The following is a 230,686-nucleotide window of genomic DNA, read 5'->3' as shown; positions in this document are numbered from 1 at the left end:
AGCAGCGGGTTGCCGCCGCATCGCCTCATGCTGGAAATGCCCGAAGCGGGCCTCTCGGCGACCACCAGCGGCTCCGCGGCCGTCGTCGACGACCTGCGTGCCCTCGGCGTCGGGCTGGTCCTCGACGGATTCGGCCGCGGCCCCACCGACCTGTCGGCCCTACCGGCCCGGCACGCCGACATCGTCAAGATCGACCTGCGGGCGCTGCGCAGTGCCGCCTGGCCGGACTTCACCGAACTGCTGCGACCGCTGGTCACCCTGGTGCGTGCCGCGGGCACCCAGGTGGCCGTGCACGGGATCGAGAGCGTCGCGGAACGTGACGCTGCCGTCGACGCCGGAGCCGACCTGTTGCAGGGCTATCTGCTGGGCGCCCCGAGTTTCCCGTAGCGGCTGTTCGGCAGCCGGTTTCGCATCGTCGGCAGTTCCCGTAGCGCAGCGGCCGCGGAACCGGCACGATGATCCGCATCGGCGCTAGCCCAAGGAGGTCCCCATGAGGATCGAGCGCGTGCTGCGGAACAAGGGCGACGAGGTCGTGACGATCGCCCCGGCCGCGTCCGTCGCCGACCTGTTACGGCTGCTGACCACCCACCGCATCGGAGCAGCGGTGGTGTCCGGCGACGGACGGGCCATCGAGGGCATCGCGTCCGAACGCGACGTCGTCCGCGCCATGGACATCACCGGTCGTGATGCGTTGCAGGACACCGTCGAGTCGATCATGACGAGCGTGGTGCAGACCTGTACCTACGACGACACGACCGAGGGCCTCATGGCCGTCATGACCGAACTGCGGGTCCGGCACGTTCCGGTGGTCGGACCCGACGGCGCTCTGGCGGGCATCATCAGCATCGGCGACGTCGTCAAGGCCCGGCTGGGCGAACTCGAGGACGAACGACAGGCGCTCATCGACTACGTCACGCAGAGCTGACCGGTCGATCGGCCCGGTTCAGCTTCGCGCAAGGCGCAGCGGCATGCCGCCACGCGGACGGATGGTCACCACCGGGCTGGCCCGGACCACCTGGCCCGGCAGGGCCGTCGGCCGCCACCGCCGGGACAGCGCCGCCAGAACCAGCACCCCCTCGGCGAGGGCCAACTCGCGCCCGATGCACAGTCGCGGACCGGCGCCGAACGGCAGGTAGGCGGTACGGGACACCGCCGATCGTTCCGCTCCGGCGAACCGGCCTGGATCGAACAGCTGCGGCTGCGGCCACGCCGCCGGGTGCCGGTGCAGCAGATAGGGACTGATGATCACCAGCGACCCGGGCAGCAGCCGGTGCCCGGCGACCTCGTCGGCGGCGTGACTCCTGCGGGACAGCAGCCAGGCAGGCGGGTAGAGCCGCAGCACCTCGTCGAACACCGCCCGCGTCCACGGCAGCGCCGCCACGTCGGCCACGGTGGGATCGCGGTCCCCCAGCACGGTGCGGGCCTCCTCGCTCAGCTGTGACGCCACGGCGGGATGACGCGCCAGCAGCCACCACGCCCACGCCAGGGCACTGCCGACCGTCTCGTGACCGGCCACGATGAAGGTCACCAGTTGGTCGCGGACGCCGCGGCCGGTCACGGCGGCGGACTGCCCGTCGTACGCCTGCAGCAGCAGGTCGAGCAGGTCGGGCGCCGACGCCGTCGGGCCACGCCGGCGGCGCTGCGCGATCAGGACGGCCACGACCTCGTCGAGGTCCCGCAGCGCGCGCCGCAGCCGGGTGCTGTCCGGGGTCGGCGCCCATACCGGCGGCGCGATCGGGGTGCGCGCGCGGGCCACCACGACGGCGAGGGCCCGCAGCGTGGCCGCCACGAGCCGATCGGCGCTGCCGGCCAGGTCGGTCCCGAACAGCGCGCCGGCCACGACGTCCAGCGACAGCCGCATCATGGCCGTCTCGACGTCGACAATGGCGCCGGGACCCGCTGCAGCCCAGGCGGAATCGACGCGCCGGACGGCGGTGGCGATGTGCTCGCCGACCGACCCGAGCGACTGGTGGTGGAACGCCGGCTGCACCAGCCGGCGCTGCTCGCGCCACGCGGCTGTGTCCGCGGTCAGCAGGCCGTCTCCGGTCACCAGGGCCAGCGCGGAGTACTGGATCGTGCCCTTGCCGTAGTTGGTGGCATTGCCCTGCAGCACCTGCCGTACCCCGGCGGGATCGGTGACCAGGTACGTCGGCGGCCGCGGGATCGGGTACTGGAGGACATCGCCGTACCGGCGCCAGCTGCGCTCCAGGAAGCGCAACGGGTCGGACCTGATGGCGCGCAGGTCACGCAGCATGGACCAGCCCGACGGGCCGGGCGCGGTGGCCGGAGTGCCGAGGTAGCGCCGCGCGGGTGTCGAACGAGGGTCGGCCGCCACCGCAGGGACGCTACTGCGTGGGCTCCGCCAGCAGGACGAACAGGTCGGTCACCCGCTGCAGGTGCAGCAGTTCCTGACGCCGGAACGGCGGGCCCTCGTCGCGGACCGCGACGAACAGCCAGCGGCCGCCGGCGAGCCCGACCAGGGCGGCGGTGCGGGGGCTGCCCTCGTCCCGGGCAGCCCGAGCCGCGACGACCGGCGTCGCCGGCAGCGGCAGATCTGGTTCGGCGGGAGCGCCGGGCGACCGGTGGATCAGCGTCCAGGTCCCCCCGGGGCCCGGTTCGGCCAGCACCGCCCAGTCCGCACCGAGCATCAGCGGCAGGTGATCGGCATAGGTGACCAAGGCCCGGCCCGGGTCGCGGGCGACCCAGGTCAGCGCGTCGAGGTCGGGTCGGTGCCCCGGCAGGCCCCGCGCCACCCGGATCGACTCGACCGCCACGCCGGGCAGACCTTCCAGCGCGAGCCGGATCCGCTCGCGCGCGTCCGCGCCGGTGGCCCGCAGGGCGACGTCGTCGACGGCCCTGCCCTCCTCGGCGCCGAGGACGTCGATGGAGACCACGTCCGCCCCCGTCGCAGCGATCGCGCCGGTCACCGATGCCAGGCTGCCGGGACGGTCGGGAACGGTGATCCGCACGAGCAACACCGGCACCCCAGCGCCTCCTCACCTCGCCGACCGGACCCGGACACCGGTACGCCGGTGCACTGTCCCATGGCCGCGTGACGGCGACGTTTCCCCTGCCCGACGACGCAGCCGACGATCGTCAAGGCCAGTTGTCGGCTCAGCGACACGGCGCGGACGTGATCTGTTGCGCCGGAAGGGTGAACCGTCCGGCAGCCAGGGCGTGGCTGCGTGGCGGCACCACTCGTTCGGGTCACCATCGCCGGCAGCGGCCGACCGATGGCATCGGTACCGGCGGAAGGAGCCAGCACATGACAGGGAACCGTGGGACAGCGCCGTCCCTGGCGTTGACCCTGCTGCGTCAGGGCGTACCGCTCACGCTGCTCATGGACCTGGTCGATCCGCGTGGACCGGGGTCGCGGGAGCTGCTGGAGTGGGAGGCCAGCGGCGCGCGGTGCTACCCTCGGCGGGCTCGCGCCGCTAGCTCAACTGGCAGAGCAGCGGACTCTTAATCCGCGGGTTCGGGGTTCGAGTCCCTGGCGGCGCACCATCGTGACCAGCGCTTCCGTCTGTCCAGGCGGAAGCGCTGAGTCGTTTCCGCCGCACCGCCAGACAAGGACCCGAACTCCGGCCCCTCACCTTCGCGCTCGCGATTGCCCGTCAGCGATTGCTGAAGATGCTGACGCCCCCCGGGCCGACGAGCAGGCCGGCGACGATCAACACAATGCCGAGGATGACCTGGCCTCGGACCAACGTGACAATGCCCGCGATCACCAGGACAACCGCGATCACCCACAGAATGCCGGCCACGACGTCTCCTCCCAGAAGGCCCCGTCCGCTCCCGGTGATCTCCGGCCCGTGCCGGTTCCAAACCGGTCCGCCGAAGCTCGGCGACGGAAACCGGCAGCTCGGCACAGGACCGGGCCGCAGCCACCGACGAAACAGCCCCGGGAGTGCGGCCGTAGCAACCGCCTGACGCAGTGACGAAGCAGCCCCCGTCCAGCCCGAAGGCCGGACGGGGGCGTCGTCTCATCCGGAGACGAGCCGACCCTACGCCGCGCACCTGAGCGTCGGTCTCAGCGAAAGCCGCGCCGGCCGCCGCGGCGAGGCGCGCCACCGGCGGCACTGGCAGCGGAGCCCGGCGCCGCGTTGCCGCCGGGTCGGATCGCCGCCGTATCGCTACGATCACCGCAGAATCGGCCCATTCCTGGAGGCACGACCTTGATCGAGATCGACATCGCCGCGGTGCTCATCCGGGCGATCATCGGGGTCGTCATGATCGCCCACGGCTGGAACCACCTCGCCCGTGGCGGCAAGATCAGCGGCACTGCTCGGTGGTTCGGGAGCATCGGCCTGCGCCAGCCGCTCGGCCAGGCCTGGATGAGCGTGATCACCGAGATCGTCGGCGGCGTGTTGTTGCTGTTGGGCCTCATCACCAGCGTCGCGGCCGCCGGCGTCGTCGGCGTGATGGCGGTAGCGGGCCTGGCGTACCACCGCGGTCGCGGGTTCTTCATCGTCAAGGAAGGCTGGGAGTACGTCCTGACCCTGGCCGTCGTCGCGTCGGCACTGGGAGCACTGGGACCCGGCCGGCTCTCGCTCGACCATGCCATCGGCATCGATACGGCGCTGGACGGCTGGGTCGGGCTGGCCGTCGCCGCCGGCGGTGGCCTCCTCGGCGCGCTGGCACTCCTGGCGGTCTTCTGGCGGCCACCGCGGGTGACCAGCTGACCGAGACGTTCGGGTCCACACGCAGTACCAAGGAGGTCTCGCACATGCCTACTCACATCATGCGGATGAACTTCACGGTCGATCGGATCACCGATCCCGACGTCCTCGCCGACACCGTGAAGAAGCTGAGCCTGCGGGGCTTCACCGAGATCTCGATGCGCCCGTCCGACGAGGCCGGGATGCGGGTCGAGGCGACCCAACCAGCGGCCGGCTCGCTGGACGAGGAGATGCTCGCCGCCCTGCATGTCGCCGCCGACCTCAACGACTTGGGCATCGAGGCGTACGTCAAGCACATCCGCGCTGTCGCCGCAGAGCGGGCCCTGGAGGGCTGATCTCGCGCCCGGCCGCGACGGGGACGCCGGTCACGACGGGCTGCGCCAACCCTCCCCGGGTCGGGTGGGGTGGCGGTACATGTGCCCGGCGACGCCCGGGACCGACTCCAGCGTGCTGGTCCGGGCCAGCACCTCGCCGTACTCCTGGGCGATGCGGTCCTCCAGCGCGTAGTCGAACGGGTCGCCCAGCTGTTGCTCGGCCTCACCGCCCGGCGGCAAGGGGTTGCGCTGCAACCATTCCACGGTCGCGGCGAGCGCCGCTGGCACGGCGACCGCGTCGGAGTACCCCAGTTCCCGGCGGATCTTGCCGGTATCCAGCAGCCGGGTCTGGTGCGAGCTGTCGACGTGGCGGTACACCTTGGTCGCGATCTCACCGGGGACACCGACCAGCTCGACCTGCCGGCCGAGCAGGCCGGCGACGTACTGGATGAGCTGACCCTCGCTGTGCTGCTCGTCGTCGGCCACGTTGTAGATCTGGCCTGCTGCCGACGGCTCGGCCACGGCGAGCAGCACAGCGCGCGCCGCGTTCGCCGCGTAGACCCGGCTGCGCACCGTCGTCCCGCCGTGGGCGACCAGGATCCTGGCCCGGCCGTCGAGGATCCGGCGTACCACGCTCCAGTCCCGTGGGGCGAGCGCGCCGGGTCCGTAGACCACCGGTGGATACCGCAGCACCGTCACCGCGAAGGCGCCGGCGGCGTGCGCGCCGAGCAACGCCTGCTCGGTCAGCCAGACCTTGTGCTGCAACCGGGGTCCGTTCGGATCGTCGACCATCGGGGCGTGCTCGTCGAGCACGGCGGGCGCGCCCAACGGCCCGTGCCGGGTTTCGTCGCGGGAGTAGGCGCTACCGCCGATCGCGACCAGCCGCGCGGTCCGGCCGGCGAGGACCTCGGCGAGCAACCGGGTGCGGCCGTACATCGCGACGACGACGTCGAAGTCGCGACCGGCCAGCGCGGCGGTCAGAGTTTCGACGAAATGGACGTCGGCGTGAAGGTGTTCGACCGGCCGGCTGAAGTCCACCTCGTGCTGCCCACCATGCAGGATCGTGACCGCGTCGCCGCTGTCGAGCAGACCCTCGACGACCCAGCGGCCGGTCGGCCCGGTCCCACCGATCACCAGCGTCCTGCGCGCCACGCTCTCACCTCCACGACACTCGGGTCGCGATGCTAGGGGCCGCGCGGCCAGGGGGCGCGAGCGGGCAGCGGCAGGCGGCCGACCGGTCGCAGTCGGCGGCGCTTCAGGGGGTTCTCAGCACGGCCCGGCACAATGCGACCGGCGCGGCCTCCGTCCACGGCAGTACGGGCGTGGGTTCCGTGCCCGGCGGCACTGCCCGGTGGAGCGCCGCCGTGCAGCCCCGGCTGACGTACCGGCGTGACCTGCCGACCGGGACGGGCAAGGCCGACCGGGACGGGCGAGGCTGGAGGAACAGTGCGGGTGCTGGTGGTCGACGACGAGGTTCGGCTCGCCGACACGATCCGGCGCGGGCTGACAGCCGAGGGATTCACCGTCGACATCGTCCACGACGGCGTCGAGGGACTGTGGGCGGCCACCGAGCAGCAGTACGACGTGATCGTGCTGGACCTGATGTTGCCGCAGCTGAACGGCTATCGGGTGCTGGAGCAGTTGCGTGCCCGCCAGGTCTGGACGCCGGTACTCATGCTGACGGCCAAGGACGGCGACCACGAGCAGGCCGACGCGCTGGACCTCGGCGCCGACGACTACCTGACCAAGCCGTTCAGCTTCGTCGTGCTCACGGCCCGGCTGCGAGCGCTGTTGCGCCGCGGGACGCCCGAACGGCCCGCGGTGCTCGCCGCCGGTGACCTGACCCTGGATCCGTTGAGCCGTCGGGTCACCCGCAGCGGCAAGCGGGTGGAACTGACCCCTCGCGAGTTCCATCTGCTGGAGTTCTTCCTGCGCAATAAGGGCCGAGTGGTCAGCAAGAGCGAGATCGTCGAGCACGTCTGGGATCCCGGGTTCCGCGGCCCGCTCAACGTCGTCGAGGTGTACGTCGGCTACCTGCGGCGCAAACTCGACGACCCGTTCGACCGCCACGCGCTGTGCACCGTGCGCGGCGCCGGCTACCGGCTGGCCGAGGACGGCGGCTGAGGGTCGGTACGCCGTCCCCGCCGTACCTTCGTCCCACCGGTCGCTATCACCAGCGGGTTCAGTCGCGGGGCAGGATCAGTTCGACGCGGGCCCCGCCGGAGGGGCTCTCGGCCACGCGGATCGAGCCGCCGTGCGCGATCGCGATCTCCTGGGCGATCGACAGCCCCAGGCCGGATCCCCCCGAGTCCCGGCCCCGATGCTCGTCCAGCCGCACGAAGCGCTCCAGGATCCGCTCCCGCTCGGCCTCGGCGACGCCGGGGCCGTCGTCGTCCACCGTGACCACCGCCTGATGGGCGGCGGTGCTGACCGAGAGGGCGACGCCGGATTCGGCATGCCGGATCGCGTTGTCGACGAGGTTGCGGACGACCTGGGCGATCCGGCCCGGATCGGCGGTGACCCGGACCGCCTCGATGCTGCCGGTGACCCGCAGCGTCGTGGTCGCCCGCACCCGGGCCGCCTCGATCTCGACCACGTGGTCCAGGTCGACGTCGCGCAGGTGCAGCGTGAGCTGGTGTTCGTCGGCCTTGGCCAGCACCAACAGGTCGTCGACGAAACGGCTCAACCGGGCCACCTCGTCACGCAGCACCGGCGCGGTCTCGGCCCACGCCGGCGAGCCCTGTTCCTGTTGGTACTCAGCGACTTCGATCGCTGCGACCAACGAGGCCAGCGGGCTGCGCAGTTCGTGGCCGGCGTCGGCGACGAACTGCCGTTGCGCCCGGCTCGACTCCTCCAGCCGGGCCAGCATGCCGTTCATGGTCGTGGCCAGCCGCGCAATCTCGTCACCGGTCGCCGGCACCGGGACCCGCTGGTGCAGGTCGGTCGACTCGATACGCGCCACGCCCCGCCGGATGGCCTCCACCGCGTGCAGCGAACGACCGACCGCGACGTACGTCGCCCACCCGACAGCGCCGAGCAGGACCGGGGTCGCGGCGACCAGCAACGCCGCGACGACGCTCAGGGTGTGGTGGACGCCGGCCAGTGACTGCGCCGCAACGACGACGACCGGTCCGCGGGCGGTCTGCGCGCCGGTCGCCACTGCCCGGTAGGTCTCGCCGCCGGCCGCGGGTACCGCGATGTCGACGTGCACGCTGGTGCCCGGTGCTGGCCGGGAACTCACCGGCAACGGCCCGTCGCTGAGCAAACCGTTGGCCGCCAGCAACTGTCCGTCGAGGGACTGCACCTGCAGCGCAATGACGTCGGCGTTCTGTGAGGGCATCAGGCCGGGGTCGTCGGCCGGCTCGACGGCGATCTCGGCGGCGAGGTCCCGGCTGCGCTGCGCCACCGCGGCATCGACCTCGCCCACCAGGGACCACCGCAGCAGCAACAGCAGGGCGGCGCCGGCCACGACCAGGGCGACCGCGACGACAGCGACTGCCGCCGTCACCGAGCGGGCGCGGATGCCGCGCGGCCACCACGACCTCGACCACCCGGCAGCGGCCACGGCGCGTCAGAGGTAGAGACCGGTCCCGGCGTCGCTGACTCGCGACGCGGCCACCGCATGCACATCGCGTTCGCGGAGCAGGACGTACTCGATGCCCTGCAGCTCGACGTTCGCCCGGTCCTGCGGCTCGAACAGCACCCGGTCGCCGACCTGGACCATACGGACGCTGGGACCGTGGGCGACGACCCGCGCCCAGCTGAGTCGACGTGCCACCTGGGCGGTTGCCGGGATGAGGATGCCGCCACTGGACTGCCGCTCGCCCGCACTGTCAGCGACGCTGACCAACAGCCGGTCGTGGGTGAGCACGATCGGGACCGAGCCGTCGGCTCGTGGTGTGGTGTCGGGGACGTCGGGGGCGGTGCCGGTCATGCCACCGTCAGCCACGACGGGAACGGATCAGCCGGCGCACCACGATCACTGCGGCGAGCGCGACCACGATGCCGGCGATCCGTTCGGGCCGGACGCCGCCGTACTCGTCGACGAAGAATCCCCGCGCCTTCGCGTACTGCCGCTGCGCGACGGCCTTCGGCGCCGCCTGCTGTCGCAGCGCGGCCAGGTTGCCGGCGAGGCTGGCGCGGGCGTCGGCGATCTCCGCCTCGATCTCGGCGATGCCGCGGCCGGCCGGCGGGCTGGACTCCTTGGCCACCTACGGGACCTCCGGATACGTCGAGGACCCGCGGGGCGGGTCGGTCGCCGCAGCCTACGCCGGGACCGCTGCCGGGTCGAAGCCGAACGGCAGCTCGAGGCGGTGACGGGCCAGGGTCTCGGCGTCAGCGAACAGCGTCCGGGTGGGCGCGTCGGCGACCACCCGGCCGGCGTCGAGGATGACCGACCGGCTACACAGTTGCAGCGCGTACGGCAGATCGTGAGTGACCATGACCACGGTGACGTCCAGCCGCGCCAGGACGTCGGCGAGTTCACGGCGGCTCGCGGGGTCGAGATTGCTCGACGGCTCGTCGAGGACCAGCACGTCCGGGCGCATCGCCAGCACGGTCGCCAGCGCCACCCGGCGGCGTTGCCCGAACGACAGGTGGTGTGGCGGCCGATCCGCGACGGCAGACATTCCGACGGTCTGCAAAGCGTGCTGGACCCGAGCGGCCAGCTCCGCGCCACGCAGCCCGGCATTCGCCGGCCCGAAGGCGACGTCCTGGGCGACCGTCGGCATGAACAGTTGGTCGTCGGGATCCTGGAAGACCAGCCCGACCCGGCGCCGGATCTCCACCACGGTGTCATCGCTGAGCGTGCGGCCCGCGACGGTGACCTGACCGGCGGTGCCCCGCAGGATCCCGTTGAGATGCAAGGCGAGCGTGGTCTTGCCGGCGCCGTTGGGGCCGAGGACGGCGACCCGCTCGCCGCGGCCGACCACCAGATCGACGCCGTCGAGCGCCGGTTCGCCGGCCGGATACGAGTAACTCAACCCGCGCACGTCCAGGGCCGGGTCGGTCGGCGCCGCCGCCAGCCCGTCGGCCGGCTCGGCGGCCGGGTCGGCCAGCCCGTCGGCCGGCTCGGCGGCGGGCGCCGCTGGACCGTCCCGCCCGGTCAGGCCGTGGCGGCTCATCGCCACATCATCGCCGTGGCCAGCAGGACCGCGGCGGCCAGCAGCGGCAGGACCAGCACTGCCAGCCAGTCGATCGGGCGCACCACGACCGCGCCGCCGAGCGGCATGGTCCCGTCGTACCCGCGGCTGAGCATCGCCAGATGGACTCGTTCCCCTCGTTCGTACGACCGGATGAACAACGTCCCGGCGGCGCGGGCCAGCACCGGCCAGGCGCGCGGTCCGCGCGCGGCAAACCCACGGGAGGCACGGGCGACGGCCATCCGGCGGCTCTGCTCCACCACGACCACGGAGTACCGGAGCATGAACGACGCGATCTGCACCAGCAGCGTCGGGACGCGCAACCGCTCCAGGCCGGCGATCAGGTCACGCGCGGGCGTCGTCGCGGCCAGCAGGACCGAGGCGAACACGCCCAGCGTGCCCTTGGCGATGATGCCCCAGGCCGACTGCAATCCGTTCTGGGACAACGACAGCCCCAGGACGTCGACGCGGGGGTCCGGCCCCAGCAGCGGCATCAGCACAGCGAACAGGACGAACGGCAACTCGATCAACGAGCGGGCCGCGACCGTGGGCAGCGGGACCCGGGCCAGCAGGGCCACGGCGACCAGCAGGGCCAGGTACGCCGCGAACGCCGGCACCCGGGTCGGCGGCGTACAGACCACGACCAGCACGAAGGCGAGAACGGCGACGAGCTTGAGGTGGGCGGGGAGCCGGTGGACGAGCGACGAGCCGGGAAGGTAGAGGCCTTCGGCGACGCCGTGGCCGTGGCCGGCTCCCATGGTCAGGCCGCGGTGCCGGCCGGCGGCTGACCGGTCGCCGGCTTACGGCGGTACGACAGCAGCCCGAACAGGCCGAACCCGGCCGCCGCGGTGATGGCGACGCCGGCGACGCCGGCCAAGCCGACCGAGACGCGCTCGTCGCTGACGCCCGCCACCCCGTAGTCGGCCAGCGGGGAACCGGCGACCGCGGAGTCCGCGGCATGGTCGAGCAACCCGTGATCGGCAGCAACCCGCTCCAATCCGTCCGGAGCGGCGCTGGCATAGAAACTGACGAAACCGGCCAGCAGCAAGCAGATCACGAGGCCGCCGGCGACAAGCCACACGACGGGGCGCGACCGCATCACGCCTGGCTCCCGGCGGTGGCCGGCTGCGGCGTCCCCCGGCGGGCGGCCAGCAGCGGGCGGGCGCCGTACACCAGATCAGGCCGCACACTCAGCACCGCGCCCACGGTCAACCCGGTGATCACCGCTTCGCCGATACCGATGAGCACGTGGACGCCGACCATCGCGGCCAGCACCTGTCCGACGCTGAAGGTCGCCGTACCGCCCAGCCAGTACTCGACGGTGAACATCGCCGCCGCGGCCGGCACCGACAGCAGGGCCGCCACGGCCGAGGCCGCGACGATGGACGGCCGGGACAGCGGCAATATCGCCCGCAGCCCGCGGAAGACCAGCCAGCCGACCGCGGTGGTCACCAACGCCATGTTCACGACGTTGAGCCCGAGCGCGCTCAGGCCGCCGTCGGCGAAGACCAGTGCCTGCACGCTGAGGACCACCGTCACGCATAACGCCCCGGCGTACGGACCAACCAGCACGGCAGCCAGCGCGCCGCCGAGCAGATGTCCGCTGGTGCCGGCTGCCACCGGGAAGTTGAGCAACTGCACGGCGAAGACGAACACGGCGACCAATCCGGCCAGCGGCGCGGTGGTCTCATCGAGTTCCCGGCGGGCGCCGCGCAGGCACCACGCCACGCCGCACACCGCGACCGCCCCCGCGGCGACCGACACCGGCGCGTCGATCAGCCCGTCGGGAATGTGCACGACCGGCACCATATCGGCTCACCAGCTACCTGCAAACACTTTGCAAGAAGCCGGAGACCGCTGCTCCGACGGTCGCCGATAGCCTCGGGCTGCCCATCCCCCGACCGAGGAGACCTCCTGTGAGCGATCGTCTGAGCTCCGGTGACCGCGCGCCGGACTTCTCGTTGCCCGACGATGCGGGCAACACCGTGTCCCTGGCCGGCCTGCGGGGCTCCCGCGTCGTCCTCTACGCCTACCCGGCCGCGATGACGCCGGGGTGCACGACGCAGGCGTGCGACTTCCGCGACTCCCTCGACTCGCTGCAGGCCGCCGGGATCACCGTCGTGGGCATCTCCCCCGACAGTCCGGCGAAGCTCGCCAAGTTCCGGGAGCGCGACGGGCTGACCTTCCCGCTGGTCTCCGACGCGGACAAGGCAGTGCTGACCGCGTACGGCGCCTACGGCGAGAAGACGATGTACGGCAAGAAGGTCACCGGCGTCATCCGCTCGACCTTCGTCATCGACGCCGCCGGCGTCATCGAGCACGCCTGGTACAACGTGAAGGCCAAGGGTCACGTCGCCAAGCTCCGCAAGGACCTCGGCATAGGCTGATGCGGGGCCGTAGCCCAACGGCAGAGGCGCACGGTTTAGGTCCGTGACAGTGCGAGTTCGACTCTCGTCGGCCCCACCAGAACTCAGATTGATCCCATCTGGGAAAGTCAGGGATCAGCGGGTACGCTCTGTGCTCCAGACCACAACGGGTGGCTCGAGGAGGCTGCATGACCGACACCAAGGCCGAGGTTCCTGAGTTCCCGATGCTCCGGGACCCCGAGCATCCCTTGGACCCCCCGCCCATCCTGGCGCAGATGCAGGCAGGCGCCGGTGTCTGCCCGGCCAAGATGTGGAACGGCACCACGCCGTGGATCGTGACCCGGTTCGCCGATCTCCAGCAGATGCTGTCCGACCAGCGGCTGAGCGTGAACGCGGAACTGCCCGGCTACCCGGCCTTCACCCCGGCGATCCACGCGCGGCAGCAGCGGGTCCAGACGTTCATCAACCTCGACGACCCGGAGCACAACCGGCAGCGCCGGATGCTCACTCCCACAGTCACTGTCAAGCACATTCAGGAACTGCGACCACGCGTTCAGAAGATCGTCGACGACCTGATCGACGACATGCTGGCCGGTCCCAAGCCGGCCGACCTCGTCGAGAGCTTCGCCCTTCCGATGCCGTCGCTCGTGATCTGCGAGTTGCTCGGGGTGCCGTACGAGGACCGGGAGCTCTTCCAGAAGGCCGGTTCCGCGGTCAACTCGAAGGCCTCCAGCTATGAAGAGGGCCTCGAGCTGATGGAACAGATGCTCGAGTACATCGGTGAACTGGTCGATGCCAAGAACGCCGACCCGAACCTCGACCCCGAGCAGGACCTGCTCAGCGAGCTCGTCGTCCGCCAGTTGCGCGAGGGCAAGCTCAGCCGTGATCAGGTCGTGGCGATGGCCGAACTGGTCCTGGTGGCCGGCCACGACACCACCGCGAACCAGACCGCGCTCAGCGTGCTGGCGCTGCTGCTGCACCCCGAGCAACTGGCTGAACTCCGCGACACCGACGACCCGGATCTGGTCAGCAACGCCGTCGAGGAACTCCTGCGTTACCTCAACATCACCCACGGCGGCCGGCGCCGTATCGCGCTGGAGGATCTCACCATCGGCGACCAGCTGGTGCGCAAGGGCGACGGCGTCATCGGAGCCAACGACATCGGCAACCGTGACCCCTCGGTCTTCGAGAACCCGAACACGCTGGACATCCATCGCAGCAATGCCCGCAAGCACATGGCCTTCGGCTACGGCATCCACCAGTGCTTCGGGCAGCAACTGGCACGGATGGAACTGACCGTGGTGTACACCACGCTGTTCCGCCGGATCCCCACCCTGCAACTGGCGGTCGGGCTGGACGAGATCAACTTCAAGTTCGGCGGTCCGGTGTACGGCGTCTGGGAATTGCCGGTCACCTGGTAGCCGCGACCCACGCACGGACAAGAACCGGCCTGCTCACGAGCAGGCCGGTTCTTGTCGTGTCGGGCGTCGGTGCCGGTCGGCGCAGGTCGGGCGACGTCAGGCGTCGGCGCAGGTCGGCGACGTCGGGCGTAGGTGCGGGCGCGGTCGGCGTGGGTCGGGACGTCAGTGCGCAGGCCCGGCGCCGTCAGTGCGCAGGCCCGGCGCCGGCGGCGTCGAACAGGTCCGGGAGCTGGCTGGCCAGCGCCCGGAAAGCCTTGCCGCGGTGCGAGATGGCGTCCTTGGCCTCCGGTGACAGTGCGGCGAGGGTGCGGTCATCACCGTCCGGCCGGAAGATCGGGTCGTAGCCGAAGCCACCGGTCCCGGCACCCGCACGCACGATGGTGCCCGCCAGTTCGCCCTCGACGAGGAGTTCCCGGCCGGGCCGGCCGGGACCGGCGGGCAGCACCGCGGCTGCGGCGCAGACGAATCGGGCGCCGCGGCGCTCATCGGGTACGTCGACCAACTGCGCCAGCACGAGCGCGAGATTGGCCGGGTCGTCGCCATGACGGCCGGCCCACCGAGCCGACAGGACGCCGGGCATGCCGTGCAAGGCGTCGACGCACAGGCCGGAATCGTCCGCCACCGCCGGCAGGCCCGTGGCGCTCGCGACGGCCCGCGCCTTGAGCAACGCGTTGCCCGCGAACGTCTCGGCCGTCTCGGCGACCTCGGGGGTCGGCGGGACGGCGTCGAGATCGAGCAGTTGCGCGACGACCCCGGCGCTCGCCAGGATCCGGCGTAGCTCGGCCACCTTGTGAGCGTTGCGGGTGGCCAGGACCAGCTGCCGGAGCTCGGTCACGGGGCGGGACTGGCCAGTGCGGCCCGCTGCAACTCGGTGAGTTCGGCGCAACCGGCCGCGGCGAGGCCGAGCAGCCGGTCCAGCAGCGCACGGTCGAACGGTTCGCCCTCGGCCGTTCCCTGGACCTCGACGTACCGACCGTCACCGGTCATCACGACGTTCATGTCGGTGTCGGCGCGGACATCGTCGTCGTAGTGCAGGTCGAGCCGCGGCTCGCCGTCGACAATGCCGACACTCACCGCGGCGACCGACCCCAGCAGCGGTTGCGCCGTCGGCCGGACGTGACCGGCCGCGGTGGCCCAGGCGATCGCGTCGGCGAGCGCGACGTAGGCACCAGTGATCGCCGCGGTACGGGTGCCGCCGTCGGCCTGCAGGACGTCGCAGTCCAGCTGGATGGTGTTCTCTCCCAGCGCCTTGTAGTCCAGGGCCGCCCGCAGCGAGCGGCCGATCAGGCGCGAGATCTCGTGGGTCCGCCCGCCGATGCGGCCCTTGACGGCCTCGCGGTCCGACCGCGTGCCGGTGGCCCGGGGAAGCATGGCGTATTCGGCGGTGACCCAACCGAGTCCGCTGCCGCGTCGCCACCGAGGGACGTCGGGGCTGAAGCTTGCCGCGCACAGCACCCGGGTCCGGCCGAACTCGACGAGCACCGAACCTTCGGCGTGGTCCAGCCAGCCGCGCTGGAACCGGACCGGCCGCAGTTGCTCGGCCGTGCGGCCGTCGGATCGCGTCATGGTCGCCGACCCTAGTGCCGTCCGCTGCGCGGTGCGGCGATCAGACCTCGTACTGGGCGCCGGCGGCCGCGAGCGCCAGGTCGCCGTCGTACGCCGTCGCGGCCTGCGCCGCGAGGTCCTCGCGTCGGTAGCCGGGCACCAGATGGGTGATGACCAGCCGGCCGGCGCCGGCGGCCGCGGCGGTGCGCCCACTGCTGCGCGCGCTCAGGTGGATGCCGGGCGGGTACGGCTGCCCGTCCAGGTACGACGCCTCCAGCAGCGCGAGGTCGCAGCCGGCCGCCAGCCGCACGAGCTCGTCGTTCTCCGCCGTGTCACCGGAATACACCAGGGCACGCCCGGCTGCCTCGACGCGGATCGCGTACGCGGTGATCGAATGCACCATGGCGGCCGTCGTGATCCGGAACGGCCCGATCTCGATCGGGCCGTCAGCAACGGACCGGAAGTCGAACTCGGCGTTCATTCCCGGATCGGCCGGCATGCCGTAGGCCCGTGCCAGCCGGTCACCGGTGCCGGCGGGGCCGTACACCGGCAGTGCCGGGAGTGGTTGCCCGTAGCGGTATTTCCGCTGGACCCAGTAGCCGCACAGATCCAGGCAGTGGTCGGCGTGCAGGTGGGACAGCACCACCGCCTCAATGCCGTCGGGATCGGCGAAGCGCTGCAGCGCACCGAAAGCCCCGTTGCCGAGGTCGAGCACGATGCGATGGCCGTCGTGCTCGACCAGGTAGCCCGACGCCGGCGAATCCGGGCCGGGGTAGGAACCGGAACAGCCGAGGACGGTCAGTTTCACCCGCCGGCCCCCACCAGACCGGGCGCGCCTTCGACCGCGACCACCTCCGGGCCCAGGAACCGGCGGCCGAGCCGCGCGAACGGTTGCGGGTCACCGGTCGCCAGGAAGCGATGCACCGGTGCCGGCAGCGCATCAGCGCGCTGCAGATCGTGGGCGACGAGCGTCCGGTAGACGTCCTTGGCCGTTTCTTCCGCGCTGCTCACCAGCGTGACGCCGTCGCCCATCACGTAGGCCAGCACGCCGGTCAACAGCGGATAGTGCGTGCAGCCCAGGACAACGGTGTCGACGCCACCGGCCTGCAGCGGCGCCAGATACTCCCGGGCGACGGCCAGCAACTCGTCGCCGCTGGTGACGCCGGCCTCGACGAACTCCACGAAACGCGGGCATGCCTGACTGGTCAACACCAGTTCCGGCGCGGCGGCGAAGGCGTCGTCGTACGCCTGCGACGTGATCGTGGCCCGGGTCCCGATCACGCCGACCCGGCCGTTGCGGGTGGCGCGCACCGCGCGTCGGACCGCCGGCTGGATCACCTCGACGACCGGCACGTCGTACCGCTCCCGCGCATCCCGCAGCACCGCGGCGCTGGCGCTGTTGCACGCCAGCACCAGCAGTTTCACGCCCTCGGCCACCAGATGGTCCATGACCTCCAGCGCGTACGCGCGGACCTGGGCCAGCGGCAGTGGCCCGTAGGGCCCGCGCGCGGTGTCACCGACGTACAGGATCGCCTCGTGCGGGAGCTGGTCGAGCACCGCGCGGGCCACCGTCAGGCCGCCGACGCCGGAGTCGAAGATCCCGATCGGTGCGTCTGCCACGCGCAGCAGGGTAACCGTCCGGCACCACCGGAACCGCAGGCGCTGTCGTGTCGCGCGGCCGGGCCGGACCGTGGCGGTGCAGCCGGTCTGAGCCGCGCTCAGGCCCAGACGGTGCCCTCGAGCGCGTCCTCGGCCTCGTCCAGAGTGCCGGCGTAGGCACCGGTGGACAGGTACTTCCAGCCGCCGTCGCAGACCACCAGCACGATGTCCGCCTGCTCGCCGGCCTTCGCCACCTTCGCGCCGATCCCCAGCGCGGCGTGCAGGATCGCGCCGGTCGAGATCCCGGCGAAGATGCCTTCGGCGGCCAGCAGTTCGCGGACCCGCCGTACGGCGTCGCGCGGACCGACCGAGAAGCGGGAGGTCAGCACCGCAGGGTCGTACAACTCGGGCACGAAACCCTCGTCGAGGTTGCGCAACCCGTAGACCAGTTCGCCGTACCGGGGTTCGGCGGCGACGATCTGCACCCCCGGTACGTGTTCGCGCAGGAACCGGCCGACGCCCATCAGGGTCCCGGTCGTCCCCAGACCGGCGACGAAATGAGTCACCTCGGGGCAGTCGGCCAGGATCTCCGGTCCGGTGGTGCGATAGTGCGCTTCGGCGTTCGCCGGATTCCCATACTGGTAGAGCATCACCCAGTCCGGGTGCTGACCGGCCAGTTCCTTGGCGACGCGGACGGCCTCGTTCGAGCCACCGGCGCCGGCGGAATAGATGATCCGGGCGCCCCACATCGTCAGCAGCTGGGTCCGCTCCGCCGAGGTGTTCTCCGGCATGACGCAGACCAGCTGGTAGCCCTTCAGCCGCGCGGCCATCGCCAGCGAGATACCGGTGTTGCCGCTGGTGGGTTCGAGGATCGTCGCGCCCGGCTGCAGCCGGCCCTCCTGCTCCGCCCGCTCCACCATCCACAGCGCGGGGCGGTCCTTGATGGACCCGGTCGGGTTGCGGTCCTCCAGCTTCGCCCACAGCCGGACGCCGGGACCGGGACTCAGCCGGGGCAGGCCGACCAACGGCGTGCCGCCGACCGAGGCCAGCAGCGACTCGTAGCGCATCGGTCAGCCTCCGGCGACGGCCGGCAGCACCGTGACGACGTCCCCGTCGGCCACCTCGGTGGCCAGGCCGCCCAGGAAGCGCACGTCCTCGTCGTTGAGGTAGACGTTGACGAACCGGCGCAGGCCGTTGTCGTCGACCAGCCGCTCCCGCAGGCCCGGATGACGGGCGTCGAGGTCCGCGAACAGCGTCGCCAGTGAATCGCCGGCGCCCTCGACCGACTTCGCGCCGCCGGTGTAGGGACGCAGGATCGTCGGGATGCGGACCTCGATGGCCATGACGACGGGCTCCTGGTTCTGCACGCGGGCGGCGGCGCGACCGGGTGGCCGGGCCAAGGGGCGAACCCCAAGGGTAGGGCGGGTCATTCCCCCGGATACGCCGAGACCACCTCGACCGGCTCCTCGGTGACCTCGCCGTCGACGATCCGGAACGACCGCAGCTCGACGGGGCCCTCGTCGCTCCCGTGTACGCGGGTCGACACCAGCACGTAGTGCGCGAACGGCTCCGAGGCGTAGGACACGTCGGTGCGGGAGGGAAACGCCTCGGTGGCGGTGTGCGAGTGGTAGATCACCACGGGCTCCTCGTCGCGGTCATCCATCTCCCGGTACAGCCGCAACAGATCCATCGAATCGAACTCGTAGAACGTGGGCGACCGCGCGGCGTTGTCCATGACCACGAGTCGCTGCGGGCGGTCGGCGCCGATCGGACCCGCCACGACTCCGCAGGCCTCGTCCGGGTGGTCGCGACGAGCGTGCGCAATGATGCCGTCGACAAGGTCCTGGCGGATCACGAGCATGCCGGCATGCTATGCGCCGGAAGACATCACGGCGCGGACCAGGGTCTCCTGCAGGTACGTGAGCCAGTCGTACACGTCGAGCATCGCCGCCCGCGGGTCGTCCTGCGGCAGCGCGGCCAGCTCGTCGTGGTTGTCCTCGGTGATCTCCAGCCGCGTGCCCAGCGTCAACCGCAGATCGGTCAGCACGTGCAGCCACGCCTGCCCCTCCGCCGCGGTGAGGACCAGCTTGTCGCCGGAGCGGACCAGTGAGTCGCGCACCACCCGGGCCGCAGCGACCTTGCCCTCGCGCAGGCCCCGTTCGGTGAACCGGCGGAACTCCCCGGCCGCCTCGGCGTCGTCGGCGTAGGCGTCCGGGAAGAGCCGCGCCAATGCCGGATCGGTCGGGACCCGGGCCGCCGGGTCGATACCGACCAGCCGGGCGAGCGGATCGGCGTCGGGATCGGCATACCCCGGAGCGACCAGCTCCTCCAGTTGCGTGACAAGGGATTCCAGCAATTCCCGCTCGACGCTGTCGGCGCGCAGCACCAACCGTCCGGTCGCCGAGCGACGGAATCCGAAACCGGCCACGTCAGTCGTCCTTGGCCAGCGTGGCCCACAGGGAGTACGAGTGCATCGCCGCGACGTCGCGCTCCATCTGTTCGCGGGTACCCGCGGAGACCACCGCCCGTCCCCGCGTGTGCACGTCCATCATCAGCGCCTCGGCCTTCTCCTGCGGGTACCCGAAGTACGCCATGAAGACGTGCGTCACGTAGCTCATGAGGTTCACCGGGTCGTTCCACACGATGGTGAGCCAGGGCCGGTCGACGCCGGCCTCCGACGCCGGCACGGGCCGCTCGAGTTCGACCGGGGCGGTCGCGGTGGCTCCGCTCACGTGGCACATCGTCGCACCCGGACACGCCCACCGCGGCCTACCCTGCGGTCATGCCCGAGCACAGCAGCCCGTCGTACGACGTGCCGCCGCGCGCTGCGGGACTCCCCGAGCCACCCCTGCTGGCCCGGGTCCGCGACGCGGTGATCGGCGACGACCACGTGATGGTCGGACCGTACGGGCCACGCCGGGTGACGTACGCCGACTACACCGCGAGCGGACGCGCCTTGACCTTCGTCGAGGACGCCATCCGGGAACACGTGCTGCCGTTGTACGCCAACACCCATACCGAGAGCAGCGGCACCGGCCTGCAGACCACCCGGCTGCGCGAGGACGCCCGGCAGCTGATCGCCGAGGCGGTCCACGGCGACGCGAGCACCTGCGTGATCTTCACCGGTTCCGGGACCACCGGGGCGATCGACACCCTCGTCGGCATCCTCAATCTCCGGTTGCCCGCCGACCTGGACCGCAAGTACGCACTGTCCCAGCAGATCCCGGCGGCGCAGCGACCCGTCGTGCTGATCGGCCCGTTCGAGCACCACAGCAACGACCTGCCGTGGCGGGAGTCCATCGCCGACGTGGTGACGATCCCGGAGGACGCCGACGGCCACGTCGACATCGAGCAGCTACGGCGCGCGCTGCTCCGTTACGCCGACCGGCCGCTGGTGATCGGATCGTTCAGTGCCGCCAGCAACGTGACCGGCATCGTCACCGACACCGACCGCGTGTCGGCCCTCCTGCACGAGCACGGTGCGCTGGCCTGCTGGGACTTCGCCGCCGCGGCGCCGTACGTCGAGATCGACATGAACCCCGCCGGCGGTGACCCAGCGGTGCGCAAAGACGCGGTGGTGCTGTCGCCGCACAAGTTCGTCGGCGGCCCGGGCACTCCCGGGGTCCTGGTGGTTCGCCGCGAACTGCTGGTCAACTCCGTGCCGCACGTGGTCGGCGGCGGCACGGTCGCCTACGTCAACCCCGACGAGCACGTCTACCTCGACGACCCGGTACGCCGCGAGGAAGGCGGCACCCCGGACATCGTCGGTTCGATCCGCGCCGGGCTGGTGTTCGCCTTGAAGGACGCCGTCGGGGTAACCACGATCCGGGCGCACGAAACCGACTACGTCCGCCGGGCGATCCAGGCGTGGTCGACCGAACCGAACCTGGAGATCCTGGGAAACCTTGCCGCCGAACGGCTTTCGATCGTCTCGTTCGTGGTCCACCGGCCGGGTGGCTCCTACCTCCACCACAATCTGGTCGTCGCCATCCTCAACGACGTCTTCGGCATCCAGGCCCGCGGGGGCTGCTCGTGCGCCGGTCCGTACGGGCACCGGCTGCTGGGCATCGACATCGCACGCAGCCGGGAGTTCGAGCGTGAGATCACCGGCGGCTGCGAGGGGATCAAACCCGGCTGGGTCCGGATCAACTTCAACTACTTCATCTCCGAGGCGGTGTTCTGCTACCTCGTCGAGGCCGTCGCCCTGGTGGCCGAGCACGGCCACCTGCTGCTCACCGACTACCGCTTCGAGCCGGCGACCGGCCTGTGGCGCCACCACCTCGGTCTGGTCGAGCCGCCGCTGCGGCTGCGTGACCTCACGGCCGGCTTCGACGGACCGACGCAGCTCGCGCCGCACCCCACTGCGCCGGAGGCCGCCCTGGCAGCGCAGCTCGCGGCGGCCCGGACGCTGTTCGCCAGCCGGGCCGAAGCACCCCCGCCCGGGCCGACCGCATCACTGTCGGCCGACTTCGACCACCTGCGCTGGTTCGACCTGCCGGCCAGCTGCGTGACTGACCGGCAGTGACACGACCGGCAGTGACCGACCGGCAGTGACCCGACGGTCGAAAACCCGACGACCGACGACCCGTTCGAGCGCGAACCGGCCGATCAGCGCGCGACGACGGTGAAGCTGGCGCTCGCGCCGGCCTGCCGTACCGCGGTCCGCTTCGCCACGACCTGGTAGGTCGCCGTACGGCCGGCCTTGCCGCCCTTGACCACGAAGGTCGCCTTGCCCGAAGCCGACGTCGTCGTCTTCTTGAGCAACACCCATCGCGTGCCCGCCAGCACCTTCAACTGCACTTGCTGGCGCGCCTTGCCGGGCTTGACCTTGGTCGCAATCGTGACCGGGCGGCCGCGCGGCACCACGATCGCCGCCGCGGTGGCCTGCAGCCGGGGCGAACTCACCGTCGCGCTCACCTTGGCCCGCACCACGGTCGCCGCGGCGCGGCCGGTGTCACCGAGGCCGTGGCCCACACCGCCGGCCACCTTGACCCGCCACCAGCCGGTCTGCTTGGGCGCGTAGGTGAAGACCGCGCGACCGTCGGCCCCGGTGCTCCCGGTCACCACCTTGGTCCAGTTCACCCCGTCCGGCGACCAGTACAGCAGCGCCTTGCGGTTAGGCAGCGGGTCACCGAGCGCCGTGGCGAAGGCCACCACGGTCGCCTTGCGGCTGTAGCTGACGTCGGCACTGGCAGCGATCACCGCGACCCGCGTCGAGGCGTCCGCCTGCACACCGCGCAGCACACCCCACTGCGCGGCGTCCATGCCGTGCAACGTCCATAGCGCGATGCCGGCCAGGTTGTACTGCGTGACCAGGGCCGCCCGGGCAGCCAGCGAGCGGGCGTCGGCGTACCAGACCTCCCGATACACCTTGCAGCTGGTCGCCGCGCCGGCGGCCGTCGTCCCGGTGTAGGTATCGGCGTACCGCACCCGCGACTCCTGGTAGGTGGGGTCGAAGGTCGCCTGGGAGGTCGTGCGGCCGTGCGAGGCCAGGTAGGAAGGGACCTGCGCGGAGGTCATGCCGCGCTTGTCGTCCCAGCTCGACGGCCGGTTCGTCGGGCAGGTGCCCTTGACCATCGGCTCGGTGGTGTTGCCGTCCTTGTCCAGGTCGGTGGTATCCCGCCGGACCCAGTCGTAGCCATAGGTCGGCGCACCGATCTGGAGCTTCGACGACGGGATCTGGGTGACCGCGTAGGCGACCACGTTGGTCACCCAGTTCAGCGGGGCGATCGGGCCCGGAGCGCTGAACGAGTAGTCGTACGCCATCACCCGTACCCGGTCGACACCCGCCGCGACCATGCCGGCGTAGTCGTACACCCAGTACCCGGTGGTTGCCGTGTAGGTCGGCGGGACCGTGGCGATCAGCATCTTGCCCTTGGCGTGCAACGCCGTGGCGAGGTCGGCAATGAACCGCGTCCACGCCGGCCGCGTGCTGGCCCAGGTGGCAGTGCCGTCGTTGAACGCGAACTTCTCGTAGTCCAGGTCGATGCCGTCGTACCCCTTGGCGACTGCCAGGTCCACCAGCTGCTGCACGTGCGCAGCGCGCAGCCCGTCGTCGGCGAGCACCGCCGCCATCTGCCGCGCCGGCGTGCCGTCGGTCACCGACGGCACGATCTTCACGCCGGTCGCCTTCAACTGCGCCAACGTGGCGTCCAGCCCGGTCGCGACCGGGTTCTCGGTGACGGTCGTCCCGGAGGCCGCTGTCGCGCCGTTGAGCTGGGTGGAGTACCAGAACGGGGAGATCTCGCTGGTCAGATCGGCGTTGGCGATGACCTGCGCGACCTGCGACGAACTGGCCCAGTACGGCAGCCACCCCGTCACCACGCGAGCGCCCGCCGCCTGCGCCGGCGGCGCGGTGACCGCTGTCGTCCCGACCAGGGCGCCGGCGACCAGGGCGATCACCAGGCCCGCGGCCAGCCAGCGCCGCCGGCCCACCGGGGGCTCGGCGGACGGCAGCTCGGGACGTTGAAGCTCGGTCGGCGAACGGCGCATGGGCAGGTCTCCTCGCGACACGGGGCCGAGTAACGCGGGGGCGATGGCGGCAGACCCTGCGACACCGGGGCCTGGCGCCAGTCAGCCCTCGCGGCAGTGGCAACGAACGGCAGTGGCAACGAACGGCAATGGCAACGAACGGCAGTGACAACAAGCGATCGGGCAGCGAACGGCTTACGCAACGAACAGGAACGGACGATGCGCCGCCGCGCAGCGGCCTCGCGACGCGGGTTCAGAATGCAGCGCCGGGTTCCGTCGATCCAATTTCGCGCGTCCGGAACGTCGCTTTCGTCCGCATAGCGGGTCCGCCGCGGCCATTCGGGCTGCGGCACCGGGTCGACGGTGCTTTCCTCCCGCCTGGACTGCTTAGGGTGTGCCGCGTGTCACGCTCCCCCCGCGTCCCGGCGACGTCCCTGGTCGTTTCGGCTTCCCTGGTAGTCACTGCTGCGCTCGGGCTCACCGCATCGACGGGAGCGAGCGCGGCGGTCGCAGCACCCCCGGCGACGGCAGTACCGCTAGCCGCGCCAGCGCGGCTGGCCCCGCTCACGCTGGCGGCGACGGCCGCAGCGAGCACCCGGCGCGAGCTGCCCCTGGTCAGCACCGTGGCGGCCGAACGACGGGTGGGCAAGGCAATCGGGCACCGCCGCGTGGCCCGCAGCCTGCAACGCTTCCTGGGCAAGAACCTCGCCATCCGCGTCGAGGACGCCGAGTCCGGGCGGATCATCTTCGGTCGGCAGGCCCGGCAGGGGAAGCTGCCGGCGTCGAACATGAAGCTGGTCACCGCGTTCAATGCCCTGTCGGTCCTCGGACCGGACCATCGCTTCGCCACGACGGTGGTCTCCGGCGCCACCCCGGACGCCGTGGTGCTGCGCGCCGGGGGCGACCCGCTGCTGACCTCGGCGGATCTGACGGAGCTGGCCAAGCGCACCACCACGGCCCTGGTGGCCAAGCTGGCCGAGGCCAAACAGCGCGATCCCGGTTCAACCCTGAGCCTCGACTCGACGTTCACTCTGTCGTTCGACGACTCGCTGTTCCCGGCCTTCAGCAACGGCCCCGGCTGGTCGCGCGGCTACGTGCCGTACGTCGTGGCCCCGGTGTCCGCGTTGAGCCGGGACCTGCGTACCGGCGCCGACCCGGGGCGCAGCGCTGCGACGTACTTCGGCACCCAGCTCACCAAGCTGGCCGCGGCGGCGGGCGTCACCGTGCGCTTCTCCGGGGGGACGTCGCCCGGCCGGACCGTCGCCAGCACTGACGCGGCGTCCCTCGCCGCGCTGGACGGCCACAGCGTCGAACAGGCCGTGCGGCTGATGCTCACGGTGAGTCAGAACGACGTCGCCGAGATCCTCTACCGCCAGGTCGCCGTCGGCCGCGGGCTGGTCCCGACCTGGGCCAACAGTGCCGCAGCAGCGGCAGCGACGTTGCGCGAGCACGGCATCTCGACCTCCCGGCTGGTCGCGGCCGACGGCAGCGGTGTGTCCCGGTACGACCGGATCTCGGCTATCACGCTGGCGGCCCTGCTGCGCCAGGTCGCCGATCCGACCCGCACCGAACTGGCCTCGATGTACTACGGCGCCAGCGGCTTCGGACCGTCGCTACCGGTCGCCGGCAAGACCGGGACGCTCGCCGCACGCAACGGGCGCTACACCACCAAGCCGAGCCGGTGTGCTGCCGGGATCGTCGTGGCGAAGACGGGCACCTTGCACGACGTGGTCGCGCTGTCCGGCATCGCGCCGGGCGCCGACGGCCAGCTGAAGGTCTTCTCGATCATGGTGAACAACCGCAACGAGCGGTACTCGGCGCTGTCGACCCGCCGGGCCGTGGACGCGCTGGCGGCCACCGTCACCGGCTGCTTCTAACCGCCACGTCTTCCAGCTGTCACGTCACCGGCCGCTTCTCGCGGCCGCGGTTGCCGGCGGTCGGTACAGCCTGCCGCGCCAGCGCTCAGCGCACGGCGCCGTCGCTGGCATTTAGCGCAGGGCGCCGTCGCCGGTACTCAGCGCAGGGCGCGCGCGACTTCTTGGGCCGCGCGAACCACGCGGGGGCCCACCGCGCCGGCATCGACGTCGCCGACGGTGACCACTCCGACGCTGGCCTGGACGCCGGCGACGCCGAGGACCGGCGCCGCCACGCCGAACGCTGCGGGGTTGTGGTCACCGACCGAGGCCACCCAGCCCTCGTCGCCGACCGCCCGCCGGGTGGCGTGCGCGGCCATGACCGCCCGGCCGGCCAAGGCCCGGTCGAGCCGGGCGACCGGGCGGGCCGTCGCCGGGACGTCGATGCGGGCCGGCTCGACCACCGCGACAGCCAGCGCGTCTCCCCCGTCCACCACGGTGAGGTGCGCCGTGGCGCCGACGACGTCGGCCAACCGGCGCAGCGCCGGCAGCGCGGCATCGCGCAGGCCGGGTTGCACCGACCGGCCAAGAGTGAGGACGGCCATGCCCAACCGGCAGCGCCCGTCCTGGCCGCGCCGCAGCAGGCCGTGCTGCTCCAACGTCACGACCAGCCGGTAGACCACGGTCCGGCTGACGTGCAGTGCGGCCGCGATCTCGGTGACGGTCATCCCGTCCGGCGACTCGGCCAGCAGTTCGAGGACCCGCAGTCCTCGGTCCAGGGTCTGGGAGGTCTCTGCCGGCATCTCACCTCCCAGGTCGTCTGCCCGACGGTGGGCACGCCGGTCCGGTCTGGTCCGGAGAAGCGACCAGCTCCAGGACCGGATTAGCGCGCGGGGCGCCACGGCCGATCTTTACCCACTCCCGGGCCTCGCGATACCAGTTCGCGGCGGAACTGGGTTCCCCTTAACCCAACCCTGACCTATCCGACCCGAATGGAAGCGGCTGGGGGCGTGACACGGCCCGTGATCGCCTGCGCCCGACCGGCTACGCGGCAGCCAGTTCCTTGGCGGCCTTGCGCACGAAGAAGGAACTGATGATCTCGAATACCCCGAGAACGATCAGCCAGATCCCGCCGACCCAGACCAGCGTGGCCAACGACAGGCCGGGCCACACCAGGATCACCACGCCACCGATCGCCAACAGGATGCCCCCGAAGATCATCCAGCCACGACCCGGCGCACCGGGGCTGCCGATGCCGGCCACCAGTTGCATGATCCCTCGCAGCAGCCAACCGATCCCGATGAAGATCGCGAGGATCTCGACGGACGTGACCAGGCTGCGGAAGCACATGATGCCCAGCACGATGGACAGCACGCCGATGATCGCCAGCAACACCCGGGCGCCGGTCTCCAGGGCGGAGTCGAAGGACGCCACGAGCTGGAAGACGCCGGACACCAGCAGCCAGGCTCCGAACAGGATGGCGATCACCAGCAGGGTTGAACTGGGCCAGACCACGCAGATGATGCCGAGGACGGCAGTGGCCAAGCCCAGCAACAGGACCAGCCCCCAGTGGCGGGCGAACCCCGCCAACACACTGCGGACCTGCTCGTCGTCGATCCCGGAGACCGGATCCACTGTCGTCATGTCAACGCCACCTCCGTCGCCGCCGCCGCAGCGCTGCATCGGCCTGCGAGGGCACCAGGTACGCGTCCGCGTACGGCCTCACTGTAGGGATCGGCCCGCCGCGCAGGGGAACGACGCGACGGGCCGAACCGGACCAGATCAGCCGGGTCGCCGGCAGTTGCCCGGCACTCAGCCGAGGTAGCGGCTCCAGGGGCCGGCGATCGCCACGGTCAGCCCGGGGCCCTGGATGTTGACGAACAGGTGAGTGCCGTCCGGGGAGAAGTGGGGGCCGCAGAACTCGCTGAACTCGCCGTCGACCTCGATCTGGTTGCGCGCCACGGCGTACGTCGGGCCGCCGGGCGTCGCACTCAGCACGTGCGAGGCGCCGACGCCGTCCTCGGCGAGGATCAGCGAGCCCCACGGTGTCACCGTGACGTTGTCCGGGCCGTCGAAGGACAGGTCGGTGTACCGCACGGCGGGATCGGCCGCCTCGGTCGAGGCCTGGTGCGGGAAGTAGGTGACCAGCGTCAGGGTCTGGGCGCGGTAGTCGTAGAACCACACCTGCCCGTTGTGCTTGGTGGCGTCCGCGGGCAGGTCCGCCTCGGCGTAGGCGTAGCTGGCCACGACGTACACGCCCCGCTCGTCGCCCCAGAGGCCCTCCAGCTTCTTGCTCGCCGTGACGTCGGTCCCCGGGAGCAACTGCTCGCGGGTGGGGGTGTCCTTGGCCAACCGGTCCGGCACGTCCACCCAGCGCACGTCGAACGGCCGACCGAGTTGGGCCGAGGTGATGTACGACAGGTCCGGCAGCACGCTGCCGTCGTCGAGGCGGACCTGCATCGCCTCGAGCCGGCCGCTGCTGGCCCGCAGGTGTGCCGCGACGCCCCGGCTCAACGTGACGCCGTCCGGGGCGCTCCAGCGGTAGAAGAGCCCGTTCGGCTTGCTGGCGTCCTCGGTCAGGTACACCCTCCGGCGAGACGGCTCAACGACCACAGCCTCGTGGGCGAATCGCCCGAACGCCTTGATGGGCGTGGGGTCCTGCGACGCCGGGCCACCCGGGACGACCTCGAAGACGAAGCCGTGGTCCTTCTCGTACGTGCCGGAGCCGGTGACCTCGTCGCCCTCCCAGCTGTCGCCGGCGCGGACGGTGTCCTGCTCGCAGGTCAGCCACGTGCCCCACGGGGTCGCGCCGCCGGCGCAGTTGTTCACCGTGCCGGAGATACCCACCCATTGCCCCCAGGCATGGCCGCCGCGGTCGAGGCCGGTGACCGTGCATCCGCCCGCGTCGGGCGCGCCCGCGTCGTAGACGGTCCCGGCGACGTGGGGCACGCCGTACGCCGTCTCCTTCGGCTCCAGCTCGTGGTTGGTGATGAGGTATCGCGCGCCGCGCCGCACGAACGAGGCCATCCCGTCCGGCGAGCCCGGGCTCTTGCCGGCACCGTCGAGCAGGTCGTCGACCCCGGCGGCCCGCAGCACGTGGTAGCGGAACCCGGCAGGCAGCGCCAGCCGGCCGGCCGGGTCATCGACCAGCGGGGGGAACGGCCGGGGACCGGCGGTGCGCCCGGCCGTGCTCGGGCGGGTGCTGGCCAGCGCCGGCGATGCCAGCATGGGCACCGAACCGGCCACGGCCAGGCCGACTCCGGCGGCCGAGCTTCGAGCGAGCAGCTGACGACGAGAAAGCGCCATCGGAGAGAACCTTCCGGCGAGACGACTGCGACCGTCCGACCGTGTGCCCCGCAGGCGAATGGAGCGGTCACCGCCACGCGACCCGCTCGCGAAACCGAGGTGAACGACACGTGCCGGCGGGACCTCGACGCCGCGGCGGCCTACCGGCGGCCGACCGCCCAGCCGCGGACCCGGTCCAGCCGCTGCTGCAACTGCTCGGCCGTGGCCTGGGCGGTGGGTGGCCCACCGCACACCCGGCGCAGGTCGGCATGGACCAGCGCCGGGCTGGTCCCGTCCTGGCGGGCGAAGGCGCGCACGCAGTCGTTGAGCTCCCGCCGCAAGGCCGGCACCGCCTGATGCGCCGCCGGTGCCGTGGGGGGCGCCACGACCTCGGGGGCCGCGGCAGGCTGCCGGGAACGCAGCAGGGCGGTGACGGCGGCCGCGTCGAGCAGCCCCGGGATACCGAGCACGTCGTCGTGCGCGCCGAAGTCGTTGCCGTCGAACAGCACCCGGTCGAACGAGGCGTCGGACTCCAGCGCCTCGAACGGCAGCTCGTCGGTGGCCACGTCGGCGGTGGTCGCCGAGGCGGCCGCGCGAGCCAGCAGGGCATCCTCCTCCGCCCACGGTGACGCCTCCGCGGCCGCCGGCCGTCCCAGCACGTGGTCCCGCTCGAACTCGAGCTCGGCGGCGTGCTGCAACAGGACAGGGACCGACGGCAGGAACACCGAGGCCGTCTCGCCGCGGCGGCGCGCCCGGACGAAACGGCCGACGGCCTGGGCGAAGTACAACGGCGTCGCGACGCTGGTCGCGTACACCCCGACCAGCAGCCGCGGAATGTCGACGCCCTCGCTGACCATCCGGACGGCGACCAGCCACCGCGAGCCACCCGCGGCGAACTCGGCGATGCGGCGCCCGGACTCCGCCTCATCCGACAGCACGACGGTCGGCCGTTCGCCGCTCAGCTCCGCCAGGATGCGGGCATAGGCGCGCGCCTTGGCCTTGTCCGAGGCGATGACCAGACCACCGGCGTCGGGTACCTGCTTACGGACCTCGGTCAGCCGGCGGTCCGCGGCCCGCAGCACCGACGGCACCCACTCGCCGCGCGGGTCCAGCGCGGTACGCCACGCCGACGACGTCACGTCGGCGGCCTGATCGGCCCCGAGCGTGGCGGCGACCACGTCGCCGGCCCTGGTGCGCCAGCGCATGCTGCCGCCGTACGCCAGGAACATCACCGGGCGAACCACGCCGTCGCGCAGCGCGTCGGCGTAGCCGTAGGTGTGATCGGCGGCCGACCGTGGCACGCCGTCGGGACCGGGGACGTACGACACGAACGGGATCGGGTTGATGTCGCTGCGGAACGGCGTCCCGGTCAGGCCGAGACGGCGGGTCGCCGGCTCGAACGCCTCGCGGATGCCCTCTCCCCAGGAGCGGGCGTCCCCGGCGTGATGGATCTCGTCCAGCACGACCAGCGTGCGGTACACCTCGGTACGGCGCCGGTGCAGCAGCGGGTTCGCCGCGACGCCGGCGTACGTCAGCACGACGCCCTGGAAGTCGCCGCCCGCGGCGCCGTCGCCGTTGCGGAACCCGGCATCCACCGCGATGCCGACCCGTGCCGCCGCCTGCGCCCACTGGGTCTTCAGGTGCTCGGTGGGCGCCACGATCGTGACGCGTTCGACCACGCGCCGCTCGAGCAGCTCCGCCGCGATCCGCAGCGCGTACGTCGTCTTCCCGGCGCCCGGCGTGGCTACGGCCAGGAAGTCACGAGGGCCGCGGGCCAGGTACACGCGCAGCGCAGCCTCCTGCCAGGCGCGCAACCGTTCGGCTGTCCCCCGCGGCGCCCGGCTCGGAAAGGCCGGCGACAGATGGGAGGCCGCCGACGTACTCACGAGGGCGAGACCCTACGCGACGGCTGCGCCGTCAGCGGTCCGGCTCACCGCCGGGCTGCAACGAGTCGTACACCTTCTTGCAGTCCGGGCACACCGGGAACCGCGAGGGGTCGCGGCCGGGCACCCAGACCTTGCCGCACAAGGCGATGACCGGTGTCCCGGTGACCGCGCTCTCCACGATCTTGTCCTTCTGGACGTAGTGGGCGAACCGCTCGTGGTCGCCGTCCCCCGGTGCCGGCTGGACCCGCTCCTCGACCGCCGTCGATCCGATGGTCGACGGGGACTCCAGCGACGTCTGCGGCAGCGATGTGTCGGTCGGCATGGCCGCCAGTCTAGGAGCCCCCTCGCGCTCACCGGCCGTGCACGCTCCGGTCACTCTCCGGACCGCTGGGTGACACTGAGCGACCTGGCGGCGTCACGAGTCGGCCGGGCCACTCCAACCGTCCATCACGCTGCGTCATGTCGCCACGTGACAGCGGTGTTTCGACCGCCTCAGCTGGCGCACAAACTCACGCACCGTGACGAAATGACCCGAGTCAAGCGGACAGCTCCGGCCGTACGGCCGATGTCACGGCCCTTCACGCTGCGTAACCTCTCTGGCACGAGGAGCCACGGGGGCTCCCTTCCCCGCGAAGGATGAAGCGCATGCCGCAGCAGCCGTTGGCCCAGGTGCCCGAGGATGCGACGTGGGACTGGCAGGAGCAAGGTGCGTGCCGCGAGGCGGACGCCACGTTGTTCTTCCACCCGCAGAACGAGCGAGGACTGACGCGGGTACGCCGCGACCGCGCCGCCAAGGCGGTCTGCGCGCGCTGCTCGGTCCGGCTCGAGTGCGCGGACTACGCCATCCGGGCCCGCGAACCGTACGGCGTCTGGGGCGGGCTGACCGAGGAGGACCGCGAGCGCATCTACGTGCGACTTGCGCTGTCGCAGTACCCCCGCACCCGGGGCGAGGGCGCCCGGGTGTTCGCTGCGGAGATCGAGGCTGCCGTGTCGGCCAGCTCGCTGGGCATCGCCTGACCGGCACCACCACCGACAGGCAGCACCGCGAGAGCGGCTGCACCAGTTGCGGCGTCGGCAGCGTGGACAATGCCGTCCGTGACTGTGGATCTGCGTGGCCGTGACTTCGTGAAGGAACTCGACCACACCCGTGACGAGTTGGCGTACCTGGTCGGCCTTGCCGCGCGGCTGAAGGCCGAACGGCGTGCCGGCACCGAGTCGCAACGGCTCACGGGGCGCACCATCGCCCTGGTGTTCGAGAAGAGTTCCACGCGTACCCGGGCAGCGTTCGAAGTCGCCGCCTACCACCAAGGGGCGCACGTCACCTACCTCGACCCGAGCTCCTCCCAACTGGGACACAAGGAATCGCCGGCGGACACCGCGCGCGTGCTGTCGCGGATGTTCGACGCCATCGAGTTCCGGGGCCGCGACCAGAGCACCGTCGAGGAGCTTGCGGCGTACGCCGACGTTCCGGTCTACAACGGCCTCACCGACCAGTGGCATCCGACCCAGATGCTCGCCGACCTGCTCACGATGACCGAGTACGCCGGGGGGACGTCGTGGGAGCAGCTGACGTACGCCTACCTCGGCGACGCCCGCTTCAACATGGGCTGCTCGTTGCTGGCGACCGGGGCGATCATGGGCTGCGACGTGCGAATCTGTGCGCCACGCAGCCTGTGGCCGCCGACCGAGGTCGTCGAAGCGGCCGAGGCGCGCGCCGCGGTGTCCGGCGCCCGGATCACGCTCACCGAGGATCCCGCCGAGGCGCTACCGGGGGCGCAGTTCGTCCACACCGACGTCTGGGTCTCCATGGGCGAGCCACCGGCGGTCTGGGACACCCGCGTGCGCGACCTCGCCCCCTACCGCGTGGACCGGGCGGCGATGGCGCTGACCGGACTGCCCGGGGCGTACTTCATGCACTGCCTGCCCGCCTACCACGACGCGGGAACGACGATCGGCGCGCAGATCGCGGCCAGCACCGGCATGACCGATGGCCTCGAGGTGTCCCATGAGGTGTTCGAATCAGCCGCCAACATCGCCTTCGACCAGGCCGAGAACCGGCTGCACACGATCAAGGCGTTGCTGGTCGCCACCCTCGCGGGTAGCTGAGCCTCGCAATAGCGAGCCTTGCGGGTAGCTGGGCCCCCCAGTCGCCGAGCCCTCGCCGATGGCTGGGCCGCCGGCGACGCCCGTCGGGGTGGGCGGGCCGCCTCAGCCGGCCTGCGCCGCCGCCTGCAGCCGGGACCGCAGGGCCGCCAGCTGCTCGCGAAGCTGCGCGGGCATCCGGTCGCCGAACCGGTCGAAGTACTCCTCGGTCAGGTCGGCCTCGGCCAGCCACGACTGCGGGTCGACCGCGAACAGCTCGGCCGCGGCGTCGGCGGTCAGGTCCAACCCGTCCAGGGGCAGCGCCCCCGGTGCCGGACGGCGGCCGATCGGTGTGTCGACCGCCTCCCCGGTGCCCTGCAGGCGTTCCACGATCCAGGCCAGGACGCGAGAGTTCTCGCCGTACCCGGGCCACAGGAACGTGCCGTCGGCGTCCTTGCGGAACCAGTTGACGCCGAAGATCCGCGGCAGTTTCGCCGGGTCGGCCGAGGCGCCGATGCGCAGCCAGTGAGCCCAGTAGTCCGCCATGTTGTAGCCGCAGAACGGCAGCATGGCGAACGGATCGCGGCGCAGTTGGCCCATCTCGCCGACCGCGGCGGCCGTGGTCTCCGACGACACCGTCGCGCCCAGGAACACGCCGTGTTCCCAGTCCAGCGACTCGTTGACCAGCGGCACGTTGGTGGCGCGGCGACCGCCGAACAGGATCGCCGACACCGGCACCCCCGCCGGGTCCGCCCACTCGTCGGCGATCGACGGGCACTGCTGCGCCGGCACGGTGAAGCGAGCGTTGGGATGGGCCGCCGGACCTGACGAGGCCGGCGTCCAGTCCTCGCCCTTCCAGTCGATCAGGTGGGCCGGCGGTTGCGGGGTCAGGCCCTCCCACCACACGTCGCCGTCGTCGGTGAGCGCGACGTTGGTGTACAGCGTGTTGCCGGCGTCGAGGGTGTGGACGGCGTTGGCGTTGGTCAGGACGCCGGTGCCGGGGGCCACCCCGAAGAAACCCGCCTCCGGGTTGATGGCGTACAGCCGGCCGTCGTCGCCGAACCGCATCCAGGCAATGTCGTCGCCGACCGTCTCCACCGTCCAGCCCGGCACCGTCGGTTCGAGCATGGCGAGGTTCGTCTTGCCGCACGCGGACGGGAAGGCGGCGGTGATGTAGTTGGTGAGCCCGGCCGGGGACGTCAGCTTGAGCACCAGCATGTGCTCGGCCAGCCAGCCCTCGTCGCGCGCCATCACCGAGGCGATCCGCAGCGCGAAGCACTTCTTGCCCAGCAGGGCATTGCCGCCGTAACCGGATCCGTACGACCAGATCTCGCGGCTCTCCGGGAAGTGGACGATGTACTTCGTCTCGTTGCACGGCCAGGGCACGTCCGCCTCGCCGGCCGCCAACGGCTGCCCGACCGAATGCAACGCGGGGACGAAGTCGCCGTCCGGGCCGATGAGGTCCAGCGCGGCCCGTCCCATCCGGGTCATCAGCCGCATGTTGATCACGACGTACGGCGAATCTGTGAGCTCCACGCCGAGCTGGGAGATCCGGGACCCGAGCGGGCCCATGCAGAACGGGATCACGTACATCGTGCGGCCTGCCATCGACCCGGCGAACAGGCCGCGCAGGGTCTCCTTCATCGCGACCGGATCCGCCCAGTTGTTGGTGGGCCCCGCGTCCTCAGCGTTCAGCGAGCAGATGTACGTGCGGTCCTCGACCCGGGCGACGTCGCCGGGGTGGGACCGTGCCAGGAACGAATTGGGCCGCTTCTGCGGGTCGAGCCGGGTCAGGGTGCCGCCGTCCACCAGCAGTGAGGTGAGCCGGTCCCACTCCTCGTCCGAACCGTCGCACCATTCGATGCGGTCGGGCCGGGTGAGCGAGGCGACCTCCTCGACCCACTCAAGGAGCTTCTTGTTCCGCGTCGGTGCGTCCTGCAGGCCCGGGACGGTCATGGTCTGGTCCACACTCCCGAAAGGACGGGGCACTCCGAGGTACGCCGACGAGCGCCGAGAATTCGTAAGGAACCTAGGGTGCACTACGCGTGCCGTGGATTCATCGCCGGACACCGAAGCAGGCCCCGTACGCGCGAGTAAGTGACCAAACCCACACGCGCGCCGAGGCCTGCCGCGAGCCGGTCGCGATCAGGTGACCTTGACCTTGACCTTCGTCTTGGTGAAGCCGGCGTAGCTGACGACGATCGTCCGGTTGCCCTTCTTGCCGCTGATCTTGAACGCGGCGACACCCTTCTTGTTCGTCTTCTTCACCGCCGTGCCGAGCTTGACCTTGGCGCCCTTGATCACCGCGCCGGCGTCGGAGATCTTGACCTTGAGCGTCTTGCCGCGCTTGACCTTGCCCGGCCGCGCGATCGACAGCCCCGGGTTGAGCTGCGTCTGGTAGATCGACGTGACCGCGCCGACCGTGGCGTTCACCACGACGTCGAGCCGGCCGGTGGCGCCGTCCGAGGTGGCACTCCACAACGACGTGCCGGCGCTGCCGGGTCCCTTCGCCGAGGCGACGCCGCCGAAGACCGTGGCCTCGGGGTTGCTGCGGCTGGCGAACACGACGTTGTCGTAGTCGTCGGTCCACGACAGCCAGAGCCGCGAGCCCTGGTGCGACAACGAGACGTTCTCGACCCCACCCGCCGCGGGGACGTCGACGATGGCCCCGGTGTCCGCCCGCCAGACCCGGATGGTCTTGGGCGAGGGGTAGCCGACGTAGTAGGCGATGTAGATCCCACCGCCGTCGCGCGAGGTCGCCGCCACAGCCTGGTCCGGGGCGATCGCGTTGCCGGTGGCCGTGGCCGAACCCGGCGCGAAGATCGCGGGTCCGACGGACGGTTCGATCTGCTGCGCCCACGTCCCGGTGCGGCCGGTCGCGTTCGAGTACCAGGTCGCCCAGACCGCGCCGGTCGCCGAGTCACGGACCAGCGACGTGTAGTAGGCGCAGCACCCGCCGTTGGACAGCGTCCCGGCCGGTGAGTACTGGATGTCGCTGTTGAGGGTGTACGCCCCGACGATCCCGCCCGGGGTCACCACGGCCCCGGTGCCGTACGAGCCGTACGCCGAGGAGCCGCCCGTGGTCAGCTGCAACGGCGACAGCGCCCAGCTGGCCCCGTTGCCCGAGGTCACCCGGTACAGGTTGTTGCCGTTGTAGAGCTCACCGGGGTTGGTACTGCGGATCCCGGAGAAGATCGTCGTGCGGGTGGCCCCGTCGAAGACCACCTGCGGGTCGATGACCGCGGTCGACCAGCCGCTGACCACCGCCGAGGGACCCGCGTCCAGCCCGCCTGCAGCGTTGACGGTGCGGGCGTAGACCCCGGCGGTGTTGCCCTCGTCCTGCGTCCACACGACCTGCAGGTCGCTACCGACCCGGGTCGCGTCGGGGGTCGAGATGATGCTGTTGCTGACGCCGAGCTGGCTCCACGATCCGGGGCCGGCGGCCGAGGCGGTGCCGGCAGCGAGCGGGATCAGCAGGCCGGTCGCGGTGAGCACGACGGCGAGGCGAGCGAGGCGGCGTCGCGGTGGCGCGGCGGTAGACCCAGCAGTCATCTCGAGACCTCCCGGTGGCGGCACGGGAGCCAACCCCCGTGGCGGGGTCAGTCCAGCAGAACCCGCCTGCCGCCGTCGAGACTTCGAGGTGAATTTCTGGTGATGCGGCGACTACAGCCCGTGCTGAGCTACAGCCCGTACTGATCGACGGCGCTGTCGATCAGCGCCGCGTACGCCCGAGCGCCGGCCGACGACAGGTGGAAGCCGCCGGCGACGAACCACGACGGCTTGTTCCGGCTGGCGGCATACCAGTCCACGAGGATCACGCGCTCGGCGGCGAACGCCTTGTCGCAGCGGCGCATCGCCTTGTTGTTGCCGTTCTGCCAGGTGCGGGGCACCTTGTCGGTCACCAGGAAGACCCGGCGCCCGGGCCCGGCGGCGGTCACCAGCTTCTTGCAGTCGGCCAGCGCGACCGTGCCGTTGGTCCCGAGGTGGACCACGACGTTCACCGCGAGCCTGCCGGCTCCGGCCTTCTTCGCCACCGTGCCGACCGCAGAGCCGAACTGCCGGCTCACCTTCGCGTTCACCGCGAAGCCGTTGGGGGCCAATGCTCGCTTGGCGCCGAGCATCACCGAGTCGCCGATCGCGTAACGGCCGGAGTTCGCGGCGGCCGGACCAGCGGCGATCACCGGTACAGCGACGGCGACCGCGGTAAGGACGGCACCGAACAGCAGCCGGCGGGCCGGCGAGCTGGCGCTTGGGCAATTCGCACGGCGGCGCAGGGACAACGCATTCCTCCGAGAGAGCGGTCAACCGCCGCGGATGTCCGCAGGGCCTCGCCAGGGTAGCCCGGCAGCACGCCCGGCCAGCTTGCCGTCCACCGCAATTCGGTGGACGGCCCCGGCGTCACCTCCGTACTCTCGGCGCGGACCCACCCCTCGCCGTGGCCGCTCCCGACAGGGCGCGGCAGCGCGCATCGGTGCCGGGCTGCGTCGTGACACGGCGCGACCGGCGCTCGGGGCGGGCCGCGGATTCGAGACGACGACGTCCCAGGAGTGAGCCGTGGCTGCCTGCGCACTGCCGCACGCCCGCGGCCGGTAACCGACGGCTCCGTCCCCGCTCCGGTCGCGCGCGGCATCCCTTGCCCCGCCACCGGCCGCCATCGCGGCCGCGACGACCTGGAGTCTTCGTTGACCGAGCACGACCGTTCCACGATTCAGCAGGACCATTCCCGTCAGCACGACCGTTCCCAACGCTCCCCTGTCGGTGGCGCCGACCCGCTTCCGCTCGATACCCACGACCTGTTGTCCGAGTGGGGGTGGACCGATCAGGAGGCGGCGGCGTACGCCGCGATCGGCGACCACGAGGCGCTCCGGCCTGCCCGGGTCGTCTGGCAGGGCCGCGGTGGCTGGGTGGTACAGGACGGCCACGGCGAGCACCGGGTCACCGCCAGCGGCCGGCTACGGGCCACCGCTCCGGACGACCGTCCCGTCACCGGCGACTGGGTCGCGGTGCGCGACCGGGCCGTCCTCACCGCGGTGCTGCCCCGCCGTACCTCGTTGCGCCGCAAGGCTGTCGGCCGGTCACAGGCTCAAGTCGTCGCGGCCAACGCGGACCTCGTCGGGATCTGCGCGGCGGCGACCGCGGTGAATCCCCGGCGGCTGGAACGCGAGCTGGTCGTGGCCTGGGAGAGCGGCGCCACGCCACTGGTGATCGTGACCAAAGCCGACCTGGTCCACCCCGCCGACCTCGCGACGACCGTCGAGGCGGTCACCGCGCTCGCCGTGGGGGTTCCGGTGGTCACCGTCTGCGCTCCCACCGGGACCGGCACCGCGCAGTTGCTGGAGGTGCTCCGTCCGGCTGGCACGGTCGTGTTCATCGGGGCGTCCGGGGTCGGCAAGTCGACGCTGCTGAACGCACTGCAGGGCAGCGACCTGCTGGCGACCGGCGCGGTGCGTGCCGACGGACGCGGCCGGCATACGACGACGTCCCGGCACCTCGTCCGGCTACCCGGCGGCGAACTCGTCCTCGACACGCCCGGCACCCGGGAACTGGGGCTGTGGACCGACGACGACCCCGGGTCGCTCGCCGACGCCTTCTCCGACGTCGACCGCTGGGCCGCCCACTGCCGCTTCGCCGACTGCTCCCATGGCCCGGAGCCCGGCTGCGCGGTCACCTCGGCGGTCGCCAGCGGCGAGATGCCGGCAGACCGGCTCGCCAGCTGGCATCGGCTGCAACGGGAGCTGGTGTACGTCGCCCGCTCGCGTGACGCCCGGCTGGCGTCCGAGGCCCGCCGGCGGCATCGCGCCATCGTCCGGCAGGTCCGCGGCACCAACCGGCCGTGACCTCGCCACGGAGCGGTGTCAGGACCCTTCGACGGTGACCCCGGCGTCGGCATGCAACCGCGCCACCAGCCGGCGCTCGTCCGGACAGACCAGGCTCACCACGCTGCCGGACGCGCCGGCGCGCCCGGTCCGTCCGGACCGGTGCGCGAAGGTCTTCGCCTCGGCCGGCGGGTCCAGGTGGATGACCAGCGCGAGGTCGTCGACGTGGATGCCCCGGGCCGCGACGTCCGTGGCGACCAAGACCGGCACGGAGCCGTCGGCGAACGCGGCCAGCGACCGGGTCCGGGCGGGCTGCGCCATCCCGCCGTGCAACGCCCGGGCCGCGGTGCCGATGCGGTCCAGCTGCTTGGCCAGCCGGTCGGCGCCGTGCTTGGTCCGCACGAAGATGAGGGTGCGGTCGACCTGGCGGGCGAGCTGTGCGACGACGCCGGGCTTCTGTTCCCGGCTGGCGACGTCCAGCACGCGGTACTCGACTCGGCCCGGCGCGTCGGCGTCCGCCGGCGCCACGTCCACGAGCACCGGCTCGGCGAGGTACCGGCGTACCAGCACGTCGACGTCGCCGTCCAAGGTGGCGGAGAACAACAGCCGCTGCCCACCGGCCGGGACGAGATCGAGCAGTCGCCGCATCACCGGCAGGAACCCGAGGTCGCACAGGTGGTCGGCTTCGTCGAGGACGACGATCTGGACGTCGTCGAGGGTGACCGCGCGACGTTCGAGCAGGTCCACGAGCCGCCCCGGCGTCGCCACCAACAGGTCGATTCCCTTGTCCAGCATGGACATCTGGCGGCCGATCGGGGCGCCGCCGTACACGCACCCGATCCGTAGCCCCAGCACATGGGCGAGCGGTTCGAGGGTGTCGGCGACCTGACGAGCCAGTTCGCGCGTCGGCAGCATGACCAGGGCACGGGGCCGGCGGCGGGTCCGGCTGCCGCCGGCCAGCCGGGCCAGCGTCGGCAGACCGAACCCGAGGGTCTTGCCCGAACCGGTCGACGCCCGGCCCAGCACGTCAGCGCCGGCCAGAGCATCGGGCAACGTCGCAGCCTGCACCGGGAACGGGACGTCGATCCCCTTGCGGGACAGCGCCGTGACGAGCTTCGGGGGCAGCCCGGCTGCGGCGAACGACGCCACCGGGGGTTGCGGCTGCCGGGTCACCAGCGGAGTACGGGTCGGCCGGGGAGCCGCGGTGGGTCCTCCCGGCGGCCGGCCACGGCGGGTGCCGGTGCGCTGTGGCCCGGGCCGCCCCCGGCGGGGGCCCGATCCGGACGACGACGTGCGGGAACGAGGCATGGACATGTGCGGTGCTTCCGTCCTGTCGCAATGGCATGGCCGCGTCGAGTGCTGCGCGCGCGGGATGCCCGGACGGGAAGCAAGAGATTCTTCACGACCTCGCGCCAGCGGGATCAGCCAGCGCAGTCGTGCGGACTCTAGCCGGTCGGCGGCACTGGACCCGAATCGCCGGGCGTCGGATCGGCATCCGAGGTCAGCGCAGGACGCGCGGACGGCCCGGCCGGCAGGGAGAGCGGCGGCTGCGGGGAGGTCGGGGCGGCGCGGTCGGCCGGGGTGGCCGCCATGAACTCGTGCAGCAGGGCGACGAAGCGCTCCGGCTGGTCGAGGTGGGGGAAATGCCCGGCACCGGCGAACACCTCCAGCCGGGCCTGGGGCACCAGCTCGGCGGCCAACCTGCCGTGCTCCACCGGGATCACCCGATCGCGGTCCCCCCACACGATGAGCGTGGGAACGCCGGCCAACCGCGACAGCCGGTCCTGCGCTGTGACGACCTGGCCGCCCAGATCCAGCACCGAGCGCACCGTGGCCAGGAACGCCCGGCGGCTCGCGGCGTCGGCCAGCGAGGCGAAGCCCCGCCACGCCTCCACCAGATCCGGGCCGCCGTGCAGCCCGAGCCGGGACAGCCCGCCGGCCACCGTCTCGGTCGGCCGCTGCACCCAGCCGCCTGCCAGCAGCGGCAACGCCCAGCGGGCACCGGGCAGACACGCTGCTCGCAGGAGCACCGATATCTCCCGGCCGAAGCCGCCACTGCTCACCAGCACGAGGCGCCTGACCCGCTGCGGGAACAGGTACGCCAGTTGCAGCGCGACCCCGCCGCCCAACGAGTGCCCGACTGCGGTCACCTCGTCGACGCCGAGCTCATCGAGCAGATCCCGCAGCGTGGCGGCGTAGGCCCCCATCGAGTAGTCGCCCAACGGCTTGTCCGAGGCACCGTGTCCGAGCAGATCGGGGGCGATCACCTCGTGGTCGGCGGCCAGCGCCGCGGCGACCCCGCCCCAGGTGGAGTGGCTGCCCAGCAGCCCGTGCACCAGCAGCATCGCCGGGCCCCGGCCACCGCGGACCAGATGCATCTTTTGCCCATGCAGCCGGACGACGTGCCCGTGCGGGCCGGCCGGCGATGTGGTGGCCACGCGGACGGTCAGCGCGGGCCGAGGACCGTGCCGTCGCCACGGTCGGCGAAGTACGACGCCACGTCCTCGGGACTGACGTCCGACAGGCGCGGCGGCGACCAGCGCGGGCTGCGGTCGCGGTCGACGACCTGCGCCCGGATGCCCTCGACCAGGTCGTGGCTGCGGGTGAAGGCGCACGACACGCGGAACTCCTGCTCGATCACCGCCGCCAGGTCCGGCAGCGCCGCGGCACGCCGGATCGATTCCAACGCAACGGCTACCGCGATCGGCGACTTCGTCTCGATCAGCTCGGCCGTCGCGACCGCACGCGGGTCGGTGGCAGCCCGCAGCGCCGCCACGACGGCGACTGCGGACGGTGCCGCGAAACAGCTGTCGATCCACGCGCGCAACGAGGGCAACTCGCCCTCGACCGGCGCGGTGGCCAGGTTCGCCGCGGCTGCCGCCGGGTCGGCGCCACCGACCACCGCGGCGACGAGGTCGTCCAGGCGATCCGCCGGGACGTGATAATCGGCCAGCCCACAGGTGATCGCGTCGGCCGGGCCCACCCCGACGCCGGTCATCGCCAGGTACGAGCCGAAGCGACCGGGCGCGCGCGACAGCAGGTAGGTCCCGCCGACGTCGGGAACGAAGCCGATGGTCACCTCCGGCATCCCGACGTACGAGCGCTCGGTCACCACGCGCACGCTCGCGTGGCCGGACACCCCGAGCCCGCCGCCGAGGACCACACCGTCCATGAGCGCGAGTATCGGCTTGCCGAACTGCGCGAAATGGACGTTCATCCGGTACTCGGTCCGGAAGAACTCCCGGGCCGCGACGCCGTCGCCACGAGAGCTCTCCCACATCGCCCGCACGTCGCCGCCGGCGCACAGACCTCGTTCTCCGGCACCGGATATCACCACGGCACGTACACCGGGGTCGGCGCCCCACACCGCGAGCAGCCGATCGAGCTCGGCCGCCATCGGGGTGGTGATGGCGTTCATGGCCTTCGGTCGGTTCAGCACGATCCGTCCGACGCCGCGCTCGACGCCGGACAGCAGGTCGTCGTCGACCGCACCCGGGCCCGCCTGCTGGGTCATACCGTACGGAAGTCCGGCGTCGTGCCGTCCAGGAAGGCGCCGATGCCGACCGCTCCTTCGGCGCTGGCCGCTCGCGAGCCGATCAGCCGGGCCTCGGCCTGCATCGCCTCGGCAAGCGACGCGGACTCGTTGTCGCGCAATAGTTGGCGGATCGCGGTGTGCGTCCCCAGCGGCCCAGCTGCGAGGTCGCGCGCGATACCGAGCGCCAGCTGCGCCGCGGTGCCAGCCGGCGCGACCCGGCTGACCAGGCCCCAGGCCAGTGCCTCGTCGGCGGTCACGATCCGGTTCGTCAGCACCATGTCGCGCGCCCGGGCCCGGCCGACGAGGCGGGGCAGCAACCAGGTCAGTCCCATGTCCGGAGACAGCCCGATCGCGGTGTACGCGGCCCGGAATCGGGTCCCCTCATCGGCCACCACCACGTCGGCGAAACAGGGCAGACCCACGCCCGCCCCGGCGCACCAGCCGTGGACGGCGGAGACCACCGGCGCGCCCTGGGTCGTCAACACCTGGATGCTGTCGTGCAGGCTGGCAGCCAGCTCCTGCAAGCCACGACGGATGCCGTCCCCCATCGCGGCGAACGCGCGGATATCGCCACCGACACAGAAGTTCTTGCCCTGCGCGGTGATGAGGACCGCCCGTACGCCGGGTTCGGCGGTCCGCGCCACGGACGCGGCGAACGCCTCGGCCATCGGCGGGTCCAGTGAGTTCTGGGCGGCCGGGCGGGCCAACTCGATACGCAGGACGCCGTCGTCGTCGAGAACGGTCTCGACCGACCCGCCGTCAGCCACGGTCGTACTCGAAGAAGCCGCGGCCGGACTTGCGGCCGTACCAGCCGGCTTCGACGTGCCGGCGCAGCAGCGGCGGGGGCGCCATCGCCGGATCGCGCAGTTCGTCGTACAGCGACTCGGCGATGAACAGCAGGGTGTCGAGGCCGATGAGGTCGGCCAAGCCCAAGGGGCCCAACGGCATCCCGGCGCCCAGCACCATGCCGTTGTCGATGTCCTGCGCGCTGCCCCGGCCGGCGTCGAGCAGCCGGATCGCGGCCAGGATGTACGGCACCAGCAAGGTGTTGACCACGAAGCCGGCCCGGTCGACCGTCCGCAGCGGCGTCTTGCCCAGCCGCTCGGTGACGAACCGCTCCGCGATATCGACGGTCTGATCGGCGGTGGCCAGGCCCGGTACCAACTCGACCAGGCCCAGCACCGGCACCGGGTTGAAGAAGTGGATGCCCAAGAAGCGTTCCGGTGCGTCGAGGGCGCGGCCGAGCCGGGTCACCGGCAGCGATGACGTATTCGTCGCCAGGACGCACTGCGGGCCGACGACGGCCTGCAGGTCGCGGTAGAGCGCGACCTTGTCCGCCTCGATCTCGCGAATCGCCTCGATCACCAACTGCGAATCGGCCAGCTCGGCGAGGTCCGTGGTGAAACGAACCGCGCTGAGCACCTCCGCCGCGGTGGTCCCCTCCAGCTTGCCCTTCTCCTCCGCCCGCGCGAGCGAGGCCTTGAGCCGGGCGCGGCCCGCCTCAAGCAGCTGTTCGGTCGGCTCGACGGCGGTCACCGAGCAGCCGCCCTTGGCCGCCTCCTGGACGATGCCTGCCCCCATGACGCCGCACCCGACGACGGCGACGTTCTCCACGAGCGGGACTTCGGGCATGGACGGACTCCTTCTGACTGTCGGCCGGTCGTATCGCAGTGCGGGGTCGCCTGCCGCGCAGGCGGGACGGCCCACCGTAGCCGGGCACGCCCGCGCACTGCCGCAGCCCTCGGCTGGGCCATCTGGGCGGTGCGCGTCGCCCGAGTGGCCCTGTCGTGACCGTGACGCCGGCGACAGCGCCAGTAGCGTCCCGAATCAGACGGACCCGACGACCCACCGTGAACCGGCCGGGGCCAGCTCGAACAGGGACAGCGTCGAACGGGGGCCACATGGACGACGAGGATCTGGTCCGCTACGCCGGCAGCCTGGCGCCGCAGGCCGGCCCGGTTGCGCCGGCGGCTTCCGGTTCGGCGCCAGGGGCGTCCGGTACGCCGGCAGCTTTCGGAACGCCGCCTGGTCCGTCGGGCTCGACTCGTTTCGCACCGCCCGCTGGCTTCGCCTCCCCGCCGGTTGCGGTCGGGCCGACCCGCCTCGTACCTCCCGCTGGCTTCGTGTCGCCGCCGGAGCCACCCGGCGTACCCCCTCAACTGCCGAACGAACGGTCTCCCTCTCCCCCACCGGCGACGTCGAAGTCCGCCTGGGTGCGGTACGGCGTGCCGCTGGGCATCGTGGCGCTGCTGCTGGTGGCTGGGGCGGGGGCTGCGGTGACCACCCACGGCGCCGGGCGGGCCGCCGGACCGCCGCCCGGGATCGAGGAGGCCGCTGACCGGTTGGCGCCCGCGGTCACCGCGGCACCGAACCCGGCGTACCGGTTCATCGGGACCGGGCGCGACGGCGAACCGCTGCGCTGGTCGCCATGCCGCCCGATCCACTACGTGGTGCGCCCCGACCACGCGCCGCTGGCTGGCATGACCATCATCAGCGACGCGTTCGCGACCGTCTCTGCCGCAACGGGTCTGACGTTCGTGTACGACGGGACCACCGATGAGACGCCGGTACCGGATCGCTCGCCGTACCAGCCCGATCGCTACGGCGACCGTTGGGCGCCCGTCCTGGTCGCGTGGGCGACCACGACGGAGGCACCGGACCTGCAGGACAGGGTGCTCGGCGAGGCGGCACCGCAGATGGTGACCGGTGCTGGCGGCAAGGCCGCCCTGGTCTCCGGCGCGGTGTATCTGGATCCGACGCAGATCGGCCAGGCGCAGGCGGTCGGCGGGCTGCGGCAGACTCGGGGCATCGTGCTTCACGAGCTCGGTCACCTCGTCGGACTCGGCCACGCCGCCGACTCCCGACAGCTCATGTGGTTCGAGGCCACCGGATATGACGACTACCAGGCCGGCGACCGGGCCGGGCTGGCCGTCCTTGGCGCGGGACCGTGCCGGCCGGACCTGTGACACCCGGATGACCGTCGTCGCGGCGGCCTCGGCCGGCGGCTGACGACGCGGGCAGCTGGACAGTTGCTGGACGGCAGACGATGCCGCGCTGTCGACGTGTTTCGTTGGGTCGTTGCTCTTCGTCGGCTCGATGCATTCCGTTGCGGTCGAGGCGTTTCGTCGCGCGGCAGGGTGTCTGGAACGCACGATGCCTCGGCCGTGGCCGAGGCATCGTGACGAACTGCTGGTGCGTGGTGGAGGTGCCGGGAATCGAACCCGGGTCCGAACAGGCCCTTCGCGTCCTTCTACGTGCGTAGCCACGCTGGCGAGTTCTCGGCCTCCCTGCTTCGTGTGGCACTGCAGGGAACTCGGCCCAGCCGTTGTGTGGTGTCCCTTCCGCCCCCGCGGCCGGAGCGGTCGGTGAGTCTCCTAGCTGACGTCAGGAACCGGGTCGGAGACCTCCCGGGCTGACGGCGTCACACTCGCTCAGGCGGCGAGGGCGAACGCGGACTGCTGCTTGTTGGCAGTTGTTGTTCCCATGGCAAGGTTCACGAGATCAGCCATGGATTCTCGGCACGCTTCTCCGGTCCAGACATCTGCCCGTCGAAACCTGTCACCCCCTGTGCAGTTGTGCCGCGAGTGTACGCCGTACCACCGACCCTGGCACGTCACCGCGTGGCGCCCCCGCCGCACCGTGGCCGTACCGCACCGTGGCCGTACCGCACCGTGGCCGTACCGCACCGTGGCTGTACTGAGCCGTGGGTGTACGGCGCCGTCGCCCGGCTGCAGCGGTCGGGGACCGCCCCGGTGTTGCGCGCCTTCTGGCCGTCAACGGCTGGGTTACCGGCCGGTATGACGACATCAAGGCGCGCAACACCGGTAGGGACGGCGGTGCGGCGGCGGCGGAGCGGCGGAGGTGCGTCGGCCGTGGGGGCGGCCCGGACGGGGTCAGTCGTCGCGGCCCTTGGCGTGGCGGCCGGTGGCCCGTTGGGTCTCGCGGCGGGACTCCCGCTCGGCGATGGCCTGTCGCTTGTCGTACGACTTGCGGCCGCGCGCCAGCGCGATCTCGACCTTGGCGTAGCCGTCTTTGAAGTACAGCGACAGCGGCACCAGCGTCAGGCCCGACTCCTTCGTCTTGCCGATCAGCCGGCTGATCTCGTCCGACCGCAGCAGCAGCTTCCGGGGCCGGCGCGGCTCGTGATTGGTCCAGGTTCCCAGGTCGTACTCCGGGATGTGGACGCCGTACAACCAGACCTCGCCGTCGCGGATGACGCCGTACCCGTCGGTGAGGTTCGCCCGGCCCGCGCGCAACGACTTGACCTCCGTGCCAGTGAGCACCAGCCCGGCTTCGTACGTCGCCTCGATGTGGTAGTCGTACCGGGCCTTGCGATTGGCGGCGACGACCGAGCGACCACGCTCGCGCGCCATCAGCAGACCACCGGTTCCTTGGCGCCGCCGTACCAGCCCATGGGGTCGTACGGCGTCCCGTCGACGTGCACCTCGAAGTGCAGGTGCGGGCCGGTCGCCCAACCCGTCGACCCGACGTAGCCGATCACCTGGCCGCGCGAGACGTGCTGCCCGACGGACACCGCGGTGCGGGACTGGTGGGCGTAGAACGTCGACAGCCCCCCGTCGTGGGCGATCAGCGTGTGCAGACCGTAGGCACCGCTGTTGGTGACCTCGGCAACCGTGCCGGACTCGGCGGCGAGGATCGGCGTCCCGGTCGTGCCCTTGATGTCGTCGCCGGTATGGCAGGACTGGTAGCCGTACACCGGGTGGACCCGCGCGCCGACCCCTTGGACCACCGGCGCGCCCGGGATCGGCCACAGCAACTCCCCGACGTAGTTGCCGGAGTTTCCGCCGGACGCCGCGGCGGCCCGTCGGGCAGCGGCCGCGATGCGCGCCTGCTCGTCCTTGAGGGCCTGGTACTGCCGCGCCACCTTGGCCTTCTGGCTCTCGGCCACTGCTAGGGCGCCTTCCCGCTGGGCCACCAGGCTGTCCAGCGCCTGTTTGGCCTGCCCGGCCGCCGTGGTGGCGGCCTGCGCGGCCGCGTACCGGCGGGCGACGTCGTCGCGGCGCGCCTGCACCTGCGCGGCCAGCGCGGACAACTTCGCCTCGGCCATCGCCAGGTCCGCCCGCGCGGCGGCCATCTCGTCCAGCGCGGAGTTCGTCGAGCGGCTCACCGAGTCGATGGCGTGCGCCCGGTCGGCGAAGTCCGAGAGCGTCCGGGAGTCCAGCAACATCCCGATCTGGGCGTACGGGCCCTGCTGGTACACCTGTCGGACGAAGCCACCGACCCGGGCGCGCAACGCGACGATCTCGGCCTCTTTGGCGGCGCGTTCCTGTTCGGTACGTCGCAGATCCTCGGTCGCGGCGGCCAGCGCGGCGGCCGCGGCAGCGTCGTCGGCCTGCGCCCGCGTGACGGTGTCCTGCGCGGCGGCGAAGGCGGCCTGCGCCGCCGGCAGCTTCGCCTGGGCGTCGGCCAGCGCCGCACTCGCTGCCCGTACCTCGGCGTTGGCGTCCTCGAGCGCGTCGCCGGCCTCGGCGACCTTGGCCGAGACGTCGTCGTCCGCGGCGACAGGGCCCACGAGCGACAGCAGCAACAGGGCGGCGACGGCGATCAGCGCGCCGGCGACGGCAATCCGAGGCGGGCCGACCCGCACGCCGGCGACCGCGATCCGAGGCGGGCGGACCCGGGTGCCGGCGACGGCAACGCGCGGCTGATCGGCCCCGGCGCCCTCGACGGGAGGCTGATGGGCCCGGTCGGCGACGCGAGGCCGGCCAGGTGCGGCCGAGCGGCCCGCGCGGGCGCTGCGGAGCCGTCGGAGCAGGCGGGACGAGGCGGAGTCTCCTCGCATCTCGTCTGCCCCTTCGGTCACGCCAGTCCCACCGGTCACACCCGAAGGTACTTCCGAAGGGTCAAAAATGCCGCGACCGCCGCGAGCAACGTGCCGACGATGAACAACTGCAGGCCCGCGGTCACCACGGTGTCCCAGCCGATGAACGCAGTGAACGGGAAGGACGGGACCAGCACCCGATCGACCAGCAGGACCTTGACGGCAATGAGCCCGCCGACGGCACAGGCCGCCCCCAACGCGGCAGCCAGGGCGGCCTCGAGAAGGAAGGGCAGCTGGATGTAGAAGTTCGACGCGCCGACCAGCCGCATGATCCCGGTCTCCCGGCGTCGGCTGAACGCCGCAACGCGCATCGTATTGACCACCAGCAGCACGGTGACCACGAGCATCGCGATGGCGATACACAGCGAGATGAGCTGCAGGCCGTTGAGGAGTTTGAAGAACTTGTCGAGGAACTCCCGCTGGTCGTTGACTTCCTCGATGCCCGGCCGCCCGGCGAACGCCGACGCCACGACGTCGTATTTCTGCGGGTCGGACAGCTTGACCCGGTAGGACTCGGGCAGGTCCTCGGGCTTGGCGTTGCCGACCAGGGGCGATCCGGCGAACTGTTGCTTGAACCGGTCGAACGCTTCCTGCGAGGACTCGTAATAGACGTCCTGTACCAACGGCTTCAGCGAGTTCAGGTCCGCGAGGATCTCGTCACGCTGCGCCTGGGTGACCGCTCCGCCGGCACACGAGGCGGTGTCGGAGTTCGGTCCGCAGAGGAAGATCGACACCTCGACCTTGTCGTACCAGTAGTCCTTCATCTTGTCGACCTGCGCGCGGACGAGCAGACCGGTGCCGAACAACGCCAGCGACACGGCCACCGTGATCACCACGGCGATGGTCATGGTCAGGTTGCGCCGTAGCCCGGCGCCCACCTCGCCGAGGACGAATCGGACCCGCATCAGCGCGCATACCCGTACACGCCCCGGGACTGGTCCCGCACGAGCCGGCCGAGTTCGAGTTCGATGACGCGCTTGCGCATCTGGTCCACGATCGCCGCGTCGTGGGTTGCCATCACCACAGTGGTACCCGTCCGGTTGATGCGGTCCAGCAGCTTCATGATGCCGACGCTCGTGGCCGGGTCGAGATTCCCGGTCGGTTCGTCGGCGATCAGCACGGCCGGACGGTTCACGAACGCCCGGGCGATCGCCACGCGCTGTTGCTCACCACCGGACAGCTCGTCCGGTAGTCGGTCGGCCTTGCCGTCCAGGCCCACCAGGTCCAGCACCTCGGGGACGACCTTCACCACATGGGAACGGGGACGCCCGAGGACTTCCAGGGCGAACGCGACGTTGTCGAACACCGACTTGTTCGGCAGCAGCCGGAAGTCCTGGAAGACCGTGCCGATCTGCCGCCGCAGCGTCGGGACCTTCCAGTTCGACAGCCGGCTGAGGTCCTTGCCCATCACCCACACCCCGCCGCGGCTGGGCCGTTCTTCCTTGAGGACCAGCCGCAGGAAGGTCGACTTGCCCGAACCGGAGGAACCCACCAAGAAGACGAACTCGCCCTTCTCGATCTCCACGCTCACGTCGTCGAGGGCCGGGCGTCCCTGGTTGGGGTACACCTTGGTGACGGTGTCGAAGCGGATCACGGCAGCTCTCGGGTCGGCGGGGAAGGGACCTGCGGGAGTCTACGTTGCAGCAAGGGGTGGACTAGCGGTCACTGACTCGCTACCGTCGGTCGTACGTTCGTCACAGCAGCCCCACGGGACTCAGCAGGACGAGCGGCGCCGCCCGTAGGGGAACCGGGCGGTTCGAGACCACCACCCCCGCGCCTCTCCCCCCAATGGGCGCGGTCCCCTCCAGGGGAAGGCCCCGGGATTCCCCCCAATCCCGGGGCCTCCTGGCGTCATCGACCGGTGGGCCGCCCGCGCGCGTCGGGCCACTGCTCCCGCCGCGTCCGCGAGGTACGCCGCGCCGTCGGGCCACCCGCGCGCGTCGGGCCACTGCCCGACCGGGCGGACTAGGCGTGCTGCTTGCGCCAACGAATACCGGCCTCGACGAAGGCGTCGATCTCCCCGTCGAGCACGGCGGCGGTGTTGCCGGTCTCCACCTCGGTCCGCAGATCCTTGACCATCTGGTACGGATGCAGCACGTACGACCGCATCTGGTTGCCCCACGAGCCGCTGCTGTCGCCCTTCAGCGCGTCGAGCCGGGCCTGCTGCTCCTGCCGCTGCCGTTCCAGCAACTTCGCCTGCAACACGGCCATTGCGCTGGCCTTGTTCTGCAACTGGGACCGTTCGTTCTGGCAGGAGACCACGATGCCGGTCGGCAGATGGGTCAGTCGTACCGCGGAGTCGGTGGTGTTGACCCCCTGCCCACCCGGTCCTGACGACCGGTAGACGTCGACCCGGATCTCGTCCTCCGGGATCTCGATGTGGTCGGCCTGCGCCACGACCGGGATGACCTCCACGCCGGCGAACGACGTCTGGCGGCGGCCCTGGTTGTCGAACGGCGAGATGCGCACCAACCGGTGGGTCCCCTGTTCGACCGACAACGTGCCGTAGGCGTACGGCACGTTGACGGCGAAGGTCGCCGACTTGATACCAGCTTCCTCGGCGTACGAGGTGTCGTAGACCTCGTACGGATAGTCATGACGCTCGCAGTAGCGGGTGTACATGCGTAGCAACATCTCTGCCCAGTCCGCCGCGTCGACGCCGCCGGCCTCGGCACGGATCGTCATCAGGGCATGGCGTTGGTCGTACTCCCCCGACAGCAGCGTCCTGACCTCCAGTTCGCTCACTGCCTTGGTGAGTTCCGCCAGTTCGGACTCGGCTTCGGCGAGGGCAGCCTCGTCGGCTTCGTCCCCGGCCAGTTCGAACAGCACCGGGAGGTCGTCGAGCCGGCGCCGCAAGGCCTCGAACCGGCGGACCTCACCTTGGGCGAACGACAGCCGGCTGGTGACCTCCTGCGCCTTGGCCTGGTCGTCCCAGAGTCCGGGGGCGGCCGCCTCGTGCTCCAGCGCCTCGATATCCGAGCGCAACCGTGGCAGGTCCAGCACCTTCTCCACGCTCGTCAAGGTCTGTTCGAGCGCGGCGAGGGACTCGGACGGATCGACGGCGGCCATGGTCGAGAAGGGTACGCGGCCGCGCCCGGCCAGCGGGCACGGCCGAGCGCCCTACCGCGGGTGACGGCGAAGGTCTGCCGCGACCTCAGCGCACTGGCCGGGTGGTCGAGGCTCAGAGCATCGGCCGGCGCCGCGCCGCACCCATCTCCATGGCCATCCCTGCCAGGCCGAGTACGACGACTACCGCGCCGACGACGATGTTGCTCCACAGCAGCTGGGCGGTGCGATCCACGCCGTCGATCAGCCACGGCGACACGATGAGCCAGACGCCGAGCAACGCCGAAACCCAGGCCAGGCCGTGGGTGCGCTCGTACGCCGACGCCATGCCGAGAGCCAGCACGGCTACAGCGATGCCGACCACCAGATTGCTGACCGCCATCCGGCCCTGGCCGTCGAAGCCGATAACCCAGGCTGAGATCGCGGCGTACAGACCGGCCATGAACGACAAGCCCGCTACCAGGCGAGCAGCGACCGTCTCCGACGTCTCCTCGTACCGCTCACGCAGGGCCCGGATGTCCGGGTGCTGGTCCATTTCCAGTGACCCGCGGCCGGAGCCCGTCTGCATTGTCATGGCCCTACCTCCTGTCGGAAGCACAGCGGAACATTCAGGTCTTCAGTGTGCGCCGACGATCGGCGTCCGGCTAGCGATAAGGACCCCGAGCCGACGGGCTCAGCGCACTCGCAACTGCGCGCTGGCGCTGGCACGGATCACCGCGCCCGGGGCGCTCAGGCCACTCAACCCCTGGGCCGCCGGGGCCTGCAGGACGACGGTGACCCGGCCTCCGTCCGTCCGCACCTGCTGGAGGCTCAGCCCCGGGATGGCGTCGTACGCCCGCGCGGCCTGCAGGTGCGCCCGCACCGCCACGGCGACCGCGGCACTATCCAGCGCGAGCGGGCCGTCGCCGGGGCCGCGCCGCAGGTAGGCGTCGAGGTCGATCGCCTGCGCGCCGGCGAGCGCCGCGGCGTCGGCGAGAGCCGACAACGAACGTCGCCGCAGGAACATCGACGACACGTCGGTGACGAGGAGGACGGCCAACAGCGCGAGGACCGCCAGCCCGATCGTGAGCAACAGGACGGTTCCCCGGTCGCCGCTGCCCGCCGCGGCGCGGCCAATCGGGCCGGTACGCCTCGTCCGGTCAGTACTGCTGCCCGGCCCGGCATGCCTCGTCCGGTCAGTACTCCTGCCCGGGCCGGTACGCCTGATCCGGTCGGATCGCCTGATCGAGTCGGAACGCCGCCCGGGCCGACGGCGGGTCACGGGGCCGACCGGAACCGGTCGACACCAGCGGTGTGACTCGCCGACACCGGGATCGACAACGAGCCGCCGTCGTCGAACGGCGCTGGTACGAACGGAAGTGGCACAGCCAGGTCCAGCCGGACCTCGACCAGCGAGCCCGGCGTCAGACACGGTCCGCCCCGGCAACTGATCACCAATGCCGTATCGGGCAGCACCAGGCCCTGGTCGGCCAGGGCCAGCCGGGCCGCAGCCTCGGCCCGTGGCCGGGCCGCCGCGACGGTGTCCGCGGTGACGAAAGCTCGTCCGGCCTCCCGTACCGCCGTGGTCACCCCATAGGCGGTGCGCTGCACCGACATGACCGCCAAGGCCAGGTACACCAGCGGCACGAGCAGCGCGACCGACAGCAGCGTGAACTCGACGACGGCCGAGCCTGCGTCGTCGCGGGGCCGACGTGACATCGCTACTCCAGCACCGAATGGCCGGCGACCGTCATCGCCGTCGGGCCGAGCAGACCCAGCAACGGCACGTGTGCGGTGACACGGACCTCGGCCACGGCCAGTCCCTCCGAGCTGGTCATCGCCGCGGTGATGTCGCCGACCGCACCGGCGGCGACGTTGTCTGCCAAGACCTCTCGGGTACGCCGGATACCTGCGGCAGCACCGCCGTCGGCGCGGGCCGCGACCCGTGCTCCCTCCGCCGCAGCGGCGACGAGCGTCGCGCGCACGTGTAGTGCGAACGCCAGTTGCACCACGGCCAACGCGATGACGAGCACGAGCGGAGCGACCAGGGCGAACTCGACGGCGGCGCTGCCTCGCTCGGCGTCCGGCCTGCTCCGCTGCCGTGTCATGGCCCGGTGACCGAATCGATGGCGCGACGCAGTACCGCGGTCAACTGATCGTCGGCCACGATCCACAACGCGGTGACCAAGCCTGCGGTCATGACAGCGACCAAGACCCACCCGGGAACGTCGCCGCGATCGCCGGCAAGTCGAGTCATTCGACGACCGACGACGTGCATGACACGACGAAATGCGGTCATGAAACACCTACCCCCTACCAGAACGGTTCACTCTTGATTGACAAGTCGCTTGTGCGACAGCGGGTCACGGCACGATGAGGTCCAGTCCGTGAATACCGGGGAACAACGCGATGACCACGACCGTCGGCAGGATCAAGAACACCACCGGGACCAGCATCACGACATCGCGTCGGCCCGCGGTCTCGATCAGTTCCTGGTGCGCCGCGGACCTCGCGTCAGCGGCCTGCGCCCGCATGACGTCAGCGAGCGGACTGCCTCGTTCGATGGCGACGGTCAGACCGTCGACGAACCGGTCGACTGCAGGGATATCGAGCCGGCGAGCCAGCTGGTGCACGGCATCGACGAACGGCGTACCGGTGCGCAGCTGCGCCACGCAGCGATCGAGTTCCGCGCCGAACTCGCCGCCGACGGCCGCAGCAACCCGCGCCAACGCCACCGACGGCGCTTCGCCGGCGATGACGGCGAAGGCGAACAGTTCCGCCACCACCGGGAACTGCTCGGCGATACGGCGGGTACGACGCGCGACCGACCGGGACAAAGCCCAGTCCCGCAACAGGAACCCGGCGACCGTGCCGGTCGCACACAACGCCAGGAGCGCCCCGTACGACGGTGAGCCGCCTCGTCGCAGCACCGACAAGGCCGCCAGCAGCCCCGCGGCCAGGCCCACCGCGGCCCAGACCAGCTGGTCGAGCCGGTAGCGCTCCACGGACAGCGCCGAACCAGCCCGCTCCAGTTTGGCCACCAGTGCCTGCCGGTTGCCCAGCCGCTCGTCGAGGGCGCTGATCGCCCGCTGCACCGTCGGTTCCAGGAGGTGTCCCAACGTCCCGAGGATCGGCGTCGTCGACTTCCTGGGCACGCCGGGCCGGGCCGACACCTGCGCGGCGACCCTGGCGAGCAACGTGGGCCGGCGCCACGCCGGGATCGACGCGGCGAGCAAGACCAGGCCCACACCGAGGCCCAGCCCGACCAACGCGCCAACGGTGGGGGTCATCGCACGATCCGCTGTTCGACCGGCAGCCGACCGATCCGCAGCATGATCCGGTACGCCGCGATACTCGCTGCTGCACAGCCGATCAGCACGACAAGCCCGGCCGGCGAGTTGTACGCGTCGATAGCCGCCGGACGGGTTGCCAGCAGCGCCAACGTCAACCACGGTGCCGCCACGGCCAGCCTGGCCGCATTGACCGTCCAGCTCTGCCGAGCTTCGATCTCGCCGCGAGTCCGGGCGTCGAGCCGCACCATCTCCGCCAGCGAGCGCAGCACCCGGCCGAGGTCAGTACCGCCCACGTCCCGCGCGAGACGCAGACTCATCACCACCCGATCGGCAACCGGGTCAGCCAACCGCGACTGCAGCGCGTCCAGCGAGTCGGCGAACGAGCCGGCCGCGCGGAAGTCCGCCGCGAAGTCGGCAAACGCCGGCCGCAACGGTCCCGGGCCACGGCTGCCGAGATCGGCCAACGCCTCGGGCAGGGACAGCCCTGCCCGCACCCCGCTGACCAGCACGTCGATCGCGTCCGGCCACGCCGTCCGCAACGCCTTGTCCCGCCGGCGAGCACGACGGCGCAGCACGATCACCGGCCCGGCGGCCGCAGCGAGCGCGGCCGCTATCGCCACTGCGGGAATGGCCGTCACCAGGAAGGCGCCGGCACCTGCCAGCACCGAGCACGCTGCTGCCGCGCCCAGCAGGCCGGCCGGGGTGATCCCCGCCGTACCGGACCGGGCGATGAGGTCCGCCAGCGACGAGCGGCGGGCAGTCGTGGTCTCGGCCGCCGGCGGAGCCAGCAGCAGGAGAAGCCCGCTGGCGAACAGCAGCCCCGTCACCGCTCCCATCGTGGCTGGCCTTCCCCGGTCGACTGTCCGTCGCTGGACGGTCCGGCGGCCAGCACTACCGGCAGGTCGATGCCGGCGGCAGCGAAACGTTCCGGATGCGGTGGGAATCCTTGCGAGCGGACCAGTTCGCTGCCGCGCAATCGGAAGATCTCGCTCATCTCGACGACTCCGGACTCCACCCGGCCCGACAGACCACAGATCTCGGTCACTCGCCGCCGACCGTCCGGCGCGGAGGCAATGTGGACCACGACATCGACACACCCGGCGACGGTCGGCACGACGAACTGCGCACCGATGTTGCCTCCGGCGAGCAACGGAAGGGTGCACAACTTCGTCACCGCCTCCCGGCAGGAGTTCGCGTGCAACGTCGCCATCGCCGGCATCCCGGAGTTCATGGCCACCAACAGGTCAAGCGCCTCGCTGTGCCTGACCTCCCCGACGACCAGCCGGGTGGGCCGCATCCGCAACGCCTCGCGGACCAGGCGGCGTAGCGGGACCTCGCCGGTCCCCTCCAGCCCGGCGTCCCGGGTCTGCATGGCAACCCAGTCCGGGCAGTCGATGCGGATTTCGAAGACCTCCTCGCAGCTGACGATGCGTTCTGACGCCGGAACGCACCCGAGCAGGGCGTTGAGCAGTGTGGTCTTGCCTGCCTGAGTGCCTCCGGCGACCACGACGTTGAGGCCGGCGAGGACCGCGGCGTCGAGAAAGGCTGCGGCCTGGGCCGTCACGGTGCCGAGCGCGACGAGGTCCTCGACCCGGGTCGGCCGGACCACGAAACGCCGGACGTTCACGGCCCAGTGCCGAAAGGTGATGTCGGGGATAGCCACGTGCAGCCGGGACCCGTCCGGCAGCATCGCGTCGACGAACGGGCTGGAGGTGTCCAGCCGCCGGCCGGACGCACGCAACATGCGTTCCACCAGTTCGGGAACCTCGCGTTCGGCGAGGACGGTCGAGGTCAACTCGCTACGCCCGTTTCGAGCGACGAAGACTCGGCCGGGCTCGTTGATCCAGATCTCCTCGACGGTGGGATCGTCGAAGAAGCGTTGCAGCCGACCGTATCCGGCCACCGCATCGTGGACCTGCGCGGCGATCCCGCGCCCGTCGATGACCGGCACGTCCGCATCGATCCAGCGGTCGATCACGGCGGCGACCTGCTCGTCGACCAGGGCGCGCACCGTACCCGGCTCCAGCATGGGATCGATCCCGCGCCGGCGTACCGCGTCGCGGACCCCGCGCGTCACCTCGGCGACGAGTCCCGCTGGGGCACTGCCGGTGCCAGGTTCGTCAGGGCTGGCGCCGGGTTCGACATCCTCAGCGAGCTGCATCCCTGCCCCCGGTTCACGTCACGGCTCGCTGCTGGCGAGCGACAAGCCGGGGTCGGGGGCCTCCGGAACTGCGCTCGCACCCTAGGCAGGTCCGTCGCGGGTGCTCTACCCGCCGACTGGGCGATGTCGGCGACGTAGCGTCCCGGCGTCGACACGCTGCGTTGTCCGCGTTCCTCGCCCGCTATCCGCGGTGCCACCGCAACGGCCGGCATGCGAGCGCGGCTGGCCGCGCTTGCGGTGGCACCGCGGTCAGTCGGCCTGCTCGACCAGGGTCCGGAAGGTCCGCAACGCGACCGACAGCGAGGCAAGGTCGTGGTCGGTGAGCGAGGCGATGTCGGTCAAGGTGGCCCGTGCGCGCGCGAGACCTTCGGCCCGCTGCGACTCCCAGTCGGCGATCCGGGTCGCCAGGTCGTCGTCGGCAGACGTGGTCGTCAGCACGCGCGCGGTCAGCCCGGCCAGCGCGGCGTAAAGGTCGGCTCGCAACGCCATGCGGGCCAACGCTTCCCAGCGGCCTCGCCGCGGTAAGGCGGTGATCAGGCTGAGCATCGCGTCGACCTGGTAGCGGTCGGACAGGACGAAGTAGGCGCGCGCGACCTGCTCGGCGGCGACGTCGATACGGCCGGCGATGGTGACCACGTCCAGCAGGACGTACACGTCCAGCAGCGCCGCCACCTGCCCGGCGATGTCCGCCGGGGCACCGACCGCGACGAGTTCGGCAGTCCGCTGCGCCAGCCGGGCCGCCTCCTGTCCCTGCAACAGGGTCGGCAGCAGCGGCGCGAGTTCCAGCAGCGGCGGCTTGAACCGTTCGATCTCACGCGCGACGTCCAGCGTGCCGCCCCGGGTCTGCAGGAACCAGCGGATGGCTCGATCGTGCGTCCGCCGCGTCTCCAGCGCGAGCGCTGCCTGCGCGGCCGTGGGCACCTCGTGATCGAGCGCGTCGATCTGCTCCCAGATCGCGGTGAGGCCGAAGATCTCGCGTACCACCATCGCGGCGCGCACGACCTGATCGGCCGACGCCCCGGTCTCCTCCATGGCACGGAAGGCGACGGTGATCCCGCCGCGGTTGATCAGGTCGTTGACCAGGACCGTCGTGACGATCTCACGTCGCAACGGGTGGGCTCCGACGCGATCGGGGAACCGGTCGACGAGGTCGGCCGGGAAGTAGGACCGCAGGACGGCGTCGGTCCAGTCCTCGTCCGGCAACGACGTCGCCGGCAGCGCGTGCTCCAGCGCGATCTTGGCGTACGCCGACAGCACCGCCAGTTCCGGCGTCGTCAAGCCGCGGCCCGCTGCGATTCTCGCGTCGATGTCGGCGTCGTCGGGCAAGAACTCCAGCGACCTGTCCAACTCACCGGAACGCTCCAGGTCACGGAGCATCCGCTGGTGCACATTCAGCATGGCCGGAGCCTGCGCTCGGGCGTTGGCCAGCAGGATGTTCTGTTCGTCGTTGTCGGCCAGGACGAGTCGCGCGACCTCGTCTGTCATGCCGGCCAGCAGGGCGTTGCGCTGCTCGACCGTCAGGTCCCCCTCGCGTACCGCGACGTCGAGCAGCACCTTGATGTTGACCTCGTGGTCGGAGGTATCGACTCCTGCGGAGTTGTCGATCGCGTCGGTGTTCAGCAGCACCCCGTGCTGCGCGGCCTCGATCCGGCCCCGCTGCGTGAAGCCCAGGTTGCCGCCCTCACCGACGACGCGGCAGCGCAGGCTCGCACCGGTGACCCGGACGCCGTCGTTGCTCTTGTCGCCGACCTCGAGGTCGGATTCCCCGGTCGCCCTGACGTAGGTGCCGATGCCGCCGTTCCACAGCAGGTCGACCGGCGCGCGCAGGATCGCGCGAATGAGCTCGGCGGGAGTCACTGCCTCGACCTCGTCAGGCAGCCCGAGGACGGCCTTGGCCTGCGCTGAGATCGTCACGGACTTCGCCGTCCGTGGATAGATCCCGCCGCCGGCGGACAGCAAGGACACGTCGTAGTCCGCCCACGACGACCGGGGCAGCTCGAACAGCCGCTTCCGTTCCTCGAACGCCTTGTCTGCCACCGGCTGTGGGTCGAGGAAGACATGGCGGTGATCGAACGCCGCGACCAGCTGCAACTGCCGGGACAGCAGCATCCCGTTGCCGAACACGTCCCCGCTCATGTCGCCGATGCCGACGCAGCTGACCGCGTCGGTCCGCACATCCACACCGAGTTCACCGAAGTGATGGGTCACGGACTCCCAGGCACCACGGGCGGTGATGCCCATCGCCTTGTGGTCGAAGCCGACCGAGCCGCCGGAGGCGAACGCGTCACCCAGCCAGTAGTCGTGCTCGGCGGCGATCCGGTTCGCCACGTCCGAGAACGTCGCCGTGCCCTTGTCCGCAGCCACCACCAGGTAGCTGTCGTCGCCGTCGTAGCGGACGACTCGCGGCGGCGGCACGACGACCCCGGCGACCAGATTGTCCGTCACGTCCAGCAGCGCGCTGACGAAGATGCGGTACGCCGCAGTACCTTCGGCGAGCCAGGCGTCACGGTCGGCCGCGGCGTCAGGCAGCTGCTTGGGGAAGAAACCCCCCTTGGCGCCCACCGGGACGATGATGGCGTTCTTGACGCTCTGCGCTTTGACCAACCCGAGAATCTCGGTCCGGAAGTCCTCCGGCCGGTCACTCCAGCGCAATCCGCCGCGGGCGACCGGGCCGAAACGCAGGTGGACCCCTTCGACTCTCGGCGAGTACACCCAGATCTCGCGCTCGGGACGCGGTTCGGGCAGCTCCGGGATGCTGCGCGCTGCCAGTTTGATGGCCACGTGCTGCGCCGACTGACCGTCCGGGCCCGGCTGGAAATGGCTGGTCCGCACGGTCGCCTGCACGAGGGTCAGCAGCGACCGCAGGATCCGGTCGGCGTCCAGTGTCGCCACGTCGTCGAGCTGGGAGCGCAGCCCGGCGGTTCGCTCGGCCGTGGCCGTGTCGCGTTCGGCCGTATCCAGCGCCGGGTCGAAGCGGGCGTCATGCAGGTCGAGCAGGCTGCGCGCGACGTCGCCGTGCGCGACGACCACCTGCTCGATGTAGCTCTGGCTGAACGCCGTACCGATCTGCCGGAGGTAGCGGACGTACGCCCGCAGCACCACCACGCGCCGCCACGTCAGACCGGCGACGGTCACCAGCGCGGCGAGCCCGTCGGCCTCACTGCGGCCGCTCCAGATGGCGGCGAAGGCGTCCTCGAACCGTGCCTGCAGCGACTCGGCGCCCGTGCCGACCGGCGCCCGTAGCCGCAGGCCGAAGTCGTAGATCCACAGCGGGGCTTCACCTTTGGGGTCGAACTGGTACGGCCGCTCGTCGATCACCTCGACGCCGAGGTGACCCAGGATCGGCAGGACCTGGGACAGCGACAAGGCCGCGCCGGATCGATAGAGCTTGAAGCGCCACTCGTCCGGTGCTGCGGCTGCCGGGCGATAGAGGCTGGCTGTCAGGCTCTGCGGTTCGAGGGCCTGCAGCCGCGCCAGGTCCGCGACCGCGTCGGCGGCCGAGGTCTCCTCCTTGTAGCCCTCGGGAAAGGCAGCGCGCCAGGTCCGTACCAGGGCGGCGGCGTCCTCCTCCCCCACGGTCGCGGCCAGCTGGTCGGTGAAGTCGTCCTCCCAGGCCCGGGCCGCCGCAGCGACGCGGCCTTCGAGCGCACGCACGTCGATGTCCGGCAGGGCAGCGCCCCTCGGTGCTCGGACGACGAAATGCAGTCGAGCGAGCACGGACTCGGACACCCTTGCGGTGTAGTCGATCTCGGCGCCCGGCACCGCCTCGCGAAGGACGTCCTCCAACCGCAACCGGACCGCCGTGGTGTAGCGGTCACGAGGCACGTACACCAGGCAGGAGTAGAACCGGTCGTACACGTCGCGACGGCAGAACAGCCGGGTCGTGCGACGCTCCTGGATCTGCAGCACCGCGGTGGCGACCTCGAGCAGTTCCTCCTCGCCGACCTGAAACAGCTCGTCGCGGGGGTACGTCTCGAGGAAGGTGACCAGATCGTTCCCGGAGTGGGAGTCGGCCGGGAACCCCGCCTGGGCAATCACCCGAGATGCCTTGCGGCGCAGCACCGGAATGTCGAACACCGATTGGGTGTACGCCGCGGCGCTGTAGAGGCCGATGAAGCGATACTCGCCGGTGATCGTCCCGTCGGCCTCGACCCGCTTGACCCCGACGTAGTCCAGGTGGGCCGGCCGGTGGACCGTGGAGCGTGAGTTCGCCTTCGTGATCACCAACAGGTGCGGTTCGCGCGCCTTGGCCTGCACGCGCGGTGGCAGCCGTGCTTCACGCCGGTGCTCGACGGGGTCCGACCGGAGCACGCCCAGGCCGGTCCCGGGGACGGCGAGCAGCCGCGAATCCGCGCCGGTACCGCGCAGGTCGTATTCGCGGTATCCGAGGAAGGTGAAGTGGTCGTCGGCGAGCCAGCGCAGCAACGCCACGCCCTCGGCTACCTCCTCGGCGTCGAAACCCGGTGGTGCGGTGTCGAAGGCGGCGGCCAGCTGTTGGGCCTTGCCCCGCAACCGATCCCAGTCCTCGACCGCCTCGCGAACGTCCGCCAGGACCCGCACCAGCGCCTTGCGCAAGGCTTCGAGATCTCCCGGGTCCGTCTCGCGGTCGACCTCGACGTGGATCCAGGATTCCACCACCACGCCGGGCTCGGCCGCCGCCGGGTCGTCCGCGTCGACGTCGAGGACGTCGAGGAGTTCACCGAGCAGGTCCCGGCGTACGACGACCACGGGGTGCACGACGAGGTGGATCGGCCGCGCCTGCCGCGACAGTTCGGAGACGATCGAGTCGACCAGGAACGGCATGTCCTCGGTGACGACCTCGACCACGGTGTGGCCGGCGGCGATCCGGCCCGTCGACCAGCCTTCACTGCCGGCGGCCGGAGTGCTCACCCGGACCGCGACCTTGCCGAGCGGTCGCTGCGAAGCCAACTGAAGTTGCGACGTGACAGCCCCGGCGACAGCGGCCGGGCCACGGGGCACGAGGTCGGCTACGGCGACCCCGCGGTAGTAGCGGCGGATCAGCGCAGCCAGGTCGACCAGGGGACGCCCAACGGGCCCGGCAGTGGCGACCGCGGCGGCCAGCAGGTCGTCCTTGGCTGCCTCGGACGCCGCTGTGGACATCGCCGTCCTGCCCCTTCGCCGTGGTCGGACCGGGCACGGCTCGTGCCGGCCCCGACACGGTAGCCTCTGCCGGCTGTGAGTACCCGATTCACCGCCGTTCAGCGGTTCGGCGCCGACGCGCGCGCCACCTTCGCCATGCTGCGCGACCCGGCGTACGTCACCGCCAAGGGCAAGGCCAGCGGGGCGACGTCGACCACGCCGGAGGTCCGCGAGGAGGGGGACGGCGTCGTGGTGGTGAGCCGCCGCAGCATGCCGACGACCGACGCTCCCAGCCTGGTCCAGCGCTTCATCGGTCCGACGGTCGACATCGTCGAGACCCAGACCTGGTCTGCGGCAGGGCCCGACGGCTCCCGGACGGCGTCAGTGCACGCCACGTTCGGCTCGGCTCCGGCGAGCATGACCGGCACGGCGACGCTGGCGGACGACGATGACGGCGGTTGCACCCTCACCGCCGCAGCCGAGGTGACGTCGTCGATCCCGTTCGCCGGCCGGAAAGTGGAAGAGCTCGTGCGCGACCAGGTCCTGCGCTACCTGCGCAAGGAGGAAACCGTCGCCAGGACGTGGCTGACGGCGAGTCCGGGCGGGCCGGACGGCGACCATCACAGCTGATGGGGATAGCGATGGTCGACCGGCGGCACGAAGGTCTCCTTGATGACCCGGGTCGAGGTCCAGCGCAGCAGGTTCTGCCGTGAGCCGGACTTGTCGTTGGTGCCCGACGCCCTCGCCCCGCCGAACGGCTGCTGCCCCACCACCGCACCGGTCGGCTTGTCGTTGATGTAGAGATTCCCGGCGGCGAACCGCAATGCCTGGGTCGCCGCCGAGATCGCGTCGCGGTCCTGCGCGATGATCGATCCGGTCAAGGCATAGGGCGCAACCGATTCCAGCTGCCGGACGACGGTGTCGTAGTCGGCGTCGTCGAAGACGTGCAGCGCGAGCACGGGGCCGAAGATCTCCTGGGAGAACCATTCGCGGGTCGGATCGCTGCACAGCAGCAGCGTCGGTCGGACGAACCAGCCGTCGCTGTCGTCGTACGTCCCACCCGCGATGATCCGTACCGTCGGATCGCTTGCGGCGCGGTCGATCGCCGCCGTCACCCGGTTGAACGCCCGCCTGTCGATCAGTGCGCCGGCGAACACCGAGAGGTCGGTTACCGGCCCGATCGGCAGTTCGTCGACGAGGTCGACCAGCTCGGCGCCCAGCCGTTCCCACACGCTGCGCGGCAGGTACGCCCGCGAGGCCGCTGAGCACTTCTGACCCTGGTACTCGAAGGCACCGCGGACCAGCGCGGTGCGCAGGACGGCGAGATCGGCGCTCGGATGCGCCAGGACGAAGTCCTTGCCGCCGGTCTCGCCGACCAGACGCGGGTAGCCGCGATACCCGGCGATGTTCGCTCCCACCGCACGCCACAACTGCTGGAACACCGCCGTCGAACCGGTGAAATGGATTCCGGCCAGGTCGGGATCGGCCAGCACCACCTCACTCACCGCCACTCCCGAGCCGGTGACCAGATTGATCACCCCGTCGGGCAGCCCGGCTTCCTCCAGCAACTGCAACGTCAGTTGCGCCGCGAGCTGCTGCGTCGGGGCGGGCTTCCAGATGACGGTGTTTCCCATGAGCGCCGGGGCGGTCGGGAGGTTCCCGGCGATGGCGGTGAAGTTGAACGGCGAGACGGCGTAGACGAAGCCCTCCAGCGGACGGTGGTCGGCCCGGTTCCACACTCCCGGAGCAGATCTGGGCTGCTCGGCCAGTAGCTCGCTGCCGAACCAGGCGTTGAAGCGCCAGAAGTCGGCCAGTTCGCAGGCCGCGTCGATCTCCGCCTGGCCGACCGTCTTGCCCTGACCCAGCATCGTCGCGGCATTGAGCCGCGCCCGCCACGGACCGCTGAGCAGGTCGGCGGCCCGCAGCAGCACCGCAGCGCGATCGTCGAAAGACAGGTCGCGCCAGCCGGGAGCGGCCGCGAGCGCGGCTCGTACCGCGGCCCTGGCATCGACGTGACCGGCCTCGCGCAACGTCCCCAACACCTGCCGATGGGCGTGTGGCGCAACGACGTCGACCGGATCGCCGGATGCGGCACACCGCCGGCCGCCGATGGTCATCGGCAGGTCACCCACGCCGCCGGCCAGCTCGGCGAGCGCGGCGAGCACGTCGGCGCGTTCGGGACTGCCGGGCGCATAACCCAGGACGCGCTCGTTGACCGGTTCGGGCACCGCGGTCAGCGCGTCCACGGTCGTCACCGGTCCCGGAGCAGATCGGCGAGCTCTTGCGTGGCGAACCAGGACAGTTCCGGGTCCTCGTCGGGAACCGGTCCGGTGGCGGTGAGTTCTTCGACGAGCACGGCCGCCACTGCCGACAGCGGTACGGCATCGGTCAACTGGACGCCGGCGTCGCCGGTCTCCGCGACCTGCTGGCTCGGCACGTCGACAGCCAGCACGTAGGCGGGCTGCGACGGACCCTGGCCGGCAACCGGGACGGCGAGCGCCCGGGCCGCCAGCGCGGCGAGCACCGTCGCCTCGTACTCCAGTTCTTCCTCGTCGTACGCCGGATACCCGGCGCGCAACGCACCGGTCACCGCGTACGCCGCCGCCGGCGGGACCCGGCGGTGACCGGCGACCTCACGCAGCGTCTCGGAGCTGACCGGGACATAGGCGCGCATCCGCACAGCATGGCCCAGCCGGCGCTCCGGTGGCGTCGCGGCTTCGGCCCGCGGCGGCGCGGTCCCAAGCTGTGGCGACTCGGTCCACGCCTGTGGCGGCGCGGTTCAGGGCTGTGGCGGCGCGGTTCAGGGCTGTGGCGACAGCGCGACGAGTTCCGCCAGCGCGTCGGTGAGCATCACCGCGATCAGGTCGAGGTCGGGCATGGCCTCCCGATCGGCGTTGAGGCCGAAGAACACCCCGCCGTCGTACGAGGTGACCCCGACGGCGAGCGCCTGGCCCTTGGCCAGCGGCGCCACGGGGTACGCCGCGAGCATCCGGGCGCCGGCCGCATAGAGCGGGAACTGCGGTCCGGGCACATTGGTCACCAGCACGTTGTAGACGCGGCGCGACAACTCGCTGGCTGCGCGGGATCCCAGCAGGTGCAGCGTGGGCGGCGCGAACCCCGCCAACCCGATGATCGACCGTGCCCCCAGCAGCTGGCCGCTCGCTTTGGCCGTGTCCATCTCCCGGCGCACCCGTTGCAACCGGATCACCGGGTCGGCCTCGCCGACCGGAAGCTCACAGACGACCGGAGCGATCTGGTTCCCGGGGGTCGAATCGCCCGGTGTCCGGACGCTGACCGGGACCAGAGCGCGGACGGTGGTTCGGTCGTCCAGCGGCTCGCCGCGGCTGAGCAGGAAGGTCCGCAGCGCGCCGGCGACGACGGCCAGCAGGACGTCGTTCACGGTGCCCCCGTGCGCCCGGCGTACCGCCCGCAGGTCCGCGACCGAGGCTCGGGCGGTCGCGAACCGGCGGGCCTCGCCAATCCCACCGTTCAGCGGACCCGGCGGCGCCGCTCGCGCCACGGACAACGCAGCGGCCAGGACACCGGCACCATGCCGCGCCAACTCGGCGGCCGCAGCCCCGACGTCCTCAATCACCTCGCGCGTCTGCTGCGCGATCCGGGACGGCGAGCGGACCAGGCGGCCCACCACGTCGCAGACCGCATCGGCCACCAGGGTGACCTGGCTGGGCGCCGGTTCCGGTTGCCACGCATCGGGTTGGGTGGCACGCGGCTCGGGCGAGGCGTCCAGCAGCACCTGACCGATGTCGACCGCGCCGAGCCCGTCGACCATCGCGTGATGGGTCTTGGTCAGAATCGCGAACCTGTTGTCCTGCAGGCCCTCGATCAGATACATCTCCCACAGCGGGCGGCGGCGGTCCAACGGCCGGCTCATGATCCGTGCCACCAGGTCTCGCAGCTGAGCGTCGGTCCCGGGCCTGGGCAGCCCCGACCGCCGGACGTGGTACTCCGGGTCGAACTCCGCGTCGTCGACCCACACCGGACCGGCCAGCCGGCCCGGGACCGACCGGATCCGCTGCCGGAACCGGGGCGTCAAGACGATGCGCTCCCCGATCAGCCGCAGCAGCACCTCGTGGTCAAACGGGGCCCCATCGGGTTCCTGGAAGATTGCGACACCGCCGACGTGCATCGGTGTGGTGGCCGACTCCATGTAAAGGAACGACGCGTCCAGCGCGCTGAGCCGGTCGACCACGCTGACCTCCCGACCCACCGACAACCGCACCGCGGCCATCGTGGCACGCTGCGCATGGTACGGCGGTGCCGCCACGGGTGGCCGGACAGATGGGAGCACGGTGGCGGTCTTCGTTCCGGCACACGGCATCGGTGGCCGGCAGGACCTGCCCATCCCGTTCGGGCTCGCCCTCACCGCAGCCGCGTTGGCCGTCACGGTGTCGTTCGTCGCGCTCGCCGTGCTGTGGCATCGACCGCGGTACCGGTCGATGCAGGGCCGAGATGTACCGGCCTGGCTGGCCACGACCTTGTCCTCGGCAGCGCTGCGGACCGTGCTGCGCCTCGGCGGGCTGCTCGCTGTGGGCTACGTCGCCCTCGCCGCCTTCGTCGGCCCGGACAATGCGCGCAATCCCACGGCGGGCGCCGTCTACGTCCTGTTCTGGGTCGGCACGCTGGCCATCGCCTCCGCCCTGTTCGGCCCGGTGTGGCGGGCCCTCAATCCGCTGCGCACGCTCCACCTGGGGCTGGCCCGGCTGCTGCGTCTCGACCCGGCGAACGGCGCCTTCCGGCTATCCGACCGCGTCGGGTGCTGGCCGGCAGCGCTGACCCTGCTGGCGTTCCTCTGGCTGGAACTGGCCGCGCCGGACCGGACCAGCACGGTGACGCTGCGGGTGTTCCTCCTCGGCTACGGCGCGGTAGTCCTGGTGGGCGCCATCATGTTCGGATCGCGCTGGATCGACCGCGCAGACGGGTTCGAGTTGTACTCGACCCTGCTCGGCCGGCTGTCGTTGCTGTCGCGCGCCGACGACGGTCGCTGGGTCTGGCGTTCCCCCCTCGCGTCGCTGTCGCGCACTCCGGCGGTCGCCGGCCTGGCCGGTTTCGTCGTGGTGATGCTGGGGTCGACCGCGTTTGACGGTTTCTCGAACTCACCCACCTGGTTCGCCTGGGCGCAGGACCAGGACATCTCGTTCGAAGTGCTGTCGGCCGGCGGACTGGTGGTGGTCATCGCTCTGATGGGCCTGGTGTACGTCGCCGCCACGACGGCCTCCGGCGCACTCGGCGGCGGCGACGTTCCGCTGCGGCGCATGCCGGCGCAGTTCGCCCACAGCATCGTGCCCATCGCCTTGGGCTACGTCGTTGCCCACTACTACTCGTTCCTGGTCCTGGTGGGCTGGCAGACCCTGGCCTATCTGAGCGATCCATTCGGCACCGGCGCGAATCTGTGGGGCACGGCCGGCTGGACGCCGCCGGCGGAGTTGGTCGACCCGACGCTCGTGTCGACGATCATGGTCGTCGCCGTCGTCGCCGGGCACGTCGGTGGCGTGCTGGCCGCGCACGACCGGGCGATCGAGTTGTTCCCCCGACGTCGGGCGATCCTTGGTCAAGTGCCGCTGATGGTCGTCATGGTGGGTTACACGCTCGTCGGACTGCTTTTGCTCTTCGCGACCTGATCGCCGTACGCGCGTCGGCCGACCCCCGGCCCCGATCCCACCGCTGCTCGTCTACTGTGCGCAGTCATGGAATACCGAAGCTTGGGCGACACCGGAATGACCGTCAGTTCGCTCTGTCTGGGCGCCATGATGTTCGGCAACTGGGGCGAGCGTGACCACGACACGTCGATCAAGGTGATCCACGCCGCTCTGGACGGCGGGATCAATTTCATCGACACCGCCGACATGTATTCGCAGGGTGAATCCGAGATCATCGTCGGCAAAGCCATCGCCGGCCGTCGCGACGAGGTGATCGTCGCGACGAAGTTCCACGGGCAGATGGGCATCCCGCCCGAATCCGGATTCGACGTCGCCGGTGACCCGAACAAGCGTGGCAACTCACGCCGCTGGATCATCCAGGAGGTCGAGGCCAGCCTGAAGCGTCTGGGCACGGACTGGATCGACCTCTACCAGGTCCACCGGCCCGACCCGGCGACCGGCCTCGAGGAGACGCTGTCCGCGCTGACCGATCTACGACAGCAGGGCAAGATTCGCGCCTTCGGTAGTTCGACGTTCCCGGCCCACCAGATCGTCGAGGCCCAGTGGATCGCCGAGAAGCGTGGGCTCGGCCGGTTCATCACCGAGCAACCGCCGTACTCGATCCTGGCGCGCGGCATCGAGGCCGACCTCCTGCCGGTCGCCCAGCAGTTCGGCATGGGCGTGCTCTCGTGGGGGCCGCTGGCCGGTGGCTGGCTGACCGGGCGATACCGGGTGAACGCGGAGGCTCCCGGGTCCAAGCGGGCCGTCCGGATGGCCGCCCGCTACGACCTGAGCTCCGACGAGAACCAGCGCAAACTCCAGGTCGTCGAATCGCTCGCGCTGCTGGCGGAACAGGCCGGCATCTCGCTGATCCATATGGCGATCGCGTTCGTGATGCAGCATCCGGCGATCACCTCGCCGATCATCGGCCCGCGGACGCTGGAACACCTGGAGTCCCAGATCGGCGCGGCCGACGTGACGCTCACCCCGGATCTGCTCGACGCGATCGACGCCATAGTGCCGCCCGGGACGAACACGACCCAGGCCGATCGCGGCTGGATTCCGCCGGCGCTGTCCCAACCGTTCCTGCGGCGCCGCCGGACACAGTAGACCCGGCGGATCCGGCAAGGGCCTGGCGAGTTCGCCGTGCGCCGCTTGCCTAGGAACGGATCGGTAGCCCGGCGGCCACCAGCCGGGCGGCGCGCAGGCCGGTCATCAAAGCCATGCCGAGGCCGCCGCAGTACGCGTCGTAGAACGCTCCGCCGACGTCGCCGCCGGCCGCCAGCAGGCCGGGGACAGGATCGCCGTCCGGCCGCAGGACCCGGGTCTGTTCGTCGATCTGCAAACCGCCCCACGTGTTGGAGATCGTCGATTGAATCTCCATGGCGAAGAACGGCGGCTGGTCCAGCGGTTCGCGGTTGCGGGACCGCGGCGGCGACATCGGTGCCTCGTCGCGAAGCTGGTGGTGATACGTCGCCATCGCTGCGGCCACGCCGGTGTAGCCCCACGGACGAACCAGCTCGTCCAGTTCCGCCCAGGTCGCGGCTTCCACGACGTGGGCGCCGGACCGCATCGCCTCGACGACTCGGTCGACACGCTCGTATCCCAGCGTCTTCTCCGGCGCCCCGCCGGCAGCATCCGCGTCTCGCACTTGCTGATCGGCCACCAGCAGCGCGTGTCCGTCAGGCTGCCGGAGTACCTCGTGCGAGTTCCGGTAGTACCCCAGCGACTCGTCGACGAAGCGGTTGCCCTGCCGGTCCAGCAGCACGCTGTGCGGCGCCAGATAGTGCTGGGTCAACCGGACGTAGTCGGCCCGGGTGAACGGGTGGTCCAACGGCCACGGGGCAGTGTGCCCGTAGTAGCGGTCCATCAGCGGGGTCGTCGTACCGCCGGCCGCCAGACCCAGCCGCAGGCCCGCACCGTCGCTCACCGGATTGGCACGGACGATCATCGATGCGGCGTTCGGGCCGATGTAGCGGGACCGTAGCTCGGCGTCGTTGACGAATCCTCCGGTGGCGAGCAGGGTCCACGTCGCGACGACCTCGGTCGGCCCGTCCCGGTCGACCACGACGGCGCCCGTCACGCGACCGTCGGTTCGTCGTAGCTGCGCCACCTCGGCCTGCAGGACGACGTGGCCACCGGCCGCCTCGATCACCGCCTGACACCGCGGCAGATAGCTCCCGACGTCGTGGCCACGCAGCGAGGTGGGGTATCCCATCACCGCGACGATGGAGTCGTCCGGGTCGGTGACGGCGATACCGAGCGAGGTCACCCAGTCGACCGCCGAGTCGTAATCGTCGACGAGCATGTCGGCGAACCACGGCTCGCCGTGCGGGTTCACCGCCTTGAGATCGGCCGGCGTTCGCGGCCGCGCGAGCCCGCCGGCACTGAGCAGAGCAGAACCGCCGATCTGCCGAGCCTTCTCGACCAGCAGGACGCGACCGCCGCGGGTGGCGACGTACGCCGCCGCCGACAGGCCGGCCATACCGCCCCCGACGACGAGCAGGTCGACCTCGATCGCGCCGTCAGTCATCAGTTGCCCCATCCCGGCCCAGCGGCCATCGGCTGTCTGCGGTTTCAGCCGCGCGAACGTGTATCAGGTGATGTCCGGGGCTCCGCGCTGCGCCCGCAGGATCCCCGCCCGCATGTGCTCCAGCAACTCAGCCCCGCCTTCCGGAAGATACTCATCGGGCGCCGGCCTACCCGGCAACCCCGTTGATCCGGCGGACGCCGCGGTCGCAGCGGCAGTCAGGAGTCGCGCCCGGCGGCCCGGAACTGGCCACCGAGAATCGTCGTCTCGTGCGCCAGCCGCTGGGCGAACAGGGCGGCTATCGCCTGCCGGATCGGACCGTCCGGCATCGTCCACTGCAGTTCGCCGAGTCGCGCGAGGACATCGCTCAGGCGCGCATAGTCGTCCGTGAGCGCCGTGTGCTCGGCGGGGCTGAGCGGCTGCGCAGCGCTCGCCGTCGGCGCGCCCACGGCGAACTCCGGATACTGCTGCGCGACTTGGTCGACGACCATCCGGATGGCGAGAACTTCTTCGCTCATCATGCGTTGCCGGTGCTCCAGCTGATTGGCCACGACGTCGAGGATGCTGACCATGACGTCGACCGTGGCGCTGACCGGGCTGTCGGCGACGGCGGCCTTGACCTCGCCCCGTAGGTCTCGCACGACTGCCCGGATGAGTTCCTCGGGGGCGGGATCGACGATCATGGTGCGAGCTCCCGAAGGGCCCGCTCACCCTGCTGGTGCTGCATGATCCGGACCAGCGCGCCGTAGGCAGCGTGCGTCCCGGCCGTCCCGTCGTGAACCAGACGGGCGCCGCGCTGCACCATCTCGGCGGCAACGGCGACGCCGGCGAGCAGCGTGAAATACGTCAGCGACCACGGGTTCACGATCTGCTCGGACAATCCGGTGCTCTCTCGGTACTCCGACAGGACGTATTCGCGATGTTCCGTGACGAGGTCCGGTGGCATGCCCGAGGCCACGAACACGAAGTGGCCGAAATCTTCTCGCGGATCTCCGATGCGGGCGCGGGCGCCCCAGTCCACGAGCACCCCGGTGCCCGCCGGCGTCACCATGATGTTCCCGACATGGAAGTCGCCGTGGACGAGAGTCAGCGGTGCCGGCGCCGGACGGTGCGTCGACAAGAAGGCCAGTGCCCTGCGCACGAACGGATCCGGCTCGACGGCAGTTCGTTGCACCGCGGCCAGCCGGGCCAGCGTGCCGCTCAGGTAGGCGGCCGGAGAGTCGGGTAGCGACAGATGCGCCGGGAGTTCGGAGACGTCGACGTGCCCGAGACTGGCAGCGAGCTTCGCGACCTGGCCGGCCAAGCGGCGCCGCTCGTCGGCGTCGCCGGCACGAGCTGCCCGCAGCAGGGGTTCTCCCGCGACGTAATCGAAGATGAGCGTGGGAGAGTCCCTGATCGATCCAAGGGCGTCGAAGAACCGCGGCGTCGGCATGGACACCTCGCCTGCCGTCTCGACAGCGCACACCAGCTGCCACTCCTGGGCGCGGTCCCCACCGGAGCTCACGGCGTGGCCCGCGTCGGCATCGGTACGCAGGACGAGTTCCTCGACGACGCCGTCAGCCCGTCGCAGCGAGCAGTGCGTCATGGCACTGCTCTGGCCTCCCCGCAGCTGCCGCCATCCGACCACGGTGGCGTCGCGATAGACCGGATCCTGGCCAGCCAGGAAGACGACAAGGCGTCGATGAGTCTGCTCCGCGGCGACCGTCACTTGTCCTCCACAATCGCTGCAGCAGAGTCAGTGTCGTAGCTCGGGCGAGTCGGCATGCCGCGTGCCGACCGAGCCGATCTCGAGCATGCCGCCTCCCATCCGGCCACCCGAGGCGAACGTGCCGAATCCGGCCCTGATGAACCGCGTGCCCTGCACCCATTCATCGGCGACATCGAGCCGATCGCAGTCGAACCGGTAGCCACGCCCGTCCTCGGTCCACGCGCGGATGTCGTAGCCGGTCGAACCCGCCACACCGGCCCTGGGCTCGATCCTGCACGCGGCGATCTGGCGTACGACGCCGTCCTCGGCGACGAAGCCGAACTCGGCATGCCCACGAACGCTGTCGATGGTCGACGCCGACACGTACAGGTCCGGGCCCAGGCCGACCCTGACCAGCCGATAGCCGGTGAGTGAACCGAAGTCGCGATTCCCCCACGAGTGATCGTGTCGGGCGAAGGCGTCAATCCGAAGGGTGCGCTCGCCCACTCGAGCGGTCCCCGTCACCCGTCCGTGGCTGTCGTAGTGACCGGCGCCGGTTTGTATCCCGGCGCGATCGAGGTGGTATGCCACCGGCAGGGGCGCGTACGCGTCGTAACGAAGGTCGAGACCGATGTCGTCCGGAGAGCGACCGGCGCAGGTCAGCGCGTAGGCGCGCAACGGGTCCAGCGTGCGAACCGCAGCGGGGCCGATACTGAACTCCGACAAGTCGCCCGGCGGAATCGGTATGCCGGTCTGGACTAGTTTCTGGCAGACCACACCGTCACGAGCGAGCCATTGCGTGACGTCGGCCAATCCCAGCACACGACGAAAACTGACATGGTGGTAGCCGCCGATAGCGTGGACCGGGTCATACCAGACCAGGAACCAGCTCTCCTGCCACGAATCGGCCGCGTCGGCAGGCGGAAAGTGGCTCCCGGCGTCGGATTCGTCAATCGAGATCGAGTAGTCCGTACGCCCCGCGGTGGTCCCCTGTTGCACAACTCCCCCCATCGACGTCGAGCGCGCCGGGCGACGGTAGACCGCTGTCTCCCTGACTGTCTAGGGCGTTCTCCCCCAGCCGTTCGCCCTGCCATGCGGCACTTCTCACGGGATCGACATGTGTCCTGCGAGCGCGGCAGCTGACGGGACAATTCACGGAGCGCGCGCCGCCATTTCCTTGCAGCAGGATCGTGAGATCCCGCAGTCCGACCGGCGGCAACGCGGGCCCGATAGTGAGTGGGGTAGCCCGCACCGAGTCGGCGGCCCTTGTCCTTCATCCAGCGGTACGCCCGACGGCGACCGCCGGGCGGCGCGGCTGAGGCGGTGTGACGGGGGCGCCTCCGGTACCCGGACGCCTGGTCGTCAGGTGCAGACATTGCCCTCGGTGATGAGGTAGCGTCGCGTGCGCGAGCCCGATACGTCCTCAGTCGACGGCGTGGGCGGTAGGCCCTGAGACTAGGCCCGTTCGCACCAAGAAGAAGCCGAGGGCGGACATGGCCCCAACCCCGTTATCCCGTCGCGTCCTGTTCTTCGGTGAACTCGACCTCTCCCGCGTGGAGGAGATGCGCGCTGCGATCTGGTCGCATCTTCAAACCCCGACCTCCGAGATAGTCGTCGACCTCCGAGACGTCACGTTCTTGGATTCCTCCGCGATGAGTGTTCTGGCACAGGCGCACGGGGCCGCGCTGACCGCTGGTGCCCGCTTTCGGGTGATCAACGTGCAGCGGATTCCCCGCCGTGCCCTGGAGTTCGCTGGCGTCGACCGGGTACTGGACGTGCAGGCCGGGCCAGAACCGCAGGCGGTATCGGCGTAACCGGACCCGCGACTGTGCCTTGCGTAAGTGCTAGACCCGCCACGATGAGCCGCCACATTGCTGGCGCCTGACAGTTCTTCTCACCGGGCGTCCGCTGGCTGATTGAGCAGGTCTTCCAGGGGCACGTTCGGGCGCTCCACGTTAAGTTGTTCGTACCGCCAGATCACCACCATGATGAGCGAGAGGACGATCGCGACGGCACCGAGGCCGGCGACGATCCAGCCGAGGAACACGAAGTCAACTCCACCGATACGGTCTTGCACGGCCAGCGCCAATGCCAGCCCGACGGCGAGCAGAAGGACTCCAACGCCCACGCCCATCGCGATCCTCTCCGAACGGTCGACCCCGTAGCCACGACCCCCTCTACCCGGGGGCGACTGGGCAGAAACGGCACGTCACCCACACGCCGCAGGAGCCCCACCACTCGTCGGCGACGCTCACGCTGGACACCTACGGCCACCTGTGGGATTCGACGCTGGACTCGGTAGCGACCGCCCTGGACGAGGCCGCGAGGTCACAGACAGGTCACACGGGCAGCGCGAAGGTTATTTCGCTCCGTCCGAGCACCGCGACAACCTGGCTCCTGGTCTGCGGAAACCGGCGATTCGGCGAGTGGGGCGGGTCGGGATCGAACCGACGACCTGTCGGATTATGAGTCCGCCGCTCTGACCAGCTGAGCTACCGCCCCGGGCCGCCACAGGCTAACCGGTGGCCGACTCGTTGCCGACGTCCCTAACGCGCGGTCGACGTCGCGCTGGCCGAGGACGACGAACGGGCGGTCGACGTACTGCGCGCCGAGCTGCTACCCGGCCGGGCGGACGACGTCGCGGTGCTGGGGCTCGCGGAGGACGTCGAGGACGAACTCGGCAGCGCGGCGTCGCGGGCCTGCGGCTGGCCGATGAGTTCCAGCAGCGCCCGCAGGCCCATCAGCCGCGCCCCTTCGACCGTCGGGTGGATGCCGTCGCCGGTCAGCCCGGACTCCCAGTCGCCGTTGTCGTCGGCGACCGCAGCGAAGGTGTCGAGCACGACCACTCCGTCGGCGTCCAGGCCATGGATGAGGGCGTTCACGGCGAGCGTCTCGGCGTTCGCGTCCGCTGCCTCACGCGGCGGCAACGTGGCCACGGCAACCGTGACTCCGGCCTTCTGGGCCTTCTTCGCGATGGCACGAAGGTTGCCGATGATCTGCTCCGGGGTCAGCCCGCCGATGTCGTTGGTGCCGCCCAGGACGACCAGCCAGTCCGGCTTCAGGGCCAGCGCGGCGTCGACCTGGCTCAGCATCCAGCTGCTGCTCCGTCCGATCTCGGCAATGGCCCCTTCGAAGACCAGGGGCGACCGCGGGTCGTTGACGAGGCTGGTGAACCACGACAGCGGCCCGGGACTGCCCGAGGTCGCACCGCCGTCGCCGAACGTGATCGAGTCGCCGAGGAAGACCGTCCGCTTCATAGTGCCGGCGCCGATGCCGGGCGCCGGCCGCGAGCCGGCCGGGGCCGGCGACGCCGCGGGCTCCGCCGTCGCGCCACTCGGTGACGGCGCCGGCCCGGTGGCTGCTGCCAGCGGATCGGGGTGCAGCGCCAGTACGACGACGGCCACCCCCACGACGGCGAGCGCGGCGACCACCAGGACGATCCGGGCCGCGACGCGAGGCAGTGGTCCTCCAGGGTGTCGTCGGCGGGCCCCATTCGTCACCAGCAGACGCGGCCCGCCGGCGGTGAGTCCGCCGTACGGCGTGCGCTCGCGCGTCTGGCGGACAGCTCGCGGCTGACCGAGTCGGCACGGCGCTCGCAGTATACGAACGGGGTGCGCGCAGCGGTTCCGCTGACGGCCCGCCAGGGCAGGCCGTCAGTGCCTCACCGGTGGCCGGACCCGCCTGGCCGCAGCTGGCCGGCCGACATGCAGAACGCCCCCATCGCCGGCGGCAGCTGGCGATGGGGGCGTTGGTCCGATGCGGGTGAGGGCCCCACCGGCGGCCAGAACCCCTGCGTCTGGCACCACAAGCCTTCGGTGCCTCACCGCCGTTCGCTTGCCGACATCACCTGAATGGCGGCGTGATGCCCCTCACATCTTGAGCCGCCGGTCTACCAGGAGCTGCCGGGGTCTACCAGGAGTCGCCGGCGACCCGGCGTAGCGGCTCGGTGGTGAACGGCTTCGCCTTCGGGTTGTCCGGATCGCGGCCGGTCAGGTACCGCAGGATCGACCAGACCACGCCGATGACCGGCACCGCGACGATCGCCCCGATGATCCCCATCGAGGCGCTTCCGGCGATCACTCCCACGATCACCACCAACGGGTGCAGCGACACCTGCTTGCTCATGACCAGCGGCTGCAGGACGTTGCCTTCCAGCTGGCCGATCAGGGTGATCAGGATGATCACCAGGACGAACGACCAGATGCCGTTGGCGGCGAAGGCGACGAGGCCGGCCAGGAACATCGCGATCGGCGCCCCGACGTACGGGATGAACGAGCCGACGAAGACCAGCAGCGCCAACGGGATCGGCAGTGGTACCCGCAGGATCGTCAGGGCGATGCCGACCAGGATGGCGTTGGTCAACGCGATGATCACGGTGCCGCGGGCGTAGCCGGAGAACGTCTGCCAGGCAACCTGCCCCGACGTGTCGACCCGGTCCTGGGCACGGCGTGGTGTGGTACCGACCAGCCACGCCCACATCCGCTGACCGTCGTACAGGAAGAACACCGCGGCGAAGACCGCGACGGCGAGCCCCGTCAGCAGACCGCCCACCGTGCCCAGCCCGCCGAGCACCCCGGTCGCCAGATTGCCGGCGTTGCTGGTCACCCACTCCCGGGCCTGGTCCAGGTACTGGGTGATCTGCGCGGCATCCAGCTTCAGCGGTCCGGTTTCCAGCCATTCCTGGAACGAGTTGAAGCCGTCCTGCAACTGCTGGCTCAGTTGCGGTATCTGGTTGATGAACTGCAACGTGATGAACGACAGCGCACCCACCACGAGCACGAAGGTCAGGATGATCGTGGCCGCCACGGCGAGTGCCCGCGGCATCACCTTGTCCAGCAGGTTGACCAACGGAAGCGTCAGTGCCGTGATCACGCCGCCCACGAACACCGACACCAGGACGGACGTGATCGCCCCGACGACCTGTCCCAGCATCCACAGCGCGAGCAGCACCGCAACCAGGCGCCAGGCGTATCCGGCCAGCACCCGCAGCGTGTACGGCACCTGAGCGTCGGGCGACGGCAACGGCCGCTGCGATCCCAGGTCGGACCCCGGATCCACGAGCGGGAGCCGGGGCTCGGCCGGCGAGTTCGCCGGGTCGAGGATCGGGAGGTCGCGGTCGGCGGGCGTCACGCTCGCATGATGGCAGCAGCGGCGTCCGGGCGCTGGTCAGGCCGGCCGGGAGCTACTGGTCGGTCCAGTCGGCGCCGATCTCCAAGCCGCCGAGCAGGCCCCCCAGCATCGCGTAATAGCCCACGACGAGGATCAGTTCGACCACTCCGGTCTCGCCCAGCAGCGCGCGCAGCGCGTCGTACGTCGACTCGGCCAGTCGCTTGCTGTCCAGAAACTCCCGGACCGCGTCGTGGACGAGGGTCAGGCGCGGGTCGGCCAGGTCGGGGCGCTCGCCGCGGCGGATTGCCGCGACCGCCGCCTCGGGAATGCCCTGTGCCACGGCGAAACCGGCGTGGACGCGCCACTCCAGCGCGCACCGCCACTCCCGAGCCACCACGAGGACGGTCAGCTCGCGAATGTCGTCGGGCAGGTCGCCGAAGAAGCGGAGTTGGGCGCCGACCTCCTGCAACGGCAGGCCGACGGCCGGCAGCCGCAGCATGGGGTCGAACGGGCCCCGCAACGCACCGACATCGTCGACCACCAGCCCGCGCGGGCCGGTGGTGATGGCGTCGTACACCTGCTGTTGCCGGGCGTCGAGTTCCTGCGGCGGTATGGGCCGCAGCCGGCTCACGAGTCCGCCCCGTCGAACGCGAGACCGGCGCGGCCGGCGACTGCGGAGATCTCGGTCACGAGATCCTTGGCCGCCGCCCAATCACGTTCTCCGACACTGAACACGACCCGGTTCACCCCGGCCTGCGCCAGGTCCGCCAGGACCTCGGCGTCCAGCGGCGCGATGAACACGGTGACCTCGAACCCGTCCAGCGACCGCCCGAACTCCTCGGCGACCTGCGGCAGCAGGGCGAGCTGCGCCCGGATGTCGGTGCCGCCACGATTCGCCATCGGCATCCAGCCGTCCCCGATCCGGACCGCCCGGCGAAGGCCGCCGGGCGGTCCGGATCGGGGACGTGGATCGGAGGGTGTGGACGTTGCACGGGTTTCGGCCAGGCATAGATCGGGTCGAAGTCGACGTACCTGCCGTGAAACTCCGCCTCGTCCTGGGTCCAGATCGCCTTCATCGCCGCGACGCGTTCCTCGAGGATCGCGAACCGTTCCGCGGCCGCCGTGCCGTGGTTGGCCATCTCCTCGACGTTCCAGCCCGCGCCGATCCCGACCAGAACCCGTCCGCCGGACAGGTAGTCGACGCTGGCGATCTCCTTGGCGAGATGCAGCGGATCGCGTTGAGCGACCAGGGCGACACCGGAACCGACCCGCAGCTGCGACGTCGCCGCGGCGGCGACGGCCATCGCGACGACGGGAGCCAGCATGCGGTAGTACGCGGCCGGCAGCGTCGCTCCGCCGGGCCACGGCGTACGGCGGTCGACCGGGATGTGGGAGTGATCACCGAACCAGACGGACTCGAACCGGTGATCCTCGGCCAGGCGGCCGAGGTCGTCGGGCCGTACGCCGCGGTCCGTCGGCAGCAGGGACAGTCCGACCTTCACCGGGACCACCCGTACGGCCGGTACCCGTGGTGCGACAAGGCGATACCGGCGACGCTAGGCATACTCGACCAACTCCGCCTCGGTGCACTGCGAACCGACCGCAACCAGCCGGGTGATCAGTCCGGCGTCGTTGAGCGTCGCGCGCGCCACAAACAAGGAGGCGAAACCTGGTGTCCCCCGGACCACGCCTTCGGCGCACAGTTGATCGCCTTCGCCGAACTCGAGGACGATCGTGTGCCGGTACGGCCGCTTGCCCCGGTCGACGATGAACTGCCGTAACTCGTCCTTGCCCCGGGTCGGCTGCAGGGTGGGTACGCCGTCCGGCCCGGGAAGCTGTCGGACACAGAGGACATCGTCGGCGACCAGGGCCACGCATCCCTCCACGTCGACGTCGTCCAGTCGCTGGTAGTAGGTGGCGATGGGCCCGGCCACGTCATCCTCCTCGATCGGGTGTTGCGGCGATGTCAGAACCGTGGCGCCCGGCCTCAGGAGCGGAAGGCGTGCGAGCCGCCGTCGACGAGCATCGTCAGCCCGGTGACCCAGCCCGCACCGGACGAACACAGCCAGACGACTGCCTCGGCAAGCTCCCGCGGCTCGGCCATCCGTCCCATGGTCAGGCGCGCCGCGATGGTCGCACGCCCCTCTTCGGTCTCGGCCATCTGGGCCATCATCCCGGTCTTGATCCCCGAGGGCATGACCGCGTTGACGCGGATTCCTCGGCCCAGGCACTCCGCCGCGGTGGACCGGGTCAGCGCATTCACCGCTGCTTTCGTCGCGTTGTAGGCGCCCATGTTGGGGATCGGGTCGACCGCGACCGCGGAACTGATGTTGACGATCGAGCAACCGCTGTGGTCGGCCATGGCGCGCAACTCGGCGCGCATGCAGTAGAAGGTGCCGTCGAGGTTCACCGCGACGACGCGTCGCCAGTCGTCGTCGGTGACATCGGCGACCGGATCGTGCGGACCCTGGACTCCAGCACAGTTGACGGCGGCGTCGAGCCTGCCTGCGGCGGCCACGACGCGGTCCACCAGGGCCGTCACCGCCGCATCGTCGCTCACGTCGCACTGCACCGGGATCGCCTTGGCGCCGAAGGCTTCCACCTCGTCGGCCGTCTGCTGCGCGCCGGCCAGGTTGGTGTCGGCGACGGCGACGAACGAGGCACCTTCCTCGGCCAGCAGCAGGGCAGTCGCCCGGCCGATACCCGAGCCGGCTCCGGTCACCAGGGTGACCTTGCCCTGGACGAACTCACGGCTCACAGGAACCTCCAGTCGACGCGGCGGCGGCCCAGTCGCAACGCCGTACCGGCGGCCAGGACCGAGCGGCCGTACGGTGGCCCGCCCGTCGGCTGACTGTCAATGACCGCCGCCGATAGCGCGTACCGCGGCGGAAGTGCCGCACCCCGGGATCGAGCGCCTGCCGGCGCCTCCCCGGCCGGCCGCAGGTCAGCTGCGCTGACCTGCGACGACGTTGCTCCCGCGACTGGACTCGAACCAGTAACCTGCCGGTTAACAGCCGGCTGCTCTGCCAATTGAGCTACGCGGGAAGGACCCTCCCGGGCGCGACGGGGACCTTACCAGCGCCGTCGGGTCGCCTCCGCCGGAGCGGATCCACCGCCGGGGCCCCGCCGGAGCCGACCGTCGCCGAGGCGCCGACCGAGCAGGGGCGCTCAGACCCCCCACCCGCTGCGCAGCTCGGCCAGGGCCGCTTCGGCCAGGTCGCGCAGCATCGGATCCTGCGGATCCAGGCCGGCATCGAACACCACGTCCCACCGCAGCACACCGTCGTCGCTTCCGCGCCGGCCGACCAGCCGAGCCCCGGCGTTGTCCCGCAGCTCGACCCGCTGCGCGACCACGATGCTGGCGTTCACCCGCTCCCGCACCACGACCGGCACCTCACCGGGCTCGGTCAGTTCCAGCCTCACCCGCCGCCGGCCAGCACCGGCGACGTCGACCAGGACGTCGAGCCAGGGCTCGTCCCAGCTGGCTCGCACGACCGCATCCCACGGCACCCGCCCGGTCGGCAGGACCTCAGCGTGCAGCGCCCGCTGCGTGGCCACGGCGTACGACCGCGCCCGGCCGGCCCGCGGCAGTGTCGCCCAGGCCAGCACGCGCTCGCCGGGCAGCAAGGAGTCGCGGTGTCGCACCGGTTCCGGCACGGCTCGGCGCCGTAGTCGCATCACAGCTGCGCGCCGGTCGCTCGCTCGCGCAGCTCACGGCGGTACTGCTCGAGGGCCAGGAGGTCCGCGAAGAGCCGGTTGGCGTCGTCGGCCTCGGCGGTGGGGTCGGCCCGCTGCAGCCGGGCCTTGAGCTCCGCGATCCGCCGACCCGCGTCGAGCTCCAGCAGGCGGGCGAGGATCGACGTCGCGTACCGCTCGTCGACGCCGTGCTGCGTGGGCGGCGGCTCGACGGCCAGCGCTCGAACCAGTGCTCGTACGCCGTCGTCCGGGCAGGCGGTGAGGACGGCGTCGAGCCAGCCGATGCCCGACAGCCCCGCGGCCGGGCCGCCGGCGGCGGCGATCGCCTGGTACACCGCGGCGTAGGCGGGTGCGGTGAAAGCGCCCGGGTCGATCGCCTCGAACCACCCCGCGCACAAGGCCGGTTCGGCCAGCACGCACTTGAGTGCCTCGCGCTCCACTCGGACGGCCGGATCCCCTGCCCCGCGGCGCGGGTCGGCCGCCGGCGGCACGGCCGGCCTGGTCGCGGGCGCAGCCCCTGCTGGCGATGCCCCGGTCGGCGCTGTCCCGGTCGGCGATGCCCCGGTCGGCGCGGTCCCGGCCGGCGGTGTCGCGGACGTCCCGCGGCGTCCCGCCGTAGCGCGGCCGGCGGCACCGACCTCGGCCGCCACACCGGTGACGTCCACCCCGAGCCAGCCGGCCACGGTGCGGACGTACTCCGATCGCAACGCCGCGTCCCGGATCCCCGCCACCACGGGGGCGACGGCCCGCAGCGCCGCGACGCGCCCCTCGGCGGTGTCCAGATCGAATCGCGCCAGCGTCGACTGGATTGCGAAGCGGAACAACGGAACCCGCCGGTCGATCAGGTCGCGGACCGCCGCGTCGCCGCGGGCCAGCCGCAGGTCGCACGGGTCCAGGCCGGTGGGTTCCACCGCCACGAAGGTGGCGGCCACGAACCGCTGGTCCTCGGCGAAGGCGCGCAATGCGGCCCGCTGACCTGCGGCGTCGCCGTCGAAGGTGAACACGACCTCACCACGCAGGTGCTCGTCGTCCATGAGCAGCCGGCGCAGGACCCGGACGTGCTCGGCGCCGAACGCCGTGCCGCAGGTCGCCACCGCGGTGGGCACTCCGGCCAGGTGGCATGCCATGACGTCGGTGTAACCCTCCACGACGACGGCGCGCTGCTGATTGGCGATGTCCTTGCGCGCCAAGTCGATCCCGTAGAGCACCTGGGATTTCTTGTAGATCGGGGTCTCCGGAGTATTGAGATACTTCGGACCGTCGTCGTCGTCGAACAGCTTCCGTGCGCCGAACCCGACGATGTCGCCGGACAACTCCCGGATGGGCCACACCAACCGGCCCCGGAACCGGTCGTAGACGCCCCGCCCGCCCTCCGCGACCAAACCAGCGGCTTTCAGCTCCGTGTCGGTAAACCCCTTGCCCCGCAGGAACGACGTGGCCGCGTCCCAGGATCTCGGCGCGAAACCGACACCGAATCGGGCAGCCGCAGCCGCGTCGAAACCGCGGTCGGTGAGGAACCGGCGGCCGATCTCGGCCTCCGGGGATGCCAGCCGCTCGACGTAGAACGCCGCGGCCTGCCGGTGCGCCTCGACGAGGCGGGTGCGCTGCCCCTGCGCTGGCCGGGCCGCCGAACCGCCCTCGACGTACCGCAGGACCACTCCTGCTCTGCCAGCGAGCTTTTCGATCGCCTCGGCGAACGACAGATGGTCGACCTTCTGCACGAACGCGACCACGTCGCCGCCTTCGCCACAGCCGAAGCAGTAGTACACCCCCTTGGCGGGGTTCACGTTGAACGACGGTGACCGCTCCTCATGGAAGGGGCACAGCCCCTTCAGCGAACCGCCTCCGGCCGGCCGGAGGGTGACGTGCTCGCGGATCACCTCGTCGATGCGAGCACCCTCCCGGACCGCCGCGATGTCGTCCTCGCGGATGCGCCCGGTCATGCCGCGATCCTACGGTCGCTCCGCCGCGCCACCGCCGGCTCGGCGGTCGGCGGTGGACGCGCCATTGCGGCACAACCGGTCGTGCCACGCCACGGCGCTGACGTCGGTCAGGCTGGCCACCTGATCGACCACGACCCGCAGCCGGGCGGCGTCGTCGCCCGCGGAGTCCCAGGCCGGTCGCAGCCACGGCTCCAGCTGGCTACCGCCGTCGTGCCACAGCGTCGAGACCAGTTCGGCGAGCACCTCACGCTGCCGGCGATGGGTCCGGCCGGTGCCCTGCGGCTCGATCACGTAGAAGCCGGCCACCCCCTTCATGACGGCCACCTCCAGCCGGGTCTGCCGGGGCACCACCAGGTCGGCGTCGTACCGGGCGAGCGGGCCGCCGCCGAACGCCGCCCGCGTGGCGTCCTGCGCGGCGTAGCTGAAGCGGCCGATGAGTTCGCTGGTGAGATTCTTCAGCGCCGCCAGCGCACGCTGCGAGCCGTCGTATGCGGTCGGCCAGAACGGCAACCGGCGCAACCGATCCAGCGCATCGCCGAGTTCGGCGACCTCGACGTCCGGGGCGTATCGGTCCCGCGCCAGCGCGAGCAGATCGTCCAGATCGGCGGGTTCGGCCAGCCGGGGCAGCCGGACGTGACCGCCGTGTACGGCGTCCTCCACGTCGTGCACGGAGTACGCCACGTCGTCCGCCCAGTCCATGACCTGCGCCTCCAGGCACCGGCGGCCGTCCGGCGCGGACTGCCGGACCCAGTCGAAGACCTCGAGGTCGTCGGCGTACACCCCGAACTTCGAACTGCCCGGTCGAACCGGCCACGGGTACTTCGCGGTGGCATCCAGGCTGGCCCGGGTGAGGTTGAGGCCGGCACTGCGGCCGCCGGCGAAGCTCTTGGCCTCCAGCCGGGTGAGCACCCGGAACGACTGTGCGTTGCCCTCGAAGCCGCCGTACGCCGCGGCGACCTCGGCCAAGGCCTTCTCCCCGTTGTGCCCGAACGGGGGGTGGCCCAGGTCGTGGGCCAGGCCGGCGACTTCGGCCAGGTCCGGGTCGCAACCGAGCGACTGGCCCAGCTCGCGGGCGATCTGCGCCACCTCGAGGGTGTGCGTCAGCCGGGTGCGCGGAAAGTCGGCGCGACCGGCGAGCACGACCTGGGTCTTGGCGGCCAGGCGGCGCAACGCCGCCGAATGCAGCACCCGGGCGCGGTCGCGCGCGAAGGCCGATCGGCCGGGCCGCTTGGCCTCCTCCGCCACCCACCGTTGCTGGTCGGCGTCGGCGTAGACCCACCGGCGACGGTCGCTCTCGGCTGCGGGCGTCACGAGCCGCCGACGACCGGATCGACCGACCAGCGCTGCACGAGCCAGAAACCGAGCAGGCCCGCGGTCTCGCGCAGCACGTAGTCGGCCGTCGTCGCCGAGCCGGCACCGGACTGGGTTGGGGACGTGCGGGCCTCGATCCCCAGCGCGGACGCCATCGCCGCAGCCCGGGCCACATGCGCGGGATCGGACACGATCGTCGCCGATCGCCAGCCCCGGTCGGCCATCCGCGCGGCGAGCGCCTGCACGCTCTCCCAGGTGTCGCGGCCGGTGGCGATGGCCTCGACCGCGGCCGCGGGGACGCCGTGACCGACCAGGTAGGACCGGCCCGCCTGCGCCTCGGTGGTCACGTCGCCTTCCTGCTTGCCGCCGACGGTGACGATGCGCCCGGCGACCCCGGCGGCGTACAGCTCGGCGGCGTGCTCCAGCCGGTTGGCGAAGACCGGCGACGGGTCACCCCAGTACTGCGAGGCCCCGAGCACCACGATGAGGTCGGTTCGCCCGCGATCGTCCTGGCGCGCCGTCCAGATCACCGAGTACGTCGCCGCGGCGACGACCGCAACGGCGACGGCCACGACGGCCACGATCCCGACCAGGACCCACCGGACCCACCGCACCCGGCGGCGGACCGCCGGTGCCCGGTCGCGCACAGGGGTCGAGGTCACGCCACATTCTGACCCATCGGCCCGGGTGGGCGGCGGGGTCTCAGCCGCCGCTGACCGCCAGTTCAGCCGTGCGCAGGACGCGAGCCGCGGCCTCGTCGAGCTCGGGAGTATCCAGCCAGCCCTCGGGTACGACGACGTCGCGCGGCGGCGAGGTGCGGCCCCGCGGCCCGGCCGCGACAGCGACCGGGAAGTCCTGGTCGCCATCGATCTGGGCCAGCAACTGGTCGAGTTCCGCCAGCCCGGAAACTGTCCCGAGCGCAGCCCGAACCTGCTGCCGCACCGAGAAACCCTTGAGGTACCACGCCATGTGCTTGCGCAGGTCACGGCAGCCACGCTGCTCGCCGTACTGGGCGCACAGCAGTTCCGCATGCCGCCGCAGCACTCGCAGCACCTCGGCCAGCCGCGGTTCCGGCCGGATCGGGCGGCCGGCGAAGGCGTCGGCGAGCTGCCCGAACAGCCACGGCCGCCCCAGACAACCCCGGCCCACGACGACCCCGGCGCAGCCGGTCTCGGCGACCATGTCCAGCGCGTCCCCAGCGGTCCAGATGTCGCCGTTGCCGAGCACCGGGACGGCGGTCGGCGCCAATTCGGTCACCAGCCGCGCTATCGCGGTGCGATCGGCCCGCCCGGAGTACAGCTGCGCGGCTGTCCGGGCATGCAGCGCCACCCAGGCGACACCTTCAGCCGCAGCCGTCCGGCCGGCCTCGAGGTAGGTGAGGTGGTCGGCGTCCACTCCCATCCGCAGTTTCACCGTGACCGGTACCCGGCCGTCGGCAGCCTCGACGGCGGCGGCCACGATGGCGCGGAACAGGTCCCGCTTCCACGGCAGCGCGCTGCCGCCGCCCTTGCGGGTCACCTTGGGCACCGGGCAGCCGAAGTTCAGATCCACGTGGTCGGCGCGGTCCTCACTGACCACCAGCCGGACCGCGGCTCCCACGACGCCCGGGTCCACGCCGTACAGCTGCAGTGAGCGCGGCTGCTCGTCGGCGTCGAACTCGATCATCGACATCGTCTCGGCGTTGCGCTCCAGCAACGCCCGCGACGTGATCATCTCCGACACGTAGAGACCGGCCCCGGATTCCCGGCACAGCCGCCGGAACGCCCGATTGGTGACACCGGCCATGGGCGCCAGGACCACCGGCGGCCGCCCAGCCAGCAGCTGCGGCAGCACCGGCACCGAACCGGTCGGCGTGGGTGCGCCACGAGGAAGCTGCGTGGCCGTCACCGGACCCGCTCGCCGTCGACGGCCCGCGTCGGCCCGAAACTCTTGTGCAGGCCGGTCAGGACGATCGCGTCGGTCATCGGGTCAGCACCCGGGCAGCCGGGTCGCCAGCCACCCCTCGATCGCGTCGAGGCCGATGCGCTGCTGACTCATGGAGTCGCGTTCCCGGACGGTGACGGCCTCGTCGGTGAGGGTATCGAAGTCGACGGTCACGCAGAACGGGGTGCCGATCTCGTCCTGCCGCCGGTAGCGACGACCGATCGCGCCGGCGTCGTCGAACTCCACGTTCCACCTGCGCCGCAACGCCGCCGCGAGGTCACGGGCCTTCGGCGACAGGTCGGCGTTGCGGCTCAACGGCAGGACCGCCACCTTGACCGGCGACAGCCGGGGGTCCAGCCGCAGCACGGTGCGCTTGTCGATGCCCCCCTTGGCGTTGGGCGCCTCGTCCTCGGCGTACGAGTCCAGCAGGAAGGCCAGCACGCACCGGGTCAGTCCTGCGGCAGGTTCGATGACGTACGGAACCCACCGTTCGTTGGCCTCCTGGTCGAAGTAGGACAGGTCGACCCCGGAGTGGGCACCGTGGGTGGTCAGGTCATAGTCGGTGCGGTTGGCGATCCCTTCCAGCTCAGCCCATTCCGAGCCGGCGAACCGGAAGCGGTACTCGATGTCCACGGTGCGCTTGGAGTAGTGCGACAGCTTCTCCTTGGGGTGCTCGAAGAAGCGGAGGTTGGCCGGGTCCAGGCCGAGGTCGAGGTACCAGTCCCAACGCTGCTGCAGCCAGTACTCGTGCCACTGCTCGTCGGTCCCCGGCTTGACGAAGAACTCCATCTCCATCTGCTCGAACTCGCGGGTCCGGAAGATGAAGTTGCCCGGGGTGATCTCGTTGCGGAAACTCTTGCCGGTCTGGCCGATCCCGAACGGCGGCTTCTTGCGTGCCGCACCGGCGACGTTCTGGTAGTTGACGAAGATGCCCTGGGCGGTCTCGGGTCGCAGGTAGTGCAAGGCGGCGGCGTCGTCGACCGGGCCGACGTGGGTACGCAGCATCCCGTTGAAGTCTCGCGGCGGCGTGAACTGGCCTTTGGTCCCGCAGTTCGCGCAGGTCACGTCGGCCAGGCCGTTCGCCGGTTCGCGGCCGTGCTTGTCGGCGTACGCCTCCAGCAGCTGATCGGCCCGCCAGCGCCGGTGGCACTTCTTGCACTCGGTGAGCGGGTCGACGAATGCCTCGACGTGGCCGGATGCGGTCCACACCTGCGGCGCCAGGATGATCGCGGAGTCCAGACCCACGACGTCGTCGCGACCACGGACAACCGCCTGCCACCACTGCCGCCGGATGTTCTCCTTCAGTTCGACGCCGAACGGCCCGTAGTCCCAGGCCGAGCGCGTCCCGCCGTAGATCTCGCTGGAGGGGAAGACGAAACCCCGGCGCTTGCTGAGGTTGACGACGTTGTCGACGCGATCGGCGGGCACGGGTTCTCCACTCCGGCTGGGTGTCGGCGGGCACCGGCAGGCTATCCGCCGCGACGTGGCTACCGTCCGCCCGACCCGGCGGGGCGGGTATCCGGTGACGGCGGCGGCAGGGCCCCGAGACCGACCGTGGCGGCGTCAGCAGCCCGGTCGCTGGCGGACCGGACCGTGCCGGAGCCGTCGGCGGCCAACAGGATCTCGTACGCCGAGGGCTCGTCGAGGGCCCGCGACAGCAGCGGCACCGCCGCGATCTTCACGTCCATCGACGACAGCGCCCGACGGTAGGACCCGACATCCGACCACTGCGTCTGCAGCAGGAAGGCGGACGGGTCGTCCAGGGCCCGTCCGACGTGCGCCCTGACGAATCCCGGCCGGGCGGCCAACGCGGCGACCGCCACGCCGGCTTGCTCGACGAACGCGGGTTCGTCGAGCGCGGTCACGACGAACCGGCTGACGGCGATCATCGGCCACCTCCTGGAGTCCGGCGAGGCCGGCGAGCCGGCGTCCTCGGGGCGGCTGGGCCGAGCCGACCGCGATACGCCACCATGGGCGGCTCACGGTAGACCGGACCCGAGGTGTCGATGGCCGCTCGCCAGTCCCCACGCAAGCCGCACCGCCGCGCCAATCCGGCCCGGCCTGCCGGCACCGCAGCAGGCCCGCGCGGCGGCCGGCCCGCCACAGGCCGCTCGCAGCAGGCGCGGAGCGGGGTTCCCGGACGCCCGCCGCACGGGCGCAGCAGCGCGGCACCGACCGGTCCCCGGCGGCGACTGGAGGTCGCCAGCGCACCGGCGCTGCTGGTGCTGCACCGGCTGCCGCGCTGGCTCGTCCCGGTCATCCTCGGGGTGCTACTGGTGGTGGGCCTCGCCGTCTCCGGGCCCTGGCGTTGGCTTGGCGCGCTGGCGCTGCTGATCGTCGGCGCCTTCATCGGCTGGCTAACCGCGCTGTCCTGGCCGCTGCTGAGCGGCACCGCGCGACTGGCTCGGGTGGCCGTGTGCGGGGCCGTCGTCGGTGTCGCGGTGCTCAAGGCGCTCGGCCGGTTCTGAGACCGCCGACCGGCTCTGCGGTCGGCGTGCCGCCGCAGCCGGCACGACCCCTGCGAAGGCTCGCAGATCGACAACGATTGTCATTTCGTGGCACTCTCGGCGGGTGTCCACTGCCGCCGTGCTGCTGCAAGACGCGGCAGTCGTGCGGGGGGGCAGCACGGTGTGGTCGCAGGGCTCCCTGGAGATTCCCGCCGGGTCGCTGGTCGCCGTCGTTGGCCCGAACGGTTCGGGCAAGACGACGCTGCTGCAGGTGCTGCTGGGCCTGCTCCCGCTGTCGTCGGGCCGGGTCGAGGTCCTCGGACATCCGCCGAGCAGCGGCAACCCCCGGATCGGCTACGTACCGCAGAACTACGCCTCAGCCGCCGGCGACTGCGTCCGCTGTCGCGATCTGGTCGCGCTCGGCGTCCACGGCACCCGCTGGGGGCTGGGCCGGCTCTCGGACGACCAGCGGCAGGCGGTCGACTCCGCGCTGCACTCGGTCGGCGCCGCGTCGTACGCCCACCGGCGTATGTCGCAACTGTCCGGCGGACAGCAGCAGCGCGTGGCAATTGCCGCCGCCCTGGTGAGCTCGCCCGACCTGCTGCTGCTGGACGAGCCCCTGGCCAACCTCGACGTCCGCAATCAGCGCGAGGTGGTCGACCTGCTCGGCCAGATCGGCCGCACCCGGCAGGTGACGGTGCTGGTCGTCGCGCACGATCTCGGCCCGCTGCTCGGCGCGCTGACCGGCGTGGTCTACCTGCTCGACGGGCACCCGCACTACGCCGGCATGGACGCGGTGGCCGACGGCGGACTGCTCGACCATCTCTACGGCGCGCGGCCCCGGATCGTCCGGACCGCTCAAGGCGACCTCTTCCTGCCCACGGAGCAACGGTGAACGCGCTGCTGGCCGCGGGCTACCAGTCCGACTGGTTGCAGGTGCTGTGGACGCCGTTCATGCGCAATGCCGCCCTTGGCGGCGCGCTGGTCGCCGTCAGCGCGGGCCTGCTCGGTTATTTCGTCATCCTGCGGCAGAGTGCGTTCGCCGCACACGCGCTGGCGCACATCGGTTTTCCCGGGGCAACCGGAGCGGTGCTGGTCGGCATACCGGTCACCGTCGGTTTGCTGGTCTGCTGTGTGGCCGGGGCGCTCGCGATCGGCGCGCTGGGACGGCAGGTGCGGACCCGCGAGATCGCGACGGGGACGATCCTCGCGTTCGCCACCGGGCTCGGCGTCCTGTTCGCGACGCTGTCCAGCCGCAGCAGCGGAACGGTGACCAGCGTGCTGTTCGGCAACCTGCTGGCGATCTCGACCGGTCAGCTCGTCGTGTTCGCCGGATTCACCGTGCTGCTGCTGGCCGCCCTGGCCGTCATCGCGCGGCCGCTCGCCTTCGCCTCGCTCGATCCGGCTGTGGCGCAGGCGCGGGGCGTCCCGGTACGCGCGCTCGGGGTCGCCTTCCTGGTCATGCTCGCCCTGGTCATCACCATGGCGATCCAGGTGGTGGGCACCCTGCTGCTGTTCGCACTCGTGGTCACCCCCAGTGCGACGGCGCTGATGCTCACCGCGCGGCCCGTCCGGGTAGTGGCCGGCGGCGTCGGGATCAGCCTCGGCTCAGTTCTGGTCGGACTGGCCCTGGCCGCGATGTTCGACCTGCCCCCCAGTTTCTTCGTCGTGACGATCGCGACGGTGATCTGGCTGGTGACACTCGTGGCGACCCGGGAACGCCGTACGCCGCCGCCCGGCGCGGCCGCCGACGGTCATCACCACCACCGGACCGAGCCGGAGCTGGGAGCCACCGCATGACCGAACCGCCGGATTCGGTTCCGCCGGTGGGCCTTCGCACCACGCGGCAACGCACCGCCGTCGTCGCCGCGCTGCGCGACCTGGCGGGATTCCATTCCGCCCAGTCGCTGCACGCGATCCTGCGGGATCGCGGCGAGTCCGTCGGCCTCACCACCGTCTACCGGACTCTGCAGGCCCTCGTGGACGCGCACGAGATCGACGTCGTGCTGCGCGAGGACGGCGAGGCGTTGTACCGGCGGTGCAGCGCCACGCACCATCACCACCTGGTCTGCCGGTGTTGCGGGCGCACCGTCGAAGTCGAAGGACCCGCGGTCGAGCAGTGGACCAGCCAGGTGGCCCAGCGCAGTGGTTTCACCGACGTCAGCCACACGCTGGAGATCTTCGGCCGCTGCCCGGCCTGCTCGGGCTGACAGCGACCTGTTGACCCCGACCTCCTGGCCGGCTGAACCGCCTGGGGTGCCAACCCGATCCGCCTCGCAGCGGCGCGGCTGGCTACTCGTGCGTGGGGTCCTCGTGACCGGCGTGTTCGGCCGGCTCGAGCTGGAACGTCGAATGGGCGACGTCGAAATGGTCGCCCACGCAGCCGCACAACCGGTCCAGCAGCGGACCTGCGCCGCCGCTGTGCAGCACCTCGTCGGCCACCACCACGTGGGCGGACAACACCGGCACGCCACTGGTGATGGTCCACGCGTGCAGGTCGTGGACGTCGAGAACGCCCGGCACCTCGCGCAGGTGTCGACGCACCTCGGCCAGGTCGATCCCGCGCGGCGTGCCCTCCATGAGCACGTGCAGGCTGTCGCGCAGCAGCAGAACGGTGCGCGGCACCATCAGGCCGGCGATCACCAGGGACGCCACGACATCGGCCAGCTCCCAGCCGGTGACGGCGATGACGATGCCGGCCGACAGCGCGGCGACCGAGCCCAACAGATCGCCGAGCACCTCCAGGTACGCGCCCCGGACGTTGAGACTGTCGCCCGCCCCCTTGCGCAGCACCAGCAGACCGATGGCGTTGGCCAGCAGGCCGATTCCGGCGAAGAGAGCCAACGCAGTCCCGGAGATCGCGTCCGGTTCGTCCCAGCGCCGTACCGACTCCACCAGGACGTACCCGGCGACACCCAGCAGCAGCAACGCGTTGAACGCCGCCGCCAGCACCTCGGCTCGCAGCGTCCCGAAGGTCCGGCGCGAGGAGGGCGGTCGGGTCGCATAACTGACCGCGGCCAGCGCCAGGCCGACACCGACGACGTCGGTGAGGACGTGACCGGCGTCGGCGAACAGGGCCAGGCTCCCGGTGACCGCGGCGCCGACGATCTCGACCAGCAGGACGAACACGCCCAGGGCGAGTGCCACCGCCAACCGCCCGCGGTACCCCGGCCGGCCGGCACCAGCACCGGCGTGCTGATGCCCGCCCTGCCGCCGTACGCCGTGGTCGTGTGCGCCCGTCATCGTCCGGCCTACTCGTACGGATTCTTCGGTTTGCGGATCTCGGTGACCGTGGCAGGCTGCACCCACGGGATCGCCGCGTCGCTCGCGGTGCCCCCACCCGGCGTCCAGCGCCCGACGACCCGCACCCAGGTGTTGGCCGGCAGGTCCCGCGCTCCGATCGCCTTGACGCGCACCGTGGTCGCGTCGGCAGCGCAACAGGTCAGCGACAATCGTGTCAGCCACCAGCCCCCGGCAGGATCCGGCGTCACGAAACCCACCAACTGCACGGTTCGGCCCTGCAGCGTGAGCCCGGCGTCCCACACCGCTCGAGCGGCATAGTCCGCCAGCAGCAACGGGACCGGGTCGGTGGCCGGCAGCGGGGGTGCCTTCGGACTCGCCGGCGCAGCGACGTTGGTGGTGGCCCGGGCAGCGGTGTAGGCACCCAGCGACGGCGGCGCGATGACGAAGATCGCGACGATGGGCACCAGCAGCAACCAGGCGCTGCGCGACCCGCCGCGATGACGGTGGCCGTGCTCAGGCGCCGACTCCTCGGACCGGCCGGACTGCCGCAGGACATCGGCGATCAGCAGCAGGCCGAGGGCGACGAGCAGGCCGCCGCTGGCCAACAGCCACGGGCGCATCGACTCCTTCACGTAGCTCAGGTACGTGTCGTCCCAGCAGATCCGCAGCACTGCGCCGCCGACCAGGACCAGCACGATGCCTTGCACGTCGCGCTTCACGTCAGCAGCCACCACCCGACCAGCACGCTGAACCCGACGGCGACCACGAACGTCGCCGGGGCGAAGCGAGCCGCGAACGCGCGGCCGAAGGTCCCCGACTGCAACACGATGAGCTTCACGTCGACCATCGGACCGACCACGAGGAACGCCAGCCGGGCGGTGAGGGAGAACTGGGTGAGACTGGCCGCGACGAATGCGTCGGCCTCCGAACAGATCGCCAGCACGACCGCCAGTGCAGCCAGCCCGAGTACCGACAGCAGCGGCTTGTCGGCCAGCGCCTGCAGCCACTGCTGCGGGACGACGACGTTGAGAGCAGCTGCGGTCAGCCCGCCGACGACCAGGAAACCACCGGCGTGCAGGAAGTCGTGAGTCACGGTGAGCCGGAACGTATGACGGCGGTTGACCCCGACCAGGTGGTCGCGGCGCGGAATTCGCAACCAGCGTTCGCGGCCCAGTCGCAGCCAGAGCCACCCCATGGTCATCGCGACGGCCAGCGACGCGATCAGCCTGGCCCACACCAGCTGCGGATTCCCGGGGAAGGCGACGTACGTCGACACGAGGACAACCGGGTTGACCGCCGGGGCGGACAGCAGGAACGCCAGCGCGGCCGCGGGCGTGACGCCGCCGGCCATGAGGCCGCCGGCGACCGGGACCGAGGCACATTCACAGCCGGGCAACACGACGCCGGCGGCGCTGGCGACCGGGACGGCGAGGACCTTGCGGCGCGGCAACGCCTTGTCCCAGAACGAGGTCGGCACGAACGCGGCGATGGCTCCGGACAGCAGGACTCCCAGCACCAGGAACGGCAGAGCCTGGACCACGATCGAGACAAAGATCGTCGCGCCGGTCTGCACCGCCTCGTTGCCCTCGATCAACGCGGCGAGCGGCCGCTGACCGAGCAGCAGGACGACCAGTCCCGCCGTCAGCAGTTCCAGCGCGCCTGGCCGGTAGCGCCGCCGGTCGCGCTGCGCGGCAGCGCCGTCCGGCTCGGCCAGCAGCCCCGTGCGATCCGGCATCACGGTGCCGCGCCGACGATCCCGCCGTACCGGCGATCGCGCGAGGCGAAGATCTCGCAGGCGTGCCACAGGTGCCGCCGGTCGAACTCGGGCCACAACGTGTCGAGGAACACCAGTTCGGCGTAGGCGGACTGCCAGAGCAGGAAGTTGCTGGTGCGCTGCTCCCCGGAGGACCGGACGAACAGGTCGACGTCGGGCATGTCCGGTTCGTCGAGGTAGCGCCCGAGCAGCCGTTCGTCCACCTTGTCCGGGCGGATTCGCCCCGCGGCGACCTCCCGGGCGATGGCCGCGGCAGCGTCGGCGATCTCGGCGCGCCCGCCGTAGTTGACACACATGGTCAGCGTCAGCGTCCGGTTCGCCGCGGTCAGCTCTTCGGCGACCAGGAGTTCGTCGATGACGGACTTCCACAGCCGGGGCCGGCGACCCGCCCAGCGCACCCGGACGCCGAGCTCGTTCATCTCGTCACGGCGACGGCGGATGACGTCACGGTTGAAGCCCATGAGGAATCGGACCTCGTCCGGCGACCGCCGCCAGTTCTCGGTCGAGAACGCATAGGCGGACAACCACGACACGCCCAGTTCGATCGCACCGTGCACGCAGTCGAGCAGGCTGGCTTCGCCTGCCTCATGGCCTGCAGTGCGGGGCAGGCCCCGTTGTTGCGCCCACCGCCCGTTGCCGTCCATGACGACCGCGACGTGCCGCGGGACCAGTGCCGGCGGGATCGCCGGCGGAGTGGCTCCGCTGGGATGCGGCGTGGGCGGGCGGCGAGGCAGGCGTGACACGAGGTCATCCTGACACCGCGGGCCGCCGGATCCCGGTCAGCCACAGCACGCCGACGGCCTCGCGGTCAGCTGCGGTCGACCAGCGGCAGGGAGCGCAGGCCGCGCTCCAGGTGCCACTGCAGGTACGCCGCGACCAGCCCACCGGCCTCCCGCCGATGCCGGTGCTCGCTGGCATCGGCGACGTCCCAGTCACCGGACAACAGCGCGCCGAGCAGAACCAGGGTGTCCGGGGCGGGGGCGGCCGACCCCGGCGGGCGGCAGTCGGCGCACACCGCGCCGCCGGAACCCAGCGAGAACGCCCGGTGCGGACCGGCGGAACCGCATCGCGCGCACCGGTCGAACGACGGCGACCAGCCGGCGATTGCCAAGGACCGCAACAGGTAAGCGTCCAGCACCAGCCCGGCCGCGTGCTGTCCGCTGACCAGCGCCCGCAGTCCACCGACGAGCAGCAGGTACTGCTGCGTGGCCGGCTCCCGCTCTTCCGGTGTCAACCGCTCGGCGGTCTCCAGCATCGCCGTGCCCGCCGTCCAGCGCGGGTAGTCGCCGGCGAGCGTGGCACCGAACGCGGTGAGCGATTCGACCTGCGTCACCGTGTCCAGCGAACGCCCGACGTACAACTGCGCGTCGACATGGCCGAACGGTTCCAGTCGTGAGCCGAAGCGGCTCGAGGTACGGCGTACCCCCTTGGCCACCGCCCGCACCCGGCCGTGAGTTCTGGTGAGCAGCGTGATGATCCGGTCGGCCTCACCCAACCGCTGGGTGCGCAGCACGACGGCGTCGTCACGGTAGACCGGCACGCTGCCATGGTCGCAGCCGCGCCGGCGGCCTGCCGCACGGCGCGCGTCAGACGTCGCGCGCCGCGCAGCGGGCAGGATCGCCGTATGCGCTTCCTGCCGCGCCGGCGTACGGCGGAACCTGCCCCGCCCGTAGCGCAGCCGAGCCCGGCGGCCGAGGTCGCCGACGCCGCCGTCCCGCCGGTGCCGACCGCCAGTAGCGATCAGGTCCAGTTCGTGGCGTTCCACCCGCGTTGGCTCCGGCGTGCCACCGTGCTGGTGCTGCTGCTGGTCGTGGCGTGGCGGGTGGCGGACTGGCTGTTCGGCCAGGTGTCGGACTTCCTCTTCCTGCTGCTGCTGGCCTGGTTGATCTCCATCGCGTTGGAGCCGTTCGTCCATGCGATGGCACGGCGCGGCATGCGCCGGGGTGCGGCCACCGCCATCGCCCTGTTTGCCCTCCTGCTGCTGGCGCTGGCGTTCTTCGCGGTGCTCGGCGGGCTGCTCTTCACCCAGGTTTCCGGGCTCATCACGTCGCTGCCGTCGCTGATCAACGATGTCGTCACCTGGGTCAACGACACGTTCCACACCACGATCGACCCGCAACAGATCACCGACCAGCTCAATCTGACCCCGGAGCAGATCGCGAGCCTCGCCAGCAATGTCGCCGGCGGGTTCTTCGGAATCGTCACCTCGATCGTGGGGGTCGCGTTCAACGCGCTGACCGTGCTGGTGTTCGCCTTCTATTTCTCCGCCGACGGCCCTCGGTTGCGGCAGACGATCGCGTCCTGGTTGCCGCCGCGGCAGCAGCGCGTCTTCGTCACGGTATGGGAGATCGCCGTGGTCAAGGCCGGCGGCTTCGTCATCTCCCGGGCGGGCCTGGCCGTGCTGTCCGCGGCATTCCACGCGCTGTTCTTCCTGCTGATCGACGTGCCGTACTGGCTGCCCATGGGCCTGTTCGCGGGCATCACCAGCCAGTTCATCCCGACGATCGGGACCTATCTCGGTATCGCCGTACCCGCACTCTTCGCCGCCTTCGACGACCCGATCGACGTGGTCTGGATCGTGCTGTTCGCGACGGTGTACCAGCAGGTGGAGAACTACATCTTCACCCCGCGCGTCAGCCGCGCCACGATGAACATCCATCCGGCCATCGCGCTGGGCTCGGTCTTCGTCGGCGCCGCCATCTTCGGCGTCCTCGGCGCCCTGATCGGCATCCCGATCGCCGCGGCCGTCATCGCGGTGATCGAGACCTACGGCCGGCGCTACGACCTGGTCCCCGAACTCGCGACCGTGCACGAGGAGGTCGCCGCCGCGGCGAGCGAGGCGAGCGCCACGGCGACGACGACGGCGCCGACCGGCCCCGACTGACCGACACCGGCAGCGGCGCCAGCGGCTGCAGCTGGCAGAAACCCGGCAGCCCTCAGAAACCCAAGCGGCGCAACTGCTTCGGGTCGCGCTGCCAGTCCTTGGCCACCTTCACCCGCAGGTCGAGGTAGACCGGCGTCCCGAGCAGTCGCTCGATCTGCACTCGAGCACGGGTTCCCACCTCTCGCAGCCGGGCGCCACCGGCCCCGATCACGATGCCCTTCTGGCTGGGGCGCTCGACGTACACGATCGCCTCGATGTCGACCAGCGGGCGGTCGGCGGACCGGCCCTGCCGCGACCCCAGCTGCTCGACCACGACCGCGATCGAATGCGGCAACTCGTCGGTGACGCCCTCCAGCGCGGCTTCGCGGATGAGTTCGGCGACCATGACCTCTTCCGGCGAATCGGTGAGTTCGCCGTCCGGGTACAGCACCGGGCCCTCGGGCAACCGCGCCACCAGCAGGTCCGCCAACAACGGGACCTGGTCGCCGGAGATCGCGCATACCGGCACCACCTCGGCCCACGACAGCCCGCATTCGGCGCCGAGCTCCACCGCCTGCACCAGGGCCCGGGCGACCCCGTCGCGACCGACCCGGTCCGTCTTGGTCACGACCGCGAACACCGGAGTGCCGATCCCCGCGAGCGCCCGGGCGATGAAACGGTCACCGGGACCGACCTTCTCGTCGGCGGGCAGGCACAGCACCACGAGGTCGACCTCGGCCCACGTCGCCCGCACCAGATCGTTGAGCCGTTCACCGAGCAGCGTCCGCGGCTTGTGCAGGCCGGGGGTGTCGACGAGGACCAGCTGCGCATCCAGGCGATGAACGATGCCGCGGATCGTGTGACGGGTCGTCTGCGGCCGGCTCGAGGTGATGGCGATCTTCTCGCCGACCAGGGCGTTGGTGAGCGTGGACTTCCCCGCGTTGGGCCGCCCGACGAGGCTGGCGAAGCCCGACCGGTGGGCGGGCACCTGCGACGTCACCGGCTCATTGTGACGGTCCGGCACCGCGACCGTTCCCCGGGCGGGCGCCGGGGACCGCGGGTATGGTCCGCGGAGCCTGCCGCTGTCGAGACGGGGTGGATGACGTGCTCGCGTTCGACGACGTGGTCAAGCAGTACGCCGGCGGCACCGTCGCTGTCGACCACCTCAGCCTCGTCGCGCCGACCGGCCGGATCACCGTCCTGGTCGGACCGTCCGGCTGCGGCAAGACGACGTCGCTGCGGATGATCAACCGCATGATCACGCCCACCAGCGGCCTGATCACCATCGACGGCGTCGACATCGCCAGCACCAACGCCGCGCAACTGCGGCGCGGCATCGGGTACGTCATCCAGCACGCCGGGCTGTTCCCGCACCGCACGGTGATCGACAACGTGGCGACGGTCCCCCGCCTGCTGCGCTGGGACCGCCGGCGGCGGCGGGCGCGCGCGCTGGAGCTGCTGGATCGCGTCGGTCTGTCGGCGGAGTTCGCCGATCGGTATCCCGCCCAGCTGTCCGGCGGGCAACAGCAGCGGGTGGGCGTCGCCCGGGCACTGGCGGCCGACCCGCCGGTCATGCTCATGGACGAGCCGTTCAGTGCGGTGGACCCGGTCGTGCGGGAGCAGCTGCAGGAGGAGTTCCTGCGGTTGCAGGCCGAGTTGGGCAAGACCATCGTCTTCGTCACTCACGACATCGACGAGGCCATCCGGCTCGGCGACCAGGTCGCCGTCCTGCGGGTCGGCGGCACGCTGGCCCAGCTGTCCGCGCCCGAGCAGTTGCTGCACGACCCCGTCGACGACTTCGTGGCCGGATTCGTCGGACGCGATCGCGGCTACCGGGCGCTCAGTTTCCTGCCGGCGGTCGACCTACCGCTGCAGGCAGAACCGACCGTGGTCCTCGGTGCCGACGCGGCCGATGCCCGGCGAACCGCGGTCGACGACTGGCTGCTGGTGGTCGGGCCCGAGCGGGGCGAGCCGGTGGGCTGGGTCGACGTACGCCGGCTGACCACCGTGGTCGATGCCGCCCTGCTGCATCGGGGTGGCACCGTGGCGCGCACCGACGGTTCCATGCGGGCCGCGCTGGACGCCGCGCTCTCGTCGCCGGCCGGCCGCGGCGTGATCGCCGACCCGACCGGCCGGTTCGCCGGCGTGGTCCGCCCGGCGGCCGTGCTCGCTGCCCTGCCGGACGCGACAGCGGCCGGCCCCACGACACCGCCGGCTGCGACAGCGGCCGGCCCCACGACACCGCCGGCTGCGACAGCGGCTGGCCCGAATTCGCGGCCGACGTGATCGACTACCTGCGCGACAACGCCGGGACGATCTGGGAGCTGGCCCGCGCCCACATGGTCCTCGCGGCGGTGCCGACCGTGGTGGGCCTCCTCATCGCGGTGCCGATCGGCTGGATCGCCCGGGCACACCCGGCGCTACGAGTGACCTTTGTATCGGTCTCCGGCCTGCTGTACACGATTCCGTCGCTGGCCTTGTTCGTCGCCCTACCGACGCTCATCGGCACCCGGATCCTCGACCCGCTCAACGTGGTTGTCGCCCTGACGATCTACACCGTGGCCCTCCTGGTCCGCACCGTCGTCGACGGTCTCGACTCGGTACCGGCCGACGTCCGGGCGGCGGCTACGGCGATGGGCTACCGACCGGTGCGCCGGCTGCTGCAGGTGGAGCTGCCGGTTGCGGTTCCCGTCGTCGGCGCCGGCGTCCGCGTCGCCGCGGTCACCAACGTGAGCATCGTGTCGGTCGCCGCCCTGATCGGGGTGCCGCAGCTCGGACAGCTGCTGACGCAGGGCTTCCAGCTCGCGTCGTGGCCGCCCATCATCACCGGCATCGTCGGGTGCGTCGTGGTGGCCGTCGTGTTCGACATCGTCGTCATGGTCGTCGTCCACTACCTGACCGGATGGCAACGGGCCGGAGCACACCGGTGACCGGCCAGGTCTGGGCGTGGCTGACCGATCCAGCGCACTGGAGCGGCAGCGACGGCATCGCCCGGCGCATCGTCGAGCACGTCGCCTATTGCCTTGTCGCCGTGGGTGTCGCGGCACTGATCGCTGTGCCGCTGGGCCTGCTGATCGGCCATACCGGTCGCGGGACCGTCCTGATCGCCAGCACGGCCAACGCGTTGCGGGCGCTGCCCACCCTGGGTCTGGTCATCCTGCTGGTCCTGCTGGTGTCGCCCCATCTGGGCGGCGATCTGGCGTTCGTCGGGCCAGCCATCGCCGTCCTGGTCCTGCTGGCGATCCCCTCGATCCTCGCCGGCACCTACGCCGGCGTACGGCAGGTCGATCCCGCGGCGCGCGACGCCGCCCGCGGGATGGGGCTGTCGGGCTGGCAGGTGTTGTGGCAGGTCGAGGTCCCGGGGGCGACAGCGTTGATCATGTCGAGCATCCGGTCGGCCATGTTGCAGGTGGTCGCGACCGCGACGATCGCCGCGTACGTCTCGCTCGGCGGGCTGGGCCGGTTCCTCATCGACGGTCAAGCCGTCCGCGACTATCCGCAGATGCTCGGCGGTGCCGTGCTGGTGGCTGTGTTGGCGCTGGTCGTGGATCTGCTGCTCATCGCCGTACAGCGGTTCGCGACGCCGCGGGGGCTGCGAGTCGCGCGGTGGCGCGGCAGCCGGCGCCGTCGTCGTGCGTTAGCCTGACTCCACATTTTCGATAGGAGATCATCGTGAAGCGAATCGTCCTTGGTGTGGTAGCGGCCGTAGCGACCGTGGGGCTCGCCGCCTGCGGCAGCAGCGATCCACTCGCCAGCGGCTCGTCGGCTTCGGTCAGTTCCGGCGGCCCCATCACGGTGGGTTCGGCGAACTTCCCGGAGAACGTGCTGCTCGCGGAGATCTACGCCCAGGCGCTGCAGGGCCAGGGAATCCAGGTGAGCAAGAAGCTCAACATCGGGTCTCGGGAGACCTACCTGCCGGCGCTGCAGGACGGCTCGATCAACCTCATCCCCGAATACACCGGTGTGTTGCTGCAGTACTTCGACAAGTCCGCGACCGCGTCGTCGCCGGACGACGTATACGCCGCCCTGCAGAAGGCGCTGCCCACGACCTTGACCGTCCTGGCCAAGTCTCCGGCCCAGGACAAGGACTCGCTCGTGGTGACCAAGCAGACCGCGACGCAGGACAAGCTCACGACGATCGCCGACCTGGGGCCCTACGCGTCGCAGCTGGTCCTCGGCGGTCCGCCGGAGTTCAAGACCCGCCCGACCGGCGTCCCCGGCCTCACCTCGGTGTACGGCCTGACGTTCAAGGAGTTCAAGCCACTGGACACCGCGGGCCCGCTCACCGTGCAGGCCCTGAAGAACGGCCAGGTCCAGGTCGCGAACCTCTTCTCGACCGACGCCGCGATCGTCGCCAACGACTTCGTCGTCCTCGACGACCCGAAGAACCTCTTCGGTTCGCAGAACGTCGTCCCGCTGCTGGCGAAGGCGAAGGCCGACCCCACCGTCACCGCCACCTTGAACAAGGTGTCCGCGGCGCTGGACACCACGCAGCTGACCGCACTCGTCGGCCGGGTGCAGCTGGACAAGGCCGACCCCGCCACGGTGGCCAAGGACTGGCTGACCAGCAAGAACCTGGCCTGAGTCAGGTCACCGGAACGGCGGGCCCAGGCGCCGGCCCGTCGTTCCGGTGGCAGGGCAGCACGGGGCGCATCAGGTTCGGTGCGGCCAGGTCCGGTGCTATCAGGTTCGGGTGTCAGGTTCCGTTGGTGTCAGGTTCGGTGGCGGCCGGTGACGTCGCCGCGGAGCCCGGCCAGCAGGACCGGCACGTCCGTGCCGCCGGCCTCGCGCAGCACCGCGAGATCGGTGGGCGGCACCGACGCGGCGGCGGTCACCACGGCGGCCGCTTCGATTCCGCGAGCGCCGGCGGCGATCGCCTGCGCCACAGCCAGTTGCAGCGCCGATAGCGCGAGGCTGGTCAGGCCCACGGTGGCCGCGCTGTAGGTCCGGCCCGTCTCGTCGCGGACGGCCGCGCCCTCCGCGGCGTCCACCCGCGCGCGGGCCCCGCGCGCGAGCGTGACGAGCTTGGCGTCCTCGGCTGTGACCGGCGACGACTCAACCATCGACTCCCCCGTCGGCTCAGCCATCGACGGCCGTCCCGGCACTGGCAGGAGCGACGCGATCCCCGGTGGTGGCCTGGTCGCGACGCTCCGGCGGCGCGACCGGCGCCGGCCGAACCAGCACCGTGACCACCCGGTTGCGCCGGCCGGCGGCCGACTCCGCCACGAGCTGACGGCCTTCGACCTCGACGAGGGCGCCGGGAATGGCGACGCGGCCCAGCCGCTTGGCGAGCAGGCCGCCGACGGTGTCGACGCCTTCCTCCTCGCCGACCACGTGCAGCCCGACCAGGTCGGCGAAGTCGTCGACCTGCATCCGGGCGCTGACCCGCCAGGCACCGCCGGGCAGTTCCTCCACCTCCGGCGCCTGGGTGTCGTACTCGTCGGCGATCTCCCCGACGATCTCCTCGAGGATGTCCTCGATCGTGACGATGCCGGCGGTACCGCCGTACTCGTCGACGACCACGGCCATGTGCACGCGTTCGGCCTGCATGTCGCGCAGCAACTCGCCGGCGGGTTTGGAATCCGGCACGTAGGAAGCCTTGCGCATCAAGGACTCCACCCGCTCGGTCTGCTCGGCCTCGTGATGCTCGAAGACCCGCCGGGCGATGTCCTTGAGGTACACGATGCCCACGACGTCGTCCGGGCCGCCGCCGACCACGGGGATACGGGAGTAACCCGAGCGCAGCCCGAGGGACAACGCCTGCCGCAGCGTCCGGGTGCGCTCCACGAAGACCATCTCGGTCCGGGGCACCATCACCTCACGCGCGATCGTGTCGCCCAGTTCGAACACCGAGTGGATCATCTGGCGCTCGTCGTCCGCGATGACCTCGGCCGCTCCGGCCTGATCCACCAGGTCACGCAACTCCGCCTGGGTGGCGAACGGGCCTTCGCGGTAGCCGCGGCCGGGGGTGATCGCGTTGCCGATGATGATGAGCAGGCGCGACACCGGGCCCAGCAGCGTCGCCAGCGCCCCGGCGAAGCCCGCCCAGCGCAACGACACCCGCTCGGCATGCTGGCCGCCGATCGTCCGCGCGGCGACACCGATGCCGACGTACGAGATGACGACCATGACGGCGACCGCGAGCGCGACCGCCCAGCCCACCGGCCACGGCAGCGCGTCGACGCAGACGAACGTCGCGACGGCGACCGCCGACACCGAGGTGACGATCCCGAGGAACAGCAGGACGGTTACCACGCGGACCCGGTCGACCAGCACCCGGGACAACCGCTGGGCGCCACGGACTTCGTCGCGTCGCAACTCCTCGACCCGGGTCCGCGACACCCGGGTCAGCGCCGTTTCGACCATCGCGAACAGCGACGACAACGCCACCAGCACGGCCGCCAGCGCGATCAGCCAGCCGTCGGTGGCGCTCATCGTCGCCCACCCGGGGTCCGCTGTCCTTCCCACTCGGCGAGCAGGCGAGCCTGCAGCGTGAACATCTCCTGCCGTTCCGCCGGCTCGGCATGGTCGAAGCCGACCAGGTGCAGGATCCCGTGGGTCAGCAGCAGGGCGAGTTCCTCACCGAGCGACTTGCCGGCCTGCACGGCCTGCCGTACCGCCACCTGCGGGCAGATCACGACGTCGCCGAGCATGCCCTCCTCGGGCTCGGCGTCGTCGCGGGCCGGCCGCAGCTCGTCCATCGGGAACGACATCACGTCGGTCGGGCCCGCCTCGTCCATCCATCGCACGTGCAACTCGGTCATCGCCGGTTCGTCCTTCAGCACCACCGACAACTCCGCCAGCGGGTGGATCCGCAGGCGGTCGAGCAGGTAGCTCGCTTGCTGTTGCAACGCAACGAGATCGACGTCGACGCCGGACTCGTTGTTGACTTCGACGGTCACGACGTCACCGGCCCCGCGCGGCACGGACCGGGGTGCTGACCGGCGCCTCGCCGTCGGCCGAGACCCGTTCGTCGTACACGCCGTACGCCTCGACTATCGCCGCGACGAGCTTGTGCCGCACCACGTCGTGGGCCGACAGCCGGCAGAAGGCGACGTCGTCGACCTCCGACAGGATCTCCTGCACCACCCGCAGCCCGCTCGCGGTGCCCGCCGGCAGGTCGACCTGGGTCACGTCGCCGGTCACGACCATGGTGGAACCGAAACCCAACCGGGTGAGGAACATCTTCATCTGCTCCGCCGAGGTGTTCTGCGCCTCGTCGAGAATGATGAACGCGTCGTTGAGGGTGCGGCCGCGCATGTAGGCCAGCGGTGCCACCTCGATCGTGCCGCTGGTGATCAGCCGGGGAATCGAATCGGGGTCCACCATGTCGTGCAACGCGTCGTACAGCGGCCGCAGGTAGGGGTCGATCTTCTCGCTCAGCGTGCCGGGCAGGAAGCCCAGCCGCTCGCCGGCCTCGACCGCCGGCCGGGTCAGGATGATGCGGTTGACCCGCTTGGACTGCAGAGCCTGAACCGCCTTGGCCACCGCGAGGTACGTCTTGCCCGTACCAGCCGGACCGATCCCGAACACGATGGTGTGGGCGTCGATGGCGTCGACGTACTTCTTCTGTCCCAGCGTCTTCGCCCGAATGGTCCGGCCCCGGCTGCTGAGGATGTTCGCCGTCAGGACCTGCGAGGGGCTGGCCTCGGCGCTGGCGCGCAGCATGGCGATCGACCGCTCGACCGAATCGGGTGTCAGGGCCTGCCCGGTCCGCAGCACCGTCAGCAGCTCCGCCACCAGCAGCTCGACGAGCCCGACGTCGGCCGGCGTGCCGGTCACCGTGATCTCGTTGCCGCGGGCGTGCACGTCGGTGTGCGGGAAGGCCGACTCGATGACCCGCAGCAACTCGTCACCGGGGCCCAGCACGGCCACCATGGGCTGCGAGGCAGGGATGACGATCTTGGCCTGCGCTTCGGGAGTACTCGTCATGGGCGGGCCTGCTGCAGGCCGCTGTCCTGCCCTTCCGTGGTCGACTGCGAGGACGAGCTGTTCGGACGGCCATGGTACGGCGCCGTACGCCGCTGACGCCCGGTCGTTCGCCGCCTCGACGCAGCAGCGGCGCTCAGCCGGGCGGCCACGCCAGGTCTCGTCCGCCGAGGACGTGGGCATGCACGTGCAGCACGCTCTGGCTGGCGTCGCGGCCGGTGTTGAAGACGAGCCGGAAGCCCCCGGTGAGCTGCTCCTGAGCGGCCACCCGGGCCGCCGCGTCGAGCACGGCACCGGCCAGGGCGGGGTCGGTGGCGGCCAGTGACCCGACGTCGGCGTGGTGGGTCTTCGGTACGACCAGGACGTGGACCGGCGCCTGTGGCGCGACGTCGCGAAAGGCCAGCACGTCGGCGTCCTCGAGGACCACCGTCGCCGGAATCTCACCGGCGACGATGCGGCAGAAGAGGCAGTCGTTCACGGCGCGGATCCTCGCAGGTCCCCGCTCAGGTCCACCGGCCGGTCGCCGCGAGGACCACGGCGGCCGCCGCGGTGCCGGCCGTCGACGTCCGCAACACCGTCGGGCCCAGTCGTACGGCGAGTCCACCCGCGGCCACGAAGCCCGCGAGTTCATCGTCGTCGATGCCGCCCTCGGGGCCGACCACGATGACCACGTCGCCGGCCTCCGGCAGCCGCATCGCGGCCAGCCGTAGCGCCGCGGACTCGTGCAGCACCAGGCCGAGCCGCGCCGACCGCAGCAGCTGGTCGACCTCGGCCGTGCTGGCGACACCGGTGACCTCCGGGACGCGGGCCCGTCGCGCCTGCTTGCTGGCCTCCCGGGCGCTCGCCCGCCACCGCGCGAGGCCCCGTTCCGCCCGCTGCACGTCCCACCGGGCCACGCTGCGGGCGGCCGCCCACGGGACGATCACGTCCGCGCCGACCTCGGTCAGCGTCTCCACGGCGGTCTCGCCCCGGTCCCCCTTCGGCAGCGCCTGGACGACGACCACCCGAGGCTGCGGCGGTGGCTCGTGGTGCACCCGGCCGACCTCGACGGTGAGCTGGTCGCGACCGGCGACCTCGGCGACCACGCCGTGGGCTCGGGTGCCTGCCCCGTCGACCAGTTCCACCGGTTCCCCGACCCGCAGCCGGCGCACCGTCACCGCGTGCCGTCCCTCGGCTCCGTCCAGCACGATGCGACCCCCGGCGACGGAGTCGAGGACCTGCGGCGCGACGAGGAAGACCGGCGGACTCACTTGCCGGTGAACGCATCCCGCAGGCGGGCGAACAGGCCGTGCTGCCCGTTGGACAGGTCTCCGCTGGGCGATTCCTCGCCGCGCAGCGCGGCGAGTTCGCGCAGCAGTTCCTCCTGCCGGGCGTCGAGTCGCTGCGGTGTCTGGACGTCGACGTGGACGTGCAGGTCGCCGCGTCCACTGCCGCGCAGGTGGGGAACTCCCTTGCCGCGCAATGTGATCACCGACGCCGATTGGGTACCCGGGCGCAGCTCGACCTGCTCGGCGCCGTCCAGGGTCTGCAGTTCCAGCGTGTGGCCGAGGGCGGCCGCGGTCATCGGCACCGTCACCGTGGCGTGCAGGTCGTCACCGCTGCGCGAGAACACCGGGTGGTCGAGCTGCACGATCTCGACGTACAGGTCCCCGGGCGGCCCACCGCCGGGGCCCACCTCGCCCTCGCCGGTCAACTGGATACGCACCCCGGTCTCGACGCCGGGTGGGACCTTGACCGACAGCGTGCGACGGGTCCGGACCCGGCCGTCGCCGGCGCACTCCGGACACGGGTGCGGGATGAGGGTGCCGAAGCCCTGGCACTGCGGGCACGGCCGGGCTGTCATGACCTGGCCGAGGAACGACCGCTGCACGCTCTGCACCTCACCGCGGCCGCGGCACATCGTGCAGGTCACGACCTCGGTGCCCGGCGACGTCCCCGCCCCGTGGCAGGACGGACAGCCGACCGCGGTGTCGATGGTCAGCTCGCGGACCGAGCCGAACGCCGCGTCGGCCAGTTCCACGTCGAGCCGGATCAGGGCGTCCTGGCCGCGACGGGTACGGGGCCGGGGTCCGCGAGTGCCGGCACCACCGAAGAACGCGTCCATGATGTCGCCGAAACCGAAGGCGCCGGCACCTGGCCCGAAGCCGCCGCCGGCTGCGCGCGGGTCGCCGCCGAGGTCGTACACCTGCCGCTTCTCCGGGTCGGACAGCACCTCGTACGCCGCGGTCACTTCCTTGAACCGGTCCTGGGTGGCCGGATCGGGGTTGACGTCGGGGTGCAGTTCCCGCGCCAGCCGCCGGTAGGCGCGCTTGATCTCGTCGGGGGCGGCGTCACGCGCCACGCCGAGCACTGCGTAGTAGTCGGTCGCCACGGTGTTGGTCGGTGCCCCTCAGTCGTCGTATGTCGTCGTCGTACGTCGTTTTCGTCGGTATGTGGTCGTGGGTCGTCGTCGTGCGGCGAACCGCCGGACGACGGCCCGGATGGCGCTACTGCTCGGTCAACAGATGCCCGAGGTAGCGCGCGACGGCTCGCACCGCCCCGATGGCCCCGGGATAGTCCATGTGCGTGGGACCGACGACGCCCAGCCGGGCCACGGCCTGATCGGCCCGGCCGTAACCCATCGTCACCACCGAGGTGGCCGACAGCCCCTCGACGGTGTTCTCGTGGCCGATACGGACGGTCAGCAGATCCGGCGAGGTCGCCTCGCCGAGCAGGGTCAGCAGGACGACCTGCTCCTCCAGTGCTTCCAGCACGGGCCGGATCGTCGAGGGGAACGCATCGCCGAAGCGGGCCAGGTTTGCCGTCCCGGTGAGGACGACGCGCTCCTCGGCGCGTTCGACCACCGTCTCCAGCAGGGTCGCGAGGACCGCGGCGACCGCAGGTCGGGCGGCCGGATCGAACCGCAACGGCAGCTCGGCCACGCCGTCGGCGACCTCGGCGAACCGGCGGTTGCCGACCGCGCCGTTGATCGCGGTCCGCAGCTCGACGAGGGTCGCCTCCTCCAGCGGCGCGGGCACCTCGACCACCCGCTGCTCGACGCGACCGGTGTCGGCGATGAGCACGAGCATCAACCGGGTGGGGGTGAGGGCGACCAGCTCGATATGACGCACGCTGGAACGCACCAGCGACGGGTACTGCACCAGCGCGACCTGCTTGGTCAGCTGGGACAGCAGGCGGACCGTGCGGACCAGGACGTCGTCGAGGTCGACGGCCTCGTCCAGGAAGGTGTGGATCGCCCGCCGCTCGGCCGGTGACATGGGCTTGACGCCGGCCAGCCGGTCCACGAACAGCCGGTAACCCTTGTCGGTCGGGACCCGTCCGGCGCTGGTGTGCGGCTGCGCGATGTAGCCCTCGTCCTCCAGCGCGGCCATGTCGTTGCGGATCGTCGCCGGGGACACGCCGAGCCGGTGCCGGTCGGCGATCCCCTTGGAGCCGACCGGCTCACGGTTCTCCACGTAGTCCTCGACGATGGCGCGCAGGACGGCGAGCTTGCGGTCGTCGAGCATCTCGCCACCTCCTGACAGGGCGCCGGATCGTCGTGAGCACACCGCACTTGGCACTCGGGTAGGCCGAGTGCCAAGTGTACGACTGGTCCCGCCGCGACCCCGGCCTCGCCGCGGCGTGGGAGCAGCGTCGTACGCTCCGGCTCGCCCACCCCGCACACCTCCAAGGAGGCGGTCAGCGCATGGCCACCGGCACCGACGACGTCCTCGCCGCGATGCGTCGCAGCCACGACCGGCTCAGCGCCCGGGTGCGCCTGCTGGACGAGGAGGACCTCCGCCGGCCCTCCGGCGCCGCCCAGTGGACCGTCGCGCGGGTACTCAGCCACCTCGGCAGCGGGTCGCAGATCGCGCAGGCCAACCTGCAGGTCGCGCTCGGCGGCGCCGACGACCGCGGCCCGGATTTCAACCAGGGGATCTGGGCGCGGTGGGACGCGATGACGCCGGAGGACCAGGCCGCGGGATTCGTCCGCGCCAGCCGTGACCTCGTCGAGGGATACGAGGCACTCACCCCGCAGGAACGGGCGGACATCCGCTTCCGGTTGGGGTTCTTCGCCGAGCCGGTCGACCTGGCGACGTCTGCGGGCCTTCGCCTGGTCGAACTGGCCCTGCACAGCTGGGACATCGACGTGGCCTTCGACTCGGCCGCAACGATTCCCGCCGACCTCGCCGGCATCGCGGTGGACCGGATCGGGACCATCCTGGGCCGCATCGGCAAACCGGAGGCGGTGGCCGGGCGTTCGGTACGGCTTCGGCTCGACACGGTCGCGCCGCAGACCAGCCGGGGGCTGGTCATCGACGGCACGGTCCGGTTCGACACGGTCCCCGACGAACCCGACGGAGTCGTGGCGATGCCTGCCGAGGCCCTGTTGCGACTGCTGGGCGGCCGGCTGTCGGCCGGCCCCCACACCCCGGCCGGCGTGACGATCGGTGGCCCGATCACCCTGGACGAGTTGCGTGGCGTGTTCGGCGGCTACTGAGCGCGCGGCGACGTCAGGTCGTAGACGGTCACGCCGCCCACGGTTGTGGCGGTGAAGGTGTCACCGACCCAGGTTGCTATCTGGTTCGCCACGTTGCTGCCGCCCTGGCTGGGGCCGAAACCGCCACCGCCGCCGACGAAGTAGTGGATCCGCCCGGCCGCCACCTCCTGCTGGAACGCCGCCAGGCTCGGCGCCGGGTCGGAGCCGTTGAACCCGCCGATCGCCATGACCGGGTACCCGGTTGCCAGCTGATAGCCCGACGCGCTGTTGGAACCGACCGCGGCGGCGACCCAGGTGTACGCCGAGCCGTCGGCCGACAGCGTCGCGGTGAGTTCGGCGCTCGGCGTACTGCCGCCGAGCAGGCCACCCGCGCCGCCACGCGCTGCACCCGGCTGACCGGCCCCACCCCCGGCAGGGGGCGACCCGCCGACCGGCGGGGCGGCAGCGGTCGGCGGCGTACCCGGCCCGGCCGGACGTTGCCCACCGGCCCCGCCCGGTCCCGCCGTCCCGGCCGCTCCGGCACCACCCAGGCCGCCGCGCCCACCGAAGCCGCCGGGCGCGGCCGGCCCCGCCGACGGGATCGAGCCACCGTGGGCAGTCGCCGCGGTCTGCGCGGCGTACGCCGAGGGACCGGCGAGCACGACGAACAGCCCCGCCGCGGCGATTGCCACGGCTACAGAGCGCACCGGTGGCAGCAGCAGCAGCGCGGCCGCGACGACCGATCCCAGCAGGATGACCCACGCCAGGAAGGGGACGAAGTCGGGCGTACGGCGCAGCAGCACGAATGCCCAGACCCCGGTCGTCGTCACTCCGGCCGCCAGCAGCGCCCGGGCCCACCACTGGGTTCGCCTCGACCACAACGTGGCCGCTGCGGTACCGACCAGGGCGCCGATGGCCGGCGCCAGCGCCACGTTGTAGTAGGCGTGAAAGATGCCGGCCATCAGGCTGAAGACGAGGAACGTGACGGCGAACCAGCCGCCCCACAACAGAAACGACGCGCGCATCCGGTCGGTCCGGGGCCGCCTCGCGGTCAGCAGCAGGCCGACGACGAGGGCGAGCAGCGCCGCCGGGATCAGCCACGAGATCTGGCCGCCGGAGTCGCTACCGAACAACCGGCTGAGGCCGGTCTGCCCCCACATCGAACCCACAGCGCCGCCGCCGACGCTTCCGGTCTCGTCGCCGCTGAGCCTGCCCAGGCCGTTGTAGCCCAGGATCAGTTCGACAATGCTGTTGGTCTGCGAGCCCCCGACGTAGGGCCGCCAGTCCGCCGGCAGCAGCGCGACGACGGCGACCCACCAGCCGCCGGCCACCAGCAGGGCCAGCCCCGCCAGCGCCAGCGAACCCAGCCGACGCCACCACGAGGTTGGTGCGGCGACGACGAAGGCGAGGGCGAAGGCCGGCACGACGAGGAACGCCTGCAGCATCTTGGTCAGGAAGCCGAAGCCGATCGCCGCGCCGGCCAGGACGAGCCACCTGGTGCTGCCGTGTTCGATCGCCCGGATGGTGGCGTATGCCGCGGCCACGAGCAGCAGCACGAGCAGCGCGTCCGGGTTGTTGAACCGGAACATCAGCACCGCCACCGGGGTCAACGCCAGCACCGCGGCCGCCAGCAGGCCGGCGCCGGGGGTGAACCATCGACGGACCGCGAGGTACAACAACCCCACCGCCGCAACGCCTTCGAGGGCCTGCGGGACGAGCATGCTCCAGGAGTTCAGGCCGAAGATCCGCGCCGACAGTTCCATCACCCAGAGCGAGGCGGGAGGCTTGTCGACGGTGATGAAGTTCGCCGCGTCGGACGAGCCGAAGAAGAACGCCTTCCAGCTCTGGGTACCGGCCTGGACCGCTGCGGCGTAGAACGAGTTCGCCCAGCCCGACGCCGACAATCCCCAGCAGTAGAGCAGCCCGGTACCCAGCAGGACGGCCAGCAGGGCGGGGCGGACCCAGCGCGGATCGTCCGTGCGGCCGCGAACCAACCGGCCGAGCAGTGACCGACGCTCCTCGGGTCGCGCGGCGGGGGTGGACGAGGCCGGCGGGGCGAAGCCGGGGGCATGCGGCTGCATGCCGGCGGTGGGCCCGGGCAGTGTCGACGTCATGGCCGGCAGCCTGGCGGGCAGAGCCATGACGACGCTATGAGAACCCGACGAGAAGACGCTGTGCCGCAACGCAGGACGAGCCGGCGTGCGGGGCGAGGCGCGATGCGCAGGAGCGCACGGCCCATCGCGCCGGCACTGCGGGCAGCAGCTGCCGACAAACAGCACCGATAGGCACGGCCGACACGCCGACCGGTGCCGCGATGCGGTGCCGCGCTGCCGATCTCGGCAGGATCGCACCCGCTCGGCGGTCACCTGCGGTGGCCCACGGCGAGACGGAGGCGGTCGGTGCAGGACAGGTATGGCGCGGACGTGTTGTCGGCCGGGCGCCGGTCACGGCCGGCACCACGGCAGGTCGTCGCCGAGACCGGGCTGGTCGTCGAATGCGCGGACACCGGCTGGTGCGGGGCGGTAGTCGGGATGGAACGCGGCCCCGACGGGCACGCCGTAGTCCTGGAGGACCGGCACGGCCGCCGACGGCCGTTCCTGCTCGTGCCCGGCGGCTTCCTCGTCGAGGGCGAGCGGGTCACGCTGGTCCGGCGGACCGCCGTCGCCGCCAACCCGAAACGGACCGCCTCCGGCTCGATCGCCGTAGCGACCACGCGGGCGCGGGTGGCCCGCGCCTCGCGAATCTGGGTCGAAGGCCGCCACGACGCCGAACTGGTCGAGAAGGTGTGGGGCGACGATCTGCGGATCGAGGGCGTGGTGGTGGAGGAACTGGGCGGCATCGATCATCTGCCCGACGCCGTACGGGAGTTCCAGCCGGGCCTGGGACGCCGGCTGGGGGTCCTCGTCGACCACAACGTGGCTGGTAGCAAGGAGTCGCGCCTTGCCGACGCGGTCAGCGCGGAGCACGCCGGGAACGTCCTGGTCGTGGGGCATCCGTATGTCGACGTGTGGGCCGCCGTACGGCCCGAAGCAGCCGGGATAGCCCGATGGCCGTCGGTACCCCGCGGGACGGACTGGAAATCGGGCGTGTGCGCGCAACTGGGCTGGGATCCGGACACCGGGCGCGCCTGGCGGGCGCTGCTGGCGCGGGTGTCGACGTACAGCGACCTCGAGCCGTCGCTGCTGGGCCGGGTCGAAGAACTCGTCGACTTCGTGACCGCTGGCTGAACTTCGCGGATCGACGCTCGATGCTTGTGCGCCGTAGCGCAGCCCGGCGCGATCGGCGCAGTTCACCGCCGAACACCCACCGTCGCCGGTACTGTCCGGGCACGCAAACCCACCTGACCGCTGCGCTCGTCCCCCCATTCCGGTCGCAATGAGGCCACGATGGGGGTGGAGGTGTTTCCCATGACCGATCAGCCAGGCCCGCCGCATCCCGAGGACCCCCTGGGGACGAACGTCCCGCCCGCTCCGCCGCCGCCGGCGTCTCCGGCTCCGCCACCGGCAGCTCCGCAATACGGGCAGAACCCGCCCGGCTACCAGCCGCCCGCGCCGGGGTACCAAGCCCCACCGGCTCCCGGCTACGCGCCGCCACCGGGCTACCAGCAACCGCCGCCCGGCTACGGCTACCCCGCCGGCGAGGCGCCCTTGTCACCCAGCGACGAACGCATGTGGGCGATGCTCGCCTACGTCGGCCAGCTCCTGCTCAGCTTCCTCGCGCCGCTGCTGATCCTGCTCATCTTCGGCAAGCGTTCGGCGTTCGTGAAGGATCAAGCGACCGAGGCCCTGAACTGGATCATCACCATCGCGATCTTCATGATCCCGGCCTACATCCTGGCCATCATCTTCGTCGTGGTGTTCGCTCCGCTGGGAGTTCTGCTGTTCCTCGCCATCGCGTTCGTCGCGATCGGGTCCCTGGTCTTCACGATCATCGGGGCGGTGAAGTCGTACGGCGGCGAGGCGTACCGCTACCCGTACAGCCTGCGGCTGATCAAGACCTGAGGTTCGACTCCGCCGGCCACCACCGTGCCGGGCTGACGGCGACGGGCCGGGACGCACCAGCGTCCCGGCCCGTTTCTCGTCCGCGGCTCAGGCGACAAGATCGCGAACGACCGCGTCGGCGAGCAACCGCCCGCGCAGCGTCAGCACCAGTCGGCCCTGCCGCCAGGCATCGACCTCGGCCAGCCCGTCCGCGGCGGCCCGGGCGGTCACCACCGATGCCCGCGGTCCCAAGGCATCCAGCGCGACACCCTCGGCGAGCCGGACCCGCAGCAGCACGTCCTCGACCCAGCGGTCCTGCGAATCGAGCACCTCCCGGGCCTGCGCCGGCGAGCTGCCGTCTGCCAGCCGCGCGGCGTACGCCGTGGGGTGCCGCACGTTCCACCACCGCACCCCTCGCACGTGAGAGTGCGCGCCGGGTCCCAGGCCCCACCAGTCGTCGCCACGCCAGTACCCCAGGTTGTGCCGGCATTCCCCACCGGGCTTGGCCCAGTTCGATACCTCGTACCAGCGCATCCCGCTGCCGGACAGCACCTCCTCGGCGACCAGGTAGCGCGCCGCAGCCTCGTCGTCGTCGGGTGCCGGCAGTTCGCCGCGGCGTACCCGCGCCGCCATCCGCGTGCCGTCCTCCACGACCAGGGCGTACGCCGAGACATGATCGGCGCCGCTGGACGCAGCGGCCTGCAACGAGTCGCGCCAGTCCTGTTCGGTCTCGCCGGGCGTGCCGTAGATGAGGTCGATGTTGACGTGGTCGAACCCCGCCGCCCGCGCATCGGCCACCGCGCGCAGCGCGCCGCCGGGGGTATGGGTCCGGTCGAGCACCTGCAACACGTGCCGCGACGCGCTCTGCATGCCGAAGGAGACTCGGGTGAAACCGTTGCGGCGCAACGCCTGCAAGGCGGCACCGTCGACTGAGTCCGGGTTCGCCTCGACCGAGACCTCGGCGTCGTCGGCGATGCCGAAGGTGGTCGCCACGGCATCCAGCAGCCGGCCGAGTTCGTCCGGCGCCAGCAGCGTCGGCGTCCCGCCGCCGAAGAAGACCGTCGTCGCCGGCGGCACGGCCGGTCCCAGCACGCGGCGGGCCAGCCTCACCTCGGCGAGCACCGCGTCCAGGTACGACGACCTGCTCGACCCGGGACCCAGTTCGCCGGCGGTGTAGGTGTTGAAGTCGCAGTAGCCACAGCGGGTCGAGCAGAACGGCACGTGGACGTAGACGCCGAAGGGCCGCTCCCCCAGCGCCGCGAGCCGATCCGGTGGCAGCGCGCCGTCGCGGGGCGCCGGGTCGCCGTCAGGCGGCTGTGAGGCCATCGCCGTGCCGGCCGCCGTTCATCGGTGGCCCTCGTACATGGAGTCCACGATCTCACCGAAGTGGTCCAGCACCACCCGGCGCTTCACCTTCAGGCTCGGCGTCAGTTCGCCGTCCTCGACGGTCAGGTCACGCGGCAGGATGCGGAACTCCTTGATCGTCTCCCAGTGGTTCAGCTGGTTGTTCAAGGAGCTGAAGGCGTCCGCGACCACCTGTCGCACAGCGGGTTCAGCTGCCAGCAGTGCCGGTTCCACCGACGCCAGGCCATGGGAGGCCGCGAAACCCGCGGCAGCGTCGTGGTCGAGGCTGACCACCGCGCTGGCGAACGGGCGGCCGTCGGCGATGACCATGATGTTGCCGACCAGCGGGCAGATAGCCTTGAACTGCGCCTCGATCGCCTGCGGCGCAATGTACTTGCCGTTGCTGGTCTTCACCAGGTCCTTCTTGCGATCGGTGATGGCGACCCGGCCCAACTCGTCGATGATCCCCACGTCACCGGTCGCGAGCCACCCGTCGGCAAGCATGGCCTCGTCCGTCGCCGCCTCGTTGCCACGGTAGGCGCGCATCACGCTGGGCCCACGGACCAGGATCTCGCCGTCGGCCGCGGTCGCCATCTCCGTCCCCGCCAGCGGCTCGCCGACGGTGCCGTACCCGATCCGACCGGGCCGGTTCAAGCTGACCGATCCGCTGGTCTCGGTGAGCCCGTATCCCTCCAGCACAATGATTCCGGCGGCCTCGAACCAGGCCGCGATGTCCGGCGACAGGGCCGCGGATCCGGACACCAGGTAGCGGATGCGCCCGCCCAACCGCTCCTTGATCTTGCTGAACACCAGCCGGTCGGCCACCGCCAGCTGCAGTCCGAGAACCCGCCCCAGGTCCTCGCCCGCTCGGCGTTTGGCCGCAGCCCGGTGCCCGACGTCGAAGGCCCAGTCGAACACCTTCGCCTTCGCACCCGACGCCGCCTGCCGGCGGACCGCGGCGTACACCTTCTCGAAGATCCGCGGTACGGCAGCCATGAACGTCGGTCGGATCACCGGCAGGTTCGTCACGATCTGGTCCACCCGGCCGTCGACCGCGGTGACGAAGCCGACCTGCAACTGGGCCGACAGCAGGACCTTGCCGAACACGTGCGCCAGCGGCAGCCAGAGATACTGCACGTCGTCCTCGGTGAGCAGGTCGAGCGCCTCGATGGTCGCGCCCTCATATGTCCAGCAGCGCTGCGGCAGCTCGGCGCCCTTGGGTCGCCCGGTCGTGCCGGAGGTGTAGACCAGCGTTGCGAGGTGATCCGGCCGTGAGGCGGCCACCCGGTCGGTGACCGTGGCGGCGTTCTCGGCCAGCCGCTGCCGGCCGGCGGCCCGCACCGCCTCCCAGGACATCACCGCGGACCCGACGCCCTCCCCCTGCATCAGCACCACGGTCTCCAGATCGGGCAGCCCCGCCCGCTCCTCGTCGACCTTGGCCAACTGGTCGGCGTCCTCGGCGAACAGCAGGCGGACTCCGGCGTCACGCATGATGTAAGCCATGTCGTCGGCCTGCGTCTGGGGATAGACCGTGGTCGTGGCCGCCGCAGCGCACATGATCGCGAGGTCGGCGACGATCCACTCCAACCGTGTGCTGCTGGCGATCGCGACGCGGTCCTCCGGCTCGATTCCGAGAGCCACCAGTCCCGCCGCCAGTTCGACGACCTCGACCTCGAGCTCCCCCCACGAGATCGACCGCCACCCGCCGACCATGTTCGGTACCCGAAACGCCTCGCGGTCGCGGCTGCGAGCCACCCGGTCCAGGAACATCTGGCCGACGCAGGTCGCCTCCGGCGGTAGCTCGGCCGTCAGGGACCCCGTTGTCCGCACCAACTCGGGCACAGCGGCCATCGAGAGTCCACCTCCGCGTGTGGTGGCGCCGTCACCGACGTGCGCCGAACGTCGATCACCACACTAGAGACCCGGGCTGCCGTTACGCAGCGGCCGCGCGGACCGGTGCCCTCACCGTGTCTTGGCGACGCCTTCCCCGGTCGACAACGCTGCGATGAAGGCCTCCTGCGGCACCTCGACCCGTCCGACGACCTTCATCCGCTTCTTGCCCTCCTTCTGCTTCTCCAGCAGCTTGCGCTTGCGGGTGATGTCACCGCCGTAGCACTTGGCCAGCACGTCCTTACGAATCGCCCGGATGTTCTCCCGCGCGATGACCCGGCTGCCGATGGCCGCCTGGATCGGCACTTCGAACTGCTGCCGCGGGATGAGCTCCTTCAGCTTCGCGGCCATCGCGACGCCGTAGGCGTACGCCTTGTCCCGGTGGACGATCGCGCTGAAGGCGTCGACCGGTTCGCCGTGCAGCAGGATGTCCACCTTGACCAGATCGGAGCGCTGCTCGCCGGTGGGCTCGTAGTCCAGCGAGGCGTAGCCACGGGTCCGTGACTTCAGTTGGTCGAAGAAGTCGAACACGATCTCCGCCAGCGGCAGCGTGTACCGCAGCTCGACCCGGTCCTCCGACAGGTAGTCCATGCCCAGCAACGCGCCACGACGGGCCTGGCACAGTTCCATGATCGTGCCGACGAACTCCCCCGGCGTCAGGATCGTCGACCGCACCACCGGCTCGTACACCTCGGCAATCTTGGCAGCCGGGTATTCCGACGGGTTGGTCACCACCAGCTCGGCGCCGTCGTCCTTGACCACGCGGTAGACCACGTTCGGGGCGGTCGAGATCAGATCGAGGTTGAACTCCCGTTCCAGCCGCTCGCGCACGATCTCCAGGTGGAGCAGACCCAAGAAGCCGCAACGGAATCCGAAGCCGAGCGCCAGCGAGGTCTCCGGCTCGTAGGCCAGCGCGGCATCGTTGAGTTTCAGCTTGTCCAAGGCGTCCCGCAGCAGCGGATAGTCCGAGCCGTCGATGGGATAGAGCCCGGAGAACACCATCGGCTTCGGGTCCCGGTAGCCGCCCAGCGGCGCGGCTGCCGCGCGCACCGACGAAGTGACGGTGTCGCCGACCCGGCTCTGCCGGACGTCCTTCACGCCGGTGATCAGGTAGCCGACCTCACCGACGCCGAGCGAGTCGGCCGGCACCGGCTCAGGCGAGATGACGCCGACCTCGAGCGTCTCGTGGGTGGCTTGCGTCGACATCATCACGATGCGCTCGCGGGTGGACAGCGATCCGTCCACGACCCGCACATAGGTGATCACGCCGCGGTAGGTGTCGTACACGGAGTCGAAGATGAGCGCCCGCGCCGGCCCGTCGGCGTCGCCGACCGGGGCCGGGACCTGCTGGACCACGGCTTCGAGCAGTTCTCGGACGCCGTCGCCGGTCTTCGCGCTCACCCGTAGCACGTCGGCGGCGTCGCACCCGATGATGTGCGCCAGTTCCGCGGCGTACTTGTCCGGCTGCGCCGCCGGCAGGTCGATCTTGTTGAGCACCGGGATGATCTGCAGATCGCCCTCGAGCGCCAGGTACAGGTTGGCGAGCGTCTGGGCCTCGATGCCCTGGGCGGCGTCCACCAGCAGGATGGCGCCTTCGCAGGCCGCCAGACTGCGGGACACCTCGTACGTGAAGTCGACGTGACCGGGCGTGTCGATGAGGTTGAAGACGTAGCTACGGCCGTCTGCCGCCAGGAACGGCAGCCGTACCGCCTGGCTCTTGATGGTGATGCCGCGTTCCCGCTCGATATCCATCCGGTCGAGGTACTGGGCGCGCATCGACCTGCTGTCGACCACGCCGGTCAGCTGCAGCATCCGGTCGGCCAGCGTGGACTTGCCGTGGTCGATGTGGGCGATGATGCAGAAGTTGCGGATGTCGCCGGGATCGGTGCGGCCCGGGGCCGGCGGAGTGACCCGAGCGCTCACGCTGACGACTGCCTTCCCGCCGCCGGCATCCGGCGTCCGCTACGTCCGTTGATCGTCCGGCGGCCCCGCGCGGCCGCCGGCCCACACCGACAGGATGGCCCAGCCGGTGAGGCAGGCCATCGTCGCATGACCAGCCGTCGACGGACGTCCGCGCACGAATGCCGGGGCTGCCCCGCGGCCTGCCGATTTGGCGGCCCGCCGGGTGCGGTGAGTATCCTGTGGCGCCCGCGCGCACCGGTCGGTGGCGGCGCGAGCTGACAAGCCGGCGCCAGGGCGCCGACCCACCCGCTGTACGAGACCGAAGGCTGACCGTGGCGAACATCAAGTCGCAGATCAAGCGCATCCGCACGAACGAGGCGGCGCGCGTGCGCAACAAGGCGGTCAAGTCGCAGCTCAAGACCGCGGTTCGTAAGTTCCGCGAGGCCGCCGACGCCGGCGACGTAGCGAAGGCGACCGAGCTCGCCCGCGCGGCCGGCACCCTGCTCGACAAGGCCGCCAGCAAGGGCGTCATCCACAAGAACCAGGCCGCGAACCGGAAGTCCGCGGTCGCCAAGCGCGCTGCCGCTCTCGCCGAGGCCTGACCCTCGAGACCAGCCCGCCGCGCTGCGGCGGATCGAACGCTCTGGCCAAGCACTGCCGCTGGTCAGCAGGCCTGACACCGGGACCGCCCGCCGCGCTGCGGCGGATCGAACGCCGCCGCTGGTCAGGCACGGCTGACACCGGGACCAGCCCGCCGCGCTGGCTGGTGAGCGGGCGCCCGCCTAGGCCAGCAGCTGGTCAGGAGCGCGCGGCGTCGTCGCGATCCGACAGTTCGACCACGAGCCGCTCCAGCGCCCACAACTTCTGCGTCGGATCGAGCTGCTCGCCTTCCCGTAAGCCGCCTTTGACCGCAGCATCGGCCTGGGCGAGCCGCTTGGTCGCCGCCACGATCTGCTCGGGCCGCCAGCGGCGCAGCTGCGCCTGCAGTGACCGCAGCTTCCAGGGCGGGACACCCGCCGCGGCAGCCAATGCCGCCTCCGGCTGCGCCTTGGACGCCCCGGCGTAACGGACCAGACCGCGCAGCCCAGTGGTCATGGCTCCGACAGTCGCCGGGCCCAGCCGTCCCCGGTCGCCGGATTCTGCGGCCCACCGTAGGTCCGCCAACGCGTCGACCGTACGGCGCTCCCATACCGCGTCGGAGATCGCGAAGCCGCTGACGTCGGCGACCCCACCGAAGTAGCGATGCACGTCGTCGATATCCAGCGGGTCCGTCTCGACGTCTCGAACCAGCTGCCGGATCGCCCCCACCAGCAGCTGCAGGTCCATGCCCACGGCATCGAGCAACGCCTCGAGCGCCTCGGGTCGGGCACGGCGGCTCTCGCGGCGCAGCTCCTGGCCGAGGAAGCCGATCACGTCGCGGCGTCGCTTCAGCGCCGGACATGCGACCTCCACGGCACCGGCCTTGCGGATGTGGTCCAGCAGTGCCTTGCCCTTGGTCCCGCCGGGGTGCAGCAGCACCAGCCAGAGCCCGGGAACCGGCTCGGTACACGCCTGCTTGACCAACCGCGCCGCCGCCTCGTCGGCGCCGTCCAGGCCTTCGACGACGACAACCGTCGACTCACCGAAGAGGTTGGGGGCCAAGGCATCTGCCAAGGCGGCGGCCAGGTCGCCGGAACCGGCGCGAATGACGGACCGGTACGCGCTCGGCTCGACGGCCCGGGCGGCCGCCACGACCTCGTCCACGGCCCGCTCGGCCAGGACGGTCTCCGGGCCGAACACCAGCGTCACGGGGGCGGGAGCAGCCGGCACCGGCCGAGCATGTCACGAGTCGCCGACATCGCCGTCCGGCAGTCGCAGTAGCTGTTCAGCGGCGGGTCACCAGCCCGGCGCTCCGGCTGCGGCCGGCACCGTCACCGCCGTCACCGCCGTCACCGCCGTCACCGGCGACGACTGCGAGATCCCCCTGCTCGTCGGTACGCCCGACCAGGGCGCTCGCCTGCCGCAATGCCGCCAGGACCCCCGGCGCGGGATGTCCGTAGTCGTTGTCCGCTCCGACCGACACCAGCGCGATCGACGCTGCGGCCCAACCGAAGATCGACGGCTCTTGTTGCGCCGAGCCGTGATGAGCCACCTTCAGCACGTCCACCCGGCCGCCCGGCGGACCGTCCGGGTACGCCGCGAGCAACGCCCGCTGTGCGGCCGGCTCGATGTCTCCGGTCAGCAACAGCCGCAGACCCCGGACTTCGACCAGCAGGACGAGGCTGGCGTTGTTGGCGTCGGAACCCTCGCCACGAATCAGCCGCCGGGGGCCGAGGACCGTCATCGTGACGTCCGCGACCGTCCGGACCTCGCCGTACTCGGCTGACAGCATGGCGACTCCGGCAGCACCCGCCCACCGCTGGACCCGTGCCGCCTGCTCCGGCGGTTCGGCCAGCGGCGAGGTGAGGATGACGCCGGTGTCGCGCCGGAGCACACCCGGTGTGCCTTCGACGTGATCGGCATGAAAGTGGCTGAGCACCAAAGCATTGACCCGTTCGACGCCGAGGTCACCCAGGCAGCGGTCCACCGCAGCGGGATCGGGGCCGGCATCGACGACAACGGCCTCCCCCACTCCACTCCGGATGACCAGCGCGTCGCCCTGACCGACGTCGCAGGCCACCAGGACCCAGCCGGCCGGCGGCCAGCCGCTGCGGCCCGGCGGGCGCAGTACGACAGCAGCGATCACCGCGGCGGCCAGTGCCGCGGTGAGCCAAGGCGTACCGGACACGAGCGGCCACCAACGCCGGCGGCTGGCCAGCAGCGCCACGAGCAGCAGGGCCAGCGCCACACCGCCGCTGGCTCCCCCGGGCCACGGCACGGTCGCCGCTGGCGCTGCGGCCGCGGTGTGGGCTACCGAGGCGATCCACCCCGCCAGGGGTGCCGCCGCCGCCGCGAACAGTCCCGCCACCGCGGGACACACGACCGACGTGACGGCAGCGAGCAAGCCCAGCAGGGTCACCGGCGCGACGACCGGGGCGACCAGCAGGTTCGCCGGTACGCCGGCCAGTGAGATGCCGCCGCTCATCGCCGCGACGAGCGGAGCCGTCGCCAGCTGGGCTGCCAGCGTGACCGCGGCCGCCGTGGCAAGCCAGTCGCGGATCGCGTGTCGCTGCGGCAGGCCCCGCCAACGATGCGCCAGCACCAACAAGCCCGCCGTGGCGACCGCCGACAGCGCGAAACCCCACGACGCGGCCAGGGCTGGCGTGCTGAGCAGGACGAGGCAGACCGCAGCGGCAAGCACAGACAACTCACGGCCCCGACCACCAACGAGCAACCCGACCAGGACCACGGCGCCCATGACGGCGGCCCGTACGACGCTGGGCTCGGGCCGCACCAGGGCGACGAATCCGGCGAGGGCGGTGGCCGCCACCAGAACGCGCGTGCGGCGCCGGGCGCCCAGCAGCCTGCTGAGCAGGAGCGCGGCGGCGACCACCATCGCGGTGTTCCCGCCGCTGACCGCCGTGAGGTGCGACAACCCCGCGGTTCGCATCGCCGCGGTGAGCTCGGCGGTCTGCGCGGTCTCGTCACCGACGGCGAGCCCGGCGACCAGAGCCGCCTGGTCGACCGGGTGAGCGCTCAACGTGGTGCGCAGGCCGTCCCGTAGCGCCGCTGTCGCGGTGTCCACCGAACCCGGCGGCTGGAGCTGCCGGACCGGACCGGCAGCCAGCAGTACGGCCGCGACCTCCGGCGCCCGGCCGGGATCGGCCAGCCGGCCGGAGACCGTCACCGTCGAACCGTGCACAGCCGTACTGGCCGAGACGTGTTCGCCGGTGGCGGATTGCGGCGCCGCATCGCCCGACGTCGTCGCCGCAGACTCGTTGACGCGCACCGAGACGAGGACGTCGACGTCGTACGACGTGCCCCGCACCACGGCACGCTGCACCCGCAGCCGGATCACGGTGACGTCCGGCAGCCGGCGGGTCCCGGACACCACGCCGGTACGCCGCTGCGGATCACCTTCCACGACGCCGGCCAGCTCGACGACGGCTCGCTGCTGCGCCCACGCCGTCAGCGGGCCGCCGCGTACGGCACCCACGTGCAGCCCGGCGACCACCAGCCCGGCGCCAAGGCCCAGCACGAACAACCCGGCGTGGGCGAGCGCGAGAGAGCGGACGCCGCCGCCCGAGGCGGCCCAAGGGATGCCGCCGGAGGAAGCCGAAGGGATGCCGGCGCGGGAGGCGGCCGAACGGACATCGCCGCCGGAGCCGGCCGAAACGACGTCGCTGCCGGACGCAGCCGAACGGACCCTGCCTGAGGCGAAGGCAACTCCACCACCGGTTGCCGCGACGACCAGCCCGCCGACGATGACGACGACGGCGGTACTGCCGCCGACAGCCCCATTCCCCAACAGCGCCAACAGGACGGCGAGTTCCGCGGACCACAATCCCAGGGCGACGACAACCAGGCGGAGATCCCTCACACCCTCACCAGGCGCTCGATCGCCGCGAACACCTTGTCTCCCACGCCGGAGACCTCCTGCAGCTCGGTGACCGCGGTGAAGGCGCCGTGCTCCTCACGCCACGCCACGATGCGCCCGGCGAGCACCGGGCCGATCCCGGGCAGCTCCTCCAGTTGCGCCGTAGTAGCGGCGTTGAGATCCAGTGGCGCGTTCGCCGCGCCGGTGCCCGGCCCCGTCGTCGTGCGGCCGGGCACCGTGTCCGGGTCGGTCGTGGTGCGGCCGGGCAAAGCACCCGCTCCGATCACCAGTTGCTCGCCGTCGACGAGCACTCGGGCGAGGTTCGCGCCGCCGAGATGACCGCCGGGCCGCAGGCCCCCGGCGGCGCCCACCGCATCGGCCACCCGCGATCCGGCGGGCAGCCGGACCAACCCGGGCCGGACCACCTCGCCGACCACGTGCACGACCACCTCACGCACGGCCGGTGACGGCGAGGCCGTCACCTTCTCAGCGACCGGCTGCCCGCTGACCACGGCAGCGGGTGCCCGCGTGACTTCGCGGGGCCGGCCTTGCCACCACCACCACCCGGCGAGGACCATCGCCACGGCCACCACAGCGGCGATCGCGCGAACGGTCCGGCCGTCGGCGCGCCGGATCCCCTCGGCGGGCTCGGTGTTGCGATCGGCAGCCGAGGCGGCGCCGTCGACCGCGAAAGCCGCAACGGACGAGGTGGCGCCACCCGAAACGGCCGAGCCAGCGTCGCGCGCGGTGGCCGAGGAAGCGTCGCCAGCCAGCTCTGCGTCCGGGTCGCCCGCGCCCCTGTCGCCTCGCCAGGCCGCAGCAAGGTCAGCCAACCGCTGCGCTGCGCTCTTCTCGTCTCGGGACACCTCACGGACGCTAGGCGGCAGCACCGCTGAGATCGACTGCGTCCCAAGCCCTGGGGACGGCTGAGCCCATTGTCCGCGGTTGTGGACGTCACTCGCTTGTGGACGTCACTCGCTTGTGGACGTCACTGCGCTTGTGACCGGCACGTCGGTTGTGAATGTCACCGCGGTTGCGACCGGCACGTCGGTTGTGAACGTCACTCTGTCGTCAACGTCGCCGCGGTCGTGAACGTCGCCTCAGCGTGGCGCCAGGACGACGGCCACCATGCCCGGCCCGACATGGGCGCCGAGGACCGCACCCACTTCGCCGACCTCCAGTTCCGCGCGCGGCAGGCGGTCGCGCAGCCGGGCGGCGAGCGCGGCGGCGCGGTCGGCGGCCAGGCAGTGCTGCACCGCGATCCGGATCTCCCCGATGCCCGCGCGCATCGCGGCGAGCTCCTCCAACCGGGCGAGCGCGCGGGCAGCGGTCCGGACCTTCTCGACCGGCTCGACCACGCCGGCCGACAGCTGCAGCAGCGGCTTGACGTGCAGCGCCTGGCCGAGCAGGGTGGCCGCGGCGCCGATCCGGCCGCCGGCGCGCAGCCGGTCGAGGGTGTCGACGTAGAACAGCACGCTGGTTCGCGCCAGCCGGTCGCGGGCGGCGGCCGCCACGGCCTCAGGAGCTGCTCCGGCACTGGCGGTTGCGGCCGCGGCCAGCACGGCGTAGCCGAGGCCGAGTGCTACCGAGCGGGAGTCCAGCACGGTGACCGGGATCGCGACCTGACGCGCCGCGATCGTCGCGGACTCCACCGTGCCGCTCATCGCTGCCGACAGGTGAATCGACACAATATGCGTTGCGCCGTTGTCGGCCAGCTCGCGGTACTGCGCGGCGAGGCGCTCCGGCGCCGGCCGGGAGGTCGACACCGACCGCTTGTCGCGCAAGGCAATGGCGACGTCCGCCGGGGTGATCTCGGTGCCCTCGTCGCGGATGACGTCGTCGACGATCACCTGGATCGGGACGACCTTGACACCGGCGGCAGCGGCGCGTTCTGGGAGCAAACTGGCGGTGGAATCGGTGACCACCGCCACCGCGCCCGCCACCATGGCGACACGCTACTGCCCCCTGATACCGACCCGAACCCGACCGCCGGAACCGCGGTCAGTGGAGTGCTAGGCCGGAACCGCGGTCAGTGGAGGGCTGGGCGAAACTCAGGCCGGGACGACGTTCACGAGCCGAGGCGGCCGGACGATGACGTCCTTGACCGCGCGCCCGTCCAGCGCCTTGACCACGGCCGGAGACTGCAACGCGAGTTCGCGCAATTCGGCCGGATCCACCGACGGCGCAACCTCGATCCGGTGCCGGACCTTGCCCGCCACCTGCACGACGCAGGTCACCGACTCCTCGACCAGCAGTGCCGCGTCGACCGCCGGCCAGCCTGCGAGCGCGACGCACGGCTCGTGGCCGAGTTTGGACCACATGTCCTCGGCGGTGTACGGCGCCACCAGCGACAGCAGCACCGCAACGGCTTCGGCCGCTTCACGAACGGCCGGGTCGGCAGCACCGGGACCGGAGTCGATCGCCTTGCGGGCCGCGTTGACCAACTCCATGGACTTCGCCACAGCGACGTTGAAACGCCCCGCCTCGATCGCGACCTGCGCGTCGTGCACCATCCGATGCGTCACCTTGCGCAGCGCGACATCGCCGCTCGCCGGATCGGTGCCGGCCGCGCTGGACACGTCACCGGACAACCGCCATGCCCGGGCCAGGAACTTCTTCGCCCCGGTCGGCGAGACGTCCGCCCAGTCGATGTCGTCCTCGGGCGGGCCGGCGAACACCATGGTGAGCCGTACCGCGTCCACGCCGTGGTCGGCGAGCTCGTCGGACAGCCGGACCAGGTTTCCTCGCGACTTGCTCATCGCCGAGCCGGCCATGAGCACCATGCCCTGGTTGAGCAGGCGCGAGAACGGTTCGGTGAACTCGACCATTCCCATGTCGTGCAAGACCTTGGTGAAGAAGCGGCTGTACAGCAGATGCAGGATCGCGTGGGTCACGCCGCCCACGTACTGGTCCACCGGTAGCCATTCGCGGGCCAGCTGCGGATCGAAGGGCGACTCGGTCCGAGCAGGGTCCAGGTAGCGCAGGTAGTACCAGGACGAGTCGACGAAGGTGTCCATCGTGTCGGTGTCGCGGGTGGCGGGTCCGCCACATCGCGGGCAGCTGACCGCGGCCCACTCGGTCGCCGCCCCCAACGGGGAGGAGCCCCGCGGGGTCAGGTCGAGGCCGTCGGCCGCCGGCAGCACGATCGGCAGCTGGTCGTCGGGCACGGCGACCTCGCCGCACGACGGGCAGTGCACGATGGGAATCGGTGTGCCCCAGTACCTCTGCCGCGAGATGAGCCAGTCACGGAGCCGGTAGTTGACCGCGGCGCGACCCGTGCCGCGCTCGGCGAGCACGGCAAGGATCGCCTCGATCGCCGCGGCCTTGCCGAGCCCGTCCAGCGGGCCGGAGTTCACATGCAGGCCGTCGTCGGCGGTGGCCACCCCGGTGACAGTCGGATCCTCGGCGGCCTCCACGACGACCCGCACCGGCAGCCCGAATGTCCGGGCGAAATCCAGGTCGCGCTGGTCGTGGGCCGGCACCGCCATGATGGCGCCGGTGCCGTAGTCGGACAGCACATAGTCGCTGGCCCACACCGGAATCCGCTCGCCGTTGACCGGGTTGACCGCGTACCGGTGCAGGAAGACTCCGGTCTTGGCGCGGCTGGCGTCCAGCCGGTCCACCTCGCTGGTCATCGCCACCTGGTCGCGGTAGGCGGCAAACTCCTGCTCCGCCGGCGTACCGGCGGCCAGTTCTGCGGCCAGGTCGGAGTCGGCGGCGACGACGAAGAACGTGGCGCCGTACAGCGTGTCCGGTCGCGTCGTGTAAACCGTGACCGGCTCGGGCCGACCCTCGATCCCGAACTGGACCTCGGCACCGGTCGAACGTCCGATCCAGTTGCGCTGCATCAACAGCACCTTGTCGGGCCATTCGCCCTCGAGCTGGACCATGTCGTCCAGCAGGCGATCGGCGTAGGCGGTGATGCGCAGATACCACTGCGTCAGCTTCTTCTTGACCACCAGGGCGTCACAGCGTTCGCAGCGACCACCGATCACCTGCTCGTTCGCGAGCACGGTCTGATCGTTCGGGCACCAGTTCACATTGCTGGCCTTGCGGTACGCCAGGCCCTGCTCGAACATCCGCAGGAAGAACCACTGGTTCCAGCGGTAGTACTGCGGATCGCAGGTGTTCAGCGTGCGATCCCAGTCGAACGAGCAGGCGTACCGCCGCATCGACGCCCGCTGGGTCGCGATGTTCTCGTACGTCCATCCCGCAGGATCGATGCCGCGCTTGATCGCGGCGTTCTCCGCGGGCAGGCCGAACGCGTCCCATCCGATGGGGTGCAGCACATCGAAGCCCCGCTGCACCCAGTAGCGCGCGATCACGTCGCCGATGGCGTACGCCTCGGCATGCCCCATGTGCAGGTCGCCGGACGGGTACGGGAACATGTCCAGCACGTACTTCTTCGGACGCTGGTCACCTGCGGTACCGGAACGGAACGGCGCGGCGGCGTCCCACACCGGCAACCATCGTTCCTGGATCGCCTCGACGTCGTAGTCCTCAGCGCCCTCGGGCGTCCGGACCGTGTCGCTCATCTGCCGCGCTCGGCCACAGGTCGCGTCGGGGAGTCGGGCACGCGGTCAGGGTACCCGATCGAGATTGGCCGTCCGCGTGGAGCGGCGGTCGCCGCGGCGCCGGCGCTTCACCGCGTAGGCCTGGGCATCTGCTTCGGCGAGCAGCACCCGGGCCGACCAGGGTCCCGCGGCGGCAACCGCCACCCCGCAGGAGACCGTCGGTCCCCGCTGCGACGCGAGTCGTTCCTGCAGTGTCACGACGACGGCCTGGGCGGCGAGCAGATCGTGGTCGGGCAGCAGCAAGGTGAACTCGTCGCCACCGAGTCTGCCGGCCAGGCCCCCGTCGACCCCGGCCACACTCGCCGACAGGGCGTCGCCCAGCACCTGCAGCGCAAGGTCTCCTGCTCCGTGTCCCAGCGAGTCGTTGATCTCCTTCAGGCCGTCCACGTCGAGCAGCACCAGAGCAGTGGGGCGTCCGTCGGCGGACAACCGGGTCAGCGCATCGTCGACCACCCGGCGATTGCCCAGGCCGGTCAGGGCATCCTCGAATGCCTGCCGGGCCATGGCATCGAGGTGTTCGGCCTGCACCACGACGGTGCTGACGACGCCGGCGACGGCGGTGAGCAGCTCGAGGTCGCGCGCCTCGAACGCCGGCTGATCCGGCGACGTCGTGGCATACATCCGGCCCCAGAGCCGATCCTCGATGAGGATGGGAACCGCGGCGCACGATCCTTTCCCGAGCCGGCGCAGCATCCCGACCTCGGCATCGTCGGACGTGGGGTCGTTGACGCTCTGCAGGTGCGGCATTCCCATGGTGAGCAGTCGCTGCGACTCCGGGAACTGGATCAGCGGATAGAACTCGTCGGCGGGGAAGACGACCTGCGCGGGTCCGAGTTCGCCGACGTTGACCAGGGTGCGCAGGACGCCGGTCTCCCGGTCCCAGCGCTCGACCGACAGCGACGCGGCGCCGAGCACCGCGCGGGCCTCGTCGGCGGCCAACCGCAGCAGTTCGCGCATGTCGCGAGTGGAGCCGATCGCCCGGGTGACGCCGAGGAGGGCGCGCATCCGCTCTTCGACCCCGCTGCGACCGCTGTGGTACGCCTCGGCGGTGTCGAGCACGGTGTCGATGCCGATGATCGGGACGGGCCGGGTGGCGACCGACACCAACACGGCGGCAACCTCGTCGTCGACGGTGCCGCCGGCCACGACCTGCTCGCAGCAACTGGCGAGGTCGAGGTCCGGCCGCTCGCGCAGGACGGCTCCGACCCCGGCCGCGGCGGCCACGACGCGCACCTCGATGGGAAGGTCCGGCCGCGGCAGGCCGTCGGCCAGCACCGTCGCCAGGTCGGCAGCGCCGGGGACCCGGGCCGCCCAGTCGTCGCCGGCGAGGACCAGTTCCCGGTGGTCGTGCACCAGCGACAGCATGCGGGTGACGTAGTTCGAACCGGCGCTGAGCCCCATCCGGCGGCCGCAGGCACTGGACAGGGCGACCACGGTGTCGCGCACCCGGGACGGCCGGATGGCCAGCAGCCGCGCGGCGGCGAGCACCGTCGCGTCGTGTTCCGGGCGCCACAGGGTCGCCAGATCTGTCCCGGTGGGGGCGCGGCGGATGCCCTGCTGCAGATCGACCAGTTCCGGGGTCTCGGTCGGTTCTGCGAAGTAGAAGCCCTGGGCGGCCAGGCAGTTCAGCTGTTCCAGTACGACGAGTTGGTCTTCGGTCTCGACCCCTTCGGCCACGACGTACAGGCCGAGGGTCTCGGCCAGCGCGATGACCGCACGAACGATCGCGCGGGCCCGGGACGGTGTGGCGACTTCCGAGACGAACGTCCGGTCGATCTTCAGCATGCGCACCGGCAGGCGCTTGAGCCCGTCCAGCGTGGCGAATCCGGTGCCGAAGTCATCGAGGGCCAGCCGTACGCCGAACGCCGACAGCGCCTCCAGCGCCGGCTGTACGGCGCCTGCCGTCGCCACCGTCTCGGTGATCTCCAGCGTCAGCGCGCTCGCCGGGACGGAGTATTCGCGCAGCAGAGATCGCACCAGCGGAAGGAACGTCGGGTCGGCCAATTGCAGGGGCGACACGTTGACCGAGACCCAGACCGCGGCCAGGCCGTCGCCTTGGCGCCGCCACCCTGCCACGCGGGCGATCGCCTGCCGGAGGACCTCTGCCCCCAGGTCGGCGATCAGTCCGTGAGTCTCGGCTGTCGCGATGAATCGAGCGGGTGCGACGAGTTCGTCGCCGTTTTGCAACCGGGCCAGGCATTCCATGCCGACGACCCGCCGATCGGGCAGGCTGATGATCGGCTGGTACCGCACTTGGAGGCCACCGGCGGCCAGGGCGCGGCCGAGTTGCCCGGCGGACAGGCTCTCGGCGGTCGCGGCGGTCATTCGACCTCCCCCGCGAGCCCTACTGCTCGCCTCGCCGGACTCTCGGCTCGGGTCGGCCGCGTGGCGCTCCCGATGATCACCGCTTCGGCGGCAGGTTAGGGCTTCAAGGGGCCGGCGGCGGGCCGCATCCGGCCGCATCCGGCCGTCCGGGTGACAGGTTCGCCCACCCTGCCCAACGGTGAGGAGGTCCGGGAACCCGATGCCGGCTCCTGGCCGGACGCCGCCGCTACCGCAGACCGCAGGGGGCGGGGCGGTTCACCACGTCCCCTGACGCAAGCTCAGAACAGCGCGACGCCGGACATTGCCCGGAAATCGGCGTCGAGGGCCTTGTCGACGTAGCTCAACAGGGTCGCGTCGAACCAGACCTTTTCGCTCGCCATCAGGTCGCCGGAGAAGGTGTAGACCGCGACGAGTTTGGCTGCCTTCCGACTATCGCCGTCGGCGAAGGTCCAGTCGGTGATGTGCAGGACGGCGTCGCCGTTCACGAACTCGACCCGGTGGAAGTCCTGATAGGTCGCCGCGTCGAAACACGGCTGCGGCAGCAACCGCTTCCAGGCCTCGACGATCGGTTCGACTCCGGTGAACCGCAGCCGATTCGGGTAGTGCTCGTAGTACGGGTCGGCGACCAGGGTGCGCAACGCCCCGGGCCAGTCGCGGTCCCGTTCCCGTGCACTGTGTTCGGCCACGATCGCCAGCATCTGGTCCGCGGTCAGGTTCGTCGGCATCCTGGTCCTTGTCGTCCGTTGTCGAGACATCCGCGGTCGGGACGTCCTCGTCGCACCATCTCGTCAGGTCACTGCGGTCAGGTCACTGCGGTCAGTGCACTGCCATCGGTGAGCCGCCGTCACAGGGACGATCCGCCGTCCACGGCCACGAGCTGTCCGGTGATCATCGACGCGGCAGGCGAGAGCAGGAACAGCACCGGGAACACCACGTCGTCGACGGTGTTCGCCCGGCGGCCCAGCGGGACCCGCGCTCCCAGGCTCTCCAGGGACACGCCCGTGCTGTCGACGTGCCCTTGCAGTGCCGGCGTCAGGGTCGCGCCGGGGGCGACGCCGTTGACCCGGATGCCGTGCTCGGCCCATTCGACCGCCAGGCTCCGGGTCAGGTGATTCACGCCGGCCTTCATGGCGCTGTACGGCGTCACCCAGGGCGAGGCCACCAGACTGCCCCGTGAACTGATGTTGACGATCGATCCGGCGATCTGCTGGTCGATCATGACGCGCGCGGCCGCCAGACAGCACAGGTAGGTGCTTCTGAGGTTCAACGCGTAGAGGCCGTCCAGTTCGGCCGCGGTGTAGTCCAGCGCCGCCTTCGTCAGGTTGCCGCCGACGTTGTTCACCACGGCGTCGATCCGGCCGTACGTCTGCACACCGAAGTCGGCGAATGCGGTCGCAGCGTCCGGCTCGCTGAGGTCCAGCACCGTGGTGGCGCACTGGCCGGGAAACTCGGCGACCTCCGCCTGCAGGCTCGCCAGGTCGGCCGCCGTGCGGCTGCAGGCGAACACCCGGGCACCGGCCGCCACAGCCTGGCTGGCGATACCGCGACCGATGCCCTTGCCTGCGCCGGTCACCCCGATGACCAAGCCGTCGATGCTGAAGGCCGCCGGTGGCGCCACCGGGTCGCCGGCTTCGCCGGTCAGCTCGCCCTGCTCTCGGCGATGGTCAGCCGGTGCATCACGCGCTCTTCGGTGTAGTCGTTGATGGCGAAATGTTGCAGGCAACGGTTGTCCCACATCACCAGGTCGCCCAGGCTCCACCGGTGCCGGTAGGTGAAGTTCGGATGGACGCTGCGCTGAGTCAGGTAGTCCATGAGCGGACGGCTCTCCGCCCACGTCATCCCGACGAAGTGGGAGGCGAACCGCTCGTTAAGGAAGAGGGCTTCTCGACCTGTCTGCGGGATGACTCGGACCACTGGGTGCACGCCGCCGGGATCGGTCAAGCTCAGCCCCGCCGCGACCAGTGTGTTGCGGCCGTTGTCGAAACAGTGAACCGCCTTGAGTTCCCGCAGCACGCGCTTCAGTTCGTCGGACAGCGAGTCGAACGCCGCGTACTGGTTGGCCCACATGGTGTCCCCGCCTGCGGCCGGAATCTGCCGCGAGATGAGGAACGTCGCCCAGGGCGGGTCGGCGGCATAGCTGTTGTCGGAGTGCCATTGATCGGTCAGGGCCTTGGTGTTGGCCGCCGTACGCAGTTCCATGACCTCGACGACGCCGTCAACGCAGGGTGGCGACACCTCGTCGGGAGTCAGGTAGGGGTCAGCCCACCGCCGGGCGAAGGCCGCCTGTTGCGCGGCGCTGATATGGGCCTGACCGGGAAAAACGAGCAACTGATGTTCGGCGAACGCGGCGCGCAGCTGGTCCATCGTCTGCTCGCTGACGTCGTGCGCCAGGTCCAGGCCGTCGACTCGAGCTCCCAGCGCGCCCCCGATGCGGGTGATCGTCATGGTCGCGTTCGACACCGAAGCGTCACTTCCTCTTGAATCGTTGTGGCGATGGTCGGCCGAGTCGCTAGCGTCCCGGCGATTCGGTCAAGGCCATCCGGACGTCGAAACTGCCGGGCTGCGCTTCCCGCGACAGGATGCCGCTGGTGATGTCCTCGTACCGGCTGGCAGCGACCTGCCGATCGGTGTCGTGCCCGAACAGGTAGAACCGGCCCTCGTCGAGTTCACCGAGCAGATTCGCCGCCACGGTCGTGCCGGGCAGACCCGCGGTCTGCGAATGTGCTCGCAGCCGCGCGACGTCGGCCGGGTCCATGCTCGGCGGACCGAACTCGGCAGGCCGATTCCGTTCGGACGTGGCGATCTCGGACTGCACGGTACCGGGGAAGGCGACGTGCACCGTGACCTGCGAACCGGCAGCCCACAGATCCTGCTGCAGGCCCTCACACAGGGCCACCAGGGCGGCCTTGCTCGCGACGTACGGCGCGGCGTTGCCGCGGCCCGGCGCCACCGCCGTCGTCGAGGACGTGTGGATCAGCTGTCCCTGATCGGTGTCGACGAACTGCGGCAGGAACGCCTCGGTGACGTTCAGCGCGCCCGCCAGGTTGACTGACATGACCCAGTCCCAGTCGCCGCGCTTGAGCTTCCAGAACGGGCCGATGGTGGTCACGCCGATCGTGTTGAAGACGAGGTTCACCTCGCCGTACCGATCGACCGCGGCGTCCCGCAATGCCGTGACGTCCGCGGTCGAGGTGACGTCGGTCCGCAGTGCCAGGACCTCCGGGTGACCGGCGGCGGCCAGGTCGTCGGCCAGGTCGTGCACCGGCGCCCGGTCGACGTCGGCCAGCACCAGCCGCATGCCGTCGTCCGCGAGCCGGCGGGCGACCCCTTCGCCGAGACCGCCGGCAGCACCCAAGACCACCGCGACGCCGCCCGCGCGTCGGCCTGGTGCCGGGCCCTCGGTCACCGCAAGCCTCAAATCGCCAGCACGGCGGGCCGGTGGACGTCGCCGCGTGGATAGAGCTCGTAGTCCGGCTCGGAGAGGATCTGGTCGGGTTGCAGGCCCAGCCGGGCCGCGACCGGCACGAGCCGCTCGAGGTCGAAGCCGTAGACCTCGGCCGCGGTCAGGCCCAACATCAACCGGGCCTCCTCCAACGGGACGCCGGCGGCGCCCAACGTGGCTCGAAGGTATTCCTGGGTCGAGTGGACCAGCGTGCCCTCATGGTGGGGGAAGTCCATCCCCAGCATCATCTTGTCCAAGCCGATGGTGCGGCGCGCACTGATCTCGGCTCGGGAGAACAATGACGAGCCCAGGTAGCACTGACGGCGGAAGTACTCACTGGGCTTGGAGCGGATCAGATCCTTGTAGTCGCTGCGGAAGTAACTGCCCTCGTACGAGTAGTCCATGTCGGCCAGCTGCGGCACCACCCAGCCCGATCCCTGCTCGGTGAAGACCACCTTCATGGTCGGATGCCGCTCCAGCACGCCGCCCCAGATGAGGTGCGTCAGGATGTTGTGGACGCGGAACATCAACTCCGGCATCCACAATCGCGCTGCCATGGCGGGATGCGCGACCTCGGTCGCGCCCACCTGCTGGTTGGAGGTCGACGAGATGCCGGCGTGCGAGCTGACGATGAGGCCCAGCTCTTCGATGAGATTCCAGATCGGCTCGAAGGAGTGGTGGTACAGCGGCCGGGCACCGGAGAACTCGGGAAGCACGATCGCTCGCAGTCCTCCGGCGTGGGCAGCTCTGATGTCGGTCAGCGCGGCGTCGACGTCATGCCAACTCACCACGGCGGTCCCGACGAACCGCTCCGGCGCCGCACTCACGTAGTCCATCAGCCAGCGGTTGAACGCCCGGAACGCTGCCTGCCGGTGACCGTCGTCGGCCAGGGTGTACGTCCGGCCCAGCGTCGCGGCGATGCCGCGGGAATACAGTTCGAACGGAATCCCGAAGTCCGGGAACAGGACCTCGGCGCAGATGCCTTCCTTCTCGACCTCCTGCAACCGCCGGTTCGGGTCGGGGAAGCCGTCGAGCCGGCCGGTGTCGACCATCTTGGCCGTCCAGTCCTCGACATCCGCCGGATCCAGCCGTGACCGCAACGCCGGCGGGTCGAAGTTCCGCGAGCCGTGCTCGTTCCATTCGATCAAGAAGTCGTCGAACTCCTCGCGGTAGGCCGCGTCCAGGTATGGCCGGTAGTCGGCCATCAGGGCGCCGGCGTGGCCGTCGCTGGAGACGATGACGATCGGGTCGTCCATCGGAACCCTCACTTCCCAGACCGTGCAGTGATCTTCGCCGTCGAGATCGGGCGCCCGGGACCGTGCCTGCCGGACGATCCCGAGACTAGTCCCGGGGCGGAGCTTGTGACCCGAGCGCTCACGATGAGTGCCGCGACCAGATCTCGATGATTTCGTCGGCCGTGGCCAGGTCGGCCGACCGCTCCATGTACCGCAGCGACGAGGCGTGCATCTCCGGATAGCCGGAGTTGACGCAGTCGGTCACGATCACCGGGTAGTAGCCGGCGATGATCGCCCAGCGGGCGTTGTTCTCGATCCCGGACTCCGTGCTGATCCCGGTCTGCACGATGGTCTTGATCCCGCGCGACTTCAGGATCTGGTCGAACGCCGTACCGGTATAGGCGTTGTTGAAGTACTTCTCCATCACGATGTCGCCCGGCTGCGGCGCGATCTCCTTGACGATCTGATTCTCCGGACCGCGATCCTCGGTCTCGACCCACGGAATGCCTTCTGTCGGATCCTTGACGAATTTCGACAGGTACCGGAGGAATGGGCCGGAGTAGGCATCCAGGCACAACAGAACACGGGTGTAGATGACCGGTACGCCGGCCTGCCGGGCCGCTTCGATAATGCGTTCCCAGCGCGGCAGCATGTCCGGGACTGCACGCATGAACGAGCCCGTCGTGAAACTGTCGCCGCACGAGGCGTACGTCGCGTCGTAGACCAGCAGGGCCGCGTGTCGCGGATCGACCATTTCCTCGACGGTCGTCAGCACCTCACGACCACGAAACTCGTACATGAGACTCCCTATTCGTCGGCGTCAATGGGACTTGTCCCCGCTGGCCGGAGCTGTGCGTGGCAGCCGGCGGCTTGCTCGTCTGACGTCGACCATGCGGCGCTATTCGACGGTCTGCAGAACGACAAGGTTGACTGTCGGGCAACGAGTTTGCCGCCTGCCACGCGACTGCGACGCTAGGCGCGATCGGTGGCGATGTCAACGGTTCTGGCCGTATTCCACAGCTGGCCGGAGGTGGTCACGATGACTGTCAACGAGGGCCCAGCGCGGCACCGCGAGATGGGCTCAATGGCAGGGCCCGCGGGGCCCCATAACCGGGTCGCCGACGTGCCGTCAGGCACGCCGGAATCGGCCTGCCGATGAAACGCTGCAGGAGGCTGAATTCGTCGCCGAGTATGGCTGCTTGACCGTCTAGCATGGATTCAGTGGCGGCCCCGGAAATCACCGTGCGTCTTTCCGTTCTCCTTCATTCGCCGACCGCCTCACCGGCGGCGACCTATCACCGCCCTTGACAGTCGTGACGAGCAGAGTTAGCTTGCCTTGATTCCGGCATAGATGCTCCGGTCCTGTCGGCGCGCTCCCGAACGGCTGATGTGGTTGATGCGACGGAACGACCGGGCAACTGTGCCCGGGGCCGACATGGGCGCGATCAACAAGGCGGCTGATCAACAGGTTCGTTGATCGCAGTCGTGACCGAGACGGAGCACCGATGACCACCATGGACGCAACGACCACCGCGGACACAGCGACTGGCGGACCCGCCTCCAGTGGCGGGACGGCGAGGACGGGCACCGGTATCCAGGTCGCGGGGCGGACCGGCGCAGCCGTGGAGTCGGACCTTGCAGACCGCCGCGGCCTGGTCGATGCCGACCTGCACATTCACACGGTCCACGGCTTCAAGGACATCTATCCGTACCTGCCGACAGCATGGCGCCGGCGTTTCGAGTTGAAGCGGGCCGACACCTCGATGAACCCGTCGACGCTCAAGATCAAGCACCCCACCGACAACGCGATTCGGGTGGATGCCGCCGCCTACCCCGGGGCGATGCCGGCGTCCGACCCCGAGTTCACCAAGACCGACTACCTCGAGCGCTACCACGTCGACTTCGCCGTGGCCACCAGCCTGGAGGCGGCGGCCTTCGCCGTCGCGCTGGCCGGTCCCGACGAAGCGGCGGTGCTGTGCTCCGGCTTCAACGACTACTTCCTCGAGCACTGGTGCGAGTACGACTCCCGGTACCGCTACGCGCTGTGCGTCTCGGTCCAGGACCCGATCCAGGCCGCCGCGGAGATCCGCCGGGTCGGCGGCCATCGCGGGGTCGCCGCGGTCTACATGCCGCTGCAGAACATCCTGATCGGCAACCGGCACCACTACCCCATCTACGAGGCGGCGCAGGAGCAGGGCCTGCCGATCCTGCTCCACCTCAGCGGCACCGAGGGCGCCTATCAGGGGTCGGTGGAAGCCTGCGGCGGCATCGTCGAGAACTACTCCGAGCGCCGGGCCGGCTACGGCATCATCGGCTGGTCGAACCTCAACAACCTGACCTTCTCCACGACGTTCCAGCGCTTCCCGGAGCTGCGGTTCGCTTTCATCGAGTTCGGATTCTCGTGGCTCATGGCGGCGCTGTGGCGGCTGGACACCACGTGGCAGCAGTTGCGCATCGAAGTGCCCTGGCTCACCGAGCCACCGACTGAGTTGCTGCTGCGGCATGTCCGCTTCGGCACCCAGCCGATCGACGAGCCGCGGGTCGCCAGCGACCTCTACACCCTGCTGTCCATGATGGGCACGGACTGGCTGATGTTCACCACCGACTATCCTCACTGGGACGGCGACGAGCCGGAGACTGTGTTGCGCCGGCTGGCCGGTGACCAATTGCGTCAGGTCATGCGGGCCAACGGCGAATGGATGTTCCGGCTGTCCTGACGGCGGCCGGGCCGATCGAGAGGGTTGCAGTGCCCAGTGTGCACGACTTCACCGTCACCGCCGCCGATGGTCGCCAGGTCCCACTGACCGAATACAAGGGACAGGTCCTGCTCATCGTCAATGTCGCAAGCAAGTGCGGGTTGACTCCCCAGTACGAAGGCTTGGAGTCGCTCTACCGCGCCAAGGCACCGCTGGGCCTGCAGCTCCTCGGCTTCCCGTGCAACCAGTTCAAAGGACAGGAGCCTGGCACCGACGCGGACATCCAGGCGTTCTGCTCGACGACGTACGACGTCACCTTCCCGGTGTTCGCCAAGATCGACGTGAACGGCCCCGACGCCGACCCGCTGTACGAGTACCTTCGCAGCGAAGCGCCGGGCGACTTCGGTCCGTCGTACGGCTCGTTCTACGACAGCATCTCGAAGATCCGCCCGGATGCGGTCGGGACCGACGAGGTCAAGTGGAACTTCTCCAAGTTCCTCGTCGGACGCGACGGGACGGTCATCAAGCGTTACGAGCCGCCGGTGCTGCCGGACGCCATCGCGACCGACCTCGACAACTACCTCTAGTCCGCGATCAGCCGTCCGCGCGCGAGATACCGAGCGACTCTCGGATATCGCACAACGCGGCCAGCCCGGAACGAAGCCCGACCAGGTCGGTCGGGGTGACTCGGCGGGCCAATTCGTCGTCGACTGCTTGAACCGCGCTGGCGATGGCAGCGGCGGCCGCCTTGCCACGATCGGTGAGCCGGATCGTCATCCGACGGCGGTCATCCGGATTGATCGCACGATCCAGGTAGCCGCGCACCACCAAGGTGTCGATCAGTTGGCTTGCGGCCTGCTTGCTGATGCCCAGCTCATTCATGAGCTCGGCCGGCGACACCTCACTGTTGCGCTTGTCCAGCGCGTGAAAGCCGTTCCACGGCAGATTGTCGAAGCCACCGGCGTCCAGGCCTTGCCGGATCGCGTCGCGGTACGCGCCGCGGGCCGACTGCAGCAGCCGCGGGATCGGCCGCCCGTTCTCTGCGCTGCGTTCGGTCGCCCCACTGCCCTCGGTCACCGCGACACCGTAGGCAGGAAGCGCCAGCTAGTCAAGCACCTTGACAGTATGGCTACGACGTCAGCGCTGTGACTGGCCAAACCGGCCGACGGCCCACGGGCGCATGCGGCGAAAGGGCTGAGCGACGCTCAGTTTCCGGCGGCCCGGAACGCGTCGATCACCGACGCGGCCACGCGACCCCGAGGAGAGACCTTGATGTTGTTCGACGCCGCCCAAGCGCGCACAGCAGCGAGGTCGACATCGACCCGAGTGGCGGTCACCGTCCGCGCGCGGCCGTTGGCGCTGCCGCGGCCGACCTTGCGGCCGGCGCTGATGAAGCGGGCCAACGCACTGTCGAAAGCAGCAGCATTCTTGGCGGAAAGGTCGATTTCGTACGTCGTACCCCGAACAGCAAATCGGACGGTCTCGCTGGCTTGGCTACCATCCAGATCGTCGACAAGCGAGACCTTCACGCGCTTGGCCACAAGAATTCCTCTCGGGACGATCCCGGTTCATGACTGCGCAGAGCATAGAGGACTCACTGGTGATTCGCGATGGAGCAACACGATATCCCCAGCTTTTTGTACGACAGTGAAGCCCTCTTGCTGTGACTTCTCCATGAACGCCTGCGGAGTCGGCCCGAGATATCCAGTTTCGGTCTGCCCCAGGTCCAGGACGAGCCAGGTGGCCAGGTCGTCGGCAATCCCGGGCAGCGACACGTAGTTGCGGTGGGTCAATTGCGGCGCGATCCGGTCGTCGGTCTCCACACATTCACCGGCCGGGACCATGGGCAGAATCGCCGATATCGCCCTCGTGCGATCCGTCTGCGCCCAGGCCGCGCCGGTCAGCAGCCGGCCGAACGGGAACTGGGCGTGGACAAAGACCGTCCCGGCGCAGGCCACCGCCAGAGCCGCGGACGACCACACCAACGGCAGCGCACGCAGCCTGGGCCACCGCCGTACCAGCCGAGCGGCACCGTCGGTGGCAGCCATGGCGACGATCGGCGCCATGACCGACGAGTAGTGGAACTCCGTTCCCCAGAGCTGGTAGCGGGAGCTGAGGAATCGCTGTGCGAGGAACGGCACAGTCAGCAGCAGATAGGGCGACAACAGGGCCAGCAGGCCGGTCGGCACCAGCAGCCAGAGGAGGGTGACGACCTTGGCCGACGGCGTGACCGCGAGGCGCAGCGTCTCGAACGGATGCCGTACGACATACCCGAGGGCACTGGGAAGATTGGGCCCCAGTGCGTCGTAGCTCCAATAGGCGAACTGCCCGGTCGGCGAGAAGGCCGGGAGCACGATCGCTGTCGCGATCACGTAGCCCGCGAGGCCGAGGCCGACGGCGACCGCGCCCTCCCACCACCGTCGCCGCAGCAAGAGCAGGATCCCGACGAACACGACCAGGGCGCCCATGTCCTCGCGCACGAGCAGCAGGACGGCGCCGGTCACCAGGCAGAGGCCGTACCGATGAATGTCGATCAGGTAGATGACCAGGGCGATGAGCGGGATGGCGAAGGCGATCTCGTGGAAGTCGAAGTCGATCATGCCTTGCAGCGGCCAGGACAGGGCGTAGGCAGCCGCGACGAAGAGAGCCGGAACCGCCGTGAACCGCCGTCGAGCGAAGGCCCAGACCGGGATGATCGACCCGGCTACCAGCGCGGCTTGGGCGATCAGCAGCGTCCGCGGATCGTCCCAGATCCAGTACAGCGGCGAGAGCAACGAGATGATCGGGTGGAAGTGGTCGCCGAAGATGTTGTAGTCGACACCCTTGAGCGGCACGATCGGCGCCTCGAGTTGCGAGTATCGCTGCACCGCTTGATCGAAGATGCCCAGGTCGTAGCCGGACGTGAGGTACGTCAGATGGCGGGAGACGGCGTAAATCGAGTAGAGCACGAAGAAAGCGGCAACCAGCCACGTGATCGGCAACCGGACTGCTGTACGGATGCCGCGAGCGGCCCGCCGAAGCAGGGACCGTCGATCCTGTGGGCCGGTCAGATCGGCAGAGCCGTCACCGCTGGTCTCAAGGGCGGATCGCCCAGCCTCCGCCAACCCTCTCCCTTTCGCAGCCGTGAGCGAGGTGGATCCTACCCGCGGCTCAGGGTGCGGCTGTCAGCTCCACCGGGCCACCATGACGGCCTCCACGGCCGGAGGTCACACCGGGACGCGACCCGTCGCCACCCAGGCGGTGGCGCGGAGCGTGAACGGGCCGGTCGGCTGACGGAGATCTTCCGCCACAGCAGCTCGTACGGCCCTCAGTTGTGCGGCGTCCAGGGCAGCGACGTACTGACCGATCGGCCCTACACCTTCGGTGTACCCGGACCACAGGTCGTCCAGATCGTCGTAGTTTCCGACGGCCTCGATCTCAGTCGCCACCACATCGACGAGGCCGGCCGCGATCAACAACTCAGCCAGATCGCCCTCCCGTGCACCGACCAGGGCCCGATCGTTCGGAACAGCACCGATCGCCCGGGCAGCGGCCTGCCAGAACACCTGCAGCGATCGCATCCGCAAGACATCCCAGAAGTTCAAAGCGACGACTCCCCCAGGCCGAGTCACCCGCGCCATCTGCCGCACTCCAGCTGGCGCGTCCGACATGAACCCGACGACCAAGGAGGACAACGCCGCGTCGAACGTGCTGTCGCTGAAGGGCAGTTCCTCAGCAACGCCGGTCAGGACGGTCGCGGCGGGTACTCGTTGTCGGCACGCGGCGACGAACGGTGCCGAGGGGTCGATCGCGGTCACCTGCGACGGGCCCACTCTGGCCGCGAGTTCACGCGTCAGGCCGCCGGGACCGCAACCGACGTCGAGCACGCGCTGGCCGGCCGTGATGCCGGCGGCATCGGCGAAGGCGGGCGCGAGTGTGGGCAGGAAGCGGCCCATCAGCCGGTCGTAGCCGTCGGCAGCATGGAACATCGGGTCGGTCACGGTGCCAGATTCTGCCCTGGTCAACCGTGCCTGGTGGGCCGGAAGGTCAGCGAGCGAGCGCGCGCAGGCCGAATGCCGCCCGTATACGGAGTTATCAGCGTGAACGCGCGTCCCAGGCAACGCCCTGCTCGACGAAGATGCGCAGCGACTCCAACGACGCCTGGAACGCGTCCCGCACACCGGAGGTGAGTTGGTCGCCGCTGCCCGGATCGAGCGGCTCGAAGGTGGTCTCCACGACGACGGTCGCGCCGCCAGCGGCCGCCGGGACGGTGGTAAACGTGCCGCCGGACTCACGGACCGGCAGAGGCACCCGCACGTGGTCGAAACGGAAACGACGTTCCTTGTCGGAAACCTCGCTGATGCGCTCGTGTACCTGTTGACCGTCGGCCATCGTGCACACCCGCAGGTCGCCGTCCAGCCGGGCTGCGACAACACCCGGCAACCACTGCCGGGTGGCGGGCATGTCCGACAGGACCGCCCAGACCTCGTCCGGAGTGGCCTGGATGGTCACGCTGTTGCGAATCGTGGGCATCGGTAGTCCCTTCCTCGTGGTGGCCCTACCTGTCCTGACGGCATCTCCGGTATCGATTCATCGCGACGACCACGGCGATCTAGCCTGAGCCCGTCATGACCACCATCGATCGCCCAGACGACGCCCCTCGCGCGACCATCGAGCGGATCGTGCAACGGCACCACCGGGAACTCCTGGTTCATTGCTACCGGATGCTGGGCAGCACCGAGGACGCCGAAGACGCGGTGCAGGAGACGTTGGTCAAGGCGTGGCGCCGTCTCGACAGCTTCGAGGGGCGTTCCTCGGTTCGGGCGTGGCTGTACCGGATCGCCACCAACGTCTGCTTGGACGCGTTGGACCGCCGCGCCCGCCGGATACTCCCTGTCGCCTTGACAGGACCGGCTGACCCGCAGCTGCCGCCGGCGCCGGACGACCTCGACACTGCGTGGCTGCAGCCCATTCCCGATGCCTGGCTCGACCTGCCCGACGACGAGGCGGACCCGTCCACCGTCGTTGTCGCGCGCGAACACATCGAGCTGGCGTTCGTCGCCGCGGTGCAGCATCTACCTCCGAGACAGCGGGCGATACTGCTGCTGCGAGAGGTCATCGGCTACAGCGCCGCGGAAACCGCGCAGTTGCTCGATACGTCGCCAGCCGCCGTGAACAGCGCATTGCAGCGGGCACGCAGGCTCCTCGACGCCCGGCTGCCGAGCACGGCGCTGCACCGCCCGACCGGCGACGCCGCCGGCCTCGTGCAGCAGTACGTGAGCGCGTGGCGAGCGGCCGACGTCGACGCGCTCGTGGCACTCATGCGCGCCGATGCCGATATGGCCATGCCACCGACACCGTCCTGGTTCCACGGTCGCGACAGCATCGGTGTCTACCTGCGGCGATTGTTTGCCACGCCGTTCGGGCAGGCCCTGGAACTGGTGCCCACGGCGGCCAACCGGCAACCCGCCTTGGCGGTGTATGCGCCGGACCGTACGCCGTTCGCTATCAAGGTGTTCACCGTGAGCGGTTCGCACTTCAGTGCCATCACCGGATTCGTTTCATCCGACGTGTTCGCGTCGTTCGACCTCCCCGATCTCGCGCCGGCGGCAGCGCCGTACCCCGACCTCGACAGGCGAGGCAACGACGCGCGACGACCGTTGCCGAACTGACGAGTCAGACTCCGCGACCCCGACGGATCGGCGACGGCGGGTCTTCGTCGCCGGCCTGGTAGCCATGTCGGGCCATGTCCAGCAGCGCCTCGAGTTGAGTGCTCGGCAGGCCAGTCAGGGCGATGCCCCTGGCAAGCGCCAGCATGTCGGTGGTCGTGATGCCGGCTCGAACGGCTCCGGCCTCACGGGCACGGGCGAAAAGCTGCGAGGCGGCGTCGTGCATCGTGGCGTGCCATGCGCCGAACAGCACCCCGCGTTCGTTGTCGTCTGGCAAAGCCAGTGCCAGGTCCTGCTTGGTGGCGATGTGGCGGACGAACAGGAGTAGCCAGCTGGTCAGGGCCTGGCCCGGGTCGGGATCTTCGAGGAGATCGTCGCTGGCTTGCCGGAGAGCCTCGACCTCGCTGGCATAGACGGCCACGATCAGCTCGGCGCGGCTCGGGAAATGCCGGTAGAGGGTGGCGTTGCCAACGCCGGCGCGCTTGGCGATCTGGTCCAGCGGCACGTCGACCCCATGCTTGTCGAACAAGCTCCGGGCGGTCTGGACGAGTACCGCTCGGTTCCGCGCAGCGTCGGCGCGCCGGGGCCGCAGCCCGACCTGGCGTCCTTGCGAGTTGCTTTCCGGGGACATCCCCGTTAGCTTAGCGAAGACATAAACGGGGAGGTCCCCGGTATTGGAGGAGCAGATGCTGAGTGCTGAAGATCGCTGGGCCATCGGCGAAACGCTGTCGCTGCATGGACATCTCTTCGACCAGGGCCAGCTCGATCGACTGCACGAGCTGCTTACACCCGACATCGTCTACGACGTCACCGACGTCGGGGGTGGGCAGCTGGTGGGAATAGATGAGGTCCGCCGCGCGGGCTTGGAACTCGGCGACGGCAACCCGTTGGCTCACCACGTCACGAACGTGGTGATCACCGGCGACAGCGGCGACGAGGCCACTGCCATATCGAAGGGCTTGGGGGTCATGGCAAATGGGACGTCGGCGAGCTGTACCTACCTCGATACCCTCCGACGCACCGACGGTGGCTGGCGGCTCAGTCGCCGAGTCCTGTTGGCGCGACGGATCCCATTGAACGGCGCGTACCACAAGAGCTGGGATGCCGACGGGTCACGGCATCAGTCAGTATGAGCTAGCTCCAAGCGCAGGCGAGTGACGGCTGACGTCGCCTCAGCGAGCGCGGCTACCTCGTCGCCTATCTCGTCGCCGCCCCTCTCATGAGCGACTGGCTCGGGCCAGATCCGGCGGTCCTGCGCGGCATCGGCGTCTAGCTCGCGGCGCAGGTCGCCGGCGTGAGTCAGAAGATGCTCACCCAGACGCTGCGGGAGTTGGAGGCGGACGGGCTGGTGACCCGGACGGTGACGCCCACGGTGCCGGTCCGGGTGGACTACGAACTGTCTGCGTTGGGCCACAGCCTGATGGGCGTTGTGGTCGAGATCAAGCGGTGGGCGGAGTCTCACATGGACGAGGTGAAGGCGGCCCGCACGCGTACCTCCCGCGGCAGCCAGTGAGCACGGGGTCCGCGCTGACGGTGACCGGTTGCCGTCCCCTGCGAGAGCGCCGAAGCGCGGGAGTCGTTGACTGCTATGCCATTGGCGGCAACCAGATCGTCATGCGCATGCGGTCGTCGGGAAGGTGCAGAATCTCGTAGCGGCGCGCGACCACGGCGCCCTCTGCGGTCAGGATTCGCAACGTCGATGAACGCCGACGGTGCACCACGTGACCGCTCCACCAACCCGCGAACAGCTCACTCTCGGCGCTGAGCTCCGCGACGAACGCCTGCAACTGCGGTTCGGTGAGGTCGTCGGCGTTGGCCGCGCGCAGGTGACCGACCGCCCCGCGTACGACGTCCTCCCAGTCAAGGAAGATCGTCCGCGCCCGCGGATCAGTCAACAGATAACGAAGCGTGCTGCGCCGCTGCGGCGGCAACTCCTCAATGCCGTCGAAGAGGGCCAGGCCCTCGGCGTTGGCGGCGACAATCGTGCTGAGGCGATCCAGCACGTAGGCGGGGTTCGGCCGGACGGCGTCGACCAGCAGCTGCATACGGGCGACCGTCTCGGACGAGTCCGTGTTCACCGTCGGTTCCGGGACGCCATCGCGCAGCGTACGGAGGTGCTGGACGGCGTCGGCGTTCAGCCGGAGTACGCGGGCGATCGCGGCGAGCACCGAGTCGCTGGGGTTGCGTTCGCGCCCCTGCTCCAGACGGACGTAGTAGTCGATGCTGATCCCGGCGGCGGCGGCGACCTCTTCCCGCCGCAGACCACTGACCCGACGCTGGCCAACCGCGGCCTGACCCGGTTGCAGGGCAGCGTCGGTGCGGCGCGCTCGGAGGAACGCCCCCAACTCACTCGCCATCGCTGCCCTCCGATCGTGGGTGGGTGCAGAACTCCTAGGAACGTCACGATCTTCCCCCGCTCCGCGACCGGTCCGACGCTAGGGGTGACGTCGTCGCGATATTGAGGAGAGATCACGAGATGGGACGCGAGGCCACCTACACCCACGGACACCACGAGTCCGTCCTTCGCTCGCACCGCTGGCGCACCGCGGAGAACTCCGCCGCCTATGTGCTGCCGCATCTGACGCGTGACGACCACGTGCTCGACGTGGGCGCCGGGCCCGGGACGATCACGGCGGACCTCGCCCAGCGCGTACGCCGCGTCACGGCCACCGAAGTCGGGCCGGACGAACTGGCGCTGGCCAAAGCCACCGCCGCCGAGCGCGGCCAGACGAACGTCGCGTTCGATGTGGCCGACGTGGGCGCACTTCCCTACGAGGACGGGACTTTCGACGTGGCGCATGCTCACCAGGTACTCCAGCACGTCGGGGACCCGGTCCAGGCGCTGCGGGAGATGGCACGGGTGACGAAGCCAGGCGGGCTAGTCGCGGTGCGCGACAGCGACTATGCAGCGTTCTCCTGGTTCCCGAGAATCGCGGAACTCGACGAGTGGATGGACCTGTACCAGCGTGCCGCCCGGGCCAACGGCGGCGAGCCCGACGCCGGTCGACGGCTGCTGTCATGGGCGCACGTGGCCGGTCTCAGAGACGTGACCGCGACCTCCAGCACGTGGTGCTTTTCGACGCCCGAGGACCGCGAGTGGTGGGGCGGGGTATGGCAGGCCCGGATCCTGCAGTCGGCGATGGCGACGCAGGTCGTCACCTCCGGGATGGCCACCCAGGATGACCTCGAACGCATCAGTGCCGGCTGGCGACGGTGGGCGGAGGCCCCAGACGGATGGTTCTCCGTCCTCCACGGCGAAATCCTGTGCCACATGAGGCTCTGATACGACACGGCCTCGACCCGGCTGCGCCAGCGGGTCGACTGGAGGTTCGCTTCCGTAGGCGCCTGCTTCGCGGATCTTGATGCCAGAGCACGCCGGGACCCGGAGCAGAGTACGTACCCTGGGTCCGGAGCGAGATTCCTCTCCGACCTATCGCCGGAGCGCACTCTTAGTGCCGGTCCGCCGTGGCGGAGGATCGTGTTGAGACTCCCACTCCGACTTGATGCCGGAGCGCACCTCGCTGGAACTCCTGGACCGGCCGAAACCGCCTGTTGAGACCCCCACTCCGACTTGATGCCGGAGCGCACGCTTCGTGCTGGTGCCGATGACCCTCCCGTCGACCGAGTTGAGACTCCCACTCCGACTTGATGCCGGAGCGCACATGGCGCTTGGACGTTCGCGGTGACGCCGTGACCGAGGTTGAGACTCCCACTCCGACTTCATGCCGGAGCGCACTTCGGGGGCGCAGGCCGCGAAGACTGACACCCTGGCCGGGTTGAGACTCCCACTCCGACTTGATGCCGGAGCGCACGTCGGAGACGAACATCGACGACACCCTGCTGACGGAGTTGAGACTCCCACTCCGACTTGATGCCGGAGCGCACGGTTCTCGTGCAGCAGGACGGCCCCTTGCTGGTGTTGTTGAGACTCCCACTCCGACTTGATGCCGGAGCGCACCGTGGCCAATGTGCGGGCCGGCGCGTCGCCGACGGTGTTGAGACTCCCACTCCGACTTGATGCCGGAGCGCACGCGCTCGACCCGTTCACCGTCGACAAACTCTGGCGGTGTTGAGACTCCCACTCCGACTTGATGCCGGAGCGCACGAGCCGACCCTTGTCGGCGTTCAGGTACCCCATCAGGTTGAGACTCCCACTCCGACTTGATGCCGGAGCGCACTGACGGTCCACGAGTGCCGGTCGTGGACGCCATCGGCGTTGAGACTCCCACTCCGACTTGATGCCGGAGCGCACAAGTCCTCACGACCAGCCGATTCCGCCCAGGCGAGGTTGAGACTCCCACTCCGACTTGATGCCGGAGCGCACTGCGCGTCGCGCATCATCTGCTTCGCCTTCTCGGAGTTGAGACTCCCACTCCGACTTGATGCCGGAGCGCACACGTACTCCAGGCCAAGGCACATGAAGCGCGTGAAGTTGAGACTCCCACTCCGACTTGATGCCGGAGCGCACATCGAGCACAGGTCGCCGGTTACGGGGGCGACGGAGTTGAGACTCCCACTCCGACTTGATGCCGGAGCGCACAAGGTCAAGACTGACGGCGGCACTGACTTGGACGTGTTGAGACTCCCACTCCGACTTGATGCCGGAGCGCACACGCCTGCGGGTCGCGGGGTTCGCCTACCGGGTCGAGGAGTTGAGACTCCCACTCCGACTTGATGCCGGAGCGCACCCTCACCGACCGGTGCGGGGCTACTCGTCGTGCCGGGAGTTGAGACTCCCACTCCGACTTGATGCCGGAGCGCACCGCCACGTCGTGCAGTGGGTGACGGCCGGGCCGGAGTTGAGACTCCCACTCCGACTTGATGCCGGAGCGCACGGACGAAGAACGCCAAGCATGGCCGCCGTCCTACCGGTTGAGACTCCCACTCCGACTTGATGCCGGAGCGCACTGGCCGACGATCGAACGGTGGTTCGCAGAGCGGCAGCGTTGAGACTCCCACTCCGACTTGATGCCGGAGCGCACCGAGCAGCGCGCCGGCGAGGTGCATATCGCGGTCGGGTTGAGACTCCCACTCCGACTTGATGCCGGAGCGCACGCAGGGTCTCGTTGGATTGCATCAGTCCGCCACCTTGTTGAGACTCCCACTCCGACTTGATGCCGGAGCGCACCGTCGGCGACGATCTGCTCCAAGTCGGTGCGGCTGTTGAGACTCCCACTCCGACTTGATGCCGGAGCGCACCTCACACCAGCGTCGTCGCGCAGTCCGATGACGCTGTTGAGACTCCCACTCCGACTTGATGCCGGAGCGCACACCCCCGCCGAAGCCGGATGCTCTGCGCCGCCGCCGGTTGAGACTCCCACTCCGACTTGATGCCGGAGCGCACACCACCCATGGCGTCACGCCCAGCAGCTCGGAGTACGTTGAGACTCCCACTCCGACTTGATGCCGGAGCGCACACGCGGGTCACTGCCGGCGTCCAGTGCCAGCGGTAGTTGAGACTCCCACTCCGACTTGATGCCGGAGCGCACCACCTTGCACGATGCTCTGGCCCGGCTCCACGACCTGTTGAGACTCCCACTCCGACTTGATGCCGGAGCGCACGCGGCCAGACAGCGGCGAGCATCTCGCGAGCGTCGCGTTGAGACTCCCACTCCGACTTGATGCCGGAGCGCACGGCATGATCACCGTGGTGACCGACGTCGTCCGGGAGTTGAGACTCCCACTCCGACTTGATGCCGGAGCGCACTAGGTGCTCGATCAGGTCATCCACTGTGGCGAAATGGTTGAGACTCCCACTCCGACTTGATGCCGGAGCGCACCGGCCAGACAGCGGCGAGCATTTCCCGCGCTTCGCGTTGAGACTCCCACTCCGACTTGATGCCGGAGCGCACTGGCATCGACGGTGAGAGTGTCGTTCAGCTTCAGGTTGAGACTCCCACTCCGACTTGATGCCGGAGCGCACCGGGGCCTACCGCGTTGACTGTCGCGTCGATGCCGCGGTTGAGACTCCCACTCCGACTTGATGCCGGAGCGCACCCTCGGGACTGCTGGCAAGGACATCGTTTCGGTACCGTTGAGACTCCCACTCCGACTTGATGCCGGAGCGCACTTCACGGCCGGCCTCGACCTCAACCTTCGTCGACGTTGAGACTCCCACTCCGACTTGATGCCGGAGCGCACAGTCGCCAGGTGGCCGAGACGGCCCTTGGCCACGTTGTTGAGACTCCCACTCCGACTTGATGCCGGAGCGCACCCCGCCAGATGCGGGATGTCGGGCACGCCGACGGTGTTGAGACTCCCACTCCGACTTGATGCCGGAGCGCACAGCCAACGGAACCGCGAGCAAACTCACGGTGTTCTGGTTGAGACTCCCACTCCGACTTGATGCCGGAGCGCACCCACGGACGCCGTGACTCGGGTCGCGGCGTATGCCCGGTTGAGACTCCCACTCCGACTTGATGCCGGAGCGCACAACGTCGCCGCCGTCCCGTTGCCGTAGTGCTGGGCGATGTTGAGACTCCCACTCCGACTTGATGCCGGAGCGCACCGCGGCTCGACGTGCTGCTGACCGGGCTGCTGCGGAGTTGAGACTCCCACTCCGACTTGATGCCGGAGCGCACGACATCGACGACGACGAGGCGTTTCTCGCCTGGGCGGTTGAGACTCCCACTCCGACTTGATGCCGGAGCGCACCCGGTGGTGTCGCCTGCGAACCGGGCTGCGCGCCGTACCGTTGAGACTCCCACTCCGACTTGATGCCGGAGCGCACTCGGTCGGAGTCCAGGGCGTTCCACTGATCGACGGTGTTGAGACTCCCACTCCGACTTGATGCCGGAGCGCACAAAGACACCGGTTCGGTCGCGGGGAACTTCGACCAGGTTGAGACTCCCACTCCGACTTGATGCCGGAGCGCACCGGTCCGCGTCGCGGGCGGCCTGGTCGGCGTCGGGTTGAGACTCCCACTCCGACTTGATGCCGGAGCGCACACCGCGGCTACGTCGTGCGCGGCCTTGACGACCGCGTGTTGAGACTCCCACTCCGACTTGATGCCGGAGCGCACAAGGTCACGATCAGCGCCGGCATCGACCGGGCCATGTTGAGACTCCCACTCCGACTTGATGCCGGAGCGCACACTCCACTTGGAGAACCTCTGCCTGAGCGGATCACCGGGTTGAGACTCCCACTCCGACTTGATGCCGGAGCGCACGGTCACGACGAATCGGACGGCTCGCTCGTGTGCAGTGTTGAGACTCCCACTCCGACTTGATGCCGGAGCGCACAGGGGTGTCGCCTGCGACACCCGAACCATCCTTAGTTGAGACTCCCACTCCGACTTGATGCCGGAGCGCACACCGTTGTGCCGTCGGGCAACAGGACGTGCGCCAAGTTGAGACTCCCACTCCGACTTGATGCCGGAGCGCACCAGCGCACAAGCCGAAGCGAACGCGCGCGCGGCGGAGTTGAGACTCCCACTCCGACTTGATGCCGGAGCGCACATCGAGGTCTGGATGGCTTGCCAAGCGGTGTCGATGTTGAGACTCCCACTCCGACTTGATGCCGGAGCGCACACACACGCCGGGGCGTCGCTGTGAGGCTCACCAGCGTTGAGACTCCCACTCCGACTTGATGCCGGAGCGCACTCGACACGATCGGTAGCACGTTCGGATCACGCACGTAGTTGAGACTCCCACTCCGACTTGATGCCGGAGCGCACCTCCGCGGTCGAGTCGGCCAGCGCGGGGAACTTCGCGTTGAGACTCCCACTCCGACTTGATGCCGGAGCGCACGACCCTGCAGGTCGTCCTGCCCGCCGCCTACCTGGAGTTGAGACTCCCACTCCGACTTGATGCCGGAGCGCACCCCGCCACCCGCGCCAGGTACGCGACGGGTAAGGGGTTGAGACTCCCACTCCGACTTGATGCCGGAGCGCACGCTCGGTGTCCGTGCGCCCGTCGGCGACCTCCTGGTTGAGACTCCCACTCCGACTTGATGCCGGAGCGCACATGGCGGATCGGCGCACCTACGTGCGGCTCCACGACGGTTGAGACTCCCACTCCGACTTGATGCCGGAGCGCACACCGGCCGGCCTTCCGGCACCCCCTGTGGGGGGACCTGTTGAGACTCCCACTCCGACTTGATGCCGGAGCGCACATGAAGTTGCAAGAGGTCGTGACGTGGATTCTCGGGTTGAGACTCCCACTCCGACTTGATGCCGGAGCGCACCGTCGAGGTCTGCGGGCGAAACGCCAGGGACAAGTTGAGACTCCCACTCCGACTTGATGCCGGAGCGCACACGAACGGGGTCGAGCGGCTCACCCGGGCGGGGGTGTTGAGACTCCCACTCCGACTTGATGCCGGAGCGCACTGCAGGGACGCCTCCCAGCGGTTCCAGGCGCGCCGGTTGAGACTCCCACTCCGACTTGATGCCGGAGCGCACGAGCCCGCGCTTGACCACATCGACCACATCACGGAGGTTGAGACTCCCACTCCGACTTGATGCCGGAGCGCACCGGTAGGCGTCGGCAGCTGTCGAGTCGTCCCACTCGTTGAGACTCCCACTCCGACTTGATGCCGGAGCGCACCTCCGCACACAGCACCATTACCTACTGCACCTAGCGCGTTGAGACTCCCACTCCGACTTGATGCCGGAGCGCACACGTTCTCCGGGTTGGAGATCGCCAGCGCGATGGGGTTGAGACTCCCACTCCGACTTGATGCCGGAGCGCACCGACGTGGCTGGACTCCGGCGCGGGCTTCATCGAGTTGAGACTCCCACTCCGACTTGATGCCGGAGCGCACGTCGCCGACAGCCCGGCCGGCCTGCGTGAGCTGAGGTTGAGACTCCCACTCCGACTTGATGCCGGAGCGCACGTACGGACGCTCGCCAGTACCGGGTCGACGGGTGGCGTTGAGACTCCCACTCCGACTTGATGCCGGAGCGCACTGGATCGTGCGCGACGGCAACGTGTCGCCGAGGGTGTTGAGACTCCCACTCCGACTTGATGCCGGAGCGCACAAGCTCGCGCCTGACGCGGACCAGGAGGCGATCCAGTTGAGACTCCCACTCCGACTTGATGCCGGAGCGCACCCGTCATCCGCCTACCCCGGCGCAAAGCGCGGGAGGTTGAGACTCCCACTCCGACTTGATGCCGGAGCGCACCCGCTCGTCGGCCAGGAGCCGAGAGTGACCTGGGTTGAGACTCCCACTCCGACTTGATGCCGGAGCGCACGCGTCAACGGGGGAACGGCCGACCAACCACACCGGTGTTGAGACTCCCACTCCGACTTGATGCCGGAGCGCACGATCTTCGACGTGGCGGAGCGCGTGTCGTCGGTGAGTGTTGAGACTCCCACTCCGACTTGATGCCGGAGCGCACCGTGGCAGGAACACCAGACGTGGCACCAGGAGAGAGTTGAGACTCCCACTCCGACTTGATGCCGGAGCGCACCGCGCCCCGGCCGGGACCGTGATCGTGAACATCGTGTTGAGACTCCCACTCCGACTTGATGCCGGAGCGCACACGGACGCTCGCCAGTACCGGGTCGACGGGTGGCGTTGAGACTCCCACTCCGACTTGATGCCGGAGCGCACACGAGTGGTGGTGCTGGGCTCCCGCGGATGGACTCGTTGAGACTCCCACTCCGACTTGATGCCGGAGCGCACCGATGGTGGGGCCTGCCCTGTGTGTGCCGGGTAGGGTTGAGACTCCCACTCCGACTTGATGCCGGAGCGCACCGCTCTTGTCGCTCACGAATCCGACGGTGGTGATGTTGAGACTCCCACTCCGACTTGATGCCGGAGCGCACAACACAGTCGAGTTCTGGACGGCGCCCGAGCCGTGGTTGAGACTCCCACTCCGACTTGATGCCGGAGCGCACGAGGACGTAGTTGACGGTGCCGGTCGCGGCGGCCTCGTTGAGACTCCCACTCCGACTTGATGCCGGAGCGCACTCCCGATGACGCCTTCACGCCGCGCCCAATACCGGGGGTTGAGACTCCCACTCCGACTTGATGCCGGAGCGCACGTGGTGTCGCACACCCAAAAGCAGACCCACCCCAGCGTTGAGACTCCCACTCCGACTTGATGCCGGAGCGCACTAGAACCGGTCGGGGTTGTACGGGGAGTTGGCGAGGTTGAGACTCCCACTCCGACTTGATGCCGGAGCGCACCGCGGCACGACCGTCGACACGCCAGTGGCGCGGCCGTTGAGACTCCCACTCCGACTTGATGCCGGAGCGCACTCACGACGAGGGCAGGGAGCCTGTCGTGGTCGAGGGTTGAGACTCCCACTCCGACTTGATGCCGGAGCGCACTCGCTGTACCCCGGCTCGTCCCGGGGAAGGAGGCCCTGTTGAGACTCCCACTCCGACTTGATGCCGGAGCGCACCACAGGCGCGGTCACAGCGCGGCCATGAGGATGATGTTGAGACTCCCACTCCGACTTGATGCCGGAGCGCACGGGCAGCAGTTGCTCGACCTGGGAGCCGGTCAGCTTGTTGAGACTCCCACTCCGACTTGATGCCGGAGCGCACACCGTGCCGAGCACCGCGAACAGGCCTGCGTAGGTGTTGAGACTCCCACTCCGACTTGATGCCGGAGCGCACGGATCGAACCCGCTGGACGAGGACAAGTGGTCGCGCATGTTGAGACTCCCACTCCGACTTGATGCCGGAGCGCACCGTGCCAGGGTCACTCGACCGGGCGTGAGATTTCGGGTTGAGACTCCCACTCCGACTTGATGCCGGAGCGCACCGCATCTGACCTGGCCGGACGCGCGAGACCCATAGTACGCAGGCCCACCCGGTGTGACTGAAGTTGCCAATCGGCACCGGTGTGCTGAGCGAGAGCCGCTCACGACAGCATCACTGGCGGTTCTCACAGCGTCCAGGCATCCTCATTCGGGATATCACGTCGCCGACCGAGCTGAATCACGCTGCCGAGGTCGCTGCCGTGGATTGGATAGAGCCGCAAGCTATCCTCTGTTGGCTCGATCTCATCTTCCAGCTTCGCTACCAGTTTCGCCAAGTCTGTCTGAGAGCAGACCACCTCAAACACGGAGTACTGAACGCGCTGCCCGTAACCTTCACAGATCCTTGCCACCCGCCTAAGCCGACGTTCGCCTGCAGCTGTAGCGGTCGAGACATCGTAGGCGACGACAACATTCATCGGATCACCAACTCGTGTCCAACATATACCCCGCCAGAGCGAATAGCGTTGGCCATCAGGTTTGCCTGGACGATTGGGATCGCCGCATTCGGAATCGGCATCCGCGCCGCCTTCAAGCGGACTTCCTGCATCCGATGTTGATGCCACGCGCTCATGACAGTCTCGCGACCACTCTCCGATAGAGTTACTGCTCCAGTAAGCGCTGACTCGAAGTGCTCGTCACGAAGCTGTCGCCGGTTGAATAGCGAGACTGCCACACGGTCTGCGGCAGAACGGAACTCTTCCATGAGATCCAGCACTAGTGACGGCTGACTGTCACGATCACCGTGAAGGAAGCCGCAGAACGGATCCAGTCCGGCGGCGTGCACCGCGCCATGCACGGACAGTCGCGTCATCGAATACAAGAAGGAGAGGACGGTGTTGATGGGGTCGAGAGCTGGCCTACGCTGACGTCCCGGAAAGTCTTGTGACTTGAGGGCCACGGCTAGGCCCGAGAAATACCTGCGCGACGCGGCACCCTCGACTCCAAGCACCTGTGCTCGCGACGAGCCAACCAAAGCTTCCCGATCCTCGTTCAATGCCGTCGCCGTCGCATCGAGGAGACCAGCCTCCGTCGGCGCAGCGTCCCGCTTCCACTGACGTATCGCCCACCTCATCTGGATGATCTTTCCGTCGACGATCGACCTGGCGAGATCGTCACGTCGTCCCTCGTCGAAATGGGCTCGATACTGTTCGCGCCGCAACCGACCGCGCCCGCTATCAGGACCCTCCACCACCGCCTGCGGCTTTCCGTACCGGCTGAGGATCGCAATTGTCCGGCCGTCGGCAGCGCAGCGTGTGAGCAATGGAGTCGACACGTCTATCCCGCTCAGTACTGTGATGCAGTCGATCGCATTCAGTGGGAGTCTCCGAGGTGGCGCGCCGTCCCGGAGGGCACGCACAGAGTCCCCGTCGAGGACGAGACGCGTACCGGCGGTGTGCACAAACAGGGTACGCAGGAAGTACGCAGTCATCGCCACTGCGCTCCGCGTGGTTGACAAGCGTTCTGCACACTGCACGACGTGCACAGGCGAGCTTGAAAGATTGGATCAATATGGCCACGGAGCCGCACTCGGGCCTCTTCGATTAGAGCGATAACCCGAGTCCGATAGTCGTCGGTCCGGTAGCGATCGCGGCGCCGTTCCTTGGTGATGTACAGCGCCACCTCCGGGACGGTTGACCCGAGCATCTCCTCAAGGCAGAGCGCTTGACCAACTACCTGAACGATACTCGGGAACTCGTCGCCGGCGCCTCGCCCGCGCTTGTGCTCCACGGGCATCAAGGTTCCATTCGCATCCTGCTCAATCGCATCGGCAACGCCCCGGATCCTCCAGCGGTGGCACACCAGCGGAACTCGGTGATGGACGATCGCACCTCGACGATAGTCAGTCTTGCCCGAGTCAACGTGCTCATGACCCGCGGTTCCCTGAACGGTCAAGTAGTTGTCCGCCCACACGCCGTCGATGAGCAACGCCGCCTGCCGCGGACAGTATGCGAAATGCTGCAGCGTGGACAATCGCAACCACGCGTCCTCTTGGTCGACGAGCGCCACAGCTATACAACCGTTGTCAAGGTCACCCCGTCCGGTAGCGACTTCGCCGCCGGCGGCGTCACTGTGTAGTCAGTCGACGTCCTGGGCAGGTCGAGGTCGGACACCTTGGCGATCGTGACGCTGTCGAATAGCTTCCTCGCTGGCGCATTGCCCAGCGAGGTCGAGTGACTGAAGACAAACAAGTTGCGAACCGAGATGTCGGGACGCGCGGCACTTCGAGTCAGCTCGAACATGTTCGCCATGCTCGTCCAGAGGACCTGAAGATCCTCCTCGGAGACCTGATTGTTCCGCGTAGGCTGGTAGTGGACCCGACAGACGTAGAGTCCGAAGGGGACGACAGACTTGTTTCCCATCTGGGACGCGTTGTCCTTCTTCTCCTCTTGTGTCGACGCGGTACGCGTGATGCCCATGTCGATCGGCAACACTGGATCCTGCGATCGGGCAATCCCGACTGTCACCGGTCCGGTAACTTTACCGGCAGAGGCATTGCCTGTGCTCATCACTGCACCGAACATCCGTACGTCGAAGTAGCGCGCGACCATGTATTCGGCGCTCTTCGCGACAAAGTCCGCCTTGGCGCCCTTGCCGGTCGCTTGCCCGAGGGCGCCGTACGCGTCTTCTAGCTGCGCGTTGAGCGACACGCCACGCCGGATGAATATCTGGTAGCGATCTGCAGGTGAGAGCATCCCCTCGTCGACCTGGAACTGCACCACGTCGCGGACCTTCCGCTTCAGGCTGGCGTCAGACACAAGGCCATGCCCGGTCTCGAGATCGGTCCGCGGCTTGCCCGCGTTGTCGGGGTCGCCGTTGGGGTTGGAGTCGACCGCCTCGAACAGCAGCAGCGCGTCGTGCTTGACGGTGGGATCCGTGTAAGAAGCCATGTTAGTCATCCTCAGTATTCGTTGGGCTCTGCTTTCGTTGCGCGGCCATTCGGAAGTTCTCCTGCCGCTGCTGGTAGTAGCCAGAAATCCAGAGAGCCTGCTGCTCCACTGGCATCCGCTTCGGAATCTCCTGAACTCTGATTCGCTCGTGGAGTGCGCCGAGCCGCTTGTCGATGGCGACGGCGGCCTCGCGCTTGCCGCTGCGCGCCAATGCCTTCAGGTGCTGCTTCTCCAGCGCCGCCAGCGAGTGTTCGACGCTCATAGGACTGGCGGAGGCACGTTCGAAGAAGCGGTCCGCTATGGAGGAGTTCACATCTCCGAGCGCTTGGTGTTGGAGTGACTCCCGCTCCGCAAACAGTCGGCCAGACAGATATGCGGGGTCATCGAGGTCCTCATCGAGATACTTGGGCAAGGCGATCTCCTTGGGTTTCCACCGGTTCAGCATGAGACGGATAACGGCGAAGCGGGCGCTTGCGCGGCGACGCACAACGCCGGCTTGGCGAGCGTCCGCCAGTGACGTGTAGTGGATCTCGGCACGAGCCCGGTTCACAGCACGTGTGAGCATGTTGTGCGGCAAGTCCGCGCCAGCCAACGCGGACCGCAGGAGAGCCTCCCGCGAGCCTTCTGGCATGGCGGAGTAGAGGCCATCGGAGGGAACGAAGTCCCCGCAGCTCCGAGCCATCTCGGAGATCCCGAAGTACTCGTGCGCCGGATCGGGCGTCGCGCTTGCTTCAAACCACGCGACCACGTTCGCGCTGACATTGTCGAGCGGCAGGTCGATCCAGTCCCGGATGACCAGGCGAGCGACATTGCCGGAGAATGTGAGTGCGTAGAACCTCTCGGCATCCCGCTTCTTCAAGACACCAAGCGGCCGACGTCCACTCTCCGCCGCCTCATAAAAGCGCCGAACGCGCTCGGGATCGGGATTCTCAAGGACGTTGATGTCATCGGTCGTGCCAGTAGTCCACCAGATCGTCGCGCGGTCGTCGCTTCTGCCACCCCAACGATTGGTCTCCGAGGCGGCGAGAGTGTTGAAAGCTGATACGGCTCCGGAGGCGCACTCGGCACAGATCGGCGCAGACCTGAGGCCGGTGCCAGACGCGCCGCGTGACGCAGCTGCGAAGTTGACACTCAACAGCGCGACGTTCGAGGTCGACGTTGCCGGTATCAGCGCTCCGGTCAACGACTGTGGAAGCGTGTCGACTACGGGCCGGAGCTGGCCGCAGCTCAGGCAAATGCTCGTCGTACTCCCCGATTTCGACGAGGTTGCCCGGGCACTCCAGAACTGCTGCGCTGCCGGTTTGAAATGAATTGGACCGGATGCGCCGACCTGAATCTGGATCAGATCAAGGTCGAGGCGCTTGACGCTGAAGTCGTCTAGCCGGCCGACGCTATCGAGGACGCCCGGCGATCCGTTCTCGCGCCAACGCAGGAAGGTCCAAGCGTCATCATCGCCAGTATGACTCGCGTACTCCTGGATGAGCTGGTCGAACAGCTGTGCCTTGAGCTGCGCGACGGCAGCCTCCTTGGCGAGTTTGGCTGGGTCGTCCACCGGCTTTGGTCGACCAAGGACGTAACCGGCGTTGTCACACCCAAGCATCGGGACAGGGCCGGACGTGCGGACGATATTGGGAACCAGTCGGGTCGGCGCGACACGCCTCTGCTTGCCGTCGTCCGTTGCGTCCACCTCGTACTGCGAGTGCAACGAACAGCCTCTCGCGTCCGGCTCGATCTGGAGGACGAAGCCGACGGCCTTGCGAGCGTAGCCGACTGGGACGACATCGTCGTCGCCGCGATACTGGTTCAGCGCGCGAAGAAGCATGGGCTACGCCGTCCCTTCGCTGCGTTCGGCCATCAGTCCGCTGCGCGGAATCTCCATCACGCCGTTGCTGACCTTGGCCTCGAACCAGTCGTAGGCCTCTGCGCCGGTGCCTTCGTCGTAGGAAATTGAGTGCAGCATGATGCCGAGATCCTCGTCCCACTGGACTGGCGCAGAGTCTCCCGCCTCGACGACGTCGGCATGGAGCTCGCGCATCCCCAGGAAGGGCTGGCGGAAGGACTGGCCGCGCTTCACTCGTCGCAAGAACTGATCCCGCCACTTCGCGGGGTCCTGTTCATCAGCCTCGGGGTGGACGCTAACGTTGGCGTGGATCCGATAGCTGACGTCGCGCAACATCGTCGTCATCCGCTGCTGGACCATGTCGTCGACGTCCAAGTACCCCCGCATAACGTGGTCACGAGTGATCGCCGAGCCGCTCTCGTTGCGCCGGAATGTGGTCCACTTGACCGGCTTGAGCACGTCGATGCGCTCAACCACCCAACGGAACTGTGGCTTCCAGAAGACGGCAGAAAGCAGGCCGACGGCGGCCGTCGGGGTCATGATCGGATAGCTCACCCGCTCGCTGGCCAGCTCCGGGCGCGTGAAGCAGGCGAGATCCCCGCTGGCTTCCACCTTGAGACTGGAGTACCGGAACGGTCCTCCGGTGGCCACCTCGGCCCAGCTGTGATGCGACCCGCTCATCAGTCCTCCTCCACTCTCGCAGCAGCGTACCGTACCTGTTCACCTACTGGGTACAGGCAACTATGTTCGATCTTCGGCGAGCGAGATGCGGGCTTCTGGTCGCTGCCGGTGCCCGAAGGCGCGCGGCGACTTGAACGGCATAGTTCCGTGTGCGCCCGTACCGGGCGGGAGTCTCAACACCTAGTGGGTTAGGCACGCTCACCACACCGTCACACCGCCCTCCTCCGTCAGAAGGAGACCAACGTGCGGGTGGTAGCCGCCGGTCCACAGGATCGGGCCGGCGGCCAGCTTCTCGACCAGAGCTGACTGGCCATGGACGCTCCATGCAGGTGCGCTGGCAGCGACGCTGCTCAGCAGCCGCCGGTCCGAACGACTCAGCAGATGAGCCGGGCTTCGCAGCTCGTCGAGCAGGGAGTCCAGGCGGCCTGACGAGTCCGCGCCGTCGTTGACGACGACGGAGACTGACACGTCGTCGATGAGCTGGAAGCGCTCGCATGTCCGCACGAAAGCGAGGTCGTCTCGGTACCCATTGATCTCAACACCCGTTGTACGGGCCGCCGCCCCGTAACGATCGCGGTAGAGCCGTAGGTAGTACTCCTCCATCCAATGCGGGTCGCCGAGCTTGGCTGGTCTCTCGCCGCGGACCCCGGCCCGCTCAGCCCAGTCAACGAACATCGAGCGTGTGACCTCGGTCGCGCTGGCATAGCGACCCCCCGGCGTATGGCCATCCGTGGGATGGAAGACGACCACGCGACCGAGCTGAGCAAGTCGTCCCTCGCGATTGCAGCGGCCCGCGCTTTGGACGATCGAATCGGCAGGCGCCAACGCGCGATAGACGACCGGAAAGTCGATATCGACCCCAGCCTCGATCAGCTGCGTCGAGACCAGCAGCACGGGCTGGCCCTCGGCCAGGAGCGACTTGACCTCGTCCAAGACTGCCGCTCGGTGGGCGTTGTACATACGGGTAGACAGATGCCGCACCGGTCGGCCGGACGTTCCAGCAGCCGTCAGCGTGTCATGCAGCCGCTGGGCGTCACCTGTGGTGTTCACGATGACGAGAGCCTGCTCTTGGCTACCGACCTCGGCGGCGATCTCATCCCAAGACTGCTGGGTGGAGCGCACGTCGTAGTCGACACGTCGAGCGACGACCGGTACATCGCTGACAGGCATCAGATCGACCATCGGGACGTTACGCCACTCGTCGAGGCTCCAGAACGCCGGTTGCGTGGCCGAGGCGAGGAGGAACGTCACCCCATAGTGGGCGCTCAACTCCTTCAGCATCCGCAAGATGGCCGGTAGCAGGTCGATCGGGAGCGACTGCACCTCGTCGATCACGACGACCGAGTTCACCAATCGATGCAGCTTGCGGGTGGCCGATGGACGGTTCGAGAACAACGACTCCAGCAGCTGAACCGTCGTGGTCACGATGAACTCGGCGTCCCAGTTCGCGGCAGCAAATCGGCGCCACTCGTCGTCCGCTACCTCGTCGTCGACGATGTTGGAGTGGTGCTCCAGAACAACCTCGTCGCCGAGTTCGTGGAACATATGTCGATACTCCTGCGCGTTCTGCGTCGTGATCGAGGTGTACGGCACCGCGACCACGACACGGCGCTTGCCGAATCGCGCTGCATGGGCAAGTGCGAAGGCGGCGGCCGCCATCGTCTTGCCGCTCCCCGTAGGCGCGGGAAGACGAAAGATCGCTCCGCCGACCGCGGGCGTGCTGCCTCCGACCCTGCGTGCCTCGTTGAAGTAGTGCCATCGCAGTCGCCCGAGGTCGGTCGGCGCCCCGCCCGGAGGCGGGGAATAGCGCTGCTCGTACGTCGCCTCGAAGGTCGCGCGCAACCTTTCGATCCCAAACCCGCTGGTCTGCCTCGGTGTTGACAGCATGCGGAAGTGTGCTTCTGTATCGAGGAAGTCCGCATCGACCAGCGCCGAATGGCACATGCGGGTGAACATCTCGAGTTGAGCAGGGCTCGTTATCCACCCTGGGAACTCCACGGACGATGCGAGCTCCCGCAGATTCGTTGAGGTTTCGTCGTCGACCAGAGCGACCAAGTCGTCGAGGTAGGTGGGATTGTCCTGCATGAATCCGAGCGCCTCAGCGGCATCGCTGCCGCCCCAATCAGGGATGCCGCCGTGGTGGCCCCAGTTGGCCAAGGCCATTGCCTTGGCCGCCGCCACCTTGCCTGCCTCCATCAAGAGCCCAGCCAGTGCAGCACCTTCAACCTTATGCGGCGTACCGAGCCTGCCACGGTGGTCACCAGCTCGACGACGCAGAGCCTGCTGCACGTCGTCCGTCAGTTTGCCTGCGTCGTGGGTGATGCCCATGAGGCGGCAGAGGGCATCTGCGCCAAATGGGCGGCCGAAGTCTCCGGCGAGACGCCCGACCTCGAGCGAATGCGATCGCCAAAGATGCCAACGCCCTGGGGCACTCAGCGGCGGCGTGTGAGCGTAGAGATCAGGATCGCTACACAGCGGCCTGCGCAGAGTGCGATCAAGCACGTCGTCCGTTGAGCTGGGTCGGTCTGGAATCGTCGCCCCCCATTGCCGTGGAACCGCGCATCGTGCCGACGAGTTCCAGCCCCGTGGCAATCCCTACCGATCGGGTCTGCCAGGCGACGGACACTACGCCGCCGGACCGACAAAGATGAAGACGCGGCCACGATCGGACCAGCAACGAGGCCGGGTCGTCTCCGACAAGGCGGTTGTGAACAACTCGCTGGCCATCGTCGTCACGGTGGACGACGTGAGTTACAGGGTGGACGCAATGGAACGCTACGGGAACAGGCCACCACGGGTCGAGCGGCTGGTTTCCGCGTGGAATCAGGGGTCTGGCGGCTCGGGCGATCATGACAGCGAACCCGATGATCCGCTCATCGGTGCGGCCGCGGAGCCAAGGAGACGACCTCGAACACGTCTCACGGACGAGGAAGTGGACGCTATGCAAACAGCCCGCGCGCAAGGGATCAGCGTTAACGCGCTGGCGCGACGGTTCGGGGTTCACCGGGGCACCGTGTGTGCGAAGACCCGGTGATGTTCGCCGCGAACGCTGTGGGAGTCGAACTCGATCAGCCCCTCTCGCGCAGGGCCGTGAAGCCTGCGTTCTCGCCTGTCGTCACGGCGTTGCGGCTCATGTCGGCCCTGACAGAATGCGTCCAGGTGCACGTTGTCTCCGCAGGGCCCGATAGCACATGGAATGTGCGCCGCGAGAGGGCCAGCGAGAAGCCACGTCGTCGCGTCGGCTGCGTTCGGACTGTGTTCCGGGGGGCTTGCGTGAAGTGCGCCGACACGGGCCTCGTCATCAGCGGTTGTTGCCACTTTGTTTGCCACGGCGCCACCCTTTATACCCCCTCAAGTAGCGCGTTGAACAGCTTGATAGGGGTCCGATCGAGGACATAAGTGTCAGAGACCGCGACGCTCGACAGGCCTCTCCCGCGAAGCTCGGTTACAGCCCGGCGCACCTCTGGATTCCAGTGTGCGTCCTCGTGCCGCCAAAGCGGGTGGCCGATGACGACAGCCGCCCCACGACCCTCCGGCGAGACGAGTGCTGGCAGGCCGTTCACCGTGTGCTGCTCGATTCGCAGGTGTGGACCGTAGCCATCAGCGAAGCTCTGCATCAACGTCGCGGTGCGATCCGACCAGCGGGATAAGTCGAGACTGCGCCCGAGCACAAGATCCACGACGTCAAGCCCGAGTCGCCAGTCCAGCGCCCAGTGGTTGAAGCGGTTTTCGTAGTTGCGGAGGCATCCAGGGCACGACGATGTGCAGGCCGTCCCATGCGGGTCTTCGCGCAGTCGCTTTCCAGTCGCATCCCGAATCGACATCAGGAGCCTCTCGAAGGTCGGCGACGCTCCGAGCTCCAGCGCGTAGCCCGCGCCGTTGTCGAGCGCGTCGGCGAGGAATACCCGTGCCGAAACGGTGGCACCGCTGCGCGTCGGCTGTAGTCCGACCTCAAGCTCAGACTGCTCGATGTCCAGGTACTCCTTGGCAGCGTTGCGAAGCAACTCGGCGAAGGAGAGCAGGGCACCCTTGCCCGCCGGGCACGCCCAAGGCAGCGTTGCGACCGCACCCTCGGGGAGGGCCAGAGCGTCAAGTCCGAGCAGGAGCACATCGGTACGTCGAACCTCGCCGATAGCGGCCGGGTCGAGGGCTTGCCCGCCAGTTCGCATGAACTCAGGCAGCGGGCGCCGATACAGGTCACGATTCTGCGCGACAACAGAGCCGTCAGACTGACGACTCAGATCGAAGAGCTTGCGGTTGTTGTCGTTCACTGCGACGACTTCGGCCTGCTCAAGCAGTCGGAGCGAGACCCCGTGGAGCCTCGTCTCTTGTCCAAGTTCGGTGTTCGTGGAGAGTTCGGAATATCCCGCGTACATCGGTGTGATGTGCGAGTCGTCGTAGTCCGGCTGGCTGTAGATCGTTCGGTAGCCCTCTGGCTGGTAGAGCGAGAACGCACGCATCTCTTCGCCGCAGACCGAGCACTTGAGCGACTCGTCCGTTGGGCGGGTATCGAGGCTGCCACACTGCCCACAGCGATGAACCGGAAGAGGTGTCCCGAGAGGGTCTTTCGCTCGCGCGCTCGTCCCGATGATGTTGTAGGCAGCAAAGCCCACAGCTAGGTGCTCGGCACCATCCTTGACGACGACCGCTCCCGGAGCGAACGCCGTGATGGACATGCGAAGGTCACGGTCTGCGACGGTGTGCCGCTCGGCATCGCCAGCACCGCGAAGCGGCTTCGAGTAGAGCGGACGGACCCGGGTCGGGAAACCGAACATTGGGAGCACGCCGGCGTTCGCAAGCAACTCGCTGAGTTCGGTGTGCTGGAAGTACGGGTTACCGACGGCTTCGTCGATGTCGGTCACCAGACCAGTCCGCGCCCAGTTCTTGAGGTCGTCGACATCGAGGGCGGTGTACGCGCTGAACCGCTCACAGACTTCTGGAACATCCTTCGATACCTGGAGCCATGCCTCGACGTCCGCGCGCCGCGACGCCCAATCACTCGCCGAGCCGAACGTGCCGTGGATGCTGTCGCCGGTTCTCCGAGGTGGATTCTGACTGGCGAGGAATGCCCGTCGCAGAAGCTCCGCAGCGATCACACGGCGAACGATCCGCGGTCGCGACAAGTCGATGAACGGTGGTGGCGGATCGGCCGCGGTCATCTTCTCCGGCGCCTGGAAGTAATAGTCATCGTGCGCGCGGTCGCGCGACACGGTGACCGCGAAAGAGAACGGCTGACCGGAGCGTCCAGCCCGACCGACGCGCTGCTGATAGTTGAACCGCTGGGGCGGCATGTTCGCCATCGCAACAGCTCGGAGGGAGCCGATGTCGACACCGACCTCCATCGTGGTCGTTACCGAAAGCAGGTCAAGCGGGTCAGCGAGTCCACTCTCGGCGGGCGCCGGCAGCACAGCGCCCTTGAACAGACGTTGTCGCGTCCGCTGGTCAGCGAGCCGCGTCTGGCCCGTCAGCTCAGCGACGCGCATACGTCGAAGCGGCTGCGAGGCGAGCCATCCGTAGTAGTCGAGCTCCTCAGACCACTCCTCCTCGCGCAGCACGCCGTTCGGGCATTCCTCATTGGTGCAGACACCAGCCGATGGGTGCAGATGAGTCGTGCTGCAGTTGTCACAGACCCAGACCTTGTCGCCTGGGGTCCTGAGTTCAAGGGCATCCTGCCCAGTCTGAGTTCTGAGCGCCCATGTCTCGTCAACGATCCCGCCCTCGCGGAGGAACTCGCCGACATTCGACAGCAGCGTCTGCCAGTCGACCTGCTGCTTCGCTGCGACCCTCTTGAGGTAGGTGCCGACGACCTTCGGTGCTGAGTTCGATCGAGCCGCGTACCCGCCCTCGAATCGTTTCGCGATCCCGAGTAGCCGGATGACGCTCGCGACCACGTCCCCCGCGATCTCCGTCGAGAAACCCCAGCCGTCGGGTGCAAGCGGCCGTGCCCTCACGACTCCAAGGCGGGTCGATTCGAGGTCGCGCGAGGCACGGTCGAAGACGGCCTCTGCGACGGCGGTCGCAGTGAGCCGATAGCGGTCCTGGCGAATGGGCCGCGCTATCGCGTCGGTCAGCGGCTCCCAGGCGTTGCGGATCGGCGGCGCGTAGGCGCGATACCAAGGGGCGTCACCCTCGCTTTCTGCCACCGACGGTCCCGGGCCAGCCGGGTTCACGCCGACCTCAAGCATCACCCGCTCGGCATCGTGGATGAGCCTAGACCACGGCAGAGATTCGGTCTCCCTTTCTGCGGCAGCGATCGTCGCCAAGTCCGATGCGTCAGCGGCACCGAGACTCTCCAGTCGGAGCTTGTCGAACAGCTCCCGACGGCTGGAACGCAGCATCTCAGCGCGTTCGAGGCCATCACCATCCAGCTCGTTACGCAGGAGTGCGCGCAGAATCGGAACAGGGTTCTCGCGCCCGTGGAGCAGTTGCCGGACGACCTGTCGCACCTGGTCGCGGAAGTTGTTGAGCGCGATCCCGGCGGCAATGCGCGCGGAGTCGTCCCGGCTGTCGGTGAAGACGATCGTCCTCGACTCGGCCGCCTCCGACCCGAGGCTGCGGAACAACTGAGAGACCGCCATTTGGTTGAGCTGCGCGCGGCCAGACGTATGTGCACGAATCGGCGATCGGACATTGCCGGCGAAGTAGACCGCAGCATCTCGGTTGTCCTGACTCCCACCGCATCGCGGGCAGGCTTCCGGCAGCGCGGGGAGTGCCAATCCGCTGTCATCGCCCGCGTTGTGGCTGAGGACGACTGCTGGGATGCCGTCGGGCGAGTTGCCGAGAATGAGCGACCCGAGCTTGGGATTCCAGGTCGCGGCCCCGAAGTTGGTCTCGATGGTGGCCTGGTTCTCATCCATGTCGGCGGGGAGTTTGTGACGGCTGGGGGAATCGGGAACCGGCGAACCGAGCCAGAGCCATCGGTATTCATCGTCGTTCCTTCGGTACACGAAGTCACCCGAGTTCTCACCAGGCGTGACCGGAGTCGTCGAGAGCATGACAGCCCCGCGGTCGGGTCGGTCCACGACGTAGCCCCCGAGGCTGACATCGCCACACTCAAAGCAGTAGAGAAGTTCAAGCACTCGTGCGCCGCAGTCGGCGCAGGTCGACCGCGGCGTGTCATACATCCGACCTACTCGCCGAGGCTCTGAATCGGTGCCACCGGGGCAGGCGGGGTCAGCGCAGGCCCAGAGCCCACGCATCCCTCGCATCATGACGTGGCCGCGGAACTGGACCGCGGGCTTCGCCGCGTCTGCGAGTCCAACGAGCATCGTCGCAAGCGCCGATGATGCGAGCGGATCGTCCGCGAATAGGCGAGTCGCAACAGTGTCAATTCGCGTGGCCTTGGGGCGCCCGTCGCCAGGGTCAGCGCACGCAGCAGCGATCGTCTCCGCCCAGCGATCTCTCGCAGCAGCTTCCGGCAGCTCGTTCGGGGCAATACTCAGCACATCGCCAGCAGTCGGCTTGTTCTCTGGCACCAGCGGCCGCGGCTGCCCAGGCTCGATCAGGAAGGACGCTCTGTCGACGCCGAAGAATCGTTCCAGGTACTCCAGACCCGAGTCATCCCCTGGGAGGGAGGCGCTGGTCGCGATGATCCTGAACTGGTCGGAAGAAGGCTCAAGCCCGAGCCGCGATGCCAGGTTTCGGACGACCATCCCGACTTCGGCCCCGGTGCTTCCACGGTACAGGTGCAATTCGTCGACTACGAGAGTGAAGACGTGATCCGACGATCGCTGAAGCCACCGCCGAGTGGACTCGAAGATGGGCTCCTCGACGTCGCGCATCAGCATCACGTTGAGCATCGAGTAGTTAGTGACGAGCACATCGGGTGGGGTGGCGATCATGTCCCACCGGGTGATGAGTTCGCCAGCGTAGGGGTCCTGGAACTGAGCCATCAACTCCGGGTCGTTGAGTTCGGCGAGCCGCGCGTTGAGACGCGATAGCTCCCGCATGTCACGGGCCGCGTCAGCAGTAGCGGGTGCTGAGACCTTCCCGGTCGGAACTCCACCTGAGCCCGGCGTCGCCCCGGTGTAACGCCCGAACCAGAGGTCGATAGGCGACTCCTGATCCCGCAGGCCGCGGACGGCCCGGCGGAGCCGCGCAACCTGATCCTCGACCAGCGCATTGGTCGGGTAGAGGATGACCGATCGAACTGCTGCCGGGGTCGCTCCAACTGTTCGCGCCGGCTGCCAGTTGTCGCTCTGCCGCTTCAGATCCCACCACTCGTGGACCGGAGACAGTGCCGCTGCTGACCGCTTTTCAGCCACGATCCGGCTCAAGAGCGGTATCAAGAAGGACTCCGTCTTGCCAGACCCCGTGCCTGATGTCACAACTGGGTTGTGCGCGGTCCCTGGCGCGAAGTGCGTTGCAAGCGCTACCGCTTGGTGCTTACGGAGCTTGACGCCAGCGAGCGCATCCGGCGTAACGCCAAAGACAGCCCTGATGACGTCGCCGAGATCACGTGCGTCGACATCGGCCTGACTCGCCGCCTCGGCGACTGACGCGACCCCGTCGTAGGGTAGGACGGGTTCGAGCATGAGCGGGGCGAACAGGTTGCCCTGCCCTTCGAGCAGCAGGCGCCGCCGCTCTTCGATGAGGGCCTGGTCCAGCAGCGCGTAGGCGGTGTCGATGTATCGGAGAAACGCGTCGCGGAGGTCATCGGCGATCTTCACGGGGGTGGGGAACGACATGCTGCTCACCGGCTCACTCGATCGTAGATGACGTCCGCGACGGCGCGCGGCACTGACGGGTATTGGAGCATCCGGTGATTCACGATCTCTCGCGGTGCTCGTCCTGAGCAAAGCGCGAGGGCGCGCCCATACAAGGCCGGCAAATCCGCGCCAAGAGGCGTGACAACTGAGCCGCTGCGCGAGTTGTAGCCAACGAGGGGGTCACGAGCCCAGAGGTTCGCGATGTGCTTCACGATCTGCGCGTTTCCGAGCCCGATCGTGCCGCTTGCAATGTCATCGGCGGTGCGGATCGCGTAGGTCGAGCCGAAGTCCTTGAGCCGATATGAGCCAACCCTGACCAGCGACGTCGCAGGGTGCCACGAGGCCGAGGTCGTGTCCCAGAACTCTGCAGACCGGTGCCTCGGCACGATTACCCGCTTGAGCGATGTCGCCACCTCACTGAGTGGCGGCAACGCCTCAACGATGTCCTTGACCGGTGAGGTCTCCAGAACAGCGATCCCGGCGTCGGCCAATGGACCGACCGGCAGCGTGCCAGCGACCTCTACGCGGGCGAGTTCGGCATCAACGCTCGTGCGCACGACAGCGCCGGTGCGGAGCAACTCCTCGAGCTGCTCCAGCAGCGCGCTGGAGCGCGACCCGATGAGCACCCACAACCCGTCACCCGTCGGAACGAGCGTGGACGTGTTCACCGCCCATTCGGTCACCTGGAGATAGTCGTCTCTGGCTACGTCCACATGACCTACGACTTCAAGCCGTCGGAGGAACGAGTCCGCGAACAGGCCCGAGCCCTCGACCTGGGCGGCGATTCGCTCGAACGCTCCGAACGAGCCGGTCCCGACGTGGTTCAGTGCGTCGAACGCGACCTCGAAGTCTGGCTCGTCCGACTCGATCACCGGCGGGATTTCCGGGACAACGATCGTCTTGGCCGCGCCATCCTTCCTCTTCGCGGCCCAGGGGGTTCCAGCGAAGCGACGCACGAGCCCGCAGGTCGTGCACTCGCCCTCGATGCTCCGCGTAGGTGCCTGGCCGGGGAGCACGGGCGGGAGCAGGAATCGGTGCATCCCGGTAATGAGACACGAGTCGCTCGCCATCGGCACGCCCACCCGAGTCTTCGCAACCGATGCGGTAGACGCGCTTCGCTCTCGGGGAACGAACTCCGGCATCGGCACTGTGCCGCCGTCGCGGCGCGGTTCGAGACCAACTGTCCTCGCTCCGTTGACATGACTCGGCCACTCGGCGGGGCCAGCGGTCAACGGCCAGCGCGGCGAAGAATCAGGCGAGTAGACCAAACGGATATCGACGTCCTCGACGCGGAACTGCGGAGTGCTTGCCGATCGCAGTCGGAGGAGCGCCGTTGACGACGGCTTATTCGCGTCGTCTACGAACATCGCGACGACGTACTCACCGTCAGTTAGGCCCTGATCCATGAGCGGAAGCACCGCGAGCTCGCCGGGCTGTAGGGACTCAGCGATGAGTTCGGCCGGGTCGACACGGGTGCCGCCGTAAACGCGAACGCCGACCGAGGAGGCTCCAGCGGCGAGGGCGACGACCTCAGGTGGCTCCATCACCGACCACTTGCGAAGCAACCCGGGAAGTACGAATCCCCCGCGCAGCGTCAGACTCGTCCGCGCGCGGGGCGCGAGTGGCAAGAGATCGAAGTGCAGTTGCCCGGTCGGCGCGGACACGATCTGGACGTGCTCGTAAACCACCCACCCCTCCGGCGCACCTGGGAGGTCGACAAGTTCATGCCATCCCGGTCGGGCGTGAGCCGCAAGGTGAGTCTCGACCCGCTGGCGCGCGTCCGACCGTGCCAGGACGATGCTGTCCTCGCCGAGCGAAATACGCTCGATCTCGACGAATGCCCCCTGAAGGTCGTCCCATCGGAGCGGAGCGACTCGCTTCGGGCGACGACCGAAGGGGCGACTCTCGTCATCCCCGAACTCCCCAGTTAGCTGCTCCCCGACGAGCGACGCAGCGCTGACTCCCTCAGCACCGGAGAGCCGCGTGGAGCCACCGGGCCCGGCGACGGTCGGGACAATGGACTCCTCGTCGGCGACTTGGAACCGGGCGATGTCCGGCCCTTCCGAGCGGTACGGGAGCATCAGGTTGAACTCAATCGACTTGCGAGGGAATGTACGCAAGAACGCCAGCAGGCGCGTCGTGACGACGGGTCGCGCAGAGGCGACCGATTCGATCCCCGACCCATCCCATGCTTCGAGTTCGAGACAAGCGGCATTGACGATGCGCTCTCGGGCCGCCGAATCCCGCCAGAGACGAGCAAGATGCGAACTGAGGGGGAGGCTCGGAGTGACCGTCGCATAGGGGTCCATTGCGAGACTCATGTCGTTCGGCGAGATGCGCAGACCCGGGGTCATGCCCTCAATAGCGAAGAGTTCGTGGAGGCCGGCACGATCGTGTTGCCGGACGACTGCCTGCGACATCGGCAGCCCGATGAAGGCGTGGCCGCCGACGGCGTAGGCCGTCGGGATTCCGCGCTCACCGTCCCAAGCTTCGAGCCAGGAGTTCAGCGATCCCCACAGCAGATCGGCGACCCGGCGATAGTCGTTCTCGACTCGCAAGTACTCGGTCGTCGGGACATGCAAGAGCCGATGCAGTCGCGAGTAGTAGTTGTGGGCCGCCAGGTCGCCGTCCGCCTGCATCTGTTCTGCGGCGATCGACAGCGCCACGAGAATGGGGAGCGCGGGCGGAGTTTCAAGCGGCGAGCGCCGATGGCGTTGCGCTGCCTCGGCCTGCCAGCGAAACGGGGCTACGCCAGCCTCGTCTACTTGTAGCGACGATCTGACGACCGCCGACAGCCCTGCGAGCGTCCGATCCTCGGTTTCAGCAGCCTGGAGCACGCGCCGAATCGTCTCGGTGTCCGCAAGCGCATAGACCGGTCGCCCGGCCTGAGCGGAGCCGAACATGACGTCAGCGATCGCCTCGCTCACGCGCTCGTACTCGGAACTCACGGCCAGTCTCCCCCACACCACTCTGTGCATCCCAGGCTAGCGAGGGGTCCCGACATCGGTGCCGCGACAAGAGGCCGGAGCCGGTACACCGGGTTACGCCGCAGCACTTTCCGAGTCCTCAGAAGCCGCTGAAGACTGGTCGAGACCCCGCAGAAGCGGCTCAGCGATCGCGCGAACCACGTCTGCGTTGACAGCGTTGCCGAGAGCCTTGTATGCCCGAAGGTCACCTTCTGGAAGCGAGATCGAGCCGAGGCTTTGTAGAGCTGCACACTCGGCAGGGGTCATGTAGCGACGGACTCCGACGAGGTTCTTGCCGAGAATAGGAACCTGAGTGTGCGTCATGGCGATGAGGCTGGGAGCCGTCGAAGTCCGCTTCACGCGAATGCCCGAGGCCCGCACCTGCAAAACATACTTGTCGATTCGTCGCTCGCCGCCTTGCACGTTCCACTCGAACTTCTGAAGGCTGGACGGCAACTCCCACGGCCTCCACTGATCGAGCCACGGATCGATCCACCTCTGATTCGCCCAGTAGAACTGTCGATTCTGGCGGATGAATGCTTGCTTCCACGAGGGGAACTTGAGGTCGGCGGGCCTGCGAGCATGACTCGGCAGCAACTCGAACTGCGCTTCCTTCGCCAATCCCTTCAGCCCGAACCCGAAGCTACCGAGCGCACTGTCCAAGTCGCGAGGGCCGAGTTCTTTCCAGATCGCTGGCGGCGTGGCGTCCTCGTATGGGTAGGTCGCGCGGAACTCCATCGACCAGATCGGGAACGACGGGAGCTTCAGCGACTCCGGCGCGAGCTTGAGAAAGTCATCCCACATGTCGATCGCTCGCAGCGTCTGAGCCGGGATCACGCGACTCGGCTTCGCATCTCTGTCGAGGACGCTGCTGATGTCCGTCTTCGGCCGAGCAGGCGTCGGCCACTGGAATCCTTCAAGTCCGTCCAGGGAGCCGACGAAGTACGCCCTCTCTCGAATCTGCGGCACTCCAAACTCGTGCGGCGAGAACTTGTGCACATCGACGGTGTAGCCGAGGTCTTCGAGTTCCTTGCGGATGGTGGCCAGAGTCGCGCCGTTCTGGTGGCGCATGATGTTCGGCACGTTCTCGAGGATGAAGCGCCGTGGCCGCTTCTCCTTGAGAATCGCCAGCACTTTGAAGAACAGCTTGCCTTGAAGCGTGTGACTGAATCCCAGTTGCTCGCCAGCCTTCGAGAACGGCTGGCAAGGGAAGCCGGCGGTCAGGACGTCGTGTTCCGGTACCTCGCGCGCGATCGTCGCCTCATCGCTCAGATCGTTCACGTCTACCCAAGGCGTGATGCCGAAGTTGTCTTTGTAGAGTGCGTTCAGCGTCGAGTCCCATTCGGCTGCAAACACTCCCTCGCCGCCGAGGCTTTCGAGTGCGACATGGAAGCCACCAAGGCCGGCGAAGAGGTCGACGAACTCGAAGGCTGGTGCTCCGGACGCCATGCCGCCTCCTCGTCTGGTCACTCCCATCTGGCCTCGGCCAGGGCCAGCGGTCTCGCTCCGCCGTGTCTGCAAGTCTCCCAGAACCCACTGACATTTCTGAAGCCGACATGCAGCGGTCGTGCAGAGTCGATGAAGGCAGCCGCGATGTGAAACCTCAACCCACACCCCCGTCCAGCCTCCGCCCTGGGATGCCAGAGTTCCTTTCCCGTCCAAGAACCCATCTGGGAGGTCACGCGTCTTGCAGGTCAAGGTCCGTACTACTCTGTATGAAATTGGGCAGCGCGGCCGGATCAGGCCGTCAGGCGGCGAGGAGCGATCAGGTGGTGGAGCAGCGGCGGGGTCCGGGGCGTCCGGCGTATGACTCGAAGCAGAAGCTCGTGGCCGCGGCATGCAAGTTGCTGTCGGAGCGTGGGTTCGAGGCGACGAGCCCGGTGATGATCCAGCAACGCTCGGGCATCGGTCAGGGCAGCATGTACCACCACTTCCCCGGCAAGGGGAAGGAGGGGCTGGCGCTGGATGCGATCAGTCACATGCGGGCGAGCACCCTTGCGTTCCTCGACGGCACGCCCGCGCCAGTGGGTGCTGATGTTGAGGTGGTGCGTGAGCACATCGTGGCCGCGCTGGATCGGCTGTTCGACCGTCGCGAAGGTCAGGCGTTGATCCGGCTGATGGCTGACGGGGTGGCCGGGGCGATCAAACCGCTCGCGCAAGCGACCCAGGACTGGTGCGACGACATCCGTGGCGCGGTCGTGGTGATGCTCCGCGCCGACGACCCTGCCGAGGACCCCGAGGTGGCTGACGCGGCCGCCAGCTTCCTCGCTCCGGAGTTCGAGCACCTCGCTAAGGAACTGTTCACCGCCGCACTCGGGCGGGGGCTGGTCAGGTTGCCGAAGATCGCGTTCTACCTGTTCCCGGACCGTGAAGAGGCGTAGTCTGACCCTGAGACAATTCCATACGGAGTAGTACGGTCCTCGACTTGCAAGAGGCGTGTCCCCTCGGAAGTGGGTCGTGCGGCGGGCGGTAATTCGTCAGGGTGTTCGCGTTCTGGGAAGTGCTGCGCACCTACCTGGCATGAACTCTGATGCGAGGAACCTGCGGCTGCGCGTGACGTGGCGTGATGAGCCTGACCTGGCCAGGCTCATCGAGTGGGTGCTCGGGATCGCCGCGGCACGGCACCGCGCCTGGATCAACAACGAGCCAGACCCCTACGGTCTGCGCCCGCCCGACGGCATCGGACCCGAATCATCGGGTCGCCTTGACGGTTCCGGAAAACCCCGGGGACCGTCAGCCCGCGAAGGCAGCCGCTCCGCACGGCATCGCGGTGGTGGACATTTTCCACCACCGTCACCTGATGCCGCTTCAACCTATTGACGACCTTTCGAGGCGAAAGAGGCCACCATGAGCAGCACATTCACCACTGACGCCAGCACTGAGGCGGATGCCCCGGTGCTGCTCGCGGTGTCCTATCTGCGTGTCTCGACGCGGGAGCAGGCTGAGCGCGGTGGCAGCGAGGAGGGCTTCTCGATCCCCGCCCAACGTGAGGCAAACGCAAGGAAGGCCGCCGAGCTAGGGGCAAGGGTCGTACGCGAGTTCATCGACGCCGGAGAATCGGCGCGGTCAGCGGATCGTGACGGCCTACAAGAGATGCTGGCGTTTCTCACCGCAACTCGCGTGCAGTTCTGCATCGTGCACAAGCTCGACCGGCTCGCACGCAACCGCGCCGACGATGTGGCAATCCACCAAGCACTTCTATCTGCTGGGGTGACTCTCGTGTCAGCGACGGAGTCGATCGACCAAACGCCGTCGGGGATGCTGGTGCACGGCATCATGTCGTCGATTGCGGAGTTCTACAGCCGCAACCTCGCCACGGAGGTTACGAAGGGACTGATGCAGAAGCTCACTCAAGGCGGCACACCCATGCGTGCGCCGGTCGGGTATCTCAACGTCCGTCGCACCGACGAGCAAGGTCGCGAAGTACGCACCGTCGAGGTTGACCGCGAACGTGAGCCGTTAATTCGGTGGGCGTTCGAGACCTATGCCAAGGGCGAGATTTCGGTCACTGGTCTGCTGCGTGACCTCACTGCGCGGGGGTTGACGACCGTGCCGTCGCCGAAGCGGCCGTCGAAGCCGTTGGGGAAGAACACTCTCTACAAGCTGCTCACCAACCCCTACTACGCCGGAGTGATCCGCTACAAGGGCGCGCTGCATCCTGGTGCACACGAGCCGTTGATCGAGCCTGCGCTGTTTGATCAGGTGCAATCGCTGCTGAAGGCGCGCAACGCCAGGATGACGCGGCACGTCACGCACGCTCACCACTTGAAAGGGCTGCTGCACTGCGGGTCGTGCGGGTCGCGGATGCTGCTGGACTTCGCGACGAACCCGCGCGGCACCACCTACGCCTACTTCATCTGCTCCGGCCGCGCCGCGAAGAAGACGAGCTGCACGAGGCGCGCCGTTCCAGTACAGGTCGCCGAACGTCTGGTGGAGGAGTCGTATCGCGACATCACGATCAGCGAGGCTGACTACCGGCACCTCGCCGCCGAAGTCGATGCCGCGTTCGATGAGCAGAGCGCTGGACGGGATCAAGAGTTCGCTGACCTCACCACCAACCGCGCCCGGCTCGAAGCAGAGAGCGACAAACTGCTGGCCGCGCACTTCGCCGACGCCATCGACCTGCCCACGTTGAAGCGGCACCAAGACCGCATCCGCTCAGGACTCGCCGACATCGAACAGCGCCTCGCCCAGCATGACGAACACCACGCTGGGGCGCGGGCGTTCCTCCACGACTCCCTGCGGCTCCTCACCGACGCGCACCGCGCCTACGCGCACTCCGACGATGGGAACCGGAGGCTCGCGAACCAGGCTTTCTACGACCGGCTGGAGATCACCGACGACGAGCAGCTACGCCCCCGCCTCGCGGAGCCGTTCAAGACGATCATCACCGAAGCCGCCACAGGCAAGAACGCCAAACGAGAACACTCAACATCTTCCGATGTCGCGTGTTCCCGTAAGACACCTTGGGTGGAGCTGAGGGGATTCGAACCCCTGACCCCTTGCATGCCATGCAAGTGCGCTACCAGCTGCGCCACAGCCCCGCGGTCGGCAGTGGGTGCCGACGGCGACTCGGCAGCATACCCCGTCCCGGGCGACCGCCGGCACGCCCAACGGCTGCCAGCCGACCCGGGCCCCCAACCAGCCGTGCGTACCGCCCTAGCGGTCGTCGGCGAGCGCCGGCTGTGGGAGCGAGCCGGCGTTGTACTCGACCAGGCGCCATCCCGACCCACTCACCAGGCTGGACTCCGCGAGCACGCACCAGGCGCAGTTCGACAACACCCCCAGCGCTGCCCACTGCTCGACCTGCAAGCCGAGCAGGGACCCGATCACCGCCCGGGCCGAGCCGCCGTGGGTGACCACCACGAGAGTCCCGCCGACCGGGACCCGAGCCAGCGCACGGTCGATGGCCGCGTGCATCCGCGCGGCGACTTCGGTGCGGGTCTCTCCCCCGCCGGGCCGCAGGTCCTCGCCGGCGCTCCACCGCAGCAGCTGGTCGCCGAACCGCTCGAGCAGCTCCGGGCGGCCCAGGCCTTCCCATTCACCGGCGTACGTCTCCCGCAGATCCGCGTCGACGTCCACCGCCACACCGACGCGGTCGGCCAGGGCCTGCGCGGTGCGGCACGCCCGCACCAGGTCGCTGGACACGATGACGTCGGGTTCCAGCAGGGCCAGCAGATCGGCCGCGCGTTCGGCCTGCGCGATGCCGACGGCGTCCAGCTCGATATCGCTATGGCCCTGGAACCGCTGCGTGGCGTTCCACGAGGTCCGGCCGTGGCGCCACAGGACCAGCCGTCGGCCGCTCAGTGCAGCCCACCTTGCCGGGCCTGGTCGAAAGCCGCCTCGTCGAAGGTGCTGCGGGGTCGCCGTACCTCGTCCGGCAGCGCGATGAAGGGGCAGTCCTTCCAGAGCCGTTCCAGCGCGTAGTGCACCCGCTCCTCGGACTGCTGGACGTGCACGACGATGTCGACGAAGTCGAGCAGCACCCAGCGGTTCTCCCGTTCGCCTTCGCGCCGTACCGCTCGCACCCCGAGCTGGTGCAGCCGCTTCTCGACTTCCTCCACGACCGCGCCGACCTGCCGCTCGTTGGGCGCCGAGCACAATACGAAGACGTCGGTGATGACCAGGTGGTCGCTGACGTCGATCGCGACGATGTCCTCCGCCAGCTTGTCCGCGGCTGCCTCGGCGGCCGCGACGGCCAGCTCGACGGCCCGGGGCGATGCGGTCACGGAAGGTCCTTCGGTCTGGAAGCGGGACGTGTCAGGGTCTCACGCGGGCGAACCGTCGACGAAGTCGCTGCCGAGGACGACCACGACGTCGGCGATGCGTTGCGTCTGCTCGCTGACCCGAACCGCCGAGGGCGGGACGTCGAGCGCCGCGACGACCGCCGCGGCGTTCTTCGGCCCCTGCGGATCGTCGGCGGCGACCACGACCACCGTGTCGGTGTGGCCGAAGGAGTCGGCGTTGCCACCGTTGACGTAGGTGAGCCCGCCCTCGTACAGCCGGTCGCGTGCCAGCCCACCCAGGCCGGGCGTCCCGACCCCGTTCTGCACCAGGACCCGCACCCGGGTCGTACCGTCCGAGGCGTCCCGCAACGCCTCCGGGAACAGGTCCCGGGTCAGGGCGGCCGCGTCGCGTGCCCTGATCCGTGACGTCGGCGGGATCGCGATGTCCAGCGACGTGGTCGGCAGTTCGTCGGTCTTGGGCGCCCCGGCCAGCAGGCGCGACCGCAGCTCGAGGAGCATCGCGGTCAGGTCGTCGGTGGGGATCGTGGTCCGCGACAGGGCGCCCAGCGACGTGAGGACCGCCCGCAGCCGCGGCGGGTCCTCGGGAAGCCGCCGTATCACCTCGTCGAGTACGGCGACGAAACGGGCCGTGAGGGCGGCTTGCCCCTCACCGGGGCCGAGCGTGGTGACGTAGTCCGCGGCGGCCACCCCGCTGAGGGTCTGCCGGCCGGCCGGTACCAGCAGGGTCGTCTTGCCGTCCGGCGTCGTCCGGGTCAGTCCGGTGGCGACGTCCATGGTCACCCCGCCGATCGCGTCGACCAGCCCCGCGAAGGCCAGCCGGTCCAGCGCCAGCCCGCCGTCGACCCGGACGCCGAGCAGGTCGGACACCGCGTCGACGCTGGCCAGGGTGTCCGGCAGCCGCGCGGCGTTGGCGAGCGTCACCGTCCCGGCTCCGGCCACATCGACGGTGAGGTTCGGCGGCAGGGTCAGCTGGACCACCGAGCCGGGACCGCCGCCCACGGCCAGCAGGACCGTGCCGGTGGTGAGCCCGTCGTCGTCGCGGACCTGCACCAGCAGCGTGCGCTGCTGGTCGAACCAGGTGCTCGACGGCGTGGGGGTCGGGGCCGGGGCGGCGCCCGGGGTCTCGGGCCGGCCCAGGGTCCACACCACGACCAGGACCGCCCCGACGAGCACGGCCGCGAGCACGGCGGTGACGGTGAGGTGGCGACGGTTGCGGCGACGCCGGACGGCCTCCCGCCCTTGTCGCATCGCCGGCCGGGCGCCATCGGCAGCGGCTGCCTCCCCGGACCCGCGACGGGGCCGACCGCCGAACCAGCCACCACGGCTGTCGCGCGACCGCTGGCCCGACCGGCGGCCGGACCCGCCGGCCGACAGGCCACCGGATCCATTCACCTGCGGCGGCGGCTCCGCTCCCACCGTCGGCGGGTAGGCGTCGGTCATCGCGGGCCCCGGTAGAGGCCACGCTTGGCGACGTACTGCTCGACGCCCTCCGGCACGAGATACCGCACCGGTTCACCGCGGGCGACGCGGCGGCGGATGTCGGTGGACGAGATCGCCAGCGCGGGGATCTCCAGCAGCGTCGCCGCGCCGGCGGGCAGCCCCGGATCGGCCAGCTCATGGCCGGGCCGCGTCACCCCGACCAAATGCGCCAGCGCCAGCACCTCCGCGTGGTCGTGCCAGGTCAGGATCTGCCCCAGCGCGTCGGCCCCGGTTATGAAGTACCACTCCACGTCCTTGTCGTACGACGAGCGCAGGTCGCGCAACGTATCCACCGTGTACGTGGGCCCCGTGCGGTCGACGTCGACGCGGCTGACCACGAATCGCGGGTCGCCCGCGGTGGCGATCACCGTCATCAGGTAGCGGTCCTCGGCTGGGCTGACGGTACGAGTGGCCTTCTGCCAGGGTTGGCCGGTCGGCGTGAACACGACCTCGGCCAGGTCGAACCGGTGCGCGACCTCGGATGCGGCGACGAGGTGGCCGTGGTGGACCGGGTCGAACGTCCCGCCCATCACCCCCACTCGCCGGCGCCGCGTCACGGCGAGACCCTAATCCGCCCCGCGCCCGACGGTCCCGGCCCGGTCACGGTGAGCCACTCCACCGCGGTTGACGGTCCCGGCCTGGTCAGGATGAGCCATTCCCCCGCCGCCTTGCCTCAGCGGTCGAGGTTGAGCCGAGTGATGATCCACAAGGCGACCAGGAGAATCGCGAGGCTGACGACGCCGTAAACCCACTTGCTCGGCATCTCGACGTGCGCCTCGGTCGTCTCGGCGGCGTGCGCGGCGATGGTGGCCAGGCTCATGGGCGTCCCTCAATCTCGTTGCGGATCGGGCTCCGGCGGCGACCCCGCTGCGGCGCACAGCGTATCCCGGTGCCGCCGCTCACCCGCGAACGTGCCCGTCGCCGGTGACCACGAACGTGGTCGTGGTGAGTTCGGCCAGGCCCATCGGTCCGCGAGCGTGCAGTTTCTGCGTCGAGATGCCGATCTCCGCGCCGAAGCCGAGTTCGCCGCCGTCGGTGAAACGGGTGGAGGCGTTGACCATTACCGCGGCGGAGTCGACCCCGGCCACGAATCGACGTACCGCCGACTGCGAGTCGGCCAGAATCGCCTCGGTGTGCCCACTGGACCAGCGCCGGATGTGGGCCAGCGCGTCGTCGAGCGAGTCCACGACGCCGGCGGCGAGATCCAGCGAGTAGTACTCGGCCGCCCAGTCCTCGTCGGTGACCGACGCGAACGCGACGCCGGAGTCCTCGGCGTACGACTCCACCAGCTTGTCCCCGTGCACCGTGACACCGCTGTCGTGCAGCGCGCGCAGCGCGGCCGGCAGGAAACGATCGGCGATCCCGGCGTGCACCAGCAGCGTCTCGGCCGCGTTGCACACGCTGGGCCGCTGCACCTTCGAGTTCAGCAGTACCGCGATCGCCTTCGCCACGTCGGCGGACTCGTCGACGTACACGTGGCAGTTGCCGACCCCGGTCTCGATCACCGGGACCGTCGAGCCGTCCACGACGCGGCGGATCAGCGCCTCGCCGCCGCGCGGGATCAACACGTCCACCAGGCCGCGGGCGGTCATCAGATATCCGACCGAGTCGTGCGAAGTGCCCGGCACCAGGCTGACCGCATCAACGGGGAGTCCCTCTGCGGCAAGGGTTTCCCGCAGGACGTCGACCAGCACGACGTTGGACCGGTACGCCGAGGAGGAACCCCGCAGCAGCGCGGCGTTGCCGCTCTTCAGGCACAACCCGGCGGCGTCCACGGTTACGTTGGGCCGCGCCTCGTAGATCATCCCGACCACGCCGAGGGGCACCCGGACCTGGCGGACCTCCAGACCGTTGGGCAGTGTCGAGCCGCGGACCACCTCCCCCACCGGGTCCGGCAGCTCGGCGACGTCCCGCAGGGCCGCGGCAATGCCGGCGATCCGTTCGGCGGTCAGGGTCAGCCGGTCCACGATGCCGGCGGACTCACCGGCGGCCCGTGCCGCCTCGACGTCCTCGGCGTTGGCCGCCACGATCCGCGGCGTGGCCGCCACCAGGGCGTCGGCAGCAGCCCGCAGTGCAGCGTCCTTGCGTTGCCGCGTCACCGTCCGCAGGGCCGCAGCGGCCTCACGGGCACGGGCGGCGACGGCGAGTACCTCGGCGCGCTCGGCCTCGGCGCGCTGGTCATCTGTCATGGCACCAGGCTACGCATCCCCGCCCCCGGCGACCGACCCTTGCGCCGCCAGCCGGCGACGCCGCGCCCTGCCGTGCCCCGAGCCAGGTCCCTGACCCGGGCCACCCGCGCCGTCGACGTCACCACCGAGCGCGGACCGCCTGCCTCGGCCTACGCCGACGGTCGTGTGCCGATTCGGCGAGATGCCCTGCAGCCCAACGAGAGTCAGAACGGGGCGACGCCGGCGACGGCGAACGGACCGCTGCGGCCCGCGGTTCGCCCTCGTCGATGGACGGTCTCCCGATCGAGTACCTCGACGCCGACCACGTGCCAGTCCGGCAGGCCCGCACTGCCGCGGTGCGCCTCCCAGACGTCCATGGCCAGTTCGGTGACCACCCGCACGTCGGGACCCTCCTCCCAGTAGTGAATCTCGGCGCGGTCGGGCGCGTAACGCGCTGCCAGCAGGAACGGATGCTCGTCGGCCAGCCGCTGCAGACCCGCCCGGATCTCTGCTGCCGGAACGAGTTGACCGCACACGGTCACCGTGACGTGCCACAACCACGCATCGTCCACCGGCACTGCTCGGAGGTCGGTCACGTCCACCTCCGAGTCCGGCGGCGTACGAGAGCCGGTTACAGGCGATCAGGGGCGCAGCAGAACGAGATCGTCGCGGTGGACGACCTCCCGCTCGTACGCCGGACCGAGTTCCCGGGCCAGATCCCGGGTCGACCTGCCCAGCAGCCCCGGGAGTTCTGCTGCGTCAAAGTTGACCAGCCCGCGGGCCACCGTGTGACCGTTTTCGTCCAGAAGGTCGACCGGATCTCCGGCGGCGAAGTCGCCGTCCACCGTCGTAATCCCCGCCGGCAGCAGCGACATCCGGCGCCCGACCACCGCGTCGACGGCACCCCGATCGAGGTGCAGCCGGCCAGCGGGAGCGGTCGCGTGTGCCAACCACAACAGTCGCGTCGGCGGCCGGGAACCGGTGGGGTGGAACAAGGTTCCGACCGGCTCACCGGCCAGGGCGGCCGCCGCCAGCGACGCGGCGGTGAGCACCACGGGAATCCCGGCGACCGTCGCGATCCGCGCCGCGTCGACCTTGGTGGTCATGCCGCCCACCCCGACACCGGCGCCGCCGGTCCCGCCCAGGCTGATGCCGGTCAGGTCGTCGGCGCCGCGGACCTCGGCGACCAACCGCGCCCCGTCGCGGCTGGGGGGGCCGTCGTACAGCCCGTTCACGTCGCTGAGCAGCACCAGCAGGTCGGCGTGCACGAGGTGGGCGACCAGCGCTGCGAGCCGGTCGTTGTCGCCGAACCGGATCTCGTCGGTCCCGACCGTGTCGTTCTCGTTGACCACGGGTACCGCGCCGAGTTCCAGCAACCGGAACAAGGTGCGCTGCGCGTTGCGGTAGTGCGCCCGGCGGGTGACGTCCTCGGCGGTCAGCAGCACCTGGCCGACGGTGACGCCGTAGCGGCCGAAGGCGGCGCCGTACCGGGCCATGAGCACGCCCTGCCCGACGCTGGCCGAGGCCTGCTGGGAGGCCAGGTCACGGGGACGGCGGGGCAGGCCGAGCCGCGCGAATCCCGCGGCGATCGCCCCGCTGGACACCAGCACGACGTCGGCACCGCGACGGCGTACCGCTGCCAGCACGTCGACCAGGGCGTCGAGCTGGCCGGCGTCGACGCCGTCGTCACCGCCGGTGATCGACGACGAGCCGATCTTGACCACCACCCGACGGGCACCGAGCACCTGCGGTCGCCGTTGCCCAGCACCGGGTTCCAGGCTCACCGGCGTTCCACCCGTGCGTCGGTGCCCCGTGGCCCCTGCGATGGTCCGGCCCCGGCGGGCACCGTGGGCTCCCAGTCGAACACCACCGCGTTGTCGGCCGGTCCGATGATGATCGGCACCCCAGGGGTGGCACCCAGCGCCACGAGCTGATCTTCCACGCCGAGTTTCGCCAGCCGGTCGGCCAGGTAGCCGACGGCCTCGTCGTTGCTGAAGTCCGTCTGCCGGACCCAGCGCTCCGGCCGGTCGCCGCGCACCCGGAAGCCGTCCCCCTCCGGTACGACGGTGAACCCGGCGTCGTCGACGGCACGGGGCGTGATGACCAGCCGGGGCGCCTCGCCGGGCTGGCTGGCGGCCCGCGCCGCCAGCACGTGGCCGGCCATGACGAACGCCAGCTCCCGGAGTCCCTCGTGCGACACCGCGGACACGGCCACGACCGGCAGGCCACGGGCGCGTAGTTCGCCGGCCACCAAGTCGGCCAGTTCACGGGCCTCGGCCACGTCGATCTTCGCCAGCGCGACGATGCGCGGCCGGTCGGCCAGTCCGCCGTACGCCGCCAGCTCCGCCTCGATGACCGCGAGGTCGGTCAGCGGATCGCGGCCGGGGTCGAGGGTGGCGCAGTCCAGGACGTGGACCAGTACCGAACAGCGCTCGACGTGCCGCAGGAACTCCAGTCCCAGCCCTCGGCCCTGGCTGGCGCCGGGAATGAGCCCGGGGACGTCGGCGACGGTGAACACCGCGTCGCCGGTCGTGACGACGCCGAGGTTCGGGACCAGGGTCGTGAACGGGTAGTCGGCGATCTTGGGGCGGGCCGCGCTCATCGCGGCCACGAGGCTCGACTTGCCGGCCGACGGGAAACCCACCAGGGCGACGTCGGCGACGGTCTTCAACTCCAGGACGACCTCGGCGCGGTCGCCGGGCTCGCCGAGCAGCGCGAACCCGGGTGCCTTGCGACGCTGCGAGGCCAGCGCGGCATTGCCCAGTCCACCGCGGCCACCACGGGCGACGACGTACGAGGTCCCCGCACCGACCAGGTCCGCCAGCACTTCGCCGTCACCGGTGGACACGACCGTGCCGTCCGGGACGGGCAGGACGACGTCGGTCCCCTTGGCACCGTCCCGGTTGTCGCCCTGGCCGGGCCGGCCGTTGGGCGCGGACCGGTGCGGACTGCGGTGGTAGTCCAGCAGCGTGGTGACCTGGGAGTCCACGACGAGGACCACGTCCCCGCCGTCGCCACCGTCCCCGCCGTCGGGCCCGCCGAGCGGCTTGAACTTCTCCCGCCGGATCGACGCACACCCGTGTCCGCCGTCGCCGCCTGCCACGTGCAGCGCGACTCGGTCCACGAAGGTCGTCATCAGATGCTCCGTGCAGGAGCGCTCACCGTCGACGGGGTGGGGAGTCTGCCGTTGCTGCGTCCGCCCGGAGCCGCTCCGGTTCGACGCACCCCGGCGTCGGGAGGCCTGCGGTCAGGCGAGCGGGGCGATGTTGACGACGCGGCGACCGCGCCGGGTGCCGAACTCGACAGTGCCGGCCGCGAGTGCGAACAGCGTGTCGTCGCCCCCGCGTCCCACGTTGAGGCCCGGGTGGAAGTGGGTCCCGCGCTGGCGCACGAGGATCTCACCGGCGTTGACGAGCTGGCCGCCGAAACGCTTGACGCCCAATCGCTGGGCGTTGCTGTCCCGACCGTTCCTGGTGCTGGACGCACCCTTCTTGTGAGCCATCCGTCGTCACTTCCCGGTGCTGATGGCCGTGACGCGCACCCGGGTCAGGTCCTGACGGTGACCCTGGCGGCGGCGGTAGCCGGTCTTGTTCTTGAACTTGAGGATGTCGATCTTGGGGCCGCGGGTGTGTGCCAGGACCTCAGCTGTGACGGCGACCTGCTTGAGCGCCGCGGCGTCCGACGTGACGCTGCCGCCGTCGACGAGAAGGACAGCGGGCAGGGCAACGGTCGACCCCGGCTCGTCGCCGAGTCGGTCCAGCACGATCTCGTCGCCGATGGCGACCTTCTCCTGGCGACCGCCGGCGCGGACGATGGCGTACACCGGTCAACTCCTTCTCGTCACAGGCATGCCGAGCGGCAGTCCTGTTCGCTTGCGCGCTTGCTCGGGGACGGCGGCCGACTGGGCGCACGCCGACACGGTGCCGGGCACCCGGGGCAGGGTACGGATCGGCGACCGGCGGGGTCAAACCGCCGCGGGTTCCTCCGCTCCGATCGGCTCGGCTGCAGCGGCCGCCTCGGCGACCAGTGCCGCCGTGGGGTCCTCGGTGGCGGCGCCTGCGGAGGCCGCATCCGAAGCCGGCTCGGCCGGAGCCGATGCTGCTGCCTCGTCAGCCACCGCCGCCGTCTCTGCTGGCGCGGTGCCCGACGCTCCCTCGGCTGGGGTCGGCTCGGCTGGGGTCGACTCGGCGTCGGCGGGCTCGGGGTCGGCCCCGTTCGTCCCGCGCAGCGCCCGGGCGGCCACCTCGGCGGGGTCGTGCAGGCCGAGATCGCGGGCCACGGTCTTGCTGCCGCGCCGGCGCTTGCCCGCCGGCGCGGCGGGCTCGGTGGCCGGCGTACCGGCAGTGGGGTGCAGATGAATGGTCACGCCTCGGCCGTGGCAGGCCTCGCACGGCTCGCTGAAGACCTCCAGCAACCCCTGCCCGATGCGCTTGCGCGTCATCTGGACCAGCCCGAGCGAGGTCACCTCGGCCACCTGGTGCTTGGTGCGGTCCCGGCCCAGGCACTCCACGAGCCTTCGCAGGACCAGTTCGCGGTTGCTCTCCAACACCATGTCGATGAAGTCGATGACGATGATGCCGCCGATGTCGCGCAGCCGCAGCTGCCGCACGATCTCCTCGGCCGCCTCGATGTTGTTGCGGGTCACCGTCTCCTCGAGGTTGCCGCCCTGCCCGGTGAACTTCCCGGTGTTCACGTCGACGACGGTCATGGCTTCGGTGCGGTCGATGACCAGGGACCCGCCCGACGGCAGCCACACCTTGCGGTCCAACGCCTTTGCCAGCTGCTCGTCGACCCGATACGACGCGAAGATGTCGCCGTCGCCGTTCCAGCGCTCGATACGAGCCGCCAGATCGGGCGCTACGCCACCGAGGTACGACTCGATGGCGTCGCCGACGCCGGCACCGGCGACCACGAGCCGGGTGAAGTCCTCGTTGAACACGTCGCGGACGACCTTGATCGCCAGGTCTGGCTCACCGTGCAACAGGGCTGGCGCCGCTGCGGTCTTGGCCTTCTGGCTGATCTCCGCCCATTGCGCGGCCAGCCGGTTCACGTCGCTGGTGAGTTCCTCTTCCGACGCGCCCTCCGCCGCCGTCCGCACGATGACGCCGGCGTCGTCCGGAACGATCCGCTTGAGAATCCCCTTGAGCCGGGAACGCTCGTTGTCCGGCAGTTTGCGACTGATCCCGGTCATCGAGCCGTCCGGGACGTAGACCAGGTAGCGACCCGGCAACGACACCTGGCTGGTCAGCCGGGCGCCCTTGTGCCCCATCGGTTCCTTGGTCACCTGAACCAGTACGGCGTCGCCGGACTTCAGGGCCAGTTCGATCCGGCGGGGCTGCCCCTCCAGCCCGACGGCATCCCAGTTGACTTCGCCGGCGTACAGGACCGCATTGCGGCCACGACCGATGTCGACGAACGCCGCTTCCATGGAGGGCAACACGTTCTGGACCCGGCCGAGATGGACACTGCCGACCAGTGCGGCCGAGGAACCGCCGGCGTCGACGTAGTGCTCCACCAGGACGCCGTCTTCCAGCACGGCGATCTGGGTCCTGCCGTCGGCCTGCCGGACGACCATGGTCCGGTCGACGGCCTCGCGCCGGGCAAGGAACTCGGCCTCGGTCAGGATCGGTACGCGGCGGCGGCCCGCTTCGCGGCCCTCGCGGCGGCGTTGCCGCTTCGCTTCCAGCCGCGTCGACCCCTTGAGTGCGGTGATCTCCGTGGACCGGGCGCGCGGTTCGCGGACCCGGACCACGGTCGCGGCACCCTCGTCGGCGGACGGCTCGTCGACATCGGCGGCGCCACGCCGGCGGCGCCGCCGGCGGCGGCGGACCGGCCCGTCGGCATTCACGTCGGCGTCCGCTCCGTCGTCGTCCCCGTGGTCGGTCATGCCGCCGTCGGTCGTTCCGTCGGCGGCAGACCCGGCTGAGTCGTCCGTCGAGCCATCCTGAGCCGACGCGGCCGCCGCGCTCTCCGCGTCGTTGCCCGGGCCTGCCTCGTCGTCGTCGCCCTGCCGACGCCGGCGTCCCCGGCCGCCGCGCCGCCGCCGGCGGCGGGGTGCGCCGCTGTCGTCGTCCGCCGCACCGTCGCCCGACGACTGCTCGGTCCCGTCCGCCGATTCGCTGGTCTCGTCGTCGGTCAGTCGGGCCACCCCGTCGTCGGAGACCGTCTCGGCAGCGAGAGCAACGGCCGGCCCCACGTCGATCGAGTCCGCAGCCTCGGCATCGGCGGCCTCGCCGTCTGCTGCCTCGGCCTCGGCGTGCGCGACCCGCGACGCTTCGACGTCGTCGAACAGCGCGGGAGCCGGGACCTGGGCCTTCGCCGTACGGCGGGTCCGCCGGGGGCGGGTGGCGGCAACCGGCTCCTGGAACACCGGGGCGGCGAACGCCGGCACGACCGCCGACGGCGGCCCGGCAGCGGCGTCGCCGCTGGCCCCATCGCCGGGAACCGCGCTGTCCGGGACCGTCGCGTCGGCCGTCGCCGCGGGTAGGTCGGGGCCGCCCGTCGTCTGGCTCGCCTCGGCGGGCGTCGACACGACAGCCGGGTCGGCAGGCGGCTTCGCGGCCGCCTTCCGCGTCCGGGGCCTCGTCGTCCGCGCCCGCGGCGCTGCCGCCGGCTCCGTCGCCACCGTGGCGGCGTCGACCGGCTCCGGCGTGGCCGCCGCGTCGGCCGTCCCAGCACCAGCCGGCCCAGCGTCAGGTGTCGCAGCCTCGGGTGTCGCGGCGTCGTGCGGCGTATCGACGGCGGGCGGGCCAGCCGGGCGGGACGCCGCCCGACGGCGGCGAGGCTTGGCCGCGGCGGGCTCGACTGCGGCGACGCCGTCGGTGGTCGCAGGTGAGGTGGTATCGCTCATACGGGGACTCCCGTCCCGGTCCCCGGCGTCGCACGACGCGGACAGGGACCTGTCGTCGCCGGCCTGCCCTCTCGGGCGAACACGGCGAAAAGCCTGTGGGGGTACGCCGGGGCGGCCACGCGGGGCGGCCACTCAGACGCCGACGGCGGCCTCACGATCGGGGGCGAGCGGGTCGCCCACTGAGGTGTCCCCGGCGACCAGTGGCCCCTGCGCCAGCCGGATCACCCGAGGGGGCTCCGGCGGCGCCAGGTCCGCCACTGACCGCAATGCAGTGAGGACGTCGTCGGGTCGTACGGACGGTGTCACGTGCCGAACGACCGCCTCGAGTATCGCACAAGGCTGCTGGGGATCGGCCCTCACGCCGTCGGTGTCGGGCGGCAGGGTGTCGGGCGGCAGGACGACGAGGGAGAGCACGGCGGCCCGAGCGTCGAAGCGGCGTACCCCGGCCTTGGTCACCCGCTCGACCTCGATCGCGGCTGCCCCGAGTAGGGCGTGGCAAGCCGCGTCGGCCTCCCGCGGCGTGACGCCCGGCAGGGCGATGCGCCACACGCTGGCCTCGAGTCGCTGCGGCAGATCGGGAGTCAGTGCCTCGACGACCTCGATCACGTCCAGCCCGGCGGGCAGGGCCTCGTCGAGGGCGGCACGGACCAGCGCCGGATCGCATCGCTCGACCACGGCCACCTCGACGTACTCGGCCTCGCTCGCCACGCCGGTCGGGGCTGCCCCGGCGTACGAGATCTTCGGATGGGGGCTGAACCCCGCACTGAACGCGACCGGCACGCCGGCCCGCCGGATGGCCCGTTCCAGGGCGCGCTGGAAGTCGCGATGGCTGGAGAAGCGCAGCCGGCCGCGCTTGGCGTACCGGAACCGCAACCGCTGCACCGCCGGGGCGACGTCGCGATCGGGCTGGCGACGACTCATCGAGGCTGCGCGTCCGCGAGACCAACGCCGGCCGGCCGGACCGACAGCGGCAGCAGCGGTCTGCCCGACGGACCCACCTCGATCTGGGTGCCCATCGTGTCGCAGACGCCGCAGTCGTAGCACGGCGTCCAGCGGCAGTCGCCCACCTCGCCGCCGGCCACGGCGGCCTGCCAGTCCTCCCAGAGCCACTGCTTGTCCAGGCCGGCATCGAGGTGATCCCACGGCAGCACTTCGTCGCGACCGCGCTCCCGCACCGTGTACCAGTCGACGTCCACGGGCTCGTCGGCGAAGGCCTGCGCCGCCGCCGTCATCCAGCGGTCGAACGAGAAGTGCTCGCTCCATCCGTCGAACCGTCCCCCTGCGCGCCAAGCGTTTTCGATGACCCGGCCCACCCGGCGATCGCCCCGCGACAGCAGGCCCTCGACGATTCCGGGACGGCCGTCGTGATACCGGAACCCGATCGCACGGCCGTAGCGGCGGTCCGAGCGGATCGCGTCACGCAACGCCGCGAGCCGCGCGTCGGTCTGCTCGTGGCCGAGCTGGGCGGCCCACTGGAACGGCGTGTGCGGCTTGGGGACGAAACCGCCGATGCTGACCGTGCACCGGATGTCGCGCGTGCCGGCGGCCTGCCGGCCGGCCTCGATGACCCGTTGGGCCAGTTCGGCAATCTGCAGCACGTCCGCGTCGGTCTCGGTCGGCAGCCCGCACATGAAGTACAACTTGACCTGCCGCCAGCCAGCGCCGTACGCCGCCGTCACGGTCCGGATGAGGTCCTCCTCGGTGACCATCTTGTTGATCACCTGGCGAATCCGCTCGCTGCCGCCTTCGGGCGCGAACGTGAGCCCGCTACGGCGGCCACCGCGGGACAGTTCGCCGGCCAGATCGACGTTGAACGCGTCGACGCGGGTGCTCGGCAACGACAGTGCCGTCTCGGTTCCCTCGTAGCGGTCGGCCAGCCCGCGGGCCAGCTCACCGATCTCGCTGTGGTCGGCGCTGCTCAGGCTGAGCAGCCCCACCTCCTCGTATCCGGTGCGCCGCAAGCCGTTGTCCACGATCTGCGCGACGGTGGCCATCGACCGCTCGCGCACCGGCCGGGTGATCATCCCGGCCTGGCAGAACCGGCAGCCGCGGGTGCAGCCGCGGAAGATCTCCACGCTCATTCGCTCGTGCACGGTCTCCGCCAGCGGGACGAGGGGGGCCCGCGGATACGGCCACGCGTCGAGATCGACCAGCGTGTGCTTGGCGACGCGGGAGGGGATATCGGCGGCCGTCGGCGTCACGGCGGCGATGCGGCCGTCGGGCAGGTAGCGCACGTCGTAACGTGCCGGTACGTAGACACTTCCGGTGCGGGCCAACGCATCGAGCAGGCCGGTCCGGCCGCCCGGGCGGCCCGCCGCCTTCCAGTCGCGGACCAGCGCGGTGACGAGCAGCACCGCCTCTTCGCCGTCCCCCAGGACGGCGGCGTCGATGAAGTCGGCGATCGGCTCCGGATTGAACGCCGCGTGACCGCCCGCGAGGACGACCGGGTGCGTCACGTCACGATCCTTGGCGTGCAACGGGATTCCGGCGAGGTCGAGGCAGGTCAGCAGATTCGTGTAGCCGAGTTCGGTCGAGAAGCTGACACCGAGCAGGTCGAACTCCCCGACCGGGCGGTGCCCGTCGACGGTGAACTGCGGTACGCCGTGCTCGCGCATCAGCGCCTCGAGGTCGGGCCAGACGGCGTACGCCCGTTCGGCGAGCACGCCGTCGGCCTCGTTCAGTACCTCGTACAGGATCTGCATCCCCTGGTTGGGTGCGCCGACCTCGTAGGCGTCCGGGTAGAGCAGGGCCCACCGGACCGCGGCGGCGTCCCAGTCCTTGGTGACGGCGTTGACCTCGCCGCCGACGTACTGCACCGGCTTCTGCACCCGAGGGAGCAGCGCCTCCAGGCGGGGGAACACGGACGTCACGGGCACCGGCCCACAGTAGCCAGCCGGGCTCAGCTGTCCGCTTCGTGCACCCGGATGTTCTGCAGCAGCCCGACGCCCACCCAGGTGGCGAACATCGACGTGCCGCCGTACGACACGAACGGCAGTGTGACCCCGGTCACCGGCATGATCCCAAGGGTCATCCCGATGTTCTCGAAGGCCTGGAAGGCGAACCACGCCACGACCCCGGTCGCCACCAGCCGGCCGAAGAGGTCCTCGGCCCGCAGGGCGATCCGGATGCCGCGCCACAGCACGACGCCCAGCAGCACGATGACCGTCGCGCCGCCGACGAAGCCGAGCTCCTCACCGGCCACCGTGAACACGAAGTCGCTTTCGTTCACCGGCACGAAACTGCCCTGCGTCTGCGGGCCTTCGAACAGCCCCCGGCCGAGCAGCCCGCCGCCGCCGACGGCGATCCGGGCCTGCTCGGTGTTGAAGCCGGCGGACTGGCTGCTGGCGTTCTCCGGGTCGATGAACGACGTCAGCCGATCGACCTGGTACGGCTGCAGCAGGTGCAGCTGGATCGCCAGCAGTACGGCGACCACGGTGCCGAGCAGCAACCCGACCAACCACCGGGTACGCGCGCCGGACACCGCAACGATCGTGATCACGATCGTCCCCATGACCAGCACCGTGCCGGTGTCGTTCTGCACCAACACGATCGCGATCGGAATGGCCGCGACGATCAACGCCTGCAGGACGTCGGCGTCACGCGGCTCGCTCTCGGCGTCGCGCTTCTCCGCGAGGATCATCGCCATCATCAGGATGATCGCCACCTTGGCGAACTCCGACGGCTGGATCGTGAAGCCCCCGGGCAGTGCCAGCCACGCCTTCGCCCCGGCGATCGACGAGCCGACGCCCGGGATCAGCACGACGAGCAGGCCGATCAGCGAGACGACGTACAGCACCGGGGTGTACGCGCGCAGCAGCCGATGGTTGACCCGCGAGACCAGGTACCCGAGCACCAGGCCGATGACGAGATTCAGCAGCTGCCGCTTGAGGAAGTACTGCAGGTCCCCGGTCCGCGGTGCCAGGTCCGCCTTGCTGGCCGACCACACCAGGATCGAGCCGTAGACCGACAGCGCGAGCGCGGCGAGCAGCAGGATCCAGTCCAACCGCCCGAGGTAGTCCGACCTGCCGTCGGCCCGGGTCGGCATCCGGGTCCGGACCGCCGAACTGGCCGGATAGCCGTGGCTGCTCATGGTGACCTCATCCCCGGCCGCTGCCGCCGGCCGGCACCAGGCCACCAGCGGCGCCATCGTCCCGGCCGCGGCACGGGTGGCCGCGACCGGTGCGGACCGGGACGCGCCCGGTGACGGGCGGCGCGTCCGGCGCGCTTGCTCGGGGAGGGCGTGACGGGCTGGTCGGACGGCAACGTGGTCGGCATCGGCTGCCCGGCGGCGGTCTCGGGGGTCATCGGCGTGCCGTCTGCGGCGAACGCCGGCAGCGCGGCGGCCGGCGCACCGCCGACCAGGACGCTGCGCGCGGGGTCGATCGTGTTGCCCCGCACGCCGAAGAGTGCCTCGTAGATGTTGCGGACGAACGGACCTGCCGTGCCCGAACCGGTCCCGCCCTGCGAGATCATCATCACCACGGCGTACCGGGGCTGGTTCGCCGGCGCGAAACTGGCGAACCAGGCCGTGGAGTCCACCGCGCTGCCGTCGACGGTGGCCTGCGCGGAACCGGTCTTCGAGGCGACCGGGATCCGGCCCAACGGGAAGCCCTGGAACGGCGGGGCGCCGGTGCCGTCGGTCGTGGTCGCCTGCAACGCGGTGTTGAGGAACGACATGGTCGCCTTCGACGCGTCGATGCGGCCCTTGACCACCGGAGCGATCGGCTCGGCCTTGCCGTCCGCGGACACGACCGCCTTGGCGACCTGCGGCTGATAGAGCGTGCCGCCGTTGGCGATCGCGGCGTACGCCATAGCCATCTGCAGCGGGGTCACGACGGTGTCGCCCTGGCCGATGGCCGCGTTCAGCGCGTCACCGACCCGCCAGACATAGCCCTCCTCGCAGTTCTCCCGGTCCAGCCGGGTGAACTCGTCGGCCTTGTCCTTGTTGGTCTTCCGCAGTTCCGGATAGCCGGCCGCCGCACTGGCACACCAGGCGTCGTGCTTGGTGTCCCACACCTTCTGCTTGTACTGCCGGCTCGACACTTGCCCGGCTGCTTCGCCGGGCAGGTCGATGCCGGTGCGCTGGCCGAGGCCGTAGTTCGTCGCGGCCGTGGCGATCGGATCTGCCGACGTCACCGTCGCCGACAGGCCGCCGGCTCGCTTCCACATGCTGTCGGCGATCCCGTAGAAGACCGTGTTGCAGGAGACTTCCAGGGCACGCTCCAAACTGATCGTGCCGTACGCGCCGCCTTCGTGGTTCTGGAACTGCTGGTTGCCGGCCTGGTAGAAACTCGGGCAGTCGTAGCTGCCGCCCAGATCGAAACCCGACCGCGCTGCCGCCGTCGTGGTGATCGCCTTGAACGTCGACCCCGGCGCGTAGAGACCCTGGAACGCCCTGGCCGTCAGCGGCTTGCCCGAGGCCGGCGACGTGAGGTCCTTGTACTGCTTGCTGGAGATCCCGCCCAGCCAGACGTTCGGGTCGTAGCTGGGGTACGACGCCATCGCCAGGATGTGCCCGTTGGTGGTGTCGACGACGACCGCGGCCCCGGAATCGGCCACGTGCTTCTGCTTGGTGGAGTCGACCGGCGAGCACCCGGCGCGGGCACAGTCGATCGCGGCCTGCAGCTGCTGCTCGACGACCGCCTGCAGCCGGGCGTCGATCGTGCTGACCACGTTGGAGCCGGGCGTGCCGTCGTCGGTGGACACCGTGCCGGTCACCCGCTGCGCCTTGTCGACGGCCAGCTTGGTGATCGCCGGGACGCCGCGCAGCTGCGCGTCGTAACTGTCCTCGATGCCGGCGCGTCCCACCAGGTCGCTGCGCCGCAGCCGCTGCGCGTCGGCCGTGTCCGAGGTCTGCCGGCTGAGTTCGTCCTGGCTGACCGGACCGAGGTAGCCCAGCAGGTGCGCGGCGTTGACGCCGTACGGCGTCGGGTACTGCCGAACCGATTTCAGCCCGGCCGACACCCCGGGGTACTCGATCGAGCGTTCCATGATCGACAGCGCGACGTCCTGGCTGACGTCCTCGGCGACCGGGATCGGGGCGAACGGGGACCCGTTCCAGCAGACCGGCGGGGGCTGGGCACCCGTCGAGCCGCAGTCCTTCAGCCGCTGGGCGATGTCGTCGTACGTCGTCCCCAGCGTCTTGGCGAGCCGCGTCAGCGTCGCCACGCCGTCGTCGGACTGCTTGGCCAGCTCGGTGCGGTCGACCGAGACCACCAGCGACGAGCGGTTAGCCACCAGCGGGCGGCCCACCTGGTCCACGATGAGCCCGCGTGCGGCCGGCGTCACCACCTCGCGCAGGCTGTTGTTGGCGGCGGCCTGCACGTACGTGTCCCCGGTCACCAGCTGCAGGTAGAACAGTCGCGCGAGCAGGGTCCCGAGCAGCGACACCACGAGGACGGCGAGCACGACGAGCCGCAGCGTCGACCTCTCGCTCACCGCATCGCTCCTGTCGCTGGGACGGCGGGGCGGGCCACGCTCGGTCGCGTACGGCGCGGCCACGCGACCTCGCCGCGCGAGGCCGGGGCGTAGGACGAGGCACGAGCGCGAGGGGTTCCGCCGAACGTGCTGCGCGGCAGCCTAACCCTCAGACTCGGGCAGCGGGATCGAGCCGGCGGACCAGTGCGCCGACGAACGGGACGACGAACGGCGTGAGGACGGCGACGTACACCACTTCCGACAGCGCCAGCGACGGAATGTCCTCCCACAGCACCCGCACGTCGCCGAGCAGGCTGCCGAGGATGGCCCGCCCCAGCAGCGCGCCGGCGGCCAGCACCACCACGACACCGATGGTGACCAGCACCGGCCGATCCTCGACGTCGCTCACCCGCCCCGCCAGGTAGCCGACGGCGGCCAGCACCAGGGCCATCACCCCCACCGTCCCGGCAGCCGGTGGGACGAGGTCGAGGAGCAGCCCGCCCGCGAACCCGGCGACGACACCGGTACCCGGCCCGTCGGCCATACCGAGCGCGACGATGACGACCAGCAGCAGGTCCGGTGTCGCCCCCGGCAGCGGCAACCGGGCCAGCACCGTCAACTGCAGGGTGAGGGCACACACCAGCAGGACGGCGACCAGAGCGGCACGGCGGACCACCGCTACCTCGCAGAGCTTCCGGCCGACGGCGAGCGACTGGCGGCCGGCGCACGCGAAGCCGATGACCCTGAAGTGGACGTCGAGGACGGCGGCGAACTGCTCCGCGTCGTACCTGACGAGGTCGCGCTCGCCGCCGGCGACGCGGCCGGGGCACTGCCCGCCGGCGCGGCCGGCGGCGTCGAGGCGGCCGGCGCCGGGGGCAGCACGGCATCGCGCGGATCGGTGCGCGGCTTCGTCACGATGACCCCGACGATGTCCAGCGACGCCATGTCCGCGAACGGCTTCACGGTGGCGACCCGAGTGAGCTGCCCGGTCGTCCCCTTGACGTCGGTCACCGCGCCGATCGGGATGCCCGGCGGGTACAGCCCGTTCTGCGAGCCGAACGTCACCAGCCGGTCACCGGCGACGACCGGGGCGGACGAGCTGAACATCTGCAACTCGAGCTGGTCCTGCCGGCCGGTGCCGCTGACCGTGCTGAGCTGGCCGGTCCCGGCCAGCCGTGCCCCGACCACGACCGTGGCGTCCACGATGAGCACGACCCGGGACGTCGTCGGCGACACCTCGCGGACGTAGCCGACGAGACCGTCGCCGTTGATGACGCTCATCTCCTTCTGCAACCCGTCGTCGGAGCCGGCGTCGATGGTCACGGTCCAGGCGAATCCCTGGGCCGGCCCCACGGCGATGACCTGGGCCGGCACGGTCCGGTACTGGCCGGCGGCGGCCACCCGCAACAGGCCGTCGAGCTGACGGAGCCGTTCGGCGTCGTGCGCTGTCGTCGTCTGCTGACTGCGCAGGGCGGCGTTCTCCTCCTCGAGCGCGCGGATCCGGTCGTCCTTGTCCCCCCAGGAGCCGAACTCCGAGAAGAAGCCGCCGATCGGCGCGACCACCGTGGTGACGCCGCGCTCGATGGGCCCGAAGACGGCCGCCGCGGTGGATCGCAGCGGCGACAGCGGCCCGTCGTCGGAGCCGCGGAGGTCGAGCACGATCAGGGTGAGCGCGGTCAACAACACCAGCCCGAGGATCAGGCGGGTACGCCGGGTATCCCTCATCGCCCCTCACGTCGATGCCGTCCGGAAGGCCCGGCGAAGGCTACGCCGTTACGACGCTCCGGGCGGCATCGTCGTGCCCGGGATCAGACCTGGGACGCACGCCAGCCGGACACCGGCGCGCGATCAGTCGGTGGTCGCCCCGCGGAAGGGCTGGGCCTGCGCCGTGAACCGCCGGGATCGGCAGCCGGGATCGGCAGCCGGGGCCGTCGGAGCCGCCGGCCGGAACGGCCGAGGCAGTGCCGCGGTCAGTGGCGCCGCTAGTGCCGTCGCTCGGAGGTCAGGACCTGCTGCAGCGCTTCGAACTCCTCCACGCACTTGCCCGAGCCCAGCGCGACGCAGTCCAACGGGATGTCGGCGACCACAATTGGCATGCCCGTCTCGTGCCGCAGCCGTTCGTCCAGCCCCTTGAGCAGCGCGCCACCACCGGTCAGCACGATGCCGCGGTCCATGATGTCGCCGGACAGCTCCGGAGGGGTCCGGTCCAGCGTGGTCTTGACCGCGTCGACGATGGCGTTGACCGGCTCGTCCAGGGCCCGCCGGATCTCCTCGGCGGTGACCACCACCGTGCGCGGCAGGCCGGTCACCAGGTCGCGGCCGCGGATCTCCGCGTGCGGCTCGTCGGGCATCGGGAAGGCCGACCCGATGGCCATCTTGATCTCTTCGGCGGTGCGCTCCCCCAGCATGAGGGAGTACTCCTTCTTCACGTAGTTGATGATCGAGGTGTCCAACTCGTCGCCGCCGACGCGGATCGAGATGCTCGTCACGATCCCGCCCAGCGAGATCACCGCGACCTCGGTCGTCCCACCGCCGATGTCGACGACCATGTTGCCGGTCGGCTCGTGGACCGGCAGGCCGGCGCCGATCCCGGCCGCCATCGGCTCCTCGATCAGGTACACCTTGCGGGCCCCGGCGGCGTACCCGGCGTCCTTGACGGCCCGCTGCTCGACTCCGGTGATGCCACTGGGGACGCAGACGACCAGCCGCGGCTTGGCCAGGTGGCGGCGCTTGTGCACCTTCTGGATGAAGTAGCGCAGCATCCGCTCGGTGGTGTCGAAGTCCGCGATGACGCCGTCCTTCAAGGGCCGGATCGCCACGATGTTGGCCGGCGTACGGCCGATCATCTTCTTGGCTTCCGAACCGACGGCCAGAATCCCCCCGGTGTCCTGGTTGATCGCGACCACGGACGGCTCGTTGAGCACGATGCCGCGGCCACGGACGTAGACGAGGGTGTTCGCCGTTCCGAGGTCGACCGCCATGTCACGACCGATGAAGGACATGTTGTTCGCCATGGGGAGGGGGCCTTCCGGGAGAGTCCGGGGACGTACGGCGGGGCCCATCGTACGGGCCCGCGCGGGTCCCCGGGTCCGGTCCGGCGGGCCCGGACACCGTCTCGGGCGGTCGTGGTCAGGCCAGGCCGGGGAAGAACAGAGCGATCTCACGTGCTGCGGATTGCGGCGAATCCGAACCGTGCGTGAGGTTCTCGCGGGTCTGCGTCGCCAGGTCGCCGCGGATCGTGCCGGGGGCGGCCTGCACCGGATTCGTGGCACCCATCATCGTTCGCCACGAAGCGATCACATCGGGCCCCTCCACGACCGCGGCCAGCAGCGGCGCGGACGTGATGAACTCCACGAGCGGATCGAAGAACGGTTTGCCGGTGTGTTCGGCGTAGTGGGCCTGGGCGGTCGCTCGGTCAAGGGTGCGCAACTCCACGGCCACGAGCCGGAAGCCCTTGCGTTCGATCCGGCGCAGCACCTCCCCCACCAAGCCGCGAGCCACGCCGTCAGGCTTGACCAGGACCAAAGTGCGCTCGGACACGGGTACTCCACGGGTCGGGCGGTCGTCGTGGCCCGCGTCGTACGGGCCGACCGGCGGTGGGCGAGACTAACGGGCCGGGTCCGGGCCGGGCCCGGCGTCAGGTCCGGACGGGGCAGTTCCACCTGGCGCAGGTCCACCTGAAGCAGGGCCGGCTGCAACAGGGCCGGCTGTGGTTGCCGTCAGGCCGGCTGTGGCGAACCTGATCTGGTCCGCGCGCCGCCCGTAGTGCAGGGCGCACCACCACAGGGCCGCGAAGATGCCGCCCAGGATGACCATCGCCGGCACCAGCACGGCGCTGCCGATCGCCCCGACCTGCACGGCCCACCCCAGGACGACCCCGGGGAGCCGCGGCAGCGTGCCGATCGCCACCACGCACAACAGGACGAGCAGTCCGCCGCCGATCGCGACCGCCGTCGCGGGGTAACCGCCGACGGTGATCGCGACCGGGATCGACAGCCCGAGCACGATCGCCTCGAACACCAGGACCGACGAGCACAGCACGCGCACCGCTAGCCCTCCCGCCGCAACATCGCCCGCGCCGCCCCGACGGTGACCACCGAGCCGGTCACCAGCACGCCGCTGCCGGGTCCGTCGGCGGCTTCCTCGGCCAGCCGGATTCCCGCGTCCAGCGCGTCCGCCAGGTCGGGCACGACCTCGACCCGGTCCGCACCGAACACCTCGACGGCCACGGCGGCCAGCTCGTCCGCGTCCCGGCCCCGCGCCGATGGCGGCCGGGTCACGACAATCTCGGCGAGCACCGGTTCGAGGGTGGTCAGGATGCCGCGCGCGTCCTTGCCTTCGAGGATCCCGACCACGCCGACCAGGACGGTGAAGTCGAAGGAGTCACGTACGGCGTCGACCAGCGCCTGCGCGCCGGCGGGGTTGTGCGCAGCGTCCAGCAGCACCGTCGGCCCGCGGCGGACGACCTCCAGCCGACCCGGCGACGAGGAGGCAGCGAAGCCGTCGTACACCGCGGCCGGGTCCAGCTCACCGGAACCGCCGCCGAGGAACGACTCGACCGCCGCCAGGGCGAGCGCGGCGTTGTCGGCCTGGTACGGGCCGAACAGCGGCAGGAACAGGCCCTCGTACGTACCGGCCAGGCCCTGCAGGTCGACCTCTTGTCCGCCGACCGCCACCCGCCGGGCGCGAACGCCGAAGTCACGCCCGGCCACCGCCAGCGAGGTGCCGGCGTCGGTCGCGGCGGACTCCAGCACCGCCAGAGCGTCGGGTTCCTGCCGCCCGCTGACGGCCAAGCAGTCGGGTTTGATGATCCCTGCCTTCTCCGCCGCGATCGCGCCCACCGAGTCGCCGAGCAACTCGGTGTGGTCCAGCCCGATCGGGCAGATCACCGCGACGGTCGCATCGGCCACGTTCGTGGCGTCCCACGTCCCGCCGAGGCCGACCTCGAGAACCGCGGCGTCGACCGGGGCGTCGGCGAACGCCGCGAACGCCATCGCCACCACGAGCTCGAAGTAACTCACCGGGGGTCCGCCGGCGCGCGCACTGCGCTGGTCGACCAGCGTCGCGTACGGCGCCACGTCGCGGTACACCGCCACGAACCGCTCGGCGCTGATCGGGTCGCCGCCCACCACGATCCGTTCCCGGGTCTGCTGCAGATGGGGGCTGGTGGTCAGGCCGGTCTGCAGCCCGAAGGCCCGCAGCAGCGAATCGATCATCCGGGCCGTCGAGGTCTTACCGTTGGTGCCGGCGACGTGCACGACGGGCGCGGCGTGCTGCGGGTCGCCGAGCAGCTCGGTGAGCAACCGCATCCGGTCCAGGCTCGGGTCGATCCGCGACTCCGGCCAGCGCGCCTGCAGCGCCGCCTCGACCGCGGCGAACTCCTCGGCGGCGCCGGCTGCGGCCGGGCCGATGGGCTCGCCCGCCAGACCGGTCACGACCGGTGAGTCTAGGAGCAGGCCGCTTCATAGGATGACCGCCCATGAGCGCCACGCCCGCCGCAGCGGTCCCCGAGAAACCGACGCTGGACGGGTTGGAAGAGCGCTGGGCCGGCAGCTGGGACCAGCAGGGGATCTACCGCTTCGACCGTTCGGTCCCGCGGTCCGCGGTGTTCTCCATCGACACCCCACCGCCGACGGTCAGCGGCTCGCTGCACGTCGGGCACGTGTTCTCCTACACCCACACCGACGCGATCGCCCGGTACAAGCGGATGCGCGGCTACGAGGTCTTCTACCCGATGGGCTGGGACGACAACGGGTTGCCGACCGAACGCCGGGTGCAGAACTACTACGGCGTGCGGTGCGATCCGTCCCTGCCGTACGACCCGTCCTTCGAACCGCCGGCCAAGCCTGATCCGGCCCGGCCGATACCGATCTCCCGTCGCAGTTTCGTCGAGCTGTGCGGTCGCCTGACCGCCGAGGACGAGAAGGCGTTCGAGCAGCTGTGGCGTCGGCTGGGCCTGTCGGTCGACTGGACGCAGACCTACCAGACCATCGACGACGGCGCCCGCGCCGTCTCGCAGCGGGCGTTCCTGCGCAACCTGGAACGGGGCGAGGCCTACCAGGCCGAGGCGCCCACTCTCTGGGACGTCACCTTCAGAACCGCTGTCGCGCAAGCAGAGCTCGAGGATCGCGAACGCCAGGGCGCGTATCACCGGATCTCGTTCTGGCGCCCCGACGGCGAACCGGTGTACGTCGAGACGACGCGGCCGGAACTGCTGGCCGCGTGCGTCGCCCTGGTGGCGCATCCGGACGACGAGCGCTACCGCGACCTGGTCGGGACGACGGTGACGACGCCGGTCTTCGGCGTCACCGTACCGGTGCACGCCCACCGGCTCGCCGACCCGCAGAAGGGTTCCGGCATCGCGATGATCTGCACGTTCGGCGACACCACCGACGTGACGTGGTGGCGCGAACTGGAACTGGCCACCCGGCCGGTGATCGGCTGGGACGGCCGGCTCCTGCCAGAACCGCCCACCTGGATCACCAGCCCGCAGGGGCGTGCGGCGTACGACAGCCTCGCCGGCACCACCACCCACACCGCCCGCGAACGCATGGCCGAGCTGTTGCGCTCCAGCGGCGATCTGATCGGGGACGTCCGGGCCATCACGCACCCGGTCAAGTTCTTCGAGAAGGGCGACAAGCCGCTGGAGATCGTCACGACCCGGCAGTGGTACATCCGCAACGGTGGGCGCGACGCCCAGTTGCGCGCAGCGCTGCTGGAGCGGGGGCGTCAGTTGGCGTGGCATCCGCCGCACATGCGGATTCGCTACGAGAACTGGGTCGAGGGACTCAACGGCGACTGGCTGATCTCCCGCCAGCGGTTCTTCGGCGTCCCGATCCCGCTGTGGTATCGACTGGACGCCAACGGGATGCCGTCGTACGACGAGATCCTGCTGCCGGACACCGATCGGCTTCCGGTCGATCCCAGCAGCGACGTCCCGCCGGGATTCACCGAGGACCAACGTGGCGTGCCGGGCGGTTTCGCCGGCGATCCCGATGTCATGGACACCTGGGCCACGTCGTCGCTGACACCACAGATCGCCGGCGGCTGGCAGCGTGATCCTGATCTGTGGCAACGGGTCTCACCGATGGACCTGCGGCCCCAGGCCCACGAGATCATCCGGACCTGGTTGTTCTCCTCGGTCGTGCGAAGTCATCTCGAGGACGACAGGTTGCCGTGGACCGACGTCGCGATCAGCGGGTGGATCCTCGACCCGGACCGCAAGAAGATGAGCAAGTCCAAGGGCAACGTCGTCACTCCGCTCGGCCTGCTCGACGAGCACGGTGCCGACGCCGTGCGCTACTGGGCCGCCAGCGGCCGCCCCGGGACCGACACCGCCTTCGACGTCGGCCAGATGAAAATCGGCCGCCGGCTCGCCATCAAGATCCTCAACGCCTCGAAGTTCGTGCTGGGCGCCGACGTGGTGGACGATCCCGCCGCGGTCAACGACCCGGTCGACCAGGCCATGCTGGCGGCGCTGGCCGACGTCGTGGCCGAAGCGACCGCCGCCTATGAGGACTACAACTACGCCCGCGCGCTGGAACTGACCGAGACGTTCTTCTGGTCGTTCTGTGACGACCACGTCGAGCTGGTCAAGGACCGCGCGTACGGCGGCCGGGGCCCGCTCGCCGCGGCGTCGGCGAGGGCCGCGCTCGGCATCGCGCTGTCGACGTTGCTGCGGCTGTTCGCCCCGGTGCTGCCGTTCGTGACCGAGGAAGTGTGGTCGTGGTGGCGGCCGGGTTCGGTCCACCGTGAGGCGTGGCCGACCGCGCAGGAGTTGCGAGCCACTGCCGGCGACGGGGACGCGGCGGTCGTCAGCGCCGCTGCCGTCGTGCTCAGCGGCGTACGGCGGGCCAAGTCCGAGGCGAAGGTGTCCATGCGGGCGGAGGTCGCCACGGTCCGGGTGTCCGGGCCCGCCAGCGCGATAGCGCTGGTCCGGCTGGCCGAGGCGGACCTCCGCTCGGCCGGGCGGGTCGCTGCGCTCGACCTGACCGAGGCCGACGGCCCGCTGTCGGTGGGCGCGGTCGACCTCGCACCCGTGCCCGACTGACCCCTGCCCTGCCACGACGCGTCCGCAGCGGACGTACGGCGGATCGACCGGCGCCAGGGGTCAAGTAGTCCCCGGGTCGGGCCGATGACGACCAGGTCGGATTCGACGTCGTCGTCTCGCGAGGAGTCGTCCATGGCACGCCACGAGGTCAGCCCCGCCCCCACCACGAGCGAGGCTCCCAGCGCCGCAATCGCCATCCTGCCGGGCGTTCCCCTGCCGGCATGGGCGCTGGCGCTGCGCCCGGCGGCCGATACCGCCGAGACCGAGCCCGCCGCCGAAGCGAGCAGTGCCGAGGCGAGCAGTGCCGAGTCTGTCGGTGCCGGGCTGCCGGAGCCGGTGAGCGTCGGCGCTGCCGGCCGATCCGCCGAGGCGTCGACCGACCACGTGCCCGCCCCGACACTTCCGACGATCGGCTCGACAGTCGCCGCGCCCACGACGGCTGCGCCCACGCCCGGCGAGCCGTTCGGTGCACCCGGAGCCGGGGCTCCCTCACTCGGCGTGCCGTCGTTCGGTACGCCGGCATTCGGCAGCCCGATCCTGGACGACCCGGAGGCCGGTACGCCGGCGTTCGGTGGCCCGGTATCCCGTGGTTCCACTCTGGATAGCCCGACCCTGGACAAGTCCGCGTCCGGCTCGCCCGCCGTCGGTACGCCGGCCTCCGATAGCCCGGCCGTCAGCGGCTTGGCCTTCGGTGCCTCGGCCTTGGGCGGCCCGGTTGTCGGTGACTCGCTCGTCGGTGGCCGGGTTGTCGACGACCCCGCCGTGGACGGCCCGGCGCGACCGGCTGCGTTCCCCGCACCCTCGCCGCTGGGCCACTCGGTCTCGGTCAACGCGCACGAGGCGCTGCAGGCAGCCGATCCGATCCTCGACCCGGCACCGACCGCACCGGACGACGCCTCGAGGCTCCTGGCCGAGCCCGACGGCGAAACCGGCTGGGCCGACAAGGCCACCAAGGACGCTCTCGATGACGAACCGGCCGATCACGTCGACGTGGCCGACCACCTCGACGTGATCGAGTCAACCGACGCGGAAGCTGAGGCGACCGACGATCAGGAGTCGGCTGTCGAGAACCGGGCCTCGCGCCTGCTGCCCTGGCTGGCGATCCTGCTCATCATCGCCGTGCTGTTCTTCGCGGCGGTGGTCTGGCCAGGATTCCTCGTCGCGGGCGAGTAACCCCGCGGCGGGCGGCGACCGGGGATCGGCACGGCAGGTCCTGCCGATCGGTCAGGCGCAGCCGATCGTCAGGCCGACTTGTCGCGGCGTTCGCGCCGCGGTGCGCTGGCCTCACGCGGCACCAGCGTGGGATTGACGTTGTTCACGACCGTCTCGGCCGTGATCACGACCCGAGCGACGTCCTTCCGGCTGGGGACGTCGTACATCACGTTGAGCAGAACCTCTTCCAGGATCGCCCGCAGTCCGCGAGCACCTGTGCCGCGCATGAGGGCGAGGTCGGCGATCGCCTGCAGCGCGTCCTCGCTGAACTCCAGTTCGACGCCGTCGAGGTCGAACAGTCGTTGGTACTGACGGACCAGAGCGTTGCGCGGCTCGGTCAGCACCCGGACGAGCGCCTCGGCGTCCAGCGCCGTCACGGAGGTGAAGACCGGCAGCCGGCCGATGAACTCCGGAATCATCCCGAACTTCAGGAGGTCCTCGGGCATCACCTTGCCGAAGATGTCACCCGGGTTGGTCGACTCCGGCTCGGCGCCCACGCTGGCGGTGAAGCCGAGCGACTTACGGCCGGCCCGGTGCTCGATGATCTGATCCAGGCCGGCGAACGCACCGCCCACGATGAACAGCACGTTCGTGGTGTCGATCTGGATGAACTCCTGGTGCGGGTGCTTGCGACCGCCCTGCGGCGGCACCGAGGCCGTCGTGCCTTCCAGGATCTTCAGCAAAGCCTGCTGGACGCCCTCGCCCGACACGTCCCGGGTGATGGACGGGTTCTCGCTCTTGCGCGCGATCTTGTCGATCTCGTCGATGTAGATGATGCCGGTCTCGGCCTTCTTGACGTCGTAGTCAGCGGCCTGAATCAGCTTGAGCAGGATGTTCTCGACGTCCTCGCCGACGTATCCGGCCTCGGTCAGGGCCGTGGCGTCGGCGATGGCGAACGGCACGTTGAGCATCCGCGCCAGCGTCTGGGCGAGCAGGGTCTTGCCGGAACCGGTGGGCCCGAGCAGCAGGATGTTGGACTTGGCCAACTCGACGGCGTCGTCCCGCCCGCGCTCGGTCGCGCCGGCCTGCACGCGCTTGTAGTGGTTGTAGACGGCGACCGACAGCGCCTTCTTGGCGGCGTCTTGGCCGATCACGTACTGGTCGACGAACTCGAAGATCTCCCGAGGCTTGGGCAGCTCGTCCCACTGCAGGTCGGACGCCTCGTTGAGCTCCTCTTCGATGATCTCGTTACAGAGGTCGATGCACTCGTCGCAGATGTAGACGCCGGGACCGGCGATCAGCTTCTTGACCTGCTTCTGGCTCTTCCCGCAGAAGGAACACTTCAGCAGGTCACCGCCGTCGCCGATGCGAGCCACAGCCTCGGTCCCTTCCGCGCCGTCAGGCGCTTGGCCTGGTGTCGAGGTCGTGCCGTCCTGTCCGTACCTCTACCGTGCCCGCCCATCCCGCGATCGTCCACCGCAAGGACTGCGAGCCCTCCGTACGGCGGCCGCACGTGGCGACCGGTACAGCCGATCCCGGCCGCGCTCAGACGGTACCTCTCCCCCGCGAAAGAGTCCGGCTATTGCCGTGCCGTGTTGGCCGTTCAGCCAACGGCGTAGCGGTCAGGCGGGCACCGGACTCTTACGCGAGCTGATGACCGAGTCGACGATGCCGTACTCCTTGGCCGCCTCGGCGGTCAGGATCTTGTCCCGCTCGATGTCCGCCTCGACCTCCGCGGCAGTCCGACCGGTGTGCAGGGCGAGGATGTCCTGCATCTCGCTACGCATCCGCAGGATCTCGTTGGCCTGGATCTCGATGTCCGAGCCCTGTCCGCCGCCCTCGGTGTAGGGCTGGTGGATGAGAATCCGGGAGTGCGGCAGAGCGAAGCGCTTGCCCGGCGTCCCGGCAGCCAGCAGCACCGCTGCCGCCGACGCCGCCTGCCCGAGGCAGACGGTCTGGATCTGCGGCTTGACGAACTGCATGGTGTCGTAGATCGCGGTCATCGCGGTGTACGAGCCACCCGGCGAGTTGATGTAGATGGAGATCTCGCGATCCGGATCCATCGACTCCAGGCAGAGCAGCTGCGCCATGACGTCATCGGCCGAGGCGTCGTCGATCTGGACTCCGAGGAAGATGATCCGCTCCTCGAAGAGTTTGGTGTAGGGGTTGTGAATGCGTTCGCCGTTGGCGTGGCGCTCCCGGAACTCGGGCAGGACATAGCGCGCGGTCGGCGCGTCGTATCCGCCCGCAGCACGGTATGGCGCGTGGCCGCGGTGCCCGGACGTACGGAACGCAGCAGCGGCGACGGCGTCGAGGTCGTAGCTCACGGTGGGAAATCCCTTCTCGCGTCAGTCGTCGTCAGGCCGGGACGCCGTTGTTGATCACCTGGTCGATGATCCCGTAGTCCTTGGCCTCGGCCGCGGTGAACCAGCGGTCGCGATCGGAGTCTCGTTCGATCGTCTCCAGGCTCTGCCCAGAGTGCTCGGCGATCAGGGCGGCCATGCGCTTCTTGATGAAGATCATCTGCTCGGCCTGGATCTTGATGTCCGACGCGGTGCCGCCGATCCCTCCCAACGGCTGGTGCATCATGATCCGGGTGTTGGGGGTGGCGCTGCGCTTGTTCGCCGCGCCCGCACACAACAGAAACTGGCCCATCGACGCTGCCAAGCCCATCGCTACTGTCGCAACGTCATTCGGAATCAACTGCATCGCGTCGTAGATGGCCATCCCGGCCGTGACCGAGCCGCCCGGTGAGTTGATGTAGAGCGTGATGTCCTGACCCGGATCCTCGGCCGACAACACCTGCAGCTGCTTGACGATCCGGTTGGAGTTGTCGTCGCGCACCTCGCCCTCGAGCCAGATGATGCGCTCGCGGAGCAACCGCTCGTCGACCCAGTCGTTGAAGCCGAAACCGGCTCCGGACGGGCCGCGGAATTCCACCGCACCGTGCGACAGCGGGCCCGTGAGCGGGCCGACCAGGGATGGGGTCACGATGGCGCTCACGGTGGAGCCTCCCGTCCGGTTCGGTTCGTGGCTGACGACGGTGCGACACCTCGTCGGTGGATCACCGCCTGTCGGACACTAACGCGCAGAGGCGATAGCAGAGTCCCGGCACGGCAGGTGTTCGCCGTCGGCACAACCGATCCGGACTCGGGCGACCTCAGTGCTCGTGATCGTGACCGTCGTGGTCGTGACCGTCGTGATCGTCGTGGTCGTGGTCGTGGTCGTGGCCTGCCGCGGTCCCGGCGGTGGCCAGGTCGGCCTGCAGCGCTGCGAGGTCGACGGGATTGCCCGCGGTGTCGACGACAGTCGCCGCCTCCAGCACCACCGACAGCGCCTTGCCCCGGCGTACGTCGGACACGGCCATGGCGACCTGGCCCGCCTGCACCAGCGCCTGGGCGAAGGCATCGGGCGCCATGCCGTAACGCGGCGCCTGACCGACCAGCCACTGCGACAGCTCCGCCTCGCTCACGGCGAGGTCCTCCGCGTCGGCGATCTTGTCGAGCACGAACTGGCTCTTCAGGCTCCGGCGGGCGTTCGACTCGAACTCCGCGCGGTGTGCGTCGTCGCCGTGGCCGTCCTGGAAGTGCTCCTCCACCTCGGCGGTCAACGCGCTCTCCGGCAGCGGGATGTCGACCAAGTCCAGCAACGCGTCGTGCACCTTCTCGCGAGCCTGCGAACCCTGCTCCAGCCGCTTGACCCGCGACAGCCTCGCGGTGATGTCGGCCCGCAGCTCGTCGATGGTGTCGAACTCGCTGGCCAGCTGGGCGAACTCGTCGTCGGCCGCCGGCAGGTCGCGCTCGCGCACAGCCTTCACCGTCACGGTCACCTCGAGCGGCCGGTCGAGGTACTCCCCGGCGGTCGGGGTGAAGGTGAAGGTCCGCTCCTCGTCGGCAGCCGCACCCCGGACCGCGTCGTCGAGCCCCTCGAGCAGCTGACCGGATCCCACCTCGTACGACAGCGCGCTGCCCTGCAGATCCTCGACCGGCTCGCCGTCGTCGGTGCCCCGAAGATCCAGGAGCAGGACGTCCCCGTCGGCCGCGGGACGCTCCACGGTGCGGTACGACGCGAACCGCTCCCGCAACGCCGTCAGCTGCTGCTCGATGTCGGCTTCGGTGGGCTCGGCCGGCTCGACCTCGACACTGATCCCGGCGTACTCCGGCAGATCGAAGTCGGGCCGTACGTCGACCTCGGCGGTGAAGGTCAGGTGCTCGCCGTCGGCGAGTTCGGTGACGTCGACCTCGGGCCGGCCCACCGGGACCACGCCGGACTCCCGCACCGCATCCTCATACTTGTGCGGCAGCGCGTCGTTGACGGCCTCCTCCAGCACGGCGCCGCGGCCGAACCGCTGGTCGATGATCCGGGACGGGACCTTGCCCTTGCGGAAGCCGGGGACGTTCACCTGGGAGGCGATCTTCTTGTACGCCGCGTCCAGGTTGGCCGAGAGTTCGGCGAACGGGACCTCGACGGTCAGCTTGACCCGCGTGGGCGACAAGGTCTCGACGGCGCTCTTCACCTGAATGTCTCCTGAATCGGTGGCTGGGTGGCAGTGTGTCGGTCGGGGCGGGGAGACTCGAACTCCCGATCTCCTGCACCCAAAGCAGGCGCGCTAGCCACTACGCTACGCCCCGCGGTGGCTGCGGTAGTCTAGGGGACCACGCGGCGCCCTTCCGGCGGCTCGTCGGGGACGTATCCGCGGCGCTCAGCCGGACGACGTACCGCATCCGCGGGTGTAGCTCAATGGCAGAGCCCCAGCCTTCCAAGCTGGCCATGCCGGTTCGATCCCGGTCACCCGCTCCACAGCATCACCGCAGGTCAACGGCTTGGGAGTCGGTCTGCCTCCCCTGGCGGGACATGGCCAGCCGCCTGCGGTATTCCACGTTAGCCCCAGTGTCCGGGCTGGCGCTGACTTGGCGACGTGGGACGTGGGACGTGGGACGACAGCGTGACTACACGGTGGCGCCAACCGGCGTTATCCGCTGGGTTCCAGTTCGTCCAGATCTCGCATCCGCGCATCGCGGGTGGGGTCGGCAATGGCGCAGCAACTCGTGATCCGGACCCGGCCGGTGATCCCGCCGACGACGAGCAGGACCAGGAAGGCTGCGGCGGCTCCGCCGAGCAGATAGGCAATCAAGGGGTGCTCCGTTCACGGGGGCCCGTCGTTGGGGTGGTTGACGCCGGGTGCGGCGCGGGCAGGGGCAGCCGTTTGAGAAGGACCGCGTTGGTGGCGACCAGCAACGATGACCCGGACATGGTGAGTGCGGCGATCTCAGGTCGCAGGACCAGCCCGAAAGCGGGTTCGAAGATGCCGGCCGCGATGGGGAGCGCGACCGCGTTGTAGCCGACGGCCCAGCCGAGGTTCTGGCGCATCTTCCGACGGGTGCCCCGCCCGATCTGCAGCGCGATCGGGACGTCGAGCGGGTCCGAGCGCATGAGGACGACGTCGGCGGTCTCGATGGCCACGTCGGTGCCGGCCCCGATCGCGATGCCAAGGTCGGCTTGGGCGAGGGCCGGTGCATCGTTGACGCCGTCGCCGACCATCGCGACCTTCTTGCCCTGAGCCTGGAGTTCGGCGACCTTTGCGGCCTTGTCTCCGGGGAGGACTTCGGCGATGACGGTGTCGATGCCAAGGATCTCGCCGATCCGGTCGGCGGTGGCCCGATTGTCACCGGTGAGCATGACCACGGCGATTCCCGCGTCGTGCAGGGCCCTCACCGCAGCCTTCGCGGACTCACGCGGTGCGTCTGCAAGCGCGATAACGCCCACAGCAAGGCCGTCGACGGCGACCATGACCGCCGTACGGCCCTCAGCGGACATCGACTCTCGCGCCACGTTCATCGAGCCTAGGTCGACGGACTTGTCGTCCATCAGCTTGCGGGTCCCGACGAGCACGTGACGCTGGTCGACCGTCGCTGCGGCGCCGTGACCGGGCACGCTGCGGAAGTCACTGACAGGATGGCGCTTCGCGCCAACGGTTTCGGCGTGGCTCACGATCGCCCTCGCGAGGGGGTGCTCGCTGTCCCGCTCGACGGCCGCCGCCAGTGCGAGCATCTCCAGCTCGTCCATGCCTTCAGTGACGACGTCGGTGACCTGTGGCTGACCCTTGGTCAGGGTCCCGGTCTTGTCCATCACGACGGTGTCAATACCGGCGGAGGCTTCCAGGGCTGTCGCGTTCTTGAACAGGACACCGCGTTGGGCCCCCAGACCGGACCCGACCATGATCGCGGTCGGAGTGGCGAGACCGAGAGCGTCGGGGCAGGTGATGACCACCACGGTAATCGCGAACAGCATCGCTTCCTGGATCGAGGCACCCGCCGCGGTCCACGCCGCGAACGTCAGCGTTCCGCCGATCAGGGCGACCAGCACTAGCCAGAACGCTGCACGGTCGGCCAGTCGCTGGCCGGGAGCCTTGGAGTTCTGCGCTTCCTGGACCAGTGCGACGATCTGCGCCAAGGCGGTGTCCGCGCCGACCTTGGTTGCTCGCACTCGTAGCGTCCCGGTGGTGTTGACCGACGCACCGATGACCGCTGAGCCGGTCGTCTTGGTCACGGGCAGGCTCTCCCCGGTGACCATGGACTCATCCACCTCGGAGTCACCTGACTCCACGACCCCGTCGACCGGGATCTTCGAACCCGGACGGATCAGCAGCACGTCGCCGACGGTGACCTCAGCGGTGTCGATCTCCACCGGTTCACCGCCGCGCAGGACGACCGCCTTGGCGGGTGCGAGCTCGAGCAGGGTGCGGATGGCGTCGTTGGCTCCGCCGCGGGCGCGCATCTCGAACCAGTGGCCGAGAAGGACGAATGCGGTCAGCACGCTGGCGGCCTCGTAGAACACCTCCCCGCCGCCGGTGAGGGTGACGATGACGCTGTAGCCCCAGCCGGTTCCGATGGCCACCGCGACCAGCACCATCATGTCCAGGGTGCGGGCGCGCAGGGCGCGGAAGGCGCCGTCGAAGAAGATCCAGCCCGAGTAGAAGATCACCGGCAGGCTCAGTAGCAGCGAGAAGACGTCGTCGCGCAGCCCGAACGGCGCCGAGGCAGCGAATCCGAGGACGTCGCGGCCGATCGGGGACCACAGCAGAATCGGTATCGACAGCACGGCCGCGACCAGGAACCGCCGACGCATGTCGGCGACCATCGCGGCCATCGACGTCCCGCCGTGGTGGCCGCCGTGTCCCATCGCATCTTGCGCAGTCATCGCCATCGGCGCTGGGTGTCCTGTGTGGACGTCGTGCCCCGGATGTGCCTCATGTGCTGCATGCTGGGGTTCGGTCATCGGGTCGCACATGTGGGCGGGGACGGACTGGCCGGCGCAGTGGTAGCCGCAGTCACGTACCCAGGCAGCCAGCTCCACCACCGAGGTGATGGTCGGGTCGTAGGTGACGGTGGCGTTCTGGGCGACCGGGTTGACGTCGACCGCGATCACGCCGGGACGCCGCGACAGCACCGTCTCCGCGACCGCTTGCTGGGAGGCCCACTGCACCCCGGAAACCTCTAGGACGGCGGTCTGCCTCACGGTGCCCATCGCTCGTGCTTCCTTCTCGTTGCGGATGGAGGCGATATCAGTGCTCGGCAATCCCGGTGATGCGCGGGCTGAAGGTCATCCCGCCGTCGGTGGACTCCACGATCATGTCACCGGCGAGCACGACGATCCTGTCGGCATCGGCGGCGAGCGCTGTCGGTTGCCCCTGCACGTTGCCGGTCACGTGCCAGGTCGAGCCCCCGTCGGTCGAGGTGTGCACGACACCATCGGACATCACCCCGTACAACGCCTTCGGCGTCCATGCCAGCAGCGTCAACAGTGGGGCGCCGGTGATGGGCGCGAACGTGGCCCCGCCGTCGGTGCTCACCACCGGTCCTTGTTCTGTGGTGCCGACGACCTGATCCGGGTCGGCTGGGTCGAGGGCGAGGTCGAACAGCGGCGGGGTCCCCAGGTCGGTCCAGGTGCGGCCTGCGTCTGTCGAGCGCAGCAGCCGCCCGTCGTGGGCGGACAGCCCGAGGACGACGGCACGGGCGGCGCGTAGCCGGTGGAAGTCCACCTGCGCCTCCAGCGACACGCCGGCCCAGGTGGTGCCGCCGTCGGTGGACTGGCGCAGCCCCAGGTCGGCGGGCAGGTCTTGGCCTTCGCCGGGATGGCCGGAGGCGAGCATGTGCTGCTGGGACAGCGCGAAGCCCATCACGTCGAACGGTGGATTGCTCAGCAGCTGTGCGGGTTGGCCGGGGGACTGCTGCCACAGGCCTTCGTGGGTCCCTAGCAGCAGCCGTTCGCCGTCCACGGTGAGGTTGTGGATATGCCCCCACTCGGACCCGGCGGCCGCAGGCCCGGTCCCGGGGGAGGAGGCCTGACCGCCCTGGATGTCGGTTGCGGCGGGTGACGTCGTTGGTGCGGAGCCGCACCCGGACACGACGAACAAACTCGCCAAGACCATGACGGCCACAGCCACGCCGCGGCGGCCGCGGATGCTGATCCGGTTCATCGGGTGAGCAGCCGCTGCATGGTGTCGATCTCGGCCTGCTGGCCCTTCACGACGGCGTTGGCCAGGGCCGTGACCTGCGGGTCATCGGTCGTGGCGAGGACGTCTTCAGCCATGGCCACGGCACCCCGGTGGTGGGCGATCATCATCTGCAGCCACATGGCGTCGAAGTCGGCGCCACGTGCCTCGGCCAGCTTCACCATGTCCTCGTCGGACATCATCCCGGCCATGCCCACCCCGCCCATGTCCATCCCCGAGTGATCCATTCCGGGCATCCCGGAGTCGTCGGATCCAGGCATCGCCGGGGGTGCTCCCCAGTCCTGCAGCCACTGGGTCATGTGCTCGACCTCAGGGTCCTGGGCCGCCTTGATCTGGGTGGCGAGCTGCACGACCTCGGTGGATGAGCCGTACTCCAGCGCGAGATCGGCCATCTCTACGGCCTGCCGGTGGTGCGGGATCATCAGCTGGGCGAAGGCGACGTCACCCGCCGCGGCGCTCGTTGACGTGGTCGCGGAGGAGCTGGACCCTTCCGTCCCCGAGGTCGTGCTCGCGTCTGTGGCGGAGCCGCAGGCCGTCAGCGCGGCGGTGAGGGCGAGGCCGGTGGCGGCCAGGGCGAGGGGTCGTGCGCGCATCGCGTCGTTCTCCTTGCGGGGGTCGCCGGCGACCTGGTGTCCCCGGCGGTGTGGGTGGGTGGGATCGGGTCAGGTGACGTAGTCGAGGCGGGTCATCATCCCGGCCTCGGCGTGGTAGGCGTTGTGGCAGTGGACCATCCACTGTCCGGGGTTATCGGCGGCAAGGTCGACGTCGACGGCGCCCATCACGGGAACTAGCACGGTGTCCTTGCGCGGGCCGGCACCGCCGGCCGGGCCGAGCTGGAAGGTGTGCCCGTGCAAGTGAACCGGGTGCGGCATCATCGAGTGGTTGCGGATCCGCAGCCGGCCGGCCTGGCCGTGCTTGATGGTGAGCGGGACGGTGTCGTCGTAGGTGCGTCCGTTGATCGTCCAGACGTAGGGCCCCATCGAGCCTGACAGCAGCAGGTCCTGCACGGTGTCGGGGTCCCTTGCCGGCAGGGCGCTGCCGGGCGCGGCGCGCAACGCGTCGACGGTCAGCGGGTAGCCGTCGAGCTCGGTCGGCCGGTAGCCATCCTCAGGGGCAGGTCCGGCGCCGGTGCGGACCAGCGCGCGCGCCAGACCCGACTTGCCGACCGGCTCGGCCACCAGCGGGAACACCCCGTCGGTGAGGGTGATGATCGCGTCGTAGCGCTCGCCCATCCCGACGCGGACCGCGGAGGTGGTCACGGGCTGCACCGGGTAGCCGTCGGTGTGGGTGACGGTGAGGTCGTGCCCGCCCATGGCGACTGTGAAGATGGTGTCCGCGCCGGCGTTGATGATCCGCAGCCGGATCCGCTGCCGGGGCTTGGCGGTGAGCACGTCGGGGTCGTTGGGGGCCCGACCGTTGATCAAGTACAGCCGGTAGCTGACATCTCCGCCGTCCATCCCACCCATGCCCGTGCCGTTCATGCCACCCGTGCCCATGTGGCCCATTCCTGAGGATCCGCCGGCCTTGAGGTCGGCGTAGATCTGTTCGGGGCTGGGGCCGACGCCGTCGGTCCAGTCGTCCAGCACGACGACCCATTCCGCGTCATAGGCGCCGGGCTCGGTGGGGTCGTCGACGATGAACGGCGCGTACAGGCCGCGGTCGAGCTGCATCCCGTGGTGAGGGTGGAACCAGTGCGTGCCCGCGTCGGGGACGACGAAGTCGAACGCGAACTCACCACCGGGGGCGACCTCCGGAGTGGTCACCCCCGGGACGCCGTCCATGTCGTTGCGGATCGCCAGACCGTGCCAATGAACGCTGGTCGGCTCCGGCAGGTCATTGGTGAACGCCACCCGCACCCGGTCGCCTGCGCTGGCCCGGAACGCCACCCCAGGCAGGGCGTCGCCGTATCCCCAGGTCGTGACCGACCGACCACCGAGATCGACCTCCACCGGTCGGGCCCGCAGCGCGAACGAGCGGACCCGGCCCGTGGTCGCACGTGCGGACTCCGCCGCGGCCACCGCACCCGGTCCGACCGGGCTCGGCCCCGGACGCAGACCACAGGCCGACAGCCCCGCTGCTGCGCCGACGCCGAGCATCCCAGCCAGGAACTGGCGGCGGGACACATGCGGGACAGGCTGCACGGCCCCTCCTCAGCGTCTAGCGCCCGTCACGGCGGGCGCGTCTCTGGCGCCACCCCTACTGTCGACGACGCGCCCGGTGAGTTCGCCGGAACTTCGATGAAGGTTCGATGAAGCCGGTCCCATGACGGCAAGCCTTCATCGAACCTTCATCACCAGCCCCTGCCGATCGATACGGCTAGGCGCCACCCTGAAGAACAGCGACAGACGCAGGAGGCGCGCCATGATGGGTTGGTACGACAACGGCTGGGGTTGGGGTGCCGGCGTCGGGATGCTGATGATGATCCTGGTCTGGGGCGGGCTGATCTCCCTGGTTGTATGGGCGGTCGCCCGGCTGACCCGTGGGGAGTCGCGCCCACCAGCAGCCGAGTCCCCGCGGCAGATCCTGGACCGCCGGTTCGCCAGTGGCGAGATCGACGCCGAGCAGTATGCGGAGGCTCGACACATCCTGGACGGCCGCAGCGCGACGACCCCGACTCAGCACAGCTGACCCGGGCTACCGTCGTCCTCCAGGACGAGAACCAGCCGGAGGACGCACATGCCTGACCCGCTACGGGTGCTCGTCGTCGACGACGAGCAGGCGCTGGCCACTGTGATCGCCAGCTACCTGGAGCGCGAGGGCTTCGCCGTCGACCTCGCCCACGACGGGCCCACCGCCGTCGCCGCCGCACTGGAGCATCGGCCCGACCTCGTCGTCCTGGACGTGATGCTGCCAGGGCTCGACGGCATCGAGGTGTGCCGCCAGGTCCGTGGGTTCAGCGACGCCTACATCATCATGCTCACCGCCCGCGACGAGGAGGTCGACAAAGTCGTCGGCCTGTCGGTCGGTGCCGACGACTACCTGGTCAAACCGTTCTCGCCCCGCGAACTGATCGCACGCGTACGCGCCATGCTGCGACGTCCCCGTACCGTTGCCGGTGCCGCCGGCGGCGCCGAACCGAAACCCGAATCCGAGCCGCTCGCAGTTGGCAGCCTGCTGGTCGACACCGTCGCCCACCGGGCGAGCCTCGACGGAGCACCCATGGATCTGACCCGCACTGAGTTCGACCTGCTCGCCACGATGGCGACCCACCCCCGCGCGGCCTTCACCCGGCGCCAACTCATCGACGCCGTGTGGGGGCCGGAGTGGTACGGCGACGAGCACGTCGTCGACGTCCACATCGGACACCTGCGCCGCAAGCTCGCAGACAACGCCATCAATCCCACCTACATCCGCACCATCCGCGGTGTGGGCTACGGCATGGCCTCGCAGTGACGCGCCGACCCAGCAGTCTGGCCGCACGGCTGATGATTGCGCAGTTGCTCGTCATCGGAACCGGGGCGCTCACCCTGATCGTCGCCGCCGTTCTGGTTGCCCCCACCCTGTTCTCCGAGCACCTCACCCAAACGGGCGAGGACTCGCCCCAGGTAAGACAGCACGCCGAAGAGGCATTCGCGTCTTCGTTCGCGATCTCGCTGGGGTTGGCCATGGTCGCCGCGCTCACCACCGCTGGCCTGGTGTCCTTGTTCCTGGTCCGCCGCGTCGCCGACCCCGTCGTCGAGCTCGCCGACGCCGCCGACGCCGTGGCTGCCGGCAACTACGCCGTGGCCGTGCCGACCGGCGGCTTCGGCAGCGAGCTCTCTCGCCTTTCCGACGCGTTCGACCACATGGCAAACCGGCTCGCCGCTACCGATGCCACCCGCACCAGCATGCTCGCGGACCTCGCCCACGAGGTGCGGACCCCGCTGGCCACCCTCGAGGCCTACATCGACGGCATGGAAGACCACGTCGTCCCCCCCGATGCACCCTCCTATGCGGTGATGCGCGACCAGGTCGCGCGCCTCCGCCGACTCGCCGGTGACCTCAAAGAGGCTGCAGCGGCCGAGGAGCACGCCCTCGGGCTGGTCCTCACGCCGACGGACCCCGCCAGAATCGTCGCCGACGCGGTCGCTGCCGCACGACCTGGCTACCAGAACAAAGGCGTGGACCTCGAGCTCGAGCTGCCCGCCTCCTGCCCGCTCGTCGCCGCCGACGCCGAACGGATTCATCAGATCCTGGCCAATCTCCTCGACAACGCGCTCCGACACACTCCAGGAGGCGGCGTGGTGACCGTCTCGATCCACGACGGCCGGGACGAGGCCGTGACCATCGCGATCACCGACAACGGTGACGGAATCGAACCCGACCAACTCGACGACATCTTCAAGCGGTTCTACCGCGCCGACCCGGCTCGGGCCGTCCACAACGGCGGCGGTAGCGGACTCGGGCTCACCATCGCCCGCGCCATCGCTGAGGACCACCGAGGTTCCCTCACCGTCGCGAGTCGAGGAGCCGGTACCGGCAGCCGCTTCACACTCACCCTCCCGACATGCGAACCGACACGGCGACCGGGCAACTAGGGCGATGAATTCCGCGCTCGATGGGTCATAAACCTAGACCCAGGACCCGTCAGCGCTGATGGCCGCTCCGACCGCGTCGGCCAGGACCCGGTCGCGTTCAGCTCGGGCGTGCATGTAGACCTGGGCGGCATTGGGAGTGGAGTGCCCCATCCTGGCCATCAGCTCGGCCAGGGTCGCCCCGGACTCTGCGGCCAGCACCTGGGCGCAGTGCCGCAGATCATGGAACCGGATCGGGGGCAGACCCGCCGCCGCCGTCGCGCGCTGCAGCATCATGGTGAGGTTGCTGCGAGCCGGCACCGTCCCGCGTGAGGTCGCGAACACCAACGCCCCCGAGCTGTCCGACGCGAACCGGGCCAGATGCTCGACCAGCGCGTCACGAAGCGGGCCCGGCAGCGCCACGGTCCGCACCGACGCCGTCGACTTCGGGGTGTCCACATCCATGCTGCCGTCATCGTTGCGTCGCACCCGTCGGCGTACCCGCACCACCGGAGGGACGGCGTGCAGGTCCAGGTCCGCCCGGGTCAGCGCGAGCAGCTCGCCCTGACGCAGCCCCGACCACGCCGCCGCAAGAACCAGGGCCCGGTACCGGGGCGGCATCGCCGTCGCGACCTGTCGGACCTGCCCCGGACTGAGCAGCCGCTCGGCCAGGTCCCGCCGTTCGACGCTCGGCCGTGGCGTGCCGGCACCCGCGATCCGACACGGCTGCTCGCCGATCAACCCGTCGGCGTGCGCCGTGGCCATCGCCGCCCGCAGCAGCCGGTAGGCCTGCGCCTGGCGGGTCCGGCCATCCCGTACGCTCGCCGAGCTCGGTGCCCGACCGGCTAATGCGAGCCGGTCCCGCTCGGCAGCGCAGTCGGCGGCAAGGCGACGCCCGAGACTGAAGTGCCACGCTCGAACCGTGTCCGCCGTGAGGGCACCGAGCCGGACCTTGCCGAGGTCGGGCGCGATGCAGCCCCGCAGCAGACCCCGGTACAGGCCCTTGGTGGAGTCCTTCGCCGTCGGGTGCTGCTCGATCCAACGAGCGACATACTCGGCCACCGTGGACGCCGCACCCGCCGAGGTCCTCGGCGCCTTCCACACCCCGCGAACCAGGTCCGCGTGCTGCAGATCCAGCCACACCGCGGCGTCCGTGCGCGTGGTGAACGTCGTCGGCGCCGACACGTACCGACCGTCGGGGGCGACCATCCGGGCCCGGAACCGCCCCGAGGGCAGCTGCTCCACCGCTCCCCACACCCGACGCCTGCGACGCCCACCGTCCGCAGCCTCGGCCTGGTCCGTCGTGTTGGCCACCATCGTGCACACCTCCATGGACAGGGACCACGGCGAACCGCAATCCCACGAGTACTCCACAGAGGTGTGCACGATGGTCGCCAACATCGAGTACCCGCAGGTCAGCCCATGATCAATTGATCCGACACGCAACCTTCCAAGCTGGCCATGCCGGTTCGATCCCGGTCACCCGCTCCATGTCCGACCTGCGCAAACGCGCCGATCGATCTTGGTTACATGATCGTTTCTATCCCCCGCGCACGCTCAAATCCGTTACCCCGCGCGGCGAAGCTGGTCACGCGTGCCCAGCAGTACCGCGCCACGCTCACGCAGGACCTACAAACGTGACCGCGGGCTCCCGCCAATCATGAGGAATCGGTGCAACATCTCCGTCAGGTTGCCCCTGCGATGCATCGGTCTGGCAAGCCGACGAGTCGGGTGGCCCGACGAACTCGACCGCGAGAAGGTCACGAAGCCGCCCCGTCGATGACACCGTTCGACTGGAAGCCGGTTTCATCGAGGTGTTCCCGTTCGGTGCTCAGTGTGCGCCGATTGGGCTGACGTGGATGACCGCGGAGGTCAGCCGCGGCAGGCTCTCCTTCAAGTGCTCCTCGGCGTGGTGGGCGATGTCGTGCGCCTCGGACAGGCTTGCGTCCCCCGGGACGACGACCTCGGACTCCGCGCGAAGCGTGTGCCCGATCCAGCGCAGGTTCAGGGTGCGTACCTCGACGACCCCGTCGACGCTGCCGATCGCTTGCCGCGCGGTGGCCACCATCTGCGGGCTCACCGCGTCCATCAGCCTGGCACCGACCTGCCGCACCGCCGAGCGGAGCACCCCGAGGATGGCCAGGGTGAGGAGCAGACCGACAATCGGGTCCGCCCGCTGCCATCCCAACGCGACACCGGCGGCGCCGATTACGACCGCGAGGGAGGTGAAGCCGTCGGTGCGGGCGTGCAGCCCGTCGGCGACCAGCGCGGCGGAACCGATGCAGCGACCCACCCGGACCCGGTAGCGCGCCACGACCTCGTTGCCCACGAACCCGATCACCCCCGCGATGGCGACGGCCCACAGGTGGCTCACGTCCTGCGGGTGGATCAGGCGACGGATCGCCTCGAACCCGGCGATGATGCTCGAGAGCGCGATCATGGCGACAACGAACAGCCCGGCGAGGTCCTCGGCTCGGCCGTAGCCGTAGGTGTAGGTGTCGTTGGCGGAGCGCCGCGCGAGGGAGAACGCCACCAGGATCGGGATGGCCGTCGCCGCGTCGGCGACGTTGTGCAGCGTGTCACCCAGCAGCGCGATGGACCCGCTGAGCACCACCACGAACGCCTGCAGCGTCGCCGTCAACGCCAGGATGCCCAGGCTGATCCACAGCGCCCGCCGCCCGGCGGCATCCGCCTCCAGCGCCGAGTCGATCTGGTCCGCCGCGTCGTGCGAGTGACCACCGAGGAACTCCGACAGCCAATGCCGCGACCGCCCCCACAACGACGTCGCGTGCTCGTGATCATGGCCCCCGCCGTGGGGATGCCCATGGTCGTGGCCACTACCGCTTCCTCGCGTTGCCGTCGATCCGTGGCCTTGATCCTCGGCGCCGTGCTCGTGAGCGTGGTGAGCGTCACCGTGACCATGATCGTCATCGTGCCCGTGGCCGTGGCCGTGGTCGTCGTCATCGTGCTCGTGAGCCACCCCGACATCAGCGTGAACGTCAGGTCGCGCCTTCACTCCGGGCTCGTGCGCATCACGCTCCGTCGGAGGCTCGGGTTCATGCGCGGTGTTTGGGCTCTCGCCGGAGTGGTCGGTCATGACTGCACCTCCGCGGCGCGATGATGTGATGGAACGTCTTCGATGAGGTGCTCGACATGACCCAGGGTGTCCGTGACGAGGGCTCGCACGTGGTCGTTCTCGACGCGATAGAGCACGACCGTCCCTTGCCTTCGGGTGCTCACTAGTCGTGCCATTCGCATCTTGGCTAGGTGCTGTGAGACCCCCGGCATGGGTCGTTCCAAGGCTGCGGCCAGCTCCGACACCGAGCACTCGTCGTCGAGCAGCAGCTGCGCTATCTGGAGCCGCGTCGGATCCGCCAGCACCCGCAGCACTTCGACTGCGAGGGTGAGGACATCCTCCGACGCTACTTGCGTGCTTGCGCGCATACGCAAACAATAGCCGGGACGGCCCGCGCGTTTCCCTCCGGACGACTCGCTTCACACCGCTGCGCGCCAAACGCGGTCACGAGGGTCCAATTCCACGACAACCGGCCACCGCCCGCATCGCGTCGGCTTCACCGACTACCGGTATCCAGAAGTCGGGTTCCAGGAGCAGGTCAGCGTCGATTCCAGCGCTACCCTCAGGGCAAGGCTTAGCCCCGAGGGGCTTGCTTGCGCAGAGGCGATCCTTCGGGGCTTGCTGACCATTAAAGCCCCCACCCCAGGCGGAGTCAACCGAGTGAGCGACCGGCCCCTCTCGGGCGTCCCCGACGACGCAGTCGAGGCATGGCTCTCAGCGCCCCGCCTGGCGACGTACGTGGACGCGGCCGGCGACAGGGACCGCGGGCTGGCCCTGTATGAGTGGAACAGCTCGATGGCGACAGCGCTCATGCGGGACCTCGGCTACCTCGAGGTCGGGCTACGCAACGCCTACGACCGAGTCCTGCTCACAGCAGACAGCCCGGACTGGGCCGAGGATCCAGAGTCCACGATCTTCACCAGCGCCCGCGCACCAGACCGGTCAGCGAATCTCGACAAGCTGGAGGCCGAAGAGTCCGAGTTGCGCGACCTCCTTCAATCGGCGCGAGATCACGTCGGCGGGGCTGGACGCGGCAAGATCGTCGCGGAGCTGATGTTCGGCTTCTGGTCCAAGCTGACCTCGCGCCGACTCACCGCCTCCCTGTGGACGCCCTACCTCCACGCCGCCTTCCCAGCGGGTACGACCCGCCCGCAGGTTCACGGGACGGTGATCGCACTGAACAACCTGCGCAACCGCGTCGCCCACCACGAGCCACTGTTCACGCCGAATGTCCACCTAGCCCATCGCCTGGACCAGCTCGAGAACCTTCTGCAGGCGCTCAACCCGTCGATGGCAGAGTGGATCATCCACACCTCGCACTGCCGACCCCACCTGGCCCTCGCACCGGTTCGCATCAGCTAGTCGTACCGGCAACGCCCAGCGTTACAGAAGGTTCAGCATTCGAGCCGCGGGCCGACCTGCATGGCGCGGCCAAGCGCCTCGGCCAGCACTGCTCCTCGTTCTGCACGGGCGTGCATGTAAATCTGTGCCGCGTTCGGGGTGGCGTGCCCCATCCGCGCCATCAGCTCAGCGAGCGTCGCCCCGCTCTCAGCGGCCAGAACCTGCGCGCAGTGCCGAAGGTCGTGAAACCTGATGTCCTCTACCCGGCGACCTTCGTGGCCCGGTGCAGCATTTCCGTGAGGTTGCTTCGTGCGGGCACGGTCTGATGGGCCGTCGCGAACACGAGCGCGTCAGGATCATCGCCCACGTACTCATCGAGGTGGTCGGCCAGGACGTCCCGCAGCGGTGCAGGCAACACGACCGTCCGACAGGACGCAGCCGTCCTGGGCGTGTCGACGTCGACCCCGCCCCTGTCCGTGCGCCGGACCCGGCGGCGCACCCGCAACACCGGGGGCTCGCCTCCAGGTCCAAGTCCGCGCGCGTCAGGGCGAGCAGTTCGTCCTGACGCAGTCCCGACCATGCCGCCGCCAAAACCAGAACCCGGTAGCGAGGTGGCATGGCATTGGCGACGGCCTCGATCTGGGCTGGTGTCAGCAGCCGCTGCGCAAGATCCCGGCGTTCCACACTCGACCGGGGAGTACCACCGCCAGCCACCCGGCAAGGCTGCTCGGCGATCAGCCCGTTGAGCGACGATCGCGAGTGCCGGTAGAGCTCGGATCGCTGAGGCAGCGATTTGCCCGAACTGCTCCATTTATTCTAGGTTCGCTGTTAACCTTGAATAAGGAGGTTGGCTGTGGGATGTTACGAGGCGCGGTTGTGGGAGGGCGATCCGGCAGGCGCGACGCGTGCCGAGCGCCGACCGTGCCGCTACGAGTCCTACGTCCCTTCGCCCTTGATCGGTGCGACGTTCGATGTCCCTGCCTCGCTCGCGGCGGATCTGGTCGACGTCGAGCAGGCAGTGCGTCACCTGAACGACCAGCACCCGGGGCTCGCCAACCTCGAGCCGTTGGCGCGGTTCCTGCTGCGCGCCGAAGCGGTGGCCAGCTCCAACATCGAGGGCCTAGTGCTCAACGTCCGCCTGCTTGCACGCAGCGAGGCAGCCGAGCGCGAGGGTCTCCCGATCAACGACGAGACGGCCAAGGCGGTCCTGGGCAACATCCACGCACTCGACGAAGCACTCGCCCGTGCCGCAGACCCACGCCGACCCGTCACCATCGACGACCTCACCGCGATTCACAAAGCCCTGCTGATCAGCACGCGCGACCAGCGGTGGGCCGGAGTCGTGCGCACCGAGCAGAACTGGATCGGCGGCGCGAACCCCTGCGCCGCAGCCTTCGTTCCCCCACCCGAGCAGGACGTGCCCGAACTGCTGGACGACCTCGCGCGCTACCTCTCCGACGATGACCATCCCGCGCTCCTCCAAGCAGCGCTGGCCCACGCTCAGTTCGAGACGATCCACCCGTTCGCCGACGGCAACGGTCGCACCGGGCGAGCGCTGATCCAACTCGTGCTGCGACGGCGCGGTGTCGCAGCACGCGTGGTACCCCCGGTGTCACTGGTGCTCGCCACCGAGGCGGGCCGCTACGTCTCCGCCCTGGACGCGACCCGGGGCGAGGGCGACACCACGGCGGCGCAGCTCGCGTGGGTCGAACTGTTCCTCTCGGCGACAGGGCGCGCGTGCCGTGACGCCAGCCGCTTCGCCGACGATCTCGTCGCACTCGAGGCCGGCGCCCGAACCAGGCTCGGCGCGGTACGCCGCAACTCCGCCACCGACCTTCTGGTCACCGCCCTGCCCAGCCTGCCGGTGTTCTCCGTGACCACGGCCGCGGCCCACATCGGCCGCACCTTCCAGGCGACGAGCGACGCCGTCGCCCGACTCGTGGAGGCCGACGTCGTCCGCCAGGTGACACTCGGCCGACGCAACCGAGCCTTCGAGGCCATCGGGCTCTTCGAGGCGTTCACGGGCTTCGAGCGCGCACTCGCCAGCCCCGAAGCCGACACCACCGTTGCGCCCCCGGCGCGCCCCGTGCCCGCGCGACCCAAGAAGCCCTGAGGCGCGAGGGACGTCAGCGGACTCGAACACCCCCGCCGATGTCCGTGTCGTGCCCGATCCCGTGCCGATGCATGCGCCACGAGGCGATATCCGCGGACACCGGCCGACACCACTAGGCCTCTGACTTGGAGCGACGCGTTCTGACGGCAACGCATGGAGGGCTTCAGGGCCACTTCCAAGACGGCCATGCCGGCTCGATACCGGTCACCCGCTCCAAAGGTCGGCAGGTCGGGGGAACGGTCGACCTCCTCGGACGGCTTTCGCGACAAGCCCGTCGTTGTCCGGTTCGCCACGGCCGACTCTCGGAGGCGCACGTTGGAGTCCGGCCCACTCGGTCCAACGATCATTGGAGTCTCCGTCGGCTACTCCAACGAATCGGCGTCAACTGTTGGAAGTCCATCTCGCGGATCCAACTGCCCTCCACGCACCGACGTTCGGTCGGGCGACGCGCAGCGCGGATGACGTCCGGGCGGGTGATCGGTGGGCGTTCTGGTCCTTCGACCCCGCGCGACCTCGTCCTCGACGCCGAGACGCGAGGGCGACTTGAGCCGCTTCAGGTCTTCGGCGGCTTCCCGAACACGCGTCCGGCCCGGCGATACCGACTAGCCAGGTGCATAGAACAGGTGAGCACCGCCACCGGGAATCGGTCAGTCACTGGCTGCAGCGTCGTAGAGAAGGCGGCGTACGGCCAGGCGCGACAGCAGCAGAGCGACCACCAACGCGGTGACGGAGACGAAGTTCCCCAGGCTCACGGCGTCGCCGAAGACCAGATCCACCAGCTCGAGTACGACGATCTTGCTGCCCGCCGCCACAGTCCACAGCAGCGCTGCGGCTGCCCATCGTCCTGATCGCGTCGGTGCCGCCCGGAACCGGGTGAGAATTCTGCTCTTGAGGACGATCACGACCTCAAGAGCGACTTTGAGCAGCACGGCGGTCGGCAACGAGAGCGTGAAGGTCTCGCTGAGCACCGACGGAACGAACTGGATAGCAAGGTTCAGTACGACGACGTAGACGACGACGTCCACAACGTCCGCCGGACGTTGGCGGCTCCACGTCCTGGCCCGGTGCCCGTGATCATTGGAGCATTCTGGCCAACGACGGCGACGCGCCCGTCAACTCCGCGGGACGGTGCCGGAACCGAGTTCTGCTGAAACGTCGGCCTGAGGACGCGTCGCCGTGCCAGCCCTACGTCACAGCGCCAGGCGCCTCCTTGCCTCCGTCGGGCAGGATCAGTCCGTGGCCGGACTGCGCGGGGTCCCCTTGGCTGAGCGAACCCTGTCGTACGGCTTCGTGGGTGCCACGCAGATCGAGTCGAGCAGGTGGCAGCCACCAGCACACGTCGGGAGCTACGAACGATCGGTGGCGATCGGGAGTGGCGACGCCACCTGGTCGGCGGCATGCACCGACGTACTGAGCTGGAAGGTGAAGTCGCGCAGCGGGTTCCGCGTCGAGTCGACGGACGTCGGCCTCGATAGCGCCGAGGTCGGGGGCACCGGGTTCGACAGCGTCGAGTTTGGGGGCGCCGAGTTCGACGGCGCGGGTTTCGACAGTGGGGGCCAGGCACGCCAGGGCGATCGGCACTGGCTGACAGCGAGCGCCTGGCTGTGGCAGGTCCACGAGCCGATCGAGGTGGTGGCGGTCATCCGTACCGACGATCGGTGCGGCTTGGCCTACGGGACGCTGGACGGGCATCCGGTCTCCGGCGAGGAGGCCTTCATCGTGTCGAGGAACCGGGCTGGGACCGTGACCTTGACGATCCGTTCGCTGACCACGCCCGGAGGCGGTCGATGGCGGGCTGCCTGGCCGGCGGTACGACTGGCCCAGCACTACTACCGCAGGCGATATCTCCGATCCCTGACGCTGCACGACTGAGGCATGGATCGACAAGCCCGCCGTCGTCGTACGCGCCCGTCATGGTGTCGGCCTCGGCTGAACGGTTGAGGCCGCCGGGCGCGCCGCAGTCCACGATGAGGCCGCCGCAGTCCACGATGAGGCCGGTATCCGCCGTACCGGTCCAGGGGCACACAGATCAGGTGATGTGATGGTTGTCGCCGAATCCGCAGCAGGCGAGCCGCCGACGAGTTCACCGACGACGGCTACGCCGCCGGCGCCGGCGCCACGCCACGGGAGCCGGCGAGATCGGTTGCCGCACTATGGCTGGCTGGGCACGCTGGTCGGCTGGCTGTTCGCCGCGTCGTCCCTGACGCCGTCGCTGCTCCCCCGGTCTCCGCTGCTGCAAGGAGTTGTCACCGGTGTCGTGGCCGCCTTCGGCTACGGCGTCGGCGAAACCCTGCGCTGGCTGATCCGGCGTATCAGTCCCTGGCGGCCGACCCCGGCTGCCCGGCATCAGGCCTGGCGGATCCTCCTGATCGTGCTGGCCGTCGGCAGCGTCGTCATGCTGCTGCTGGGCCGGCGCTGGCAGGTCGAGCTTCACGAACTGATGGAGATGTCCCCGCCAGCCGGCTACGACCCTGTCCTGCTCGCCGTGGTCGCGGTGCTGGTCTTCGTGGGCCTGGTGGCGCTGGGCCGGGTCCTGCGGCGGTTGACCGGCTGGGTCATCCGGCACACGGTCGGACGGCTCCCGCTGTGGCTGGCCCGCACCGTCGCCGTCGCCGCGGTGATCCTGCTGGTCCTCGGCGTCGTCAGTGGTGTGATCCTCCGCGGCTTCATCGCGGTCTCCAACGCGGCGTTCAGCGTGAAGGACACCACGACCGACTCCGGCACGGTGCAACCGACGACGCCACTGCGGTCCGGAAGCAGCCAGTCCCTCATTGCCTGGGACACCTTGGGACGGCAGGGCCGCAACTTCGTCGCCGGCGGACCGAAACCCGCCCAGATCACCGGCGTCACCAGCCGGCCGGGGGCCGCCGAGCCCATCCGGGTGTACGTCGGATTGCAGTCGGCAGCAACGGTGTCCGAACGCGTCGACCTGGCCGTCGCGGACCTGCGTCGGGCCGGCGCATTCGAGCGGGCGACGCTGATCGTCGCCACGACGACGGGGACGGGATGGGTCGATCCGGCATCGGTCGACGCGGCCGAGTACGTGATGGGCGGCGATACGGCGACCGTCGCCATGCAGTACTCGTACCTGCCGAGTTGGATTTCCTTCCTCGTCGACAAGTCCAAGGCGCAGGAGGCCGGCGTCGCGCTCTTCGAGGGCGTCTACCGCGCCTGGTCTCAGTTGCCCGCCGATCACCGGCCCAAACTGTATGTGAGCGGGGAGAGTTTGGGTTCGTTCGGCGGCCAGGAGGCGTTCGGCACCCTCCAGGACCTCCGGACCCGGACATCGGGGGCCGTGCTGGCCGGCACACCCAACTTCACCGAGTTGTGGAAGTCGCTCGTCGACGGCCGCGACGCCGGCTCCCCGGAGATACTGCCGGTGTACCAGCAAGGCCGCGGCGTACGGTGGGCCGCCAGCCCGGACGATCTCGCCGCGCCGCCGACACCGTGGGACAGCCCCCGGATCGCCTACCTGCAACACGCCTCAGACCCGATCGTGTGGTGGTCCGGCGATCTGCTGCTCCACCAACCTGACTGGCTACGCGAAGCTCCGGGCTCCGACGTCCTCCCGGCGATGCGATGGCTGCCCTGGGTCACCTTCTGGCAGGTGACCGCCGACATGGTCCACTCCACCGGGGTACCGGACGGTCACGGGCACGTCTACCAGAAGGAGTACGTCGACGCGTGGGTGGCGGTCCTGCAGCCGGCGAACTGGACACCCGCGCAGACCGCGCAGGTCAGGTCGGCGATCGGCTCGGACTGACTGGCCGGCATCGAGTCCCGGCAGGTCGCGAACGCCGCAGCGCCCGCGACGGACGCCACCGTGTGGTCAACCGAGGGCGATGCCCTCGACACCATTCGACGGACGGGGATCGGGTAGTCGCCGCATCCGGAACGACACGAACAAACCACCGACACTGGCCAGGATCGGGACGAGCAACGCAACCTGCAGGGCTCGGTGTCGCGCGTCGGTATTGATCCGGATCACTTCGGCCTGGACGTCCGCGGGCTGACCGGACAGCTGGGCGGCCAGCGCAGTGTTGCTCATGATCTCCGCGTCCTCGTTCAGCGCCGTCGCGACCTGTTGCTGTTGCGCGGGATCCAGTACGGCGCTGTCGGCGGCCAGGCGCGTGAAACTGAACGACAGGGTGGCCAGCATGATCGCGCCGGCGAACGCCAGGCCGAACGAGAGCCCGAAGGACCCGGCCGCGGAGTTCACCCCGGCGGCTTCGCTGACGCGCTCCTCGGTGATCGGCGACAGCGTGTAGTTGTTCAGCTGTGACACCAACAAGCCGAGCCCGCAGCCGGCGACGACCAGCGGGATCGCCAGATACCAGCCACTGCTGGCGCGCGGCACGATCGGCAGCAGCACGACCAGCCCGACCAGGAGCAGGACGAAACCGGCCTGGATGACCACCGCTGGACGCCGTTTGCCGGCCCGCCGCCCGGCCACGAGTGCTGCGCCGAACATGCTCAGCGACAACGGGGCAAGGGATAGTCCCGCTTGCATGGCGTTGTATTCCAGCACCATCTGCAGGTAGATCGGCAACGCGATCATCGTGCCGCCGAGAGCGATCTGCTGCAGCGTCTGCCCGCTGATCCCGAAGCGGAACAGGTGGGACCGGAACAGATCCGGATCCAGCAGCGTCGGCCGGCCGCGCCGTTTGCGATGCACCAGCCAGGCGACGAGGCATCCCATCGCCGCCGCACCGAGCACCAGGAGGGCAAGGACGAATTCGCCGCCTTCCTGCCAGACCAGGATGCCCAACACCAGGCCGCCCATGCCGACGACCGACAGCACGGCTCCCAGCGGGTCCACCTGCCGCGGTCCGGTGTAGGGGACCTCGCGGACCAGCCCGATCCCGGAGAGGACCACGACGATCACGACGACCTCGAGGCCGAACGCCACTCGCCACGACAGGTACGTCGTGATAAAGCCACCCAGCAGCGGGCCCACCGCGGCCGCGATCGCGGCCGCGGCACCCACCAAGGCGTACACCCGCTTCTGCGCGACACCGGAGAAGTTGCCGTGGATCAGCGACTGCATCGCCGGCAGCAGCAAGGAGGCGCCCAAGCCGCCGACAACGGCCCAGAAGATCACGATCGCGGTGATGCTCTGAGCGACAGTCATGGCCAATGCGCCGACGGCGTAGCCCAGCAGACCCAGAACGTAGGCACGTTTCCGGCCGATCAGGTCGCCGACCTTGCTGCCGATCAGGATGAACGCCGCTGACACCAGCGCTTCCAAGGCGATCGCCGACTGGACGGAGCTCACGGTGGTGTCCAGGTCGCGAACCACGGCGGAGATGGACACGTTCATCAGCGAGGTGTCCACCACCAGCACGAACATCGCCATGGCCAGCAGCAAGGCCAGCCGGAAGTTCAACGGCGTTTCGCCGGCAGCTGACGGCGCCTGATCATCCACCCGCCGCCTCCGCGCTGTGCCCTGTCTCCATCACCACGACGCGTGCCGACTTACCACGACCAGCGCCGGCGACACGGATACGCCGTGCTAGCCGTTGAGCGTCTTGGCCTTTGCCGCCTGGAACTCCGCGTCGGTGATGACACCGGAGTTCTTCAGGTCGGCCAGCCGGGCGAGTTCGGCAGCGGTACTCGTCCCGCTCCCGGTCACGCTCTGGATGTACTCCCGTTGTGCGGTGTCCTGGGCCTTGGCGGCCTGCACGGCGTGCTCCTGCATCTTGTGCCCTCGGGCGATGAGGTAGACGAAAACCCCCAGGTAGGGCAGGACGATGACGAAGATGCACCAGATGGCCTTCGCCCAGCCACCCAGATCCTCGCTGCGGAAGATGTCGCTGAACACCACGATCAGCAACCAGATCCAGATGAAGAAGAGGAAGAACCACACCATCGACCAAAAGACCTGTCCGGTGCCGAACTCAGCAATCAAACCCGCCATGTGGTCCTCCCGAACGCAGGTATCCAACGGATACGCCGATGCGACGAGCCGGTCACCGCAGCGACCAGGCGATGCAGCCTAGCCGCAATCGCCGGTCATCGGGGAGCATGATCGACAAGAATCTCGTCGGCTCCTGACGGCGACGCCGGCCGGCCGCCGGGCCACACTCACTGGACCTCCCCGGCTGCCCGCTGCTGCAGCTCGCGGGCCTCACGCTGGCGCCGGTGGCTGCTGCTCTCGTACCGGGCGGCTCGTTCCTCGACCTCCTGCGGGCTGCCGGCCCGGAACTCCAGAGCGTCGCCGACCGACAGCGCGCCTTCCTGGGCGACGTCGGCGTAGACGCCGAGGCAGGCGCCCCGGCCGAAGCCGGGAATGTCCTGGGTGTTGTGCCGGGCCAACGTGCGCAGCGTGGTGCGGTCGAGCGGCACGTCCGGCGCGTGCTCGAGCGTGGACATCACGCAGCGGGGGGTCACCATGACCACCTCCGCTCGCAACCCGCCCGGAGCCTGCAGCGACCCGCCCACCCAGGCCTCCTCGCTGGCGCCGGCAGCTGGAGTCTCGACGACGAACGAGGGACGGTAGCGCCGGGCATCGAAGTTCGCCCCCGGCGCCAACTCCTGGAAATGGCGGACGCTGGACATCGAGACGATGTGCAGCGGCGTCAGATCGACGAAACGGCTCGAGCGGCGGGTCAGCACGACTGTGCTGACGTAGTCGCCGTCGGAGTTCTGCACGGCGTTCGCGTACGGGCCGCTCTTCTCCACGCCGGACGTCTCGTCCCAGGTGAACTCGGCGGTGAGCTTCTCCGGGACGGTGTCGATGAGCTGCACCCGCCGTCCGAGGAAGCCGGACATCAGGTCGTCCAGGTCGTCCCCCTGCCTGCCGACCCTGCCGTCCGGGAACCGCACATGGACCGGCGGCAAGGGTGCGCCGGGCACCGGCTCGTCCGGGTAGTACGCGGTGCACAGCAGCATGCGGCCGTACTTGCGGGGGTTCTTGGCATTGCAGGGGCTGCCGGACTCGACATCCACGAAGGCGAACAATCGATCGCCGCAGAGACCCGTGGCCTCGACATGAACACGGTCGATGGCCGTGCCACCGACAGACTTTACGGGGTACCGGTACAACGACGTGACGACGGCAGCAGCCATGACGTTCTCCATGACGAGACGACAGGACGATCGAACGCGCGACGAACAGCACCTGCAGCGTCGATCGGTCGTACGCCGGTCAGCAGGCCGGCCTTCCTCGACGGGCGGGTCGAGCAGCGCGAAGTCGAGGGAACACCGGCACTGTAGTGAGCAGAGCCGGGCCGGCGCAAACAGCGACGGGCGGGTCGGAACCGTCCGGAGAAGATCACCGCCATCAGGGGCGGCAGTCGTCGAGGTGCCGGTCATCGATTCGTGGCGTACTTTCGGCCGAAACCAACCGGTCAGTCCGAGAGGGCAACGATGGTCCCAGCACGAGGCCGATGAGACTGCGGCGATCGTCGCCGGCCGAGCCGGGCTGGCGCCGTCGGCGACGGGGCCGCGGGTTCGAGTACCTCGACGCCCACGGCAGTCGTATCGCAGACCCCGCAAGCCTCCAGCGCATCGCCGACCTGGTGATCCCGCCGGCCTGGACCGACGTCTGGATCAGCCCGGCCGTCAACGGGCACATCCAAGCTGTCGGTACCGACGCCGCCGGTCGGCGTCAGTACCTCTACCACGCGCAGTGGCGGACCCAGCGTGACGCGGCCAAGCATGACCGGGTGCTCGACCTGGCTGCCCGGCTACCGAGGGCGCGGGTCCACACCGCCAATGCATTGAAGGGCGACGACGTCACCAAGTCGAGAGCCCTCGCTGCGGCCTTTCGCATGCTTGACCTGGGATCGTTCCGGATCGGGTCGGAGTCCTACGCGGATCAGCACGACACCTACGGCCTGGCCACGATCCGGCGCGAACACGTCGTCGTCCGCGGCCACAGCATCACGTTCCACTACGTGGCCAAGGGCGCCAAGGACCGCGAACAACGAGTCGTCGACTCGGCACTGGCCAAGGTTCTCGCCGAGTTGATCCACCGCGACGACGACGACCCGGAGTTGCTGGCCTGGAACGACGGCAACGCCTGGCACGACATCCACAGTGCCGATGTCAACCAGCACGTCCACGAAATGATGCGCGGCGACTTCACCGCCAAGGACTTCCGGACCTGGAACGCGACGGTGCTCATGGCGCAGCTGCTCGCCTTCGAGGGCAGTGTCACCGGCACGACCGCGCGCAAGCGAGCGGTCGTGGCCGCGTACCGCGGGGTGGCCGACTACCTCGGGAACACCGTCACGGTCGCGCGGAGCTCCTACGTCGATCCCCGGGTGGTGGAACTCTTCGACGACGGCGTCGTCCTCCCGCGGCAGTCCCTGCCGCGGGCCCGGCGCAACCTTCCGGTGCACGGCAAGGTCGAGCGGGCGGTGCTGCGCATGCTCCGATCGCCGCAGCGGTCATCGTGAGCCGGTCGCGAGCTGCCGGCCGATCTCCTGCCGGCTATCCCTTCGGCTTGCTACCGCGGCCCTTGCCACTGGCCTTCTTGCCCTTCGACGAATCCTTCGGCCGGCCCAGTTCGCGCCAGGACCGTTCCGAGACGTCCACGCCGTACTTCTTCGCGGCCCGCTTGATCCGGCGCCAGGCCGCGTCCCGCTGCCGGTCGCTGACGTCGGTGACCTGGTTGAACCGGGAGATCGCATTCCGGACGTGCTTGGCGTCGTAGATCGGCTCCTTGCGTTGCCTGGGAAACGCGAACTGCTTCGCACGCAACTTGTTGCGCACCTGAGCTCGCAACCCGCCGCCACGACTCTTGCCCGAACCTTTCTTGTCCGAACTCTTCTTGTCTGCGGCCTTGGCCACCGCTGCACCTCCTGTCAGTCCGAACCCGGCTGCGCCGAGGACGCGGCAGCGTGCGCTGCGAGTCGGCGCAGCTCCGGGATCACTTCGTCGCGGTACATCGCGAAGAACTCGTCCTGATACGGCCCGATGTTGTTCAGGTACAACTCGTCGTAGCCCGACTGCACGAACGGCGTCAGAACCTCGACGTGACGCCCGGCGTCGGGACCGCACGCCTTCATCGCGCGCACCGCGTCCTCGGTCACCAACTCGCTGACCTGCTCGAAATGCGTTGGCAACGGGAGCTCCTGGGAGGCCTGGCCGGGGACCAGTTCGTTGCGCCACCGGCCATGAGCGAGGGAGACCGCTTCGGCCTCGGTGGGTGCCCAACACACCTTCGTGCTCAGCTGCGCGGGCTTGGTACCGCCGCCAGCGCGTCGGAAGGCGCCGACGAGGTCGAGGTCGGGTTTGGTCGAGACGAAACCGTCGCCGATACGCCCGGCCAGCGTTGCCGACTCGGGCCCGAAGCCGGACACGTAGACCGGCACCGGGGTGTCCGGCAACGAGTAGAGGCGCGCGTTGTCCACTCGGAAGTAGCGGCCACGGTAGGTGGTCATGCCGCCGTCCCACAGCTCGCGCATCAGCCCGACGGCCTCCTCGAGCATGTCCAATCGCTGCGACACCGGCGGCCACGGTTCGCCCAGGATGTGCTCGTTGAGGGCTTCGCCAGAGCCGATGCCGAACCGGAATCCCCCGGGCACCAACAGCGCCGCCGTCGCCGCCGCCTGCGCCAGGATCGCCGGGTGGACTCTGCCGATCGGGCAGGTCACGGCCGTCGTGATCGGCAACTGAACGCGCATGGCGAGCGCCCCGACGACCGACCAGACGAACGAACTCTGCCCCTGACTGTCCAGCCAGGGATGGAAGTGATCGGAGATGCACAGCGCGTCCAGTCCGGCACGTTCGGCGCCGAGCGCCTGGGAAATCAACTGGTGCGGCTCGAACTCCTCACTGGACAGGAAGTACCCGAATTTCACGATAACCTCCGAACCAGGGCGACGCGGTTGCGGACGAGTGCAGGGCCGTACGCCTTCGTGGCATCAGCCGATCTGAGCCGTCGTCGGAGCCGATCCCGACCTGCTCAGTTGCCGATCCACACCATCCCTACCCCGTCACCGACGCCCGCGCCACCGGGAGGCGCAGGCGTTCCACCCTGCCCG

The 230,686-nt window shown here is 69.9% G+C and carries 197 protein-coding genes, 7 tRNA genes, 1 other RNA gene, 3 pseudogenes and 1 CRISPR repeat array (1 of these 209 running past the window's edge); of the genes and pseudogenes, 51 read left to right on the top strand and 157 right to left on the bottom strand.

The genetic code is table 11. From position 1 onward, the window contains the following. Nucleotides 1-387: the final stretch of an EAL domain-containing protein gene (locus EPO13_09780; protein TAK69028.1), read on the top strand. The gene continues 1,662 nt to the left of window position 1, outside the view; 387 of the gene's 2,049 nt are visible here — the last part of the coding sequence; its start codon lies off the left edge, out of view; it ends in the stop codon at nucleotides 385-387. 103 nt (nucleotides 388-490) lie between these two features. Then, on the top strand, nucleotides 491-925 hold the full coding sequence (locus tag EPO13_09775) for a CBS domain-containing protein (GenBank protein TAK69027.1): 435 nt from the start codon (nucleotides 491-493) through the stop codon (nucleotides 923-925). An 18-nt stretch (nucleotides 926-943) separates the two neighbouring features. Here the strand turns inward: EPO13_09775 and EPO13_09770 are convergent, their stop codons facing one another. Together EPO13_09770 and EPO13_09765 are read right to left on the bottom strand one after the other, a co-directional pair. After that, nucleotides 944-2,335, bottom strand: coding sequence for a cytochrome P450 (locus EPO13_09770; protein TAK69026.1), 1,392 nt, complete (start codon nucleotides 2,333-2,335; stop codon nucleotides 944-946). A 10-nt stretch (nucleotides 2,336-2,345) separates the two neighbouring features. Beyond that, nucleotides 2,346-2,984, bottom strand: a complete 639-nt coding sequence (locus EPO13_09765; GenBank protein TAK69025.1) for an ACT domain-containing protein — start codon at nucleotides 2,982-2,984, stop codon at nucleotides 2,346-2,348. A gap of 444 nt (nucleotides 2,985-3,428) precedes the next feature. Here EPO13_09765 and EPO13_09760 point away from each other — a divergent pair. The 3 genes from EPO13_09760 to EPO13_09750 all read left to right on the top strand — a co-directional run bounded on the left by EPO13_09760 (nucleotide 3,429) and on the right by EPO13_09750 (nucleotide 5,014). Beyond that, a tRNA-Lys gene (locus EPO13_09760) sits at nucleotides 3,429-3,504 on the top strand. Nucleotides 3,505-4,175: 671 nt separating this feature from the next. Then, a complete protein-coding gene (locus EPO13_09755; GenBank protein ID TAK69024.1) occupies nucleotides 4,176-4,682 on the top strand; it encodes a DoxX family protein in 507 nt (168 codons plus the stop codon). Between the two features lie 44 nt (nucleotides 4,683-4,726). Continuing rightward, the gene (locus EPO13_09750) at nucleotides 4,727-5,014 is read left to right on the top strand and encodes a hypothetical protein (GenBank protein TAK69023.1); all 288 of its coding nucleotides are present in this window, start codon (nucleotides 4,727-4,729) and stop codon (nucleotides 5,012-5,014) included. Between the two features lie 30 nt (nucleotides 5,015-5,044). On the opposite strand, the gene EPO13_09745 is transcribed toward EPO13_09750, so the two are convergent. Further along, nucleotides 5,045-6,145, bottom strand: coding sequence for an NAD-dependent epimerase/dehydratase family protein (locus EPO13_09745; GenBank protein ID TAK69022.1), 1,101 nt, complete (start codon nucleotides 6,143-6,145; stop codon nucleotides 5,045-5,047). 294 nt (nucleotides 6,146-6,439) lie between these two features. Here EPO13_09745 and EPO13_09740 point away from each other — a divergent pair, with 294 nt between their 5' ends. Further along, nucleotides 6,440-7,117 (top strand): response regulator transcription factor, encoded by a 678-nt coding sequence (locus EPO13_09740; GenBank protein TAK69021.1) that lies wholly within the window; start codon nucleotides 6,440-6,442, stop codon nucleotides 7,115-7,117. A gap of 58 nt (nucleotides 7,118-7,175) precedes the next feature. Here EPO13_09740 and EPO13_09735 read toward each other — a convergent pair whose 3' ends face one another. The 6 genes and pseudogenes from EPO13_09735 to EPO13_09710 all read right to left on the bottom strand — a co-directional run bounded on the left by EPO13_09735 (nucleotide 7,176) and on the right by EPO13_09710 (nucleotide 11,931). Then, a complete protein-coding gene (locus EPO13_09735; protein TAK69020.1) occupies nucleotides 7,176-8,558 on the bottom strand; it encodes a HAMP domain-containing protein in 1,383 nt (460 codons plus the stop codon). A gap of 6 nt (nucleotides 8,559-8,564) precedes the next feature. Continuing rightward, complete coding sequence (locus tag EPO13_09730) at nucleotides 8,565-8,927, bottom strand: co-chaperone GroES (GenBank protein ID TAK69019.1); 363 nt, start codon at nucleotides 8,925-8,927, stop codon at nucleotides 8,565-8,567. A 7-nt stretch (nucleotides 8,928-8,934) separates the two neighbouring features. Next, nucleotides 8,935-9,204, bottom strand: a complete 270-nt coding sequence (locus tag EPO13_09725; GenBank protein ID TAK69018.1) for a DUF3618 domain-containing protein — start codon at nucleotides 9,202-9,204, stop codon at nucleotides 8,935-8,937. A gap of 54 nt (nucleotides 9,205-9,258) precedes the next feature. Beyond that, nucleotides 9,259-10,116 (bottom strand): ABC transporter ATP-binding protein, encoded by an 858-nt coding sequence (locus EPO13_09720; GenBank protein ID TAK69017.1) that lies wholly within the window; start codon nucleotides 10,114-10,116, stop codon nucleotides 9,259-9,261. Further along, entirely contained in the window at nucleotides 10,113-10,892 is a 780-nt protein-coding gene (cbiQ, locus tag EPO13_09715; GenBank protein TAK69016.1) for a cobalt ECF transporter T component CbiQ, read from the bottom strand. The genes EPO13_09720 and cbiQ overlap by 4 nt, the downstream gene beginning before the upstream one ends. Nucleotides 10,893-10,894: 2 nt before the next feature. After that, nucleotides 10,895-11,931 (bottom strand): annotated as a pseudogene (locus EPO13_09710) (cobalt ABC transporter permease). A 119-nt stretch (nucleotides 11,932-12,050) separates the two neighbouring features. Between EPO13_09710 and EPO13_09705 the strand changes: the two are divergent. From EPO13_09705 to EPO13_09695, 3 genes are all read left to right on the top strand, one after another. Further along, nucleotides 12,051-12,521 carry a thioredoxin-dependent thiol peroxidase gene (locus tag EPO13_09705; protein ID TAK69015.1) on the top strand — a complete coding sequence of 157 codons (471 nt, stop codon included), beginning with the start codon at nucleotides 12,051-12,053 and terminating at the stop codon, nucleotides 12,519-12,521. A 3-nt stretch (nucleotides 12,522-12,524) separates the two neighbouring features. After that, a tRNA-Leu gene (locus tag EPO13_09700) sits at nucleotides 12,525-12,600 on the top strand. 88 nt (nucleotides 12,601-12,688) lie between these two features. Beyond that, complete coding sequence (locus tag EPO13_09695) at nucleotides 12,689-13,921, top strand: cytochrome P450 (GenBank protein ID TAK69014.1); 1,233 nt, start codon at nucleotides 12,689-12,691, stop codon at nucleotides 13,919-13,921. 184 nt (nucleotides 13,922-14,105) lie between these two features. On the opposite strand, the gene rdgB is transcribed toward EPO13_09695, so the two are convergent. From rdgB to clpS, 9 genes are all read right to left on the bottom strand, one after another. Continuing rightward, complete coding sequence (rdgB, locus tag EPO13_09690) at nucleotides 14,106-14,756, bottom strand: RdgB/HAM1 family non-canonical purine NTP pyrophosphatase (GenBank protein ID TAK69013.1); 651 nt, start codon at nucleotides 14,754-14,756, stop codon at nucleotides 14,106-14,108. Continuing rightward, a complete protein-coding gene (locus EPO13_09685; protein ID TAK69012.1) occupies nucleotides 14,753-15,487 on the bottom strand; it encodes a ribonuclease PH in 735 nt (244 codons plus the stop codon). The genes rdgB and EPO13_09685 overlap by 4 nt, the downstream gene beginning before the upstream one ends. Before the next feature lie 40 nt (nucleotides 15,488-15,527). After that, complete coding sequence (locus EPO13_09680; GenBank protein TAK69011.1) at nucleotides 15,528-16,274, bottom strand: MBL fold metallo-hydrolase; 747 nt, start codon at nucleotides 16,272-16,274, stop codon at nucleotides 15,528-15,530. Beyond that, nucleotides 16,271-17,086 carry a glutamate racemase gene (locus tag EPO13_09675; GenBank protein TAK69010.1) on the bottom strand — a complete coding sequence of 272 codons (816 nt, stop codon included), beginning with the start codon at nucleotides 17,084-17,086 and terminating at the stop codon, nucleotides 16,271-16,273. Before EPO13_09675 ends, EPO13_09680 begins: the two co-directional genes overlap by 4 nt. A gap of 98 nt (nucleotides 17,087-17,184) precedes the next feature. Further along, on the bottom strand, nucleotides 17,185-18,132 hold the full coding sequence (locus EPO13_09670) for a cysteine synthase (GenBank protein ID TAK69009.1): 948 nt from the start codon (nucleotides 18,130-18,132) through the stop codon (nucleotides 17,185-17,187). A gap of 3 nt (nucleotides 18,133-18,135) precedes the next feature. Next, entirely contained in the window at nucleotides 18,136-18,408 is a 273-nt protein-coding gene (locus EPO13_09665; protein TAK69008.1) for a MoaD/ThiS family protein, read from the bottom strand. Between the two features lie 83 nt (nucleotides 18,409-18,491). After that, on the bottom strand, nucleotides 18,492-18,926 hold the full coding sequence (locus EPO13_09660; protein ID TAK69007.1) for a M67 family peptidase: 435 nt from the start codon (nucleotides 18,924-18,926) through the stop codon (nucleotides 18,492-18,494). A gap of 9 nt (nucleotides 18,927-18,935) precedes the next feature. Then, nucleotides 18,936-19,493 (bottom strand): DUF2017 domain-containing protein, encoded by a 558-nt coding sequence (locus EPO13_09655; GenBank protein ID TAK69006.1) that lies wholly within the window; start codon nucleotides 19,491-19,493, stop codon nucleotides 18,936-18,938. 1 nt (nucleotide 19,494) lies between these two features. Further along, on the bottom strand, nucleotides 19,495-19,806 hold the full coding sequence (gene clpS / locus EPO13_09650) for an ATP-dependent Clp protease adapter ClpS (protein ID TAK69005.1): 312 nt from the start codon (nucleotides 19,804-19,806) through the stop codon (nucleotides 19,495-19,497). Between the two features lie 41 nt (nucleotides 19,807-19,847). On the opposite strand from clpS, the gene EPO13_09645 reads away from it, so the two are divergent. Further along, nucleotides 19,848-21,590, top strand: a complete 1,743-nt coding sequence (locus EPO13_09645; GenBank protein TAK69004.1) for an aminotransferase class V-fold PLP-dependent enzyme — start codon at nucleotides 19,848-19,850, stop codon at nucleotides 21,588-21,590. Nucleotides 21,591-21,673: 83 nt separating this feature from the next. Here EPO13_09645 and EPO13_09640 read toward each other — a convergent pair whose 3' ends face one another. Beyond that, complete coding sequence (locus EPO13_09640; GenBank protein ID TAK69003.1) at nucleotides 21,674-23,557, bottom strand: hypothetical protein; 1,884 nt, start codon at nucleotides 23,555-23,557, stop codon at nucleotides 21,674-21,676. Nucleotides 23,558-23,685: 128 nt separating this feature from the next. Here EPO13_09640 and EPO13_09635 point away from each other — a divergent pair, with 128 nt between their 5' ends. After that, entirely contained in the window at nucleotides 23,686-25,413 is a 1,728-nt protein-coding gene (locus EPO13_09635; GenBank protein ID TAK69002.1) for a hypothetical protein, read from the top strand. A gap of 137 nt (nucleotides 25,414-25,550) precedes the next feature. On the opposite strand, the gene EPO13_09630 is transcribed toward EPO13_09635, so the two are convergent. From EPO13_09630 to EPO13_09610, 5 genes are all read right to left on the bottom strand, one after another. Further along, nucleotides 25,551-26,192, bottom strand: a complete 642-nt coding sequence (locus EPO13_09630; GenBank protein TAK69001.1) for a MarR family transcriptional regulator — start codon at nucleotides 26,190-26,192, stop codon at nucleotides 25,551-25,553. 241 nt (nucleotides 26,193-26,433) lie between these two features. Beyond that, nucleotides 26,434-27,033, bottom strand: a complete 600-nt coding sequence (locus EPO13_09625; GenBank protein TAK69000.1) for an HdeD family acid-resistance protein — start codon at nucleotides 27,031-27,033, stop codon at nucleotides 26,434-26,436. Nucleotides 27,034-27,201: 168 nt separating this feature from the next. Continuing rightward, complete coding sequence (locus EPO13_09620; protein ID TAK68999.1) at nucleotides 27,202-28,695, bottom strand: DUF839 domain-containing protein; 1,494 nt, start codon at nucleotides 28,693-28,695, stop codon at nucleotides 27,202-27,204. A 140-nt stretch (nucleotides 28,696-28,835) separates the two neighbouring features. Continuing rightward, complete coding sequence (locus EPO13_09615; protein ID TAK68998.1) at nucleotides 28,836-30,560, bottom strand: DEAD/DEAH box helicase; 1,725 nt, start codon at nucleotides 30,558-30,560, stop codon at nucleotides 28,836-28,838. A 31-nt stretch (nucleotides 30,561-30,591) separates the two neighbouring features. Next, nucleotides 30,592-30,882: a DUF3039 domain-containing protein gene (locus EPO13_09610; protein TAK68997.1), complete on the bottom strand. Its 291-nt coding sequence runs from the start codon at nucleotides 30,880-30,882 to the stop codon at nucleotides 30,592-30,594. A gap of 323 nt (nucleotides 30,883-31,205) precedes the next feature. Between EPO13_09610 and EPO13_09605 the strand changes: the two genes are divergently transcribed. Both EPO13_09605 and argF read left to right on the top strand, forming a co-directional pair. Next, the gene (locus tag EPO13_09605; protein TAK68996.1) at nucleotides 31,206-31,577 is read left to right on the top strand and encodes a WhiB family transcriptional regulator; all 372 of its coding nucleotides are present in this window, start codon (nucleotides 31,206-31,208) and stop codon (nucleotides 31,575-31,577) included. Nucleotides 31,578-31,655: 78 nt separating this feature from the next. Then, nucleotides 31,656-32,666, top strand: a complete 1,011-nt coding sequence (gene argF / locus EPO13_09600; GenBank protein TAK68995.1) for an ornithine carbamoyltransferase — start codon at nucleotides 31,656-31,658, stop codon at nucleotides 32,664-32,666. A gap of 102 nt (nucleotides 32,667-32,768) precedes the next feature. Here argF and EPO13_09595 read toward each other — a convergent pair whose 3' ends face one another. The 3 genes from EPO13_09595 to EPO13_09585 form a co-directional block, all read right to left on the bottom strand. Next, entirely contained in the window at nucleotides 32,769-34,598 is a 1,830-nt protein-coding gene (locus tag EPO13_09595; GenBank protein TAK68994.1) for a phosphoenolpyruvate carboxykinase (GTP), read from the bottom strand. A gap of 189 nt (nucleotides 34,599-34,787) precedes the next feature. Beyond that, the gene (locus EPO13_09590; GenBank protein ID TAK68993.1) at nucleotides 34,788-36,194 is read right to left on the bottom strand and encodes a hypothetical protein; all 1,407 of its coding nucleotides are present in this window, start codon (nucleotides 36,192-36,194) and stop codon (nucleotides 34,788-34,790) included. 128 nt (nucleotides 36,195-36,322) lie between these two features. Further along, nucleotides 36,323-36,922, bottom strand: a complete 600-nt coding sequence (locus EPO13_09585; protein TAK68992.1) for a hypothetical protein — start codon at nucleotides 36,920-36,922, stop codon at nucleotides 36,323-36,325. Nucleotides 36,923-37,165: 243 nt separating this feature from the next. Here EPO13_09585 and rsgA point away from each other — a divergent pair, with 243 nt between their 5' ends. Then, a complete protein-coding gene (rsgA, locus tag EPO13_09580) occupies nucleotides 37,166-38,479 on the top strand; it encodes a ribosome small subunit-dependent GTPase A (GenBank protein TAK68991.1) in 1,314 nt (437 codons plus the stop codon). An 18-nt stretch (nucleotides 38,480-38,497) separates the two neighbouring features. Here rsgA and EPO13_09575 read toward each other — a convergent pair whose 3' ends face one another. The 5 genes from EPO13_09575 to EPO13_09555 form a co-directional block, all read right to left on the bottom strand. Continuing rightward, on the bottom strand, nucleotides 38,498-39,766 hold the full coding sequence (locus EPO13_09575) for a DEAD/DEAH box helicase (GenBank protein TAK69070.1): 1,269 nt from the start codon (nucleotides 39,764-39,766) through the stop codon (nucleotides 38,498-38,500). A 137-nt stretch (nucleotides 39,767-39,903) separates the two neighbouring features. Further along, nucleotides 39,904-40,836, bottom strand: coding sequence for an alpha/beta fold hydrolase (locus EPO13_09570; GenBank protein TAK69069.1), 933 nt, complete (start codon nucleotides 40,834-40,836; stop codon nucleotides 39,904-39,906). Nucleotides 40,837-40,904: 68 nt separating this feature from the next. Beyond that, nucleotides 40,905-41,972, bottom strand: a complete 1,068-nt coding sequence (locus tag EPO13_09565) for an enoyl-CoA hydratase/isomerase family protein (protein ID TAK68990.1) — start codon at nucleotides 41,970-41,972, stop codon at nucleotides 40,905-40,907. Continuing rightward, complete coding sequence (locus EPO13_09560; GenBank protein ID TAK68989.1) at nucleotides 41,969-42,853, bottom strand: hypothetical protein; 885 nt, start codon at nucleotides 42,851-42,853, stop codon at nucleotides 41,969-41,971. Before EPO13_09560 ends, EPO13_09565 begins: the two co-directional genes overlap by 4 nt. Then, a complete protein-coding gene (locus EPO13_09555; GenBank protein TAK68988.1) occupies nucleotides 42,753-43,625 on the bottom strand; it encodes a 3-hydroxybutyryl-CoA dehydrogenase in 873 nt (290 codons plus the stop codon). Before EPO13_09555 ends, EPO13_09560 begins: the two co-directional genes overlap by 101 nt. Before the next feature lie 593 nt (nucleotides 43,626-44,218). On the opposite strand from EPO13_09555, the gene EPO13_09550 reads away from it, so the two are divergent. Further along, nucleotides 44,219-44,959: a peptidase M10A and M12B matrixin and adamalysin gene (locus EPO13_09550; protein TAK68987.1), complete on the top strand. Its 741-nt coding sequence runs from the start codon at nucleotides 44,219-44,221 to the stop codon at nucleotides 44,957-44,959. 231 nt (nucleotides 44,960-45,190) lie between these two features. Here EPO13_09550 and ssrA read toward each other — a convergent pair. The 14 genes from ssrA to EPO13_09480 form a co-directional block, all read right to left on the bottom strand. Continuing rightward, nucleotides 45,191-45,559: a transfer-messenger RNA gene (gene ssrA, locus EPO13_09545) on the bottom strand. A 327-nt stretch (nucleotides 45,560-45,886) separates the two neighbouring features. Further along, the gene (smpB, locus tag EPO13_09540) at nucleotides 45,887-46,366 is read right to left on the bottom strand and encodes an SsrA-binding protein SmpB (GenBank protein TAK68986.1); all 480 of its coding nucleotides are present in this window, start codon (nucleotides 46,364-46,366) and stop codon (nucleotides 45,887-45,889) included. Continuing rightward, entirely contained in the window at nucleotides 46,366-47,601 is a 1,236-nt protein-coding gene (locus EPO13_09535; protein ID TAK68985.1) for a hypothetical protein, read from the bottom strand. The genes smpB and EPO13_09535 overlap by 1 nt, the downstream gene beginning before the upstream one ends. Nucleotides 47,602-47,831: 230 nt before the next feature. After that, nucleotides 47,832-48,740, bottom strand: a complete 909-nt coding sequence (locus EPO13_09530) for an ABC transporter permease (protein ID TAK68984.1) — start codon at nucleotides 48,738-48,740, stop codon at nucleotides 47,832-47,834. Then, the gene (gene ftsE / locus EPO13_09525; protein ID TAK68983.1) at nucleotides 48,740-49,429 is read right to left on the bottom strand and encodes a cell division ATP-binding protein FtsE; all 690 of its coding nucleotides are present in this window, start codon (nucleotides 49,427-49,429) and stop codon (nucleotides 48,740-48,742) included. Before ftsE ends, EPO13_09530 begins: the two co-directional genes overlap by 1 nt. Before the next feature lie 371 nt (nucleotides 49,430-49,800). Further along, entirely contained in the window at nucleotides 49,801-50,904 is a 1,104-nt protein-coding gene (prfB, locus tag EPO13_09520) for a peptide chain release factor 2 (GenBank protein ID TAK68982.1), read from the bottom strand. A 112-nt stretch (nucleotides 50,905-51,016) separates the two neighbouring features. After that, on the bottom strand, nucleotides 51,017-51,436 hold the full coding sequence (locus EPO13_09515; GenBank protein TAK69068.1) for a hypothetical protein: 420 nt from the start codon (nucleotides 51,434-51,436) through the stop codon (nucleotides 51,017-51,019). A 138-nt stretch (nucleotides 51,437-51,574) separates the two neighbouring features. Beyond that, a complete protein-coding gene (locus EPO13_09510; GenBank protein TAK68981.1) occupies nucleotides 51,575-52,162 on the bottom strand; it encodes a hypothetical protein in 588 nt (195 codons plus the stop codon). Next, entirely contained in the window at nucleotides 52,159-52,599 is a 441-nt protein-coding gene (locus EPO13_09505; protein ID TAK68980.1) for a pilus assembly protein, read from the bottom strand. The genes EPO13_09510 and EPO13_09505 overlap by 4 nt, the downstream gene beginning before the upstream one ends. 2 nt (nucleotides 52,600-52,601) lie before the next feature. Next, the gene (locus EPO13_09500; GenBank protein TAK68979.1) at nucleotides 52,602-52,988 is read right to left on the bottom strand and encodes a pilus assembly protein; all 387 of its coding nucleotides are present in this window, start codon (nucleotides 52,986-52,988) and stop codon (nucleotides 52,602-52,604) included. 255 nt (nucleotides 52,989-53,243) lie between these two features. Further along, nucleotides 53,244-54,170, bottom strand: a complete 927-nt coding sequence (locus EPO13_09495) for a pilus assembly protein TadB (GenBank protein ID TAK68978.1) — start codon at nucleotides 54,168-54,170, stop codon at nucleotides 53,244-53,246. Next, nucleotides 54,167-55,009, bottom strand: coding sequence for a type II secretion system protein F (locus EPO13_09490; protein ID TAK68977.1), 843 nt, complete (start codon nucleotides 55,007-55,009; stop codon nucleotides 54,167-54,169). The genes EPO13_09495 and EPO13_09490 overlap by 4 nt, the downstream gene beginning before the upstream one ends. Then, nucleotides 54,997-56,334, bottom strand: coding sequence for a CpaF family protein (locus EPO13_09485; protein TAK68976.1), 1,338 nt, complete (start codon nucleotides 56,332-56,334; stop codon nucleotides 54,997-54,999). Before EPO13_09485 ends, EPO13_09490 begins: the two co-directional genes overlap by 13 nt. A 249-nt stretch (nucleotides 56,335-56,583) precedes the next feature. Then, nucleotides 56,584-61,455, bottom strand: a complete 4,872-nt coding sequence (locus EPO13_09480) for an NAD-glutamate dehydrogenase (protein ID TAK68975.1) — start codon at nucleotides 61,453-61,455, stop codon at nucleotides 56,584-56,586. Nucleotides 61,456-61,530: 75 nt separating this feature from the next. Between EPO13_09480 and EPO13_09475 the strand changes: the two genes are divergently transcribed. Next, on the top strand, nucleotides 61,531-62,064 hold the full coding sequence (locus EPO13_09475; protein ID TAK68974.1) for a DUF2505 domain-containing protein: 534 nt from the start codon (nucleotides 61,531-61,533) through the stop codon (nucleotides 62,062-62,064). Here the strand turns inward: EPO13_09475 and pruA are convergent. From pruA to EPO13_09460, 3 genes are all read right to left on the bottom strand, one after another. Then, a complete protein-coding gene (gene pruA, locus EPO13_09470; GenBank protein TAK69067.1) occupies nucleotides 62,055-63,680 on the bottom strand; it encodes an L-glutamate gamma-semialdehyde dehydrogenase in 1,626 nt (541 codons plus the stop codon). The genes EPO13_09475 and pruA overlap by 10 nt on opposite strands. A gap of 5 nt (nucleotides 63,681-63,685) precedes the next feature. Beyond that, the gene (locus tag EPO13_09465) at nucleotides 63,686-64,108 is read right to left on the bottom strand and encodes a hypothetical protein (protein ID TAK68973.1); all 423 of its coding nucleotides are present in this window, start codon (nucleotides 64,106-64,108) and stop codon (nucleotides 63,686-63,688) included. A 126-nt stretch (nucleotides 64,109-64,234) separates the two neighbouring features. Further along, nucleotides 64,235-65,644, bottom strand: coding sequence for a wax ester/triacylglycerol synthase family O-acyltransferase (locus EPO13_09460; protein TAK69066.1), 1,410 nt, complete (start codon nucleotides 65,642-65,644; stop codon nucleotides 64,235-64,237). Between the two features lie 100 nt (nucleotides 65,645-65,744). On the opposite strand from EPO13_09460, the gene EPO13_09455 reads away from it, so the two are divergent. Together EPO13_09455 and EPO13_09450 are read left to right on the top strand one after the other, a co-directional pair. Further along, entirely contained in the window at nucleotides 65,745-67,073 is a 1,329-nt protein-coding gene (locus EPO13_09455; protein TAK68972.1) for a hypothetical protein, read from the top strand. A gap of 66 nt (nucleotides 67,074-67,139) precedes the next feature. Continuing rightward, complete coding sequence (locus tag EPO13_09450; protein TAK68971.1) at nucleotides 67,140-68,201, top strand: aldo/keto reductase; 1,062 nt, start codon at nucleotides 67,140-67,142, stop codon at nucleotides 68,199-68,201. Nucleotides 68,202-68,250: 49 nt separating this feature from the next. Here the strand turns inward: EPO13_09450 and EPO13_09445 are convergent, their stop codons facing one another. The 4 genes from EPO13_09445 to EPO13_09430 form a co-directional block, all read right to left on the bottom strand. Then, a complete protein-coding gene (locus EPO13_09445; GenBank protein TAK68970.1) occupies nucleotides 68,251-69,636 on the bottom strand; it encodes an FAD-dependent oxidoreductase in 1,386 nt (461 codons plus the stop codon). A 203-nt stretch (nucleotides 69,637-69,839) separates the two neighbouring features. Further along, complete coding sequence (locus EPO13_09440) at nucleotides 69,840-70,304, bottom strand: hypothetical protein (GenBank protein TAK68969.1); 465 nt, start codon at nucleotides 70,302-70,304, stop codon at nucleotides 69,840-69,842. After that, nucleotides 70,301-71,329 carry a phosphotransferase family protein gene (locus tag EPO13_09435; protein ID TAK68968.1) on the bottom strand — a complete coding sequence of 343 codons (1,029 nt, stop codon included), beginning with the start codon at nucleotides 71,327-71,329 and terminating at the stop codon, nucleotides 70,301-70,303. Before EPO13_09435 ends, EPO13_09440 begins: the two co-directional genes overlap by 4 nt. Before the next feature lie 27 nt (nucleotides 71,330-71,356). After that, nucleotides 71,357-72,307 carry a hypothetical protein gene (locus EPO13_09430; GenBank protein TAK68967.1) on the bottom strand — a complete coding sequence of 317 codons (951 nt, stop codon included), beginning with the start codon at nucleotides 72,305-72,307 and terminating at the stop codon, nucleotides 71,357-71,359. A gap of 494 nt (nucleotides 72,308-72,801) precedes the next feature. Here EPO13_09430 and EPO13_09425 point away from each other — a divergent pair, with 494 nt between their 5' ends. Then, the gene (locus EPO13_09425; protein ID TAK68966.1) at nucleotides 72,802-73,122 is read left to right on the top strand and encodes an anti-sigma factor antagonist; all 321 of its coding nucleotides are present in this window, start codon (nucleotides 72,802-72,804) and stop codon (nucleotides 73,120-73,122) included. 80 nt (nucleotides 73,123-73,202) lie between these two features. Here the strand turns inward: EPO13_09425 and EPO13_09420 are convergent, their stop codons facing one another. The 16 genes and pseudogenes from EPO13_09420 to EPO13_09345 all read right to left on the bottom strand — a co-directional run bounded on the left by EPO13_09420 (nucleotide 73,203) and on the right by EPO13_09345 (nucleotide 87,179). After that, nucleotides 73,203-73,442, bottom strand: coding sequence for a hypothetical protein (locus tag EPO13_09420; protein ID TAK68965.1), 240 nt, complete (start codon nucleotides 73,440-73,442; stop codon nucleotides 73,203-73,205). A 293-nt stretch (nucleotides 73,443-73,735) separates the two neighbouring features. Continuing rightward, nucleotides 73,736-73,810, bottom strand: a tRNA-Met gene (locus EPO13_09415). 44 nt (nucleotides 73,811-73,854) lie between these two features. Beyond that, nucleotides 73,855-74,739 (bottom strand): hypothetical protein, encoded by an 885-nt coding sequence (locus EPO13_09410; protein ID TAK68964.1) that lies wholly within the window; start codon nucleotides 74,737-74,739, stop codon nucleotides 73,855-73,857. Between the two features lie 478 nt (nucleotides 74,740-75,217). Then, nucleotides 75,218-76,438, bottom strand: coding sequence for an AI-2E family transporter (locus EPO13_09405; protein ID TAK68963.1), 1,221 nt, complete (start codon nucleotides 76,436-76,438; stop codon nucleotides 75,218-75,220). Between the two features lie 52 nt (nucleotides 76,439-76,490). Beyond that, a complete protein-coding gene (locus EPO13_09400; protein TAK68962.1) occupies nucleotides 76,491-77,048 on the bottom strand; it encodes a carboxymuconolactone decarboxylase family protein in 558 nt (185 codons plus the stop codon). Next, nucleotides 77,045-77,919: pseudogene (locus EPO13_09395) on the bottom strand (LLM class F420-dependent oxidoreductase). Before EPO13_09395 ends, EPO13_09400 begins: the two are co-directional and overlap by 4 nt. Before the next feature lie 54 nt (nucleotides 77,920-77,973). After that, a complete protein-coding gene (locus EPO13_09390; protein TAK68961.1) occupies nucleotides 77,974-78,351 on the bottom strand; it encodes a nuclear transport factor 2 family protein in 378 nt (125 codons plus the stop codon). A gap of 53 nt (nucleotides 78,352-78,404) precedes the next feature. Then, entirely contained in the window at nucleotides 78,405-79,187 is a 783-nt protein-coding gene (locus EPO13_09385) for an SDR family oxidoreductase (GenBank protein TAK68960.1), read from the bottom strand. A gap of 199 nt (nucleotides 79,188-79,386) precedes the next feature. After that, nucleotides 79,387-79,462: transfer RNA gene (locus EPO13_09380), tRNA-Asn, on the bottom strand. A gap of 123 nt (nucleotides 79,463-79,585) precedes the next feature. Further along, nucleotides 79,586-80,095, bottom strand: a complete 510-nt coding sequence (locus EPO13_09375; protein ID TAK68959.1) for a hypothetical protein — start codon at nucleotides 80,093-80,095, stop codon at nucleotides 79,586-79,588. Further along, nucleotides 80,095-82,056, bottom strand: a complete 1,962-nt coding sequence (locus EPO13_09370; protein ID TAK68958.1) for a DNA primase — start codon at nucleotides 82,054-82,056, stop codon at nucleotides 80,095-80,097. Before EPO13_09370 ends, EPO13_09375 begins: the two co-directional genes overlap by 1 nt. A 9-nt stretch (nucleotides 82,057-82,065) precedes the next feature. Then, on the bottom strand, nucleotides 82,066-83,367 hold the full coding sequence (locus EPO13_09365) for a deoxyguanosinetriphosphate triphosphohydrolase (GenBank protein TAK68957.1): 1,302 nt from the start codon (nucleotides 83,365-83,367) through the stop codon (nucleotides 82,066-82,068). Then, a complete protein-coding gene (locus EPO13_09360; protein ID TAK69065.1) occupies nucleotides 83,364-84,014 on the bottom strand; it encodes a YdcF family protein in 651 nt (216 codons plus the stop codon). Before EPO13_09360 ends, EPO13_09365 begins: the two co-directional genes overlap by 4 nt. 55 nt (nucleotides 84,015-84,069) lie before the next feature. After that, nucleotides 84,070-85,152, bottom strand: a complete 1,083-nt coding sequence (gene dusB / locus EPO13_09355) for a tRNA dihydrouridine synthase DusB (GenBank protein ID TAK69064.1) — start codon at nucleotides 85,150-85,152, stop codon at nucleotides 84,070-84,072. A gap of 183 nt (nucleotides 85,153-85,335) precedes the next feature. Further along, a complete protein-coding gene (locus tag EPO13_09350; protein ID TAK68956.1) occupies nucleotides 85,336-86,718 on the bottom strand; it encodes a glycine--tRNA ligase in 1,383 nt (460 codons plus the stop codon). Between the two features lie 59 nt (nucleotides 86,719-86,777). Then, nucleotides 86,778-87,179 (bottom strand): antibiotic biosynthesis monooxygenase, encoded by a 402-nt coding sequence (locus EPO13_09345; GenBank protein TAK68955.1) that lies wholly within the window; start codon nucleotides 87,177-87,179, stop codon nucleotides 86,778-86,780. A gap of 303 nt (nucleotides 87,180-87,482) precedes the next feature. Between EPO13_09345 and EPO13_09340 the strand changes: the two genes are divergently transcribed. The 4 genes from EPO13_09340 to EPO13_09325 all read left to right on the top strand — a co-directional run bounded on the left by EPO13_09340 (nucleotide 87,483) and on the right by EPO13_09325 (nucleotide 89,947). Beyond that, on the top strand, nucleotides 87,483-87,758 hold the full coding sequence (locus EPO13_09340; GenBank protein TAK69063.1) for a hypothetical protein: 276 nt from the start codon (nucleotides 87,483-87,485) through the stop codon (nucleotides 87,756-87,758). A 103-nt stretch (nucleotides 87,759-87,861) separates the two neighbouring features. Next, on the top strand, nucleotides 87,862-88,632 hold the full coding sequence (locus EPO13_09335) for an ATP-binding cassette domain-containing protein (protein ID TAK68954.1): 771 nt from the start codon (nucleotides 87,862-87,864) through the stop codon (nucleotides 88,630-88,632). A 59-nt stretch (nucleotides 88,633-88,691) separates the two neighbouring features. Beyond that, a complete protein-coding gene (locus EPO13_09330) occupies nucleotides 88,692-89,537 on the top strand; it encodes a metal ABC transporter permease (protein ID TAK69062.1) in 846 nt (281 codons plus the stop codon). After that, nucleotides 89,534-89,947: a transcriptional repressor gene (locus EPO13_09325; protein ID TAK68953.1), complete on the top strand. Its 414-nt coding sequence runs from the start codon at nucleotides 89,534-89,536 to the stop codon at nucleotides 89,945-89,947. Before EPO13_09330 ends, EPO13_09325 begins: the two co-directional genes overlap by 4 nt. 82 nt (nucleotides 89,948-90,029) lie before the next feature. Here the strand turns inward: EPO13_09325 and EPO13_09320 are convergent, their stop codons facing one another. The 5 genes from EPO13_09320 to recO all read right to left on the bottom strand — a co-directional run bounded on the left by EPO13_09320 (nucleotide 90,030) and on the right by recO (nucleotide 94,294). Next, entirely contained in the window at nucleotides 90,030-90,980 is a 951-nt protein-coding gene (locus EPO13_09320; GenBank protein TAK68952.1) for a cation transporter, read from the bottom strand. An 8-nt stretch (nucleotides 90,981-90,988) separates the two neighbouring features. Further along, nucleotides 90,989-91,714 carry a TIGR03943 family protein gene (locus EPO13_09315; GenBank protein ID TAK68951.1) on the bottom strand — a complete coding sequence of 242 codons (726 nt, stop codon included), beginning with the start codon at nucleotides 91,712-91,714 and terminating at the stop codon, nucleotides 90,989-90,991. Next, the gene (locus tag EPO13_09310) at nucleotides 91,696-92,715 is read right to left on the bottom strand and encodes a permease (protein TAK68950.1); all 1,020 of its coding nucleotides are present in this window, start codon (nucleotides 92,713-92,715) and stop codon (nucleotides 91,696-91,698) included. Before EPO13_09310 ends, EPO13_09315 begins: the two co-directional genes overlap by 19 nt. Continuing rightward, on the bottom strand, nucleotides 92,715-93,488 hold the full coding sequence (locus EPO13_09305) for an isoprenyl transferase (GenBank protein TAK69061.1): 774 nt from the start codon (nucleotides 93,486-93,488) through the stop codon (nucleotides 92,715-92,717). The genes EPO13_09310 and EPO13_09305 overlap by 1 nt, the downstream gene beginning before the upstream one ends. Before the next feature lie 74 nt (nucleotides 93,489-93,562). After that, the gene (recO, locus tag EPO13_09300) at nucleotides 93,563-94,294 is read right to left on the bottom strand and encodes a DNA repair protein RecO (GenBank protein ID TAK68949.1); all 732 of its coding nucleotides are present in this window, start codon (nucleotides 94,292-94,294) and stop codon (nucleotides 93,563-93,565) included. A gap of 84 nt (nucleotides 94,295-94,378) precedes the next feature. Here recO and EPO13_09295 point away from each other — a divergent pair, with 84 nt between their 5' ends. Further along, a complete protein-coding gene (locus EPO13_09295) occupies nucleotides 94,379-95,638 on the top strand; it encodes an AI-2E family transporter (protein ID TAK68948.1) in 1,260 nt (419 codons plus the stop codon). A gap of 52 nt (nucleotides 95,639-95,690) precedes the next feature. Here the strand turns inward: EPO13_09295 and EPO13_09290 are convergent, their stop codons facing one another. Beyond that, on the bottom strand, nucleotides 95,691-96,617 hold the full coding sequence (locus EPO13_09290; GenBank protein TAK68947.1) for a GTPase Era: 927 nt from the start codon (nucleotides 96,615-96,617) through the stop codon (nucleotides 95,691-95,693). Nucleotides 96,618-96,721: 104 nt separating this feature from the next. Here EPO13_09290 and EPO13_09285 point away from each other — a divergent pair, with 104 nt between their 5' ends. From EPO13_09285 to EPO13_09270, 4 genes are read left to right on the top strand one after another with little or no spacing between them, the layout of a single operon-like run. Beyond that, nucleotides 96,722-97,903, top strand: coding sequence for an ATP-binding cassette domain-containing protein (locus EPO13_09285; protein ID TAK69060.1), 1,182 nt, complete (start codon nucleotides 96,722-96,724; stop codon nucleotides 97,901-97,903). Nucleotides 97,904-97,956: 53 nt separating this feature from the next. Then, nucleotides 97,957-98,547, top strand: a complete 591-nt coding sequence (locus tag EPO13_09280) for an ABC transporter permease subunit (protein ID TAK69059.1) — start codon at nucleotides 97,957-97,959, stop codon at nucleotides 98,545-98,547. Next, the gene (locus EPO13_09275; GenBank protein ID TAK68946.1) at nucleotides 98,520-99,263 is read left to right on the top strand and encodes an ABC transporter permease; all 744 of its coding nucleotides are present in this window, start codon (nucleotides 98,520-98,522) and stop codon (nucleotides 99,261-99,263) included. The genes EPO13_09280 and EPO13_09275 overlap by 28 nt, the downstream gene beginning before the upstream one ends. Nucleotides 99,264-99,289: 26 nt before the next feature. Next, nucleotides 99,290-100,201 (top strand): ABC transporter substrate-binding protein, encoded by a 912-nt coding sequence (locus EPO13_09270; GenBank protein ID TAK68945.1) that lies wholly within the window; start codon nucleotides 99,290-99,292, stop codon nucleotides 100,199-100,201. 128 nt (nucleotides 100,202-100,329) lie between these two features. Here the strand turns inward: EPO13_09270 and EPO13_09265 are convergent, their stop codons facing one another. The 8 genes from EPO13_09265 to hrcA all read right to left on the bottom strand — a co-directional run bounded on the left by EPO13_09265 (nucleotide 100,330) and on the right by hrcA (nucleotide 107,052). After that, nucleotides 100,330-100,680 (bottom strand): cytidine deaminase, encoded by a 351-nt coding sequence (locus tag EPO13_09265; GenBank protein TAK69058.1) that lies wholly within the window; start codon nucleotides 100,678-100,680, stop codon nucleotides 100,330-100,332. Nucleotides 100,681-100,696: 16 nt separating this feature from the next. Beyond that, a complete protein-coding gene (locus EPO13_09260; GenBank protein TAK68944.1) occupies nucleotides 100,697-102,052 on the bottom strand; it encodes an HlyC/CorC family transporter in 1,356 nt (451 codons plus the stop codon). Continuing rightward, nucleotides 102,049-102,519: an rRNA maturation RNase YbeY gene (gene ybeY / locus EPO13_09255; GenBank protein TAK68943.1), complete on the bottom strand. Its 471-nt coding sequence runs from the start codon at nucleotides 102,517-102,519 to the stop codon at nucleotides 102,049-102,051. Before ybeY ends, EPO13_09260 begins: the two co-directional genes overlap by 4 nt. Before the next feature lie 4 nt (nucleotides 102,520-102,523). Further along, nucleotides 102,524-103,549: a PhoH family protein gene (locus tag EPO13_09250; GenBank protein ID TAK68942.1), complete on the bottom strand. Its 1,026-nt coding sequence runs from the start codon at nucleotides 103,547-103,549 to the stop codon at nucleotides 102,524-102,526. A 133-nt stretch (nucleotides 103,550-103,682) separates the two neighbouring features. Further along, nucleotides 103,683-104,024, bottom strand: a complete 342-nt coding sequence (locus EPO13_09245) for a histidine triad nucleotide-binding protein (protein TAK68941.1) — start codon at nucleotides 104,022-104,024, stop codon at nucleotides 103,683-103,685. 25 nt (nucleotides 104,025-104,049) lie between these two features. Beyond that, on the bottom strand, nucleotides 104,050-104,796 hold the full coding sequence (locus tag EPO13_09240) for a 16S rRNA (uracil(1498)-N(3))-methyltransferase (protein TAK68940.1): 747 nt from the start codon (nucleotides 104,794-104,796) through the stop codon (nucleotides 104,050-104,052). Beyond that, nucleotides 104,793-105,917: a molecular chaperone DnaJ gene (gene dnaJ, locus EPO13_09235; protein ID TAK68939.1), complete on the bottom strand. Its 1,125-nt coding sequence runs from the start codon at nucleotides 105,915-105,917 to the stop codon at nucleotides 104,793-104,795. The genes EPO13_09240 and dnaJ overlap by 4 nt, the downstream gene beginning before the upstream one ends. A gap of 115 nt (nucleotides 105,918-106,032) precedes the next feature. Then, complete coding sequence (hrcA, locus tag EPO13_09230) at nucleotides 106,033-107,052, bottom strand: heat-inducible transcriptional repressor HrcA (GenBank protein TAK68938.1); 1,020 nt, start codon at nucleotides 107,050-107,052, stop codon at nucleotides 106,033-106,035. A gap of 179 nt (nucleotides 107,053-107,231) precedes the next feature. Between hrcA and EPO13_09225 the strand changes: the two genes are divergently transcribed. After that, entirely contained in the window at nucleotides 107,232-108,026 is a 795-nt protein-coding gene (locus EPO13_09225) for a maleylpyruvate isomerase family mycothiol-dependent enzyme (protein ID TAK68937.1), read from the top strand. On the opposite strand, the gene EPO13_09220 is transcribed toward EPO13_09225, so the two are convergent. Next, nucleotides 108,020-110,119, bottom strand: a complete 2,100-nt coding sequence (locus EPO13_09220; protein TAK68936.1) for a phospholipid carrier-dependent glycosyltransferase — start codon at nucleotides 110,117-110,119, stop codon at nucleotides 108,020-108,022. The genes EPO13_09225 and EPO13_09220 overlap by 7 nt on opposite strands. Before the next feature lie 285 nt (nucleotides 110,120-110,404). On the opposite strand from EPO13_09220, the gene EPO13_09215 reads away from it, so the two are divergent. Together EPO13_09215 and EPO13_09210 are read left to right on the top strand one after the other, a co-directional pair. Beyond that, nucleotides 110,405-111,232 (top strand): DUF3097 domain-containing protein, encoded by an 828-nt coding sequence (locus tag EPO13_09215; GenBank protein TAK68935.1) that lies wholly within the window; start codon nucleotides 110,405-110,407, stop codon nucleotides 111,230-111,232. 159 nt (nucleotides 111,233-111,391) lie between these two features. Next, nucleotides 111,392-112,006 carry a DUF4870 domain-containing protein gene (locus EPO13_09210; GenBank protein ID TAK68934.1) on the top strand — a complete coding sequence of 205 codons (615 nt, stop codon included), beginning with the start codon at nucleotides 111,392-111,394 and terminating at the stop codon, nucleotides 112,004-112,006. 87 nt (nucleotides 112,007-112,093) lie between these two features. Here EPO13_09210 and EPO13_09205 read toward each other — a convergent pair whose 3' ends face one another. From EPO13_09205 to EPO13_09195, 3 genes are all read right to left on the bottom strand, one after another. Beyond that, on the bottom strand, nucleotides 112,094-113,311 hold the full coding sequence (locus EPO13_09205; protein TAK68933.1) for a coproporphyrinogen III oxidase: 1,218 nt from the start codon (nucleotides 113,309-113,311) through the stop codon (nucleotides 112,094-112,096). Nucleotides 113,312-113,329: 18 nt separating this feature from the next. Then, nucleotides 113,330-115,180 carry a long-chain fatty acid--CoA ligase gene (locus tag EPO13_09200; GenBank protein ID TAK68932.1) on the bottom strand — a complete coding sequence of 617 codons (1,851 nt, stop codon included), beginning with the start codon at nucleotides 115,178-115,180 and terminating at the stop codon, nucleotides 113,330-113,332. A gap of 111 nt (nucleotides 115,181-115,291) precedes the next feature. Then, nucleotides 115,292-117,142: an elongation factor 4 gene (locus EPO13_09195; GenBank protein TAK68931.1), complete on the bottom strand. Its 1,851-nt coding sequence runs from the start codon at nucleotides 117,140-117,142 to the stop codon at nucleotides 115,292-115,294. A gap of 311 nt (nucleotides 117,143-117,453) precedes the next feature. On the opposite strand from EPO13_09195, the gene EPO13_09190 reads away from it, so the two are divergent. Next, a complete protein-coding gene (locus EPO13_09190) occupies nucleotides 117,454-117,723 on the top strand; it encodes a 30S ribosomal protein S20 (GenBank protein ID TAK68930.1) in 270 nt (89 codons plus the stop codon). 196 nt (nucleotides 117,724-117,919) lie between these two features. On the opposite strand, the gene holA is transcribed toward EPO13_09190, so the two are convergent. From holA to EPO13_09130, 12 genes are all read right to left on the bottom strand, one after another. After that, nucleotides 117,920-118,930, bottom strand: a complete 1,011-nt coding sequence (holA, locus tag EPO13_09185) for a DNA polymerase III subunit delta (protein TAK68929.1) — start codon at nucleotides 118,928-118,930, stop codon at nucleotides 117,920-117,922. 55 nt (nucleotides 118,931-118,985) lie between these two features. Further along, nucleotides 118,986-121,580: a ComEC/Rec2 family competence protein gene (locus EPO13_09180; protein ID TAK68928.1), complete on the bottom strand. Its 2,595-nt coding sequence runs from the start codon at nucleotides 121,578-121,580 to the stop codon at nucleotides 118,986-118,988. Next, nucleotides 121,577-122,155, bottom strand: a complete 579-nt coding sequence (locus EPO13_09175; protein TAK69057.1) for a ComEA family DNA-binding protein — start codon at nucleotides 122,153-122,155, stop codon at nucleotides 121,577-121,579. The genes EPO13_09180 and EPO13_09175 overlap by 4 nt, the downstream gene beginning before the upstream one ends. 522 nt (nucleotides 122,156-122,677) lie before the next feature. Next, nucleotides 122,678-123,520 (bottom strand): DegV family protein, encoded by an 843-nt coding sequence (locus EPO13_09170; protein TAK69056.1) that lies wholly within the window; start codon nucleotides 123,518-123,520, stop codon nucleotides 122,678-122,680. Between the two features lie 108 nt (nucleotides 123,521-123,628). Then, complete coding sequence (locus tag EPO13_09165) at nucleotides 123,629-126,112, bottom strand: leucine--tRNA ligase (GenBank protein ID TAK68927.1); 2,484 nt, start codon at nucleotides 126,110-126,112, stop codon at nucleotides 123,629-123,631. A 45-nt stretch (nucleotides 126,113-126,157) separates the two neighbouring features. After that, nucleotides 126,158-128,614, bottom strand: a complete 2,457-nt coding sequence (locus tag EPO13_09160; GenBank protein ID TAK68926.1) for an EAL domain-containing protein — start codon at nucleotides 128,612-128,614, stop codon at nucleotides 126,158-126,160. A gap of 140 nt (nucleotides 128,615-128,754) precedes the next feature. After that, nucleotides 128,755-129,201, bottom strand: a complete 447-nt coding sequence (locus EPO13_09155) for a hypothetical protein (GenBank protein ID TAK68925.1) — start codon at nucleotides 129,199-129,201, stop codon at nucleotides 128,755-128,757. Nucleotides 129,202-129,320: 119 nt separating this feature from the next. After that, nucleotides 129,321-130,235, bottom strand: a complete 915-nt coding sequence (locus EPO13_09150; GenBank protein TAK68924.1) for an SDR family oxidoreductase — start codon at nucleotides 130,233-130,235, stop codon at nucleotides 129,321-129,323. Then, the gene (locus tag EPO13_09145) at nucleotides 130,115-130,921 is read right to left on the bottom strand and encodes a TauD/TfdA family dioxygenase (GenBank protein ID TAK68923.1); all 807 of its coding nucleotides are present in this window, start codon (nucleotides 130,919-130,921) and stop codon (nucleotides 130,115-130,117) included. Before EPO13_09145 ends, EPO13_09150 begins: the two co-directional genes overlap by 121 nt. Nucleotides 130,922-130,985: 64 nt before the next feature. After that, nucleotides 130,986-131,894 (bottom strand): SDR family NAD(P)-dependent oxidoreductase, encoded by a 909-nt coding sequence (locus EPO13_09140; GenBank protein ID TAK68922.1) that lies wholly within the window; start codon nucleotides 131,892-131,894, stop codon nucleotides 130,986-130,988. Beyond that, nucleotides 131,891-133,174 (bottom strand): amidohydrolase, encoded by a 1,284-nt coding sequence (locus tag EPO13_09135; protein TAK69055.1) that lies wholly within the window; start codon nucleotides 133,172-133,174, stop codon nucleotides 131,891-131,893. The genes EPO13_09140 and EPO13_09135 overlap by 4 nt, the downstream gene beginning before the upstream one ends. A 118-nt stretch (nucleotides 133,175-133,292) precedes the next feature. After that, nucleotides 133,293-133,952, bottom strand: a complete 660-nt coding sequence (locus EPO13_09130) for a cysteine hydrolase (GenBank protein TAK68921.1) — start codon at nucleotides 133,950-133,952, stop codon at nucleotides 133,293-133,295. Nucleotides 133,953-134,658: 706 nt separating this feature from the next. Here EPO13_09130 and EPO13_09125 point away from each other — a divergent pair. Continuing rightward, nucleotides 134,659-135,870, top strand: coding sequence for an amidohydrolase (locus EPO13_09125; GenBank protein TAK68920.1), 1,212 nt, complete (start codon nucleotides 134,659-134,661; stop codon nucleotides 135,868-135,870). Continuing rightward, complete coding sequence (locus tag EPO13_09120; protein ID TAK68919.1) at nucleotides 135,849-136,436, top strand: glutathione peroxidase; 588 nt, start codon at nucleotides 135,849-135,851, stop codon at nucleotides 136,434-136,436. The genes EPO13_09125 and EPO13_09120 overlap by 22 nt, the downstream gene beginning before the upstream one ends. Before the next feature lie 7 nt (nucleotides 136,437-136,443). Here EPO13_09120 and EPO13_09115 read toward each other — a convergent pair whose 3' ends face one another. From EPO13_09115 to EPO13_09095, 5 genes are all read right to left on the bottom strand, one after another. Beyond that, nucleotides 136,444-136,926, bottom strand: a complete 483-nt coding sequence (locus EPO13_09115; protein ID TAK68918.1) for a MarR family transcriptional regulator — start codon at nucleotides 136,924-136,926, stop codon at nucleotides 136,444-136,446. 128 nt (nucleotides 136,927-137,054) lie between these two features. Further along, nucleotides 137,055-137,390 (bottom strand): Lsr2 family protein, encoded by a 336-nt coding sequence (locus EPO13_09110; GenBank protein ID TAK68917.1) that lies wholly within the window; start codon nucleotides 137,388-137,390, stop codon nucleotides 137,055-137,057. Between the two features lie 27 nt (nucleotides 137,391-137,417). Then, nucleotides 137,418-138,953 (bottom strand): DUF2079 domain-containing protein, encoded by a 1,536-nt coding sequence (locus EPO13_09105; protein TAK68916.1) that lies wholly within the window; start codon nucleotides 138,951-138,953, stop codon nucleotides 137,418-137,420. Between the two features lie 102 nt (nucleotides 138,954-139,055). Further along, entirely contained in the window at nucleotides 139,056-139,817 is a 762-nt protein-coding gene (locus tag EPO13_09100) for a class I SAM-dependent methyltransferase (GenBank protein TAK69054.1), read from the bottom strand. Nucleotides 139,818-139,923: 106 nt separating this feature from the next. Beyond that, on the bottom strand, nucleotides 139,924-140,361 hold the full coding sequence (locus tag EPO13_09095) for an SRPBCC family protein (protein ID TAK68915.1): 438 nt from the start codon (nucleotides 140,359-140,361) through the stop codon (nucleotides 139,924-139,926). Nucleotides 140,362-140,456: 95 nt separating this feature from the next. Here EPO13_09095 and EPO13_09090 point away from each other — a divergent pair, with 95 nt between their 5' ends. Continuing rightward, nucleotides 140,457-141,500, top strand: a complete 1,044-nt coding sequence (locus EPO13_09090) for a sigma-70 family RNA polymerase sigma factor (GenBank protein TAK68914.1) — start codon at nucleotides 140,457-140,459, stop codon at nucleotides 141,498-141,500. A gap of 4 nt (nucleotides 141,501-141,504) precedes the next feature. Here EPO13_09090 and EPO13_09085 read toward each other — a convergent pair whose 3' ends face one another. Continuing rightward, nucleotides 141,505-142,293, bottom strand: coding sequence for a TetR/AcrR family transcriptional regulator (locus EPO13_09085; protein ID TAK68913.1), 789 nt, complete (start codon nucleotides 142,291-142,293; stop codon nucleotides 141,505-141,507). Between EPO13_09085 and EPO13_09080 the strand changes: the two genes are divergently transcribed. Together EPO13_09080 and EPO13_09075 are read left to right on the top strand one after the other, a co-directional pair. Continuing rightward, on the top strand, nucleotides 142,184-142,630 hold the full coding sequence (locus EPO13_09080) for a nuclear transport factor 2 family protein (protein TAK68912.1): 447 nt from the start codon (nucleotides 142,184-142,186) through the stop codon (nucleotides 142,628-142,630). The genes EPO13_09085 and EPO13_09080 overlap by 110 nt on opposite strands. A 173-nt stretch (nucleotides 142,631-142,803) precedes the next feature. Further along, on the top strand, nucleotides 142,804-143,010 hold the full coding sequence (locus EPO13_09075) for a transcriptional regulator (GenBank protein TAK69053.1): 207 nt from the start codon (nucleotides 142,804-142,806) through the stop codon (nucleotides 143,008-143,010). A gap of 73 nt (nucleotides 143,011-143,083) precedes the next feature. Here EPO13_09075 and EPO13_09070 read toward each other — a convergent pair whose 3' ends face one another. Continuing rightward, nucleotides 143,084-143,854 carry an XRE family transcriptional regulator gene (locus EPO13_09070; GenBank protein ID TAK68911.1) on the bottom strand — a complete coding sequence of 257 codons (771 nt, stop codon included), beginning with the start codon at nucleotides 143,852-143,854 and terminating at the stop codon, nucleotides 143,084-143,086. A gap of 119 nt (nucleotides 143,855-143,973) precedes the next feature. On the opposite strand from EPO13_09070, the gene EPO13_09065 reads away from it, so the two are divergent. Continuing rightward, complete coding sequence (locus EPO13_09065; protein ID TAK68910.1) at nucleotides 143,974-144,780, top strand: SAM-dependent methyltransferase; 807 nt, start codon at nucleotides 143,974-143,976, stop codon at nucleotides 144,778-144,780. A gap of 127 nt (nucleotides 144,781-144,907) precedes the next feature. Further along, a CRISPR array of direct repeats spans nucleotides 144,908-152,212; the repeat unit is 37 nt; unit sequence GTTGAGACTCCCACTCCGACTTGATGCCGGAGCGCAC. Nucleotides 152,213-152,335: 123 nt separating this feature from the next. Here the strand turns inward: EPO13_09065 and cas2 are convergent. From cas2 to dcm, 10 genes are all read right to left on the bottom strand, one after another. Then, nucleotides 152,336-152,626 (bottom strand): CRISPR-associated endonuclease Cas2, encoded by a 291-nt coding sequence (cas2, locus tag EPO13_09060; protein ID TAK68909.1) that lies wholly within the window; start codon nucleotides 152,624-152,626, stop codon nucleotides 152,336-152,338. Next, entirely contained in the window at nucleotides 152,623-153,639 is a 1,017-nt protein-coding gene (cas1, locus tag EPO13_09055; GenBank protein TAK68908.1) for a CRISPR-associated endonuclease Cas1, read from the bottom strand. Before cas1 ends, cas2 begins: the two co-directional genes overlap by 4 nt. Next, nucleotides 153,636-154,223 (bottom strand): CRISPR-associated protein Cas4, encoded by a 588-nt coding sequence (cas4, locus tag EPO13_09050; GenBank protein TAK68907.1) that lies wholly within the window; start codon nucleotides 154,221-154,223, stop codon nucleotides 153,636-153,638. The genes cas1 and cas4 overlap by 4 nt, the downstream gene beginning before the upstream one ends. Continuing rightward, nucleotides 154,220-155,107, bottom strand: coding sequence for a type I-C CRISPR-associated protein Cas7/Csd2 (gene cas7c, locus EPO13_09045; protein TAK68906.1), 888 nt, complete (start codon nucleotides 155,105-155,107; stop codon nucleotides 154,220-154,222). Before cas7c ends, cas4 begins: the two co-directional genes overlap by 4 nt. Beyond that, nucleotides 155,100-156,920 (bottom strand): hypothetical protein, encoded by a 1,821-nt coding sequence (locus EPO13_09040; GenBank protein TAK68905.1) that lies wholly within the window; start codon nucleotides 156,918-156,920, stop codon nucleotides 155,100-155,102. Before EPO13_09040 ends, cas7c begins: the two co-directional genes overlap by 8 nt. Nucleotides 156,921-156,923: 3 nt before the next feature. Further along, nucleotides 156,924-157,619 (bottom strand): type I-C CRISPR-associated protein Cas5, encoded by a 696-nt coding sequence (cas5c, locus tag EPO13_09035; GenBank protein ID TAK68904.1) that lies wholly within the window; start codon nucleotides 157,617-157,619, stop codon nucleotides 156,924-156,926. A 198-nt stretch (nucleotides 157,620-157,817) separates the two neighbouring features. Further along, nucleotides 157,818-160,211 (bottom strand): CRISPR-associated helicase Cas3', encoded by a 2,394-nt coding sequence (gene cas3 / locus EPO13_09030; GenBank protein ID TAK68903.1) that lies wholly within the window; start codon nucleotides 160,209-160,211, stop codon nucleotides 157,818-157,820. Nucleotides 160,212-160,960: 749 nt separating this feature from the next. Beyond that, entirely contained in the window at nucleotides 160,961-166,315 is a 5,355-nt protein-coding gene (locus EPO13_09025; GenBank protein ID TAK68902.1) for a DEAD/DEAH box helicase, read from the bottom strand. Continuing rightward, on the bottom strand, nucleotides 166,312-169,275 hold the full coding sequence (locus EPO13_09020; protein TAK68901.1) for a hypothetical protein: 2,964 nt from the start codon (nucleotides 169,273-169,275) through the stop codon (nucleotides 166,312-166,314). Before EPO13_09020 ends, EPO13_09025 begins: the two co-directional genes overlap by 4 nt. A 93-nt stretch (nucleotides 169,276-169,368) precedes the next feature. After that, nucleotides 169,369-170,742, bottom strand: a complete 1,374-nt coding sequence (gene dcm / locus EPO13_09015) for a DNA (cytosine-5-)-methyltransferase (protein ID TAK68900.1) — start codon at nucleotides 170,740-170,742, stop codon at nucleotides 169,369-169,371. Between the two features lie 266 nt (nucleotides 170,743-171,008). Here dcm and EPO13_09010 point away from each other — a divergent pair, with 266 nt between their 5' ends. Next, nucleotides 171,009-171,674, top strand: a complete 666-nt coding sequence (locus EPO13_09010) for a TetR/AcrR family transcriptional regulator (GenBank protein ID TAK68899.1) — start codon at nucleotides 171,009-171,011, stop codon at nucleotides 171,672-171,674. Between the two features lie 466 nt (nucleotides 171,675-172,140). Then, a pseudogene (locus tag EPO13_09005) lies at nucleotides 172,141-173,766 on the top strand (recombinase family protein). Here EPO13_09005 and EPO13_09000 read toward each other — a convergent pair. The 22 genes from EPO13_09000 to EPO13_08895 form a co-directional block, all read right to left on the bottom strand. After that, a tRNA-Ala gene (locus EPO13_09000) sits at nucleotides 173,762-173,837 on the bottom strand. The pseudogene EPO13_09005 and the gene EPO13_09000 sit on opposite strands and share 5 nt — an antisense overlap. Before the next feature lie 115 nt (nucleotides 173,838-173,952). Continuing rightward, nucleotides 173,953-174,600 (bottom strand): histidine phosphatase family protein, encoded by a 648-nt coding sequence (locus tag EPO13_08995; GenBank protein ID TAK69052.1) that lies wholly within the window; start codon nucleotides 174,598-174,600, stop codon nucleotides 173,953-173,955. Next, nucleotides 174,597-175,022, bottom strand: a complete 426-nt coding sequence (gene rsfS / locus EPO13_08990; protein TAK68898.1) for a ribosome silencing factor — start codon at nucleotides 175,020-175,022, stop codon at nucleotides 174,597-174,599. The genes EPO13_08995 and rsfS overlap by 4 nt, the downstream gene beginning before the upstream one ends. Nucleotides 175,023-175,061: 39 nt before the next feature. Then, on the bottom strand, nucleotides 175,062-176,480 hold the full coding sequence (locus EPO13_08985; GenBank protein ID TAK68897.1) for a LytR family transcriptional regulator: 1,419 nt from the start codon (nucleotides 176,478-176,480) through the stop codon (nucleotides 175,062-175,064). After that, nucleotides 176,477-177,049, bottom strand: coding sequence for a nicotinate-nucleotide adenylyltransferase (locus EPO13_08980; protein ID TAK69051.1), 573 nt, complete (start codon nucleotides 177,047-177,049; stop codon nucleotides 176,477-176,479). Before EPO13_08980 ends, EPO13_08985 begins: the two co-directional genes overlap by 4 nt. Nucleotides 177,050-177,418: 369 nt before the next feature. Further along, the gene (locus EPO13_08975) at nucleotides 177,419-178,708 is read right to left on the bottom strand and encodes a glutamate-5-semialdehyde dehydrogenase (protein ID TAK68896.1); all 1,290 of its coding nucleotides are present in this window, start codon (nucleotides 178,706-178,708) and stop codon (nucleotides 177,419-177,421) included. Between the two features lie 203 nt (nucleotides 178,709-178,911). Continuing rightward, nucleotides 178,912-179,283 (bottom strand): hypothetical protein, encoded by a 372-nt coding sequence (locus EPO13_08970; protein TAK68895.1) that lies wholly within the window; start codon nucleotides 179,281-179,283, stop codon nucleotides 178,912-178,914. Nucleotides 179,284-179,328: 45 nt separating this feature from the next. Further along, nucleotides 179,329-180,432, bottom strand: a complete 1,104-nt coding sequence (locus EPO13_08965; protein TAK69050.1) for a glutamate 5-kinase — start codon at nucleotides 180,430-180,432, stop codon at nucleotides 179,329-179,331. Between the two features lie 35 nt (nucleotides 180,433-180,467). Continuing rightward, entirely contained in the window at nucleotides 180,468-181,823 is a 1,356-nt protein-coding gene (obgE, locus tag EPO13_08960) for a GTPase ObgE (GenBank protein TAK68894.1), read from the bottom strand. Nucleotides 181,824-181,934: 111 nt separating this feature from the next. After that, on the bottom strand, nucleotides 181,935-182,189 hold the full coding sequence (locus tag EPO13_08955) for a 50S ribosomal protein L27 (GenBank protein TAK68893.1): 255 nt from the start codon (nucleotides 182,187-182,189) through the stop codon (nucleotides 181,935-181,937). Nucleotides 182,190-182,195: 6 nt separating this feature from the next. Beyond that, complete coding sequence (gene rplU / locus EPO13_08950; GenBank protein ID TAK68892.1) at nucleotides 182,196-182,510, bottom strand: 50S ribosomal protein L21; 315 nt, start codon at nucleotides 182,508-182,510, stop codon at nucleotides 182,196-182,198. A 141-nt stretch (nucleotides 182,511-182,651) separates the two neighbouring features. Further along, complete coding sequence (locus tag EPO13_08945) at nucleotides 182,652-185,537, bottom strand: ribonuclease E/G (GenBank protein TAK68891.1); 2,886 nt, start codon at nucleotides 185,535-185,537, stop codon at nucleotides 182,652-182,654. Between the two features lie 132 nt (nucleotides 185,538-185,669). Continuing rightward, nucleotides 185,670-186,419, bottom strand: coding sequence for a DUF2344 domain-containing protein (locus EPO13_08940; protein ID TAK69049.1), 750 nt, complete (start codon nucleotides 186,417-186,419; stop codon nucleotides 185,670-185,672). A gap of 35 nt (nucleotides 186,420-186,454) precedes the next feature. Beyond that, the gene (locus EPO13_08935; protein TAK68890.1) at nucleotides 186,455-188,413 is read right to left on the bottom strand and encodes a TIGR03960 family B12-binding radical SAM protein; all 1,959 of its coding nucleotides are present in this window, start codon (nucleotides 188,411-188,413) and stop codon (nucleotides 186,455-186,457) included. A 23-nt stretch (nucleotides 188,414-188,436) separates the two neighbouring features. Further along, the gene (gene rodA / locus EPO13_08930) at nucleotides 188,437-189,582 is read right to left on the bottom strand and encodes a rod shape-determining protein RodA (protein TAK69048.1); all 1,146 of its coding nucleotides are present in this window, start codon (nucleotides 189,580-189,582) and stop codon (nucleotides 188,437-188,439) included. A gap of 41 nt (nucleotides 189,583-189,623) precedes the next feature. Next, entirely contained in the window at nucleotides 189,624-192,038 is a 2,415-nt protein-coding gene (gene mrdA / locus EPO13_08925) for a penicillin-binding protein 2 (protein ID TAK68889.1), read from the bottom strand. Between the two features lie 85 nt (nucleotides 192,039-192,123). Continuing rightward, nucleotides 192,124-192,693, bottom strand: a complete 570-nt coding sequence (gene mreD / locus EPO13_08920; protein ID TAK68888.1) for a rod shape-determining protein MreD — start codon at nucleotides 192,691-192,693, stop codon at nucleotides 192,124-192,126. After that, complete coding sequence (gene mreC / locus EPO13_08915; GenBank protein ID TAK68887.1) at nucleotides 192,633-193,679, bottom strand: rod shape-determining protein MreC; 1,047 nt, start codon at nucleotides 193,677-193,679, stop codon at nucleotides 192,633-192,635. The genes mreD and mreC overlap by 61 nt, the downstream gene beginning before the upstream one ends. A gap of 257 nt (nucleotides 193,680-193,936) precedes the next feature. Beyond that, nucleotides 193,937-194,968: a rod shape-determining protein gene (locus EPO13_08910; protein TAK68886.1), complete on the bottom strand. Its 1,032-nt coding sequence runs from the start codon at nucleotides 194,966-194,968 to the stop codon at nucleotides 193,937-193,939. A 115-nt stretch (nucleotides 194,969-195,083) separates the two neighbouring features. Beyond that, nucleotides 195,084-195,494 (bottom strand): nucleoside-diphosphate kinase, encoded by a 411-nt coding sequence (locus EPO13_08905; protein ID TAK68885.1) that lies wholly within the window; start codon nucleotides 195,492-195,494, stop codon nucleotides 195,084-195,086. Nucleotides 195,495-195,560: 66 nt separating this feature from the next. After that, nucleotides 195,561-196,001, bottom strand: a complete 441-nt coding sequence (locus EPO13_08900; protein TAK68884.1) for a DUF4233 domain-containing protein — start codon at nucleotides 195,999-196,001, stop codon at nucleotides 195,561-195,563. A 2-nt stretch (nucleotides 196,002-196,003) separates the two neighbouring features. After that, nucleotides 196,004-197,263, bottom strand: coding sequence for a bifunctional folylpolyglutamate synthase/dihydrofolate synthase (locus EPO13_08895; protein TAK69047.1), 1,260 nt, complete (start codon nucleotides 197,261-197,263; stop codon nucleotides 196,004-196,006). Nucleotides 197,264-197,433: 170 nt separating this feature from the next. Between EPO13_08895 and valS the strand changes: the two genes are divergently transcribed. Together valS and EPO13_08885 are read left to right on the top strand one after the other, a co-directional pair. Beyond that, a complete protein-coding gene (valS, locus tag EPO13_08890) occupies nucleotides 197,434-200,004 on the top strand; it encodes a valine--tRNA ligase (protein ID TAK68883.1) in 2,571 nt (856 codons plus the stop codon). Nucleotides 200,005-200,136: 132 nt separating this feature from the next. Continuing rightward, nucleotides 200,137-201,177 carry a hypothetical protein gene (locus EPO13_08885; protein ID TAK68882.1) on the top strand — a complete coding sequence of 347 codons (1,041 nt, stop codon included), beginning with the start codon at nucleotides 200,137-200,139 and terminating at the stop codon, nucleotides 201,175-201,177. A 68-nt stretch (nucleotides 201,178-201,245) separates the two neighbouring features. On the opposite strand, the gene clpX is transcribed toward EPO13_08885, so the two are convergent. From clpX to EPO13_08860, 5 genes are all read right to left on the bottom strand, one after another. Further along, the gene (gene clpX, locus EPO13_08880) at nucleotides 201,246-202,532 is read right to left on the bottom strand and encodes an ATP-dependent Clp protease ATP-binding subunit ClpX (GenBank protein ID TAK68881.1); all 1,287 of its coding nucleotides are present in this window, start codon (nucleotides 202,530-202,532) and stop codon (nucleotides 201,246-201,248) included. A gap of 246 nt (nucleotides 202,533-202,778) precedes the next feature. Then, the gene (locus tag EPO13_08875; protein TAK68880.1) at nucleotides 202,779-203,483 is read right to left on the bottom strand and encodes an ATP-dependent Clp protease proteolytic subunit; all 705 of its coding nucleotides are present in this window, start codon (nucleotides 203,481-203,483) and stop codon (nucleotides 202,779-202,781) included. A 31-nt stretch (nucleotides 203,484-203,514) separates the two neighbouring features. Continuing rightward, nucleotides 203,515-204,135, bottom strand: coding sequence for an ATP-dependent Clp protease proteolytic subunit (locus EPO13_08870; protein ID TAK69046.1), 621 nt, complete (start codon nucleotides 204,133-204,135; stop codon nucleotides 203,515-203,517). Nucleotides 204,136-204,316: 181 nt separating this feature from the next. Next, nucleotides 204,317-205,672, bottom strand: a complete 1,356-nt coding sequence (locus tag EPO13_08865) for a trigger factor (protein ID TAK68879.1) — start codon at nucleotides 205,670-205,672, stop codon at nucleotides 204,317-204,319. Nucleotides 205,673-205,711: 39 nt separating this feature from the next. After that, a tRNA-Pro gene (locus EPO13_08860) sits at nucleotides 205,712-205,787 on the bottom strand. 95 nt (nucleotides 205,788-205,882) lie between these two features. Here EPO13_08860 and EPO13_08855 point away from each other — a divergent pair. Further along, a tRNA-Gly gene (locus EPO13_08855) sits at nucleotides 205,883-205,956 on the top strand. 330 nt (nucleotides 205,957-206,286) lie between these two features. Here EPO13_08855 and EPO13_08850 read toward each other — a convergent pair. From EPO13_08850 to EPO13_08835, 4 genes are all read right to left on the bottom strand, one after another. After that, nucleotides 206,287-208,683 (bottom strand): heavy metal translocating P-type ATPase, encoded by a 2,397-nt coding sequence (locus EPO13_08850; protein ID TAK68878.1) that lies wholly within the window; start codon nucleotides 208,681-208,683, stop codon nucleotides 206,287-206,289. Nucleotides 208,684-208,720: 37 nt separating this feature from the next. Then, nucleotides 208,721-209,635 carry an exo-alpha-sialidase gene (locus EPO13_08845; GenBank protein ID TAK68877.1) on the bottom strand — a complete coding sequence of 305 codons (915 nt, stop codon included), beginning with the start codon at nucleotides 209,633-209,635 and terminating at the stop codon, nucleotides 208,721-208,723. Continuing rightward, nucleotides 209,632-210,264 (bottom strand): DUF305 domain-containing protein, encoded by a 633-nt coding sequence (locus EPO13_08840; protein TAK68876.1) that lies wholly within the window; start codon nucleotides 210,262-210,264, stop codon nucleotides 209,632-209,634. Before EPO13_08840 ends, EPO13_08845 begins: the two co-directional genes overlap by 4 nt. Nucleotides 210,265-210,333: 69 nt before the next feature. Then, entirely contained in the window at nucleotides 210,334-211,812 is a 1,479-nt protein-coding gene (locus tag EPO13_08835) for a multicopper oxidase family protein (GenBank protein ID TAK68875.1), read from the bottom strand. A 220-nt stretch (nucleotides 211,813-212,032) separates the two neighbouring features. Between EPO13_08835 and EPO13_08830 the strand changes: the two genes are divergently transcribed. Genes EPO13_08830 through EPO13_08820 form a run of 3 tightly spaced genes read left to right on the top strand, consistent with a single transcriptional unit; the run spans nucleotide 212,033 to nucleotide 214,188 of the window. Beyond that, complete coding sequence (locus EPO13_08830) at nucleotides 212,033-212,299, top strand: SHOCT domain-containing protein (GenBank protein TAK68874.1); 267 nt, start codon at nucleotides 212,033-212,035, stop codon at nucleotides 212,297-212,299. 48 nt (nucleotides 212,300-212,347) lie between these two features. Next, a complete protein-coding gene (locus tag EPO13_08825) occupies nucleotides 212,348-213,064 on the top strand; it encodes a response regulator transcription factor (GenBank protein TAK68873.1) in 717 nt (238 codons plus the stop codon). Nucleotides 213,065-213,096: 32 nt separating this feature from the next. Beyond that, the gene (locus EPO13_08820) at nucleotides 213,097-214,188 is read left to right on the top strand and encodes a HAMP domain-containing histidine kinase (protein ID TAK69045.1); all 1,092 of its coding nucleotides are present in this window, start codon (nucleotides 213,097-213,099) and stop codon (nucleotides 214,186-214,188) included. A 33-nt stretch (nucleotides 214,189-214,221) separates the two neighbouring features. Here the strand turns inward: EPO13_08820 and EPO13_08815 are convergent, their stop codons facing one another. The 3 genes from EPO13_08815 to EPO13_08805 all read right to left on the bottom strand — a co-directional run bounded on the left by EPO13_08815 (nucleotide 214,222) and on the right by EPO13_08805 (nucleotide 217,608). Further along, nucleotides 214,222-215,565, bottom strand: a complete 1,344-nt coding sequence (locus EPO13_08815; protein TAK68872.1) for a site-specific integrase — start codon at nucleotides 215,563-215,565, stop codon at nucleotides 214,222-214,224. A gap of 430 nt (nucleotides 215,566-215,995) precedes the next feature. Continuing rightward, nucleotides 215,996-217,261: a cation transporter gene (locus EPO13_08810; protein TAK68871.1), complete on the bottom strand. Its 1,266-nt coding sequence runs from the start codon at nucleotides 217,259-217,261 to the stop codon at nucleotides 215,996-215,998. Next, a complete protein-coding gene (locus EPO13_08805) occupies nucleotides 217,258-217,608 on the bottom strand; it encodes an ArsR family transcriptional regulator (GenBank protein TAK68870.1) in 351 nt (116 codons plus the stop codon). Before EPO13_08805 ends, EPO13_08810 begins: the two co-directional genes overlap by 4 nt. A gap of 292 nt (nucleotides 217,609-217,900) precedes the next feature. Between EPO13_08805 and EPO13_08800 the strand changes: the two genes are divergently transcribed. Further along, nucleotides 217,901-218,602 carry a hypothetical protein gene (locus tag EPO13_08800; protein TAK68869.1) on the top strand — a complete coding sequence of 234 codons (702 nt, stop codon included), beginning with the start codon at nucleotides 217,901-217,903 and terminating at the stop codon, nucleotides 218,600-218,602. Nucleotides 218,603-218,634: 32 nt separating this feature from the next. On the opposite strand, the gene EPO13_08795 is transcribed toward EPO13_08800, so the two are convergent. Continuing rightward, nucleotides 218,635-218,835, bottom strand: coding sequence for a site-specific integrase (locus EPO13_08795; protein ID TAK69044.1), 201 nt, complete (start codon nucleotides 218,833-218,835; stop codon nucleotides 218,635-218,637). A gap of 599 nt (nucleotides 218,836-219,434) precedes the next feature. On the opposite strand from EPO13_08795, the gene EPO13_08790 reads away from it, so the two are divergent. Further along, nucleotides 219,435-220,694 (top strand): Fic family protein, encoded by a 1,260-nt coding sequence (locus tag EPO13_08790; protein ID TAK68868.1) that lies wholly within the window; start codon nucleotides 219,435-219,437, stop codon nucleotides 220,692-220,694. A gap of 647 nt (nucleotides 220,695-221,341) precedes the next feature. Here EPO13_08790 and EPO13_08785 read toward each other — a convergent pair. Further along, the gene (locus EPO13_08785; GenBank protein TAK68867.1) at nucleotides 221,342-221,719 is read right to left on the bottom strand and encodes a hypothetical protein; all 378 of its coding nucleotides are present in this window, start codon (nucleotides 221,717-221,719) and stop codon (nucleotides 221,342-221,344) included. Nucleotides 221,720-221,999: 280 nt separating this feature from the next. Between EPO13_08785 and EPO13_08780 the strand changes: the two genes are divergently transcribed. Beyond that, nucleotides 222,000-222,566, top strand: a complete 567-nt coding sequence (locus tag EPO13_08780) for a DUF1990 domain-containing protein (GenBank protein TAK69043.1) — start codon at nucleotides 222,000-222,002, stop codon at nucleotides 222,564-222,566. A 169-nt stretch (nucleotides 222,567-222,735) separates the two neighbouring features. After that, entirely contained in the window at nucleotides 222,736-224,457 is a 1,722-nt protein-coding gene (locus EPO13_08775) for a hypothetical protein (protein ID TAK68866.1), read from the top strand. Between the two features lie 66 nt (nucleotides 224,458-224,523). Here the strand turns inward: EPO13_08775 and EPO13_08770 are convergent, their stop codons facing one another. From EPO13_08770 to EPO13_08760, 3 genes are all read right to left on the bottom strand, one after another. Beyond that, entirely contained in the window at nucleotides 224,524-226,050 is a 1,527-nt protein-coding gene (locus tag EPO13_08770; protein ID TAK69042.1) for an MFS transporter, read from the bottom strand. A 156-nt stretch (nucleotides 226,051-226,206) separates the two neighbouring features. Next, nucleotides 226,207-226,611: an SHOCT domain-containing protein gene (locus EPO13_08765; protein TAK68865.1), complete on the bottom strand. Its 405-nt coding sequence runs from the start codon at nucleotides 226,609-226,611 to the stop codon at nucleotides 226,207-226,209. A gap of 167 nt (nucleotides 226,612-226,778) precedes the next feature. Continuing rightward, complete coding sequence (locus tag EPO13_08760) at nucleotides 226,779-228,008, bottom strand: MOSC domain-containing protein (protein ID TAK68864.1); 1,230 nt, start codon at nucleotides 228,006-228,008, stop codon at nucleotides 226,779-226,781. 74 nt (nucleotides 228,009-228,082) lie between these two features. Between EPO13_08760 and EPO13_08755 the strand changes: the two genes are divergently transcribed. Further along, nucleotides 228,083-229,096, top strand: coding sequence for a DNA topoisomerase IB (locus EPO13_08755; GenBank protein ID TAK68863.1), 1,014 nt, complete (start codon nucleotides 228,083-228,085; stop codon nucleotides 229,094-229,096). Nucleotides 229,097-229,130: 34 nt separating this feature from the next. On the opposite strand, the gene EPO13_08750 is transcribed toward EPO13_08755, so the two are convergent. Together EPO13_08750 and EPO13_08745 are read right to left on the bottom strand one after the other, a co-directional pair. Then, nucleotides 229,131-229,424, bottom strand: coding sequence for a hypothetical protein (locus EPO13_08750; GenBank protein ID TAK69041.1), 294 nt, complete (start codon nucleotides 229,422-229,424; stop codon nucleotides 229,131-229,133). Between the two features lie 80 nt (nucleotides 229,425-229,504). Further along, on the bottom strand, nucleotides 229,505-230,506 hold the full coding sequence (locus EPO13_08745; GenBank protein TAK68862.1) for a TIGR03557 family F420-dependent LLM class oxidoreductase: 1,002 nt from the start codon (nucleotides 230,504-230,506) through the stop codon (nucleotides 229,505-229,507). Between the last annotated feature and the right edge of the window lie 180 nt (nucleotides 230,507-230,686).

This window comes from Actinomycetota bacterium (assembly GCA_004297305.1).
Lineage (GTDB): Bacteria > Actinomycetota > Actinomycetes > S36-B12 > FW305-bin1 > FW305-bin1.
This window is presented reverse-complemented; position numbering and strand designations above follow the sequence as displayed.

What these genes read in the sequence shown, in the direction of transcription:
- EPO13_09775 (TAK69027.1), top strand. Translation starts at nt 491, where the DNA reads ATGAGGATCGAGCGCGTGCTGCGGAACAAGGGCGACGAGGTCGTGACG.
- EPO13_09750 (TAK69023.1), top strand. Translation starts at nt 4,727, where the DNA reads ATGCCTACTCACATCATGCGGATGAACTTCACGGTCGATCGGATCACC.
- EPO13_09730 (TAK69019.1), bottom strand. Translation starts at nt 8,927, where the DNA reads ATGACCGGCACCGCCCCCGACGTCCCCGACACCACACCACGAGCCGAC.
- EPO13_09720 (TAK69017.1), bottom strand. Translation starts at nt 10,116, where the DNA reads ATGAGCCGCCACGGCCTGACCGGGCGGGACGGTCCAGCGGCGCCCGCC.
- cbiQ (TAK69016.1), bottom strand. Translation starts at nt 10,892, where the DNA reads ATGGGAGCCGGCCACGGCCACGGCGTCGCCGAAGGCCTCTACCTTCCC.
- EPO13_09695 (TAK69014.1), top strand. Translation starts at nt 12,689, where the DNA reads ATGACCGACACCAAGGCCGAGGTTCCTGAGTTCCCGATGCTCCGGGAC.
- EPO13_09685 (TAK69012.1), bottom strand. Translation starts at nt 15,487, where the DNA reads ATGACGCGATCCGACGGCCGCACGGCCGAGCAACTGCGGCCGGTCCGG.
- EPO13_09670 (TAK69009.1), bottom strand. Translation starts at nt 18,132, where the DNA reads ATGCGCTACGAGTCGCTGCTGGCCTCGGTCGGCGGCACGCCGTTGGTC.
- EPO13_09665 (TAK69008.1), bottom strand. Translation starts at nt 18,408, where the DNA reads ATGGCCATCGAGGTCCGCATCCCGACGATCCTGCGTCCCTACACCGGC.
- EPO13_09660 (TAK69007.1), bottom strand. Translation starts at nt 18,926, where the DNA reads ATGCTCGTGATCCGCCAGGACCTTGTCGACGGCATCATTGCGCACGCT.
- clpS (TAK69005.1), bottom strand. Translation starts at nt 19,806, where the DNA reads ATGTGCCACGTGAGCGGAGCCACCGCGACCGCCCCGGTCGAACTCGAG.
- EPO13_09645 (TAK69004.1), top strand. Translation starts at nt 19,848, where the DNA reads ATGCCCGAGCACAGCAGCCCGTCGTACGACGTGCCGCCGCGCGCTGCG.
- EPO13_09640 (TAK69003.1), bottom strand. Translation starts at nt 23,557, where the DNA reads ATGCGCCGTTCGCCGACCGAGCTTCAACGTCCCGAGCTGCCGTCCGCC.
- EPO13_09635 (TAK69002.1), top strand. Translation starts at nt 23,686, where the DNA reads ATGGCAACGAACGGCAGTGACAACAAGCGATCGGGCAGCGAACGGCTT.
- EPO13_09630 (TAK69001.1), bottom strand. Translation starts at nt 26,192, where the DNA reads ATGCCGGCAGAGACCTCCCAGACCCTGGACCGAGGACTGCGGGTCCTC.
- EPO13_09625 (TAK69000.1), bottom strand. Translation starts at nt 27,033, where the DNA reads ATGACGACAGTGGATCCGGTCTCCGGGATCGACGACGAGCAGGTCCGC.
- EPO13_09620 (TAK68999.1), bottom strand. Translation starts at nt 28,695, where the DNA reads ATGGCGCTTTCTCGTCGTCAGCTGCTCGCTCGAAGCTCGGCCGCCGGA.
- EPO13_09610 (TAK68997.1), bottom strand. Translation starts at nt 30,882, where the DNA reads ATGCCGACCGACACATCGCTGCCGCAGACGTCGCTGGAGTCCCCGTCG.
- EPO13_09605 (TAK68996.1), top strand. Translation starts at nt 31,206, where the DNA reads ATGCCGCAGCAGCCGTTGGCCCAGGTGCCCGAGGATGCGACGTGGGAC.
- EPO13_09595 (TAK68994.1), bottom strand. Translation starts at nt 34,598, where the DNA reads ATGACCGTCCCGGGCCTGCAGGACGCACCGACGCGGAACAAGAAGCTC.
- EPO13_09590 (TAK68993.1), bottom strand. Translation starts at nt 36,194, where the DNA reads ATGACTGCTGGGTCTACCGCCGCGCCACCGCGACGCCGCCTCGCTCGC.
- EPO13_09575 (TAK69070.1), bottom strand. Translation starts at nt 39,766, where the DNA reads ATGCCTCGTTCCCGCACGTCGTCGTCCGGATCGGGCCCCCGCCGGGGG.
- EPO13_09570 (TAK69069.1), bottom strand. Translation starts at nt 40,836, where the DNA reads ATGCATCTGGTCCGCGGTGGCCGGGGCCCGGCGATGCTGCTGGTGCAC.
- EPO13_09565 (TAK68990.1), bottom strand. Translation starts at nt 41,972, where the DNA reads ATGACCCAGCAGGCGGGCCCGGGTGCGGTCGACGACGACCTGCTGTCC.
- EPO13_09555 (TAK68988.1), bottom strand. Translation starts at nt 43,625, where the DNA reads ATGCCCGAAGTCCCGCTCGTGGAGAACGTCGCCGTCGTCGGGTGCGGC.
- smpB (TAK68986.1), bottom strand. Translation starts at nt 46,366, where the DNA reads ATGGCGCGCGAGCGTGGTCGCTCGGTCGTCGCCGCCAATCGCAAGGCC.
- EPO13_09530 (TAK68984.1), bottom strand. Translation starts at nt 48,740, where the DNA reads ATGCGGGTCCGATTCGTCCTCGGCGAGGTGGGCGCCGGGCTACGGCGC.
- prfB (TAK68982.1), bottom strand. Translation starts at nt 50,904, where the DNA reads ATGGCCGCCGTCGATCCGTCCGAGTCCCTCGCCGCGCTCGAACAGACC.
- EPO13_09515 (TAK69068.1), bottom strand. Translation starts at nt 51,436, where the DNA reads ATGGACCAGCACCCGGACATCCGGGCCCTGCGTGAGCGGTACGAGGAG.
- EPO13_09505 (TAK68980.1), bottom strand. Translation starts at nt 52,599, where the DNA reads ATGTCACGTCGGCCCCGCGACGACGCAGGCTCGGCCGTCGTCGAGTTC.
- EPO13_09500 (TAK68979.1), bottom strand. Translation starts at nt 52,988, where the DNA reads ATGACACGGCAGCGGAGCAGGCCGGACGCCGAGCGAGGCAGCGCCGCC.
- EPO13_09495 (TAK68978.1), bottom strand. Translation starts at nt 54,170, where the DNA reads ATGACCCCCACCGTTGGCGCGTTGGTCGGGCTGGGCCTCGGTGTGGGC.
- EPO13_09490 (TAK68977.1), bottom strand. Translation starts at nt 55,009, where the DNA reads ATGGGAGCGGTGACGGGGCTGCTGTTCGCCAGCGGGCTTCTCCTGCTG.
- EPO13_09485 (TAK68976.1), bottom strand. Translation starts at nt 56,334, where the DNA reads ATGCAGCTCGCTGAGGATGTCGAACCCGGCGCCAGCCCTGACGAACCT.
- EPO13_09480 (TAK68975.1), bottom strand. Translation starts at nt 61,455, where the DNA reads ATGTCCACAGCGGCGTCCGAGGCAGCCAAGGACGACCTGCTGGCCGCC.
- EPO13_09465 (TAK68973.1), bottom strand. Translation starts at nt 64,108, where the DNA reads ATGCGCGCCTATGTCCCGGTCAGCTCCGAGACGCTGCGTGAGGTCGCC.
- EPO13_09450 (TAK68971.1), top strand. Translation starts at nt 67,140, where the DNA reads ATGGAATACCGAAGCTTGGGCGACACCGGAATGACCGTCAGTTCGCTC.
- EPO13_09445 (TAK68970.1), bottom strand. Translation starts at nt 69,636, where the DNA reads ATGGGGCAACTGATGACTGACGGCGCGATCGAGGTCGACCTGCTCGTC.
- EPO13_09440 (TAK68969.1), bottom strand. Translation starts at nt 70,304, where the DNA reads ATGATCGTCGATCCCGCCCCCGAGGAACTCATCCGGGCAGTCGTGCGA.
- EPO13_09425 (TAK68966.1), top strand. Translation starts at nt 72,802, where the DNA reads ATGGCCCCAACCCCGTTATCCCGTCGCGTCCTGTTCTTCGGTGAACTC.
- EPO13_09420 (TAK68965.1), bottom strand. Translation starts at nt 73,442, where the DNA reads ATGGGCGTGGGCGTTGGAGTCCTTCTGCTCGCCGTCGGGCTGGCATTG.
- EPO13_09375 (TAK68959.1), bottom strand. Translation starts at nt 80,095, where the DNA reads ATGCGACTACGGCGCCGAGCCGTGCCGGAACCGGTGCGACACCGCGAC.
- EPO13_09370 (TAK68958.1), bottom strand. Translation starts at nt 82,056, where the DNA reads ATGACCGGGCGCATCCGCGAGGACGACATCGCGGCGGTCCGGGAGGGT.
- dusB (TAK69064.1), bottom strand. Translation starts at nt 85,152, where the DNA reads ATGGCCGGTGTCACCAATCGGGCGTTCCGGCGGCTGTGCCGGGAATCC.
- EPO13_09345 (TAK68955.1), bottom strand. Translation starts at nt 87,179, where the DNA reads ATGATCGCCGTCAGCCGGTTCGTCGTGACCGCGCTCGACGAACCCGCG.
- EPO13_09330 (TAK69062.1), top strand. Translation starts at nt 88,692, where the DNA reads ATGCGCAATGCCGCCCTTGGCGGCGCGCTGGTCGCCGTCAGCGCGGGC.
- EPO13_09325 (TAK68953.1), top strand. Translation starts at nt 89,534, where the DNA reads ATGACCGAACCGCCGGATTCGGTTCCGCCGGTGGGCCTTCGCACCACG.
- EPO13_09320 (TAK68952.1), bottom strand. Translation starts at nt 90,980, where the DNA reads ATGACGGGCGCACACGACCACGGCGTACGGCGGCAGGGCGGGCATCAG.
- EPO13_09310 (TAK68950.1), bottom strand. Translation starts at nt 92,715, where the DNA reads ATGCCGGATCGCACGGGGCTGCTGGCCGAGCCGGACGGCGCTGCCGCG.
- EPO13_09295 (TAK68948.1), top strand. Translation starts at nt 94,379, where the DNA reads ATGCGCTTCCTGCCGCGCCGGCGTACGGCGGAACCTGCCCCGCCCGTA.
- EPO13_09280 (TAK69059.1), top strand. Translation starts at nt 97,957, where the DNA reads ATGGTCCTCGCGGCGGTGCCGACCGTGGTGGGCCTCCTCATCGCGGTG.
- EPO13_09275 (TAK68946.1), top strand. Translation starts at nt 98,520, where the DNA reads ATGGCAACGGGCCGGAGCACACCGGTGACCGGCCAGGTCTGGGCGTGG.
- EPO13_09265 (TAK69058.1), bottom strand. Translation starts at nt 100,680, where the DNA reads ATGGTTGAGTCGTCGCCGGTCACAGCCGAGGACGCCAAGCTCGTCACG.
- EPO13_09260 (TAK68944.1), bottom strand. Translation starts at nt 102,052, where the DNA reads ATGAGCGCCACCGACGGCTGGCTGATCGCGCTGGCGGCCGTGCTGGTG.
- EPO13_09250 (TAK68942.1), bottom strand. Translation starts at nt 103,549, where the DNA reads ATGACGAGTACTCCCGAAGCGCAGGCCAAGATCGTCATCCCTGCCTCG.
- hrcA (TAK68938.1), bottom strand. Translation starts at nt 107,052, where the DNA reads ATGCTCGACGACCGCAAGCTCGCCGTCCTGCGCGCCATCGTCGAGGAC.
- EPO13_09225 (TAK68937.1), top strand. Translation starts at nt 107,232, where the DNA reads ATGGCCACCGGCACCGACGACGTCCTCGCCGCGATGCGTCGCAGCCAC.
- EPO13_09220 (TAK68936.1), bottom strand. Translation starts at nt 110,119, where the DNA reads ATGACGTCGACACTGCCCGGGCCCACCGCCGGCATGCAGCCGCATGCC.
- EPO13_09210 (TAK68934.1), top strand. Translation starts at nt 111,392, where the DNA reads ATGGGGGTGGAGGTGTTTCCCATGACCGATCAGCCAGGCCCGCCGCAT.
- EPO13_09205 (TAK68933.1), bottom strand. Translation starts at nt 113,311, where the DNA reads ATGGCCTCACAGCCGCCTGACGGCGACCCGGCGCCCCGCGACGGCGCG.
- EPO13_09200 (TAK68932.1), bottom strand. Translation starts at nt 115,180, where the DNA reads ATGGCCGCTGTGCCCGAGTTGGTGCGGACAACGGGGTCCCTGACGGCC.
- EPO13_09175 (TAK69057.1), bottom strand. Translation starts at nt 122,155, where the DNA reads ATGGTCCTCGCCGGGTGGTGGTGGTGGCAAGGCCGGCCCCGCGAAGTC.
- EPO13_09165 (TAK68927.1), bottom strand. Translation starts at nt 126,112, where the DNA reads ATGAGCGACACGGTCCGGACGCCCGAGGGCGCTGAGGACTACGACGTC.
- EPO13_09160 (TAK68926.1), bottom strand. Translation starts at nt 128,614, where the DNA reads ATGCGGCCGGATGCGGCCCGCCGCCGGCCCCTTGAAGCCCTAACCTGC.
- EPO13_09155 (TAK68925.1), bottom strand. Translation starts at nt 129,201, where the DNA reads ATGCCGACGAACCTGACCGCGGACCAGATGCTGGCGATCGTGGCCGAA.
- EPO13_09145 (TAK68923.1), bottom strand. Translation starts at nt 130,921, where the DNA reads ATGACGATCACCCGCATCGGGGGCGCGCTGGGAGCTCGAGTCGACGGC.
- EPO13_09135 (TAK69055.1), bottom strand. Translation starts at nt 133,174, where the DNA reads ATGGACGACCCGATCGTCATCGTCTCCAGCGACGGCCACGCCGGCGCC.
- EPO13_09130 (TAK68921.1), bottom strand. Translation starts at nt 133,952, where the DNA reads ATGTACGAGTTTCGTGGTCGTGAGGTGCTGACGACCGTCGAGGAAATG.
- EPO13_09125 (TAK68920.1), top strand. Translation starts at nt 134,659, where the DNA reads ATGACCACCATGGACGCAACGACCACCGCGGACACAGCGACTGGCGGA.
- EPO13_09120 (TAK68919.1), top strand. Translation starts at nt 135,849, where the DNA reads ATGGATGTTCCGGCTGTCCTGACGGCGGCCGGGCCGATCGAGAGGGTT.
- EPO13_09100 (TAK69054.1), bottom strand. Translation starts at nt 139,817, where the DNA reads ATGTTCCATGCTGCCGACGGCTACGACCGGCTGATGGGCCGCTTCCTG.
- EPO13_09095 (TAK68915.1), bottom strand. Translation starts at nt 140,361, where the DNA reads ATGCCCACGATTCGCAACAGCGTGACCATCCAGGCCACTCCGGACGAG.
- EPO13_09090 (TAK68914.1), top strand. Translation starts at nt 140,457, where the DNA reads ATGACCACCATCGATCGCCCAGACGACGCCCCTCGCGCGACCATCGAG.
- EPO13_09080 (TAK68912.1), top strand. Translation starts at nt 142,184, where the DNA reads ATGCTGAGTGCTGAAGATCGCTGGGCCATCGGCGAAACGCTGTCGCTG.
- EPO13_09085 (TAK68913.1), bottom strand. Translation starts at nt 142,293, where the DNA reads ATGTCGGGTGTAAGCAGCTCGTGCAGTCGATCGAGCTGGCCCTGGTCG.
- EPO13_09075 (TAK69053.1), top strand. Translation starts at nt 142,804, where the DNA reads ATGCTCACCCAGACGCTGCGGGAGTTGGAGGCGGACGGGCTGGTGACC.
- EPO13_09070 (TAK68911.1), bottom strand. Translation starts at nt 143,854, where the DNA reads ATGGCGAGTGAGTTGGGGGCGTTCCTCCGAGCGCGCCGCACCGACGCT.
- EPO13_09065 (TAK68910.1), top strand. Translation starts at nt 143,974, where the DNA reads ATGGGACGCGAGGCCACCTACACCCACGGACACCACGAGTCCGTCCTT.
- cas2 (TAK68909.1), bottom strand. Translation starts at nt 152,626, where the DNA reads ATGAATGTTGTCGTCGCCTACGATGTCTCGACCGCTACAGCTGCAGGC.
- cas1 (TAK68908.1), bottom strand. Translation starts at nt 153,639, where the DNA reads ATGACTGCGTACTTCCTGCGTACCCTGTTTGTGCACACCGCCGGTACG.
- cas7c (TAK68906.1), bottom strand. Translation starts at nt 155,107, where the DNA reads ATGACTAACATGGCTTCTTACACGGATCCCACCGTCAAGCACGACGCG.
- EPO13_09040 (TAK68905.1), bottom strand. Translation starts at nt 156,920, where the DNA reads ATGCTTCTTCGCGCGCTGAACCAGTATCGCGGCGACGACGATGTCGTC.
- cas5c (TAK68904.1), bottom strand. Translation starts at nt 157,619, where the DNA reads ATGAGCGGGTCGCATCACAGCTGGGCCGAGGTGGCCACCGGAGGACCG.
- dcm (TAK68900.1), bottom strand. Translation starts at nt 170,742, where the DNA reads ATGGCGTCCGGAGCACCAGCCTTCGAGTTCGTCGACCTCTTCGCCGGC.
- EPO13_09010 (TAK68899.1), top strand. Translation starts at nt 171,009, where the DNA reads ATGAAATTGGGCAGCGCGGCCGGATCAGGCCGTCAGGCGGCGAGGAGC.
- EPO13_08985 (TAK68897.1), bottom strand. Translation starts at nt 176,480, where the DNA reads ATGACCGACGCCTACCCGCCGACGGTGGGAGCGGAGCCGCCGCCGCAG.
- EPO13_08980 (TAK69051.1), bottom strand. Translation starts at nt 177,049, where the DNA reads ATGGGCGGGACGTTCGACCCGGTCCACCACGGCCACCTCGTCGCCGCA.
- EPO13_08975 (TAK68896.1), bottom strand. Translation starts at nt 178,708, where the DNA reads ATGACAGATGACCAGCGCGCCGAGGCCGAGCGCGCCGAGGTACTCGCC.
- obgE (TAK68894.1), bottom strand. Translation starts at nt 181,823, where the DNA reads ATGACGACCTTCGTGGACCGAGTCGCGCTGCACGTGGCAGGCGGCGAC.
- EPO13_08955 (TAK68893.1), bottom strand. Translation starts at nt 182,189, where the DNA reads ATGGCTCACAAGAAGGGTGCGTCCAGCACCAGGAACGGTCGGGACAGC.
- EPO13_08945 (TAK68891.1), bottom strand. Translation starts at nt 185,537, where the DNA reads ATGAGCGATACCACCTCACCTGCGACCACCGACGGCGTCGCCGCAGTC.
- rodA (TAK69048.1), bottom strand. Translation starts at nt 189,582, where the DNA reads ATGCCGACCCGGGCCGACGGCAGGTCGGACTACCTCGGGCGGTTGGAC.
- mreC (TAK68887.1), bottom strand. Translation starts at nt 193,679, where the DNA reads ATGAGGGATACCCGGCGTACCCGCCTGATCCTCGGGCTGGTGTTGTTG.
- EPO13_08910 (TAK68886.1), bottom strand. Translation starts at nt 194,968, where the DNA reads ATGGCGAACAACATGTCCTTCATCGGTCGTGACATGGCGGTCGACCTC.
- EPO13_08895 (TAK69047.1), bottom strand. Translation starts at nt 197,263, where the DNA reads ATGCGGTTGCTCACCGAGCTGCTCGGCGACCCGCAGCACGCCGCGCCC.
- valS (TAK68883.1), top strand. Translation starts at nt 197,434, where the DNA reads ATGAGCGCCACGCCCGCCGCAGCGGTCCCCGAGAAACCGACGCTGGAC.
- EPO13_08885 (TAK68882.1), top strand. Translation starts at nt 200,137, where the DNA reads ATGGCACGCCACGAGGTCAGCCCCGCCCCCACCACGAGCGAGGCTCCC.
- EPO13_08850 (TAK68878.1), bottom strand. Translation starts at nt 208,683, where the DNA reads ATGGGCACCGTGAGGCAGACCGCCGTCCTAGAGGTTTCCGGGGTGCAG.
- EPO13_08845 (TAK68877.1), bottom strand. Translation starts at nt 209,635, where the DNA reads ATGAACCGGATCAGCATCCGCGGCCGCCGCGGCGTGGCTGTGGCCGTC.
- EPO13_08840 (TAK68876.1), bottom strand. Translation starts at nt 210,264, where the DNA reads ATGCGCGCACGACCCCTCGCCCTGGCCGCCACCGGCCTCGCCCTCACC.
- EPO13_08830 (TAK68874.1), top strand. Translation starts at nt 212,033, where the DNA reads ATGATGGGTTGGTACGACAACGGCTGGGGTTGGGGTGCCGGCGTCGGG.
- EPO13_08825 (TAK68873.1), top strand. Translation starts at nt 212,348, where the DNA reads ATGCCTGACCCGCTACGGGTGCTCGTCGTCGACGACGAGCAGGCGCTG.
- EPO13_08820 (TAK69045.1), top strand. Translation starts at nt 213,097, where the DNA reads ATGATTGCGCAGTTGCTCGTCATCGGAACCGGGGCGCTCACCCTGATC.
- EPO13_08815 (TAK68872.1), bottom strand. Translation starts at nt 215,565, where the DNA reads ATGTTGGCGACCATCGTGCACACCTCTGTGGAGTACTCGTGGGATTGC.
- EPO13_08810 (TAK68871.1), bottom strand. Translation starts at nt 217,261, where the DNA reads ATGACCGACCACTCCGGCGAGAGCCCAAACACCGCGCATGAACCCGAG.
- EPO13_08805 (TAK68870.1), bottom strand. Translation starts at nt 217,608, where the DNA reads ATGCGCGCAAGCACGCAAGTAGCGTCGGAGGATGTCCTCACCCTCGCA.
- EPO13_08775 (TAK68866.1), top strand. Translation starts at nt 222,736, where the DNA reads ATGGTTGTCGCCGAATCCGCAGCAGGCGAGCCGCCGACGAGTTCACCG.
- EPO13_08770 (TAK69042.1), bottom strand. Translation starts at nt 226,050, where the DNA reads ATGGCGATGTTCGTGCTGGTGGTGGACACCTCGCTGATGAACGTGTCC.
- EPO13_08765 (TAK68865.1), bottom strand. Translation starts at nt 226,611, where the DNA reads ATGGCGGGTTTGATTGCTGAGTTCGGCACCGGACAGGTCTTTTGGTCG.
- EPO13_08760 (TAK68864.1), bottom strand. Translation starts at nt 228,008, where the DNA reads ATGACCGGCACCTCGACGACTGCCGCCCCTGATGGCGGTGATCTTCTC.
- EPO13_08755 (TAK68863.1), top strand. Translation starts at nt 228,083, where the DNA reads ATGAGACTGCGGCGATCGTCGCCGGCCGAGCCGGGCTGGCGCCGTCGG.